Here is a 224,637-nt window from a genome sequence, read left to right as displayed (position 1 = left end):
CAGCTCCATGCCTTCTTTTTTGCGCACCGCCACATCGCTGCGGTCGTAAATGGCGCATTCCGGGAACAGCGTTTGCAGCGCGCTGATCAGCGCGGCACGCTGGTATTCCGCTCCGGCGCTCAGGAGCTGCAGCACCAGGAAGTTACCGAAGCGATCGATGGTCACGCCCGGCAGGCCGTCGGACTCACCGGCAATCAGGCGGTAGCTGTCCAGCCCGTCGCGTTTTGCCAGCCAGTCGCGCCACTGCTGCGCCTGCTGCAGGCGGCGAACGAAGAAGTCGATGTCGATGGTTTCATCTTTATCAAACGTCCAGACGCGAGCGCGGATCTGGGACGCTGGCGAGTAGGCGCCTCGCGCTAACCATTTCCCCTGATGGTCAACGATATCAATGGTTTCACCGAGGCTGGCTTTGCCTTCCATACGGGCAACCGCGCCGGAAAAGACCCAGGGATGACGGCGCAGTAATGATTTCTCGCGCCCTTTGGCTAACACTAAACGTACACTCATAATTTGCTGTTCTGTCGATTTCAGGAAATGGCGCGTAGATTACCACATTCAGCAAGGCGCAATCATCTGCGGATACCGTTGAGCGTTTCGGCACAAAATCAAATCGCTTAGGCACATTACGATATTGCAGCTGGGTTTAGAGTGGGGCTTCCGGTACAGCAGAGGGAGCACCCATGAAAAAGCGCAGTGTGATAGCCATAGCCGCTCTGGCGGCGATGAGTTTTCAGGTTTTAGCAACAACGCCTTTCGACGTCACCAGCCAGGATATTTCCGGCGAAAGGCGGCTGGCGCAACAGCAGGTATTTGAGGGATTTGGCTGCCACGGTGGGAATATCTCACCGCAGCTGGCATGGAAAAATCCGCCTGCCGGTACGAAAAGTTTTGCCGTCACGGTATATGACCCGGATGCGCCCACCGGCAGCGGCTGGTGGCACTGGACCGTAGCCAATATTCCGGCGAAGACAATGACGCTGCCCGCTGATGCCGGTAACCCGAACGGCGAGAAATTACCTGCCGGCGTTGTGCAGGGGCGTAATGATTTCGGCTATTCTGGATTCGGCGGCGCATGTCCACCCGAAGGGGACAAGCCTCACCGCTATCAGATTACCGTCTGGGCCCTGGTCGTGGATAAACTGCCCGTCGACAACAATGCCAGCGGCGCGCTGGTCGGTTTTATGCTCAATAGTCACGTTCTGGCAAAGGCTCAGTTAACAGCAACCTACAGCAGATAAGGATGGCAGGGTGCAGGAGTTTCATTTTCGACATAACCATCTTACCGCGGGTGAAGTGACTGCCAGCAAAATGCATCGCCTGCACCAGGTTAAACTGTTTTTTCCGGCTATTTGTCATATCACTCACGGCACTAAGGTGATAGTTCAGGATGATAACCGCCTGGAGGCGACACGGGATGAGCTCATTATTATCCCGGCCAATACGGCGATGGAGATTATCAATCAGCCTGTAAACGGTCTGTTTCACTCGGATTTGCTGATGTTATCCCCGGAGATCGTCGCCGAGTTTAAGGCGCAGTACCTGAAATCCTGGCCGCGCACGACGCTGCATTCGCTCTGCGCCCCGCTGAGCGAGGGGTTGGCGTTTATGTGGGACAATCTGCTGCACGCCGTGCGTCAGGATTTACCGGAGGCGCTACAAAAGCATCAGGCTTTCGGCCTTTTGCTGGCCCTGCTGCACGATGGCGTGGCGGGTCCGCTGCTTGTTGAGCGCAACAGTAACCTGACCGAGCAGGTGCGGCAATTCATTATGCTATCGCCCGCCAGAGACTGGACCGCGCAGGACGTTGCCAGCCGTCTGGCCTTAAGCGTGCCGACGCTGCGCAGACGCTTGCGTGAAGAGTCGCAGAGTTTTCGCCAGATCGTGGAGGAGGTGAGGATGGCCGTTGCTTTGTCACAGCTCCAGTCAACCCGATTACCAATTGGCGAAATCGCATTACAATGTGGGTATCTTTCCAGCTCTCGTTTCACCGCCCGTTTCCGGCAGCACTATGGCTGTTTGCCGAAAACGCTACGTTAAGGAGAAGAAAAATGTCAAAAGTCTGCACCATTGCCTGGGTTCACGGCGTTGTTCAGGGCGTGGGGTTCCGCTACAGCACCCAGCGCGAAGCGGTTGAGCTTGGGCTCACGGGATACGCGCGAAATAGGGACGACGGCAGCGTTGAGGTGGTCGCCTGCGGCGAAGCGGAGCAGGTCGACAAGCTGGTGGCGTGGCTGAAAGCGGGCGGGCCGCGCAGCGCACGGGTTGATAAGGTGTTAACGGAACCGCATCAACCCGGGCGGGAATACGTAAACTTCGGGATTCGGTATTAAATACACTTCACCGGCTTAGGCAGGCCGGCAATTTTGGTGGCCTGTTTTGCCGGGCCTTTCGGGAACAGACGATACAGATAGCGGCTGTTGCCTTTCTCTTCGCCGAACTTATTGGCCATGGCTTTAACCAGCATGCGGATCGCCGGAGAGGTGTTGAATTCAAGATAGAACTCGCGAACAAAACGCACCACTTCCCAGTGTTCGGGGGAGAGGGTAATCCCTTCGTTTTCCGCAATTTTCTCCGCCAGCGGCTCGCTCCAGAGCGTCGTATCTTTCAGATAGCCTTCGCTATCGGTCTCAATTTCCTGGCCTGCAAAAATGAACATAATCTTCTGTCGTCTGTGAAAAAAACGGCGACAGTGTAGCAAAAAAGCCGCCGAAGGATAAGCCGTGCCCTACAGGAGCAGTTGCAGCAGATTGTTGGCATTAAGCTTTTTCAGCGCGTTGCATTTATGGGTTGAAACCTGTTTCTCAGACATACGCGTCACGATGGCAATGTGGCGTACCGGCAAGCCGGTAAGCATCAGATCGAGCACGTTGAATTCAAGGCCGGTAAGACAGCAGTCAAGACTTCGGACGCGGCGAGGCTCTTTTGCCAGCAAATATGCCGCATCAGCGACGGCGATCCGGTCATCGATGATATAAAGGGTCAACGTACTGAAACGCTTGCGTAAATGCGTCGCCAGCGCCCACCCCTTTTCATTGCATACCAGATACAGGCTGCCTTGCCAGCGGGCGGCTTCCAGTCTGAGCAAAATGTTAATCAGTGCCTGATGCGTACCCGCCACGGAAAAACGACAGCGTACGACAACCACGCGGCGGGTAAGCAGCGCTGGCTGCCATTGCACGGTGTCGCTTTGGACCTCTGGCTGGACGCCCCGACGCAGCAGCGCGTAACGCAACCCTTCGGCGTAAAATCGATTGTTGTCGAGAATGGCGTAACTCACGGTGACCTCGTTATAACGTGCTGGGCGTATAGATAACGCGCAGCGTGCCGGTATAGTCGCCCGCGTTTTTGCTGCTGGCGGCAAACGCGGGGGTTTTCAGGATAATAGGGGCAGGAATGCACAATACGCTCTCGCGTCCGCCGGGCAGCACGACCTGACGCAGATGCTGCGGATCGTTCGTGCCTTGCCAGACCAGGGTTTTACCGTTCGCGACGGCTTCGGTTGCGCCTGTTATTGGATTGGTGACGGAGACCCGATAATCGAGACGATCCCGCGCATCGGTCTGGCTACCGCCGCGTCGCCTGATTGAAAACGCGCCTTCGGCACGATCCGCTGAGGGGAGTCCGTCATCCTCAAAGCTAAGATAGGCGCGGGTGCTGGTGCTGTTATTACCGTCGTACAGGCACATATCCAGCGAGTTTTCCCCCTGGATCTCACTACCTCCCGGCCGCCCCGGGAAGTTGGTCAGGTTGAGGTTAACGATAGGCGTAGAGTGCGGAAATGCCGGCAGATAAATCTGCTGATTACCCGGATCGACCACCTCAATGCGAATGTTTGCCTGCCACCTGGCGATGGTGAGGTAGCCAGGGCATCCGACGTTGACGTCATTGAAGTTTCCGCCACAGTCGGCGCTCCCCCATTGACGCAGGTTCTGCTTCAGCGTTGCGGTCCAGATCCCCGGCAGGGCGAGCTTATCCAGTTCGCTTTTCACAATATAGAAATCGAAATAGGGCTCTCTGTTCCAGGCGCTGAGATCGCCCGTTCCCCCTGTGACAAAACTGGCGAAGGTAAAGACTTTATTGTTGATAAACATGTAGTGATCGCCATATACCTTGATATCCACCGTCTTGCTGGTGAGGGCATGCGTGAAACGTAAATTGATGGCATAGGGCGCGGCCGGGTTAGCTGAGAACCAGACCGGCGAGTTCATGCAGGCCCCGTTCGTGGTATCAGTTCGGGACTCACAGGTCAGGGTATTACGTCCCCACTTTTGCGGGTCGGCGAGGTCATAGCCGCCCGATTCATGAAACCAGATATCGAAACGCGCAGGCGGTGCCGTACGATCGAAGCTGATCCCAACGCTGGTGTTTCGTCCCGCAGGGGCGCCCGCCAGCGTCTGGCCTGTCCACAGGCTTAAGAACAATAAAATAAAGAGGCACTTAATCACATCATTTCCCTTTAGTGAGGTTGTCGGCGTTCATGGCGGTCGGGCTGACTGGGGTCGTTCGTCCGGCCAGCATCAGCTGCGCCTGCTGCTGGACGGCATCCGGCAGGGCGGAGAAGGTTAACTCCCGGCAAGGAATGGAACCGACATAGCGCACCACGTCGCGCATACTTTTCACGTTGAGTTCGCACTGATAAAACTGCTGTTGGCGCACCAGGTAGAGGTTATGCAGCAGGGCATCGCTCTGGGCGCTGAATCCGCCGTTGCCGAGATCGCTCCAGCCGTTAACGTTCAGCGGCACGCCACCGATAAACGGCGAATGACGCTCGTCGGTTAACTGGCCGAGCCAGGTGTAGCTTGCGGTGGTTTTTACATCCCGACGCAGCAGTTTGCCAGGCACCATAAACAGCGTTCTGCTGCCTGAACCTTGCGTGATCTCACTGCTGGCTCCCCGGGATACGTCCAGCGATTCGTTAATCGTCAACGTTGTCTGCTGGTAGCCCGGCACTGCGAAGAGGGCGCGGCTATTGCCCGGAATGTCTGCGCTCCCGCTGTTATCCAGCGACACGGCAACGCTCGGAGCCTGGGTATCTTCCGGTGTAGCAACGTTAACCGCGACGGCGGAAGCAGGACGACCGTCGCTCCAGCGGCCGAGCCACAGGCCAGAACGCGACAGCGCAAGGGTCGAGCTGTAGTTGCCGCTGCTGCTCAGCGTATGGCGCCTGTCCTGACGATCCCAGGCGTCGCTGACGGTCAGACTGCCGTTGCCGTATCGCCCGCCCTGTCGCGTATAGGCTGAGGTATTCAGCGAGTCGCTGTTAATGCCCGAAGCGCTCAGACCATACTCGTTTTCGCCGCGTGCATCGGCGTACCAGTTATGCGCCACGTTGTAGCTCAGCTGATTTTTTTCACGCTGCTGGTGCTGCCAGGTCGCGCCAAGAGAGGTATAGCTCGACGCATCACCCTGACGGTTATGCGCCATGGACAGGCTCACGCTCAGGTAGCCGCCTTTGTCCCTGCCGTCGCGGGCGTCATCGTGACGCATGAACAGGTTAATGCTGCTGTTAATGTTCAGGCCTCGGGTGCTAAAGGCATTGCTCAGCCCTCCCTGCCAGGCGCGCGAGCGCGAGCGGGTCATATAGACCGATTCCCACGGCAAACCCGCATCGTGGCGATCGTCGCTGTCCGGGAGCTCCCGACGTGAAACGTACCGTCCTTCGTTGCGGTTATCCGAATATCCGAGGCTCGCATACCAGGCGCCGACAGGGACGGAAAACATCACCGAGAGGGTGCGATAACAGCCGTTCACGGCGTCAAACCCCGCGCTTCGGGTGTTGCAGTTTTCCGCTGATAGCGCGTTGCGATAGAGGCTCAGTGAAAAACCGTCGTTGTAGCTGATTTGCTGAATATTGCCGCGCTGGCCTTCGCTGCCGTAAAGGTAGCTAAACCGGGTACTCAGCACGCCGTCGATCGGGCCCGCGTTGAAGCCCCGGCTCCAGTCGAGCGCATTTTCCAGGAAACGCTGGTTTTTCTTTATCGTTGCTCCGCTGGTCAGCGCCAGGGTCGGGGTGACGGGCAGGCGCACACCCGCCTGCGCAACCGCGCTGCGTTCTTCGTTCCGATCGCTATTGTCGGTTTCACCCGCCTGCAGGAACCACTCGACGCGGTCAAATGGCGTAATGCCGGTTCGGGTAAACGGCACCTGCTCGGTACGCGTCAGCCGGTTATTTTCATAGACCGACAGCGTGACGGTGTAGCTCCCGTCCGGAAACGATCGCGTGTCGAGGGTTTGCGCCCCGGCATTCAGGTAAAAGCTGGCCAGCAGCTGATTGCCACGGCGGGCGTCGATACGCGCGTCATGGGAAAGCAGTACGGTGACAGGCGTTCCCTTTGACTGCTGAACCGGATTAATCCACGCCCGTGTTGAACCCGTGCGCAGACCGCGAATTTTGCCCAGCGGCAGCTGGCTGAGGTTGATATTCCCGCCGGCATTACTGAACAGATCGCGGGTATCCATCTCGCCCAGCTGGACATAGTACTGACGCAGGATATCCTGGCGGAACCAGGCGTTGTTGACGGTGATTTCCTGTTGCTGCTGGTGCCTTGAACGCTGTCCCAGCCAGGTCCAGTCGAGGTTAACATAGCCGTCCTGCGTGAGCGCCAGCGCGCCATTGCCCTGTACGGTGGCTGACTGATAATCCCTGTCGGCAACAAAATTAATATTCTGCTGATGGATCAGCGCATTTTCGGTGTCCTGCGTGGGCTGATACCACTGATTTTCCGCGGTGGCTTTAGGCAGAAATTTCTTGTCCAAAAACAGGCTAATACGGGCGTTATTCTCGTCATAGATAATGGCCGCGCGGTCGGTATCAATGTAATCGCAGCCCGCTGCGGAGCCGTTGCTGCTGCAGGCCAGGTTGCCGTTACGGGCAAGCGGAACGGCCAGCGCGGCAGACACGGTGCCAACGAGAGCTGGGTCGTCGTTAAACCGGCGTTTGATGGCCGCCACAACGGTTTCAGGTGCGACAAAACTGACCGTTTCAAGCGTGATATCCGTTTCAAAAAGTCCAAGCGACTCGCCGTAGAGGTTGACCTCTGTCCACAGGCGCTGCGTTTTAGCCAGATCTTCAAAACCTGCCGGGACGGCCATCCCGGCGCAGGCGAGTTGGATGGATGCGGGTAACAAAGCAACAAAGAGGAGAGTATTTCTGTGAAACGCCATGAACGAGCCTCGACATCATCCTGACGTCAGAGGGTGGGCACCCTCTGACGTTATTCCTTAGGTGCTGTGGTGTTACGCACCGCCTTCCGTGGTAGTCGCCTGCGTCAGCATCAGGCTGACAACGCCGCTGTACTGACCGGTTTTCAGAATGCCTTTGGTGGTCTGAGAAATGGTCAGCGGCAGTACCGCTGAACCGTTTTCAATGCTTCCCGGGAACAGTTCGGTACCGGTATATTCCACATCGGCGGTAGAGAGGGTTTTATCGCCCAGCTTCACCGTCATTGGGATGGTCTCAGCACCGTCGGCATTTGCCAGCTTCGCGGCGCTTACCAGACGAACTTTCACGTTGCTGGTGGCGGAGTTAGACCACACCTTGGTATTCAGGCGGTAGCTTTCCAGACCGCGGCCTGGCAGGTACTGCATATCGATGCTTGCCGGCAGCGGCGTGTTATCGGCCTGGGTCATATCCAGCTGTGAATCAACGCTGGCGTTGACGGTAATATCTTTTTGGATCGCCAGCGCGCTAACGGACGTGGTCATCGCGGCAACAATCATCAGAGGTTTAAAGTACTTACGCATTGATATCTCCATATTTACAAATGAGCACCCTGGCTCTTTAAACAAACCCTTTTGGGTCTTTACGGTAACGTCGTGTTATTGCACGACGGGTAAATCAGCTTCTTCAGCGGTTTTATTCACCCAGTTGAAGTAGCGGAATTTATATTTCTGGCCTTGTGTATTTGTGAGCGTTTTTAATTTCCGTTCGGTATCCGGATAAATCGTCGCGTCTTCTTTAACCCATTTACACGACGAATCTCCGTCACAAATACCGATCTCTCTCAGCGGCACGCGCAGCGTACCGTTGTTTTTTAACGTACCCCTGCGAGGGTCTATCGAGAGTGAAACCACGCTTTTTTCCGGTGCGAGGTGGATCAGAGCGCCCCAGATTACGTTGACGCCCAGTGTCGCCGTCGCAGCCGGGCTTTCTGCCTTGCCGGGAATAATGCTGTCAGGCTGCTTTACTCCTTCAAAATAGACTCTCCAGGTGGTCTCTTTTTCCGGTGGCGTAAGCGATACCAGACGAACGACGCGCATGGCGCCTGCCGCGAGGGCAAATTTTTCGGGCGTGACAACAACGCCGCCTTCTTTCCACGAGGCCACATCAATCTCTTTTTCCTGGGCCGTGCCGGGATTAAGAATTTTCTTTTGCCTCACCCGAATGAACTGAATATCATCCGTTTTCGACGCTACCTTAATTTGTGCCGCACCGGACCTGTCCACATTCAGTTCCATGGGGTACACGCTCATATTGGCCATTGCCATTTCTGAGAAAAATGGCAATGACAGCGCGGCGACATAAAAGGCGGTTGTCATGTTCACTCTATTTTTCTGTTTCACATTCAGTCTGCCTGCTCTGAGTTCATCGGCGGCGCGTTAACACCAGGACACCGTCTGCTTTCGTATTGCTTCAGGGCAGGGAAACTTTAACCAGAACAGCGGTTTGTGAAAATTTGTATTAATTAACTCGTTAAATACAGGTTTTTATCCTGCTTTTCTGTCTTTAAGGTTGTATAGTTAAGCGAAAATACCGCGACCAGGGATAGGAAGAAAATTCCTTCTGATGAAAAAATAAGCAGGTCAGGAGGCGGTTTTCATGTCGATGTACCAGGGATTAAAAAAGCATGCGGTAACAGCCGAGAATAAAAGATGTTTTTTATATGCAATAATTCGTTGTTATTCGATCCTGAAGCACATGCAATAAGTCTTGTTGGACAACCAGAATCTGTATTAACGCTTTCGGCGCCAGCCGTGCGGCTTTTGCAGGAATTTATAAAACACAAAGGGCACGACCTGAGCCGGGAGGAATTGATCACTCGCGTGTGGGAGGAATTTGGCTTTACGCCATCGGGAAATAATCTCAATAAAGCGGTAAGCGAATTACGTAAAAGCTTCCAGTCTCTGGGAGAGGGGCACGAATTTATTGTGACCGTACCCCGTTACGGATTTCGCTTTGATGCTGAGGTGATTTTTCAGCCGGGGGAGAATATTCCATCCGTCGATCCGCAACCCTCGGTCGCACCGCAAGAAGTAAAGCCTCAACGCGCCTCCATGAAAAAATGGGCGATTGTGGCCGTATTGATCGTCGCTGCGCTGGGGACGAGCCTCTACTTCAGCCGACAGCAGGGGATTTTCATTCCGGCGAAACTCAAGCCGGTTAAGGAAAAAATCGCGCGTTGCAGCATCTGGATTATCAACGATCACGGACGACCGCTGGTGCTATCGAAATTAGCGGAGCGGCTGGAGGCTAATAACGTGGCGTGCGGACGGGAGGAGTACGACATTTATTATTTCAGCGCCCGTTTTACTATTTCCGCTGCAGATGAGGTGTTTATTGGTGCCTGTCCGGTCAGCAAAACCAGCCTGTGTAAAACCATACGTTATAAAAGCGGGGCACAAAAATGAAAATAAAACTTCTTTTTGGCGTGGGCGGTGTACTGGTTGGTTGTTCGCTGGCATTTTTTTACTATTCCGGCAGCGTGGGTAAAAAGGATGTGCTGGCCTGCAGCACTGAATTTAATTTCACGCGCAATGAGGGAAAAGCCAGTGAAGTGAAGGTCAATACCGTTGCCCAGTTCTATTTTCATCGGGACGGTACCGGGTTGACCACCTATAAAGGCGCGGCAAGGGCTGGCGGGCAATGTTTGATCGTTGACAGGGATGTGGATTTTACCTGGCAGCAGCGGGACGATGATAACGTCATCGTATTGAGCTACACCAAAACCTGGCGTCGGCACAATGACAATACGCCTGATGCTCAGTGGGGTAGCTTCGCCAATCCGACCGCACGCTACTACCTGACGATCTCTGAACTCTCGCCTTCCGTGTGGCTGATTCAGGACCGGCGCTATCCCACCTATATTTGCCGGGGTGAGTAGGGCATAAAAAAAGGAGAATGCCACAGGCATTCTCCTTTTTCGTATCTGTTGTGCTTAATCCCGGCTGGCGAAGCCCAGGATGCTCAGCAGGCTGACGAAGATGTTGTACAGCGACACATACAGGCTCACGGTGGCGCGGATATAGTTCGTTTCGCCGCCGCGAATGATGTTGCTGGTTTCGAACAGGATCGCGCCTGAAGAAATCAGAATAAACACGGCGCTGATTGCCAGATGCAGGGCAGGCAGCTGCAGGAAGATGTTTGCCACCATGCCCACCAGCACTACCACAACACCCGCCATCAGCATACCGCCTAGGAAGGACATGTCCTTACGCGTGGTCAGCACGTAGGCCGAGCAGCAGAAGAACACCAGCGCGGTGCCGCCCAGCGCCATGCCGATAAGATCACCCATACCGGCAGACAGATACGCATTCAGCATCGGCCCCAGGATGTAGCCCAGGAAGCCGGTGAAAGCAAACGCGGACAGGATGCCGACGGGCTTGTCAGCGGTTTTGTAGGTCAGGAACATCAGACCATACATACCCACCAGCGTCAGGATCAGCCCCGGAGACGGCAGCATCAGCACGGTGCTGGCGGTGGCGGTGATCGCTGAGAAAGCCAGCGTCAGGCTGAGCATGAAATAGGTATTGCGCAGCACCTTGTGGGTGCTGAGTAGCGATGTGCGGTCGCGTGAAGAAGTAATTATACGATCCATGAGTCACTCTCTTATGACAGATGTAATTAGTGGAAAGAATAGGAAACGACACGCCAGTCTCAAAGTGGTTTTACCCATCTTTACTCAGCACGTTAGCGCTGGAGGTGGTTATTTCTTCTGCAGAAATCCGTTTCGCCAGTATGAACAGCGGTTTGCGACAATTTACCAGATCAAGCTCTTATAGGTTACTGAAAAATATTGCGTTATTACCATTCGAACGCTAAGAGTTATTTCCGGATCGTCATAAAACAGACTATAAGGCGAAGGAAATGAAACCACAAACACGCACTCACTTTACGCTCTCTTTGTTAACCGCAGGGATCCTGTGCGCCAGCACGGCTGCCTGGGCGGCTAACGTGCCGGCAGGAACCGCGCTGGCCGACAAACAGGAACTGGTCAGAAACAACGGCAGTGAACCGGCTTCGCTCGACCCGCATAAAGTCGAAAGCGATGTCGAATTCAATATTATCAGTGATTTATTCGAAGGGCTGGTCAGCGTCTCCCCGACAGGCGAAGTCCAACCCCGACTGGCGGAAAAATGGGAGAACAAGGACAACACCGTCTGGACGTTCCATTTGCGTCCGGGCATCACCTGGAGCGACGGCACGGCGATTACCGCTGAGGATGTGGTCTGGAGCTGGCAGCGCCTGATCGATCCGAAAACGGCTTCGCCTTATGCGAGCTATCCGGGCAACATGCATATCGCCAACGCGGCCGATATTGCTCAGGGGAAAAAAGCGCCCGATACGCTGGGCGTAAAAGCGATTAACGACACCACGCTGGAAGTGACGCTCACGCAGCCAAACGCGGCCTTCCTCGCGATGCTGGCGCACCCGTCGCTGGTGCCGGTGGATAAAGTGCTGATTGGCCGCTTCGGCGATAAGTGGACCAAACCGGAGCATTTCGTCAGCAGCGGGGCGTATAAGCTGTCGCAGTGGGTGGTCAACGAACGCATCGTGGCGGAGCGCAATCCGCGCTACTGGGATAACGCGCATACCATGATTAACAAAGTCACCTACCTGCCCATCACGTCCGAGGCCTCGGATGTGAACCGCTATAAGGCGGGCGAAATTGACATCGTGTACACGGTGCCGATCAACCAGTTTACCCAGCTCAAGAAAACCCTCGGCAGCGAGTTGGACGTTTCACCTCAGCTTGCGACCTATTATTACGAATTCAATACCACCCGGCCGCCGTTTAACGACGCGCGCGTGCGTAAGGCGCTCAACATGGCGCTGGATAAAGACATCATTGCCGGAAAAGTATTAGGGCAGGGGCAGCGCCCTGCGTGGCTCATCAGCCAGCCGGATATTGGCGGCGTGAAGTTACAGAACCCGGATTACGCCAGCTGGCCGCTGGACAAGCGCATCGCGGAGGCGAAAAAGCTGCTGAACGAGGCCGGATATAACGCCAGCCATCCTCTGAGCTTCAACCTGCTCTACAACACCTCTGAATCGCACCAGCGCATCGCGATTGCGGCCAGCTCCATGTGGAAGAAAAACCTTGGCGTGGAGGCAAAGCTGCAAAACCAGGAGTGGAAAACCATGCTGGATACCATGCACACCCACAACTTTGACGCGGTGCGGTATGCGTGGATTGCCGATTACGACGATGCGGCGACCTTCCTGAATAACTTCCGCACGGGCGACAGCGAAAACACCAGCCAGTACAGCAATCCGGACTACGATCGGGCGCTGCTCAGTGCCGCAAAAGCCAAATCAGCGGAAGAGCGGGGTAAGTTCTACCAGCAGGCGGAAGATCTGCTGGGGCGTGATGTGCCGGCCATTCCGGTTTATCACTACGTCCGCACGCACCTGGTGAAACCGTGGGTAGGCGGATTTACGCCGGATAAGCTGGGGTACTATTTCACGAAAGACATGTACATCAAAAAACACTAGGCCTGTGCTGATAAAATCGTCGATGTGTCGTCAGTTCAACCGATTAAACACGTTTTGACTATTTTTACAGCGAACGAGTGCAGCCACTCTTTACAGCTCGCGGTGAGGTGTTTATAGTTCGCCTCACTTAGGAAGTGTGGCCGAGCGGTTGAAGGCACCGGTCTTGAAAACCGGCGACCCGAAAGGGTTCCAGAGTTCGAATCTCTGCGCTTCCGCCAGATATAAACCCCAGGTTACTCGTTAACCTGGGGTTTTTCTTTTGGATTGACCGATCCGCCTCACGCTATTAAGACTCCGCTTTTTCCCTGTAAAAAACAGGCGTTATCATTCACCCCGTAAATATATTGCTATTTCTCACCGAGGCGGGTGGCGTTCATGCATTGAACTGGCAATTTAGCGATATCGTTGCGGATGCAGGAGTGTTGGCCGGGTAAGCGCAGCGCCACCCGGCAATAAAGGCGACGTTTAAGAGCGGATAAAGGCCAGAATGTCCGCGTTGATGGTATCCGCGTGCGTGGTATGCATCCCGTGCGGGAAGCCCGGATAAATTTTCAGTACGCTGTTCGCCAGCAGCTTGTCCTGCAGCAGGGCTGCATTCTTATACGGCACGACCTGATCGTCGTCGCCCTGCAACACCAGAACGGGAACCGTGATGGTTTTTAGATCCTCCGTCTGGTCGGTTTCTGAAAACGCCTTAATCCCCTCGTAGTGGGCCTTTGCGCTGCCGATCATCCCCTGACGCCACCAGTTTTGAATCGTGCCCTGTGAAACGTCCGCGCCATCCCGATTAAAGCCGTAGAAAGGGCCGCTGGCGACGTCGAGGTAAAACTGGGCGCGATTAGCCGCCAGCGCTTTGCGGAAGCCGTCGAAAACCTCGATGGGCGTTCCGCCGGGGTTACTGTCCGTTTTGACCATCAGCGGCGGGACGGCGCTGACGAGCACCGCTTTGGCGACGCGCCCCTGCGGTTGCCCGTACTGCGCAACATAGCGGGCGACCTGTCCGCCGCCGGTGGAGTGACCGACGTGCACGGCATTGCGCAGGTCCAGGCTTTCAACCACGGCCGACGCGTCGGCCGCGTAATGATCCATATCGTGGCCTTCACTCACCTGGTCCGAACGCCCGTGTCCACGACGATCGATAGCGATAACGCGATAGCCTTCAGCGAGGAAGAAGAGCATCTGGTTATCCCAGTCATCGGCACTTAGCGGCCAGCCGTGGTGGAAAACGATGGGTTGAGCCTCTTTTGGGCCCCAGTCTTTGTAGTAAATATTGACGCCGTCTTTCGTTGTTACGAATGCCATACCGCAGACTCCTCTGTTAAAGGCAAAACGTTCCCCGGCTGAGCGCACAGCGAATCATTAATGCCTTAATTAAGTTGGCTTTTTTCTGTTTCCCGTACCGACAGTACTCCTAAAGTGTAGGAGAAATAGTAAAAGCAGTCGGTTTCATTCCTGTGAAAGGGGCAGGACAGCGTTCAGGGGGAGGGGGAACGAATGAAGGCTCTGGAGAGATCCTCCTGAGCCTTCAGGGCAGCATTAACAGCAGGGGCGTTTAGCGGTTTTCTTCAATATAGCGGGCCAGGTCCGCCGGGGTTTTTAGCACCGTCGCCACGTCAGTTGGCGGGATCATGCAGCCGTAAACGTCCTGCACTTCCAGCACCATATCGACCGCCAGGATGGAGTCGAGAATGTCGGATTCAATCAGTTCATCGTGAAAGCCCACCTTGCGGGATAACACTTTTTCGAACAGGGCGAGAATTTCTTGTTCCATAATTTTTCCTGGAGTCATTAATTTGTGCGGGCGTAAGCGTCCAGCAGCTTGCGGTCAATTTTGCCGTTAGGATTCAGCGGCAAAGCGTCTTTTACGATAATTTGTGAAGGCACCATATAGTGCGGAACGACCTTCGATAGCGATGTTTTGATGGTGTCCGGCGCCATATCCGTCACGCAGAACGCGGCAATGCGCAGCACGCTGCCGCAGGATTTCATCAGCGGCAGGACCACCGCTTCGTTGATGCCGGACATGGCCAGCAGGCGGTTCTCGATCTCGTTGATTTCAATACGGTAGCCGTTCAGTTTGACCTGGCTGTCGTTGCGGCCCTGACAGTAGATCAGCCCCGCTTCATAGCCCAGATCGCCGGTACGGTAGCCGCGAAACGCTTCATCTTCCCGACGGAGTAATTTCGCCGCGTTCTCCTGCGGCAGACCAAGGTAGCCGCGCATGACGTTTTTACCCCAGATAATCAGCTCGCCGTCGGCGGAAATTTCCATTTTGCTCTCAGGCATCATGACCCCCACCGGCAGCACGGCGCTGTCGCTGTTCAGGATCGCATCCGTGATTTCAACCACGGTCGTCGCAATCGTCGCTTCCGTAGGGCCATACGAGTTAATGATTTTGGCCTGCGGGAAGCGGCGGCGAAGCTGTTTAACCAGCGCTTTATTGAGCACTTCACCAATGAAGATAAAGACGTTGAGCGCGGGCAAATACTCGCTGTTGAACTGCGGGGAAAGCAGCTGCTGGTATGCAAAAGAGGGGGTGGAAACCCAGGCGGAGACCGCGTTGCTTTTCAGTCGCTCCAGCCAGTTCTCTTTCTGAATGTCCTCTTTGGCGTTCAGCACGATGTGTCCGACCATCGCCAGATTCGCCAGCAAAGGGATCAGGGAGAGGTCAAAGCTGAATACCGCGTGGTTCATCAGGACCGGTTTTTCCGGCAGTGAAAAGTCCTGGCTGACCCATTTCATGAAGTGCCATACGCTTTCACGCCCAATCTGTACGCCTTTAGGTTTACCGGTGCTGCCTGAAGTAAACATGATGTAGGCCAGATTCTGCTCCTCCAGTACCTTGCCCGGTTCCCCGGTGGCGATGAACTGCCGGGTCGCGACGTCGTAATAGTAAGGGGCGCTGGCCAGATGGCAGATCTCCCGGAGGCGCTCCTGCGGATAGATGCAGTCCACCGGGATGTACGGAATGTTGTGCAGCAGGCAGCTATAAATCGCCACGGCGAACTCGGCCTGCTGGTGACCGTACAATACGACCGGCGTACCGGCAACAGGCTGGCAGCGCTGATAGCGCTGCGCCCAGTCCGTCACGGCAGCGGAAAGCTGTAGCCAGCTTAAGGCTTCGTCGCTGCCGCTGATGGCCAGCTGCTGCGGGGAGGCGGGATCGCATAATGCCGCACGTAAGAAATCCTGCAGTTCCTGAAGATCGGAGTGATTTTTCATAGAGGTGACATTCCACTAAAGATGTAAAGGGATCCTGCGGCGCTTCCCAGCGTCAGAATTCGCCCTAAAAACGCAACGGCCGGATACTGCAGGCCGCGGTGCAATGCCGGGCTGCGTTTGGCTGACCACAGCAGCATATTGTGAGCGACGGAAATCGCGCCAAACAGCGCGCCGCTGATGACGTAATGGCGTTCCAGGCCATTCCATGCCCCCATACAGAATAAGGTGCAAAAAATACCGATATTTTGCGCCAGCGTTTTGTTCTGACGGAAAAAGTTGAATTTCATCAGGTTCATATAAACGGGCATAAAGACCACATCGCGCAGCCATTCAGACAGGCTGATGTGGAAGCGGCGCCAGAAATCCTGCGGGTTCTTTGCCAGAAGCGGCATGTTAAAGTTTGCCGGAATGCTGAGCCCAAACAGGCGGCCCGCGCCGATGGCCATATTGCTGTAGCCCGCAAAATCAAAGTACAGGTAGGTGCTGTAGGCAATCGACATCACCACGCCCACGGTCAGCGTAAACGGCTTATGGCTCCAGGGCTGCACGACAAGGGAATCAATCAGCATGGCAAACAGGAACTTCTGGACAATGCCGGTAATGATTTGCTCCAGCGCGACTAAAAACTGTTCGCGGTTAAGGGCAAATCCGGGCTTGCTGACGTCACTCATCCACGTCCGCCAGCGGTACATTGGGCCGGCCAGGATAATAAAGGGCATAAACAGATAACAGAAATAGTGCAGGAAATTCTGACCTTCTTTTTTACTGCGATAGAGCAGCACGTCCAGCGCGCGGAACGTCATAAAAGAGAGGCCGATCATGCCCCAGTGGTTATTTAAATGTAATTTCACCAGCAGCAGCGGCAATAATGTCAGAATGACCGCCTGCCACGTTTTTAACCATCCCTTCTCTTTAAGCGTGGCAAAAACATAAAAGCTGAAAAAAACGGCGACGGGGACAATATAATCGCCCTGAAATATATATCCCCATCCCAGCGCCGTCAGCACCGAGAGCGCAGATAACCAGATCAGACGATGGCGTAATACGCGATTAACCAGCGCAAACGCCAGCGCGGATGAAAACAAATAAACAAAAAACATTCCTGAGCTGTACATCATTCGGCCTCAGAACTTTTGATATTCAAAATGCAGCTGCATACTCATGCTGTCATCGACAGAGGTCCACGCGACGATGGTGATCGCCAGCAGGAGATAAAGTAAAAAAAGACGGATCGCGATTTTCATCATTTAAAACTCTGTGCAATAAAGCGAATCATAGGAACCCAGGCCAGTTCGGAAGGGTGCAAACGATCCCAGTTCCAGCCATTCTGATAAGGCATGGCGTACATATCTAAATAAGGGATCTGGTTCTTTTCCAGAATGGTTTTTATTTGTTTATCAACCGGGCGGAAGGTATCGGTATTGTAAAGCGCCCAGGGGTTAACCGGGTCGACGATAGCAATCACCTGCACGTGACGTTCTTTCAACAGCTGGACGGTTTTACTGAAGGCGGCGATTTGCGCAGGCACGACCGGCGTGTCATCCCACTGCTGCCGCGTACTGTCCTCCTCGTAAATCGTTTTGTCCATCCACAGGGTGGCCGCGCTCTGCTGGCGTTTTTTATTTAACTCGCGCGCATTCGCTAGCTCTTTGTCCCAGTCGGGGGCAATGTGGGCGGCTGGCTGCTGCGGCCAGGGCTGTACCGTCTGGGGCGTGATGTTGAGCAGCGCCAGCCAGTCGTTTTTTATCAGGGTGCAGACGTTGGCAAACTGGAAGCTCAGCTCGTCCCACATCAGATCGGGGTGCCAGCCAAAGACGCGCATTTGGCCGAAGGTTAAATGGCTTATTTCTTTACTATCAATATGCTTTAAATAATTAACCAGCAGCGGGCGCGCCTGCGGATCCTTCATCAGCGGATTAAAAATAGAGCCGGGGAAATTATCGGCATAGATAGCCGGTGGCAGCCCTTTTGAATAAAAGCTGTCAGGAGCCAGAAGCAAAACAACTTTACTGTTTGCGTTAAGGCTATTTTTAAAACGAGAGAACAGTAAAAATTGCGTTTCATCATCGACGAACGCATCGCCATACGCCACGACGGGTTTGTGTAATTGCTTATTAAAGTAATTATATACAGCGTAATGTTCATCTTCTGAGGTGGCCACCTCAGACGCGCCAATGAAGAAAATAGCATTCCCTTCTAAGGCATGGGAAATAGTCGCAATTTTTTCCGCTTGTTCTTTCGGCGTGCCCGCCATTGATTTAATCAGCGGCTGGAAGGTGAGGGGCGGATTGAAGCTCGTCACCAGCGGGTGAACACAAAGGAACAATATGGCCAGGGTCGCCATCAGGATATGTAAGCAAAGCGTATTTTTGATTTTCATCATCAACCAGTAACACTGCATGGCAGTAATTTCTAAATCTGCGGGTACTCAGATTTATAACAATTACACAACAAATGACCGTTTATTTTTGTGGCATTCTATACCAGAGCGATTTAAAAGGATGAGCGTTGCTGTGTAACGGTATGTACAAGGTGGCTGTGACCGGTGCGCGGCAAGCGCCTGGGTGATTTTTGCGCAGTCAAACGCCGGCGGGTGAAAATAGAAAAATTCCTGCTTTACAAGGGGCTAATAGATGTTTATAGTGCGCCTCACTTTGGAAGCGTGGCCGAGCGGTTGAAGGCACCGGTCTTGAAAACCGGCGACCCGAAAGGGTTCTAGAGTTCGAATCTCTACGCTTCCGCCAAATTTGAAAACCCTGCGATAGCAATATCGCAGGGTTTTTTCGTTTTACAGGGCAATCACCAGCTCCCCGGAATGGCTCCGCGAACAGCACAGCGCCACCTGCTGGTCCGTCCCGCCTTTTTCTGCCTCCGACTGCACGCTATCCCGGTGATCCACCACGCCGTCAATCACCGACGTCAGGCACGCCCCGCAGATCCCCATTTCGCATGACAGCGGTACGTCCACGCCGTTCTCCTGTAGTACCTGAGCGATGGTCTTATCCGCAGGCACCGGCCAGCGCTCCCCGGTGGAGGCGAGTTTGACCGTAAAGATCTCGCCCGCGTCACCGCGTGCGGCAGGGACCGCGGGCTGAAACGCCTCGCTGTGGAGATGGCCATCATCCCATCCCCTGGCCGTCGCCACGTCTCGCACTTTTTCCATAAACCCTGCCGGGCCGCAGATCCAGGCGTGAAGCCCCGCCTCAGGCGCGGGCAGATGTTCTGCCAGCGCCGTGCGCGGGCTGGCGGTATGAATCTGGCACTCACCGAACCGGGAGAGTTCGCGCGCAAAGGCCGCGCTTTCGCGGCGTTTGACGTAATAGTGCAGCGTAAACGGCGTTCCGGCCGCCTTCAGCTGCAGGGCCATCGCATACAGCGGCGTAATGCCAATGCCTGCCGCCAGCAGCAAGACCCGCTCAGCCTGATGCAGCGGAAACAGATTGCGCGGGGCAGAGATCGCTAATTTCTGCCCGGGTCGCAGCGTCTCGTGAACGTAGCGCGATCCGCCGCGCGAGGCGGTTTCCCGCCCCACGCAGATAAGATAGCTCTCGTCTCCACACGCACCGGTCAGGGAATACTGGCGCACCGCGCCGCAGGGCAAGTGCACATCAATGTGCGCGCCGGGCTGCCACGCCGGCAGCGCGTTACCGTCTTCAGCCACCAGCCTGACGGCGAGGCTTTTGTCGCCCTCGCGCCACAGCCCGTCAACAATTACGCTCAGCATATCGGCCTCCGTCATACGAGGAAAAATTCGCCAAAGCCCATCTTCTTCAGTCCCCGACGGTAGGCAATTGAGCTTTTATCTGCGGGAATATGGGCTTCCAGCGTCAGATCCAGCGGCAGACTTTCCGGGCGCTGGGTTTCCACCATCAGGCGATCCTCTTCAAAAATGCGCAGATTGAAGGCATGCACATCCTCCACCGGAATATGCAGGTCAAAGTTACGCGCGATAGGGGCGAACATGCGGGTGACGCGCGATGACACCGGCGACGCGGCGTTCATGATGACCAGTCGCGATTCTCCCGGAAAATGAATCGTCAGGGTGGCGGTAAACGGCAGATGCATTTCAAAATGGCGCAGCCACTGGAACCCTTCCGGCGCCTGCACGGGTGAACTGGCGGGATAGTTGCTCACGGAGCTCCAGTAATCGGCAACAAAACCGAACGGCGTCTCCTGCGGCTGATAGGTGGGGACCCGCTGATTATTGGGGTCGGCAAAGGTATCGGTGTGGATCCAGGCAAAGTGCGCCACGTCCAGAAACCCCTCTACCTGACGACCGGCAAAGCCGTTCACCTCAAACGCCGGGCAGTTGATCTGCTGAAATCCGTCGTCATCCCAGTGCGGCATGGTGGGCAGCGGCACAGGATTGTCCGGGTCAAACGCCAGGCAGGTCCAGATCAGGCCGAAGCGCTCCTCCACGGCGTAGTTAATCAGGTTCAGCTTCGCTGGAACGGGCTGGTCGGGGCTGGACGGAATACGGTTGCAGCGCCCGTCCTCCCCGAAGCGTAAGCCGTGGTAGGGACAGATAATCCCGTGCTCGTCGTGAAAGCCGAGCGTCAGCGGCACGCCGCGGTGCGGGCAGACGTCACGGGCGACCACGACCTGGTCGTTAATCCGGTAAATGACCAGCTGTTCGTCCAGCAGGGTCGCCTTGACCGGCGCCGGGCCGACGTCGCAGGCGCGCGCGACCGGATGCCAGCACTTCGCGAGGCGCAGCCAGTCCTCTGGCTCAAACGTGCAGTGGGCGGGTGGAGTCGGTTCTCTTTTCATCGTTGTCCCTCTTGCGTTCAGCCTAACGGGCCGCCCTGAATGGTCTCGCACAGACCGTTGATGATGCGCTCACCGGTCTCCTCTTTGAGCTCCTGATACCAGGCCTGCGTCAGAGCCATGTCTTTCCCGTGGGTGACGTCGCAGCGTTTACGCGCCTTCAGCACCAGGTCGCGCACCCGGTCGCAGCGCAGCGCTTCGTACTGGCGCAGCGCCAGCGTAATGCTGTGGTTTTCACGCAGGCACTCACCCAGCACCACGGCGTCTTCCATCGCCGCACAGCCGCCCTGGCCGATATCCGGCGTGGTGCTGTGCGCGGCATCGCCGAGCAGCGCGACGTTGCCGCGCACCAGGCTGTCGAACGGCTCAATGTCGTGGATTTCAATGCGGTTGGTCGTTTCAGGATCCAGCGCCGCGATAAGCTTCTGCACCGGCGGCGCCCAGCCGCGGAAGTAGCCCGTGAGGTCGGCGCGCAGGGTGGTGCGATCCTCCGCCAGGCCCGCGGGCAGCGGTACGTCAAAAAAGAAGTAGAAACGTCCGCCGGAAACGGGCATCAGCGACACGCGTTTGCCTTCGCCAACGAAGGTGGTCCACTGGTGCGCCGGGGCGATCTCTTCGTCAATCTTCACCAGCCCGTTCCAGTTCACGTACCCGGCGTAGCGGCGCTCCGGGGTATACCCCAGCACGTACGGGCGCACGGCGGAGTGGCTGCCGTCGGCGGCAATCAGAAAATCGCCCACTGCCGTGGTGCCGTCGGTGAAGGTCACGCTCACGCCCGCGTCGTCTTCGCTTACGCGTTCGACGCGCTTGCCGAACTGCACCCTGTCGCGCCCCCAGAAGTCCAGCATTTCACGCTGAAGTTCAGCGCGCGAGACGGGGCAGGGGCGCCGGCCGGTACGCTCAACCAGCGGGGCAAGGCTGAAGCGGGTCAGAGTCTCGCCGCGCCGGTAATCCTTGTAGGCCATAAAACGCATCGGCCCGCCGTAGGTCTCGATGATGTCGCCCATACCGAGGTGCTGCATGCATTTCACGCCGTTAGGCCAGATGGAGATGGCCGCCCCGACGGGCCTGATCTCTTTGACGGCTTCAAACACGGTACAGTTGATGCCCGCTTTCTTCAGCGCGACGGCGGCGCTCAGGCCGCCAATACCCGCACCAATGACGATTGCTCTCATGCTTCTCTCCTTTTGCAGGGTGTAAAGACATTCAGCAATTTGCGTACCAGGCTGCAGAGTGGCGAAAACGGCGTTGTGGGGGCGACGTTTGCACTGCTAAGGTGCGCAAACGCGGTGAGCGTGCCTTTTTTTGAATCAAAAATTTCCAGTTGAGCTATACGGAATCGACTGTTTCACGCCCGCGCTCAGAGTGGCGTGGTTTGTGCAACAATCAGGAAGAAGACAATAAAGGAGACGCTATGATCGCACTGCACGACTTCAATCATCTTCCCCACGAAAAGGCGTTAGCGCTGATTCACCCCTGCGTGGCGCTCCCCGGCTGGGCCGATGCGCTGGTTCGCGGGCGGCCATACGCCAGCCGGGACGAATTGTTCAGTACGGCAAACGCGCTGACGCAAAACTGGGACGAAGCGGCGCTGGCGCAGGCCCTGAGCGCCCATCCGCGCATCGGAGAAAAGCCCGCAGGTTCACAGGCGGAGGCGGCGCTGTCGCGCCAGGAGCAGGGCGCGGTGAATGAAGGCGATGCTGCCCTTGCCCGGGCGCTGCGTGAGGGGAATGCCCGCTACGAGGCCCGCTTCGGACGCGTGTTTCTGATCCGCGCGAAGGGCCGCAGCGGCGAGGAGATTTTACAGGTGCTGCACGCGCGGCTGGAGAACAGCGACGCGCAGGAAGTACGTGCCGCGCTGGAACAGCTGCGGGAAATTACGCTGCTACGGCTGGAAGGAGTCATTAGCGAATGAGCACACTCAGCACCCATATTCTGGATATCTCGACGGGCAAACCCGCACAGGGCGTGACGGTCCATCTCGAACGGGAGGGCGAAATAATGGCCTCGGGCGTGACCAACGTCCAGGGGCGCATCGCCGCGTTCGTTCCCTCTCTGCCCGCAGGCCGCTATCGGCTGGTGGCGGAGATCGGCGCGTGGTTTAGCGAAACCGGTCGCGACACGCTATACCCCTGCGCGCAAATTGATTTTGTGACGGGAGAAGCGGCAGACGAGCATTTCCACCTGCCGTTTGTGATTGCGCCCGGCGGATGGTCAACCTACCGGGGAAGTTGACCACACCCGCTCGCCGTTGACCCAGGTCTCGCTGATGTTGCGCTCGTCGCCGAGGGTCATCAGCACAAAAAGCTGCTCGTAGATATCCTGACAGCGGCGATTGCGCAGGCGCTGCAGCGGCGTCACGTCAGGGTCGATTACCACGAAATCCGCCTCTTTGCCGGGCGCGAAGTTGCCAATCTTATCGTCGAGCCTGAGGGCGTGCGCGCCGCCCAGCGTGGCGTGATAAAACGCCTCGCTGGCGCGCAGGCGGTAGCTCTGAAGCTGGCCGACCTTGTAGGCCTCCCCCAGGGTGCGCAGCATGCTGAAGGTGGTGCCCGCGCCGACGTCGGTGCCGATGCCCATCCGCACCTTGTGCTGCCAGCAGGCGGGCAGGCGAAACAGCCCGCTGCCGAGAAACAGGTTAGAGGTGGGGCAAAACGCCACCGCCGAACCGGTGTCATGCAGGCACTGCCACTCGCTGTGGTGAAGGTGAATCGCGTGGGCGAACACGCTGCGCTCGCCGGTCAGGCCGTAGTGGTGATACACGTCCAGATAGCGCTCGTGCTCCGGCCAGAGGTCGCTCACCCAGGCCACTTCGTTGGGATTTTCGCTCAGGTGGGTCTGCATCCAGGTATCCGGGAACTCCTCTCTGAGCAGGCTGATCGCGGCGAGCAGCTCGGGGGATGAGGTCGGCGCAAAGCGCGGGGTAATGGCGTAGCCCAGCCGTCCCCGGTGGTGCCAGCGCTGGATCAGCGCACGCGTCTGCCGGTAGCTCTGCTTCGCGTCTTCGCTCAGGTAGTCCGGGGTGTGTCTGTCCATCATCACCTTTCCGGCGATTAGGCGCATGTTGAGGCGCAGGGCTTCGGTAAACAGCGCCTCGACCGATTCCGGATGCAGCGTGCAAAACACCAGCGCGGTGGTGGTGCCGTTGCTTACCAGCTGGTGAATGAAAAATTCGGCGATCTCTTTCGCGTAGGCTTCATCGGCAAACTGGCTCTCCACCGGGAAGGTGTAGGTGGTCAGCCACTCCAGCAGCTGCTCACCAAAGGCGCCGATCATCTCCGTTTGCGGATAATGGACGTGGGTATCGACAAAACCGGGCAGCAGTAGCTTACCGCGCAGGTCGGTATAGCCTTTGTGAGGGTCAAGATACTGCTCGCCCTCCTGCCACGGGATGTGCGCCAGAATTTTCCCGCCCTGTATAAACAGCACCCCGTCCTCAAGGTAGCGCGCGTGTTGGGCAATCGCGTCTGCGCTGTCGCAGACCTGGGCAATATCAAAAAATGCGCCGCGGATCGCTGTCTGGTAATCCATCATGGTTCCTGCCTTATTGTGTACATAACGGGGTGATAAGGCTCAGCAAGAACGGTGCCAGAATGAACGGGCCGCAGCTAAGCTGCGGCCGGAAGGAGGGGGTTACTCTTTTTGCGTTGCCACGCGTGAGCCGAACGACGTCGCGCCCGCCGTCTCGCGATCTTCCCGCGCCAGCCAGCGGTAAGTCACGCCGCCGAGGAAGACGCCGATAAACCAGCTGAAGTTCGCCACCTCATGCAGGGCCGGGATGAAGCTAATCACCAGGCCCACGGCAACGGACGGGATCAGCGCGCCAATGGCTTTCGGGTTGAAGCCGTTGCGGTACCAGTATTTGCCCTTTGGCGTGTCGTCGAACAGATCGTCAACCGACACCTTGCCGCGCTTAATCAGGTAGAAGTCGGCAATCAGAATGCCGAACAGCGGGCCGATGAACGCCCCGAGCACGTCCAGGGTGTAGTGGATAAGCTCCGGCGAGTTGAACAGGTTCCACGGGGTGAGCAGGATCGAGCCGACGGCGGCAATCATGCCCCCGGTGCGGAAGCTGATTTTCTGCGGCGAACAGTTAGAGAAATCAAACGCCGGGGAGACGAAGTTCGCGACGATGTTGATCCCGATGGTGGCGGTGATCATCGTCAGCAGGCCAATCGCTACGGCCAGATCGTTGCCCACGCGGCTGACGGTTTCGATCGGGTCGGTGATCATGCGGCCAAACAGCGACTGGGTGCCGGAGACAATCACTACGGTGACGATGGAGAACAGCAGGAAGTTAAACGGCAGGCCCCAGCGGTTTCCGCGGCGGATCTCGCCCATGCTTTTGCCGTAGCGGGAGAAGTCGCCGAAGTTGAGCAGCGGGCCGGAGAAGTAAGACACCACCAGCGCGGTCGCGGTGATCATCTGCCAGGTCTGCTCGCCCGCGCTCAGGGATTTGCTGGCGAGAGTGAAGGAAATGCCGTCAAAACCGGTCTTGTATACAATCCAGCCTGCGAGGGCCAGCATCACCACATAGACCGCCGGACCGGCGATATCAATAAAGCGCTTGATGGCGCTCATGCCGTGCCAGAAGACCATCGCCTGCAGCACCCACATGATGGCAAAGCAGATCCAGCCGAGATGCGACAGGCCCAGGAATGCGCCGGTAGTGAGCGAAGAGAGCGACGGCCAGAACTTCAGCGCCACCAGCATCAGGGCGTTGGCGGCCAGGTAGGTCTGAATGCCGTACCACGCGAAGGCGATCAGCCCGCGGATCACCGCCGGAATATTGGCCCCGAACACGCCAAACGCCTGACGGCTGATTACCGCGTAGGGCACGCCCGCCATCTGGCTCGGTTTGGCTACCAGGTTGGCGCACAGCTGCACGATGCAAATCCCCACCAGCAGGCACAGCAGCACCTGCCAGCTTGCCAGCCCGAGCGTAAAGAAGCTCGCGGCGACAACATAACCCCCCATGCTGTGAACGTCCGACATCCAGAACGAAAAGATGTTGTACCAGCTCCAGTTCTGGTCACGCGTCGGTGCCAGATCCTCATTGCAAAGACGTGGGCTGTAAACCGCACCGGAATCAGCGGCCGTACCCTGCTGCGCGTTTTGACTGTTTGGCATGAAACCTGCTCCTGTGAATGAAAACCCGTTAAGCGGGAGTGCAGACGGTGTTGCAGGATCCAGGCCAAAATAATAAATCTTGTATGCAATATTTTATTTTTATGTATACGATTCGATAACGAAGAGTAAAAGACGGAGTGGTGAATGAACAACATAAACGCCCTGCAGACCGCGCCAGACCTGCATGACAAAGACGAATCGATCTTTCAGGCGCTGATGACCGCGATTGTCGAACATCAGCTGCTGCCGGGGAGCAAACTGCCGGAGGAGGCGCTGGCCGAGGTCTTTGGCGTAAGCCGCACGGGCATCCGCAAGGTGCTTCAACGACTCGCGGCTGTGCAAATGGTCACCTTAACGCCCAAGCGTGGTGCACACGTTGCCAGCCCGACGGTGGAAGAGGCGCAGCATATCTTCCGCACCCGCGCGCTGCTGGAGGTCGCCAACCTGCCGGACGTGCTGGCCCGCTGCCAGCCGCCGCACCTTGCCGCGCTGGAGGCCATTATTCGTCAGGAGCAGCAGGCGCACGAGGCGTACGACGGCCCGGCGGCAATCCGCCACTCCGCCAATTTCCACATTCAGCTGCAGGCCATCTCCGGCAACCAGGTGCTGACGGAGATGGTGACCGGCCTGAGCCAGCGCTCCTCGCTGGTGATTGCCACCTGGGGCGCGCCGTGGCGTCAGGGGTGCCGCTGCAACGATCACGAACAGCTTGTGGATCTGCTGCGCCAGAAGGCGCTCCAGCCGCTAAGCGATGCCTTAATGCACCATTTTGAACATATCGTCGCCAGCCTCTGCTTCGAGCGGGCGGGCGAGTGCCTGCCCGATTTTGCCCGGCTGTTTGCCGGCCACAAGGAGTCGTAATGTCATCTGTCTGTATACAAGTGATCAACCCCAACACCAGCCTCGCGATGACGGAAACCATCGGCGCGGCGGCCCGCGCGGTGGCGGCGCCTGGAACGGAGATCCTCGCGGTCTGCCCCAGCGCGGGCGTGCCGTCTATAGAAGGCCACTTTGATGAGGCCATCGCCGCCGTGGGGGTTCTCGAACAGGTTAAGCTCGGCAGAGAGCAGGGCGTCGATGGTCACGTCATCGCCTGCTTTGGCGATCCGGGCCTGCTGGCGGCGCGCGAGCTGGCGCAGGGGCCGGTGGTCGGTATCGCCGAAGCCGCCATGCATATGGCGACGCTGGTGGCGACGCGCTTTTCGGTGGTCACCACGCTGCCGCGCACGCTGATTATTGCCCGCCATCTGCTGCACCAGTATGGCTTTCAGGACAGGTGCGCGGCGCTGCACGCTATCGATCTCCCGGTGCTGGCGCTGGAAGACGGCAGCGGTCTGGCGCAGGAGAAGGTGCGCGCGCGCTGTATACAGGCGCTGAAAGAGGACGGCTGTGGCGCCATCGTGCTGGGCTGCGGCGGCATGGCGACGCTGGCGCAGGAGCTGACGCGCGAGCTGCGCGTGCCGGTCATCGACGGCGTCAGCGCGGCGGTGAAGATGGTGGAATCGCTGGTGGCGCTGGGGCTGTCGACCAGCAAGCACGGGGATCTGGCGTTCCCCGAGAAAAAAGCGTTAAGCGGACATTTTCAGGCACTGAATCCATTTTAATTTTTGGGGGTGGCAATGGGGCTTTTTGAACAGGATTACCCGCGGGATCTGCGCGGCTACGCGGGCAACCCGCCGCACGCGCGGTGGCCGAATCAGGCGCGTATCGCCGTGCAGTTTGTGCTCAATTATGAGGAAGGGGCGGAAAACCACGTTCTGCACGGCGATGCCGGATCCGAGCAGTTCCTGTCGGACATTATCGGCGCGGCCAGCTACCCGGATAAACACATGTCGATGGACTCCCTCTACGAATACGGCAGCCGCGCCGGGTTCTGGCGGATCCACAGTGAATTTCAAAAGCGCGGCCTGCCGCTGACGGTCTTTGGCGTAGCGATGGCGCTGGCGCGTCATCCTGAGATCGTCGAGGCAATCAAGGCGGCGGATTATGACGTGGTGAGCCACGGCTGGCGCTGGATCCACTATCAGAGCATGAATATCAGCCAGGAGCGCGAACACCTGCACAAGGCGGTGCACGTGTTGACCGACCTGTTCGGCAAGCCGCCGACGGGCTGGTACACCGGGCGCGACAGCCCCAACACCCGCCAGCTGGTGGTGGAGCACGGCGGCTTCGACTATGACAGCGACTACTACGGCGACGATCTGCCCTTCTGGACGGAAGTGGCCTGCAGCGACGGCACCCGTAAACCGCACCTGATCGTGCCGTATACGCTGGATGCGAACGACATGCGCTTCGCCACCGCGCAGGGGTTTAACACCGCCGAGCAGTTTTATACGTATCTGAAGGACAGTTTTGACGTGCTGTACGAAGAGGGGGAAAGCGCGCCGAAGATGATGTCCATCGGCATGCACTGTCGCCTGCTGGGGCGGCCGGGGCGTTTTCGCGCGCTGCAGCGGTTCCTCGATTACGTGCAGCAGCACGAGCGGGTGTGGGTCTGTACCCGCCAGCAGATTGCCGACCACTGGCGGGATGTGCATCCGTTTAAGAAGTAAGTGTGCGATGTTTTGCCGGGTGGCGGCTGCGCCTTACCCGGCCTACAGGACCCACAGGGCATACGGGACATCGTAGGCCCGGTAAGCGCAGCGCCACCGGGCAGGTTTTTCAGCGTTACACCATCAAACTCACCTGCGCCGCCACGATCCGCCATCCGTAGGCAAACCGCATAAGGTCTACGTGTTGTGGTGGAAGCCTTACCTATATCACAACGCCCCGTTCCAGTTAGATAGTTCACTCCCTGCTGGGCTGTAAGCAAGAGCCCCCCGTTCAGCCCGACTGCTGCGCCTGTTCCGGTAACTTTACTCTGGAGCCAACCCGGACAGATACTACAAATCGCCACAGGCAGCAGCCACTGGTCACTGAGGTTCGCGGAAGAAGGCAGACTGATAGTCAACATAAGTAAAACTGTCGTTTACTATTAAACAGACAGCCTTGTAGAGGCTAACTGAAAGAAGCGATTTGGTGACTGTCTTCCGCTAAAGATCCAGTTACCGTCCGGTTTCCCGAGTTGCAAGCTCAACGAACCCGGATCAACCCGCCTACTGGCGGGTTTTTTCGTTTACAGGGCAAGAGATTATGCGTTAAAAAAGGATCTCAAGAAGATCCTTTTGGTAAGTATTATTATCTATAAAACAGCCCGGTATTTTGGCTAGACATAATCCATAGCCGAGGGTGTTTTTCGATACATCGCGCATCTACGGGCATTTCATCGAAGCAAATTAAATCAGAGTCTTCATCCGTCCCTCGATCAATACGATAACCGTCGCCAAAGTCCATAATAGTTACGCTGTAATAACCACCTTCGCTTTTATTAGGTATCCCATATTTCGCCTGAATTATATCTTTGTTGGCTTCCCACCAAGCTATTTGGCGACTTTTCAGATACGGGAAATTCCTAACTAAGATCGTATCCCCTTCATGCACCGCCACTATTTCAACTGGTGTCAAAAGCTGCCAGAGCACATAACCACAAGCTACTACCGCAATAGCGCCAGCTAACAGCCGTTTATTCACCTCGCCTCCCGTTAATTTCGACAGAGGCATTCATCTCAGTGATAAACGGCTTATAGCCGTACTCATTCCAACGCTGTAGTGCGAACCACAAACGGAAAATACGAAACTCCCGGTATACAGGGTTCAGTACATCATCGTCATCGAGTCCAAAGTGATCCTGAATCCGGTAATGCACCGTTGCCCGGTAGCTGTCACCACTCACCAGTAGTGATACCAGCGTGATATGAGTGGACCAGGTGTCATGTACAGAGATCACCAGACCGTTAGTGTTATCTATCTTCCGGTCAAATTTAGGCAGTACAGTTTTCCCTATTTCTTTAAGGTTTCCATTTTCGTCGAAGATATCGCCTTTTTTATCCAGTGGTATAAATCCATGTTCATAGTCAATTACTCGTTTCAGAACATCTTTAATTTCCAGCAAAGAGCTTTTCTCTGAATGGTCATTCAGGATCTGCTCCTTCAACGCCCTGTCCAGCAACGGGCTGCTGTATGGTGCACCGTGATTCTCCTGCATATGGTCAATCATCTCGGTGATGATGTTCTTATACGGACCGTGGAAGGAATACAGCTTCGCCAGTTCCCGGAACTCATCAAACATCAGGCGCGTCACCTCATCCCTGCTGACAGACGGCTGCTGCTGTTCAAGATCCTGCATGGCATAAGGGGAATATTGTGTTGCAGTGTTCGCTGTCGGCTGTAGCTTCAGGGTTCGGGGGTTCACCTTCGCGGACACATTGTCCACGTCGATGTAAAACTGGTTACGTAGCGTCAGCGTGTCCAGATCGCCGTAGCGCATATCCTTGGCCTGATAGTCATCCATCTGCCTCGTGGTCTGGTAAATTCGCGCCGGAAGAGGGAGAGGTTCAGAGCGAGGCTTTTCCGCCGTCTGCGCATGCAGTTCCGGCTCTGGGGCTGCGACCGGTACCATCCCGGCGCTTGGCTCTGAAAGCTGCGGGATAGTACCCGGGGCAATCAGAAAATTGGACCCCTGCGGACACCCGCAACGGATCTCCGCACCATCCACCGCAACAGCGGCACTGTTTGAGCAGCGGTGATCCCCGTCCACAATGACTCCCACCTCCCCACACTTCGGACAGGGTGTGGTCTTGTCGCCGATATAGAGTTTCAGCAACCCCATGACCGACATACCAGGCCGGGCCGCGATACAATGTGCCCCCGAGGAGGTTTTATCTCCGTGTAATCCGACATTCTTGCCGTGAACGCTACACCCTCTCATGATGGACATAATTCAGCCCTCTGCCGGTAAATCTCCACCACCGGATGTTCATGCATGAATGTTTCCTTCGCTTCGACTGTGTGACGGGAATCGTCAGATATTACAGCCTTTTTCTCCGCCGAAAACGGCGGACGAGCGAGTGTGGCGACTAATTCCGGGGTCAGTTCGTTAGTATATTGCTGTGACATATCAAATCCTTCTGGTTCATAATGTTATTGTCTCATCCATCATACACCGGTCGAGACTTAACCAAAATTCCCCTATATGTCGCACTCTGTCGCCGGCTTGCCGTCGGATGTAACTGTAAGCATCTTTTCATTACACCATCAAACTCACCTGTGCCGCCACGATCCGCCATCCGTAGGCAAACCGCACCCACGTCTGCTGCTGGCGGCCAATGCGTTCCGCCCCCTCGCGGGTAAACTCGGTGCTGCACACGGCATAATCCTCGCCGAAGGTGGTGATGACGGTGTGACGCAGCGTCCGCTGCAGCCCGGCGGCGGGGCGCGCCGCCCGAAAGGCGCGGATTTCATCAATCCCGTACAGGTTTTCACCCGCCCCCAGACGCACCGTGTTTTTGTCGTGCCAGAACAGCTCGTCCAGCACCGCAACGTTGTTGCTGACCAGCGCGTCTTCATAGCGGTAAAACGCGGCGGTCACCTCGGCAACCACCCACGGCAGGTTAATGTCATCGTGATTCATCATGCGGCCACCTCCGCCGGGCTTGCATCGGCGATGCCGCTCTCTTCCAGCACGCGCGCGACGCGGAGGCAGGCCTGCTCGTTAAACGGCGCGGCAATCAGCTGCAGGCCAATCGGCGCACCCTGCGCGGTACGCAGCGGAACGGTGGTCACGGGCAGGCCCAGAAATGAAATCGGCTGGGTCAGCATCCCCATGCTGGCGCGAATGGGGAGCGGCTGACCGTTAATCTCCATGGTCTGCTCACCCGCGAGCGTGGCGCTGCGCGGCGTTGCCGGAGCGATCAGCACGTCGGCCTGCGCGAACAGGGTTTTAAACGCCTGCCGGGCGTGCGCGCGAAACCGCTGGGCCTGAATGTACCAGGCGGAGGGGATCATCGCGCCTGCCAGCAGGCGTTCCCGGGAGTGCGGCTCAAAACGCTCGGGCTCGCGGCGAAGCGCGGGCAGGTACTGGTTTCCCCCTTCGGAGGCGCTGATGATAAACGCCGCGGAGCGCGCCAGTTCTGCGTCCGGGAACTGCAGCTCATCCTGCACGTCGAGCGCCTTCGCCGCCCGCGCCACGGCGTCTCTGGCATCCGCGTCGCACCAGGTGGTGAAGTAGCCGCCGAGCACCGCGCAGCGCAGGCCGTCAAGCCCGCGCTCAAGCAGGGGGCGCGTCTGCTCGCGCGAGCTGTCTGCCTGAAAAGCGTCGCTGCTGTCCCGCCCCTGCAGCGCATCGTAGACGGACGCCAGGTCGCACACGCGGCGGGCAAAGGGGCCGATATGATCGAGGCTCGCGACAAACGGATGGCTGCCGGATCGCGACAGGCGGCCAAAGGTGGGCTTCAGGCCGTAGATGCCGCACAGGGAGGCCGGAACGCGAATCGAGCCGTTGGTGTCGGTGCCGAGCGAAAAGTGCACCAGCCCGGCGGCCACGGCGGCGGCCGAGCCGCCGGACGACCCGCCCGCAATGCGCGCCAGATCGTGCGGGTTACGCGTCGTGCCGTAGTGGCTGTTTTCGGTCGTGAAGCCGTAGGCGTAGGCGTCCATATTCACCATCCCGGTCAGCAGCCCGCCCGCGCTGCGCAGCTGGCGCACCGCGAAGCTGTCAGCGGCCGCGGCGGGGCGCTGGCTGAACAGCTCTGCCCCGGCAAGGGTGGTGTGGCCGGCAACGTCGAACAGGTTTTTTACCGCGTAGGGCACGCCCGCCAGCGGGGGCAGGGGGCGCTTTTCGCGGCGCAGGGTGTCGATGCTCTCGGCCTCGGCGAGCATGCGCGCTTCCGTCACGGCGGTCCAGGCGCCGATCTGCGGGTTAACGCGCGCAATCGCCTCCAGCGTCTGGCGGGCAATCTCGCGAGCGCTCAGCTCGCCCGCGCCCAGCGCATGCTGGATCGCGCTGATACTCATCTCGTGTAGCCTCATGCTTTGTACACTCCTGCGATCTCCAGACGGTCGTCGAGCGGCAGCGCCATCAGCGGGGCGGCCATGTTTGCTATGCGGCTGAACTGCACCTGCAGCTCGGCGCGGCGGGCATCGTCCAGCGTTACGCCGAGCACGGACTCCATTTGCGCCAGATACGCCTGCCAGTCGGGTTGTTGTGTCGTCATAGTTTTCTCCTCAGAATCCGGCGGCCGCGCCGTTGCTGCGCGGGTCAAATGCCCCTTCGAACAGCCCGTTGGGGTGGCGGACAATCGCGCCCGCGTGGCCCATCGCTTCGCTGAAGTCAGGGAACATTTCCACCTCGTGCCCGAGTGCCTGAAGCCGTGAGACCGTCTCAGCGGTAAAGCGTCCTTCCAGCTTTAACGTGTCCGAGGTTTGTCCCCAGGTGCGCCCCAGCAGCCAGCGCGGGCGGGAAATGCTCTCCTGTAAAGGCACGCCCTGAATCGCGTAGCGGGTAAAAAGCGCGGCCTGGGTTTGCGGCTGTCCGTCACCGCCCATCGATCCGTAGACCATCAAGCGCCCGTCCTTAAGACGCGCCGCCGCCGGGTTCAGGGTATGGAAGGGCTGCTTGCCCGGCGCGAGGGCCAGAAGATGATTGGGATCGAGGCTGAACGATGCCCCCCGGTTCTGCCAGACGATGCCGGTGTCGGGCAGCACCACGCCGCTGCCGAACTCGTGATAGATACTCTGGATAAACGACACGGCGAGCCCGCTGTTATCCATTACCCCCATCCACACCGTATCGCCGGGGCCTTTTCCGGTGCCCCACGGCGCGGCGCGGCCGTCGTGAACCCTGTCGGCAAGCGCCTGCAGGGCGGCGGGATCCAGCAGACCCTGAATATCGGTTTTCAGCTCGCGCGGGTCGGTGATGTGGGCATCGCGCAGGCCAAAGGCCAGCTTGGTGGCTTCAACGATGCGGTGAATGGTGTCGGCGTCATCGGCCTCCGCCATATTCAGGCGGTCGGTGATGCCGAGTATCGCCAGCGAGACCAGCCCCTGCGTCGGCGGGGCGTGGTTAAAGATCTCCCCCTGCTGATGCTGCAGCCTCAGCGGCGCGGTGCGCCGGGCGACGTGCGCGCGTAAATCGGCCAGCGTCACGGGCAGGCCCAGCCTCTCCATGCCGTGCGCCAGCACGTCCGCCAGCGGGCCGCGGTAAAAGCTGTCCAGACCGTCTTCCGCCAGGCGCGTCAACGTCGTGGCCATGGCGGGCTGGTAAAAGCGGCTCCCGACCTCTGGCGGCTTGCCATCCACCAGCCAGGTTTCCGCGAAGCCGGGGATCTCCTTCAGCTCGTCGAATTTGCTGGCCGTGGCGTGGGCCTGTGAGGCCGTGACCGGCGTGCCGTTCTGCGCATAGTCAATGGCGTCGGCCAGCAGGCGAGCCAGCGGCAGCGCCTTGCCGGTCATCTCGCGGGAGACCTTGAGCGCCTCATCCCAGCCGCTCACCGTACCGGCGACGGTCAGCGCCGCGCGGGGGCCGCGATGAGGGATGTGCGCCAGCCCGTCGTAGGCGGCGAGCGTTGCGCGCGATCCCGCCGCGCCGCTGGCATCAATGGCGACAGGTTCGCCTTCCGGCGGCACGATAAGCCAGAAGCCATCGCCGCCCAGCCCGTTCATGTGCGGGTAAACCACGGCAACGGTGGCCGCCGCGGCGACCATCGCCTCTATCGCGCTGCCGCCTTCGCGCAGTACCGCCAGCGCGCTCTGGCTGGCAAGATGGTGGGGCGCAACGGCCATGCCGTGCGTGGAGACATTACTTTGCATGAAAAGTCCTCGTAACCCTGAAAGTCACAAGGCGCTGCAAAAGCTGTTCCAGTTCTGAAAGAAAAGTTTCAGTAAACTGGCACGTATAATGAAAGGTAGAATGAAAGGCAAAATGTGATGAAACAAAAGTTACAGAGGCGCTATGGAACAACTGGATGAACGTCTGAAAGCACAGTACCCGTCGCTGTCGCCGCAGGAGCAGCGGGTGGCGGACTTTATTTTCGACCATTTTGACGACCTGATTAGCTACAACAGCGCCGAGCTGGCGCAGCTGAGCGGGGTGTCGAAAGCCACAGTCAGCCGTCTGTTTAAGCGTCTGGGCTATGAGAAATATAAGGACATGCGCGACGAGCTGCGCACCCTGCGCCAGAGCGGGATGCCGCTCACCGATAACCGCGACGCGGTGCAGGGCAATACGCTGCTGGCGCGCCACTATAAGCAGGAGATGGCGAACCTGACCCAGTGGGTCAATGCCCTCGACGCGCAGCAGTTTGCCGACGCCATGGCCTGCATGGTGAAGGCGCGGCGCATCGTCATTATCGGCATGCGTAACGCCTATCCGGCGGCGCTGCACCTGCGCCAGCAGCTGCTGCAGGCGCGCGGTCAGGTGCTGGTCCTGCCGCAGCCGGGGCAGAGCCTGGGCGAAGAGCTGGTGGATTTAACGCCGGACGATCTGGTGGTTATGATGGCCTTTCGCCGCCGCCCGCGCATTATCCGCCCGCTGATGCAGCAGCTTCAGAGCAGCGGTATTCCGGTGCTGCTGATGTGCGAGCCGCAGGCGCATAGCCTGTTTCCGCTGGCGAGCTGGCAGCTCTGCGCCCCGCTGGACAGCGTCTCGGCCTATGACAGCTACTCCTCGGTCAACAGCCTGATCAACCTGCTGGCAAACGCCTTCCTGCATGAAATTCTCGATAAAGGCCGTCCGCGCATTCACGAAATTGCCTCCCTCTACCAGCAGCTGGACGAACTCGAACAACGATAATGGGGCATCAGGCTGGTGCTTTGCATTGAAATGGTGCATGTGGCGGGTCGGGAAAACGCAGGTTTTTTCGACCCGTCCGCGTTTTATCAGGCTTTACAAGAATATTCCCCGCTTCGCCCTATCTGGCACATTAGTTGCAAAATCACATTCAAAGAATCTTTTGTTTCATGTTAACGTTACGGGGAAGCACCATGAAAAAATTGTTGATTGCACTGGCCGGGGCCGCATGTCTCTTCACACAGCTGCCGGCAAAGGCTGACCAGCTTCAGGATATCGAGAAGCGCGGCACCATTCGCATTGCCGTTCCGCAGGACTTCCCGCCGTTTGGCTCGGTGGGGACCGATCTGCAGCCGCAGGGCTATGACATCGACATGGCGCGCTATCTGGCCAAACAGATGAAGCTCAAGCTGCAGCTGGTGCCGGTGACCAGCGCCAACCGCGTGCCGTATCTGCAAACCGATAAGGTGGATCTGGTCATTTCAAGCCTCGGTAAAAACCCGGAGCGCGAGAAGGTGATCGACTTCAGCCGCGCCTACGCGCCGTTCTTCCTCGGCGTGTTTGGGCCGAAAGGGGCCGAGCTGAAAGACGCCGCCGCGCTGAGCGGAAAAACCATCGGCGTGACGCGCGGGGCGGTGGAGGACATGGTGCTGACCGGCCTGGCGCCGAAAGACGCGGACGTGAAGCGCTACGAAGATAACAACACCACGCTCTCCGCCTACCTCTCCGGACAGGTGCAGTACGTGGCAACCGGCAACCTCGTGGTGGCGGCCATTTCGCGCCAGAACGCGGATAAAGCTCCGGTGCCGAGCTTTATGCTGAAAGATTCGCCGTGCTTTATTGGCCTGAAGAAAAATGAACCGGCCCTGAAGGCAAAAGTGGATGCGCTGATTGAGCAGGGCATCAAGGACGGCACGCTGAACGGCCTGTCCGAGCAATGGCTGAAGGCCCCGCTGCCGGCCAACCTTGGCGCCTGAGCCGATGACGGAGCAACTTGATTTTTCCGCGCTCTGGCCGCACTGGCCGGAGCTGCTGGCGGGGCTGTGGGTCACTATTCAGCTGACGGTGATGGCGACCGTCGGCGGCCTGGCGATAGGGATTTTCGGGGCGGCGATCCGCAGCGGACGCACCACCTGGTTCAGCCGGATCTGGGGCGCGTACGTGGAAATCATCCGCAACACGCCGTTTGTCGTGCAGCTGTTTTTCATCGTCTTCGGCCTGCCGAATCTCGGGTTGAAGATGACGGCGGGGGAAGCGGCGCTGCTGGCCATGGTGGTGAACCTGGGCGCCTACAGCACCGAGATTATCCGCGCGGGCATTCAGGTCACGCCGAAAGGGCAGTGGGAAGCCGGACGCGTGCTGGGGCTGACCCGCCTGCAGACCTTTATTCGCGTGGTGCTGCCGCCCGCGCTGCAGCGCATTTACCCGGCGCTGGTGAGCCAGTGCATCATCGTGATGCTCGGCTCGTCGGTGGTGTCGCAGGTCTCGTATGAAGAGCTGACCTTCGCCGCCAACCTGATCCAGTCCAGAACGTTTCTGAGCTTTGAGGTTTATCTGGTGACAACCGGGATTTACTTAGCGCTGTCGATTACCCTGCGCCAGCTGATGATGGCGGCGGGACGCAAATGGCTGGGGGTGCAGGCATGATGACCACCTTTACCGACTGGGACATTATTCGCAACCTGCTGCTGGCCGGACGCTGGACGGTGCTGCTGTCGCTGGTGGCGTTTGTCGGCGGGGCGGCGGTGACGCTGCCGCTCCTGCTGCTGCGCCTGACGGGCGGGCGCACGGTCAGGCGCATCATCCGCGGCTATATTGAGCTGTTTCAGGGCACGCCGCTGCTGATGCAGCTGTTCCTGGCCTTCTTCGGCGTGGCGCTGTTCGGCATCGACGTCTCGCCGTGGACCGCCGCCTCGCTGGCGCTCACCTTCTACACCAGCGCGTTTCTGCTCGATATCTGGTTCGGCAGCATTCGCGCTCTGCCCAAGGGGCAGTGGGAAGCCTCGCGCTGTCTGGGGCTGACCTTCGGCCAGACCCTGTTTCGCGTGGTCGCCCCGCAGGCGCTGCGCATCGGTATCGCCCCGACGGTCGGCTTTGCCGTGCAGGTGATCAAGGGCACCGCGCTGGCGTCGATTATTGGCTTTATCGAGCTGACCAAGGCCGGGACCATGCTGACCAACGTGACGTATCAGCCGTTTAAGGTCTTTGCGCTGGTGGCGCTCGGCTACTTTATTCTGTGTTATCCGCTGTCGCGCTACAGCCGCTATCTGGAGACGAAATTCAATGCCTCTCATCACCATTAATCAGGTGCAGAAGTACTACGGCGATAACCACGTGCTCAAGGGCGTCGATCTGGATATCGACATGGGCCAGGTGATCTCCATTATCGGGCGCAGCGGATCGGGCAAAAGCACGCTGCTGCGCTGCATCAACGGACTGGAAGGCTATCAGGACGGCAGCATCAAGCTGGGCGGCATGACCATTACCGACCGGGATTCTCAGGCGCGCGAAATCAGCCGCTCGGTCGGGATGGTGTTCCAGAGCTTCAACCTGTTTCCGCACATGACGGCGCTGGAAAACGTGATGCTCGCCCCGCGTCGGGTGCTGAAGAAAAGCGCCGCCGAATGCCGCGAGCTGGCGCAGCAGATGCTGGAGAAAGTGGGCTTAGGCGATCGTCTGGATTACTACCCGTCGAGCCTCTCCGGCGGCCAGCAGCAGCGCGTGGCGATTGCCCGGGCGCTGGCCATGTCGCCGAAAGTTTTACTCTGCGACGAGATCACCTCCGCGCTCGACCCGGAGCTGGTGGGCGAAGTGCTCAAGGTGCTGGAGCAGCTGGCGGCCGAGGGGATGACGCTCATACTGGTTACCCATGAAATGAATTTTGCCCGCGAAGTGGGCGACCGCGTGGTGTTTATGCACCAGGGGAAAGTCTGGGAGCAGGGCGACAGCAAAACGCTGTTCGCCAATCCGCAGACCACGGAACTGAAGCAGTTCATCTCCTCCGTGCGCGGCCTCAACTGATAAGGACTTAACAATGGATATCGCACGCTTTCCGCAAATCAACCCGCCCCAGCGCCTGCTGATGGGGCCGGGCCCGATCAACGCCGACCCGCGCGTGCTGCGCGCCATGTCGAGCCAGCTGATCGGCCAGTACGATCCGGCCATGACCCACTACATGAACGAGGTGATGGCGCTCTATCGCGGGGTGTTCCGCACCGAAAACCGCTGGACGATGCTGGTGGACGGCACCTCCCGCGCGGGGATTGAAGCCATTCTGGTCTCCGCCATCCGCCCGGGAGATAAGGTGCTGGTGCCGGTCTTTGGCCGCTTTGGTCATCTGCTGTGCGAAATTGCCCGCCGCTGCCGCGCGGAGGTGCATACCATCGAGGTGCCGTGGGGCGAGGTGTTCACCCCCGACCAGGTGGAGGATGCGATTAAGCGTGTTCGTCCGCGCCTGCTGCTGACCGTGCAGGGCGATACCTCCACCACCATGCTCCAGCCGCTCGCCGAGCTTGGCGCGATCTGCCGCCGCTACGACGTGCTGTTTTATACCGACGCCACCGCGTCGCTCGGCGGCAACGCGCTGGAGACCGACGCCTGGGGACTGGATGCGGTATCGGCCGGGATGCAGAAGTGCCTCGGCGGCCCGTCGGGCACCTCGCCGATCACCCTGAGCGCGCGCATGGAGGAGGCGATCCGCCGCCGTAAATGCGTTGAGGAGGGCATCCGCACCGACGCCCACCGCGACGGCGACGAGGAGATGATCTACTCCAACTATTTCGATCTCGGCATGGTGATGGACTACTGGGGGCCGGAGCGCCTTAACCACCATACCGAAGCCACCACCGCGCTATTTGGCGCCCGCGAGTGCGCGCGTCTGATCCTGCAGGAAGGGCTGGATAACGGCATCGCGCGCCATAAGCTGCACGGCGATGCGCTGCTGAAGGGCATTCAGGCGATGGGGCTGGAGACCTTCGGCGACCTGAAGCACAAGATGAACAACGTGCTGGGCGTGGTTATCCCGCAGGGCGTCAACGGCGACCAGGTGCGTAAGCTGATGCTGGAGGATTTCGGGATTGAAATCGGCACCTCGTTTGGCCCGCTGCACGGCAAAGTGTGGCGCATTGGCACCATGGGCTACAACGCGCGCAAAGACTGCGTGATGACCACCCTGAGCGCGCTGGAGTCGGTGCTGAACTACCTGAAATTCACCACCACGCAGGGTGCCGCCATGCAGGCCGCGTGGGACCACTATCGCCGCGAGACGCCGCAATGAGCCCGGCGGCAGAACGGGTGATGGCCCGCGCCGACGCGCTGGCCGCCATCAGCGAAACCCCGGATGCGCTGACGAGGGTTTATCTCTCCACCCAGCATCTGCAGGCCAACCAGCTGGTGGGGCAGTGGATGAGCCAGGCGGGAATGACCGTCTGGCAGGACAGCGTGGGCAACATCTGTGGACGCTATGAGGGCGCGCAGAAAGGGGCGCAGGCGGTGCTGCTCGGCTCGCATCTCGATACCGTGCGCAATGCCGGGCGCTACGACGGTATGCTCGGCGTGCTTGCCGCCATTGAGGTGGTGGACAGCCTGCACCAGCAGGGGGTGCATCTGGCCCAGGCCATTGAGATTGTCGGCTTTTGCGACGAAGAGGGAACCCGCTTCGGCATTACGCTGTTAGGCAGCCGGGGGCTGATGGGCACCTGGCCGCAGGGCTGGCTGGAAAAAGCCGACGCCAGCGGGATCAGCGTGGCGCAGGCGATGACCCTGATGGGGCTCGATCCTGCCCGCGTGCTCCATGCCGCGCGCCGTCAGGAGGATTTCAGCGCCTATCTGGAGCTGCATATTGAGCAGGGGCCGTGCCTTGAGCAGGAGGCGCTCGCCCTTGGCGTGGTGGAAGCCATTAACGGCGCGCGCCGTCTGAACTGCCGCTTTACCGGCGAGGCCGGGCACGCGGGAACCGTGCCGATGCTCCACCGCAGGGACGCGCTGGCCGCCGCCGCCGAGTGGATGGTTATCATTGAAAACGCTACCCGACAGCAGGGCGGCAACCTGGTGGCGACGGTTGGTGAGCTGCGCTGCCTGCCGGGGGCGGTGAACGTGATCCCCGGCGAGGTTCAGCTCTCGCTGGATATTCGCGGGCCGCAGGATGCGCCGCTGGATCGGTTGCTTAACGACCTGCTGGAACATGCCCAGGCGATCGCCTCGCGTCGCGGTCTGGACTTCAGCGCCGAGGAGTTTTACCGCATTGCCGCCACGCCGTGCGATATCCACCTGCAAAAGGTGCTGGGAGAGGCCGTCACATCGGTACAGGGGCGCTCGCTATCGCTGCCCAGCGGTGCGGGCCACGATGCGATTGCCATCGCGGAACGCTGGCCGGTCGGCATGCTGTTTGTGCGCTGCAAAGGGGGCGTCAGCCACCATCCGGCGGAATCGGTGATGGCTGAGGATGTCGCCCTCGCGATTGAGGCGTTTGGGCGGGCGGTAAGAACGCTTGGTGCGATCTGAGTATTGCCCGGCGGCGCTACGCTTGCACGGGCCTACGGGATGGGTAGGCCGGGTAAGCGCAGCGCCACCCGGCAGGGAACTACGTTACTCCAGCCCCAGCGTATATTGCGCGATCTTGAAGTAGATAATCAGCCCGGTGCCGTCGATAAGCGTCGCGATAAACGGCGCGGAGACGACCGCCGGGTCAATGCCGCAGCGCTTGAGCACCATCGGAATGACCGACGACACGATCGCACTCCAGAGCGTAATGCACACCAGCGTCAGGCTGACGATAAGCGTAATTTCCAACCCAATCCCCATCATCCAGGCGCGAATGCACCCGGCGACACCGAGCGTGGCGGCAATCATCAGCGAGGTGGTCATCTCTTTACGCAGCACGCGGCCAACGTCGCGCAGACGAACTTCCCCCAGCGCCATGGCGCGCACCAGGGTGGAGGTGATTTGCGTCCCGCTGTTGCCGCCCGTGCCGATCAGCAGCGGAATAAAGAACGCCAGCGCGATGGCGGACTCCAGCGCCTCTTCAAAATGCTGGATCACCGAGCTGGTGTAGGCCTCCGCGACAAACAGCAGCAGCAGCCAGACGGAGCGTTTCTTCCACAGGCTATACGGGCTGGTGTCCAGATAGGGCTTCTCCAGCGGCAGCGTCGCCCCCTGAAGCTGGGCGTCTTCGGTGACGTCATCTTCCAGCAGGTGGGCGATTTCGCGCTCGGTCAGGCAGCCGACGAGCTTGCCGTGGGTGACCACGGGCACCACGTCCGCGCCGCCGTGCGCCAGCAGTCCGGCAACGTCGGCACGTTCGTCCTCCGGTTTGACCTGCAAAAACTGCGAAATCATCAGCGATTTCACCGGCTGTACCGTATCGGCGGTTTGCAGCAATTTGCGCACGGCAACCATGCCCGCCAGGCGGCCATTGTCTTCAATAAAAATATGAGACGGAATATTGTCGTCTTTTAATTTTTCGAAGAATTGCTCGCGCGCCAGCGCCACGCATAATGAAATATCGAGGACAATAAAATCGGTATTCATATATTGCGCGATCGCGCTGTCATTGAATGCCAGGTTCTGGTTGTGAATAGCGTAAGACATAGTGAATTCCCTTTGAATAATAACATCTCTCAGGGGCGAGCAAGACAGGGCATGTCGAAGAGGAGATCCCCACGTCCTGGGTTCAGCACTGTACACCGTATCCCACGAGGGAAGTTATACTGACAAAGCCTTGATTCGACAGTGCCTGTTTTACCCTGTGTCGGTTCTCTCGAACCTACCAGAGCGATAACGTGTATTTGTACAGGAGCCTCGCCATAACGAGATCGTTGTAAAACGTGAGGAATAATACTCTTATTTAAATTTACCGCTCAGAAAATTAAATAATGTTTAAGAACGGTTTAGACGATTTTTATTAATAAAATGTTGAGGGTTTATTTAAGTTAATTCATTTCTAATGGAGGATTAAATAATCAACGGAGGAGAGGATAATGGCGTGGTTTGATAATCTGCTGAATCATTTTGCGCTGTATCCGGCACATCTTTTCGCGCTGTTATTTGTGATGGCGCTGAGTAAATCGACGGTGCTAGTCTCCTCCGTGCTGCCGCCCGCCTCGGTGATGCTGCTGGCGGGCATTACCGTCAGCCAGGCGAGCATGCATCCTGCGCTGGCGTGGCTGGCCGTGGTGCTAGGGGCAACGGCGGGTTCGGTGCTGAACTACCATATCGGCCAGCTGATGGGGCACACGCGATGGATGACCCGCTTCTCGGCAAAGCACGCCGGTAAAATGCTGCGGGTGCAGCATCAGCTGCAGAAAAACGGGGTGCTGGTCCTGTTCACCGCGCGCTTTCTGGCGGTGCTGCGCTACATCGTGCCGCTGGCGGCGGGAATGCTCAGGCTGAATGCAGTCAAGGTCTACGCCGTCAGCCTGCTTTCCGCCTGCGCATGGGCGGCGCTGTATGTCGGCATCGTCACCGGCATCAGCGCCTTTTGAATTACAAACTCCCCATTCCGCCGTCGACCAGCAGCTCCGTTCCCACCGTGTAGCTCGACTCGTCGGAGGCCAGATAGAGCGCGGCTTTTGCCAGCTCCGTCGTCGAGCCCATTCTGCCGAGCGGCACCAGCTTGATGATCTCCGCCATCATCGCGTTAAGCGCCTCGTCGCTTAAGCCCGTTTTGGTAAACGCCGGGGTCTCCACCGGACCGGGGCTCAGGCCGTTGACGCGGATCCCGCGCGGCAGCAGCTCCGCCGACAGCGTGCGCGCCAGCGACAGCAGGGCGGCTTTGCTCGCGGCATACACGCTGCTGGTGGGCAGGCCGATACGCGCGCTCACCGAGCCGCAGAGGATCACCGACGACGGGTTATTCAGCAGCGGCAGCAGCGCCTGAATTAAAAAGAACGGCCCCTTCAGGTTGATGCCCATCAGGCGGTCCCAGGCATCCTCCTGCCAGGCTTCCAGCGGCGCGTGCGTCACGTCACCGGCGTTGAGAAACACCGCGTCCAGGCGTGGCCAGCGGGCGGCGAGGGTTTCCGCCAGTGCTTTTTGCGAGGCGATATCTCCCGCATCGGTCGGGATCACCCAGGCCTTATCGCCAAGAATACGTTCTGCTTCGGCGAGGGTGTCCGGGTTGCGTCCGGTCACGGCGACGCGCGCGCCTTCGGCGATAAACGCCTGCGCGGTGGCAAGACCGATGCCGCTGGTGCCGCCGGTAATCAGCGTATATTTATCTGTTAAACGACCCATGTTCTTCTCCTGAAATGTCTCTGGAGAAAGCACTATAGAAACGTTAGTATCGAAAGGAAACCAGGTACCAAATGGATACTAAAGAGGCAAGAGGTGTGCTATGGCAGAAATGCTGGAGGAGTGCTGTGAAAAAAAATCTGAGGCGTATACCTGCCCGATGACGCAGTTTGTTAACCTGATTTCCGGTAAATGGGCGATCCCCATTCTGTACCGTCTGATTGTGTTCAACACGCCCGTACGCTTTGGCGATCTGCTGCGGGCCGCTGCCCCCATCACGCAGAAAGAGCTGACGAAGCAGCTGCGCCTGTTTGAGCAGCGCGGGCTGGTGACGCGGACGGTCTACCCGGAGATCCCGCCGCGCGTGGAGTATCAGATCACCGAGCTGGGGCTAACCCTGCAGGACGCACTCTCCCCGCTGGCCGCCTGGATGAGCGAGTACGGCGACCAGCTTGAGCGTTAGGCTACTGTTTCACGTAGCGCGGTGCCGGAATGCCGGTGCGCGCGCTGTTGAACAGCTCAAGACGTGCCGCTTCGTAGCGATCCCACAGGCCGGCGTCATGCATCGGCGGGATGGTGATCGTTTCACCCTGATCCAGACCCGCCAGCGACGCATCCACCATATCGTCGGTGGTCATCACCGATCCTTTCGGCAGATCGTTCACCGTGACGCCCGAATGGCTCCAGATTTCCGTCGCCGTGGCGGCGGGCAGCACGGCCTGAATGCGCACGCTGCTGTCGGCAAATTCTTCCTGTAACCCACGGGTAAAGCTCAACACCCACGCCTTGGTGGCGCTGTAGAGCGCGCTGCCCGCCCGGACGTGCAGAGCCAGCACGGACGCGATATTGATCAGCGTGCCGCGATTGTTCTGCGCCAGGCGCGGCAGGATGGCGTAGGTCAGACGCATCAGCGCCGTGGTGTTCAGGGTGTTAATGGCCTGATGCTGCGCCACATCGCCCGCGAGGAACGGCGCCATCTGCGCGGTGCCCGCGTTGTTAATGAGCGTATCAATGGCGGTATTGCTGCGCAGCGCCTCTTCCACGGCGCGGATCCCGGCTTCATCGGTAAGATCGGCCACCAGAATATCGACGGCCACGCCGTAGCGCGCGCGAAGGTCGGCGGCAAGGGTGTTCAGGCGATCTTCGCGACGGGCGACCAGCACCAGGTTAGCGCCGCGCGCGGCAAGGCGATCGGCATAAACGGCACCAATCCCGGAAGAGGCACCCGTAATCAGGGCGGTGGTGATTTGCGTAGTCATCGTGTGTTACCTCAGGGCAAAGTGGGTTATTTGGTTTCAAGATGAAACTGAATAAACTCTCTGCTATTTGGTTTTATAATGCAACCATATTTGCGAGCATTTTGTGCTGTTGCCGTCGGGAACGATCAGGAGGGGAGTTTCGCCACGATCTCTTCAGGCGTCAGTTCGCGGCCATCGTCGGCGATAAGCGCCAGTTTGCGCAGGGGTTTGCGCTGTTCGGTATCGACCAGCACGGTGCCGCATTCGTTATCCGCAAACAAAAATTCATTGCCCCACTGGGAGAGGGCAACCAGCACCGTTTGCAGGGCACGCCCCTTGTCGGTCAGGACGTATTCCTGCCAGGCGCTGCCGTCGGACGCGGGCTGAAGCCGGAGGATGCCTTCGTCGACCAGCAGTTTCAGCCGCGTGGTCAGCATGTTTTTCGCGATGCCGAGGCTTTTCTGGAACTCGCCGAAGCGCTTAATCCCGCGCAGCGCGTCGCGAACAATCAGCAGCGACCACCAGTCGCCGATGATATCCAGCGAACGGGCGACGGGGCAGGTGCTCTCTTCGAGGCGGGTACGTTTCACGGTCAATTCTCCGGTGGGGTGTGGTTTTATTATAAAACTTATTGGCACACACCGTAAGCACGTTAATCATCAGTTTGAGAAATGCTTCCCGGAAAATTGTCACGAATCTGTCACACTGAACGCGACATTTTAAAACGAGTGAGGAATTAGGGATGAAAAAAGCACTACTCGCGCTGGCAGTCGCCGGTTCCATTTCAGCAACGTTTGGCGTGCAGGCGCAAGAGACGCCGGAAGGGTATCAGCTGGAGCAAGTTTTAATCATGAGCCGTCACAACCTGCGCGCGCCGCTCGCCAATAACGGTAGCGTGCTGGAGCAGTCCACGCCGAAGCAGTGGCCGGAGTGGGAGGTGCCGGGCGGTCAGCTCACCACCAAGGGCGGCGTGCTGGAAGTCTATATGGGCCATTACATGCGCGAGTGGCTGGCGCAGCAGGGGATGGTGAAGACGGGAGAATGCCCAGCGGCGGATAGCGTTTATGCTTACGCCAACAGCCTGCAGCGTACCGTCGCCACCGCGCAGTTCTTCATCACCGGTGCGTTCCCGGGCTGCGACGTTCCCGTGCACCATCAGGAAAAAATGGGCACCATGGATCCGACCTTTAATCCGGTGATTACCGATAACTCGCCGGAATTTCGCGAAAAAGCGCTCAAGGCGATGGAGTCCGAGCGGCAGAAAATGCAGCTGGGCGAAAGCTATAAGCTGCTGGAGCAGATGACGAACTACGCGGATTCCCCGTCCTGCAAAGAGAAAAAGGTCTGCTCGCTGACTGACGCGAAAGATACCTTCAGCGCCGACTATGAAAAAGAGCCTGGCGTATCCGGGCCGCTGAAGGTGGGTAACTCGCTGGTGGACGCGTTCACGCTGCAGTATTACGAAGGCTTCCCGGCCGACCAGGTGGCCTGGGGCGAAATCAAAACCGACCAGCAGTGGCGCGTGCTGTCGAAGCTGAAGAACGGCTATCAGGACTCGCTGTTTACCTCCACCGAAGTGGCGCAAAACGTGGCGAAGCCGCTGGTGAAGTACATTGATAAAACGCTGGTCACCGAACAGGCAAAAGCGCCGAAAATCACCCTGCTGGTGGGGCACGACTCGAACATTGCTTCCCTGCTGACGGCCCTGGATTTCAAACCCTATCAGCTGCACGACCAGCAGGAGCGCACCCCAATTGGCGGCAAGATTGTTTTCCAGCGCTGGCATGACAAAAATGCCAACCAGGAGCTGATGAAAATTGAGTATGTCTACCAGAGCTCAGAGCAGCTGCGTAACGCCAGCGTGCTGTCGCTGCAGTCGCCCGCGCAGCGCGTGACGCTGGAGCTGAAAGGCTGCCCGGTGGATGCGAACGGCTTCTGTCCTGTCGATAAATTCAATGCGGTGATGAATAACGCGGCGAAGTAAAAGAGAACCCCCCGCTGCGGCGGGGGGAAACGCTTAGACGTTTTTACGTTCGATGGTTTGCTCGCCCCAGAAGAGCGAGTCTTTATCCGTTTTTTCGAAGGCGCGCACCAGCACCTCATCGTTACCTTCCTCCCAAATCTGCTCGGCCAGCTTTTCATCGTACTTCGCGACTTCAAAGATAGCTTCGGCAATCTCCGGAGAGGTGTTGCGTAAACTTGCCCATTCGCCCACGTGGTGAGCTTTGGATTCTTGAGTTGGCATGCTTGTCCTCCTGTTGGGTGTTAGCCGTTCAGTTTTTTGGCCAGACCCGCGACGTATTCACCCTGATAGCGGGCGATAGACAGTTCTTCATTGCTTGGCTGACGTGAGCCATCCCCACCGGCAATGGTGGTTGCGCCGTACGGCGTACCGCCACGCACCTGGGAAATGTCAAACAGCTCCTGGGCGCCGTAGCCAATCGGCACAATCACCATCCCGTGATGAGCAAGGGTAGTCCAGGTTGAGGTAATCGTCTGCTCCTGACCGCCGCCGGTGCCGGTAGAGCTGAATACGCTGGCGAGTTTGCCGTAGAGCGCCCCGGATGCCCAAAGTCCGCCGGTTTGATCGAGGAAGGTGCGCATCTGGCCCGACATATTGCCGAAGCGGGTCGGTGTGCCGAAGATAATGGCATCATAGTCCGCCAGCTCCTGCGGGGTGGCGACCGGGGCGTTTTGCGTTTTCCCCCCGGCTTTCAGGAAGGCTTCCGCCTGCATGGTTTCCGGTACGCGTTTCACCACAACCTCAACGCCATCAACCCTGTTCGCACCTTCTGCTACCGCGTGAGCCATGGTTTCAATGTGTCCATACATGGAATAATAGAGCACCAGAACTTTTGCCATTTTGCATCACTCCTCGTTGGTTTTTCTGACAGCGGATCGCTGCGTTCTTTTAAAGATATGCCATCACAGCCAGACTGCAAAAATGAACGGCATTTCTTTGATTTATAACAATATGGTTACAAAAAGGCTTTGTAGCAAAATGAAACAACTTTTTGGCAGCAGATTTTTGAAATGATAAGAAAGGTTTATGAATCGCCGCCGCGTCATCTCACCCGAAAGGCTGAGTTCATGTTGCAGAATATTACCTGCGGCTTGCCGGATAGCGGCATTCCACTAAGCTTAGTTTCACGCGGCACAGATAAAGGCACTGTCCTTGTGTTGCGAGGTGAAAGAATCCTCTTTTACTGAATGCAATATGATGTCTAATGTTTCACATTCTGGAGGTTAGAGATGGCAAACCATCGTGGTGGTTCAGGTAATTTCGCAGAAGACCGTGAAAGAGCATCAGAAGCAGGCCGTAAAGGTGGCCAGCATAGCGGGGGCAACTTCAAGAATGACCCGCAACGCGCATCTGAAGCTGGCAAGAAAGGGGGGAAAAACAGCCACGGCAGCAGTAAGTAACACGCCGGGTTGAACCCCTGCCGCCGGGATCTCCCGGCGGTTTTTTTATTTCTGCAACATTGAACTGTAACCAAAGGCAACGCACACTAGAGAATTGATCTTAACCGCGAGTGCCGCATGTCTGTCTCACGCTTCAAATTCTCCGTTAAACCGCAGGAAGCCATCCTCATTCTCATCACCATGTTCTGGGGCGGGACGTTTCTGGCCGTTCAGTACGCGGTGACCCTCAGCGATCCGTTCTTTTTTGTTGGCCTGCGCTTTGCGACGGCGGCGCTTGCCGTGGGGCTAATTTCGCTTAAAACGCTGCGGGGGCTGACGCTGAAAGAACTTAAGGCCGGCGTGGCGATTGGGGTGGCGATAGCGATGGGCTACAGCCTGCAAACGTGGGGATTGCAGACCATCTCCAGCAGTAAATCCGCGTTTATCACCGCCATGTATGTGCCGCTGGTGCCGCTGCTGCAGTGGCTGTGCCTGGGGCGGCTGCCGGGGCTGATGTCCTGTATTGGCATCGTGCTGGCGTTTATCGGCCTGATCTTACTGGCCGGGCCGGAAAACAACCTGCTTGCGCTGGGGCCGGGCGAAATCATCACCCTGATAGGGGCGATTGCCATTGCGGCGGAAATTATTCTGATTAGCGCCTGGGCGGGCAAGGTCGACGTCAAGCGGGTAACGGTGGTGCAGCTCGCCACAGCGTCGCTGGTGGCGTTTGCGACGATGGTGCCGGCAGGGGAGTCCGTGCCGCCGATGTCCACCGGCCTGGTGGTGGTCGCACTGGGGCTGGGTATCTTCAGCGCCATTATTCAGGTCACCATGAACTGGGCGCAGCGCAGCGTATCGCCAACCCGCGCGACGGTGATTTATACCGGTGAACCGGTCTGGGCGGGGATTTTCGGACGCATCGCAGGTGAGCGTTTGCCGCTTCTGGCGCTGGTGGGCGCGGCATTCATTGTCGCCGGGGTGCTGGTGAGCGAGTTAAAGCTCAAACGGAAGAAAAACGCGCTGCCAGAAAATGACAGCGCGACGTTAAATCAGGAATCCTGATGCACTACGGCGCCCTGCGGCGCGGCGGCCATCCGGCGGCTCAGCAGGGCGTTAAGCAGGATCGCACCGAAGGTCGCCGTGCCAATCCCGCCAATCGTAAACCCGCCCAGCGTCAGGGCAAAATCGCCTGCGCCCAGCACCAGCGTGACCGCCACCATAATCAGGTTGCCGTTCTGGCTGAGATCGACGCGATGCTGCACCCAGATGCGCGCGCCGGCCACGGCGATCAGCCCAAACACCACAATCGATGCCCCGCCGATGACCGGGGACGGAATGGTGTGGATCAGCGCGCCGAACTTCGGTGAGAAGCCGAGCAGCATCGCCATCACCGCCGCCGCCACGAAGACCAGCGTCGAGTAGACCTTGGTTACCGCCATCACGCCGATGTTTTCAGCATAGGTGGTGACGCCGCTGCCGCCCACGGAACCGGAGAGCATGGTCGCCAGACCGTCACCGACGAACGCGCGGCCCATGTACGGATCCATGCTGCGCCCGGTCATCCCCGCAACCGCCTTCAGGTGGCCTAAGTTCTCTGCCACCAGGATCACCGCCACCGGTGCGATAAGCATCATCGCCTGGGTGTTAAAGGTGGGCGAGGTCATTTTCGGCAGGCCGAACCAGGCGGCCTGATGGAGCAGCGTAAAGTCAACCGGCTTGCCCAGACCGAAAACGTTGGCCAGCAGGGCGTAGACCAGACAGGCGACAATCAGCCCAACCAGGATCAGCAGCCGCTGGATCATGCCGCGCGTGAACACCGCCACCAGGCCGATGCACAGCACCGTGATCACCGCCATCCAGCTTTCAAACGGCGAGGCGGAGACGCTCCTGACCGCAATCGGCGCGAGGTTGAGGCCAATCGCCATCACCACGGCGCCCGTCACGACGGGAGGCATCATTCGCTCTATCCAGCGCGTGCCGATTTTCATCACCACCAGACCAATCAGGGTGTACACCAGGCCGCAGGCAATGATGCCGCCGAGGGCCACGCTCAGGTTGGGGTTGATCCCCTGGCCGTTAAACCCGGTGGTGGCGATGACGACGCCGACAAAGGCGGCGCTGGATCCGAGATAGCTGGGCACGCGCCCGCCGGTGACGAAAAAGAACAGCAGCGTGCCGATACCCGACATCAGAATAGACAGGTTGGGATCGAGTCCCATCAGCATCGGCATCAACACCGTGGCGCCAAACATGGCGACCGCGTGCTGAACGCCCATCACCATCGTCTGCCCGAGCGGGAGACGTTCATCCGGCGCGACCACGCCTGCTTCTGTGGAGGTCGATTTCAACTGCCAGTGGGGAAATCCGAACATGGTCTGTCTCCTTAAGGCGGGTTAACAGGCGGGTCGCATAAGCGCGTGATAGCCGCGGTCAAACCACACCAGCCCTTGCGGCGCGGGGTGGCGAATAATCGAAATAATGTCGCAAAACAGAATGTCGTGGGTGCCGACGCTCACCACCTGGCTGATGCGGCAGTCAAACGAGGCCAGCGCATCTTCCAGGCGCGGACAGCCCGTGTCGCCCGTCTGCCAGCGGGCGGCGGCAAAGCGTTCCGCCATCGGCGTTTTCCCGCCAAACAGGTTAGATAAAGGCTCCTGTCCGGCGCTCAGGGTATTCACGCAAAGGGTGCGGTTTTCGCTAAACGTTGGCCAGACGGACGCACCGCGGTTCAGGCACACCAGCAGGGTGGGCGGTGAATCCGTGACGCTGCACACCGCGCTGGCGGTGAAGCCTGCTATCCCCGCCGGGCCGTCGGTGGTGATGATGTTGACCGCCGCGCCAACGCAGGCCATGGCGTCGCGAAAGGTTTGTTTATCCGGTGTTGTCATCATCGCTCCTTACGCCAGCCCGCAGGCATCGTCAAAGTCCAGGCGCGGCAGGCGCCCGTAAAGTTTTCGGGTATCGCCATAGCCTATGTTGATCAGCAGATTGCTTTTAAGCGTCGTGCCGGTGAAAAAGGCTTCGTCGACCTTTTGACGGTCAAATCCCGACATCGGGCCGGTGTCCAGCCCCAGGGCGCGACAGGCGAAAATCAGGTAAGCGGCCTGCATTGAGCTGTTGCGAAAGGCGGTCTCTTCCGCCAGCGCGGGGCTGGTGGTAAACCAGCTCTTTGCATCGCCGTGCGGGAACAGCTCGGGCAGGCGCTCGTAGAATTCACCGTCCCAGGCAATAATCGCCGTGACCGGGGCGGTGAGCGTTTTCTCGAGGTTGCCGCTGGAGAGCGCCGGGCGCAGCTTCTCTTTTCCCTCCGCGCTTCGCACAAACACAATCCGCGCCGGGGAGCAGTTGGCGGACGTGGGCCCCCATTTCATGAGGTTGTAGATTTCGCGCAGCGTTTCGTCGCTGACGGGCATATCCTGCCAGCCGTTATGGGTGCGCGCGCCGGTGAACAGCGTTTCCAGCGCGGCGGGGGTAATGGCTTCGCTCATTAAAGCTCCTTATAAAGCGGGTTCCGGGCTGTGCAGCAGGCTGGCAAGCCCGTTCAGCAGCAGGGTGTTAAAGGTATCCGGCTCGGTGACGTTGCAGGCGTGCCCGCCCTGGCGCATCACCACGCTGTGGCTGTGCGGGATCGCCGCCTGCAGCTCGGATGAGCAGACTGAGGGCACCAGCATGTCGTCGGCAGAACAGACGATCTGTACCGGGCAGCGAATGCGCGCCGCATGGCGGCTGAAGTCGGCCTTTTTCAGGGCGCTGAGCCTGTGCAGCAGGTTGGTTTTACCCTGGAAATGGGCCAGCGCCAGCGCTTCTTCGGCCTCCAGACGGGGCGCGCGGGCGGCCATCCAGTCCGCAGGGTAGAGAAACAGCGGCTGCGCCTCGACCCACGCCTGTGCGCCGCCGTAATGCAGCAGGCGCTCGCGGATCTGAAAGCAGCGGCGGGTGTGGGCGTTGAGGGTCAACCAGCCGTTAACGCACACCAGCGCGGTGAGGGCGTCGGGCCTGTCGAGGGCCAGCTGCAGGCCGACCAGCGCCCCCAGCGCGTGACCCACGACGCTGTAGCGGACAATCCCGGCTTCAGCCAGCGCCTGGGCCAGCTCGTCCGCCATCTGCGCAAGGCTGTACCCTTCCGGCAGGGTGGCGGGGTTATTGCCCGTTCCCCGCTGGTCATAGCACACCACCTGATACTCCGGCTCCAGCGCGGCCAGCTGGGGCAGCCAGTAGCTGCCGCTGCCGCCGAGACCGGAAATAAAGACCACCACGGGCGCGCCCTCGTACGGGGGCGGCGAGACGGAAAGTTTCATACCTGCCTCACTTCGCGATGTGCGCAACGGTGGCGATCTCAACCAGCGCCTCTGGCTTCACCAGCCCGCACTGAATGCAGAACCGCGCCGGTTTATCGCCGGGGAAGAACTCGGCGTAAATCTCGTTAATCGCGGCGTAGTTTTTCCAGTCGGTGATAAAGATGCTGTTGAAGGTCACGTCCTCCATCGTGCCACCCGCCGTTTCGATCACGGTTTTGATCGTCTCCAGTACGTGGCGGGTTTGCGCCTTTGGGTCGTTGATAAACACCACGTTGTTGTCTTTATCAAACGGCAGCGTGCCGGAGACATACACCACGCCGTCGGCGAGGGTGCCGGGCACAAACGGGGCAATGGGCGTGCTGGTGCCCGGCGGAATAATCACGGATTTCGGCATCAGATGTCTCCTCAGGCGATACGGGCGAGCGGGGGAGTCAGGGCGTCGCAGAAATCATTGACGTTACTGACCCAGCCAAAAAAGGTTTCGATGTTGAACAGGGCCGCCTTCTGGGCGAATTCCGGCCCGGCCTGGTGGGTCGCGTCTTCCAGAACCACGCCAAAATACTCGAGGAAAAAGCCGTCGCGCAGGGTCGACTCCACGCAGACGTTGGTGGCGATGCCGGTGAACACCAGATGACGAATGCCCCGGCTGCGCAGCAGGCTGTCGAGCGGGGTGTTGAAAAAGCCGCTGTAGCGCGGTTTGGGCAGAACAATATCGCCCGCCTGCGGTACCAGCTCATCCACCAGCTGATAGTCCCAGCCGCCTTTCGCCAGCAGCTTGCCCTGCAGTTCGGGCCGTTTACGCATGGTTTTCAGGGCGTTCGACTTGTGGAAGTTGGGCGAGCCGGGGCCGCCTGCCTCGACGTACTGGTCATCCCAGCCGTTCTGGAACCAGATGATGAGCATGCCCGCGGCGCGCGCGGCGGCGACGGCAGTTTTAATGTTCTCGATCACCGGCCGGGTGGCGGAGACGTCGAACCCAGCCAGATCCAGATAACCGCCCTGGCTGGCGTAGGCGTTTTGCATGTCCACCACGATCAGCGCGCTCTGCTGCGGCGCGAAGGTGATGGCTTCCGGGCGTGCGTTAAGGGTCGTCATTACGCCACCTCCTTCGTGACGGCAGGGATGTGGGCGCGGCACTGCATCAGCGGCTGGATGCGCTCGCCGAAGGTTTCCACGCCGGTGAGGAAATCGTCGAAGGTCAGTAGAACGCCTTCCGCACCGGGCACGGCCGCCACTTCGTCCAGCATTCTGGCGACGCTGGCGTACGAGCCGACCAGCGTGCCCATGTTGATATTGACGGCGGAGGTCGGGTCGGCCATCTGGCGAACGTTGGTATCCGCCCCGGAGCGGGTATCCTTCTGGCTCTGTTCGGTGAGCCAGCTCAGGGCCTCCTCGTCGGCGCCGTCCTTATAGCGCTCCCATTTGGCGCGCGCGGCGTCGTCGGTTTCGTCGGCGATCACCATAAACAGCACGTAGGAGCCCACGTCGCGCCCGGTTTTGTCGGCGGCCTCTTTCATGCGCGCGGCGGTCGGGGCGAAGGCGGCAGGCGTGTTCACGCCTTTACCGAAGCAGAAGTTGAAGTCGGCGTATTTCGCGGAAAACTCCATCCCCGCGTCGCTTTGTCCGGCGCAAATCACCTTCATCGGCACCGACGGCTGCGGGCTGACGCGGCAGTCGTTCATGGTGAAGAAATCGCCCTTGAAATCGCTTTTGCCGGTCCCCCACAGGTCGCGCAGCACCTGCACGTATTCGGTCAGGTAGTCGTAGCGACGCGAGAAGTAATCGTCACCCGGCCAGAGCCCCATCTGCTCGTACTCCGGTTTTTGCCAGCCGGTGACCAGGTTGACGCCAAAACGCCCGCCGGAGATGGAGTCGATGGTGGAGGCCATGCGCGCGACGATCGCCGGGGGCAGGGTCAGCGTGGCGGCGGTGGCGTAGATTTGGATCCGCGAGGTGACCGCGGCCAGCCCGGCCATCAGGGTAAAGGACTCCAGGTTGTGGTCCCAGAATTCGGTTTTGCCGCCAAAGCCGCGCAGCTTGATCATCGAAAGCGCAAAGTCGAAATGGTAGTGCTCTGCTTTCTGCACGATGGCTTTATTGAGCTCAAAGGTCGGCATGTATTGCGGTGCAGTGGTCGAGATAAGCCAGCCGTTGTTGCCGATGGGTACAAATACGCCAATTTTCATCACGAACCTCTCTTCATTACGTCGCAGGTGTATCGGTGTTTTTGCAAAGGCGGTGCCAGTTTTGAAAATGGCTGTGTTATTAATGTGTTAATCAGAAGTTGGTGGATTGATGCGGCTAAATGTGGACTAACTGGTCAAAAACATTGCACAGAAAACAGGCATTCATGCGCGATCGGAGTGCAGGATGTCGTGGCGAGTCGGGGGTTTTGCTATGCTGAGGGCAACGCAGAATAAGGAGAGCGGGAATGGCACAAGGCGCAGTGAAAACACCAGGTAAACGTTCGCAGGCGGTGAGCGCCAAGAAGCAGGCGATCCTCAGCGCGGCGCTGGAGACTTTTTCGCAGTTTGGTATTCACGGCACGCGCCTGGAGCAGGTGGCGGAGCAGTCCGGCGTATCCAAAACCAATCTGCTTTACTACTACCCGTCGAAAGAGGCGCTCTATATCGCGGTGATGCAGCAGATCCTCGATATCTGGCTGGCGCCCCTCAAAGCGTTCCGCGCGGAGCTGGCCCCGCTGGTGGCGATCAAAGAGTACATTCGCCTGAAGCTGGAGGTGTCGCGCGATTACCCGCAGGCGTCGCGACTGTTTTGTCTTGAGATGCTGCAGGGCGCGCCGCTGCTGCAGGCGGAATTAACCGGCGATCTAAAACAGCTGGTGGACGATAAGTCGGCCATTATTGCCGGATGGGTCGCCAGCGGAAAACTGGCCCCGGTCGACCCGCATCATCTGATCTTTATGATCTGGGCCTCCACCCAGCATTACGCTGACTTTGCGGCCCAGGTTGAGGCGGTGACCGGTAAAACGCTCCAGGACGAGGCGTTTTTCCACAGCACCCTGGAAAACGTGCAGCGGATGATTATCGAAGGGATCCGCCTGCGCTAGTTTCCCCTCACCCCAGCCCTCTCCCTCAAGGGAGAGGGGGTCGTCCGCGCAGGTATTATTTTGTGGGGATCCCTCAGCCCGGCGGGAGAGGGCAGCTTAAGTCGCCCTCTTCACACTGCATCAGCGAGGCCAGAAACGCTTCTCGCTCCACGGTTTTCTCCGCCAGACACTGGTTAACAATCATTGGCTGGACGCTACCGCCTTCCGTCCCCGAACCGATAAACGCGCAGTCCGCATCGCGCAGGGTAATCCACGCCTGCTGCGCCTTTTTCAGCAGGTCGCGCTGGGGTGCCGCTGCACGCTTAACGGCGGCCTGATACGTCTGGTTGAGTTTTTTATCGGCAGCCTGGTACTGCTGCGCGCTACAGGTATTCAGTTCAAGCTGGGTGGTCGCGTTGTCGCACTCGTCGGCCAGCGCGCTGGCGCTCAGCAGCAGTGCCGCACTGGCGATAAGATATCGTTTCATATACTCCCCAATAAAATAAGGCTCCGTCTCCGGAGCCTTATTAGCACAGCGTTAGCCTATTGTCATCAGGCTGGCATTACCGCCTGCCGCCGCGGTGTTGACGCTGAGCGAGCGCTCCACGTACAGACGCTCCAGCAGCAGGTTAGTTTCTCCGCGCGCAAAGCCCTGCACGGAAACGATGGCGCCGCTGCGGGCCGCAACCTGCTCGCACAGTTCGCGCAGCTGATCGGAATCACCGTGGTAGATCACCGCATCAAACGGCTGGGTCAGCAGGTTATCGGCTTTCGCGAAGCGAATGCGGGCCGAGACCGCCTTCGGCAGCTGTTTGGCGAGATCGCGATGCAGGGCATCTTCCGGCCACAGCACTTCACAGCCGGTTGCCATGGCGGCGGCCAGCTGCACCAGCGCGTCCTGCTCGTTATCGGCCACGCACAGCACGCGCTCGCGCGGCATCAGCGTCCAGGTGTTGCGCTCGCCGGTTGGACCCGGCAGCAGACGCTGCGTGCCCGCCTGCGCCAGCTCGCCGTACTGCTTCGCGACGGCACGCAGTTCAGGACGTTTTTCGGCCCATGTAATGAGCGCCTCCAGCGGCTGGGTCAGCACGGTTTTCAGCTGCGCATCCACCGGATAGTCCGCATCCTGGCGTGCCAGGGTGACGCCCAGGGCGTTCTCCGGACGGTTCGCCAGCAGACGGTACAGGTAGAGCGGACCGCCCGCTTTCGGACCGGTGCCGGAAAGGCCTTCGCCGCCGAACGGCTGTACGCCCACGACCGCGCCAACCATGTTGCGGTTAACGTACAGGTTGCCCACTTTGGCGCTACCGGTGACCTGCGCGATAGTCTCGTCGATACGGGTATGCACGCCGAGCGTCAGGCCATAGCCGGAGGCGTTGATCTGCTCAACCAGCTCGTTCAGGTTGTTACGGTTGTAGCGCACCACGTGCAGCACCGGGCCGAAGACCTCTTTTTTCAGCTCGTCGAAGCTTGCCAGCTCAATCAGCGTTGGCGGCACAAAGGTGCCGGTCCGCCATTCGCGCGCATCTTCGCTGTTCTCGCGCACCGCCTGGAACACCGGGCGGCCTTTCGCGCGCATGGTCTGAATGTGGTTTTCGATGTTGGCTTTGGCTTCCGCGTCGATCACCGGCCCGATATCGGTGGTGAGACGGCCCGGGTTGCCCATGCGGCATTCGGCCATCGCGCCGCGCAGCATCTTCAGCGTGTGGTCCGCCACGTCGTCCTGCAGGCACAGCACGCGCAGGGCGGAGCAGCGCTGGCCGGCGCTGTCGAACGCGGAGGCCAGCACGTCGACCACCACCTGCTCGGTAAGGGCAGAGGAGTCAACGATCATGGCGTTCATCCCGCCGGTTTCCGCGATGAGCGGCGTAGGACGGCCCTGCGCATCCAGACGGGTGGCAATATTGCGCTGCAGCAGCGACGCCACTTCGGTCGAGCCGGTGAACATCACGCCGCGCACGCGGTTATCGGAGGTCAGTTTGGCACCGACCGTTTCACCGCGGCCCGGCAGCAGCTGAACCACGCCCGCCGGCACGCCGGCTTCCAGAAGAATGCTGATGCCCTGCGCGGCAATCAGCGGGGTCTGCTCTGCCGGTTTTGCCAGCACGCTGTTGCCTGCGGCCAGCGCGGCGGCAATCTGGCCGGTGAAGATCGCCAGCGGGAAGTTCCACGGGCTGATACAGACGACCGGACCCAGCGGACGGTGGGTTTCGTTATCGAAATCATCGCGCACCTGACCGGCGTAGTAGTGGAGGAAATCAACCGCCTCGCGCACTTCGGCAATCGCGTTGCTGAAGGTTTTGCCCGCTTCGCGCACCAGAATGCCGATGAGCGACTGCATCTGATCTTCCATCAGCACCGCCGCGCGCTCCAGAATCGCGGCGCGCTCCTGCGGCGGCGTGGCAAACCAGATAGGGGCGTTGTTCACCGCGCTGTCCAGCGCCTGATCCACTTCCGCTTCGGTCGCTTCACGCGCGTAGCCGACGATATCCTTCGGCTCGGCCGGGTTGATCACCGGCTGCATTTCGCCGTCTGCAACGGGCTGCTCCAGCATCGGTTTGGCCTGCCACTTCTGCAGCGCGCTGTTGAGCAGGGCAGAGGAGAGGGACGCCAGACGGTGTTCGTTGGCGAGATCCAGACCCGCCGAGTTGACGCGGCCATTGCCGTACAGCTCGCGCGGCAGGGCAATCTTCGGATGCGGCAGGCCAACCTGGCCTTCCTGTGCCGCCATCTTCTCAACGGCCTGCACCGGATCGGCCACCAGCTCGTCCAGCGGCAGGGTGGTATCGGCGATGCGGTTAACGAAAGAGGTGTTCGCACCGTTTTCCAGCAGACGACGCACCAGGTACGCCAGCAGGGTTTCGTGCGTACCTACCGGGGCGTAAATACGGCACGGGCGGTTCAGCTTGCCGTCCGCCACTTTACCGGTGACCTGCTCGTACAGCGGTTCACCCATGCCGTGCAGGCACTGGAACTCGTACTGGCCCGGGTAGTAGTTCTGCCCGGCCAGGCTGTAGATCGCCGCCAGGGTGTGGGCGTTGTGGGTAGCGAACTGTGGATAGATCAGGTTCGGCACGCCGAGCAGCTTTTTCGCACAGGCGAGGTAAGAGACGTCGGTGTATACCTTGCGGGTATAGACCGGATAGCCTTCCAGCCCTTCCATCTGTGCGCGTTTGATTTCGCTGTCCCAGTAGGCGCCTTTCACCAGACGGATCATCAGGCGACGGCGGCTGCGGCTTGCCAGGTCAATCAGGTAATCAATGACGAACGGGCAGCGCTTCTGGTAGGCCTGGATAACGAAGCCAATGCCGTTCCAGCCTGCCAGCTCCGGCTCGAAGCACAGTTTTTCCAGCAGATCGAGGGAGATCTCCAGACGGTCGGCCTCTTCGGCGTCAATGTTGATCCCGATGTCATACTGGCGCGCCAGCAGGGTCAGGGATTTCAGGCGCGGGTAGAGTTCTTCCATCACACGGTCGTACTGCGCGCGGCTGTAGCGCGGGTGCAGAGCAGAGAGCTTGATAGAGATGCCCGGGCCTTCATAAATACCGCGACCGTTGGACGCTTTACCAATGGCGTGGATCGCCTGCTGGTAAGAAACCATGTAGGCCTGCGCGTCGGCGGCGGTCAGGGCCGCTTCGCCCAGCATGTCGTACGAGTAGCGGAAACCTTTATCTTCCAGCTTGCGGGCGTTCGCCAGCGCTTCGGCAATGGTTTCCCCGGTGACAAACTGCTCGCCCATCAGACGCATCGCCATGTCCACGCCTTTGCGGATCAGCGGCTCGCCGCTCTTGCCGATGATGCGGTTCAGGGAGCGGGAGAGGTTGGCTTCGTTATGAGTGGAGACCAGTTTGCCGGTAAACAGCAGGCCCCAGGTGGCGGCATTGACGAACAGCGACGGGCTGCGGCCAATGTGTGAATGCCAGTTACCGTTGCTGATCTTGTCGCGGATCAGCGCGTCGCGGGTGGCTTTATCCGGAATACGCAGCAGCGCTTCCGCGAGGCACATCAGCGCCACGCCTTCCTGAGACGAGAGGGAAAACTCCTGCAGCAGACCCTGAACCATCCCGGCGCGGCCGGTGGCGGTTTTCTGGTTGCGCAGCTTGTCGGCTAACTGATACGCCAGGCTGTGCGCCTGTGCGGCAATGGCTTCCGGCAGGCGAGCCTGCTCCAGCAGCATCGGCACGGCGTCGGTTTCGGCACGGCGGTAGGCGCCGGTAATAGCGGCACGGCTGACGGACTGCGGCAGGATCTGCTCGGCAAATTCAAGGAACGGCTGATGGTTCTCGTCGCCAGCGGCCGGGGCTTCTTCGCTTTCATTCGCCGCACCGGCCAGCAGGGCAGGCAGCTCCGGCAGGCCCTCATCGCTCTCGAGTCTTTCGAGATAGTTAAAAATCGCCTGCTTAATTAACCAGTGCGGCGTGCGGTCAATGCGGGTTGCTGCGGTCTTAATCCGTTCGCGGGTTGCGTCATCCAGCTTAACCCCCATGGTGGTCATACCCATGCCAAAGCTCCTGTTGTTCTGTAATAGCGTTCTGTTGATAGCGTGAAATATCCACCATGTTGCAACTTTGTGCAACCGTGTTAAATGTGACCTGGTTTGCAACCCGGAAAATGAATGGATTGTTAACGAATGGTTAGCTGGAAAAACGCACTGGCTTTTGTGCAGGAGGCCTGGTTTTATGCGGTAGTTAACACTTTTCAAAGGTGCAACCCGCAAAAGCGTGAGCGAGTGCAACCTATAGGAAACTCGTATCAAACCGGGGATGAAATTGATGTAAATGCAGTGTTAAATCGTTTGTCAGCGGAAGGCGCATACGGCAGGATAGCGCGCCCAACCGAAACACAAGATACATTCACCTCGTTCCGGTGATCATATAACAAGGCAGCCCGGATGGTTGTCGCTCGACATTTTGGAGAATTTGAATGGCTATTAGCACACCGATGCTGGTGACATTTCTCGTTTATATTTTTGGCATGATCCTGATAGGGTTTTTGGCGTGGCGTTCTACAAAGAACTTTGACGACTACATTCTGGGCGGACGCAGTTTAGGCCCGATGGTGACCGCACTCTCTGCGGGCGCCTCCGACATGAGCGGCTGGCTGCTGATGGGGCTGCCCGGCGCGATTTTCATCTCCGGTATCTCTGAAAGCTGGATCGCCATCGGCCTGACCGTCGGCGCGTGGATCAACTGGAAGCTGGTGGCAGGCCGTCTGCGCGTGCATACCGAGGCCAACAACAACGCCCTGACGCTGCCGGATTACTTCACCGGACGTTTTGAAGATAACAGCCGCATCCTGCGCATTATCTCTGCGGTAGTTATCCTGCTGTTCTTCACCATTTACTGTGCCTCCGGCATCGTGGCCGGCGCGCGTCTGTTCGAAAGCACCTTCGGCATGAGCTACGAAACCGCCCTGTGGGCCGGTGCTGCGGCGACCATCCTCTATACCTTCGTGGGCGGGTTCCTGGCGGTAAGCTGGACCGATACCGTGCAGGCGAGCCTGATGATCTTCGCCCTGATCCTGACTCCGGTGATTGTGATTTTCACCGTTGGCGGCTTTGGCGAATCGCTGGAAGTGATCAAGCAGAAGAGCATCGAAAACGTCGACATGCTGAAAGGGCTGAACTTCGTGGCCATCGTCTCCCTGATGGGCTGGGGCCTGGGCTACTTCGGTCAGCCGCATATCCTGGCGCGCTTTATGGCGGCGGATTCTCACCACACCATCGTTCATGCCCGTCGCATCAGCATGACGTGGATGATCCTGTGTCTGGCGGGGGCGTGTGCGGTCGGCTTCTTCGGCATCGCGTACTTCAACAACAACCCGGCGCAGGCGGGCGCGGTGAACCAGAACGCCGAGCGCGTGTTCATCGAGCTGGCGCAAATTCTGTTTAACCCGTGGATTGCCGGTATTCTGCTCTCCGCAATCCTGGCGGCGGTGATGTCTACCCTGAGCTGCCAGCTGCTGGTCTGCTCCAGTGCGATCACCGAAGACCTCTACAAAGCCTTCCTGCGTAAAAACGCGAGCCAGAAAGAGCTGGTGTGGGTAGGGCGCTTTATGGTGCTGCTGGTGGCGCTGATTGCCATCGCGCTGGCGGCCAACCCGGAAAACCGCGTGCTGGGCCTGGTGAGCTACGCGTGGGCGGGCTTTGGCGCCGCGTTTGGTCCGGTCGTGCTGTTCTCCGTCATGTGGTCACGTATGACCCGTAACGGCGCGCTGGCGGGGATGATTATCGGTGCGCTGACCGTTATCGTCTGGAAACAATTCGCGTGGCTGGGCCTGTACGAAATCATTCCGGGCTTCATCTTCGGCAGCATCGGCATCGTGGTGTTCAGCCTGCTGGGTAAAGCCCCGTCTGCCTCCATGCAGAAACGCTTTGCTGAAGCCGACGCGCATTACCACACTGCGCCGCCGTCTAAGCTCCAGGCAGAATAATTATTCTCGCTGTACAATGCAGGCCGGGTGAGCGCAAGCGCACCCGGCTTTTTTCTTGCCAAAATCCGTAATTTCCTGTGATATCCATGTGCTTATAACAATGAGGATAGCGAAGCATGACAATCAAAACAGGGGTAATGGCAGCGGCACTATTGATGCTCGCTGGCTGCACGGCGCCATCGCAACACGCGGCTGTAGAGACCTGCAAGGCGGATAACCAGATGCAGCAAACCACGCTCTATTTCGGCTTAAATCGTCCTACCGGGGCGCAGATCACCAGCAACGAGTGGCAGCAGTTTGTTGACCAGGACGTGACGCCGCGTTTCCGCGATGGCTTAACGGTGTTTGACGCGCGCGGGCAGTGGCTGGGGAACGACGGGAAAGTGGCGCGTGAACCCAGCAAAGCGCTGATGCTGATCCACGGTAAGGATGCGCAGAGCGAGAAGAACATCGAAGCGTTACGCGGAATTTATAAATCTCGCTTCGCGCAGGAGTCGGTGATGCGCGTCGATCAGCCGGTGTGCGTGCAGTTCTAATAAAAACGGCGGGAAATCCCGCCGTTGTTGTTTTGTAGGCCGGGTAAGCGAAGCGCCACCCGGTATTGCATCAAAGCACCAGCCCCGCAAAGCTCGCCGACAGCAGGCTCACCAGCGTCGCGCCGTACACCAGACGCAGACCAAACCGCGACACCACGTTCCCCTGCTGCTCGTTCAGGCCCTTAATCGCCCCGGCCACAATTCCGATGGACGCGAAGTTCGCGAAGGATACCAGGAAGACGGATAAAATGCCCAGCCCGCGCGGGGACATTTGATGCGCGATTTTTTGCAGCTCAATCATCGCCACAAATTCATTCGCCACCAGCTTGGTCGCCATAATACTGCCCGCGTTTAAGGCATCACTCAGCGGAATACCCACCAGCCATGCCAGGGGATAAAATACATAGCCCAGGATCTGCTGGAAGCTCATGCCAAATACGCTGGAGAAGAGGGCGTTAACGGCGCTAATAAGTGCGATAAAGCCGATCAGCATAGCCAGAATAATCATCGCCACCTTAAAACCGGCCAGAATATACTCGCCGAGCATTTCGAAGAAGCTCTGCGATTCATGCAGTTTTTCCAGCTTGATATCCGGTTCCGCTTCCGGGCGCGCCGGGTTGATGACGGAGAGAATAATAAAGGTGCTGAACATGTTCAGAATCAGCGCCGCGACGACAAATTTGGCGTCGAGCATGGTCATATAGGCGCCGACAATCGACAGGGAGACCGTCGACATGGCCGTGGCCGCCATGGTGAACAGACGACGAGAGGAGAGATCGCCCAGCACGCCCTTGTAGGCAATGAAGTTTTCCGACTGGCCGAGGATCAGCGAGCTCACCGCGTTAAAGGATTCCAGCTTGCCCATACCGTTCAGTTTCGACAGCAGCGTACCGATGACCCGAATAAAAATCGGCAGGATCCGCCAGTGCTGAAGAATACCAATCAGTGCGGAAATAAAAATAATCGGGCAAAGCACGCCGAGGAAAATGAACGCCAGCCCTTTTTCCCCCATTCCGCCAAAGACGAAATTGGTCCCTTCCGAAGCAAATTTCAGCAGTGACTCAAAGAAGCCGGAAACATATTTAATCAGGAATAACCCGCTTTCGGCGTGCAGGAAAAAGAACGCCAGCGCAATTTCAATAACAATCAGCTGTAAAACATAACGAATGCGAATTTTTCGGCGGTCGAAACTTACCAGCCAGGCAAGCGCGAGAATAATGACCAGCGCCAGCAGGAAATGGACAATTTTAAACATAATTAATTTTCACCAGGTGTTTGAGGCGGATATTTAGCCACAGCCCCGTACCAGCGTAAATGGGCATTTTCGTTATAACTTATAAACCTGAACGTAACGTATGTAACTATTACCAGGCTCGGCGTTTACAACTCGTCATCAAAACACCACACATTTCGCTTGTGTTTCTTTCCGCCGTAATGATAATCACTATCACAAGAATTTACCTTTCTTTGCATCAGTTGACCGCGATAAACATTTAAGGTGTCGGCATGTTTGTTCCATTTCTCATTATGTTACGTGAAGGGCTCGAAGCTGCCCTTATCGTGAGCCTCATCGCCAGTTATTTGAAGCGAACCCAGCGCGGACGCTGGATTGGCGTCATGTGGGTCGGGGTATTCCTTGCCGCGGCACTCTGTCTGGGCCTCGGTATCCTCATCAACGAAACCACCGGGGAGTTCCCGCAGAAAGAGCAGGAGCTGTTTGAGGGGATCGTCGCCGTAATTGCGGTGGTGATCCTCACGTGGATGGTGTTCTGGATGCGTAAAGTCTCCCGTAACGTGAAGGTGCAGCTGGAGCAGGCGGTGGATAACGCCCTGCAAAAGGGCAATAACCACGGCTGGGCGCTGATCATGATGGTCTTTTTTGCCGTCGCGCGTGAAGGCCTGGAGTCCGTTTTCTTCCTGCTGGCGGCGTTTCAGCAGGATGTCGGTATCTGGCCGCCGGTTGGCGCGATGCTCGGGCTGGCAACCGCCTTTGTGCTGGGCTTTCTGCTCTACTGGGGCGGTATTCGCCTGAACCTGGGCGCCTTCTTCAAGTGGACCAGCCTGTTTATTCTGCTGGTGGCGGCTGGGCTGGCGGCAGGGGCGATTCGCGCCTTCCACGAGGCGGGCCTGTGGAACCATTTCCAGGACGTGGCGTTCGATCTCAGCAACGTGCTCTCCACGCACTCTCTGACCGGCACACTGCTCGAAGGTATCTTCGGCTATCAGGAAACGCCGAGCGTCAGCGAAGTGGCGATGTACTTTATTTATCTGGTTCCGGCGCTGGTGCTGTTCGCTATGCCGCCGCGTACCGGCACCCAGGCGTCGCGCGTTGCGCCGTAATGTGTAATTTAGTTACAACATACTTTTAAAGGGAAGAGTCATGGCAATTCAGTTCCGTCGTAGTGCGTTATGCGCAGGCATTGCCGCGCTATTCGCTTCTTCATTCTCTGCCTGGGGCGCGGATGTTCCTCAGGTTAAAGTCACCGTTAATGATAAGCAGTGTGAGCCGATGACCCTCACGGTGAACAGCGGCAAAACCCAGTTCATTATTCAGAACCACAGCCAGAAAGCGCTGGAGTGGGAGATCCTGAAAGGGGTTCTGGTGGTGGAGGAGCGTGAAAACATCGCCCCTGGCTTCAGCCAGAAGATGACCGCCAACCTGCAGCCGGGCGAGTATGAGATGACCTGCGGCCTGCTGACCAACCCTAAAGGGAAGCTGATCGTCAAAGGTGAAGCGACGGCCGATGCGGCGAAAGGCGCTGCGGTGCTGAGCCTGGGCGACGCGATTACGGCATATAAAGTCTATGTCACGAAAGAAACGGCGGACCTGGCGGCGGCAACCAAAGCCTTTACCGATGCGGTGAAGGCCGGTGACATCGAAAAAGCGAAATCCCTGTATGCGCCAACCCGTCAGCACTACGAGCGCATCGAGCCGATTGCCGAACTGTTCTCTGACCTTGATGGCAGCATTGATGCCCGCGAAGACGATTACGAGCAGAAAGCCGCCGATCCGAAATTCACCGGTTTCCACCGTCTGGAGAAAGCCCTGTTTGGCGACAACTCTACCAAAGGGATGGAGAAATACGCCGAGCAGCTGAACGGCGACGTGCTGGAGCTGCAAAAGCGCATCAGCGAGCTGGCCTTCCCGCCGTCAAAAGTGGTGGGCGGCGCGGCTGGTCTGATTGAAGAAGTGGCCGCGAGCAAAATCAGCGGCGAAGAAGATCGCTACAGCCATACCGATCTGTGGGACTTCCAGGCCAACGTCGACGGCGCGCAGAAAATTGTTAACCTGCTGCGTCCTCAGCTGCAGAAAGAGAACGGCGAACTGCTGGCCAAAGTGGATGCCAACTTCAAAAAAGTCGACACCATTCTGGCGAAGTACCGTACCAAAGACGGGTTTGAAACCTACGACAAGCTGACCGATGCCGACCGTAACGCGCTGAAAGGCCCGATTACCGCCCTGGCGGAAGATCTCTCTCTGCTGCGCGGCGTACTGGGTCTGGACTAAGCACGATGAATAAGCATAGCGATAACGATGTGGTTGAGCCTTCACGTCGTCGATTGTTAAAAGGAGTAGGGGCGCTGGGGGGCGCTCTTGCTCTGGCCGGTGGCTGTCCGGTAGCGCATGCGGCGAAACCGCAGAGCGCGCCCGGCACGCTGTCACCCAATGCCCGCATGGAGACGCAGCCGTTTTTTGGCGAGCATCAGTCGGGCATCCTGACGCCGCAGCAGGCGTCCATGATGCTGGTGGCCTTTGATTCGCTGGCCAGCGATAAAGCCGATCTGGAGCGCCTGTTCCGCCTGCTGACGACGCGCATCGCGTTTCTTACCGCTGGCGGACCGGCGCCCGATACGCCGAACCCGCGTCTGCCGCCAATGGACTCCGGCATTCTGGGGCCGTTTATCGCCCCGGATAACCTGACCATTACCGTTTCGCTCGGTGAGTCGCTGTTTGACGCGCGCTATGGGCTGGCAAAACAGAAGCCGAAAGCGCTGCAGAAAATGACGCGTTTCCCGAATGACTCCCTGGACGCGGCGCTGTGCCATGGCGACCTGCTCCTGCAGATTTGCGCCAATACTCAGGACACGGTGATCCACGCCCTGCGCGATATCATCAAGCACACGCCGGATCTGCTGAGCGTGCGCTGGAAGCGGGAAGGTTTTATCTCGGACCACGCCGCCCGCAGTAAAGGGAAAGAGACCCCGGTGAACCTGCTGGGCTTTAAGGACGGTACGGCCAACCCGGACAGCAGCGATGCGGCGTTGATGAAAGACGTGGTATGGGTGACGGCGGATCAGGGCGAACCGGCGTGGGCGGTGGGCGGCAGCTATCAGGCGGTGCGGATTATCCAGTTCCACGTGGAGTTCTGGGACCGCACGCCGCTCAAGGAGCAGCAGACGATCTTTGGTCGCGATAAGCAAAGCGGCGCGCCGCTCGGCATGAAGAACGAGCATGACGTGCCCGACTACGCCAGCGATCCCAATGGCGATACCATCGCGCTGGACAGCCACATTCGTCTGGCCAATCCGCGCACCAAAGAGACGCAGTCCAGCCTGATGATGCGTCGTGGCTACAGCTATTCGCTCGGCGTGACCAACGCCGGCCAGCTTGATATGGGCCTGCTGTTCGTCTGCTATCAGCACGATCTGGAAAAAGGCTTCCTGACAGTGCAGAAGCGGCTCAACGGCGAAGCGCTGGAAGAGTACATTAAGCCCATCGGCGGCGGCTATTTCTTTGCCCTGCCGGGCGTGCGCGATCGGAACGCATACCTCGCTCAAGGTCTTATTGAAGCCTGATAATTGTCCCCGCAACCGTTCGCGGGGACATTATTTTTTCATATGACTATCCTCCTGTTATATTTCTGTAATATTTCTATATGAGACTGATTTCACCTGTAGGGACAGTCTTAAAAGTTGCATTCAGGTAAAATAAATGTTGCATTTATGATAACTCCTGATGTACTTAAGATAAGACAGCGGTAGTTCCCGGCAGTGATGCTGAATCACTATGGAGATCGCGAATGGTTGCGTCCTGTACTGGACAAGGTAAACATAACAACCGCAGCACCCGGCGCGGAGGCTCAGACTCCGGCAGCGATTTCCTCACCACTAAATTCTCCCCCCTTCCTCAAGAATCTGATTCGACCGACGTGCAGAACGGTGCGCGTAGCTGTTCCGTATCGTTATCCGATAAAGCAAGCAATGGCTTACAAGGAAGCCAACCCTCTGATGTTCGTGCGCATAATCGTGCCGAAGCTGGCGCGTGTGATGAATACCAACAACTCAAGGTGCTATCCATGGGAAGACAAAAAGCAGTGATCAAAGCTCGTCGCGAAGCAAAACGTGTGCTGAGACGGGATTCACGTAGCCATAAACAGCGTGAAGAAGAATCGGTCACCTCGCTTGTGCAGATGAGTGGCGTAGAAGCAATTGGCATGGCCCGAGACAGCCGTGATAATTCTCCAATTGTGGCGCGCAATGAGGCTCAGGCGCACTACCTGAATGCTATCGAGAGTAAACAGCTCATCTTTGCAACCGGTGAAGCCGGATGCGGGAAAACCTGGATCAGTGCAGCCAAAGCGGCGGAAGCGCTGATTCATAAGGATGTGGAGCGCATTATTGTTACCCGTCCTGTACTGCAGGCTGATGAAGATCTCGGCTTCCTGCCCGGAGATATTTCGGAGAAGTTTGCTCCGTACTTCAGGCCCGTCTATGACGTGCTGGTGAAGCGACTGGGTGCATCCTTTATGCAGTACTGCCTGCGACCAGAGATTGGCAAGGTGGAAATCGCGCCGTTCGCCTATATGCGCGGACGTACATTTGAAAATGCGGTCGTCATTCTTGACGAGGCTCAGAACGTGACCGCTGCGCAAATGAAGATGTTTTTAACGCGCCTCGGGGAGAACGTGACGGTTATCGTTAACGGCGATATTACCCAGTGTGACCTGCCATCCGGCGTGAAATCCGGGCTGAGCGACGCCATGTCACGTTTTGAGGAAGATGAGATGATTGGGGTGGTACGCTTCACTAAAGAGGACTGCGTGCGTTCAGCGCTCTGTCAGCGCACGCTGCAAGCGTATTATTGAGTTTGCTGTTGTGTTCAAGGCCCGGGAAACCGGGCTTTGTTTTTTGTGCTTTTTATCCCCTCTCTCCTGGGGAGAGGGGCAGGGTGAGGGGCTTAGGCCGCACCGGGCTGCATATAGCACCGGGGGATTCTCATCCCCCCAGAGGTGTGCAACATGCGAAAAAAAAGCCCGCATTTTCATGCGAGCTCTTCTTTAAATATGGCGGTGAGGGGGGGATTGACTCGCTTCGCTCGCCCTGCGGGCAGACTGTTCGCTACGCTCTCAGTCTGTCCAACTGGCTGTCGCCAGTTGTCGAACCCCGGTCGGGGATTCTCATCCCCCCGCAGGCGTGCAATATGCGAAAAAAAAGCCCGCATTTTCATGCGAGCTCTTCTTTAAATATGGCGGTGAGGGGGGGATTCGAACCCCCGATACGTTGCCGTATACACACTTTCCAGGCGTGCTCCTTCAGCCACTCGGACACCTCACCATATTTTTTTGCTGCCTGACCGCTTGGGGGGCAACGGGGCGCTACTATAGGGAGTTGCGCTAACACGGTCAAGCAGATTTTCTGTATTCGTGCTCGTTCGGTTAAGCCTTAATCAGCTCTTGTCGCAGCACGGGTTATTAACGCTGTGAATCGAGCACTTCGCTGTTTTTAACTACTTCCTGTGCTTTGCCGTAGCTTTCGATCAGCAGCTGGTAAGCCGGGAAGATGTGGGTATACACCTCAGCCCACTCGGCTGCGTCCTCACGGTTCCAGGTTCTCTGGATCTCAGAGGCCACCGCCGCCGTATCCATCGGAACCACTCCTGCTTGCATCACGCGCGCCAGGGTGATCTCCTGCGCCATTTTGCTGTAGGTGCCGGAGGCATCAATCACCGCAAACACCTTATAGCCGTCCGCTACCGCGCTGATTGACGGGAAGGCCATGCAGACGCTGGTGATAGTGCCCGCGATAATCAGCGTCTTGCGCCCGGTCGCTTTCACCGCAGCAACAAAATCCGGGTTATCCCAGGCGTTGATCTCGCCTTTACGGGCAACATATTGCGCATGCGGCGCGTTGGCGTTGATCTCCGGGATAAGCGGTCCGTTCGGTCCCTGCGGGACTGACGCGGTGGTGATCACCGGGATCTTCGCCAGAGTCGCGATTTTTGCCAGCGCAGCCGCACGGGCGCGCAGTTCCGGCATTGGCATATCCCCAACGGTCTGGAACAGACCGCTCTGGTGATCGATAAGCAACATCACCGCATCGTTCACATCAATAACCGGACGTGCGCCATTAAAATTCGCAGGTGTAGACATTATCTTCTCCTTTATTAATTTCAGATCTGGCCGAAGCGGCCGGAGTTAAAATCACGAATGGCTTCGTTGATTTCGCTTCTACTGTTCATCACAAACGGGCCATAGCCCACGATGGGTTCATTCAGCGGCTCGCCGGCCATCAGCAGCACTTTGGCATCGCTGTTCGCCTCCAGGTGCAGTTTGTCGCCTTCTTGACTCAAAACGACCAGCTGGGCTTCACCCGCCTGCGTTGTACCGTTCACCGTGATGTTGCCTTCAAGCACGACCAGCGCGGTGCTCCAGCCTTCGGGCTGATTGAGCGTCAGATGGCTTCCCAGGTTCAGCGCGATGTCCCAGACGTTGAGCGGTGAGAAGGTGTGCGCCGGGCCGGTTACAGCCTCGTAGCGACCGGCAATAACCCGCAGCGAACCGCTGTTATCCGGTAGCGTCACGACCGGGATCGCATCCTTCGTCATGCTCTGGTAGCCCGGTGCCGCCATCTTGTCTTTGGCCGGCAGGTTGACCCAAAGCTGCATCATTTTCAGTTCTCCGCCTTTCTGCGAGAACGCGCTGGAGTGGAACTCCTCGTGCAAAATGCCTGCACCTGCCGTCATCCACTGCACGTCGCCGGGGCCAATGACGCCGCCTTTGCCCGTGGAGTCGCGATGCTCTACTTCACCGGAATAGACGATGGTGACCGTTTCAAAACCCCGGTGAGGGTGTTGGCCTACGCCGCGTTTCGCCCCATCTGCCGGAAAGGTGTACGGGCCCGCGTAGTCCAGCAGCAGGAACGGGCTCAGCGGCTCGCCGTGGGTTTGGTAAGAAAACATCGAACGTACCGGGAAACCATCGCCAACCCAGTGCTGGCGGGGAGCGGTATAAACGCCTGTTACGTTTTTCATGATTAACTCCTGATGTTCTGTTGATATAATTAGCTTATATTCAGAGTTAATACTCCGGTAGATAGTGAAAATGGCATTCACTGTTCTGAAAATGGAACGATGAGGATTTATGCAGGATCTCAATGACTTCGTCTGGTTTGTGAAGGTGGTGGACTACGGTGGCTTTGCGGCGGCGGGAAGGGCGCTTGATCTGCCAAAGTCCAGGCTAAGCCGCCGGATAGCGCAGCTGGAAGAACGCCTTGGCGTGCGGCTTATCCACCGAACAACCCGACAGTTTACGGTGACCGAGGTCGGGCAGACCTTCTACCAGCACTGTAAAGCGATGATGGTGGAGGCCGAGGCCGCGGAGGAAGCCGTGGCTGCACTGCAGGCTGAACCGCGCGGTGTTGTCAGGATTACGTGCCCGATAACTCTGTTGCATGTCCACGTGGGTCCGATGCTGGCCAGATTTATGGCGCGCTATCCCAGGATTAATCTTCAGCTTGAGGCGACCAACCGGCGGGTAGACCTGGTGGGAGAGGGGGTTGATATCGCGATCCGCGTACGCCCGCGTCCCTTTGATGACAGCGATCTGGTATTAAGGGTGCTGGCTGACAGGGGACATTGTCTGGTCGCGGGTCCGGCGTTGATTCAACGCATGGGAGAACCCGTCGTGCCGTCTGAACTCAGTGCCTGGCCCGGGTTAAGCATGAACGAGGGGAAACATATTCATAAATGGGAGCTGTCCGGTCCCGGAGGTGCCAAAGCGGAGATTCATTACCATCCTCGATTGATCACCACCGACATGCTGGCGCTACGTGAAGCTGCCATGGCAGGCATCGGCGTGGTGCAGCTGCCGATTTTGATGGTCAAGGACCAGCTGGCGACGGGGAAACTGGTACGGGTGCTGGATGCGTGGGAACCCCGACGGGAAGTGATTCACGCGGTTTATCCGTCAAGGCGCGGCCTGCTGCCGTCCGTCAGGACGCTGGTGGATTTTCTGACCGAAGAGTATGCGCGGATGGTGGAAGAGTAAAGACTTTGTAGGTCGGGTAAGCGCAGCGCCACCCGACATAAAGAGCGCTGGGAGTTTCAAGGTTCTTATCCCCCCTTTACGGAGAATATAAAAGAAAAAAGCCCGTACTTTCGTACGAGCTCTTCTTCAAATATGGCGGTGAGGGGGGGATTGACTCGCTTCGCTCGCCCTGCGGGCAGCCTGTTCGCTACGCTCTCAGTCTGTCCAACTGGCTGTCGCCAGTTGTCGAACCCCGGTCGGGGATTCTCATCCCCCCGCAGGCATGCAATATGCGAAAAAAAAGCCCGCATTTTCATGCGAGCTCTTCTTCAAATATGGCGGTGAGGGGGGGATTCGAACCCCCGATACGTTGCCGTATACACACTTTCCAGGCGTGCTCCTTCAGCCACTCGGACACCTCACCATATTGTCATCCCGTTGTTGCCGGGACGGGCGCTAATGTAAGGAAAAGCCGAACTGCCGTCAACTCACTTTTTCAGTAATTTAGCGCGTTTAGACAAACTTCAGGCAACATGATTCTTAAATGTGCTGAAAGCGTCTTTTTTATCAGCAACACAGTTGCGCTATAAATTTGTTATGCTGACCGTCCAGTGAAAAAGCAAAATAAATCAGCGCAATAAAAGGCAGGAATGACAATGGATATACTTTTCTATCACCCCACGTTTGATACGGCATACTGGATCAAGGCGCTTTCGGCGGCGTTACCCGGCGCACGCGTTCGCGAGTGGAAGCGTGGCGATAATGAACATGCTGACTATGCGCTGGTCTGGCATCCTCCGGTAGAAATGCTCCAGGGCCGCAAGCTGAAGGCCGTTTTTGCCCTGGGAGCCGGCGTGGATTCCATTCTGAGCAAACTGAAGGCACACCCTGAAATGCTGCCGGAAGAGATCCCCCTTTTCCGCCTGGAAGATACCGGAATGGGCCAGCAAATGCAGGAATATGCCGTGAGCCAGGTACTGCATTGGTTCCGCCGCTTTGATGATTATCAGGCCTTTAAACAGCGAGCCCACTGGGAGCCGCTGCCGGAGTACCATCGCGAAGACTTTACGATCGGCATACTCGGTGCGGGCGTGCTGGGCTCAAAAGTGGCCGAAGCGCTTGCCCCGTGGGGATTCCCGTTGCGCTGCTGGAGCCGCAGCCGCAAGGATTATCCGGGCGTTGAGAGTTTTGCCGGAACGGATGAGCTTCCTGCATTCCTGAAAGGGACACGCGTGCTTATTAACCTGCTGCCAAACACGGCGGAAACGGTAGGGATCATCAATGAAGCCCTGCTCAATCAGCTCGTCGATCAGAGCTACCTGATGAACCTGGCGCGCGGGGTCCATGTCGTGGAAGGCGATCTGCTGAAGGCGCTGGACAGCGGAAAGCTAAAAGGCGCCATGCTGGATGTCTATAGCCGTGAGCCGCTGCCCGCGGAAAGCCCGCTGTGGGCGCACCCGCGCGTGGCGATGACCCCGCACGTGGCTGCCGTGACGCGTCCGGCAGAAGCGGTGGCGTATATATCCCATACCATCAGCGAAATGGAAAAGGGTAACGCGGTCACCGGTCAGGTCGACAGACAGCGCGGCTACTGAGAGAAACCCGGCGTTCGCCGGGTTTTTGCTAATATTCGCCGCTGATAACTGCTATCCTTTGGAAAAACCGCAGAGGAGAGAGAGATGTATCCCGTTGACCTGCATATGCACACCGTCGCCAGCACCCACGCGTATAGCAACCTCCATGATTATATCGCCCAGGCGAAGCTTAAAGGCATCAAGCTGTTCGCGATCACCGATCATGGCCCGGACATGGCGGATGCGCCGCACTACTGGCATTTTGTGAATATGCGGATCTGGCCACGTCTGGTGGACGGCATTGGGATACTGCGCGGCATTGAGGCGAACATCAAAAATACCGACGGTGAGATCGACTGCACCGGCCCGATGCTGACGTCTCTTGACCTTATCCTCGCCGGTTTTCATGAGCCGGTTTTCCCGCCTCAGGATAAAGACACCAACACCGCGGCGATGATTGCCACCATTGCCAGCGGCAATGTGCACATTATCAGCCACCCCGGTAACCCGAGGTATCCGATTGATATTCAGGCTGTCGCGCAGGCGGCAGCGAAGCACCGCGTGGCGCTGGAGATTAACAACTCCTCCTTTGTGCACTCGCGTAAGGGCAGTGAAGCCAACTGCCGCGAAGTGGCTGCCGCCGTGCGTGACGCAGGTGGCATGGTGGCGCTGGGCTCAGATTCTCATACCGCGTTTACGCTGGGCGATTTCAGCGAGTGCCTGAAAGTGCTGAATGATGTTAACTTCCCGGAAGCGCAAATCCTGAACGTGACCCCACGCCGCATGCTCGATTTCCTCGAGTCGCGCGGAATGGAACCGATAGCCGAATTTGCCGATCTTTAATTGTGTAATGGAATCATAAAAATGAACGAGTTTTCCATCCTCTGCCGCGTGCTGGGTACGCTCTATTATCGCCAGCCGCAAGACCCGCTGTTGGTTCCGCTCTTTACGTTAATTCGTGAAGGCAAACTGGCGCAGAACTGGCCGCTGGAACAGGATGATTTACTGGAACGTCTGCAAAAAAGCTGCGACATGCAGCAGATCGCGACGGACTACAATGCGCTGTTCGTCGGCGATGAGTGCCGCGTTTCGCCATACCGTTCAGCCTGGCAGGACGGGGCAACGGAAGCGGAAGTCCGCGCGTTCCTCTCCACGCGCGGTATGCCGCTGAGCGATACGCCAGCCGATCATATCGGTACGCTGCTGCTGGCGGCGTCCTGGATCGAAGACAACGCCGGTGATGATGAGAATGAAGCCATCGAAACCTTGTTCGAAACGTACCTGCTGCCGTGGGTCGGGACATTCCTGGGTAAAGTCGAAGCGCATGCCACCTCGCCGTTCTGGAGAACTCTGGCCCCGCTGACCCGCGACGCTATTGCGGCAATGTGGGATGAGCTGGAAGAAGAGAACGAAGAGTGATTTAGATCACATAAATTCTGCAACTCAACATTTCAACTTGCACGTAATGTGCTTCTGATCTCATTTCTATAGTGCGCATCTGCTAAGATGCGCGCCATGAATATATTACTTTGTATCGCACTAACGACAGGTATTCTCTCCGGACTCTGGGGATGGGTAGCCGTGTCTCTCGGATTGCTCAGCTGGGCCGGGTTCCTCGGCTGCACCGCCTATTTCGCCTGTCCGCAGGGGGGCGTCAAAGGGCTCTTTATCTCTGGCTGCACGCTGATGAGCGGTGTTATCTGGGCGCTGGTGATTATGAAGGGCAGCGCGCTGGCGCCGCATCTGGAGATGCTGGGGTACGTCATGACGGGTGTCGTTGCCTTTTTAATGTGCATCCAGGCTAAGCATCTGCTGCTTTCATTTGTGCCGGGGACCTTTATGGGGGCGTGCGCGACCTTTGCAGGGCAGGGTGACTGGAAGCTGGTGGTTCCCTCCCTGGCGCTGGGGTTGCTGTTTGGCTATGCCATGAAAAACAGCGGTCTTTGGCTGGCGTCGCGACGGGGAAAAGCGCAAAACATCACTGCGGTGAGCGAATAAAAAAAGGCGAGATAATCATCTCGCCTTTTTTATGCGCTTCCTGTCAGGATTCCGGAGGGACTGACATATCGCGGTATTTCACCAGGATCGGGTTCTGCACGTCTGCTTTGTTTTGCAGATCCCACAGCCCGCGGTCAATACCGTCGTTGATTAAGAAGATCACGCCGGTTTCAATGGCTGACATCAGGCACATCATGACCGGCTCGTTAGAGGTGTAGCCAATTTCACCTTCCAGCAAACGCTGGTAATCGATGAAGCGGAATACCCCAGCCTGCACTTCATAAGACAGAATGGTTTTGCTGGTGTTCACCGAAGAGAGCACTTCGCCTGTACTGACGTTAACCACACGCAGGTTGACGGCGATTTGGTCAAGCTGGTACTGGGTATCCGCACCGATACCGAAGTAACGAGCTCCTGCACCACCCGACTTAACGTTACTTTCGTAGCCAATAATCGATCCTTCGATCATCACGTTCGCTGCCGCCAGAGATTGCAGAGGCATGCGGTTATTGTCCGCGACGGTGCCATTTTCCTGAGCGGCACGAATGATTTTGCGTTCATTCAACAGGTTCTGGAGCCCCTGACGTTCCAGCGGAATAAACCAGTGCGAATCCTTGAGCGCGGTAACCAGCATGGCGGTGGCGCTTTGCGGCACAGCCGTGGAGAAGTTACTTGCCGGGTAAGGTTTGAATTGCCCGGTTTCATCCTGAATGTTGTATACGGAGACAAATATTTTCCCCGTAGGTGAAGGTAAATGCGTTAAATCACGATAACTCTGGGCCCGAGGCATTAATGTCGGTTTTGCAGCTTCTTTAGGTGGAGCAGTTAAACAACCGCTCAATAAGCACACTGCAACAAATATCAGGAAGCGCTGCATGATCGTTGTCCTTATTTAGCTATTGTTTAAAAGTCAGTTGAATTACTTTGTAGACCGGAAACCTGAATGGTGGAGATTCTTCCGGTTTTACGATCGGTCACGTTCAACTGAAGCTGTCCGTCAGTATTGGCGATATCAACGATAAAGTCGTTGGTCACCATGCGGCCGGGTTTACCGGTATTAATGTTGGTCAGTAACCCCCCTAAAATCTGCGACTGAATAGCTTGAGTGAAGTTGTCCAGTGCGGACGGGGTATCAACGCTAAAATCCTTTAAGCTGGGATCCTTATAGGAGTTTTGCGCCTGGGCTTCGTTCAGCAGGAACGCGCCGTTATTAGGGTTACCGCCAAAGTTAGGGTTACGGAACTGAAACGTCATGTTTCCGGCCCAGCTTATGGGTGTTATCAGCATTATCGAAACAACTGCATATGCAATACGCATGACAGCCTCCGCATATCGGTTCGCTAGAACTCGTCTTTTGCTAAATCGCTGGTGCTTAATAGGGCTTTATCTATTTGCAGGCGATTAATAGCGTCTTCTGATTGTGCCAGTGCTAAGGCTACGTTTTTATCGAAGTCTATTTTGGTCGGGAATAAAAACGTTTGATAAATAACGTACTGATTAGCCGTTATTGTTATCCAACTTCCCCATCGTGCACTGGGCCGCTCGTTGATTGTTATATTTCCGGTGTAGGTACTGTCCCATTTGTCACTGAAGGCGCGGTAAAAACTGTGCCCGACCGATGAGACAGTGTGGTCTGTTAACAATCCGGGAACTTCGACCTCGACGGCCTTCAGATTCCCGGCAGCGAGCAGGAAACTCGCTGCGGCGATCCAACTCAACGTGCGCTTCATGTGATTAACGCCTGAGGTTATCGTTTGCCCACGAAACAGCCTGAGTTCGGTTTTTAACAGCTATCTTCTTGAAAAGATTATAAAGGTGCGTCTTTACCGTATTTTCGCTGATAAATAACGAACGGGCGATTTCAATATTTGAAGCACCAATGCGTAACTTGTTCAGGATCTCTTTCTCACGGTGCGTGAGCAGCGCGGACTCTGAACTGTTATAGCGATAATTTCCAGAGTGCGTGATGAGATAGCTGGCAAGCTTTTGCGAAAAATAACACTCTCCGCGTAATATACCTTGCAGCCCCTCTACCACCCGGTCTTCTTCTTCCGTGACGTAGAACACGCCATTGATATGCGGCCAGCTTTCAATATCTCTGAAAGGATATTCATCAGGCGTATTCAACAATAGCACGCGGATATTATTGTTTTTCCTGCTTAAAATATCTTGCCAGTAATGGATAAGCTTTTTATCAGCTTCCATCATATCGAAAAGAATGATGCTGCCAGGTGCAATATCATCAAAAGAACGTTGAATATTATGCAATTTCCCGTTCAGTGATAAAGATTGCTTTAAATGTTGTAATAACGCTGTCGCTTGCAAAGAAGGTTTTGTGATCAACAGTAATGTATGACCATGTAAACTATGGACTTCATTATACATGATGAAACCCCACTTTTTTTGGGCACCTGGCAGCTGTCCTCCTGTTTATTAGAGGACACCAGAAGTACTGACAGATGTTGCACTGCTGTGTGTAGAATCAGACCATAACCTCCACAGGGAGGTAAATATAAAACCAATTTCGTACATCTAATTTCAATCTAGCTTTTACGAAGTTTAAAGCAAGTGTTAAACGTGTAACAGAATGTAAAAATCAATATTAATTTGTGAAAACTGCTTGTTGTTAATGGTAATAATTGATGAAAAAGTTGTACATATAAATAGATGTGCACAGATTTTAAAAATCATACAAATATTTTTATATGATTGATTTTTGAGGTTATTTGTTATTTTTACGCAGCAGTGATTAAGTATGAGTTTCAGATTATTTCTAAGCCCATGAATGGGCTACTGCCTGGCTTAAGAAAACAGGCGTCGTGTCACGCACTGAGAAAAATGATCTCCAGCCGTTACGTTTAAACAACGCGGGATGACGCCTGGACAGCCTTCATCCCGTTGTACAACCCGATCGCAAGACCTGCTTAATAAAAAATATAAGCTGACCTGATTAAAGTGATTTTTGATGTAAATTACGACTTTGTGGTGAGCCGATAAATAAAAATAAGCCGCGCGGGTGAGATATTTAAAATGTTTCAGCGGACATACTCTTCACCGTAACGACGCGTTAACACAATACGAGTCGTTTTAACAAGTAGCATTGTTATAGGGTTATGGCGTGATTAAATAGCCAGGTCCAGGGTGACAACATGAAAAACACATCGTTAATTATGATGTTTACATTACTGGGTGCGCCTGGATTTGTAACCGCAGCGAATTCAGATTTGGCAAATGCTGAATATAACTTTGCGGTTAACGAATTAAGTCTTTCATCACTCAATCAGGCAGCCATTATTGGTCAACGGGGCGTTTTCAATAACGCTGAGGTTAGCCAGGACGGTTCAAGACTCTTATCCATTGTATCTCAGGATGGGGCGGGTAACAGAGCGAGAGTTGATCAATCAGGGAGTTACAATTTAGCCTGGATCGATCAGAGCGGTAACGGGAATGATGCAGGTATTACGCAAGATGGATACGGTAATAGCGCGAAAATTATCCAGAAAGGGTCGGGTAATAGAGCAAATATTACGCAGTACGGTACGCAGAAAACCGCAGTTGTAGTGCAGAAACAGTCGCAAATGGCGATTAACGTTATTCAACATTAGCGCGTTCGCGACGACTTTAATCAATCCGATGGGGGTTTACCATGAAATTTATCAAAGTGGCAGCACTTGCAGCAATCGTAGTTTCTGGTAGTGCTATGGCGGGTTCTATTAATCAGGGCGGATGGGGTCATGGACATGGTCATGGTGGATATAGTGGCCCAAATTCAACCCTGAATATTTATCAGAACGGTGGCGGTAACTCCGCGGTTGCCCTGCAGACAGACGCCAGAAATTCCGTCCTGAATATTAGCCAGACCGGCGGCTTTAACGGTGCTGACGTTGGTCAGGGTTCTGATGACAGTAAAATCAACCTGACCCAGAAAGGTTTTGGCAACAGTGCGACACTTGATCAGTGGAACAGTAAAAAATCCGTTATGAACGTTAGCCAGTCCGGCGGCTTTAACGGTGCACTCGTAGACCAGACTGCGTCCAACTCGACTGTTAACGTTACCCAGATCGGTTTTGGTAACCACGCGTCAGCTCATCAGTACTGATACTGAAATCTGTGCTACAAAAAAACAGGGCATCAGCCCTGTTTTTTTTCGGGAGTTCATCATGAATACCTTAATTCTACTTGCCGCGCTTTCCAGCCAGATAACCTTCAAAACGTCACAGCAGGAAAATATGACCACCATTGTTCCTCAGGTCACTCTGGCGCAGTCGTGTGATTGTCAGGTTCAGATTGTTTCTTTACGAGAAGGGCAGGGAGGGCAGAGTTCTTCCCGGCAGCAAAACACACTTTTTATACCCGCTAATCAGACGATTGATTTAATGCGCCTGAGTTTAAATATTAATGAGGGAGACACGGTAAAAATCGTTGTCACCGTTTCAGACGGTAAATCGCTACATTTATCACAACAGTGGTCGCCAGCGGAACGTTCGCTATGAAAACCCATTAAATCAATAGGTTGTGAATGTGGCGGGTCTGGGCCGTTGAGCTATGCTGATATCAGGGACCAGGTCGTTATGTTCCGTAACGTGAAACTTCGTTTGTCATAATAAATGAAGCGCGTTTACCCCTCATGGACGATTTTCATTGAGGAGTACCTATAATGAACAACTATTTTGCTCGACTCGTGGCAGGTCTGGGTCTGGTCGTTTCTGCTTTGAGTATCCCGGCTTATTCGGCCACGGTTGTTGACGGTGGCGTCATTCATTTCCGCGGTGCCATTGTTGCCGACCCCTGTGAAGTCGCCCCCCAGAAGCAACAGTTTGCAATGTCATGTCCAGATAATAACCGTATGCAAACGCGTATGGTCAGCTATGAAGAGGCGCTTAGCGGGAAAGTGAGCGATTCAAACGTGGCAACGCTCAATATGAAATACCTTAATCCTGAAAAAACGCTCGCGGTTGTCGAAATCCAGTATCGCTAATGCGTGCTCTCCCGCCCTGCGGTGGATGAGGATTTTTTCTGATAGTTTTTTCTCCCGGTCTCCTCTGCGATACACTTAAGAAAATGGCGGGTTGCAGAGGGGCTTTATGAAACCGCAAATTGAAATTATTCATGGCGATATTACGACAGTACACGTCGACGTTATCGTCAATGCGGCCAATCCATCCCTGATGGGTGGGGGCGGCGTGGACGGGGCTATTCACCGGGCAGCCGGACCGCAGCTGCTGGAAGCCTGTAAAACCGTGCGGCAACAGCAGGGCGAATGTCCTCCCGGTCATGCGGTGATTACGCTGGCGGGCAATCTGCCTGCGAGAGCGGTAATTCACGCGGTAGGGCCGGTCTGGCATGGCGGGGACCAGCACGAAGCGAGTATTCTGGAAGAGGCTTACCGGAACTGTCTGCGACTGGCCGCCGACAACGGTTATAAAACGATGGCGTTTCCGGCCATCAGCACCGGCGTGTATGGTTACCCTAAGGCCGCTGCCGCAACGATCGCCGTTGAAACGGTTTACCGCTATTTGTCGCTAAAACCGCTGCCAGAGAAGGTGATTTTTGTCTGTTTCGACGACGACACCACGCATCTTTATCAGCGGCTTCTGACTCAGCGCAGACAAGAGCTGGAGAGCTGATGCAAACGCGGCGCATCTGATGCGCCGCGTGATTTATGAGGCTTTTGCCTGTGGTTTTCCTGAAAAGAGGAAGCGCAGGAGCGGGATCCGCAGATGGATTTCGTAGAGTACGATTGCCACCCCTACAACAAACACCAGCCCGGTAAAGAAGCCCAGCGTGTTGGAGGCGATGTGCGGTGTGATGTAAGCCCCGAAGAAAAGCGTCAACGGGTGATGCACCAGATAGATAAACAGTGATGCATTAACGAAGTAGGTCACGCGGCTGGACTTAAAGTTCAGCAAGCGGTGGCCCAGCGCGAATACCACGTTCACCATCCACAGCCCCAGCAGCATAGTGATCACGCTTTCCGTTTCATACATCCAGGCGTCGCCGCTGCCGTAGCGCTGATTCAGCAGATAGGCCGCGAACGCGAGGGTGGCCCCCAGCGCGCACCACGGTGATGGGGTGACAAACAGCGATTTAAGCTTCGGATGAATAAAAGCCAGCGCGCCGATTAAAAAGAACGGAATGTAGAACAAGGACTGCATCACCACAAAATTAAATAACCCGTCGCTCAAAATCGGCGGATAGACGATAAGCAGCGTCCGTCGCACGGCGGCATAGGCAATCCCCAACAGCAAGAAGAGCACAGACAGTTTGCCCATCGTAACGTTGGCGAAGAAGGTGTCGGCTTTTGTACTCAGACGGTGGCGCAGGCGGCTGAAAATCAACAGGCTCACCGTTGTGAGCACCACCAGCACCAGCAGGAACCAGAGGTGAGACACCAGCTCCCAGACCAGCGTATTGTACTTTTCATACAGCGTAAGGTTCGGCCAGTTCTCCGCTTTGCCTTTGACGTATTGCAACATAATGAACTGAGGCAGCGTCAGCAGTGGAATTGCGGTCAGCATGGGGATCCCCACGCGCTCTACGCGCACTTTCCACCAGCGCTTGAGCGGGTATCGCAGAAACAGCATGTAAGAAAAATAGCCGGATATAACGAAGAACACCTGCATACGGAAGGCGTGAATAAAGTCATTAAACAGCGTCAGCCACCAGGAGGGCATCTGGCTATTCACATGCCAGGTGTGGCTGGAGTAAATCAGTGAAATGTGAAAGGGGATCCCCAATAGCATCAGCCAGGCCCTGATCGAGTCGAGGAAATATTCACGTTCTGTTGGTGTTGTGCTCATATAACGTTGTGCATTCTCAGACTTTTCGTCTTATCCCTAAGACTCATAATGGTTACATTCGAAGCCAACCCTACACCAAGACCGACACCCTGTCTCCAGGATAAGCACGCAAAGTGAATAGCGGGTTCTTTCATTTGCTTATTCCATGAGCCAGCAGCTGAACAAAGCAGTGATAATGTTGTCGGATTGCCTGAGTTTCCATTAAAATGGATCGGATCGATATAAGCACACAAAGGGGGAAGTGCTTACTTATTATGAAACATAAACCACAGATGATGAAAATGCGTTGGTTGGGTGCTGCAGTGGTGTTATCACTGTATACCTCATCGGCACTGGCCTTTAACATCGACGATGTCGCAAAACAGGCAAAATCGATGGCAGGCAAGAGCTACGAAGCGCCGAAAAGTAACTTGCCCTCCGTTTTCCGCGACATGAAGTATGCGGACTATCAGCAGATCCAGTTCAATCACGACAAAGCGTACTGGAGCAATATTAAAACCCCGTTCAAGCTTGAATTTTATCATCAGGGTATGTACTTCGACACGCCTGTTGCCATCAATGAAGTGACGGCAACCGCGGTACGTAAGATCAAGTACAGCCCGGATTACTTCAATTTTGGCAATGTGCAACACGACAAAGATACGGTGAAAGACCTGGGCTTCGCAGGCTTTAAGGTGCTTTACCCGATCAACAGCAAAGATAAAAACGACGAAATCGTCAGCATGCTTGGAGCCAGCTATTTCCGCGTTATCGGCGCGGGGCAGGTTTACGGGCTTTCTGCGCGTGGTCTGGCTATTGATACCGCGCTGCCATCAGGTGAAGAGTTCCCGCGTTTCCGTGAGTTCTGGATTGAACGTCCAAAGCCAACGGATAAGCGTCTGACCATTTATGCGCTGCTGGATTCCCCGCGTGCAACCGGTGCCTATCGCTTTGTAATTATGCCGGGTCGTGACACGGTAGTTGACGTGCAGTCCAAGGTTTACCTGCGTGATAAAGTGGGCAAACTGGGCGTTGCGCCACTGACCAGTATGTTCCTGTTCGGGCCCAACCAGCCGTCACCGGCTACCAACTTCCGTCCGGAACTGCATGACTCCAACGGTCTGTCTATTCATGCCGGCAACGGTGAGTGGATCTGGCGTCCGCTGAATAACCCGAAACATCTGGCGGTTAGCAGCTTCGCAATGGAAAACCCGCAAGGTTTTGGCCTGCTGCAGCGTGGTCGTCAGTTCTCCCGCTTTGAAGATTTGGACGATCGCTATGACCAGCGTCCAAGCGCCTGGGTCACGCCAAACGGTGACTGGGGTAAAGGCAAGGTCGAGCTGGTAGAAATTCCAACCAACGACGAAACCAACGATAACATCGTCGCTTACTGGACGCCGGATCAGCTGCCGGAAGCCGGTAAAGAGATGAACTTCAAGTACACCATTACCTTCAGCCGCGACGAAGATAAGCTGCATGCGCCGGATAACGCGTATGTAATGCAGACTCGCCGCTCAACGGGTGATGTGAAGCAGTCTAATCTTATCCGTCAGCCTGACGGTACCGTGGCGTTTGTCGTGGACTTCACAGGCCAGGATATGAAGAAACTGTCGCCGGACACCGCCGTTGCCGCTCAGGCCAGCATCGGTGATAACGGTGAGATCGTTGAGAATACCGTGCGTTACAACCCGGTAACCAAAGGCTGGCGTCTGACCCTGCGCGTGAAAGTGAAAGATCCGAAACAGACCACTGAAATGCGTGCTGCGCTGGTCAGTAACGATCAGCCGCTGAGTGAAACCTGGAGCTATCAGCTACCTGCCAATGAATAATACATCTGAATATATTGATGCCATGCCGCTGACGGATATCGAAAAAGCGGCACTGCCAAAGAGCGACATCCGCGCGGTTCACACCGCGCTGGATGGTGAACATCATACGTTTTCCCGTGATGATGATACGCCGCTCGGGTCAGTCAAGGCGCGTCTGGAGCAGGCCTGGCCGGACTCGCTGGCGGAAGGGCAGTTGATTAAAGACGATGAAGGACGCGATCAGCTTCAGGCGATGCCGAAGGCCACGCGTTCCTCTATGTTCCCCGACCCATGGCGCACCAACCCGGTGGGCCGCTTCTGGGATCGCCTGCGCGGGCGTGATGTGACGCCGCGCTATCTGTCGCGCCTGACGAAAGAAGAGCAGGCGTCCGAACAGAAATGGCGTACCGTGGGGACAATCCGTCGCTATATCCTGCTGCTTCTGACGCTGGCGCAGACGGTCGTCGCGACCTGGTACATGAAAACTATCCTGCCTTACCAGGGCTGGGCGTTTATCAACCCGACGGACATGATGGGCCAGGATCTCTGGGTCTCCTTCATGCAGCTGTTGCCGTATATCCTGCAGAGCGGCATTCTCCTGCTGTTCGCGGTCCTCTTCTGCTGGGTCTCGGCCGGTTTCTGGACCGCGCTGATGGGCTTCCTGCAATTGCTCATGGGGCGTGACAAATACAGCATTTCGGCGTCAACGGTCGGGGATGAACCCCTTAATCCCGAGCACCGTACCGCGCTGATTATGCCTATCTGTAACGAAGACGTTGACCGCGTATTTGCGGGCCTGCGTGCGACCTGGGAGTCCGTGAAGGCGACAGGCAACGCGGAGCATTTCGACGTTTACATCCTGAGCGACAGCTACAACCCGGATATCTGCGTGGCGGAACAAAAAGCGTGGATGGAGCTGATTGCAGAAGTGCAGGGCGAAGGCCAGATCTTCTACCGTCGCCGCCGTCGTCGCGTGAAGCGTAAAAGCGGCAACATCGATGACTTCTGCCGTCGCTGGGGTAACCAGTACAGCTACATGGTGGTGCTGGATGCTGACTCCGTCATGAGCGGAGACTGCCTGAGCGGTCTGGTGCGTCTTATGGAAGCCAACCCTAACGCCGGTATCATTCAGTCCTCGCCAAAAGCGTCCGGAATGGACACCCTTTATGCGCGCTGCCAGCAGTTCGCCACCCGTGTTTACGGGCCGCTGTTTACGGCCGGTCTGCACTTCTGGCAGCTGGGTGAGTCGCACTACTGGGGCCATAACGCCATTATCCGCGTGAAGCCGTTCATTGAACACTGTGCGCTGGCGCCGCTGCCGGGTGAGGGTTCGTTTGCCGGCTCTATTCTGTCGCATGACTTCGTAGAAGCGGCGTTGATGCGTCGTGCTGGCTGGGGCGTCTGGATTGCCTACGACCTGCCGGGATCCTACGAAGAGCTGCCGCCGAACCTGCTGGACGAGCTTAAGCGTGACCGCCGCTGGTGTCATGGTAACCTGATGAACTTCCGCCTGTTCCTGGTAAAAGGGATGCACCCGGTTCACCGCGCGGTGTTCCTGACGGGCGTGATGTCTTATCTCTCCGCACCGCTGTGGTTTATGTTCCTCGCGCTCTCCACTGCGCTGCAGGTTGTCCATGCCCTGACGGAGCCGCAATACTTCCTGCAACCGCGGCAGCTGTTCCCGGTGTGGCCGCAGTGGCGTCCGGAGCTGGCGATTGCGCTGTTTGCTTCCACCATGGTGCTGCTGTTCCTGCCTAAGCTGCTCAGCATCATCCTGATCTGGTGCAAAGGCTCGAAAGAGTACGGCGGTTTCTTCCGCGTGACCCTTTCACTGCTGCTGGAAGTGCTGTTCTCCGTCCTGCTGGCGCCGGTACGTATGCTGTTCCACACCGTGTTTGTGGTCAGTGCGTTCCTGGGCTGGGAAGTGGTCTGGAACTCACCGCAGCGTGACGACGACTCCACGCCGTGGGGTGAAGCCTTTATGCGCCACGGTTCTCAGCTGCTGCTGGGTCTGGTGTGGGCTGCCGGGATGGCGTGGCTTGATCTGCGCTTCCTGTTCTGGCTGGCGCCGATTGTCTTCTCGCTGATCCTGTCGCCGTTTGTGTCCGTGATTTCCAGCCGTTCAACGGTGGGGTTGCGAACCAAACGCTGGAAGCTGTTCCTGATCCCGGAAGAGTATTCCCCGCCGCAGGTGCTGGTGGATACCGATCGTTACCTGGAACAGAACCGCAGTCGCTCGCTAGATGACGGCTTCATGCACGCCGTGTTTAACCCGTCATTCAACGCCCTGGCGACGGCAATGGCAACCGCGCGTCACCGTGCCAGCCAAGTGCTGGAGATTGCCCGCGATCGTCACGTTGAGCAGGCGCTTAACGAGACCCCGGAAAAACTCAACCGCGACCGTCGTCTGGTGCTGTTGAGCGACCCGGTGACAATGGCGCGTCTTCACTACCGCGTGTGGTCCGCTCCGGAGAAATACTCTTCGTGGGTGAACTACTATAAGGACGTGAAGCTGAATCCGCTCGCTCTGAAGGCGAAGTAAGCAGTTAAGTAAGGCGGGTTAGCGAAGCGCCACCCGCCAGATAAAATACCGGCTTAATCGCCGGTATTTTTTTAGAGGTTAAAGATGAGAATAATCATCGTCGTTATGATTGCATGCCTGCTCAGCGGCTGCGGCAGTATTATCAGTCGCACCATTCCAGGGCAGGGCCACGGAAATCAGTATTACCCGGGCGTGAAATGGGATCTTCGTGATTCCGCGTGGCGCTACCTGACCGTGCTCGATCTGCCGTTCTCGCTGATTTTCGACACGCTGTTGCTGCCGATCGATGCCAGCCACGGCCCTTACGAATAGCGTAAATTAACGCTCGTCCCACTCGTCGGCTGCGGTTTGACCTTCTTCCGTATCCAGCGGCGGCTCGAGCTGAAACTCCCCCTCATCCCACTCGTGCAGGGTATTCTCTTCCAGCCATTCCTGCCGAAGTTCTATTTCGTCATAGTCGCCATCAAAGACGGCCTGCGCACCTTCACCACTTAATATCGGCAAACATTCCCCTTCTTCACCTTCATCGGCAAAGAATTCGGCCTGCCACATAATATCCCCATCCTGCAGAACGTATTTTTGGATATTAAGCTGTTGCACGTCAGCATCTTCTTCTTCAACGCCGGGGTTGTCGGCGAGGAACTCTTCACGAGCGGCATCAATAGCTTCTTCCAGCGTGGCGTACATGGTCATTGGTGTCTCCCTGTTTTCCAGAAGGTTTCAGGGAAAGAATAGCTGAATATAAGATTCTGCAAGTATGAATGCGAAAATAAGCTATCAGGCGTTCGTCTTATTCCGTCACGGGCCGCAGCGCGCGGGATAGACTGAACCATGAATAGATGGCATTAAACAGCACGACGCCCGCCGTCACGATAAAGACGGCGCGAAAACCGAAGCTGGCGGAGATCCCGGCTCCGAGCAGCGGTCCTGTGACGTTACCGATATCGCGGAATGACTGGTTATAGCTGAAAATACGCCCGGCGATCTGGTTCGTGGAGTTGTAGATCAGCAGGGTCTGTACGGCGGGCAGCAACGCGCCATCAGCGGCACCCAGTAAAAAGCGCAGGACGCCCAGCTGCCATGGCGTTTGCACCATAGACATCGGGATAAGCAGCAGGACGGAAATGACCAGCGCGAAGATCAGGATTTTCTCGGGACCAACGCGGTCTCCCAGTTTACCCAGCCTCGGGGCGCTCAGCAGCGCCGCCACGCCGGGCACGGAGGCAATCAGCCCGCTGATGAACGCAATATTGCTGACGTTACCCGCCAGATCGCGAACGTACAGCGTCAGAATAGGGGCAATCGACCCGGTAGCCACCTGGATAATCATTGTCGTCACGAACAGGCTCAGCACCAGTCTGGGATTTTTGAGCGAGGTCAGCACCTCTCTGGCGTGGAGCATCTCTTTTTTGGCGACAGGCGTGAAGTTTTCCCGGATACAGAGCAGGGTGACGATAAAGCACAGGAACAACACGCTGGCGGTGATAAAGAAGACCGGCCGCAGGCCGTAGTTATCCGCCAGTAATCCGCCGGCCAGCGGTCCCAGCAGAGCACCGCTCACGCCGCCGGTGGAGAGTGTTCCTAGCGCCCAGCCGCTCTTATGGCGGGGGATTTGCGTGGCTATCAGGGCATTCGCGTTGGGAATAAATCCTCCCAGCAGGCCCAGCAGCGCGCGCAGGATCAGAAACTGCCAGACGTTCTGCGCCACGCCCATCAGCGCCATGATAATGGCCATCCCCAGCGCCGAACGAAGCAGCATGATTTTACGTCCCTTGCGGTCGGCAAGGCCGCCCCAGAAGGGCGAGGCCATCGCGGAAAAGAGAAACGTGATGCTGAATACCAGACCGGACCACATATTGAGCGCGCTGTGGCCCGTTACGCCAAGCTGTTCGACGTAGAGCGGCAGGAAGGGCATGACCAGGCTAAAGGCCGCGCCGGTAAGAAAACAACCAAGCCACGCAACCGCGAGGTTACGCTTCCAGTTTATGGGGGCATCTGAGGGTGACATAACTATCCGCATAATGAGGTGCAGAGCACCTGAAGCATAAAGTAATAAGCCTGCTAATTATGCGCCTGGGTTATGATTGCCGCAATGACGAGGAGCTTTTAAAGCTAAAACGGCATGCGGCCCTGAAGACCGCATGGGGATTAATAGCGGGACGGCGTGCCTTGTGGACGCGTTTTAAAACGGCGGTGCAGCCACATATACTGCTCGGGCGCCAGCATGATGCACTTCTCCACAACGCTGTTCATCCAGCGCGCGGTGGTTTCCGCATCGTCAAGCGGTGGCGCAAGCTCCGGTTCCAGCATCATTAGCTCGTAGCCTGAACCATCCGGCTTACGACGAGGGACGAAAGGCACGATGGCAGCTTTAGACATCCGCGCCAGCATCCAGGTACCGCTCGTTGTGGCGGCCTCTTCAACGGCGAAGAAGGGGACAAATACGCTGGCCTGTGGGCCGTAGTCGTGGTCGGGGGCATACCAGACCACTTCACCGGATTTCAGCGCGCGGATCATCCCCTTCAGGTCCTTACGGTCGATCATGCTTTTGTTGGAGCGCATGCGGCCGTTGGTCTGGATTAAATCGATGACCGGGTTATCGTTAGGACGATAAACGCCAATGCCGGGCGCCTGCATGCCGAACATGCGCGCCCCGATTTCCAGCGTCAGGAAATGAACGCCGATCAGCAAAACGCCCGTCTGGTTGGCCTGAAGCGTATGCACAGGCTCCATGCCGGTTCCCGTTACCTCGCTCCAGCGGGCCATGCGTTTGTCCGGCCAGAACCACGCCATACCGGTCTCCATGAGCCCCATCCCGACGGATTCGAAATTCTTCGCGACCATATCGTGACGCTCTGGCTCGCTCATCTGGGGAAAACACAGCTCAAGATTGCGGTACGCGATTCTGGCGCGACGCTTCATAAACAGTTGCGCGAAGCGGCCCAGAAATTTACCCAACCGAAAAATAACAGGGTAGGGAAGCTGTACCAGAAGCCATAAAAAGCCGATGCCAAGCCAGGTCAACCAATAGCGGGGATGCAAAAGGGCGGCAGTAAATTTTGGTAACTGGGTCATGTCTTTCCTGTGTTCAAACGTCCTGTTTTGCTAGTGTCTCATTTTTTGAGACATAGCCAAAATATCTGCTTTCGAAGCGTGCACGAATACAGCAATTGTTAAGCCTGATTAATCAGGGTGTGTGAAATGTAGCGTAAATTGTGTGGATGTAAATTGGTTTTGTTTGCTATATGATGCCGACCGATTTTTAATTCTCTCTAACGATTCCAGGACTGTACACCATGCCAGTGTTACACAACCGCGTGTCGAATGAGATGTTGAAAGCGCGTATGTTGGCTGAAACCGAACCGCGTACAACCATCTCTTTCTATAAATACTTCACAATCGACGATCCGCAGGCGACCCGCGATGCGCTTTATCAGGCGTTCACGGCGCTGAACGTCTTCGGCCGCGTCTACCTTGCCCGTGAAGGCATCAACGCGCAAATTAGCGTACCGGAAAGCAAAGTCAGCGCCTTCCGCGACGTGCTTTATCAGTTCGATCCGGCCCTCGACGGCTTGCGCCTGAACATTGCTCTGGACGATGACGGGAAATCCTTCTGGGTGCTGCGCATGAAGGTGCGTGAACGCATCGTGGCGGACGGTATCGACGATCCTGCGTTTAACGCGGCGGATGTCGGTGAATATCTCAAGGCTGCGGAAGTGAATGCGATGCTGGACGATCCGGATGCCGTGTTCATTGATATGCGTAACCACTATGAATACGAAGTGGGGCATTTCGAGAACGCGATGGAAATCCCGGCTGATACCTTCCGCGAGCAGCTGCCCAAGGCGGTTGAGATGATGCAGGAACATAAAGATAAAAAGATCGTTATGTACTGCACCGGCGGTATTCGCTGTGAGAAAGCCAGCGCGTGGATGAAGCACAACGGCTTTAATAAGGTCTGGCATATTGAAGGCGGCATTATCGAGTACGCCCGCCGCGCCCGCGAGCAGGGTTTACCGGTGCGCTTTATCGGGAAAAACTTTGTCTTTGACGAGCGTATGGGTGAGCGTATCTCGGAAGACGTTATTGCCCACTGCCACCAGTGCGGCGCACCGTGCGATACCCATACCAACTGCAAAAACGACGGGTGTCATCTGCTGTTCATTCAGTGCCCGGCCTGTGCCGAGAAGTTTAACGGCTGCTGTAGCGAACTGTGCAGCGAAGAGAGCATCCTGCCGGAAGAAGAGCAGCGTCGCCGTCGCGCAGGACGTGAAAACGGCAACAAGATTTTCAATAAATCACGCGGCCGTCTGAATACCAAACTGGGTATCCCTGACCCGGAATGATAATAACGCCCGGCACGGCGAAAGCCTGCCGGGCGAATCTATTATGATTTCTGCTGTACACCTTCAACGGAAATAATCAGCTCAACGTCCTGAGACGCCGGGCCTAAATCCGTTGTGATATTAAAATCTTTCAGGTGAATTTTACCCGCCGCTTCAAAACCTGCGCGTTTACCCCCCCACGGATCGTCACCCTGACCCAGTAATTTAGCATCAAGCGTGACCGGTTTTGTTACGCCGTTAAGCGTCAGGTTGCCGGTAATATTCAGCTTATCACCCTCTTTTTTCACTTCCGTGGAGGTGAAGGTCGCCTGCGGGTATTTCGCGACATTGAGGAATTCCCCGCTGCGCAGATGTTTATCACGTTCAGCATGATTGGTATCCACGCTGTTGGTATTAATGGTTACGTTGACCTTATCGGCGGCAGGATTCTTCTCGTCAAAGGTGAATGTGCCGTCAAAATCTTTAAAGGTACCGTACAGCCAGCTGTATCCCAGGTGCTGAATACGGAAATTGACGAAAGCGTGCTGGCCCTCTTTATCAATTTTATAATCAGCCGCCACGGCGGAACCGGCGGTGAATAACAGAGAACCCAGGGCGATACCCAGCAGGTGTTTTTTCATTTTATGCTCCAGAGTCAACTGACGAGCGGCCAAGCATGCGCTTTAGCGTATCGTCTTTATCAATAAAATGGTGTTTGAGGGCGGCAAGCCCGTGCAGCACGGACAGGATCACGACGCTCCACGCAAGCCAGAGGTGAACGACCCCGGCGGTGTCAGCCTGAGCGCCCGCATCGCTGAGCGTTGCCGGGACGTCAAAAAGGCCAAAGACGCTAATCGGCTTACCGTCCGCCGTTGAGATAAGATAGCCGCTGATCAGAATGGCGAAGAGCAGCGCATAGAGCGCGATATGCGCGGCAACGGCACTCAGGCGGGTCATTTTTCCGTGAGTCTTCGGCGCCGCGGGCGGCGGGGAAATATGTCGCCAGATCACGCGAAAAACCAGACCCAGCATCAGGAGAACGCCAATGCTTTTATGTAACTCCGGTGCCTGGTGATACCAGCCGTCGTAATAGCTGAGCGTGACCATCCAGAGTCCAAGGCCAAACATACCGTAGACGGCAATAGCAAATATCCAGTGCAAACCTATGGATATTATTCCGTAGCGCCGGGAGGTGTTACGCAGTTGCATCAGAATGTCCATTTTCGTATTAACCGAAGGGTAAAAATGAACGGGAAGATGTGACATTGCAACTGAAATAATTGTCTATTGATTGTTATTTTATTTATTTCAGCAATTTTGAAAGGAAAGGATAAAGGTAATTCAATGCCTTCGTGCAAGAGGAATTGAGAGGTTCAATAAAGCTAAATTAATGTCAATTATTGTCAGTCAGGGTTTTCAATAAAATACAATGTAAACAAAATCAATAATAGCCAGCAGCGCCCACAATAAGATATAGAGCATGAAATGCTCGCGAATATTATTCATCAGAAAGCTAACGATCCTGCGCATAACGCCCCGTAATGCAGTGTGAATAAAACGGGCCCCGGTACCTCCGGAGCCCGTGCGGATTATCTGTTAAAACGCGAGAGTGAGAAGGGCGTCAGATCAAACTGCGGCGCGATGCCCTGGCCAAACTGTGCGGCGATCTCGCCCAGCACGGAAGCGAACTTAAAGCCATGGCCGCTCAGCCCGGTAATCAGCAGGACGTTGTCATGCCCTGGCAGGGTATCAATGATGAAGTCTTCATCCGGCGTGTTGTCGTAGGTACAGGCCGCGCCATACAGCAAGCCACCGACGCCAGGAAGAATAGTGCGCAGGAACGAGAAGGCTTCTGAACCATCCTGTGGACAGGCGCCAAAAGGCTTGCGTTCGTCAGGGGAGGCGATCGCCTGGCCACCGTTGTGTTTACCGATTTTCAGCGCGTCTTTCTCGGAAGGGAAACCGTAGAACTGATCGCCATTCGGCAATTCGCCGGTGAAGGCCGGGAATTTATTCTGCGCGCTGTAGCGACCATCCGACTGGAACCAGGAGAAGACCTTCCGCACCGGCTGGATTGGCAGTTCCGGCAGCAGGCGAGTGACCCAGGTTCCTGCGCTGACGAGCAGGCGGGACGCTGAATAGTCGCCGTCAAGAGTCGTTACCGTGACGCCATTCTCGTCATGGGTGATGGCCTCCACCGGACAGTTAAACAGCTGCGCACAGCCGGCCTTAGCGGCAAGATCGATCCAGGTTTTGATTGCCGTTTCACAATGCAGCACGCCGGAGTGGGCTTCAAAGAGGCCGATGTAATCGTCAGGGACGGTAATTTCAGGCCAGCGCGCGGTAATGCCCGTCGCGTCCAGTTTCTCAACATCCAGATTAAAGGCTTTTGCGCTGCGCTCGACGCCGGCGAGAAAATCAGAATGAGCAGGGCCAAGGTTGATGACGCCGGTACGCTCGAAAATACGCTCTTCGGTCTGTGTCGCCAGTTCATCCCACAGCGTCTGGGCGCGAAGCACCAGCGGCACATAGCGCTCGCCTTCTCCATACGCATGGCGCATGAGACGGGTATCGCCATGATGGCTGCCCTCAGAATGAGGAGGAAGGTGGGCATCGATCATCAGGACCTTCAGACCTGCCTGTGTTGCGTAATAACCGGCAGCGGAACCCACGGAGCCGCTACCAATAATGATTAAGTCGTATCTCATATGCATCTCATAAACTGATGTTTTGTTAGCAGAGTAATTAACAACGCGGGGTTAGACAAGGGAGAAATAAATAAGGCACCGCGTGGGTGCCTGTAGAGAGAAAAGTGGGCATAAGCTTAGTGCCGTTTATACTCATTTTCCTGATAGTCGCCAGATTCTATTTTTGCAATACCTGCCTCTAAAATAGAAATAAACTGACGGGCGACGTCTGTTGTTAGCCACAGCGTCTGTCCAACTTCCGCTTCTTCACGGTTGAGTTGATTCGGGGTCTGGTAGTGCAAACGCAGCATCAGCGCATCGTAGCTATCTACGGTACTGATATCCCAGCCAACCAGTGGATGGGTCTGGATCACTTCACTATTCTTTTCCATTATAACCCCCTTAATGCGTGTTAGAAGACAACGGCTCTGAGGTTCAATGCATGTTTTTCTGAAAGCATCTTCAGTATACCAAGTAATAAGGGTTCCAACGGGAAAAATAAACAGGTGGCAACACATTTTTCTGCTTTTTAGGATTGTTCGAACAATAAAACACCATCTCGTTCACGATTTTTAAAGAAGATGCCGAATTAATTTGAACTTGCAGGATTTTTAGACAAAAAAAAGCCGGGGCGACCCGGCAAAAAAACACAATGAGGGAGCAGTGTTAATCTGTGATAAACCAGTCGTCTGCGCTTTCCCACGTTTCCTGCAGGATTTCGCTGATGCGATCTTTATCTTCTTTCGCAGCACCAATGACGGAGAGGTTGTTCGCCGCGGCGTAACGCACCGTTACGGCACCCGCGTTGTCGGGAAAGGTGTTGTTAATACGGCGGGATAATTCGCCTGCCAGTGCATCAAGCGCGCCGGCAGGCAGAACGGTTGTTTTGGCTATGGTGACTTCAATACGCATAAATGCCCCCTGTGTAATATACTGTTTATTTATACAGGTATATTATCGGTTTGACAACAAGGGGCATTGATTTTTTAACGTTTTACCGTCCAGTTAACGGTTTCGCCCGCCAGGAATGGGATCAGCGTGTCATCCGTCAGCGCAATGGACTCCTCAACGTGGCTCGCTTTACGCTCCAGTTGGATGAAGGTGTCGTTGACCGGCAGGCCGTAGAAGCGCGGGCCGTTAAGGGAGCAGAACGCTTCAAAATGTTCGAGCGCGTTCATCTCTTCAAAGACGGTCGCGTAGCTGGCCAGTGCCGTTGGGGCGTTGAAGCAGCCTGCACAGCCGCAGCTCGCCTCTTTGCGGTGGCGAGCGTGAGGTGCGGAATCGGTGCCGAGGAACGCGCGGGAGAACCCGCTGGCAACCAGCTCGCGCAGCGCCTGCTGGTGGATGTTGCGCTTGAGAATAGGCAGACAGTACAGGTGAGGACGCACCCCGCCCACCAGCATGTGGTTACGGTTAAACATCAGGTGCTGTGGCGTAATGGTCGCGGCGATAAGATCGTTGCCGTCGCGCACATACTCTGCCGCGTCTTTGGTGGTGATATGTTCAAAGACCACTTTAAGCGCGGGCAGGCGCTGGCGCAGAGGCTCCATTACGGTCTCGATAAAGCGGGCTTCACGGTCGAAGATGTCAATCTCGGCATGCGTGACTTCACCATGGACCAGCAGCGGCATGCCCAGTTTCTGCATGCGTTCCAGAACCGGCATGATGGCATCAATGCTGGTGACGCCGTGGCTGGAGTTGGTGGTGGCATTTGCCGGGTAGAGTTTCGCCGCCGTAAATACGCCTTCGTTAAACCCGCGCTCCACTTCGTTCGGATCCAGCGAGTCGGTAAGATAGCAGGTCATCAACGGGGTAAAATCGTGTCCCGCAGGAACGGCATCCAGGATGCGCTGGCGATAGGCCATCGCGGCATCGACGGTGGTGACTGGTGGAACCAGGTTAGGCATGACAATCGCGCGGCCATAAATTTCGCTGGTATAAGGCACGACGGTTTTCAGCATATCGCCATCACGCAGATGGATATGCCAGTCGTCAGGGCGGCGGATTTTAAGAACCTGGGGTTGTGCAGTCATGGAAGCTCCGGCTTGTCAGGAATCAGTCATAAGGATGGCTGTTTTTGCCGGACACAAATCATAAGCGGAAACGTTTTCGTTTGCACACTTTTCCGTAAAAAAAAGGGCGCCGCAGCGCCCTTCAGGTTAATCGGTGAAAGGAATGATAATTTCTCCCGGTTTCACCTCTATACCTTTTGCATATTTTTTCGCCAGAGCTTCACCCTTGCTTTTGTCTTCGCTTAAGACGTACGCGGGCTGCTGGTTAAAGTAATTACGCAGCGATTGGTTCAGATAGGGCATCAGGGTTTGCAGAACCGGTGCCATCTTGTCCGGCGACACCTGCGCATCGACGACTTCCATCTCCTGCAGGAAAATTGCCCCTTTCTCTTTGTTGAAAACGGGCAGGGCCTTCAGCTTGAGCTTGATGTTGGCCTTCTGATTGCCAAAGAGGGATGACATATCGAGATCCGCATCACCGGCCAGGGTGACTTTGTTTGGCTCTTCACGACCGATCTGGCTGGTCAGGTTCGTCAGGACGATATGCGCGTCCGCCAGTCCCGGCACGCCAATGTCTTTAGAGAAATTGTTATGTTTTTCCAGCGCCTGATTAATTTCCTGTTCACTGACGGTATATTGCGTGAGCTGGTTACAGCCAACCAGCAGGCCGCTGACTACTAATGCCGCGGCAAAGACAATTTTCTTCATAGTGTTCCTCAACGAAAAATCGGCGCTTCTGTCCTGTTACGCCAGTATGTCAGTGTGAATTGGCAGAAACCAGCAGAAAAAACTGAGAAGTGGGGCGGGAGGGGCTCCCGCCCGAGGGAAAGGCTACGCGCCAGGCTCGAGCATCCCGCTCGCGCTGCGCTTCGGGCTGAACTGCCACCACAGAGCAAGGAGCGTCATAAAGCCCACCGCGCCGAGCATCATCCACGGGAGTTCGGGCTGGCTTAACGCTTTGCCGGCATCAAACAACCAGCCGCCACCCGCGTAACCTAATGCGCCGCCAAGCGCCAGCCCCAGCCGGCTGAAACCCATATAGCTGCCGCGCGCACGCGCATCCGCAAGCGAGGCGCTCAGCGTTTCACGGGCAGGCTCGGCGATGATCGAGCCAATATAGAACGTGCAAATCAGCGTAAACAGCTGCTGGAGAGAGTTCACCAGGCCGATCGGCATCATGCTCAGCGTCATCAGGAACAGCCCGGCCATCAGGCGATGCTCCAGACGAAAACGCCGCTCGCTCCAGCGGGCAATCGGATAAAGCAGCGTTAACGACAGGCAGGCTTCGATGGCGTACATCCATTTAACGGCTGCAGGGGTCCCCGCGATGTCGTTAACCATGATCGGCAGCATCAGCATGACCTGTACAGCCAGCATGTAGTATCCCGTCAGGGTCAACACATAGGTGACAAAACGCCTGTCGCGCAGGACGCGGCCAAGCCCTTCCCGGACCGGCGCTTTGACCGTCGACAGTTTCCAGGCGGGCAGGAACAGGCCATTGAACAGCGCGCACAGAATAAAGAGCACCGCCCCAGCGGCGCAGACCAGACGGAAGTCATACTGCAGCAGCCAGCTTCCCAGCAGGGCGCCGATAACCGCCCCGGCACTGTCCTGCATCATCAGAATCGAGAAGAAACGGCCGCGGTGCTGGGGGCGAATAAGCTTTACCACAAGCGCGGTGCGTGGCGGATCGAACAGCGTGCCGCCGATACCGGAGAGGAAACAGGAGAACCAGAGCAGCCAGGGCTCCTGGGCGACCGCCATCGTGGCAAAACCTGCCGCGCGCAGCAGCATACCGGTAACGATCATCGGTTTAGCGCCAAAGCGGTCGGCAATGGCCCCGCCAAAGACGCCCAGGCCCTGCTGGACAAACTGGCGTAGCCCCAGGGCAATGCCAACCATTAATGCCGCCCAGCCCATCTGATCGACAAAGCGGATCGATATCAGCGGAAAAACGACAAAAAAGCCGAGCACGACCAGCATGTTATCGACGAGCAGGAAATATTTACCCAGGCTCCTGGCCTGTGATACGCGGGACATTTTCCCTCCAGGGAAAATAAGAGGTGAGCACGCTAACATTCTGCGGTGTCGCCGCGTTTTTTCCCACCCCCGCGGGTGACAATATTTTTTTATCAAAAGGGTGCTTTGATAGAGAGTTCTCATCGAAAAATGTGAAAAGAGGTGAAAATGGTATGTCACTGTTTTCACAGACGGCACAGGCGCAGGTATAGTAAAGCTAATGGGTCAGCAGAAGTGACGGGAAGGAGTGGTATCGATGTTTGGCTATCGCAGCAATGTGCCAAAAGTGCGTCTGACAACGGACCGGCTGGTCGTTCGTCTGGTGCATGAGCGTGATGCCTGGCGTCTGGCGGATTATTACGCCGAGAATCGCCAGTTTTTAAAACCCTGGGAACCCGTTCGGGATGAGAGCCATTGTTACCCTTCCGGCTGGCAGGCGCGCCTCAGCATGATTACGGAATTTCACAAGCAGGGCAGCGCGTTTTATTTCGCGCTGCTGGATCCTGAAGAGAAAGAAATTATCGGGATCGCCAACTTTTCAAACGTGGTGCGCGGGTCGTTTCACGCCTGCTACCTTGGCTACTCCATCGGCCAGAAATGGCAGGGGCAGGGGCTGATGTACGAGGCGTTAACGGTGGCGATCCGCTATATGCAACGCACGCAGCATATCCATCGCATTATGGCGAACTATATGCCGCATAATCAGCGCAGCGGCAATTTGCTGGCCCGCTTAGGGTTCGAGAAAGAGGGTTACGCCAAAGACTATCTGCTGATAGACGGAGAGTGGCGCGACCACGTTCTGACGGCGTTAACCACCCGGGACTGGACCGCAGGTCGTTAAGGAGAAAAGATGAAGTATCAGCTAAACGGTACAGAAGCGCGCGTGATTGGGTGCTTACTCGAAAAACAGGTCACCACGCCGGAGCAGTATCCGCTCTCCGTCAACGCCGTAACCATGGCCTGCAACCAGAAGACCAACCGCGAGCCGGTGATGAACCTCAGCGAACATGAGGTTCAGGACGTGCTGGATGCGTTGGTTAAACGCCACTATCTGCGCACCGTCAGCGGCTTCGGCAACCGCGTGACCAAATACGAACAGCGCTTCTGTAACTCCGAATTCGGCGACCTGAAGCTGAGCAGTGCGGAAGTGGCGGTCATCACCACGCTGCTGCTGCGCGGGGCGCAGACGCCGGGAGAGCTGCGCACGCGCGCTTCCCGTATGCATGAGTTCAGCGATATGCAGGAAGTTGAGCAGACCCTGGAAGGGCTGGCCTCACGTGAAGACGGCCCATACGTGGTGCGTCTGGCGCGCGAGCCGGGCAAACGTGAAAGCCGCTATATGCATCTGTTCAGCGGCGACGTCGATGTCGCTACCGTGGAGAGCGACGCGGGATCCTCAGCAAGCAATGACACTCTTGCCGCGCGCGTAGAAGCGCTGGAAGACGAGGTCGCCGGGCTGAAACAGCGCCTGGATGCGTTGCTGGCACATCTGGGAGACTGACGGTGAAAAAATTACGCGTAGGCGTGGTGGGGCTCGGCGGCATCGCGCAAAAAGCCTGGCTGCCTGTTTTAGGTGCAGCAACGGACTGGACCCTGCAAGGGGCATGGTCACCCACTCGAGAAAAGGCAGAACGTATCTGCGAAACCTGGCGCATTCCGTATGCTGCCTCCCTGCAGGATCTGGCCCGCGAGTGTGATGCGGTCTTTGTACATACCTCAACGGCAACCCACTATCAGGTGGTAAGCGAGCTGCTCAATTTAGGGGTTCACGTCTGCGTGGATAAGCCGCTGGCGGAAAATGTTCAGGATGCCGAACGTCTGATTGAGCTGGCCGCGCGCAAAAAACTGACGCTGATGGTAGGCTTCAACCGCCGCTTCGCGCCGCTTTACCAGCAGCTGAAGGCGCAGTCGGACACGCTCGCCTCGCTGCGGATGGATAAACACCGCACCGACAGCATTGGGCCAAACGATCTGCGCTTCACCCTTCTGGATGATTATCTGCACGTTGTGGATACGGCGCTGTGGCTGAGCAACGGCCATGCGCAGCTGAAGAGCGGTACCCTGTTAACGAATGACCAGGGGCAGATGGTCTACGCGGAACACCACTTCGCCGTTGAGCATCTTCAGATTACCACCAGCATGCACCGTCGGGCGGGAAGCCAGCGTGAATCCGTGCAGGCGGTGACCGAGGGCGCGCTGTACGACATTACGGACATGCGCGAGTGGCGGGAAGAGAAGGGCAACGGCGTGGTGACGCTCCCGGCGCCAGGCTGGCAGAGCACCCTCGAGCAGCGCGGTTTCGCAGGATGCGCCCGTCACTTTATCACCTGCGTGCAAAATCAGACGGTTCCTGAAACGTCCGGCGAGCAGGCCATTATGGCGCAGCGCATTGTGGAAAGGCTCTGGCGCGATGCCATGAGCGAATAACTCGCTGTAACATCTGCGGATAGTAATTCGTTGAAATCCGGTTAGACTAAGCGCCGCTTGTTGGCTTTGCCGGGTGGCGCTTACGCTAACCCGCTCTACAAATCCGTATGGTTCTGGAAATTCACGTTAATGAACTTATTAAAATCGCTGGCGGCCGTCAGCTCGATGACCATGTTTTCCCGCGTGCTGGGTTTTGCGCGCGACGCCATTGTGGCAAGGGTATTTGGTGCAGGGATGGCCACGGACGCCTTTTTCGTCGCGTTTAAATTGCCGAACCTGCTGCGTCGTATTTTTGCTGAAGGGGCGTTTTCCCAGGCATTCGTGCCCATTCTGGCGGAATATAAAAGCAAGCAGGGTGAAGACGCGACGCGCGTCTTTGTTTCTTATGTCTCCGGGCTGCTGACGTTGGCTTTAGCGGTGGTGACCGTACTCGGGATGCTGGCCGCGCCGTGGGTGATTATGGTGACCGCGCCCGGTTTTGCCGATACGGCTGACAAATTTGCGCTGACCTCGCAGCTGCTGCGCATTACTTTCCCCTATATTCTGCTCATCTCGCTGGCCTCGCTGGTGGGGGCGATCCTGAACACCTGGAACCGCTTCTCTGTTCCGGCGTTTGCGCCAACGTTTCTCAACGTCAGCATGATCGGTTTTGCCCTGTTCGCTGCGCCGCACTTCAACCCGCCGGTGCTGGCGCTGGCCTGGGCGGTCACCGTCGGCGGCGTGCTGCAGCTGGCGTACCAGCTGCCGCATCTGAAAAAAATCGGCATGCTGGTGCTGCCGCGCATCAATCTCAAAGATGCCGGGGCGATGCGCGTGATCAAGCAGATGGGGCCCGCTATTCTCGGCGTCTCCGTCAGCCAGATCTCGCTTATCATCAACACCATCTTTGCCTCTTTCCTCGTGTCCGGCTCGGTTTCCTGGATGTACTACGCCGACCGTCTGATGGAGTTCCCGTCCGGGGTGCTGGGCGTGGCGCTGGGGACCATCCTGCTGCCGTCGCTGTCGAAAAGCTTTGCCAGCGGCAATCATGATGAATATTGCCGCCTGATGGACTGGGGTTTACGTCTCTGCTTCCTGCTGGCCCTGCCAAGCGCGGTGGCGCTGGGTATTCTGGCCAAACCGCTGACGGTGTCGCTCTTCCAGTACGGGAAATTCACCGCCTTTGATGCCGCTATGACCCAGCGCGCGCTGATTGCCTACTCGGTCGGCTTGATGGGGCTGATCGTCGTCAAGGTGCTGGCGCCCGGGTTCTACTCGCGTCAGGACATCAAAACGCCTGTGAAAATTGCCATCGTGACGCTGATTATGACCCAGCTGATGAACCTGGCGTTTATTGGTCCGCTGAAGCATGCCGGCCTGTCGCTGTCTATTGGTCTGGCGGCCTGTCTGAATGCCGGGCTGTTGTACTGGCAGCTGCGCAAGCAGGATATTTTCACGCCGCAGCCGGGGTGGGGAAGTTTCCTGGTACGTCTGATCGTTGCGGTACTGGTGATGTCAGCCGCGCTGCTCGGCATGATGTACGTGATGCCGGAGTGGTCCCTGGGCACCATGCCTTATCGCCTGATGCGGCTGATGGCCGTGGTAGGCGTCGGGGTCGTGGCTTACTTTGCCACGCTCGCGGTGCTGGGGTTCAAAGTGAAAGAGTTTGCCCGCCGTACGGCATAAACGCCAAAAGGGGAGTTCACCTTATGGTGCTCCCCGCTGCATGATTTGTCGCACAGGCGTCAAATCGAAATCTTTTTAACTCCCGCAATACGCGCAGTCGCTGTTTGACCATCCGCACCGTACAGTCCGGTTTCTTTATGCGGTTTCAATACCTCAAGCGCCTGCTGATTACGCTCAATCTGACCTTCCAGTAGCCAGCCGTTGTGCTGGTTAAGGTCGCGCAGGTGCTGGGTTTTTTCGGTAATGGTTTGCCAGCGCTCAATAATATCGTCATTGGCGCTACGCTTAGGATCCTGCTCAGCGCGGCGCTGCTGCTCCAGATAATCCAGCGTCGCCAGTAGCGAACTCTTATCTTCAGTAATACGCTGCAGCGCGCTGCCGTTGATGTGACCGGAAGAGAGATGCTGCTGTTCAGCGTCCATTACCGTTTTCAGGTCGTTAAGAACAACCGTCATTTGATCCAGTATTTCTGACAGTCGACTCATACGGTTAGTTACTCTGTAAGAAACTCTGTGCTTCCTGAATCAGGGCGTCAGCGATTTTGCTGGTGTCCATTTTCAGCTCACCGTTACGAATAGCCGTTTTCAGCGCTTCAACACGTTCCATATTGATATCGTTGCTGCCTGGCTGCATCAGTTTTGCCTGTGCGTCGCTCAGGGTCACGCTGGTGCTGTTGGACGTTGACGGTTTTTCCAGACGCGTTTTCTGCGCAGGAGCGTCATTCGTTTCGCGAGGTTGTACAGCGCTTACCGGCTTCAGGGCTGATGTACGATCAATGCTCATAGTGTTGTCCTCATCGAGGGTTCGCGGCGTTTGCGCCTGACATCATCATTAGTGGAATATTTATCGGCACGCGCCGCGAAATCTTTAAAAAGATTATAGGTTAATCAGAATATTCCCATCAGAATCGACGGTTCCGCTCACCACCTGGCCTGAGGACATTCTGACGCGGGCGTTTTGCGCCACTGCGGCATTGTTTAACGCTTTCCCTTCACTGTTGATGCTAAAGCCATCTCCGTTGGCCACCACCATCACCTGTTGACCCGCTTTTACCCGCCATGACTGACGCAGCATTGAGAGCTGTATCGGCTGGCCGGGTGCGACATCGCGCAGGCTGACGGCGTCCTGTGCCTGGTTCATTTCCAGCATGGTGCGTGGAGGCAGCTGGTCCAGACGGCCGCGTTTTAACGTCACGCTGTTCGTCTGCAGCACGCTGCCGCGCGCAATGGGCACGGCGGCGACAACATAATTGCCCGTCGCCTGAACTGCAACCTGTAAATAGCGTTTTTCGTTCGCGCAGCGTGCCAGCACGTTCACATTTCCCCACAGCCGGGTGGTTCCCGTCACGCTAAATGACGGTTGGTCACAGGTCGGGTACAGATTCGGTGGGGTGCGCACGGTAACGTTAACCTCATCGCTAAAGCCCGCCAGCTTTTCAGCAAAAAAAGCCGTAAGCCGATCCTGTAAGCCTTCAGCCTGCACCAGAGGGCTAAACAGCAAGAAAGTTGCCACCAGGCCACGTTTTAACGTTTGCATCGCAAGTTCCACCGTTTCCAGAGTTGAATGAATTCTACCTGCAGTGGTTTTGCATCAACGCAATAAATAGCGACGCATTTTGCGCTTATTCCGTCGATAGGGGAGACCGGGTGAGATTTAAGCTGTGAACTGAAATTTTGCCATCAGCGGAGGAGACATGCTCGATAAACTCGACGCCGCGTTACGTTTTCAGCAGGAAGCGCTCAATTTACGCGCCCAGCGGCAGGAGATTTTAGCCGCCAACATCGCTAACGCCGATACCCCAGGGTTTCAGGCGCGCGATATTGATTTTTCCAGTGAACTCAAAAAGGTGATGGAGCGTGGACGTGCCGAAGGAACGGGTGTTGCACTTGCCATGACATCCTCTCGCCATATTCCTGCTCAGGCGATGACCGCGCCAGCGACCGATTTACTTTACCGCATTCCCGATCAGCCCTCACTCGACGGTAACACCGTGGATATGGACCGGGAGCGTACCCAGTTTGCCGATAACAGTCTGAAATACCAGACGGGCCTGACCGTACTCGGCGGACAAATCAAAGGCATGATGAACGTCCTGCAGGGGGGGAACTGATAGATGGCCTTGTTGAATATTTTTGATATTGCCGGTTCGGCGTTAACCGCGCAGTCCAAACGCCTGAACGTGGCTGCCAGTAACCTGGCGAACGCCGACAGCGTAACCGGACCAGACGGCCAGCCTTATCGCGCCAAACAGGTTGTCTTTCAGGTCGATGCTGCGCCGGGCGCGGCGACGGGCGGCGTGAAGGTGTCTGATGTGGTAGAGAGCCAGGCGCCGGACAGACTGGTGTATGAGCCGGGTAACCCGCTCGCGGATGCCAGCGGATACGTGAAAATGCCAAACGTGGATGTGGTGGGTGAGATGGTGAACTCCATGTCGGCTTCCCGCAGCTACCAGGCCAACGTTGAAGTGCTGAATACCGTGAAGAGCATGATGCTCAAAACGCTCACTCTCGGCCAGTAAAGGAGACATGCATGTCCATCGCCGTAAATGTGAATGATCCTACGAACTCGGGTGTTAATAACACGAAGAGTACGACAGGTTCTAACTCCCTCACCGGGAGCAATGCCTCCGATCTTCAGGGCAGCTTTCTGACGCTGCTGGTGGCGCAGCTTAAGAACCAGGATCCCACCAACCCAATGCAGAACAACGAACTGACCACGCAGCTTGCGCAGATCAGCACCGTGAGCGGCATTGAGAAACTTAACACCACCCTTGGCTCCGTCTCCGGGCAGATTAACAGCGCCCAGTCTCTGCAGGCGGCAAGCCTGATTGGCCACGGGGTGATGATCCCGGGAACCACGATTCTGGCGGGCACCAGCACCACTGAAGGCAACACCACAACGACCACCACGCCGTTTGGCGTTGAGCTCCAGCAGGCGGCTGAGAAGGTCACTGCAACGATCATGGATGCCAATAACGTGGTAGTTCGCACCATTGATATCGGTGAGCTGAAGGCGGGCGTTCACACCTTTACGTGGGATGGCAGCCTGACCGACGGCACTAAAGCACCAAACGGTTCTTACAAAGTAGCGATCAGCGCCAGCAACGGGACGACCCAGCTGGTGGCGCAGCCGCTGCAGTTCGCGCTGGTCCAGGGCGTGATTAAAGGAAGCGACGGCAACAAACTGGATTTGGGAACCTCTGGTTCCACCACACTCGACGAAGTTCGGCAGATTATCTAAGCCTTAACACTTATCAGGAGTAAGTCATGGCCTTTTCTCAAGCGGTCAGCGGCCTGAATGCTGCGGCCACCAACCTGGACGTCATTGGCAACAACATCGCCAACTCCGCGACCTATGGTTTTAAATCCGGTTCTGCTTCATTTGCGGACATGTTTGCCGGTTCCAAAGTCGGCCTGGGCGTGAAAGTTGCGGGCATCACTCAGGACTTTACCGACGGTACCACCACCAACACCGGTCGTGGTCTGGACGTTGCTATCAGCCAGAACGGTTTCTTCCGTATGGTCGATTCCAACGGTTCTGTGTTCTACAGCCGTAACGGCCAGTTCAAGCTGGACGAAAACCGTACGCTGGTTAACATGCAGGGCATGCAGCTGACGGGCTACCCGGTAGCTGGAACGCCTCCAACCGTTCAGACCGGTGCGAACCCTCAGGCGATTACTATCCCGAATACCCTGATGGCGGCGAAATCAACCACCACCGCGACGCAGCAGATCAACCTGAACTCAACCGATCCTGTTCAAACTGCCCCGTTCGATGCGACCAACCCGGATACCTATAACAAAAAAGGGACCGTGACCGTATTCGACAGCCAGGGTAACGCCCACAACATGTACGTCTACTACGTGAAGACGGCCAACAATAAATGGGATCTTTACACTCAGGACGGCAGCGTTGCGGGTTCTACTGCAGCGAAAGCGGCGCAGATGAACTTTGATGCGAACGGTAACCTGGCGGGTGTCTACAACTACGACGCTGCGGGTGTACTGAGCGCAACGCCAAACGCCACGCCGGCCATTAACATCACCACGGGTTCTGTCAGCGGTGCGACGGCGGCGACCTTCTCCCTGAGCTTCCAGAACTCCATGCAGCAGAACACCGGTGCAAACAGCGTTGTGGCAACCAATCAGAACGGCTACAAGCCTGGCGACCTGGTGAGCTACCAGATCAACGACGATGGCACCGTGGTGGGAAGCTACTCTAACGAACAGTCTCAGGTTCTGGGCCAGATCGTGTTGGCAAACTTCGCGAACAACGAAGGCCTGAAATCTGAAGGCGACAACGTCTGGTCTGCCACTCAGTCCTCCGGCGTGGCGCTGCTGGGTACCGCAGGCACCGGTAACTTCGGCAAGCTGACTAACGGCGCGCTGGAAGCTTCCAACGTGGATATGAGTAAAGAACTGGTGAACATGATCGTCGCGCAGCGTAACTATCAGTCGAACGCGCAGACCATCAAAACCCAGGACCAGATCCTCAACACGCTGGTTAACCTGCGTTAAGCGGCTAACAGGAAAGCGCAATGGATCACGCAATATATACCGCGATGGGCGCGGCAAGTCAGACGCTCAATCAGCAGGCCGTTACCGCCAGCAACCTGGCAAACGCCTCTACGCCGGGCTTTCGCGCGCAGCTTAATGCGCTGCGCGCGGTGCCGGTTGAAGGGCTGTCCCTGCCGACCCGTACGCTGGTGACGGCATCAACCCCTGGCGCAGATATGACGCCTGGGCAGATGGACTACACCTCGCGCCCGCTGGACGTTGCCCTGCAGCAGGACGGCTGGCTGGCGGTGCAAACTGCGGACGGCAGCGAAGGCTATACCCGTAACGGCAATATCCAGGTGAGCGCGACGGGCCAGCTGACGATTCAGGGGCATCCGGTAATGGGGGAAGCGGGTCCGCTGACCGTGCCGGAAGGCTCTGAGCTGACTATCGCCGCGGACGGTACCATTTCGGCGCTGAACCCGGGCGACCCGGCCAACACCGTTGCACCCGTCGGACGTCTGAAGCTGGTGAAAGCGGAAGCCAAAGACGTGCAGCGCGGCGACGACGGCATGTTCCGTCTGACCCAGGCGGCGCAGGCGACGCGTGGCGCCACGTTACAGGCCGATCCGAGCATCCGCGTGATGTCCGGCGTTCTGGAAGGCAGCAACGTCAAGCCGGTCGAAGCCATGACCGACATGATTGCCAGCGCCCGTCGTTTTGAAATGCAGATGAAGATCATCAGCAGCGTGGATGAAAACGCGGGCAAGGCTAACCAACTTCTGGCTATGAGTTAACAGGACTCCTTATGATCAGTTCTTTATGGATCGCGAAAACTGGCCTGGACGCCCAGCAGACCAATATGGACGTGATTGCCAACAACCTGGCAAACGTGAGCACCAATGGTTTCAAGCGTCAGCGTGCCGTTTTCGAAGATTTGCTTTATCAAACCATCCGTCAGCCGGGCGCGCAGTCTTCTGAACAGACGACGCTGCCGTCGGGTCTGCAGATCGGTACCGGTGTTCGTCCGGTGGCCACCGAGCGTCTGCACAGCCAGGGCAACCTGTCTCAGACCAACAACAGTAAAGACGTGGCAATCAAAGGCCAGGGCTTCTTCCAGGTGCAGCTGCCTGACGGGACCTCTGCCTATACCCGCGACGGTTCATTCCAGGTCGATCAGAACGGCCAGCTGGTGACAGCGGGCGGTTTCCAGGTTCAGCCTGCGATTACCATCCCGGCGAACGCCCTGAGCATCACCATCGGACGCGACGGTGTGGTCAGCGTGACCCAGCAGGGACAGGCCGCGCCGGTTCAGGTCGGGCAGCTCAACCTGACCACCTTCATGAACGATACCGGTCTGGAAAGCATTGGTGAGAACCTCTACACCGAAACGCAATCCTCCGGTACGCCGAATGAGAGCACCCCGGGCCTGAACGGCGCGGGCCTGCTGTACCAGGGTTATGTTGAAACGTCCAACGTGAACGTGGCGGAAGAGCTGGTGAATATGATCCAGGTCCAGCGCGCGTATGAAATTAACAGTAAAGCAGTGTCGACGACCGACCAGATGCTGCAGAAACTGACGCAACTCTAAGGTGTAGCCCGGTGCGGTAAACGCCGCACCGGCTCCCTGTTTTCGAAGATGAAGGCAATGCAAAAAAACGCGGCGTTTCGTTATCCGATACTGACTGTTCTGGCTGTCACCCTCAGCGGGTGCGCTTTGATCCCGTCTAAACCATTGGTCCAGGGTGCGACGACTGCCCAACCCGTTCCTGGCCCCGCGCCAGTGGTAAACGGCTCCATTTTCCAGACCGCGCAGCCGATTAATTACGGCTATCAGCCGCTGTTTGAAGATCGCCGCCCGCGTAACGTCGGCGATACATTGACCATTGTGCTGCAGGAAAACGTCAGCGCGAGCAAGAGCTCGTCGGCGAACGCCAGCCGCGATGGCAAAACCAATTTTGGCTTCGATACCGTGCCACGCTATCTCGAAGGGCTGTTCGGCAACGCGCGTGCTGATGTGAACGCGTCCGGCGGCAATACCTTTAACGGCAAAGGTGGCGCGAACGCCAGCAACACCTTCAGCGGTACGCTGACGGTCACGGTTGACCAGGTACTGGTTAACGGCAACTTACACGTTGTGGGTGAAAAACAGATCGCCATCAACCAGGGCACTGAATTCATTCGCTTCTCGGGCGTGGTTAACCCTCGCACCATCAGCGGCACCAACACCGTTCCGTCCACCCAGGTGGCGGATGCGCGCATTGAGTACGTCGGTAACGGCTATATCAATGAAGCGCAAAATATGGGTTGGCTGCAGCGCTTCTTCCTTAATTTATCGCCGATGTAAGCGAGGTGACCCATGTTTAAATCGATCTTCGCCGTGGCGCTCGCGCTGGTGGCAACGTTTGCCCAGGCTGACCGTATTCGCGACCTCACCAGCGTTCAGGGCGTTCGTGAAAACTCCCTGATTGGCTATGGCCTGGTGGTCGGTCTGGATGGTACCGGTGACCAGACGACCCAGACGCCGTTCACCACCCAAAGCCTGAACAACATGCTTTCCCAGCTCGGCATTACCGTGCCGGCGGGAACCAACATGCAGCTGAAAAACGTGGCCGCGGTAATGGTCACTGCGTCCTACCCGGCGTTTGCGCGTCAGGGGCAGACCATTGATGTGGTGGTCTCCTCAATGGGTAACGCCAAAAGCCTGCGCGGCGGTACGCTGCTGATGACCCCGCTGAAAGGCGTTGACAGCCAGGTCTATGCGCTGGCGCAGGGGAACATTCTGGTTGGCGGTGCGGGGGCATCCGCAGGCGGAAGCAGCGTGCAGGTGAACCAGCTGAACGGTGGACGTATCACCAACGGTGCGATCATTGAGCGTGAACTGCCGACCCAGTTTGGCGCGGGCAACACCATCAACCTGCAGCTCAATAATGAAGACTTCACCATGGCGCAGCAAATTGCCGATACCATCAACCGCAGCCGCGGCTACGGTAATGCAACGGCACTCGATGCGCGCACCGTGCAGATCCGCACCTCCACCGGCAGCAGCAACCAGGTGCGCATGCTGGCGGATATCCAGAATATGGAAGTTAACGTTCCGGTCCAGGATGCGAAAGTGATCATCAACTCCCGTACCGGCTCGGTGGTGATGAACCGGGAAGTGTCGCTGGACAGCTGTGCCGTGGCGCAGGGTAACCTCTCCGTGACGGTAAACCGCTCCGCGAACGTGAGCCAGCCGAATACGCCATTTGGTGGCGGTCAGACGGTGGTGACGCCGCAAACGCAGATTGATATGCGTCAGAGCGGCGGGTCGCTGCAGAGCGTTCGCTCCAGCGCCAACCTGAACAGCGTGGTGCGCGCCCTGAACGCCCTGGGCGCAACGCCGATGGATCTGATGTCCATCCTGCAATCCATGCAAAGCGCGGGCTGCCTGCGCGCCAAACTGGAAATCATCTAATGCTGACCGATAGCAAACTGTTGACCAGTGCAGCCTGGGACGCCCAGTCGCTCAACGAACTGAAAACCAAAGCAGGCAAAGACCCGGCGGCGAACATCCGCCCGGTCGCCCGCCAGGTGGAAGGGATGTTTGTACAGATGATGCTGAAAAGCATGCGCGAAACCCTGCCGAAAGACGGGATGTTCAGCAGTGATTCAACGCGTCTCTACACCAGCATGTATGACCAGCAGATTGCGCAGCAGATGACCGCCGGTAAAGGCCTCGGTCTGGCTGACATGATTGTGAAACAGACCGAAGCCGCGCAGGGCATTCAGCCTCAGGAACAGACGCAGCAGGTGCCGATGAAATTCGACCTGGAAACGGTGACCAGTTATCAGAACCAGGCTCTGACGCAAATGGTGCGTAAAGCGATGCCAAAAGCCACGGGCAGCGGCGATGAGCCGCTCTCCGGTGACAGCAAAGACTTCCTGGCGCAGCTTTCTCTGCCCGCGCGCCTTGCCAGCGAACAGAGCGGCGTGCCGCATCACCTGATTCTGGCGCAGGCCGCGCTGGAGTCGGGCTGGGGTCAGCGTCAGATCCGCAAGGAAAACGGCGATCCGAGCTTCAACATCTTCGGCGTGAAGGCCACCTCCAGCTGGAAGGGGCCAACAACGGAGATCACGACCACCGAATACGAGAACGGTGCGGCGGTGAAGGTCAAAGCAAAATTCCGCGTCTACAGCTCCTACCTGGAAGCATTGTCCGACTACGTTGGCCTGCTGAGCCGCAATCCGCGTTATACCGCCGTTACGCAGGCGGCGACGGCGGAGCAGGGCGCTCAGGCCTTACAAAACGCGGGCTACGCGACCGACCCGAACTATGCGCGCAAGCTCACCAGCATGATCCAGCAGCTGAAATCCATGGGCGAGAAGGTCAGCAAAGCCTATAGCACAGATATTGAAAATCTGTTCTGAAAGTTCTCAAGTCCCGGTGGAGGTTGCCGATAACCTTCATCAGGACTCGTGTCTGAACGTATAAAAGGAACCCCCATGTCCAGTTTGATTAACAGCGCCATGAGTGGCCTCAGTGCCGCGCAGTCGGCACTCAATACCGTCAGTAATAATATTTCAAGCTATAATGTGGCAGGTTACACCCGCCAGACCACGGTGCTGGGTGCATCTAACAGCACGCTGACCGGCGGTGGCTGGGTGGGTAACGGGGTTTATGTCTCCGGTGTCCAGCGTGAGTATGACGCCTTCATCACCAACCAGCTGCGCGCCGCGCAGACGCAGAGCAGCGGTCTGACGACGCGCTATCAGCAGATGTCAAAAATTGACGATGTGCTCTCCGATACCACCAATTCGCTCTCCACCACCCTACAGGACTTCTTCAAAAGCCTGCAAACCCTGGTGAGCAACGCGGAAGACCCGGCAGCACGTCAGACGGTGCTGGGTAAAGCGGGCGGTCTGGTCAATCAGTTCAAAACCAACGATCAGTATCTGCGTGACCAGGACACGCAGGTCAATACCGCGATTGGGACCAGCGTGTCTCAGATCAACAACTATGCCAAACAGATTGCGAACCTGAACGATCAGATCTCCCGTCTGACCGGCGTCGGTGCGGGCGCATCGCCTAACGATCTGCTCGACCAGCGCGATCAGCTCGTGACTGAACTGAACAAAATCGTGGGCGTGGAAGTCTCCGTGCAAGATAGCGGCACGTTTAATATCTCTCTCGGCAACGGTTACAGCCTGGTGCAGGGCAGCAAAGCCAGCCAGCTGGCGGCCGTGAAGTCCAGCGCCGATCCGGCTCGTACGACTATCGCCTACGTCGATGACGTGGCGGGTAATATTGAGATCCCCGAGAAATTTATCACCACCGGTTCTTTAGGCGGTTTACTGACATTTCGTGCTGAAGATCTGGATAAAGCCCGTAACAGCCTGAACCAGATGGCGCTGGCCTTTGCCGACGCGATGAACACGCAGCATGAAGCCGGTTTTGATGCGAACGGTGATGCGGGCGGTAAGCTGTTCAACTTCGGTTCTCCGGCGGTCCTGTCCAACAGCAAGAACGGCGGCTCTGCCGTTGTTACGGCTTCTGTGGCGGACAGCAAACAGGTCCAGGCGACAGACTATAAGCTGCAGTTTAACGGCACTGACTGGACGATCACCCGCACGTCAGACAAAACCAGCTTTACGATGAGCCCGGATGCCAGCGGCAATCTGTCGTTTGATGGCCTTAACGTCAACGTGAGCGGCACGGCAAATACCAAAGACAGCTTTACCGTGAAGCCTGTTTCCAACGTCATCATGAACATGGATCTCGCGATCAGCGACGAGTCCAAACTGGCGATGGCATCTGTGCAGAACGGCGGCGAAAGTGACAACCGTAACGGCCAGAAACTGCTCGATCTGCAAAACGGCAAAGTGGTGGGTGGAAATAAAACCTTCAACGATGCGTATGCCTCTCTCGTCAGTACCGTCGGTAGCTCAACGGCGTCACTGAAGGTGAGCAGCCAGACGAAAGCCAACGTGGAAACGCAGTTAATCAAGCAGCAGCAGACCATCTCTGGGGTAAATCTCGACGAAGAGTATGGCAATTTGCAGCGTTATCAGCAGTATTACCTGGCCAATGCCCAGGTGCTACAAACTGCCAGTACGCTCTTCGATGCAATTATCAACATTCGTTAAGGTTGAGGTGAACAATGCGTATTAGCACCCAGATGATGTACGAGCAGAACATGCGTGGGATCACCGATTCCCAGAGCAGATGGCTGAGCTACGGTGAGCAGATGTCCACCGGCAAGCGCGTCAATCGTCCTTCGGACGATCCTATCGCCGCGTCGCAGGCCATCGTTCTGTCACAGTCTCAGTCGCAAAACAGCCAGTTTGCGCTCGCGCGTACCTTTGCAACGCAGAAGGTCTCGCTGGAAGATAACGTGTTAACCCAGGTCAACACCGCGATCTCAAGCGTGCGCGAGAAGCTCGTTTATGCGTCAAACGGCACATTAAGCGATGACGACCGTCTTTCTCTGGCGACCGATATTCAGGGGATCCGCGATCAGCTGATGAACCTGGCTAACACGACGGATGGTAATGGTCGCTTTATCTTTGCGGGATACAAAACCGAGAGCGCACCGTTTGATGCCGCGACCGGGGATTACAACGGCGGCGCTGAGGCCATCACGCAGCAGGTTGATACGGCGCGAAATATGACCATCAGCCATACCGGCCAGCAAATTTTCGAAAGCATTACCAGTAATGCGGAACAGCTGCCGGGCGGTGGATATGGCCAGACCAACATGTTCAAAATCCTGGATTCTGCTATTGCCTCGCTGAAGACACCGATTGAGAACGATCCGGCTGCCGCAACGGCGCAAAGCCAGGTGATTGCCAATGCGCAAATCGGCATCAAAAACTCCCAGAACAATGTCCTGACGGTCGTTGCGGATGTGGGAACCAAGATGAACGAGCTGGAAAAACTCGACACGCTGGGTGATGACCGCGCGCTGGGTCAGACCAAGCAGATGAGTGACCTGGTGGATGTTGACTGGAACGAAGCGATTTCCTCTTACACCATGCAGCAGGCGGCCTTGCAGGCGTCTTATAAAGCGTTTAGCGATATGCAGGGCATGTCTCTGTTCCAGCTGAACAAATAACATCTTGACCTCTTGGAACATGTCTTGAAACTGGGCATGTTTTACTGCCCAATCCGTCTGGATTGGGCATTTTTTTTATGCAACTTCTGCTGATGCGGAGGTGACTCGTGCGCTTTCTATCAGACGGATTGCCAGCGCAATGACGCCACAGACCGTCGCCAGCGCGACCACGCCCGTCCAGCCGGCCAGCGAGTAGATATTGCTGCCTAACGCGGAACCCAGCGCCATCCCGATAAAGACCACCGTAAAGAGCAGGGCGTTGAGACGGCCGCGCGCCTGCGGTTCAAGGCTGTATACCAGGTTCTGGTGAGCGACCAGGCTGGACTGCAGCCCCAGGTCGAACCCGACGGCGGAGATGGCGATCAGAATCAGCTGTCCATGAACGCCCAGCGCGGGCATCAGGAACATCAGGGCGAATGAGACGGTCACAAGAGCGGCACCAAGCTGCGTGACTTTTCCTGCGCCCAGTTTGTCCGCCAGACCCCCTGCCAGCGGGGCAGCTAACGCACCGGCGGCACCTGCAATACCAAAACCACCCGCTACAGCGCTACCCAGGTGATAGCGTTCCAGCAGCATGACCGCAAGCGTAGACCAGAAGGCGCTGAAGGCAATCGACAGGAAGCCCTGAGCCAGCGCCGCACGGCGCAGCGCCGGATAGCGACGCCACAGATGCTCCATTGAGCGCATCAGCGCGGGGTAGCTCAGCGTGGAGTGAATGGCAAAACGGGGAAGCACAAACCACATCATCACCCCGACGAACGCAATGCTCGCGGCCGCCAGCTGGTACATGACGCGCCAGCCAAACGCTTCGCCCACCACGCCGCTCACGGTTCTGGATAATAAGATACCCATCAGCAGCCCGGTCATTACCGTACCCACGGTTTTCCCCTGTTTACCTTCCGGCGCAAGGATGGCTGCGGCAGGGACAATATCCTGTGCCATGGTGGCGGCCATGCCGATGAGCAGGCTGGCCAGCAGCAGAGAGTGGATCTGCCCGGTCAGGCTACAGCCGAGAAGAAACAGCGCCAGCGCCGCACTTTTTATCAGGATTAACGTCCTGCGGTCGTGGCGATCGCCGAGCGGGAGCAGGAACAGGATCCCCAGGGCATATCCCGCCTGGGTGAGCGTCGGCACCAGGCCCATTCCTTCGATACTCAGGTGAAGGTCTGCGCCCATCAGCGGCAGCAGAGGCTGGGCATAATAGATAGATGCCACGCTGAAACCTGCACCGATCGCCAGCATTAAGATTACCCAGCGGCTCACCGCATGGGCGGCGGTTGTTGTGTTCATAAGATGTTCCTCATTCGTCGTGTGAGGCTATTTTTTATCAGTACGCCTTGCGACGGTAGCGGGCCCGGTGGTAAAACGCTTATACGTTGAACGTATAAGTGAAAATGCGATGAAAAGAGCTGAGCGTATAGACAGGGTGGAGTTAATGCGGACGTTTGTTCGTATTGTGGAGGCGGGCTCCCTCTCAGCGGCGGCGCGGCAGCTGGCCACTACCCAGGCCACGGTAAGCAGACGGTTACAGTCGCTTGAGACCATGCTGGGCGTGCGCCTGATGTTGCGCACCACCCACACGACGCGGCTGACGGATGACGGCGAGCGCTGCTATCAGCACGCCCGTCGGGTGATTGACAGCTGGCTGGCGCTGGAAGATGAGGTGGGGCAGACGGAAGATGAGCCGGTAGGCGTGCTGCGGGTGCGCGCTCCTCACGCGTTTGGTCAGGACCAGCTTCTGAAACCCGTAACCGAGTTTTTGCAACGCTATCCGCAGCTTTCCATTGAGTGGATGCTCAACGATCGGTCAGCGGACTTCCTCGGCGACAACCTTGACTGTGCGATTCGGGTGGGCGTGGAAGTCGATCCGGCGACCGTGTCCGTGCTGCTGGCCGAAGTGCCGCGCTCGGTGGTGGCTTCACCGGCACTGCTGGCCCGTTTTCCGACGGTTACCACGCCGGAGGATTTGCAGCAGTTTCCCTGGATAGCGATCAGCTCTTTCTACCAGCGCCATGTGGAGCTTTTTCACGATGCATCACCCGCCACCGCGCGGATTGTTATTACGCCACGGCTAAGCACCGACAGCCTGTATGTCGCACGCAACACGGCGCTCACCGGGCTTGGCGTGGCGGTGGTATCCAGCTGGACGGTACAGGATGATATTCGGGAAGGGCGGCTGGTGCATTTGCTGCCAGAGTGGCAGCCAGCGGCGTTACCGGTGCATCTTGTTTACCCCTGGTCCCGCTATTATCCGGCACGCTTGCGGCGTTTTCTGGAGTTGATGCGCCAGGTCATGCCGGAGGTCACCGGGATGAGAAAGCCCGTGCAGCAGCCATAAAAAAAGCCGACCCGAAGGTCGGCTTTTTACTTTCAGCGTCGTTATTCGACAGACTGCGGACGCGTCGCCGGTGCAGTTGCCTGATGCGTTGCACTGTGGCCGCCTGCAGCGCCTTTACCGTCGAAGCTGAATGCCGGGCGTACCCAGTCGCTGTGACGCGGGGCTTCAGGCACGTAATCCGGTGCCGGGGCGCGCGTCATTGGTGCTGTCGCCACGTGGGCTGCGGCTGGTGCAGAAACAACCGGCTCAGGTTTCACCTCAGGCGCTTTCGCTTCTTCGACAACCGGTTCAACCTGAATCTCAACGTCCTGAACGACTTCTTCAGTGGTGGTTTCAACGAGGGTTTCTGCGGTGTCTTCCACTGCGGCTACAGGTTCAGCCTCTTCAGCGACTTCCTCAGCCACCACGGCATCTTCTTCGGCGATAAGCTGCGGTGCGGCATCAACCGGCGCGGCAATCACTTCTGGATGGGTGGTTTCAACTTCCACTGCGTGAGGTGCTTCAGCTTCAACAACCTCAGGTTCAACAACCTCAGGTTCAACCACGGTTGCCGCTTCAGTCACGACAGCTTCTACCGTGGCTGCTGGTGCAATCACCTCTTCGGTTACAGGCTGTTCTTCAACAACCTGCTCCGGGCGAGCAACCGGGTAGCGGATCCAGACTTTGCCGGAGGCCATTTCTGGTGAAGCACAGGCAATGGTCAGCGGCATTGGCGACTGAGTCGGGTAACGCTCGTCACGATAGCGACGACGGCGCTGGCCGCTGACGCGCAGATGACGTGGAGAACGACGTGAACGGCGCGGCATACCGGCGTTATCACGGTTTTCACCGTTATCATCCTGCTCAACGTTGTTTTCAACGACCGCTGGCAGGTCAACTTTCGCCAGCTGTGTGCCGGTTGTGCTCTCGCTGGTTTCAACCGCGATAGCGCCTGACTCTTCGGTTGCTTCAGAGGCGAAGCGAACTTTCTGAGAAAGCTGGCGCTGCTTACGACGCGGCATAACCTGAGTACGTTCTTCCTGCTCGCCGTCCTGCTGTTCAACAGGCTCTTCGCGGTTCAGGTTTTTGACTTCCTGCTGTGCCTGACGCTTCTCGTCGTTACGGCGACGGCTGCGTTCACGGCGCGGCTGCTGGTCGTCACGCTGTTTGCTCTTCTCAGACTCATCGCCCGCCTGCTGGCGAATTTCGCGATCTTCAACATTCGGCTGTTGTTTCTCGCGACGGTTGCGACGGTTGTCTTCGCGTTGCTCACGGCCTTCGCCATTCTCAGAGCGGTTGTCACGGTTATCACGACGCTCGCTGCGGTCATTGCGATCGCTGCGGTCATTACGATCGCGGCGGTTGTTCTGACGCTTACGGCGATCCTGCTGACGCTCTGGCTTGGCTGCTTTTGGCTCTTCTTTCGGCTGCTCTGGCTGAACTTCTTCTTCAGCAAACATCTTCTTCAGCGCGCCAAAGAAGCGGCTCAGCAGACCCGGGTGTGCCGGCTGGGCTTTCGCTACCGCGGCTTCTGGTTTCTGCGCTGCAGGTTTGGCCGCAGGTTTTTCCAGGGCTGCTTCCGGTGGTGCTTCAGGCATGATGAAGGTCGCTAACGCAGGCTGCTCTGGCAGTTTGCGCTCGGCTGGCTCTTCATCGGAAGGCAGAGACATCTCTTCTTCATGCAGCTTCGGCAGCAGGTAGCTGAGGGTGGTCGTCTCTTCGCCCTTACGCACGCGCAGCACGTGATAGTGTGGGGTCTGCATCTGGTCGTTTGGCACGATGATGCAGCGAACGCCACCCTGACGCGCTTCAATCGCACTTACCGCTGCACGTTTTTCGTTAAGCAGGTAAGAGGCAACGGGCACCGGCACAATGGCGTGAACCTCTTTGGTGTTCTCTTTCAGCGCTTCTTCTTCAATCAGACGCAGAATGGAGAGGGACAGCGATTCGTTATCACGCACGGTACCGGTGCCGGAGCAGCGCGGACAAACGTGATGGCTGGACTCGCCGAGAGACGGGCTCAGACGCTGACGGGACATCTCCAGCAGGCCAAAGCGTGAAATATGGCTAATCTGGATACGCGCCCTGTCCTGACGCACCGCTTCGCGCAGACGGTTTTCAACCGCACGCTGGTGGCGTACCGGGGTCATGTCGATGAAGTCGATAACAATCAGACCACCCAGGTCGCGCAGGCGGAGCTGGCGGGCGATTTCATCAGCGGCTTCGAGGTTAGTGTTGTAGGCGGTCTCTTCGATATCGCCACCGCGCGTTGCACGCGCGGAGTTGATGTCGATAGCGGTCAGCGCTTCAGTGGTATCGATAACGATAGAACCGCCGGATGGCAGACGCACTTCACGCTGGAAGGCGGACTCAATCTGGGATTCGATCTGATAGTGGCTGAACAGCGGGATTTCACCGGTGTACAGTTTAATTTTGCTTGTGAAATCCGGACGACCCAGCGCGGCGATGTGCTGGCGCGCCAGCTCAAGCACTTTTGGGTTATCGATCAGAATCTCACCGATGTCCTGACGCAGATAATCACGGAAGGCACGCACAATAACGTTGCTTTCCTGGTGGATCAGGAACGGAGCAGGGCGGCTTTCGGCTGCTTTCTGAATGGCTTCCCAGTGCTTCAGACGGAAGCTCAAGTCCCACTGCAGCGCTTCGGCTGATTTGCCAACGCCTGCGGTACGCACGATAAGCCCCATGCCATCAGGCAGTTCGAGGCTTGCCAGCGCTTCTTTCAGCTCGGTACGGTCATCACCTTCGATACGGCGAGAGATGCCACCCGCACGCGGGTTGTTAGGCATCAGAACCAGATAGCTCCCTGCCAGGCTGATAAAGGTGGTCAGTGCGGCACCTTTGTTGCCACGCTCTTCTTTATCAATCTGAACGATAACTTCCTGACCTTCACGCAGAACATCTTTGATGTTTGGGCGGCCATGGGCGTTGTAGTTTGCGGGGAAATATTCGCGGGCGATTTCTTTCAGAGGGAGGAAACCATGACGCTCAGCACCGTAATCGACAAATGCAGCTTCAAGGCTTGGTTCAATGCGGGTGATTTTACCTTTGTAAATGTTCGCTTTTTTCTGTTCGTGTCCAGGACTTTCGATATCCAGATCGTACAGGCGCTGCCCATCCACAAGGGCGACACGCAACTCTTCTTGCTGAGTTGCGTTGATTAACATTCTTTTCATCGTAACTTACTCGTTATTCTTACATTGACGACAAAGCTGCGGGCAAGGTGACGCTTTCCGGGGTATGAACCGATGGCCTCGTGTCTGTTCACGTCGCCAACCTCACGGTTGTCGCTCGCTTAAGAGGCGCAGAGTGTCGGTTGCCTGTGTTTCATACGGAAACACAGCGCAATTATCAGGGGAATTGCCTGGGTAGAACTCTCCAGAGAACAATCCTTATACCGGGAAGTACTGCAACCCGCAGCCCGCTAACTGCCTGAAAGATCAATACGTCTTACGCCATTGCTGCGTGGATGATCGGTCAGACAAAATTGGTCATTCCGTCAACATCCTTACTTAACCAGGATTTAACACGGAAAACAGCCTCATTATTCCACTGCTCGCCGGGTTATAGCAAGATGACTTTTACCAATTATCACCCGGTTACTCACAGTTTCTTCACTTCAGAATGGCGATTGGTTTAATAACCACCAAATCGGTTGCGCGAAACGGGGAGCTGGCCGGATAAAAGTAAATATAAGCATAGAAAAATGAGTGGCGCTAATGGCTGACGATATTTAGAATCGCCAACCATGAAAACAGAGACTCCAGCCGTAAAAATGGTTGCCATCGCCGAAGATGACGCGGGGCAACGTATCGATAACTTTTTGCGCACCCAGTTGAAAGGTGTACCAAAGAGCATGATTTACCGCATCCTGCGCAAGGGCGAGGTGCGGGTGAACAAAAAACGCGTGAAGCCCGAGTACAAACTCGAGGCGGGCGATGAAGTACGTATTCCGCCGGTGCGCGTTGCGGAACGTGAAGAAGAGACCGTTTCACCGAAGCTACAGAAAGTGGCGGCCCTGAGCGATGTGATCCTGTACGAAGATGACCACATTCTGGTGCTCAATAAACCGTCAGGAACGGCTGTTCATGGCGGTAGCGGTCTGAGCTTCGGCGTGATTGAAGGGCTGCGTGCCCTGCGCCCGGAAGCGCGTTTCCTTGAACTGGTGCACCGTCTTGACCGTGATACCTCTGGCGTACTGCTGGTGGCGAAAAAGCGTTCTGCGCTGCGTTCGCTGCATGAACAGCTGCGTGAAAAAGGGATGCAGAAAGACTACCTGGCGCTGGTGCGCGGTCAGTGGCAGTCCCATGTAAAAGTGGTGCAGGCGCCGCTGCTGAAGAACATTCTGCAAAGCGGCGAACGTATTGTCCGCGTAAGCCAGGAAGGGAAACCGTCTGAGACACGCTTTAAGGTTGAAGAGCGCTATGAGTTTGCCACGCTGGTGCGCTGCAGTCCGGTGACCGGTCGTACTCACCAGATCCGCGTGCATACGCAGTTCGCAGGGCATCCAATTGCCTTTGATGACCGCTATGGCGACCGCGAGTTTGATAAGCAGCTGGCGGGGACGGGGCTGTCGCGTCTGTTCCTGCATGCGGCAGCGCTGAAGTTTACCCATCCTAATACGGGGGAAGTCATCCGTATTGAAGCGCCGCTGGACGAGCAGCTGAAACGCTGTCTTAAGGTTCTGCGCGGCTGATTTTGCTTTCCACCCTCTCCCTGTGGGAGAGGGGCGGGGTGAGGGCATCAGGCCGCAACGTTCCAGTCATATGGTCAGCGGATTACACTCTTCTCGCCTTAACATCTGACACAGGGCAATCAGCGGTAACCCCACCAGCGTGTTGGGATCGCGACCGTCCAGCTTGTCGAACAGCGCAATTCCCAATCCTTCACTTTTAAAGCTTCCTGCGCAGTTCAGCGGACGTTCCCGGCGCACATAATCCACGATCTCTTGCTCGCTGAGATGGCGGAAGTGTACGTCGAACGGCTCGCATTCGGTTTGCAGATGACCGGTGGCGGAGTTATAGAGTGCCAGGCCGGTATAAAAGGTCACGATAGTGCCTCGCGCTCGCAGAAGCTGCTGGCAGGCGTTCTCCTCCGTATGGGGCTTGCCGGTGATTTCGCCGTCCAGTACGCAAACCTGGTCGGAGCCTATAATCAAATGTGCGGGATAACGTGCGGCCAGCGACTGCGCTTTCTCCTTAGCAAGACGCATCACCAGATGACGCGGTGATTCGCCCGGCTGTGGCGTTTCATCAACCTCTGGCGCGGCGCATTCAAACGGGATCCCGAGCTTTTCCAGCAGCATTCGGCGGTAGGGAGACGTGGAAGCAAGGACGAGATTTGGCATATTTTTATCACCAGATATAGCGTATCGATGCCAGCCATTTTAAACTACAGGCCGCAATGTGTGCGAATAATTGGCAAAAGGCAGCTCTGGTTGCCTTTTTCTTTGACTCTATGACGTTACAAAGTTAATATGCGCGCCCTATGCAAAAGGTAAAATTACCCCTGACTCTTGATCCGGTTCGTACGGCTCAAAAACGCCTCGATTACGAAGGTATCTATACTTCCGATCAGGCTGAGCGTATTGCCGAATCCGTAGTCAGTGTGGACAGTGATGTAGAATGCTCCATGTCGTTCGCTATCGACAACCAGCGTCTCGCCGTTTTAACCGGTGATGCAAAGGTGACGGTAACGCTCGAGTGTCAGCGTTGCGGGAAACCGTTTGTACAGCATGTTCACACAACGTATTGTTTCAGTCCCGTTCGTTCTGACGAACAGGCTGAAGCACTCCCGGAAGCGTATGAGCCGATTGAGGTTAACGAATTCGGTGAAATCGATCTTCTGGCTCTGGTTGAAGATGAAATCATCCTCACCTTGCCAGTCGTTCCGGTGCATGATTCTGAACACTGTGAAGTGTCCGAGGCGGACATGGTCTTTGGGGAACTGCCTGATGAAGCGCAAAAACCAAACCCATTTGCCGTATTAGCCAGCTTAAAGCGTAAGTAATTGAGGAGTAAGGTCCATGGCCGTACAACAGAATAAACCAACCCGTTCCAAACGTGGCATGCGTCGTTCCCATGACGCGCTGACCGCAGTTACCAGCCTGTCTGTAGACAAGACTTCTGGTGAGAAACACCTGCGTCACCACATCACCGCTGACGGTTTCTACCGCGGCCGCAAGGTTATCACTAAGTAATCACGCGCAAGCGTGATTAGGCTTAGTGAGGATTTCCCCGTGCAAACGGGGAATTTACCGAACCAGGCTGCGACGATACCTTGACACGTCTAACCCTGGCGTTAGATGTCATGGGGGGAGATTTTGGCCCTTCCGTGACAGTGCCTGCAGCATTGCAGGCACTGAATTCTAATTCGCAACTCACACTTCTTTTAGTCGGCAATCCCGACGCAATCACGCCATTACTCGCAAAAGCTGACTTTGAACAACGTTCGCGTCTGCAGATTATTCCTGCGCAGTCAGTTATTGCCAGTGATGCCCGACCCTCGCAGGCGATTCGCAATAGTCGTGGCAGCTCTATGCGGATAGCGCTGGAGCTGGTGAAAGAAGGGCGAGCTCAGGCTTGCGTCAGCGCGGGAAATACCGGCGCGCTGATGGGGCTGTCGAAATTGCTGCTCAAACCTATTGAAGGTATTGAGCGCCCGGCGCTGGTAACGGTGTTACCGCATCAGCAAAAGGGCAAGACGGTGGTGCTCGATTTGGGCGCTAACGTCGACTGTGATAGTACTATGCTGGCTCAGTTTGCCGTGATGGGATCGGTGCTGGCAGAAGAAGTTGTCGGGATCAACACTCCCCGTGTTGCGTTACTGAACATTGGTGAAGAAGAGACCAAAGGCCTGGACAGCATTCGCGAAGCGGCTGAATTGCTCAAACAGGTTCCCTCCATCAACTATATTGGTTATCTCGAAGCCAATGAGTTGTTGACGGGTAAAACGGATGTTCTGGTGTGCGATGGCTTCACCGGAAACGTCACGTTGAAGACCATGGAAGGGGTCGTACGCATGTTTCTTTCTCTGCTGAAATCTCAGGGAGAAGGCAAAAAAAGCGCCTGGTGGCTGATTTTATTGAAGCGTTGGTTACAAAAGAGCCTGACGCGGCGATTCAGTCACCTCAACCCCGACCAGTATAATGGCGCCTGTCTGTTAGGATTGCGCGGCATCGTGATTAAGAGTCATGGCGCCGCCAATCAGCGAGCATTTGCTGTCGCGATTGAACAGGCAGTGCAGGCGGTGCAGCGACAAGTCCCTCAGCGGATTGCCGCTCGCCTGGAATCTGTATTAGCTAAAAGTGACTGAGCGTACATGTATACGAAGATTTTAGGTACCGGCAGCTACCTGCCAAAACAAGTGCGTACCAACGCCGATCTGGAAAAAATGGTAGATACGTCTGACGAGTGGATTGTCACGCGCACAGGTATCCGTGAACGTCGTATTGCCGCGCCAGACGAAACCGTGTCGACCATGGGTTACGAAGCCGCACAGCGTGCTATCGAAATGGCGGGCATTGATAAAGAACAGATTGGTTTGATCGTGGTCGCCACGACGTCTGCCACGCATGCTTTCCCAAGCGCGGCATGCCAGGTGCAGAACATGCTCGGCATTAAAGGCTGTCCGGCGTTTGACGTCGCTGCCGCGTGCGCAGGCTTCACCTATGCGCTGAGCGTTGCCGATCAGTACGTGAAATCCGGTGCCGTTAAATACGCGCTGGTGATCGGTGCTGACGTGCTGGCGCGTACCTGCGATCCAACCGATCGTGGAACGATCATTATTTTTGGTGATGGTGCGGGTGCAGTGCTGCTGGGGCAGTCCGAAGAGCCAGGTATCATCTCTACGCATCTGCATGCTGATGGCAGCTATGGCGAACTGTTGACCCTGCCTAACGCCGATCGCGTTAATTCGGACAACTCGATTTATCTGACTATGGCAGGGAACGAGGTGTTCAAGGTGGCGGTAACCGAGCTTGCACACATCGTTGATGAAACGCTGGAAGCGAATAACCTTGAGCGTACCGCGCTCGACTGGCTGGTGCCGCATCAGGCGAACCTGCGTATCATCAGCGCCACCGCGAAAAAGCTGGGCATGTCGATGGATAACGTTGTAGTGACGCTGGATCGTCACGGCAACACCTCTGCGGCGTCGGTACCGTGCGCATTTGATGAAGCGGTACGCGATGGACGAATCAAACGGGGCCAGCTGGTCTTGCTTGAAGCCTTCGGTGGCGGGTTCACCTGGGGGTCCGCGCTGGTTCGTTTCTAGTATAAGGAATAAAAAATGACGCAATTTGCTTTTGTGTTCCCGGGCCAGGGCTCTCAAACCGTTGGGATGTTGTCTGAAATGGCAGCACGCTATCCGGTAATTGAAGAGACTTTCCGTGAAGCTTCTGATGCACTGGGTTATGATTTATGGGCGCTGACCCAGCAGGGGCCGGCCGAAGAACTGAACAAAACCTGGCAGACACAGCCGGCACTGCTGACCGCGTCCGTTGCGCTGTGGCGTGTCTGGCAGCAGCAGGGCGGTAAAGCGCCAGCGCTGCTCGCGGGTCATAGTCTGGGTGAATACTCTGCGCTGGTGTGTGCCGGCGTGATCGCGTTTGCTGACGCGGTACGTCTGGTTGAACTGCGCGGTAAATTCATGCAGGAAGCGGTGCCGGAAGGCACGGGCGGCATGTCTGCCATCATCGGTCTGGATGATGCTGCAATTGCAAAAGCGTGTGAAGAATCTGCTGAAGGCCAGGTTGTCTCTCCGGTAAACTTCAACTCGCCGGGCCAGGTGGTTATTGCCGGTCATAAAGAAGCGGTTGAACGTGCGGGTGCGGCCTGTAAAGCAGCGGGTGCTAAGCGTGCGCTGCCGCTGCCGGTCAGCGTGCCGTCTCACTGTGCGCTGATGAAGCCTGCTGCCGAAAAACTGGCGGTTGAGCTGGAAAAAATTACGTTTAACGCACCGACGATTTCCGTTGTGAACAACGTCGATGTGAAATGCGAAACCACGCCGGAAGCGATCCGTGACGCGCTGGTTCGCCAGCTCTACAGCCCGGTACAGTGGACTAAAACCGTTGAGTTTATGGCCGCTCAGGGCGTTGAGCACCTGTATGAAGTCGGCCCAGGTAAAGTCCTCACCGGTCTGACAAAACGTATTGTTGACACCCTGACAGCCTCGGCAATTAACGAGCCGGAAGCGATGTCAGCGGCACTCTCGCAATAAAAGAGGAATACCATGAGTTTTGAAGGAAAAATCGCCCTGGTCACTGGCGCAAGCCGCGGTATCGGGCGTGCAATTGCTGAAACACTGGTTGCGCGCGGCGCGAAGGTGATTGGTACAGCAACCAGCGAGAATGGCGCTCAGGCCATCAGCGAGTATCTGGGTGCAAATGGTAAAGGTCTGGTACTGAATGTGACCGAACCTGCATCTATCGAATCTGTTCTGGAAAATATTCGCGCAGAGTTTGGTGAAGTGGATATTCTGGTAAACAATGCCGGGATCACTCGCGATAACCTGTTAATGCGAATGAAAGACGACGAGTGGAACGATATCATCGAAACCAACCTGTCATCTGTATTCCGTCTGTCAAAAGCGGTAATGCGCGCTATGATGAAAAAGCGTCATGGACGTATTATCACTGTCGGTTCTGTGGTTGGTACCATGGGAAATGCTGGTCAGGCTAACTACGCTGCGGCGAAAGCAGGTCTGATTGGTTTCAGTAAGTCGCTGGCGCGTGAAGTCGCGTCCCGCGGTATTACTGTAAACGTTGTTGCTCCGGGCTTTATTGAAACGGACATGACGCGTGCGCTGACTGATGAGCAGCGTGCGGGTACGCTGGCGGCAGTTCCGGCGGGTCGTCTTGGCGACCCTAAAGAAATCGCCAGTGCGGTTGCATTTTTAGCCTCTGACGAAGCGGGTTACATCACTGGTGAGACCCTCCACGTCAACGGCGGGATGTATATGGTTTAACCACGAGATACACTAAATCATTCTGGTTGGATCAAGGCGGCAAGACCGAGAAGCCTGGGAGCATAGATTACTATGTGACCGGGATTAGAGGGCGCAGCCAACGCAGAGGCAGCCTGGATGATGACGTGTAGAAAAATATTTGCGTTATTAGGGCAAATGGCCTCAAAATAACGTAAAATCGTGGTACGAACTGCCGGGATTTAGTTGCAAATTTTTCAACATTTTATACACTACGAAAACCATCGCGAAAGCGAGTTTTGATAGGAAATTTAAGAGTATGAGCACTATCGAAGAACGCGTTAAGAAAATTATCGGCGAACAGCTGGGCGTTAAGCAGGAAGAAGTTGTGAACTCCGCTTCCTTCGTTGAAGACCTGGGCGCAGATTCTCTTGACACCGTTGAGCTGGTAATGGCTCTGGAAGAAGAGTTTGATACTGAGATTCCGGACGAAGAAGCTGAGAAGATCACCACCGTTCAGGCTGCCATTGATTACATCAACGGTCACCAGGCGTAAGTGAACATCTCCAGGCGGTCATTCGACCGCCTGAGTTTTATCTTTTTTAGTCCCACGAATCTCTTTTTTTATCCCTCCCTGGAGGACAAACGTGTCTAAGCGTCGTGTAGTTGTGACCGGACTTGGCATGTTGTCTCCTGTCGGCAATACCGTAGAGTCCACCTGGAAAGCTCTCCTTGCCGGTCAGAGCGGCATCAGCCTAATCGACCATTTCGATACTAGCGCCTATGCAACGAAATTTGCTGGCTTAGTAAAGGATTTTAACTGTGAAGAGATCATCTCGCGCAAAGAACAGCGCAAGATGGATGCCTTCATTCAATATGGAATTGTCGCTGGCGTTCAGGCCATGCAGGATTCTGGCCTTGTGATTACGGAAGAGAACGCAACCCGTATTGGCGCCGCTATCGGCTCCGGGATTGGCGGTCTTGGCCTGATCGAGGAAAACCATACATCTCTGATGAATGGTGGCCCGCGTAAGATCAGCCCGTTCTTCGTTCCGTCCACGATTGTTAACATGGTGGCGGGTCACCTGACCATCATGTTCGGCCTGCGTGGGCCAAGCATTTCAATCGCGACTGCCTGTACGTCTGGCGTACATAACATCGGCCAGGCCGCGCGCATTATTGCGTACGGCGATGCAGATGCTATGGTTGCGGGCGGTGCTGAAAAAGCCAGTACCCCACTGGGTGTCGGCGGTTTTGGTGCGGCGCGTGCGCTGTCTACCCGCAATGATAACCCGCAGGCGGCGAGCCGTCCGTGGGATAAAGACCGTGACGGCTTCGTGCTGGGCGACGGGGCGGGCATGATCGTACTGGAAGAGTACGAACACGCGAAAAAACGCGGCGCGAAAATTTATGCTGAAATCGTTGGTTTCGGCATGAGCAGCGATGCTTACCATATGACGTCTCCTCCTGAGAACGGCGCGGGTGCTGCGCTGGCGATGGAAAACGCGATTCGTGATGCGGGTATTACCCCAGCACAAATTGGCTACGTGAACGCGCACGGTACTTCTACACCTGCAGGCGATAAAGCTGAAGCTCAGGCGGTTAAGTCTATCTTCGGCGAATCTGCCAGCCGCGTAATGGTGAGCTCCACCAAGTCCATGACTGGTCACCTGTTGGGTGCGGCGGGTGCAGTAGAGTCAATCTACTCCATCCTTGCGCTGCGCGATCAGGCTGTTCCGCCAACCATCAACCTGGATAACCCCGATGAAGGTTGCGATCTGGACTTCGTTCCTCACGAAGCGCGTCAGGTTAGCGGTATGGAGTACACCCTGTGTAACTCCTTCGGCTTCGGCGGCACCAACGGCTCTCTGATCTTCAAAAAGATCTGATCCTGACGTCCCGATAGCATTTAAAAAGGTCCGCTTGCCGGGCCTTTTTTATTAAGCCTAATCTTCTTGTCGGCTGCATGACATCCTGCCAGACTAATTGCCCACGCATAAGGAGCCACCATGTTTTTAATCAATGGCCTTGAGCAGGACACGCTGCCTGCCAGCGACAGGGCGATACAGTTCGGTGATGGTTGCTTTACGACGGCGCGCATTCTGGACGGTGATGTCTGCCTGCTGGAGGCGCACATTCGACGCCTGCAGCACGGCTGCGAAAAGCTCATGATCCCCTTTACGCACTGGGACACGTTGCGACAGGAAATGTGCCAGCGGGCAACCGGGAAGGACAGCGGCGTACTCAAAGTCATCATCAGCCGCGGCAGTGGTGGCCGGGGTTACAGCGCCGCATCGTGTATCAACCCTACGCGTATTCTCTCCGTTTCTGCTTATCCCGCGCATTACACTCGCTGGCGAGAAGACGGTATCACGCTGACGCTGAGCCCAGTACGACTGGGACGAAGCCCGATGCTGGCCGGGCTTAAGCATCTCAATCGCCTCGAGCAGGTGCTCATTCGTACTCATCTTGAACAGACGGACGCCGATGAGGCGCTGGTTCTTGACAGCGAAGGGTTCATTACGGAATGCTGTGCGGCTAATTTACTCTGGCGGCAGGGGGAAGAGGTGTTCACTCCGTCGCTGGAACACGCTGGCGTAAATGGGTTAATGCGTCAGTTTTGTCTGCAACAGCTGGCACGCTCTGGCTTTCGCGTTGTCGAAGTTAGCGCAGGAGAAGCCGCGCTACAGACTGCCGATGAAGTCATCATCTGCAATGCGCTGATGCCTGTTGTACCCGTCCGTGCGTATGGCCAACAACGCTGGTCTTCGCGCGAGCTGTTTCAGTTTTTAGCCCCGATATGTGAGCAAACCAGATAGTCATGAAAAAAATGTTGCGCGTTGTCCTTATCCTCATCGTTGCGCTGGGCGTCGCCGGCGGAGCGGGCGTATGGAAAGTTCGCCAGCTGGCGAACAGCAAGATCCTGGTTAAAGAGGAAACGATCTTTACCCTGAAAGCGGGAACCGGCCGTCAGGCGCTTGGGGAACAGCTCTATGGCGACAAGATTATTAATCGTCCACGCGTATTCCAGTGGCTATTGCGCGTGGAACCTGAGCTGTCACATTTCAAAGCCGGTACCTATCGCTTTACGCCGGGAATGACCGTCAGAGAGATGCTGCAGCTGCTGGAAAGCGGTAAAGAAGCCCAGTTCCCACTGCGGTTTGTGGAAGGGATGCGCCTGAGCGATTACCTTAAACAGCTGCGTGACGCGCCGTATATCAAACATACGTTAAAAGACGATAGCTATCAGACGGTGGCAGAAGCGCTGAAGCTTGAACATCCGGAATGGGTGGAAGGCTGGTTCTGGCCAGACACCTGGATGTACACGGCAGGCACGACCGATGTGGCTATCCTGAAGCGGGCGCACAAAAAAATGGTTGCCGCTGTAGATGCCGCCTGGGAAGGGCGGATGGAAGGATTGCCTTACAGCGATCCGAACCAGTTCGTCACCATGGCCTCGATCATCGAGAAAGAGACGGCCGTCGCTGCTGAGCGCGATCGGGTGGCGTCAGTATTTATCAACCGTCTGCGCATCGGCATGCGTCTGCAAACCGACCCTACCGTTATTTACGGCATGGGCGAGAGCTACACGGGCAAAATCTCAAGAAAAGATCTGGAGACGCCAACGGCGTATAATACCTACGTGATTAGCGGTTTACCGCCGGGCCCGATCGCCACGCCGAGCGAGGCGTCGCTCAAAGCCGCCGCGCATCCGGCTAAAACACCGTATCTCTATTTTGTGGCTGATGGAAAAGGGGGGCATACCTTTAACACCAACCTTGCCAGCCACAATCGCTCTGTTCAGGACTATCTGAAGGCACTTAAGGAAAAAAATGCGCAGTAAATACATTGTCATTGAGGGACTCGAAGGGGCGGGTAAAACCACTGCCCGCAACGTGGTGGTGGATACGCTCAAAGCGCTTGGCGTGGCGGACATGGTATTTACCCGCGAGCCGGGCGGCACGCAGCTGGCTGAAAAGCTGCGCAGCCTGGTACTGGATATCAAATCCGTCGGCGACGAAGTTATCACTGACAAAGCCGAAGTGCTGATGTTCTACGCGGCGCGCGTTCAGCTGGTTGAGACGGTGATCAAACCCGCCCTGGCCGAGGGCAAGTGGGTTATCGGCGACCGTCACGATCTGTCGACTCAGGCGTATCAGGGCGGAGGACGCGGCATCGACCAGACAATGCTGGCAACGCTACGTAATGCCGTACTGGGTGATTTTCGCCCCGACCTGACGCTCTATCTGGATGTGACCCCGGAAGTGGGTCTCAAACGTGCCCGCGCGCGCGGCGAGCTGGACCGCATTGAACAAGAGTCGTTTGATTTCTTTAACCGCACCCGTGCGCGCTATCTTGAGCTGGCCGCACAGGACAGCTCAATTTGTACCATCGATGCGACGCAGTCTCTGGACGACGTTACGCGCGACATTCAGCACACCATTACGCAGTGGGTGCAGGAGCAGCAGGCATGAAATGGTATCCATGGTTGCGCCCACACTTTGAACAGCTGATCGGCAGCTATCAGGCGGGTCGGGGGCATCATGCGTTACTGATTCAGGCGTTGCCAGGAATGGGTGATGATGCGTTGATTTATGCCATCACCCGTTTTCTGATGTGTCAGCAGCCGGAAGGGCACAAGAGCTGTGGTAAATGCCGTGGCTGCCAGCTCATGCAGGCGGGGACGCATCCTGACTACTACACCCTTGAGCCTGAGAAGGGTAAAAGCGCGCTCGGTATCGATGCCGTGCGTGAAGTCAGTGAAAAATTGTATGAACACGCGCGACTGGGCGGCGCTAAAGTGGTCTGGCTTAAAGACGCCACGCTGCTTACCGAGGCGGCGGCTAACGCCCTGCTTAAAACCCTGGAAGAGCCGCCGGTTAAAACGTGGTTTTTCCTCTCATGTCGTGACCCGGGACGATTACTGGCGACGTTGCGCAGCCGTTGTCGTCTTCATCACCTTGCAGTACCTCAGGAATCGTGGGCGCTGAGCTGGCTTGAACGAGAGGTGACAACGTCACCTGAAAGCGCGCTGTCCGCCTTGCGCCTGAGCAGCGGCGCGCCCGCGGCGGCGCTGGCACTACTGCAGCCTGACGTCTGGTCAGAGCGAGAAACGCTCTGCCGGGCCCTGGATGTCTCACTGAACAGTCAGGACTGGCTAAGTTTACTGCCTGCGCTTAACAGCGATCGGGCCGTTGATCGTCTGCACTGGCTGGCCTCCCTACTGCTGGATGCGCTCAAAATCCAGCAAGGTGCAACGCTTCTGACTAACCCGGACGCGTTGCCGCTGGTGAATACGCTGGCGAACCGGCTCTCAGGGACGGTTCTTCACGCGATGCTCCATGACATCTGCCAGAGCCGTGAACAGCTTTTAACCGTAACGGGTCTTAATCGCGAGCTTTTACTGACCGACCAGTTACTGCGTATCGAACATTACCTGCAACCCGGCGTCACACCGCCAGTTTTCCATCTCTGAGAGAGACATTATGTTTTTAGTCGACTCACACTGCCATCTTGATGGCCTGGATTATCAATCCCTGCATAAAAACGTGGATGACGTGCTGGCAAAAGCCGCTGCCCGCGATGTGAAATTCTGTCTTGCGGTGGCGACGACGCTGCCGGGCTACCGCTCCATGCGTGAGCTGGTGGGCGTTCGCGATAACGTGGTGTTCTCCTGCGGCGTGCACCCGCTGAATCAGGACGAGGCCTACGACGTTGAGGATCTGCGCCGACTGGCAGCAGAAGAGGGCGTGGTAGCGATGGGCGAGACCGGTCTGGACTATTTTTACACGCCGGAAACCAAACCGCGCCAGCAGGAGTCCTTTCGCAACCATATTCGCATTGGCCGGGAACTGAATAAGCCGGTTATCGTCCACACCCGCGATGCGCGCGCGGATACCCTGGCTATCCTCCGGGAAGAAAACGTGACGGATTGCGGTGGCGTACTACACTGTTTCACAGAAGACAGAGAAACGGCGGGGAAGCTGCTTGATTTGGGGTTTTATATCTCGTTTTCGGGGATCGTGACGTTCCGTAACGCTGAGCAGCTGCGTGATGCTGCGCGTTATGTTCCGCTCGATCGCATTCTGGTGGAGACGGATTCTCCTTACCTGGCACCGGTACCGCATCGCGGTAAAGAGAACCAGCCCGCTATGACGAGAGACGTGGCTGAGTACATGGCCGTACTGAAGGGCGTCAGCATCGATGAGCTGGCCCGCGTGACGACGGAAAACTTCTCCACGCTGTTCCATATCGACCCCGCCCGCCTGCAATCTGTTTGATACACCTGTTTTTTTTAGGCTCGTAATTAATAAGTAAAGCGAGTAAAGTTCACCGCCTCATTTGGGGCGGTGAGTGTGTATTTAGACACATCCGGACATGCTTTTTGTAAATAACTGAAAGTTTTTCGACCGCCTTAAGCTGAAACGTGATAGCCGTCAAACAAACTCAGAGGGAATTATTTTACTCTGTGTAATAAATAAAGGGCGCTTAGATGTCCTGTCCACGGCACGGTACTCCCCCCGGGCCAATGCGTGAAAGCGTAAAAAAAAGCACAAATACTCAGGAGCACTCTCAATTATGTTTAAGAATGCATTTGCTAACCTGCAAAAGGTCGGTAAATCGCTGATGCTGCCAGTATCCGTACTGCCTATCGCAGGTATCCTGCTGGGTGTCGGTTCTGCTAACTTCAGCTGGCTGCCAGCCGTAGTGTCCCACGTGATGGCCGAAGCAGGCGGTTCTGTCTTTGCTAACATGCCACTGATCTTCGCGATCGGTGTGGCTCTGGGCTTCACCAATAACGACGGCGTTTCTGCGCTGGCTGCAGTGGTTGCCTACGGCATCATGGTGAAAACCATGGCTGTGGTTGCGCCGCTGGTTCTGCATTTACCGGCAGAAGAGATCGCCGCGAAACACCTGGCGGACACCGGTGTTCTGGGCGGTATCATCTCCGGTGCGATTGCAGCGTATATGTTTAACCGCTTCTATCGCATCAAGCTGCCTGAGTATCTGGGCTTCTTCGCGGGCAAGCGTTTCGTTCCGATCATCTCTGGTCTGGCAGCGATTTTCACTGGCGTGATCCTGTCCTTCATCTGGCCACCAATCGGCTCTGCTATCCAGACCTTCTCTCAGTGGGCTGCTTACCAGAACCCGGTTGTGGCGTTTGGTATCTACGGCTTCATCGAGCGTTGCCTGGTGCCATTCGGTCTGCACCACATCTGGAACGTTCCATTCCAGATGCAGATTGGTGAATTCACCAACGCAGCAGGTCAGGTATTCCACGGCGATATCCCACGTTACATGGCGGGCGACCCAACTGCAGGTAAACTGTCTGGTGGCTTCCTGTTCAAAATGTACGGTCTGCCAGCAGCTGCGATTGCTATCTGGCACTCTGCTAAGCCAGAGAACCGTGCAAAAGTGGGCGGTATCATGATCTCCGCAGCGCTGACCTCGTTCCTGACCGGTATCACCGAGCCGATCGAGTTCTCCTTCATGTTCGTTGCGCCGATCCTGTACGTTATCCACGCGATTCTGGCGGGCCTGGCGTTCCCAATCTGTATCCTGCTGGGTATGCGTGACGGTACGTCCTTCTCTCACGGTCTGATCGACTTCATCGTTCTGTCCGGTAACAGCAGCAAACTGTGGCTGTTCCCAATCGTGGGTGCGTGCTATGCCGTTGTTTACTACACCATCTTCCGCGTGCTGATTAAAGCACTGGACCTGAAAACTCCGGGTCGTGAAGATGCGACAGAAGACAGCAAAGCTGGCGCTACCAGCGAAATGGCTCCGGCACTGGTCGCAGCGTTCGGCGGTAAAGAGAACATCACTAACCTGGACGCGTGCATCACTCGTCTGCGTGTGAGCGTTGCCGACGTGGCGAAAGTAGACCAGCCGGGTCTGAAAAAACTGGGCGCAGCGGGCGTAGTTGTTGCAGGTTCTGGTGTACAGGCAATCTTCGGTACCAAATCCGATAACCTGAAAACCGAAATGGATGAGTACATCCGCAGCAACTAAGTTGTGACCTGGGGAGACTAAGGCAGCCGAATGGCTGCCTTTTTTATTTGTGTCTTAAAAAACGCCACTGAGACGCGAGAGCGGTCACTCTTCAGTCAGCTGATGAACATTCAGGAAAGAAATCGAGGGAGGAGGTTGAAAGGACAGGAGAAACTCGCTCATACTCTTGGATTGTGTCACACACCGATCCCGGGAGTGTGTTTACAGCGGACGCATTGCGCCAGATTAAACAAAAAAGGAAAAGGTCATGGCTGAAGAAACGATTTTCAGTAAAATTATCCGCCGCGAAATCCCGTCGGATATCGTCTATCAGGATGAACTGGTGACGGCTTTCCGGGACATTTCCCCTCAGGCCCCGACGCACATCCTTATCATTCCCAATATTCTGATTCCGACTGTAAACGACGTAAAAACCGAGCATGAAGTGGCGTTAGGTCGTATGCTGACGGTGGCTGCCAAAATCGCTGAACAGGAAGGAATTGCAGAAGACGGTTACCGTCTGATCATGAACTGCAACCGCCATGGTGGCCAGGAAGTTTATCATATTCATATGCATCTGCTGGGTGGACGTCCTCTGGGGCCGATGCTGGCACATAAAGGTCTTTGACATGCTGAAAGGGCGTATTGCAGCGCTGGTAATGGCGATGATGATTGTGGGGTGCAGCTCGCGTCCGGCGATCCCCGTGAATGATGAACAGACGCTGGTCATGGAATCTTCCGTGCTTGCCGCGGGCATCACGGCGCAACAGCCCGCGTTGACCATCAGTGAAATCAACTCATCTGCCTCCTCTACGCTCTTTAATGAAAGACATGAACCGGTGACGGTCCACTACCGTTTTTTCTGGTATGACGTAAGAGGTCTTGAAATGCATCCGCTGGAGGCGCCGCGCAGCGTCACCATTCCGGCCAGGTCGTCGGTAACGCTCTATGGCAGCGCCAACTATCTGGGTGCGCATAAGGTGAGACTTTATCTTTATCTCTGAGGGGTGAACCTTGATTAAAAATTTGAGCCGCTATGCGCTCGTGACAGCTTTCGCTCTGTTTCTTGCAGGGTGTGTGACCCGAACTGAACAGCCTGCGCCTGTGGAAGAGGCTAAACCGGGTACTGAACAGCCGACACCGCCAACGCAGCAGCAGCCAACCGTGCCGTCTGTACCGTCTATTCCGGCGCAGCCAGGTCCGATTGAACATCCGGACCAGACGTCACAGCCCACGCCGCGCGTGCGCCATTACGACTGGAACGGGGCGATGCAGCCGATGGTAGGCAAAATGCTGCAGGCGCAGGGCGTGACGGCGGGCAGCGTATTGCTGGTCGACAGCGTGAACAACCGTACCAACGGTTCGCTGAACGCGGGTGAAGCCACGGAAACCCTGCGTAATGCTCTGGCTAACAACGGCAAGTTTACGCTGGTCTCGGCTCAGCAGCTCGCCGTCGCCAAACAGCAGCTGGGCCTGTCGCCGCAGGATAGCCTCGGTACCCGCAGCAAGGCGATCGGCATTGCACGTAACGTTGGCGCGCAGTATGTGCTTTACTCTAATGCCACCGGTAACGTGAATACCCCAGCCCTGCAGATGCAGCTGATGCTGGTTCAGACAGGCGAAATTATCTGGTCAGGTAAAGGTGCGGTTACGCAACAATGACGGCACGCGTGAAGAGATTCTGACGCGCTATTTTCCTCAGTACCGCCTTATCGCGCCGCAGGCCCATTCCGGGCTTGGCGGCGCGAGTTGCATTATAGAACAGGGCGAACGACGTCTGGTCTTGCGGCAAAATCACGACCCCGACGCGCCTGCCTCCCATTTCCGTCGTCAGTTTCGTGCCCTGAGACGTCTTCCGGCGGATCTCGTACCTGCCCCTCGTTTTTTCAGACAGGGCTGGATGGCCGTCGACTATCTGGAAGGTGAAGTTAAAAGCGCGCTGCCGGACACGCCGGAGCTTGCGGCGGTGCTGTATCATCTGCACCGGCAGCCACGTCTGGGATGGCGAATTACGTTATTCCCGCTGCTTGAACATTACTGGCAGCAAGCCCTGCCTGACAGACGTACTCCAGTGTGGCTGGCACATCTCAGGCGGCTGCGTAAAACGGGCGAGCCGCAGCCGATTCGGCTCGCGCCGCTGCACATGGATGTTCATGCCGGGAATATTGTTCATACGCCAGCGGGCATCAGGCTTATCGACTGGGAGTATGCCGGAGATGGCGATGTGGCGCTGGAGCTGACGGCCGTCTGGACGGAGAGTGAAGCCGCACGGCAGCTGCTCATCAGGGAATACGCCCGGGTAGCGCATATTGACCCCGACGCGCTGAGGCGTCAGGTCAGGCGCTGGCGACCCTGGGTCGTCATGTTAATGGCTGGCTGGTTTGAAATGCGCTATCGGCAGTCCAGAGACAAACAATTTATTGCGCTGGCAAACGATGCCTGGCGTCAGTTACAAACTAAAGGATAAGAGAGGTGGATGTGGGTCCAGTCATGTTGGATGTTGAAGGGTTTGAGCTGGATGCGGAGGAGCGTGAAATTCTGGCGCATCCGCTGGTGGGTGGCCTGATCCTGTTTACTCGCAACTATCACGATCCGGCGCAGCTGCGCGAGCTGGTGCGTCAGATCCGCGCCGCGTCGCGCAATCATCTGGTGGTGGCCGTCGATCAGGAAGGCGGGCGCGTGCAGCGTTTCCGCGACGGTTTTACCCGCCTGCCCGCAGCCCAGTCATTCGCCGCGCTGCTCGGCACGGAAGAGGGTGGAAAACTGGCGCAGGAGGCCGGCTGGCTGATGGCCAGCGAAATGATTGCCATGGATATCGACATCAGCTTTGCCCCGGTGCTGGATGTAGGGCATATCAGCGCTGCCATTGGCGAGCGCTCATACCATGAAGACCCGCGTATTGCGCTGGCAATGGCCACCCGGTTCATCGACGGCATGCACGACGCAGGCATGAAAACCACCGGGAAACACTTCCCGGGTCACGGGGCGGTGACGGCGGATTCTCACAAAGAGACCCCGCGCGATCCGCGCCCGGAAGCGGAAATTCGCGCCAAAGATATGTCGGTTTTCCAGTCGCTTATCACCGATAACAAGCTTGATGCCATTATGCCCGCGCACGTGATTTACAGCGACGTCGACCCGCGTCCTGCCAGCGGTTCTCCGCACTGGCTGAAAACCGTTCTGCGTCAGGAACTGGGCTTCAACGGCGTGATTTTCTCTGACGATTTGTCGATGGAAGGGGCCGCGATCATGGGCAGCTACGCTGAACGCGGTCAGGCATCGCTGGATGCAGGTTGCGATATGATCCTGGTCTGCAATAATCGTAAAGGTGCCGTTAGCGTGCTGGATAACCTGTCGCCGATCAATGCAGAGCGTGTTACACAATTGTATCATAAAGGTTCATTTAGCCGTCAGGAGCTGATGGATTCGGCGCGCTGGAAGACGGTCAACGCCCGGCTTGAAGACCTGAATGAGCGCTGGCAGGCACATAAAGCCAGCCTGTAAACCCTCCCGGAAGGCGTAGCGTGGTGAGAAGACGATGATCATCTATTTACACGGTTTTGACTCAAACAGTCCTGGCAATCATGAGAAGGTGCTGCAGCTGCAGTTTATCGATCCGGATGTACGGTTGATCAGCTACAGCACGCGTCATCCGAAGCATGATATGCAGCATCTGCTCAAAGAGGTGGACAAGATGTTGCAGCTCAACGTCGACGATCGCCCGTTGATTTGCGGCGTAGGGCTGGGCGGCTACTGGGCGGAGCGGATTGGCTTCCTGTGCGACATTCGCCAGGTGGTGTTCAATCCTAACCTGTTCCCGAACGAGAACATGGAAGGCAAAATTGACCGTCCGGAAGAGTATGTCGATATTGCGACCAAGTGCGTGAGCAACTTCCGTGAGAAAAACCGCGACCGTTGTCTGGTGATCCTTTCTCGTAATGATGAAGCGCTCAACAGCCATCGGGCAGCAGAGCTCCTGCATCATTACTATGAGATCGTCTGGGACGAAGAACAGACCCACAAGTTCAAAAACATCTCTCCGCATCTGCAGCGTATCAAAGCGTTTAAAACGCTGGGTTAATCAATTACCCGCAAGCATCAAAGCCCGGCCGCGAAAGCGCACCGGGCTTTCTTTTTGACCAGAATTGTCTACTTTTAAGCCATCAAAACTTGATGCATATCAATTTTGGTATGACCAATGCGCCTGACGTGGTATTCTCAATGCACCTGAATGGTTTCAGTGCTGTAACCTGTTGTTAATTAAGGGTTATTTTTATAACTTTTAATTAACAATTGGTTAATAATTTGAGGAGGTCACGTTGACTACGCCATTGAAAAAGATAGTGATTGTAGGCGGTGGTGCTGGCGGGCTGGAGCTGGCTACACAGCTGGGCAAGAAGCTGGGTCGCGGTAAAAAAGCCAAAATTACGCTGGTGGATCGTAACCACAGCCACCTGTGGAAACCGCTGCTGCACGAAGTGGCGACCGGTTCTCTGGATGAGGGCGTGGACGCGCTCAGCTATCTGGCGCACGCGCGCAACCATCATTTCCAGTTCCAGCTGGGCTCGGTGGTGGACATCAACCGTGAAAGCAAAACCATCACCCTGGCAGAGCTGCGCGATGAAAAAGGGGAGCTGCTGGTTCCCGAGCGTAAACTGCCGTACGACACGCTGGTCATGGCGCTGGGCAGTACCTCCAACGACTTCAACACGCCGGGCGTGAAAGAGCACTGTATCTTCCTCGATAACCCGCACCAGGCGCGTCGTTTCCATCAGGAAATGCTGAACCTGTTCCTGAAGTACACCAGCAATATGGGTGCGAACGGTAAGGTGAATATCGCTATTGTCGGCGGCGGCGCGACGGGCGTTGAGCTGTCAGCGGAGCTGCACAATGCGGTGAAACAGCTGCACAGCTACGGTTACAAAGGGTTAACTAACGAAGCGCTGAACGTCACGCTGGTTGAAGCCGGTGAACGTATCCTGCCTGCGCTGCCTCCGCGTATTTCCGGTGCGGCGCACAATGAGCTCACCAAACTGGGCGTGCGGGTGCTGACGCAGACCATGGTGACCAGCGCCGACGAAGGCGGCCTGCACACCAAAGACGGCGAGTATATCAAAGCGGATCTGATGGTCTGGGCGGCTGGTATCAAAGCGCCTGACTTTATGAAAGAGATCGGCGGTCTGGAAACCAACCGCATTAACCAGCTGGTAACCGAGCCAACGCTGCAAACCACGCGCGATCCTGAAATCTTTGCCATCGGTGACTGTGCCTCCTGCGCGCGTCCTGAAGGTGGATTCGTGCCGCCGCGCGCGCAGGCCGCTCACCAGATGGCAAGCCTGGTGCTGCACAATATTCTGGCGCAGTACAAAGGCAAGCCAATGAAAGCCTATGTCTACAAAGACCACGGTTCACTGGTGTCACTGTCAAACTTCTCTACCGTCGGCAGCCTGATGGGCAACCTGATGCGCGGCTCAATGATGGTAGAAGGGCGCATTGCCCGCTTCGTGTATATCTCCCTGTACCGCATGCACCAGATTGCGCTGCACGGCTACTTCAAAACCGGGCTGATGATGCTGGTGGGCAGAATCAACCGCGTGATCCGTCCGCGTCTGAAGCTGCACTAATCTTTCACTCCCTCCGGGCCCTCCGGAGGGAGTTTTTAGCATTTCATGCTGTAGATCACAGTTTGACTGCTTAAGAGTTCTCCTAAATACAATATATCCCCTCTCAACGCCCCTTTTTTGATCCTTTATCTTATTGGCGAAGCCGTGCCTCCATTGCAAAATTGTTACCAATAGCAACAAAGGAGGAAGTCCCGTGAATAAATCAATGTTGGCGGGTATAGGGATTGGCGTCGCGGCTGCGTTAGGTGTGGCTGCCGTTGCCAGTCTCAACGTATTAGATCGCGGCCCGCAGTATGCACAGGTGGTTTCTGCTACACCGATTAAAGAAACCGTAAAAACACCTCGTCAGGAGTGCCGTAACGTCTCCGTGACGCACCGTCGTCCGGTGCAGGATGAAAACCGCATTGCCGGTTCTGTTCTGGGTGCAGTAGCGGGTGGCGTTATTGGTCACCAGTTTGGCGGCGGCCGGGGTAAAGACGTGGCGACCGTGGTCGGCGCGCTGGGTGGCGGCTATGCCGGTAACCAGGTGCAGGGCGCGATGCAGGATAATGATACCTACACCACGACTCAGCAACGCTGCAAAACCGTCTATGACAAGTCGGAAAAAATGCTGGGCTATGACGTGACCTACAAAATTGGCGATCAGCAGGGCAAAATCCGCATGGATAAAGACCCGGGCACGCAAATTCCACTGGATGGAAACGGCCAGCTGGTTCTGAATAACAAAGTGTAAAAAAGATGTTCTCTGAATTTAGCTCCTCATGCGCTCAGGCTGAGGAGCTTTTTTTTTGCTTCAGATTTTCAGTAGCTCAGGCCACAGCCGCAGCGTGGTTTCGCTAATATGCTGCAGTTTTTCCAGCGTGGCCCCTTCGCGGGCGCTGATCGACATCCCCTGCAAAATACAGCTCAGGTATTGCGCCAGCAGCTGAGGGTTGCATTGCGCGGGGATTTCACCGCGCTGCTGGCGCTGAGCCAGAAATGCGCTGAGGGTCTCCTCCTGCATGGCATGCCGTGATTTCACCGTATTGGCAATCTCTTTAGAGGACGCCGCAAGGGTGGCAGAGGTGTTAATCATAAAGCAGCCCGCAGGCGTTTCTTTACTGGTGAAACAGGTCGCGACGGCGGTGAAATAGTCCCGAAGTGCCTGTTCAACGCTTTTCTCTTCGCAGAACAGCTGGGCTTCGTGTTTCGCCGCAAAGCGCGAAATGTATCTGTCCAGCACAGCCCTGAACAGCCCCTCTTTATTGGTAAATTCGGCATACAGCGTCGGCGCTTTGGCTCCGGTAGCTTCTACCAGATCGGAAAGCGAGGTTGCTTCATACCCATGTTGCCAGAAGAGAGTCATGGCCTTATCAAGCGCTGCATCCCTGTCAAACACTTTTGGTCGGCCACGGCTTTTCTTCGCACAACTCGTGACATCGGTTGTCATTTGCCGTTGGTCCTCTGTTGGTTTGGTGAATGACCATTATAAAAATAAACGCAACCCGCCACCAGTGCTGAATGCTTAAAAATAAATTAATCATATATGTATGAAAAATAACAATTTTAAAATTAAGTTAACGCTCGTTATAAAATTATGTTGACGCGTGACCTGGATCACATTTATGATTTACCTATCGATCGTTAACTAAATGATTAACGACCTCCAAATTCATCTGCTAAAGGTAAACATCATGAAAAACGTAAAAACTCTCATCGCTGCCGCTGTCCTGAGTTCACTCTCTTTCGCAAGCTTTGCTGCTGTACAGGTGCAATCCACCCCTGCTGACCAGCATAAAGTCGGGACAATCTCTGCGTCTGCCGGTACTAACCTGGGTTCCCTGGAAGATCAGCTGGCGCAAAAAGCGCAAGAGATGGGTGCAAAATCTTACCGCATCACCTCAGTGACCGGTCCTAACACCCTGCACGGCACTGCTGTCATCTACAAATAAGCCGTGCATGAACCCTCATTTATGCCACTGCAATAAAAAACGCCCTGCTGAGCAGGGCGTTTTTTTATTTCTGATTTACATCGACTGCGGGACGACACCGTGATGCCGGGTGACATCGGTCGGCATGCCTGACCGGGCTTCCATCGCACGTTCCATCACCACGCTGTTGGTATTCGCATTCGTTTTGAAACTTACCATCGCGGCATTCAGGTTAATGGGCAGCGTCTGCGGATCGTCGCCAATATTTTTCGATAACGGCTGATGAATCTCAACCAGCCGCACGCCGCCGGGCTCCTCTGAAACTTTAATCGGCGTATTGATAATATTCACTTTGGTTCCCGGCGTAACGACGTTAAACAGCGTTTTGATATCGTCATCGCGCAGACGAATACAGCCGGAGCTGACGCGCATGCCGATGCCAAAGTCCGCATTCGTTCCGTGCAGCAGGTAGACGCCGCCGTATGCCGCGAGGCGTATCGCGTGGTGCCCCATCGGGTTATCCGGACCAGCCGGCACCACGGCAGGAAGATCGATCCCCTGGGCCTTATAGCGGGCACGAATGTTCGCCGTTGGGGTCCAGGTTGGATTCGCGCGTTTATCCGAGACGGTGGTGACCATCGTCGGCGTCAGCGTGTCGCCGCCCAGCTGACCAATACCGATAGGGTAGACGGTGACTTCATTTTTACCCGGCGGGTAATAGTACAGACGCAGCTCGGCCAGGTTTATCACCATCCCCTCGCGCGGGGCATCCGGCAGGATGGTCTGTAACGGGATGGTCAGTACGCTGCCCGCGCGCGGGACGTACGGGTCGACGCCGGGGTTCGCCTGCAGCAGGGCCAGAAAACCGACGTTATATTTTTTGGCAATCGCTTCCAGTGAACCACCATTATTTTCAACCACATGAAAGCGGTTTTCACCCACCACCTTGCTGCCGTGAGGGGGAAGGGGCCAAGTGTTTGCCCGAGCGGGAAGCGCCACCGCGACGGTGGCTGCCAGCGCCAACAGGGTCATCCAGCGAGTAAAACGCGAAGAGGTCATCATCACCATAATCCATGTAAATTATAAAGTTATTGTTTTGTAAGGCGTTAAACATAATTATGGCGAATGGGTGTGTCGGGAAGATCGGGTGAAGTGCAAAGAGTTTGTAAATTGTCCCCCGTAGCGCCGGGCTAACAGGGGGAAGGGATCCCCATAAAATAATGCCTGAACGGACGACCCTCTCTCCCTTGAGGGAGAGGGTTGGGGTGAGGGGGAACATACGGCTCTGGTGGTCATTCCGTTCACTTCATGTTCCTTGCTACTCTTTAACGACATAACCGGTGAACGTGCCAGGGTGGCTCAATCGCCACCACCCTGGTGACCCGGGCTCCCGGCAGTAAATCGCCGCTTCGCGGATTGTTCGCCCCATCCCTGGGGCTCACCCCTTCGGGGCCAGCGCAAGCGCTGTCCAAAATTGCTCCCGGCAATTTTGTCTTCGGCTTATTCCTTCCGGCTTATCGGGGACGGGCGGAGGCAACGACCATGTAAAGCCCGCCCTCTCGGCGCATCCCTGCGCTTCGCCCCGGCCTGCAAGGAAACGCCTCAGCGATTTACAGCCGGACCAGGGTGTCGCTGTAAGCTGTTCATTCCCGGAAGCAACTTTCATCGCTTCCGGTTAATAAACTACATGAAACTCCTCAGCTAACAGGGGGAAGGGAGGTTATGCGATCGCGTTCTCTTCCAGCTGGCGCATAAAGTTACGCACCCAGTCCATACGGGTTTTGCGCTCCGTCAGCTCCTGGGTAAATTTCAGACGGGTTGGACCATCCAGACGGAAATGCTGCGGCTGTTTTTGCAGCAGGCCGATCAGCCACATCGGGTTGACGTGATTCTTCTCGGCGAATTCAATCACGCCGCCTTTTTCATTGCCTTCGAGCTTGCGGATCCCCAGCTTTTGCGCCTGCTGGCGCAGCCTCGCGATATCCAGCAAATTTCTCGCCGGATCGGGCAGCAGACCAAAGCGGTCAATCAGCTCCACCTTGATCTCTTCCAGCTCGTTCTCCTTCTTCGCACTGGCGATGCGCTTGTAGAACGACAGTCGGGTATTCACGTCCGGAATAAAATCGTCCGGCAGCAGGGAAGGCATACGCAGCTCGACCTCGGTCTGCTGGCTGGTGAGATCTTCCAGCGACGGCTCGCGTCCGGCCTTCAGGGCATCAACCGCGTTTTCCAGCAGCTCCATATAGAGCGAGAAGCCGATGGTTTCCATGGAGCCGCTCTGGTCTTCACCCAGCAGTTCGCCGGCACCGCGGATCTCGAGATCGTGCGTCGCCAGCGCAAAGCCAGCGCCCAGGTCTTCCAGCGAGGCGATGGCTTCCAGACGCTTTTGCGCGTCGGTGGTCATCGCTTTCGGATGCGGCGTCAGCAGCCAGGCGTAGGCCTGATGGTGCGAACGCCCGACGCGGCCGCGCAGCTGGTGAAGCTGCGCCAGGCCAAAGTGATCCGCACGCTCAATGATGATGGTGTTTGCCGTCGGAATGTCGATCCCGGTCTCAATGATGGTGGTACACACCAGCACGTTAAAGCGCTGGTGATGGAAGTCGTTCATTACCCGCTCCAGCTCGCGCTCGCGCATCTGCCCGTGACCGATAGCGATGCGCGCTTCCGGCACCAGCTCCGCCAGCCTGTCCGCCGCTTTCTGGATGTTTTCCACGTTATTGTAGAGGTAGTAGACCTGACCTCCGCGCAGCACTTCACGCAGAATGGCCTCACGCACCACCAGATTATCGTACTCGCGAACAAAGGTTTTCACCGCCAGACGGCGCGCCGGCGGCGTGGCGATAATCGACAGATCGCGCATGCCGCTCATCGCCATGTTGAGGGTTCGCGGGATTGGCGTTGCGGTCAGGGTGAGGATATCGACGTCGGCGCGCATCGCTTTGATTCGCTCTTTATGACGCACCCCGAAGCGGTGCTCTTCGTCGACGATCAGCAGCCCCAGATCTTTCCACTTCACGTCGCTTTGCAGCAGCTTGTGGGTGCCGATCAGAATATCGATTTTGCCTTCGCTGGCCTGTTCGAGGATCTGCGTCTGCTCTTTAGTGCTGCGAAAACGCGAGAGCATCTCGATACGTACCGGCCAGTTGGCGAAACGGTCGCGGAAGTTATCGAAGTGCTGCTGAGCGAGCAGGGTGGTCGGCACCAGCACCGCCACCTGCTTGTTGTTTTCCACCGCAAGGAAGGCGGCGCGCATCGCCACTTCGGTTTTGCCGAAGCCGACGTCGCCGCAGACTAAGCGGTCCATGGCCAGCGGCTGGCACATGTCGCTCAGCACGGCGTTGATGGCCTGGGCCTGATCCGGCGTGATTTCAAACGGGAAGCTGTCGCAGAACAGCTGGTACTGTTCTTTATCGTGCTTAAAGGCGAAGCCCTGTTTGGCCGCGCGCTGGGCGTAGATATCCAGCAGCTCGGCCGCCACGTCGCGCACTTTTTCCGCCGCCTTCTGGCGCGCGCGCGCCCAGGCATCGCCGCCCAGCTTGTGCAGCGGCGCATTTTCTTCGGCGCCGCCCGCGTAGCGGCTGATCAGATGTAGGGAGGAGACCGGGACATACAGTTTGGCGTCGTTGGCGTAGGTGAGCATCAGGTATTCACCTTTGATGCCGCCCGCTTCCAGCGTGGTCATCCCCTGATAGCGCCCAACGCCGTGCTCCAGGTGAACAATCGGCTGGCCCGGATGCAGCTCGGCCAGGTTACGGATCAGCGTGTCCGGGTTGATGGTCCGACGGCTTTCCTGACGGCGGCGCGCGACGCGCTCGCCCAGCAGGTCGCTTTCGCAAATCAGCGCCAGGTTGTTGAGCGTGTCGATGAACCCGTGCTCGGCGGCGCCAATCATCAGATAACGACCGTTTCCGGTCGCTTCGCTCAGACGCAGGATGCGCTTCGGCGCCACCTTAATGCGTCCCAGCAGCTCACCTAACGCTTCGCGGCGGCCTTCACTCTCAACGGAGAACACCACCGGGCCGGTGAAGGACTCCAGGAACTTGCGCAGATTATCCAGCGGGGATTTCTGCTGCGCCTGAACGGCCAGGTCCGGCAGCGTCCGGAAGGCGAGGTTGGTATTGGCGGCCTTATCGGCAAGCGAATCGGTTTTCAGCTGTATGCGCGGCCATCGCTTCAGCTCGGCGTTGAGCTCGTCGGTGCGCAGCCACAGCGCTTCCGGCGGCAGCAGCGGACGCATTGGGTCAACGCCACGGTTTTCAAAACGGGCGCGGGTTTCGCTTTCAAAGCGGCTGGCGCTGGCGTCGATATCCCCGGTGTTGACAATCAGCGTGTTCGCCGGGAAGTAGCTGAACAGGGCAGGCAGCGGCTCGTTGAAGAACAGCGGCTGCCAGTATTCGATCCCGGCTGGAAGCGTGCCTTTACTGACCTGCTGATAAATATGTTCCGCGTCGCGCTTCACCTCGAACTTATCGCGCCACTGGCTGCGGAACAGCTCGATAGCGGTTTTGTCCGTGGGGAACTCATGCGCGGGCAGTAAATTGATCGACTCGACTTCCTCCAGCGTGCGCTGCGTGTCGGCGTCGAATACGCGCAGGCTGTCGATTTCATCATCAAAGAAATCCAGACGATACGGCTGGTCGCTGCCCATCGGGTAAAGGTCGAGCAGCGCGCCGCGGGTCGCGTATTCCCCGTGCTCCATCACCTGGTCGACGTGGCGATAGCCAGCACCGTCAAGCTGCGCGCGCAGGGCATCACGGGACAGACGCTGGCCTTTTTTCATCACCAGCGCGTGACCGTGCAGATAGCTGTGCGGACAGACGCGCTGCATCAGGGTATTCACCGGCACAATCAGCACGCCGCGCTGCATGGTCGGCAGCTGATAGAGCGTCGACAGGCGCGAGGAGATGATCTCCTGATGCGGAGAGAAGCTGTCATACGGCAGCGTCTCCCAGTCGGCCAGGCTGAACACCAGGCTATCGGTGAACTGGCGAATTTCGTCGTGCAGGCGCAGGGCGTTTTGCATATCCGGGGCAACCAGAATCACCGGGCCTGGATGACGCTCGGCGATTTCCGCCACCAGCGTGGCGCACGCCGCGCCCGTGAGTTCACCCAGCTGGCGCTGGTCGCCCGCTTTGACAGGCAAGGAATAACGATAGTGTTCAGGCATAGCTATGTCAGAGTCTCTTATGGATATACCAACAGTATTGGGGCATATCACTGATACGCAATGTCTTTATTATCCTCGATCGTTTTACATAAGCAAATCGTAACCGCACGGCGGGGCTAAACGCCCCCGAAACGGGGGCGGAGAGGGCATTAACGCGTTGAAGGTAACAGGGTTAGCGTAGACGGAGGAGAGAAGAAAACGTCCCCAAACAGCGCGGTGGAGATTTTACGCACTCCGAGCCCGGCAAGGGTACAGATAAGCAGGCTGGCAAACGGGTAGACCAGCACCAGGGTGAGCTCTGCCCAGACCGGCCACGAGGCGGCATTCATTTCGCCAATCAGGAACAGGCTAAAGGCCTCAATCAGGATGCGGTGGGTGGTATAAATCGCAATGGTATTGGAGCCAATCACGTTCAGCAGATTGTTCGGGTGAACGGCGTAGCGCTGCTCAAGGCTGTAGAACAGCTTCATGATCAGCACAATCGACAGCAATGAAAGCAGCAGCGGAACGTTAGCAAACCACAGCACCACGGAGACGGCGGCGAAAGCGCCGGTTGCCAGCCAGATGCGGCGCAGGTTGACGCTTTTCATCCACGCCATCAGCGCTGCGCCATACCACGCCCCGAGGCTGTAGTAGATCATGTTGCGGACCACGCTGTTCATCCCCCACCACGGCAGCGGCATGAAGTTAATCGCGATGCTCGCCAGCGCCAGCAGTCCCAGAACCGGCAGCTTCCAGCGGCTCAGCAGTTTACACAGCGTGAAGTAGACCACCAGGGCATACAGATACCACAGGCTGGTGCTGGCGGTGAGCATACCCCGTACAAATCCTGAGAGAGACTCGGCGTAGGCCGCGTTCGACGCGGTGGCAAGCTCACGATCGGGCGCCAGCCAGGCGTTCAGGTGGGTCAACGCCTGCCATTGCAGAACGCCCCACAGCGCCAGGACCCAGACAATGCTCCAGATCCGTTTATCGAGACTGGTTCGCCAGTCCACTTCGTCAATATAACGACGGATCAGATAGCCGGAGATAAAGAAGAAGACCGGCATACGAAACGGTGCGAGATAGAGGTTAAAATAGACCCAGCATTTGGCGAGAAGGCCGGAGAGCGGGTGCTGCAGCCCGATCAGATGCGGATAAAACGTGATAACCGAATGATAGATAACCACCAGGCAGATACACAGCCCTTTTATCTGGTTAATCCATAATGCTTTTTGCTTCATTGTTCGCCACTACCTTATTGCCATAAACGAACGAGCAATTGTTGTAAAACGAAGCCGGGATGTAATGGGTAACAGTCTGTATCCGGTGGTTTTTCGGAAAAGGTGGAGGTTGTGAGGTGAGTATTCAGACAATAGCACCCTGATTTATCTGAATTTTTCGGAAGAATGATTACCAAAGCTTACTGTTTCAGTCATTTACGCTTAACGGATTCGCTTATATACTCGTGGGTCTGCTATCAGCAAACAGACGGATTTCATGTATCAACCTGTCGCACTCTTCATAGGCTTACGTTACATGCGTGGGCGCGCCGCGGACCGCTTCGGTCGCTTTGTCTCCTGGCTTTCGACTATTGGCATTACGCTTGGCGTGATGGCACTGGTGACGGTGCTTTCCGTCATGAATGGCTTCGAACGCGAGCTGCAAAACAACATCCTGGGGCTGATGCCGCAGGCCGTTCTCTCATCATCCAACGGTTCGGTTAACCCGCAACAGCTGCCGGAAAGCGCGGCGAAGTTACAGGGCGTCACGCGCGTCGCGCCGTTGACGACCGGCGACGTGGTGCTGCAAAGCGCCCGCAGCGTGGCGGTCGGCGTGATGCTGGGTATTGACCCGGCGCAAAACGATCCGCTGACGCCGTATCTGGTTAATGTGAAGCAGACCGATCTGGAAGCCGGAAAATACAACGTGATTCTGGGTGAACAGCTTGCCGGACAGCTTGGCGTCAACCGTGGCGACCAGCTGCGCGTGATGGTGCCTTCTGCCAGCCAGTTTACGCCGATGGGGCGCCTGCCAAGCCAGCGCCTGTTTAACGTGATTGGTACCTTTGCCGCCAACAGCGAAGTAGATGGTTACCAGATGCTGGTTAACATTCAGGACGCTTCACGCCTGATGCGCTACCCGGCAGGGAATATTACCGGCTGGCGCCTGTGGCTCGATGCGCCGCTGAAGGTCGATACCCTCAGCCAGCAAAAACTGCCGGACGGCACCAAATGGCAGGACTGGCGCGAGCGTAAAGGCGAACTGTTCCAGGCCGTGCGGATGGAAAAAAATATGATGGGGCTGCTGCTGAGCCTGATCGTGGCCGTGGCCGCATTTAACATCATTACCTCGCTGGGCCTGATGGTGATGGAGAAGCAGGGCGAAGTCGCCATTCTGCAAACCCAGGGGCTCACGCCGCGCCAGATCATGGCGGTGTTTATGGTGCAGGGGGCCAGCGCAGGCATCATCGGCGCGCTGCTCGGCGCCGTGCTGGGGACCTTGCTTGCCAGCCAGCTTAATAACTTAATGCCGATCATCGGCGCCCTGCTCGACGGCGCGGCGCTGCCGGTGGCTATCGAGCCGCTGCAGGTGGTCGGTATTGCGCTGGCCGCGATGGCCATTGCGCTGCTTTCTACGCTTTATCCTTCCTGGCGCGCTGCCGCCACTCAACCCGCTGAGGCTTTACGTTATGAATAAGATCCTGTTGCAATGCGACAACCTGTCCAAACGCTATCAGGAAGGCACTGTGCAAACCGACGTGCTGCACAATGTGAGCTTCAGCGTGGGCGAAGGCGAGATGATGGCGATTGTCGGCAGCTCCGGCTCGGGTAAAAGTACGCTGCTGCATCTGCTGGGCGGGCTGGATACGCCAACTAACGGCGACGTGATTTTCTCCGGCCAGCCGATGAGCAAAATGTCCTCCGCGGCTAAGGCCGAGCTGCGTAACCGCGAGCTGGGCTTTATCTACCAGTTCCACCACCTGCTGCCGGATTTCACGGCGCTGGAAAACGTGGCGATGCCGCTGCTGATTGGCAAAAAGAAACCGGCAGAAATTAACGCCCGCGCCAGCGACATGCTGAAAGCGGTAGGGCTGGGCCATCGCGGTAACCATCGTCCCTCTGAGCTTTCCGGCGGCGAGCGCCAGCGCGTGGCGATTGCCCGTGCGCTGGTCAACAACCCGCGTCTGGTGCTGGCGGATGAGCCTACCGGTAACCTGGATGCCCGCAATGCGGACAGTATTTTCCAGCTTCTGGGCGAGCTGAACGCCTCGCAGGGCACCGCGTTTCTGGTCGTAACCCACGATCTGCAGCTGGCAAAACGCATGGGGCGTCAGCTTGAGATGCGCGACGGCCATCTGAACGCGGAACTGACCCTGATGGGAGCAGAGTAATGGCGTCACCGTTATCGTTACTCATCGGTTTACGTTTTAGCCGCGGCCGCCGTCGCGGCGGCATGGTGTCGCTGATCTCCGTCATCTCGACCATCGGCATTGCGCTCGGTGTGGCGGTGCTGATTGTGGGCTTAAGCGCCATGAACGGCTTTGAGCGCGAGCTGAATAACCGCATTCTGGCGGTAGTGCCGCACGGGGAGATCGAGCCGGTTAACCAGCCGTGGACGAACTGGAGCGATGCGCTCGCCAAAGTCGAAAAGGTGCCGGGCATTGCCGCGGCCGCGCCCTACATTAACTTTACCGGGCTGGTGGAGAGCGGGGTAAACCTGCGCGCCATTCAGGTAAAGGGGGTTAACCCCGCCCAGGAAGCGCGTCTCAGCGCGCTGCCAAACTATGTGCAGAACGGCGCGTGGGCCAACTTTAAGGCCGGCGAGCAGCAGATCATCATGGGTAAAGGCGTGGCCGATGCCCTGAAGGTGAAGCAGGGCGACTGGGTGTCGATCATGATCCCGAACGCCAGCGCCGACCACAAGCTGCAGCAGCCTAAGCGCGTGCGCCTGCACGTCACCGGTATTCTTCAGCTGAGCGGTCAGCTTGACCATAGCTTTGCGATGGTGCCGATGGAGGATGCGCGCCAGTATCTCGACATGGCCGACAGCGTGACGGGCATTGCCATTAAGGTGAACGACGTCTTTAACGCCAACAAACTGGTTCGCGACGCGGGCAGCGTGACCAATAACTATGTCTACATCAAAAGCTGGATCGGCACTTACGGCTATATGTACCGTGATATCCAGATGATCCGCGCCATCATGTATCTGGCGATGGTGCTGGTGATTGGTGTCGCGTGCTTTAATATCGTCTCGACGCTGGTGATGGCGGTCAAGGACAAGAGCGGCGACATCGCCGTGCTGCGTACGCTGGGGGCGAAAGACGGTCTTATTCGCGCCATCTTCGTCTGGTACGGTTTGCTGGCGGGGCTGTTCGGTAGCCTGTGCGGCGTGGTGATTGGCGTGGTGGTTTCCCTGCAGCTGACGCCGATTATCAACGGGATCGAAAAGCTTATTGGTCACCAGTTCCTGTCGGGTGATATCTACTTTATTGACTTCCTGCCGTCGGAACTGCACTGGCTGGACGTTTTTTATGTGCTGGTTACAGCACTTTTACTGAGTCTGCTGGCAAGCTGGTATCCGGCGCGTCGCGCAAGCCGAATTGATCCGGCGAGGGTATTAAGTGGCCAGTAATTACGTCATGATCTAGCGGCTTTCGGGCCGCCAGGTTAAAAGAGGAATGCGTTATGTATTACGGATTTGATATTGGCGGCACCAAGATTGCGCTCGGCGTGTTTGATAAAGACCTCAGGCTGCAGTGGGAAACCCGCGTTCCCACGCCGCGCGAAAGCTACGGCGAATTTTTAACCGCGATTGCCGCGCTGGTGGCTCAGGCCGATGAACGCTTTGGCGTGAAAGGCAGCGTCGGCATCGGCATTCCGGGTATGCCCGAAACCGACGACGGCACGCTGTATGCCGCCAACGTGCCTGCCGCCAGCGGTAAACCGCTCCGCGCCGATCTCTCTGCTCTCCTTGAACGCGACGTGCGTTTAGACAATGATGCTAACTGCTTTGCGCTCTCCGAAGCCTGGGACGAAGAGTTCCGTCAGTATCCGCTGGTGATGGGGCTGATCCTCGGTACCGGCGTCGGCGGGGGAATTGTGATCAACGGGAAGCCAATCACCGGGCGCAGCTACATCACCGGCGAGTTTGGTCATATCCGTCTCCCGGTGGATGCCCTGGAAGTCGTGGGGCGCGATTTCCCGCTGACCCGCTGCGGCTGCGGCCAGCACGGCTGTATTGAGAACACCCTCTCCGGCCGCGGGTTTGCATGGCTTTACGAACACTTCTATCATCAGAAACTTGAGGCCCCTCAAATCATTACCCTGTGGGAGCAAGGGGATGCGCAGGCGCGTGAGCACGTCGAGCGTTATCTGGATCTGCTGGCGGTGTGTCTGGGAAATATTCTCACCATCGTCGACCCGGATCTGCTGGTGATTGGGGGAGGGCTGTCAAACTTTACCGCGATTACGGAACGGTTGTCCGGGCGTTTGCCCCGACATTTATTGCCGGTTGCCCGCGTGCCGCGTATTGAACGCGCGCGACACGGGGACGCAGGAGGCATGCGCGGAGCCGCATTCCTTCATCTCACCGATTAGTTTACGAGGTTTCTATGCTGTCGCGTCGCCAGGGTCGACTCAGCCGTTTTCGCAAAAACAAACGCCGCTTGCGTGAGCGCTTGCGCCAGCGGATTTTTTTCAGAGACAGAATAATGCCAGAAGCGATGGATAAACCCAGAGTGGTGGTGCTGACCGGGGCGGGGATCTCCGCCGAGTCAGGAATTCGAACCTTCCGCGCGGCGGACGGGCTGTGGGAAGAGCACCGCGTGGAGGATGTAGCCACGCCGGAAGGCTTTGCCCGCGATCCGGATCTCGTCCAGGCGTTTTACAACGCCCGCCGTCGTCAGCTTCAGCAGCCTGACGTCGCGCCGAATGCGGCGCATCTGGCGCTGGCGAAGCTCGAAGAGGCGCTCGGCGATCGTTTTCTGCTGGTGACGCAGAATATCGATAACCTGCACGAGCGGGCCGGTAACAAGAACATCATCCACATGCACGGCGAGCTGCTCAAGGTTCGCTGCGCCTGGAGCGGTCAGGTGCTGGACTGGCAAGAGGACGTGCTGCCAGAGGATAAGTGCCACTGCTGCCAGTTCCCGTCGCGCCTGCGTCCGCACGTGGTCTGGTTCGGCGAAATGCCGCTGGGAATGGATGATATCTACAGCGCGCTGGCGATGGCCGACGTGTTTATCGCCATCGGCACATCCGGTCATGTTTATCCGGCGGCGGGGTTTGTCCACGAAGCGCGCCTGCACGGTGCGCATACGGTAGAACTCAATCTTGAGCCAAGCCAGGTGGGCAGCGAGTTTGAAGAGAAACACTACGGTCTGGCAAGCACGGTCGTCCCGGAGTTTGTCGACAAGCTGCTGAAAGGGCTGTAACGGCAATCGCGTGAAAAGGCACCCGTCCAGCGGGTGCCTTTTTATTTATGAATGGAAGAACGCCAGCGTCTTCTCGAGCGATTTAGCCTGCTCATCCAGCGAGAGCGCCGCCGCAGAGATCTGCTGAACCAGCGAGGCGTTCTGCTGGGTCGTGCTGTCCATCTGGTTAACGGCGGTGCTGACCTGGCTAATCCCGCGATTTTGCTCGTCCAGCGCCTGAACGATATCGTTGATGACCAGATGCACATGCGATACCGCTTCAATCACCTGTTTCATCATCACGCCGGTTTCATTGACCAGCTCAACGCCTTTGCTGACGCGCCCTGAGGACTCGGCAATCAGCTGAGAGATCTCTTTTGCCGCGTTAGCGCTTCGCTGGGCAAGATTGCGCACTTCCCCTGCGACTACCGCGAAACCGCGCCCCTGTTCGCCTGCCCGTGCCGCTTCAACGGCAGCATTCAGCGCCAGGATATTGGTCTGGAAGGCGATGCCGTCGACAATGCTGTTAATCTCGCCGATCTTACGCGCGCTCTCATCAATCTCCCCAATCACCACGACCACGTCGTTCACCAGCGTTTCGCCATGCCCGGCGAGGCTCGCGGCGCGATCGGTCAGCGTGGTCGCCTTGTGGGCGTTGTCGGCGTTATTCTTCACCGTGACCGAAATCTCTTCCATGCTGGCTGCCGTTTCAACAATCGCAGCCGCCTGTTCCTCGGTTCGCGAGGCGAGGTCAAGGTTGCCCGCCGAAATTTCGCTGGTGCCGCCGTGCACGGAGTGGCTGGCTTCGCTGATATTGTCGACGATGCGCTTGAGCTGCATCTGCATGGTGTGCAGGGCGTAAAAAATGCTGTGGGTATCTCCGGAACGCACCGGGATGGTGTTGTTCAGGTCTCCCCGGGCAACGGCCAGAGCGATCCCGGCGGCCTCCGAAGGTTCGCCCCCAACCGGACGGTCAACTTTGCGGGTGAAGATCTGTGCCATGACCAGGCTAACCGCCACGATGCTTAGCAGCATCATGATGATGGCTTTCAGTAAAAATGCGCGCGCTTCGGCCATCACTTCGCTGACCGGCGTGATAATGGCAAGTTTCCACGGCGTCTGGCTGTTACCGACGGCGATGTCCTGCCAGGTGATGAACACGTCCTCCTTCAGCAGCGGATCGTTGATGCGGGTGACGTCATGACCGGCAATCTGACCTGCGTAAGGCTTGCCCGCCGCGCGCTGGTCCGGGCTGGACACCACGTTATTACCCGCTGAGAGGAGCAGGGCATAGCCCGTGCCGTTCCACGGTTTAATCGCGCCGATCGTCGACTGCAGCGTGGCGAGAGAGAAGTCAGAGGTGACCGAGCCCAGAAACTGACCGTCACGCATGATGGGGGCGGCAATCGAGGTGAGCATCACGTCCACGCCGTTGTAGGGATAGATATAGGGCTCGATGATCACATCTTTATGGCGTTGTTTCGGCAGCAGATAATAATCGCCGCTGCCGGGCGTTTCGATGTCCGTCAGCAGGTGTAATGCCGGTTTGCCGGTGGCGTCCCGGTCAACGTAGCGGGCGTAGCGCCCGGCAGGATCTTCACCGCTTTGACCGGCCCAGACGGCATCTTTATCGTCGAACGCGTTAGGCTCAAAGGCCATCGACATGGAGAGAAACTGCGGGTGAGCCGAAAGGTAGTGGATGAGCAGCTGGTTCAGGCTCTGGCGATCGGTTACGCCCGCCTCGCGCAGCGCCAGGGCGCTGTTGCCCATATCCCGGGCGGCAGTCAGGGCAGAATCCAGCTGTTTACTGACCTGCAACGCTTGCACCTCGGCAATCTGGCGGATATGCTTTTTGGCCAGAACCTCCTGCTGTGCCATCCACTGCCACATCATAAACCCGATCGTTGCCGTAAAGCCCACCGTTACGGTGAGGAAAATGGACAATAGCATCAACGTCTTGACTCTTATTTTTTTTCTTTGGACCACGGCGTCTTTCATTCTCATCTCCCGTAATATCGTGCATGTCGGGCAGGCACATATTCCTTATCGGATATTTTCTCCTCTTTCTGTAGAGCGCCAGGGATATTTAATTTAAATTTTGATTTGTAAATCCGGTTAATTAGTATGGATGCTTTTATTTTGTGCATTCAATCAAAATAGTGCTCGATAAAGCTCGTTATCGTCGTGTAGAAAGAGGATGCTAATAAATATAAAGTTGTAGAGGAGGATGGGATATGTACGGATTTATTGCGCGACAACCCATTTTTAACCCTGAGATGAAGACGGTGGCCTATGAACTGCTCTTCAGAGATGGGATGACAAACCGTTTTCCGGACGTGTCGGCGGAATATGCCACCTCCAGGATGATCTCAGATCAGTTTTTATGCGTGCCGTCCCAGCGCATCGCCGGGGCACATACGTCGTTTATTAATTTCCCTTCGCGAATGGTCATAGACCGCAGTGGAGAAGCGCTGGATAAAGAAAGCGTGGTCATTGAGATCCTGGAAGATGCTGTGCCGGGAGCGGAGCTGTTGCAGGCCGTCAGGGAGATGAGTGCGGATGGTTATCAGTTTGCGCTTGATGATTTCACCCTTGCTCCAGAATGGGATGCTTTTTTACCCTATATTTCAATACTGAAGTTTGACGTCAGGAATTATACCTTAGCGCAAATTAAACAGTATCTGAAAGAGCGTAAACATTTAACCGGGCATATTAAATATCTCGCTGAAAAAATTGAGACTAAAGAGGAATTCAGCCAATACAGGGAAGAGGGATTCTCGCTGTTTCAGGGCTATTTTTTCTGCCGTCCGGAGGTCATAAAATATAAACGGCTATCGCAAAATCAGCTGGCGATTTTTCGGCTGCAAATGGAGGTCGGACGCAATAAACCCGATTTTCGGATCGTCGAGTCGTTGATTAAAACCGATCTCACGCTGTCCTATAAGATTATGCGCTACATGAAGCACACCGCATTTAAACATATCGGTGCCTGTAATTTCAGCAAGTTAACCCTGAGCGAAGTCCTCAGATACCTCGGGGAAAACCAGCTGAGACGGTTTGTTGCCGTCGTGGTCCTCGCCAGTGCGGGCAATGACACCGTCAGCGAGCTTTACCCGCTGAGCATGATGCGCGGCAAGTTCTGCGAACTGATCGCAGAGACGATGAACGAACCGACGCTGGCTGAAAATGCCTTCATGTGCGGCCTGTTTTCTCTGCTCGATACCCTCCTTGAGCTGCCGATGGCCGAGTTGATGAAGCAAATTGCGGTCCCGCAGAGCGTGAGCAATGCGCTGTGCCACCAGGAGGGACGGTTAGCCGATATGGTGAGCCTGTGCCGATACTATGAACAGCAGCAGTGGGACGAGGCGACCCGGGTTCGTGAGGCGCTGGGTCTGTCGGATGAGGATGTGGTTGAGGCGATGAGAAAGGCGACGATCTGGGCTGGGGAGAACGCGGTCAGTTAATCCTCCTCACGCCGCACGTACGGCGTGAGGAAGAACGCGATACCGTTTATCGGCCCGCTTTTAATTTCTGGTAATACTCTTCGTAGAGGCGGCTGGCGTCACCGACATCGTTCTGCCATTCACCTTTGCTGATGGTTTCGGCATCCGGATAGAGCGATTTATCGTTAGCCACTTCAGGCTTCAGCAGCCTGCGTGCGGCGAGGTTTGGCGTGGGGTAGCCAATCGTCTCGGCAACCTGTTTCGCCACGTCCGGGCGCAGCAGGAAGTTAATCAGCTTATGCGCCCCTTCAACGTTTTTCGCGTTGGCGGGGATCGCAAGGCTGTCCATCCAGAAGATCCCCCCTTCTTTCGGCCAGACCACCTCAAGCGGCGTACCGGCCTGGCGGGCGACATACGCGGAGCCGTTCCACACCATCCCCAGGTTCACTTCGCCTTCCATATACGGGTTTGCCGGGTTATCAGAGTTGAACGCCGCCACGTTAGGCATCAGCTTTTTCAGCTCGTTATACGCCGCTTCAATCTCTTTGGGATCCGTCGTGTTGCCCGAGTAGCCCAGCTTGCGCAGCGCGACCTGGAACACCTCACGCGCGTCGTCGGTTAACAGCAGGCTCCCTTTGTATTCTGGTTTCCACAGGTCGGCCCAGCTTGTCACCGTTTTCGGATCGACGGCATCGCTGTTCACGCCGATAGCGGTTGCTCCCCAGATGTACGGAATGGAGTAGTCGTTATTGGGGTCGAACGGCTTGTTGAGCATCTCTGGATCGAGGTTTGCAAAATTGGTTAGCTTCGTTTTGTCGATCTTCTGAATCATGCCCTCTTTGCGCATTTTGTCGACAAAGTAGGTGGAAGGCACGACCAGATCGTATGCGCCGTCTTTGTAGGTTTTCAGCTTGGCGTACATGGTTTCATTCGACTCGTAGGTCGAGTAGATAACCTTGATGCCCGTCTCCTTCGTGAACTGTTCCAGCAGGCCCGGCGGCACGTACTCGGTCCAGTTGTAGAAGTAGAGCGTTTTGCTGTCATCAGCGTGCGCGGCACCCATGCCAAGCACCAGCGCCGCAGCGGCGAGCATTTTTTTCATTTCATTGTCCCCTGAGATTTTGTTTTATCACGAGCAATAACCTGGCTGGCGATCACCAGAACCAGCGAAAACACCAGCAGAATGGTCGCCAGCGCGTTCACCTCCGGTGAGACGCCGACTTTCACCATTGAATAGATCTTCAACGGCAGAATTTCATAGCTCGGACCGGTGACGAAGGAGGACACGACCACGTCATCCATCGACAGGGTGAAGCTAAGTAGCCATCCGGCCGCCACGGCGGGCATCGCCAGCGGCAGGATGATTTTGCGCAGGATGATCGTCTCGCTGGCGCCCAAATCTTTCGCCGCCTCCAGCATGCGCACGTCAAACCCTTTCAGGCGCGCGAAGACGGTCACCACCACAAACGGCAGGCAGAAGGTGATATGTGAGAACAGCAGCGACCAGAAGCCAAGCTGTACGCCCAGCAGCATAAACAGCACCAGCAGCGAAATGGCCATCACGATGTCCGGCGACATCATCACCACAAACAGCATGCCGCTGACGAACGGTTTGCCGCGAAAGCGATAGCGGTACAGCGCCACGGCGGTGAGCGAGCCAATTAGCGTCGCGAAGGTGGCGGAGAAGATCGCCATCGTCAGCGAGTGCTGCGCGGCCTGCAGGAGGCTGTCGTTGTTCATCAGCAGGCTGTACCAGCTGGTGGTAAAGCCCTGCCAGTTAATCCCGAAGCGTGAGCTGTTAAACGAGTTCACGATCAAAATAACGATCGGGATATAGAGCCAGGCATAAATGGCGGTCATAAAACCGCCGCGAAGCAGTCGACCGATCATTCGAATTCCACCTTTTTATTCAGCAAGCGTGAGGCGCGCCAGTAGACCAGCAGCATCAGGCCCATGATCACCGTCAGCGTAATGCTGGTCGCGGACCCGAACGGCCAGTCGCGGATGTTCAGAAACTGGCTCTTGATCACGTTACCGATCAGCAGGTTTTTCGCGCCGCCCATCAGATCCGACACGTAGAACAAACCCATCGCCGGGAGCATTACCAGCAGACAGCCCGCGATAATGCCCGGCATGGTCAGCGGGATAATAATGCGGATGAAGGTCTGCAGCTTGTTAGCGCCCAGATCTTTTGCCGCCTCCAGCAGCGGTTTATCCAGCTTCTCGATGCTGGAGTAGAGCGGCATCACCATAAACGGCAGCAGGATATAGACCAGGCCGACAATCACCGCGCTCGGGGTAAACATGATGCGGATCGGCGTATCAATCACTCCCAGCCACAGCAGAAACTCGTTGAGATAGCCTTTAGTGCTGAGGAAGATCTTCAGCCCGTAGATGCGGATTAACGAGTTGGTCCAGAAGGGAACAATCAGTAAAAACAGCAGCAGGGGCCGCACCTTTTGCGGCAGGCCCGCGAGGAACCATGCGAAAGGATACCCCAGCACCAGACAGGCAAGGGTGGCAATCAGCGCCATGTTGAGCGAGTGCAGCAGCACGTCAAAATAGAGCGGATCGAGCAGGCGCGCGTAGTTGTCCAGCGTAAAGACCAGCGAAACGAAGCTAGCGTCGTCGCGGGTCAGAAAGCTGGTGGCAACGATCATCAGGTTGGGCAAAAAGACAAACAGCACAAGCCAACCGACGATCGTGGCAATCACCACATTCTGGAATTTACTTGTGTTCTTCATCAGCCAGCACAACCTCCCAGCTTTCTACCCAGTTGATAACCATTTTCTGGTCGAGAGAGTGGTCGAAGTCAGGATCGTCTTCGTTAAAGAACTCGCTGACCATCACCATCTTGCCGTTCTCCAGCTCGACGACGGACTCCAGCGTCATCCCTTTGTAGTTGCGCTCGCGGATATAGCCGATTAACCCTTCGGCCTCGATATTGCCGTGAATTTCATCGACGCGCAGATCTTCCGGGCGCAGCAGAACGTTGAGCTTTTGTCCCTTTTCGACGGGGAAATTCACCGTGATATTACACTCGCGTCCTTCGACGCTGGCGCGCACTCGCTGGTCGTCCAGACGCTCAATCACCGTAGCGTCGAAGATATTGATCTCGCCAATGAAGCTGGCGACAAACAGATTCTTCGGCTCTTCGTAGATTTCGCGCGGCGTGCCGTCCTGCTCGATTTTGCCGTCGCGCATTACCACGATGCGGTCGGACATGGTCAGGGCCTCTTCCTGATCGTGGGTGACGAAGACAAAGGTAATGCCGAGCTTGCGCTGCAGGGCTTTGAGCTCGTTCTGCATCTGCTTGCGCAGCTTGTAATCCAGCGCGGAGAGGGATTCATCCAGCAGGAGCAGGCGCGGCTTGTTGACCACGGCGCGGGCGATGGCCACGCGCTGCTGCTGGCCGCCGGAAAGCTGATGGGGTTTACGCTGGGCAAACGTCTCAAGCTGCACCATGCGCAGGGCGTCGGTGACGCGCGGTTCGATCTCATTCGCCGGGGTTTTTTGCATCCGCAGGCCAAACGCCACGTTTTCAAACACTGTCATGTGCGGGAACAGGGCGTAGCTCTGAAAGACGGTATTGACGTGGCGATCTTCGGCAGGAACTTGGGTGATGTCCTGGTTTTCAAGATGGATATGGCCGTTATCGACGCTTTCCAGCCCGGCGATAAGGCGCAGTACGGTTGTTTTGCCGCAGCCCGAGGGGCCAAGCAGCGTCAGAAACTCACCGTCATTGATGGTCAGAGTGAGGTCGGAAATAACGTCTTTACCATCAAAACTTTTACGAATTCGTTCCAGTTGCACCAGCGGTGAACGTGAACGGGATTGTGTATTCAATTTTTGCGCTGTCCCATATAGACGCCTCAGGCAGCAGACTGAAGCGGGGTTTGTGTGTAACCACCTTGGTGACTCGTAATGAGGGCGGACATTCTACGGCAATCCCCTGCGAACGCCAAACCTTGTCACTGATTCATAAGCTACATTTACTAACGCATAACCATATAAACGGAAAATATTCTCGTTTGCGGGATAAAAGTGACCTGACGCAATATTTGCGTTTTGATGCTTACTGATAATGTTGTCACGAAAAGTGAGGGTGACTGCATGGATAAATTACTTGAGCGTTTTTTACAGTACGTTTCGCTGGATACCCAATCTAGACCGGGTGTTCGCCAGGTGCCGAGCACCGAAGGCCAGTGGAAGTTATTAAACCTGCTTAAAGAGCAGCTTGACGCCATGGGGCTGGTCAACGTCACGTTAAGCGAAAAAGGCACTGTGATGGCAACGCTGCCGGCGAATGTCCAGGGTGATATTCCGGCGATTGGCTTTATCTCCCATGTCGACACCTCTCCGGATTTTAGCGGTAAACATGTGAACCCGCAGATTGTGGAAAATTACCGCGGCGGCGATATTGCGCTGGGCATTGGCGACGAGGTGCTCTCGCCGGTGATGTTCCCCGTGCTGCACCAGCTGCTGGGCCAGACGCTGATCACCACCGACGGTAAAACGCTGCTGGGGGCGGATGACAAGGCGGGTATCGCGGAAATCATGACGGCGCTGGCGGTGCTGAAGGGCAAAAATATCCCGCACGGGGATATCCGCGTGGCCTTTACGCCGGATGAAGAGGTCGGCAAGGGCGCGAAGCACTTCGACGTGGAAGCCTTTAACGCGCAGTGGGCCTATACCGTTGACGGCGGCGGCGTCGGTGAACTGGAGTATGAAAACTTCAATGCCGCGTCCGTCACGATCAAAATTGTCGGCAACAACGTCCATCCCGGTTCGGCGAAAGGCGTCATGGTGAACGCGCTGTCGCTGGCGTCCAGAATTCATGCAGAAGTCCCGGCGGAAGAGAGCCCTGAACAGACCGAAGAGTATGAAGGTTTCTATCACCTGACCAGCATTAAAGGCACCGTGGACAGCGCGCAGATGCACTACATCATCCGCGATTTCGACCGCAAAGCCTTTGAGGCGCGCAAGCGTAAGATGATGGAGATTGCCAAGAAGGTCGGTAAAGGGTTACACCCTGATTGCTATATTGAGCTGATCATTGAAGACAGCTACTACAACATGCGCGAGAAGGTGATGGCGCATCCGCATATTCTCGATATCGCCCAGCAGGCGATGCGCGACTGCGATATTGAACCGCAGCTGAAGCCGATTCGCGGCGGCACCGACGGTTCTCAGCTGTCGTTTATGGGGCTGCCGTGCCCGAACCTGTTTACCGGTGGCTACAACTACCATGGCAAGCATGAGTTTGTGACGCTCGAAGGAATGGAAAAAGCGGTGAAGGTGATAGTGGGGATAGCGGAGTTGACCGCGAAGCGGTAAGAAAAAGCCCGGTGGCGCTACGCTTACCGGGCCTACGATCGTAATGTAGGCCGGGTAAGGCGAAGCCGCCACCCGGCATTCAGGCAAGGAGCGCCATGTCAAACTATCGTCGCCACTACGTCCCTGGTGGAACCTGGTTCTTCACCGTCAACCTGCAAAACCGCCAAAGCGATTTGCTTACCCGTCATATCGACAGCCTGCGTGCTGCCACCTCAACAGTTAAACATGCAAAGCCATTTACTATCAACGCATGGGTAATCCTTCCTGAACATATGCACTGTATCTGGACCTTACCGGAAGGCGACAGTGACTTTTCGGCCCGCTGGCGCGACATTAAAAAGACATTCAGCCGCTACATCGGCATGCGCCATATCTGGCAGCCACGCTTCTGGGAGCACACAGTCCGTAACGAAAAAGACTACCGTCGGCATGTGGATTACGTCTACATCAATCCGGTGAAACATGGCTATGTCAGTAAGGTCAGCGACTGGCCGTATTCAACGTTTCATCGCGATGTACGGGAAGGCTTGTATCCGGTGGATTGGGCGGGAGAGATCGAGGATTTTGCGGCGGGTGAGCGGAGATAAAAACGCCCGGTGGCGCTACGCTTACCGGGCCTACGGGATCGTGCTTTTGTAGGCCGGGTAAGGCGAAGCCGCCACCCGGCAAATATCACGACTTAGTCCTCAAAGAACCAGTACCCGCTGTTGACCAGCGCGGCGAGCATCGCGAGGAAGGAAGGATCTTCCAGCGCATCGCCAAAGGTGTCGGCAGTCAGCACCAGATGGCTGGCAATGGCTTCCAGCGCCGGACGGTGCGGAGAGTCCAGCTTCTCGCCGTTGACGAACACCTCTTCACCAATGCGCAGCACGCGCAACCCGCCCAGACGCGTCAGCTTGTCGCCCTGCTGAAGCGCATCATAAATCTCGTCAGCCTGATAAGGTGGCTCCGGCGGCGCAACGTCCAGCTCATGACGAGACTGGCTGATAAACTCACCAAACCACTGTTTGAAGTGCTCCGGCTCGTTGATCAGATCCAGCATCATGCCGCGCAGCTTATCGAGTTCTTCTGGCAGAATATCCGCCGGATGCTCGCGTGCAGGCACATCAGGGTCGCTGTAACGATAGCTGCCCAGCTCGCGTTGCAGAACGTAGTCGGCAAATCCGCTGATCATCTCGCGGCCGCTTGGCGCGCGGAACCCCACGGAGTAGTTGAGTGAGTTTTCCAGGGAGTAGCCTTCGTGAGGGAATCCCGGCGGAATGTAGAGAATATCACCCGGCTCCAGCTCTTCATCGATAATCCCTTCAAACGGGTCAACCTGAAGCAGGTCAGGATGCGGGCAGTGCTGCTTCATCGGGACTTTTTCGCCCACGCGCCAGCGGCGGCGGCCCGTACCCTGAATGATGAACACGTCGTACTGGTCAAGATGTGGACCTACGCCGCCGCCCGGCACGGAGAAGGAGATCATCAGATCGTCCATGCGCCAGTCGGGCAGGGCGCGGAACGGGCGCATTAAGGCGGCAGTCGGCTCGTGCCAGTGGTTGACCGCCTGCACCAGCAGCGACCAGTTGTTTTCACCGAGGTGATCGTAGCTTTCGAAAGGACCGTGGCTAACCTGCCATTTCCCGTCCTGGTGGCTGACCAGACGGCTGTCGACTTCGTTTTCCATGGCCAGACCTGCCAGCTCGTCAGGCGAGATAGGGTCGACAAAATTGCTGAATCCGCGTTTCAGAACCACCGGGCGTTTTTGCCAGTAACGTTCAATAAACTCGGGCCAGTTAAGCGTTAAGTGATAATCCATAATTTTTTTATTCCGCAGGCTCTTACTGACTCGGATTATAACGGAAGCTCAGCCCCCCGGCTGCGAGATCCTCGCATTTTTCACATAACGGGTTAACTATCGTTCAATGTGGGCTGCTGGCGGCCAAAAATAACCTCCATTCTGGCGCCGCCCAGCAGACTTTCGCTGGTTTCGATTTTCCCGTCGTACTGGTCGACAATCTCACGAGCGACGGCTAACCCGACGCCCTGGCCAGGACGTAGCGTATCGGCGCGCTGACCGCGATCGAACACCACATCGCGTTTATTTCGAGGGATCCCCGGGCCATCATCCTCAACGATAATATGCAGTTCGGTTTCCGTCTGACGCGCTGACACTTCCACGAACTCCAGGCAGTATTTGCAGGCGTTATCCAGTAGGTTACCCATCACTTCCATGAAGTCATTTTTTTCACCCACAAAGCTTATCTCTGGCGAGATATCGAGGCTGATGTTCACCCCTTTACGCTGATACACCTTGTTGAGGGCGGACGTGAGGTTATCCAGAAGCGGGGCTACCGGGTGCAGCTCGCGGCTCAGAAGCGCGCTGCCGGAACGCATGCTGGCGCGGTGCAGGTAATAGCCAATTTGCTGTGAAATACGGCTGATCTGCTCCAGCATCACCGGCTCGGCATCATCGACGCTCAGCTTCGAACTGCGCATTGAACGCAGGGTACTTTGCATGACGGCCAGCGGAGTTTTCAGGCTGTGGGTCAGGTCGGTAAGGGTGGTACGGTATTTATCGTAGCGTTCGCGTTCACTTTTCAGCAGGCGGTTGAGGTTACGCACCAGGCTGGTGAGCTCACGGGTGGTTTCCGGGTTCAGCTTCTCGCGATGATGTTCTTCCAGCTCACGAACCTCTTTCGCCAGTGATTCAATGGGGCGCAAGCTCCACCACGCCGCTACCCACAGCAGCGGGATCACCAGCAGGAGATTCGCAGCCAGAACGTAGATGAACCAGCTCCAGACCATATAAGAACGCTTCAGCTCGACCGGAATGGTGTCGATCACCACAATGGTCAGCTGCGGCATGTTCAGCGTCGCCGGATAGAGGTTAATCGCGACGGAGTGCGTCATCTCCGTTTCGGCGTTGTCGGCGCGGATCTCGTTCAGCTTTTGCTGCAGGGAGCGATCTTCACGGATCAGCGAGCTGGTGGTGTTGAGATCGGCTTCAATTTCATGAAACCCGTTGGTTTTGAGCCAGTCCGGACGAATGCTTTTAACCAGCCAGGGGATATCACGCTGCGCCCACAGTAATTTACCTTTTTCGTTATAAATCAGGGCCAGCGTTGGGCTCTGCTGGTTGAGGTTTTCCGGCATTTCGACGGTGATTCGGTTGTTTTCCCACTTCGCCAGGGTATAAAACAGATTGCTTTCGCCGCGCAACAGCCGAAAGGTTGTTTTATCAAAGCTGACGCTGTAGCCCACCAGGGCGACCATGCCGTAGGAGAGCGACAGCACCAGCACGACGGCGGCTGTTGCCAGTAAGAAACGAACCCGCAGCGAGAGGGGCAGAATGTGGCGTAAAATCCCTCTCATTTAGCGTAATTCGAACAGGTAGCCCTGGCCACGGACGGTGGTAATCACATCCTGCGGATACTGCGCCTGAATTTTCTTACGTAAACGTCCCATCAGCACGTCAATGGTATGGCTCTCGCGCAGTTCAGCATCAGGATAAAGCTGGAGCATTAAGGAATCTTTGCTCACCACTTTGCCATTGTTACGGATCAGCGTTTCCATGATGGTGTATTCGAAGGCGGTGAGCTTAATCACTTCCTCATTGATCGCTAATTCCCGGCGGGAGAGATCGACCTGGAATGGCGGGATGGAAATAACCTGTGAAGCCAGCCCGCTGTTGCGGCGTAACAGCGCCTGCATGCGCGCCGCCACCTCTTCAATATGAAACGGCTTGGTGACGTAATCGTCTGCACCCGCGCTGAGCACTTCGACCTTATCCTGCCAGCCTTCACGGGCGGTCAGAACCAGAACCGGCAGGGAGACATCGTGGCTGCGCCAGCGGCGAATTAACGACAGGCCGTCTTCGTCAGGCAACCCTAAATCGACAATGGCGATATCCGGCAGGTGTTCATTGAGATAATAATCGGCTTCTTTTGCATCTTCAGCATCGTCCACCTGATGTCCCATCTCCTGAAGCTGAACCTTCAGGTGATGGCGTAGCAATGCGTTATCCTCAACAACCAGTACGCGCATCATCTCTTCTCCCTAAATAATTGGTATGAATAGTTTAACGCTGATTATGTTGTTGTGGGGATAAACATTGAGTAAACCGGGGAAAAGCATCCCCCTTTTCGGGCGAAAAGGGGGAGAGGGGCGTTACTTCAGCTCGTCGACCATGGTGATGGCGCGGCCAATGTAGTTCGCCGGGGTCATCGCCTTCAGGCGCGTTTTCTCTTCTTCCGGCAGCGCCAGACCGTCGATAAACTGCTTCATGCCTTCGGCGTCAACGCGTTTGCCGCGGGTCAGCTCTTTCAGCTTCTCGTACGGTTTTTCGATACCGTAACGGCGCATCACGGTCTGGATTGGCTCCGCCAGCACTTCCCAGTTGTGATCCAGCTCGTCCAGCAGACGGTCGCGGTTCACTTCCAGTTTGCTCACGCCTTTCAGGGTGGACTGGTACGCGATCAGCGCGTAGCCAATGCCCACGCCCAGGTTACGCAGTACGGTGGAGTCGGTCAGGTCGCGCTGCCAGCGGGATACCGGCAGTTTGCTCGCCATATGCTGCAGCACGGCGTTCGCCAGGCCCAGGTTGCCTTCGGAGTTTTCGAAGTCGATTGGGTTCACTTTGTGCGGCATGGTGGAAGAGCCGATTTCACCGGCGATGGTTTTCTGCTTGAAGTGGTTCAGGGCGATGTAGCCCCACACGTCACGATCGAAGTCGATCAGGATGGTGTTGAAGCGCGCGATGCAGTCAAACAGTTCGGCGATATAGTCGTGCGGCTCAATCTGCGTGGTGTACGGGTTCCACTGAATGCCCAGAGAGGTCACGAACTCTTCGCTGAACTGGTGCCAGTCCACTTCCGGGTAAGCGGCGATGTGGGCGTTATAGTTACCGACCGCGCCGTTGATTTTGCCGAGGATCTCAACCTGCTCCAACTGACGGTACTGGCGCTCCATACGGTACGCGACGTTCGCCATCTCTTTACCCATCGTGGATGGGGTGGCTGGCTGGCCGTGGGTACGGGAGAGCAGCGGAATGTCGCGGTATTCCACGGACAGCGCTTTTACCGCGTCGATGATTTTACGCCAGTAAGGCAGCACCACCTCTTTACGCGCGGTGGAAAGCATCAGCGCGTGAGAGAGGTTGTTGATGTCTTCAGAGGTACAGGCGAAGTGAATGAACTCAGACACGGCATGCAGCGCTGGGACGCTTTCCACTTTCTCTTTCAGGAAGTACTCAACCGCTTTCACGTCGTGGTTGGTGGTGCGTTCGATGGTTTTAATGCGCGCGGCGTCTTGTTCGCTAAACCCGGCAACGATTTTATCAAGGTAATCGTTTGCCTTTTCGTCAAAAGCAGGAACTTCCTTGATTGCTGCCTGGGCGGCCAGCTTTTGCAGCCAGCGTACTTCAACCTGAACACGGAACTTCAGCAAACCATATTCGCTGAAGATCCCGCGCAGCGCGCTGACTTTATCGCCGTAGCGTCCATCGACAGGGGATACGGCGGTCAGTGAGGATAATTCCATAATTCGCAACTCCGGGAGGTTAACAATGAGCAAGAATTTGTTTTGCCTGAGTGGTCAGGCGATTACGAGAAAACATTAACTGCAGGCGGCCACCGCCCACCTGGTGCCACAGCACGGCGGCGCGGATACCTGCCAGCAGGGACGCGCGCACTTTTGCCTGTACCTGCGGACTTTGCAGCACGGCAGGGGATCCGGTGACCTGAATACGCGGCCCCAGCGGGCTGATGACGTCAACATAAATGCCGGCCATAGCGCTCAGCAGCGTTTCGGACTGCAGGTCAAAATGGTCAAGCTGGCGCTGCAGCCCGGCAATACGATCGCCCAGGGTATTGAGCGCGCCTTTTGCGGCGCTCAGCTTACGCTCCAGCACCATCAGGCTCAGCGTGTAGCGGGTCAGCTCCGCGTTTAATCCCTGACGGCTGCTGGCGTTAAGCACGCCGAGCAGGGTTTCAAGACCGAGACGAAGATTGGTTTTACTGCCGCCGAACACGCCCAGGGTCGAGCCGGGGTTGAGATCGATAACGCTGTTCAGTGAAACGTGCAGGGCATCTGCGTCGCAATGACCCTGATGCGCCAGCTGTTGCACCAGACGGGCTGACTGGCAAATTCCCGCCAGCGCCAGGGTGATGTCATAGTAGTTCTTCGCCACACGGTCTCCTTTATGTGTGCAATCGTATTAAACAGCAGGCAGCGGCAGGCGCTGTTCAATGATCCCGCCGCCCAGACAGATTTCGCCGCTGTAGAAGACAGCAGACTGACCCGGGGTGACGGCCGCGACCGGCTCGTCGAAACGCACGTCAATACGATCGTCATCAAGCGCGGTAATGGTGCAAGGAATATCGGTCTGACGGTAGCGTGTTTTCACCGTGCAGCGCAGGGTGCCTTTCAGCGGCTCACGATCGACCCAGTGCAGCTGCTGCGCGATAAGGCCAACGGACATCAGACGCGGATGATCGTGGCCCTGGGCAACAACCAGAATATTGTTTTCGACGTCTTTGTCGACAACATACCACGGATCTTCGCTACCTTCTTTGGTCCCGCCAATACCCAGGCCTTTACGCTGGCCGAGCGTGTGGTACATCAGCCCCTGATGCTGGCCAATCTCTTCCCCGTCGACGGTGACAATTTTACCCGGCTGAGCAGGCAGGTAACGTCCCAGGAAATCGCGGAATTTGCGCTCGCCGATGAAGCAAATGCCGGTAGAGTCTTTTTTCTTCGCGGTGATCAGGTCCAGCTCTTCGGCGATTTTACGCACCTGCGGCTTTTCCAGCTCGCCGACCGGGAACAGGCTCTGGGCGATTTGCTCGTGGCTCAGCGTATAGAGGAAGTAGCTTTGATCTTTGTTGCCGTCCAGACCGCGCAGCAGCTGGCTTTTGCCATTGACGTCTGCGCGACGCACGTAGTGACCGGTCGCGATGTAGTCAGCGCCCAGATCTTCCGCGGCGAATTCCAGGAAGGCCTTAAATTTGATCTCTTTGTTGCACAGAATATCCGGGTTCGGCGTGCGGCCCGCTTTGTACTCTTCCAGGAACAGTTCAAAAACATTGTCCCAGTATTCTGCGGCAAAGTTAACGGTGTGCAGTTCAATGCCGAGCTTATCGCATACGGCCTGCGCGTCGGCGAGATCCGCAGCGGCGGTGCAGTATTCCTCGCCATCATCTTCCTCCCAGTTCTTCATGAACAGGCCCTCCACCTTATAGCCCTGTTGCTGTAACAGGTAGGCGGAAACGGAGGAATCGACACCGCCGGACATGCCGACGATCACTTTTTTCTGGCTGTTATCTGACATGGAATACTCACGACATTGAACTTCAAGGCGGCGTATTCTATCACGCCCCCCCACCGTTGACACCCTCTGTAAACGGCCAGTTAAATGCGCCGATGACGTCCAGCGGCAGGCGTGCGTCTGATTGCCAGCAGCGAATGCTTTCCGCAACCAGCGGCGAGCGCAGGTTTGGCGCGTTCAGGATCTCGTCGGCAGTGACCCACAGACAGCGATCGATATCGTCATCCTGCGGCTCTGTGGCGCACGTTTCGCTAAGCTCAACGGCGAATAAAAAGCGCAGAAACGGGGTGTGATCCGGCGCGATCCACTGGTGCATACGGATGAAGTGCTGGGGCTCAGCGTGAATGCCAGTCTCTTCCCACAGCTCGCGTTTTGCTGCCTGCAGCAGGGTTTCATTGGCTTCAAGGTGTCCGGCAGGCTGGTTCCACAGCGCTTTGCCGTTAATGCTCTCTTCAACAACAAGGAATTTACCCCTGGCGTGGACCACGCAGGCAACCGTGACATGAGGTTTAAACATAGTGACTCCTTAAGGGGTGACGTCGCGCCATTCGCCGTTTGCCAGCGTTTCCAGGGTGTAGCTGCCCATGGCGTAGCGAATGAGACGCAGGGTAGGGAAGCCGACGTGTGCGGTCATGCGGCGAACCTGGCGGTTGCGGCCTTCATAAAGGGTGATTTTGAGCCAGCTTGTCGGAATGGATTTACGTTCGCGAATCGGCGGGTTGCGCGGCCACAGCCACTCCGGCTCATTCACGCGTTCAATACCTGCGGGCAGGGTTGGGCCGTCGTTCAACGTCACGCCGCTGCGTAGTGCTTCTAGTGTCGCGTCATCCGGCTCGCCTTCCACCTGGACGAAGTAAATTTTGCCGGTGCGTTTGCCCGGCTGCGTGAGCTTTGCCTGCAACGCGCCGTCGTTGGTTAAGACCAGAAGGCCTTCGCTGTCGCGGTCCAGGCGCCCGGCCGCGTAGACACCCTGAACAGGAATGTAGTCCTTCAGCGTGCTGCGCCCGGCTTCATCGGTAAACTGCGGCAAAACATCGTAGGGTTTATTGAACAAAATAACCCGCTTCGGCTGGGTTTCCTGCGGTCTTCTGGCGGCTTGTCGCGAGCTGAATCGCTCAACCCGGTGTTTTGTAAAAGAAGTTTTCTTCATGGTATTTTCAGGCGTTATCAATTGCCGCATTATAGCCTAATAACGAAGACCTTTCATGGCGCAGGACAATCAGGTACTATCGAAGGGCTCATTACAATTTATTAACATAAGATCAGTAACAACCAGAAGCGCTCGAAGGAGAGGTTAATGGAAAGCAAAGTAGTTGTTCCGGCGGAAGGTAAAAAGATCACCCTGCAAAACGGCAAGATTAACGTTCCTCACAATCCGATTATCCCGTTCATCGAAGGTGACGGTATCGGTGTAGACGTTACCCCGGCGATGCTGAAAGTGGTTGATGCCGCTGTTGAGAAAGCCTACAAAGGCGAGCGTAAAATTTCCTGGATGGAAATTTACACCGGTGAGAAATCTACTCAAGTTTATGGCCAGGACGTCTGGCTGCCAGCAGAAACGCTGGACCTGATCCGCGACTACCGCGTTGCTATTAAAGGCCCACTGACGACGCCAGTTGGCGGCGGTATCCGTTCCCTGAACGTGGCACTGCGTCAGGAGCTGGACCTGTACGTGTGTCTGCGTCCGGTTCGTTACTATCAGGGCACCCCAAGCCCGGTTAAGCACCCTGAACTGACCGATATGGTTATCTTCCGCGAAAACTCAGAAGACATCTACGCGGGTATCGAATGGAAAGCGGACTCAGCTGACGCAGAAAAAGTGATTAAATTCCTGCGCGAAGAGATGGGCGTGAAGAAAATTCGCTTCCCTGAGCATTGCGGTATCGGCATCAAGCCATGCTCTGAAGACGGTACTAAACGTCTGGTGCGTGCGGCCATCGAATACGCGATCACCAACGACCGTGACTCTGTGACCCTGGTTCACAAAGGCAACATCATGAAGTTCACCGAAGGCGCGTTCAAAGACTGGGGTTACCAGTTGGCGAAAGAAGAGTTCGGCGGTGAGCTGATCGACGGTGGCCCATGGCAGAAGATTAAGAACCCGAACACCGGCAAAGAGATCATCATTAAAGATGTGATCGCCGATGCGTTCCTGCAGCAGATCCTGTTGCGTCCTGCAGAATACGACGTGATTGCCTGTATGAACCTGAACGGTGACTACATCTCTGACGCCCTGGCAGCTCAGGTTGGCGGTATCGGTATCGCCCCTGGCGCGAACATCGGTGACGAGTGCGCCCTGTTCGAAGCGACCCACGGTACTGCACCTAAATACGCGGGCCAGGACAAAGTGAACCCAGGCTCTATCATCCTGTCCGCAGAGATGATGTTGCGTCATATGGAATGGTTCGAAGCCGCAGACCTGATCGTTAAGGGTATGGAAGGCGCGATCAACGCGAAAACCGTAACTTACGATTTCGAACGTCTGATGGAAGGCGCTAAGCTGCTGAAATGCTCAGAGTTTGGCGACGCGATTATCGCGAACATGTAATCCAGATTCTGGGTTAAACAAGAGCGGGGGCCTGAGGGTTCCCGTTTTTTTTGCCTCTGCCTGCGGGAGACAACACGATGTTAGCCACCGTCCTTATCGCTGTCGTTGCATTCATCCATCTTTATATTCTTGTGCTGGAAATGTTCCTGTGGAATACCAAAACAGGGCACAAGGCCTTTAATCTGCGTCCTGATTTTGCGCGCGAGACCCGCGTGCTGGCCGCGAATCAGGGGCTGTATAACGGTTTTCTGGCGGCTGGTCTGCTCTGGAGCCTCTGGCTCGGGGAAAAGGGGATTCAGGTGGCCATCTTCTTCCTGGCCTGCGTGCTGATCGCCGGCCTCTTTGGCGCAGCCACCGCCAGCCGAAAAATTTTGTATGTACAGGCCGCGCCCGCTCTCGCAGCGCTGCTTGCGTTACTCATCTGAAGCAATGCTTTGGTTGAGATAAGGCGTCCGATATACTGATGGCTTTACCCGTAAAGATTAGCGACGAGACAGTTATGAACAACGATATCCCACTGAAATATTATGACATTGCCGATGAGTACGCGACGGAAGCCGCTGAACAGGTCGCTGAGTCAGAGCGCGACGCTCTGGCACATTATTTCCAGCTGCTGCTCACCCGTTTATCGAATAATGAGGAGATTAGCGAGGAAGCCCAGCAGGAGATGGCCACTGAGGCCGGGATCCGTGCGGGTCGCGTTGATGATATTGCGAACTTCCTCAATCAGTGGGGAAATGAATAGTCTGCTTCAAAAACCGTTATGCTGATGCTTTGCGATACAGCTCAGCATCACGCTATCGGACCACATGCATTTTTTCCGCAGAATATGCGAAGCGGGGGCGTCGATAAACAGCGCGAAAATAACGGTCAGACAAAAGAGTACCACTGGGAATAGTAAGGATAATTTCACGTTTTTAACCAAAATATGAGTGTGCTTCAGGGTAATCTACCGTCTGAATGTGACGACTATATGTTTTTGCGTAAAAAATGGAAACGTCGGAGCGAAAAAAAACGGATACGCCGGGCTTCGGGTTACGGTGCGACCCCGGTGAGTCGCTTCGCCAGCTCGCTCCGGGTGAGTGCTTTAGAAAAATACCATCCCTGAATTAGCGCATCGGGATATCTGCTTGCAATAAAGCGATATTGAATTTCATTTTCCACGCCCTCGAAAACAAGCGTTTTATTCAATCTTGCAAGGGCATCGCAGAAGATAGCAAAGATGTTTTGCTTATAATGCTCGCTGATGCCGTCCACCAGCGACTTATCAATTTTGATTTCATCATATTCAAGCAGCGAAAGGCGGGCGAGGTTCGAGTTCTGCACGCCAAAATCATCTATTGATATTTTAACGCCGAGCGATTTCAGCTCCTGACAGAATCCCTCAAGGATATCTGCCGTGGAAACGGCTTTTTCGGAGAGTTCGACCTTCATCAGGGAAAGGGGAAGTTGGTTGGCAAAACACGCACGACGCAAAATGGTAATGAACTGTCCATCTTCAATTTCCTTGTGCCCAACGTTTATTGAGACTATCAGCTGGTGTTTTATCGCCAGAGGGGCAATTTCGGAAAGGGATTTTTCGATAATATTACTGTAATATTTTTTATACAGACCGATCTTCTTAATTAATGGGATAAACAGCTCCGGAGAGACGTCCCCGTGTTTTTGGTCGCGCCATCTCGACAGAACTTCTACACCCACGATTTTTTGATCGTGAATGCGAATAATGGGCTGATAGTTAACGCTGATGGTATTCGTGAGGACGGCTTTTATCAGCGTACGTTCCAGAGAAAAACGGTCTTCATAGATACGGAAGATAAATAACGTTATCGCAATCCAGATAAAACAGAGAATGACCGCGAGAAGCGCAAAGATAAACGGAGGTAACGAGGCGAGCCCGGCGTCGTGATGCTTCACGATGACGCACAGGTCCCAGAAGGCGCTGCACTGTGTCAGGGTCAGGGTAAACAATGTCGAATGCAGCCAGCTCTGCTGATTTAGCTCCGTGGCGGCCGAAAAAAAGACTCTGCCGAAGTCTTTGGTGGTAGCACTGAGCGAATAGCTTGCGGTAACCGGGGTGAATTTATCGTAAGCATAGCGGGAGGTGAAGATAATAATATTATTATGAATTGCCGCATTGCCCGTGAAAAAGTCTTTTCTCGAAAACTGGGCCAGGAGAAAACCCCTCGGCGTTTTATGCAGTTCTGCAGGAAGTGCAACGGGCGTCGCGAGTTTCCCCCAAAAAGCGGTACAGACTATTTTTCCCTTCTCAATAAAGCCGATATCGGCAAAATAAAGATTATTAAGCTTAATTTGTCTGTAGCGATCGAGGCTGGTTTTATCGCATCCCTGCGTCGTGATGCTTTTGAGACCCAGCGCCACGCTTTGGGACACGTCTTCTGAATAATGTAAAAGGGTACGGGATATTTCACGCTGTTTGCTCTTCTGCTGACCAATGATTACAGCATTGACCGCATAAAGAGACAGGAAGACCAGAAGCGATGAAACAATAGCAACGGCAATGAGCTTTTTCATTTTCCAGTTATCCAGTCCGCTCCCTGATTTCACAAATCTTAACACAGCCAGGGCAAGGAACAAGCCTGATAGTCACGTCATGTGAGTAAATGCCGGCAGGTGAACTCATACGAAAGTATCAGTTTTTTAAGACAATTCTCAGCTAAGCTATTTTCATTGTTATAAGCAATACCGGGTTAGCACAGGCTCTTCTACCAGAACATCCATGCTTGTTTTTTCTATTAAGGAAAACATCGTGCGCAACGTGATGATCCCTATTCTTAGCGCTCTGTTTCTTTTTCTGAGCGGCATTTTGATTATTAACTGGCAGCTATGGCAGATGGCGAAGCTGAGTAATAGTCATACCGCCACGGCCAGCACCCAAAAAATAGAAAACATTCTGGCTGAAGCAGTCAGTGCGGCCAGCGCGGCAAAGCGCGTTGCGGCTGAAGGGTGTACCAGTAGCGGACAGCTGGCGCTGGGGACAGAGGCAGCGCTAAAACCGCATCTGCGCGCCATCATGATCGAGCTGCAGGGGAAAATCATCTGTACTTCCCTTCCCGGGAATGGCGTGTTGATTATTCATCCTGAGACGTTACCTGCCGAAAAATTGATGCTGTTACCCGGCAATCGACTGGTGAACGGCATTCCGGTGCTTATCTTCCAGATGCCCATCGCGGGAGGGCGCGTCATTGTCAGCATCAGTGACGCGCATTTGCAGGACGTCATTGCAAGCGCATTGAACAGCGTGGATCTGGGGCTGGTTGTCGGCGAAAGCATGCTTGTTCGCAACGGCGATGTGAGGGGCTGGAAAGCGGCCTCCTGGACGGGGGCGCTTACGGCGTCAACGCTATTTCCTTTTAGCCTGACCTGGCAACCTCCTGCCTTTTTTAGCCTGACGCGGCTTTTGCAACAGGGATGGAGCCTGATACTGCTTATTCTCGCGCTATCGGTGGCGGTAGGCATTTTGATCCGTCGATACAAAGGGAAAAGCACCTCATTTGAAGACGATTTGCGTAAAGCGATTTTGCAGGGGGAGATCGAGCCTTATTACCAGCCGATCGTGAACGGCGATACTGGCGGGCTGTACGGCGTTGAGGTCCTGGCAAGATGGAAGCATCCAAAGTCAGGGTTTATCCCGCCGGATGTCTTTATTCCAATTGCCGAACGTAGCGGGTTGATTATACCGCTGACTAAAGGATTGATGGCGAAAGTGGTGACCCAGCTTAAGCCGCTTTTGCCTAAGCTACCGGACGGGTTTCATATCGGGGTGAACATCAGCGCCAGGCATATTAATGCGCCTTCATTTATCGGTGACTGCCGCGTCTTCGGGAACGGGTTTCAGGGTAAAGAGGTCAAACTGGTTCTCGAGGTGACCGAGCGTGAACCGCTGATCGATAATCCTCACCTCGTGGAGAACCTTAACATGCTGCATAACGCCGGCTTTGTTATTGCCCTGGATGATTTTGGTACGGGTTATTCCGGGCTGTCATGCCTTAATGCGCTGGCCATTGATTATATTAAAATTGATAAAAGCTTTGTGAACCGGGTTTCAGAGGAAAAGGACTCAACCATCTTGCTGGACTGCGTCATTGACCTGGCGAAAAAACTCTCTTTGCGCATTGTCGCTGAAGGCGTAGAAACAAAAGAGCAACTGGAGTATCTCAACCGTAATGAGATAACCCTGTTACAGGGATATTATTTTGGTAAGCCCGTCTCCTATATCGATTTTATTAAAGTCATTTTATCTAAACCCAGGGAGACCGTTAGTTTGTAAAACGAAATAAAGACGAGCTTCTGTTGTATGCTTAAGTGCAATTCATTTTCCTCTTATCCCGAGCTTTGTTACAGTGACAAGAGTTGTCAGCCAGGGATGTCAGGCGTGATAAGGTGGAAAAGCTCGTGCATGTGAAAAATACTTTTTACACAACAACCATTACCGTCATCATTGTCTCATTGATCATCTCGCTGTCGCTTGCCGTCCAAATTGCCACGTCCAGACAGCAGTCAATTCAGCAAATTAATACCAGCGTTGCTAACCTGAGCCATACCCTTGATGTCTACACCGAGGGAATCATGCGCCAAAGCGAAATGTTAATTACTACCGTTTCCGACATAATCGAAATTTATGGCATGACGCCGCAACAGGCGACCAATATTCAGCGGATGATAAATAATCAGGATAATCTTCTTACCCAGATTAATAATGTGGTTGTTTACGACGCTCAGGGCGATATCTTTACCGCGCTGCATGAAACTTTTACAGGCCCACGCAAAGGATCGGACAGGTCATTTTTTATCTATCACAAGGAAAATAAAAATCAGCAGATTTTTATTGGTGAGCCCGTGGTAAGCAGAACCAATGGCAAATGGGTCATTACCATTAGTCGTCGCCTTGAAACCCACACCGGGGCATTTAACGGTGTCGTGGTGGTGACGCTGGGTATTGAGAATTTTCTCGCGCTTTACGGGCAGATTAATATTGGTCATCTGGGCGTCATTGGCTTAACGACACAATCCGGCGTGCTGCTGGTCCGTCACCCCTTTAAAAATACCTACGTCGGCACGATTTTTTCTGATTCACCCCTCTTCAGGAAATACCTAAAGGTACAAAATACCGGGATAGCCAGTTCCGTTTCGCGGTTTGATAAAATCGAACGCATTTACGCCTATGAGAAAAACCGACGCTACGGGCTGGTGACCACCGTGGCCGTCAGCATTGATGAAGCCCTCGCACCGTGGCGCAAGCAGGCTATTCAGCTGGCGCTGCTCATTTTCGTTTTCACTGCGATACTTATCGTCGCGTCATACTTCCTGTATTCCGACTTATCCAGAAAAACCAGAGATAATAAGGCGCTGAAGATTATCGCTTCCGAGGATGCGTTGACCGGGCTGTACAACCGTCGCATTTTTGATGAAAGAATCCTCTCTGAAATCGCGACTTGTGCCGCACATGACGCAGCGATTTCGATACTGATTGTGGACGTGGACTACTTCAAAAAATACAACGATAACTACGGCCATCCGGAAGGGGACCGGTGTCTGACGCTGCTGGGAAACAGTCTCAGGGAGAGTCTTACCCGTGATAATCAGATTGTGGCGCGCTACGGCGGAGAGGAGTTTGCGCTGATATTGCCTGATACGGATATTCAGGAGGCGCTTCGACTGGCGCAGACGATCATTCGCAACGTGTTTTCCCTGCAAATCGCGCATGATTTTAGCCCCTTTGGGCGGGTGACGGTAAGCGTCGGGATCTCTACCGCGCGTGCGGTCGACATCGCGGGCAGCCAGCAGAATATCATTATTGCCGCTGACCAGGCGCTCTACCAGGCAAAACGCGCAGGACGTAACCGGTACGCGTTTGTTGGGGTATGAACAGAAAAAAAGCCCACTCAGGAGTGGGCAAGAAATACTGGAAGCAATGTGAGCAATGTCGTACTGAATACCTGAGTGTTACGCTCAACTATTCAGTGTTGAGAAAGATAATCTTTCTCAACAAAAGATGCAACCCCACAGTTTATGCGGCTGAACCCTTTTGTTGATGAATAATTGCGCACTCTCTCATTGTGATGCTTATCACAAATTTCCTTTCTGAAATCCTGTGCTATTCTTTTTTGTGTCGTTGATTTAATGACAAAAACCATACAGAGAGGAAAGTTATGGGAATTTTATCCTGGATTATCTTTGGGCTTATTGCGGGTATTCTGGCGAAGTGGATCATGCCGGGCAAAGATGGCGGTGGGTTTATCGTCACCGTAATACTGGGTATTATCGGCGCGGTAGTCGGCGGCTGGATCAGTACGCTGTTCGGTTTTGGCAAAGTCGATGGCTTTAACTTCGGCAGTTTCGCTGTCGCGGTGATTGGTGCGCTGGTTGTTCTGTTTATCTACAGAAAAATCAAAAGCTAAGGCTTACAAGCGTTAAAAAAGGCTGCCAGATGGCGGCCTTTTTACGTAGTGGCGTTTACCACCAGCCAAGCTGCGTGCCGGCAAATGCCGCGATGGCAACGATCAGCATAACGAGGGTCGTTTTTCTCATTTATGCCCCAGGCGCCGCGTAACCACCGACAAAAAACCATGCTAAAAAAATCACCGCCGTTATAAAAATAACGACCGGGAAGAGGATCCCTATTCTCATATCATCACCTGTTTCGGTTTTTGTAACGCCGTAGAGTGTACGGGGTTAATCGATAGTGAGAAAGCGTGTTTTGCTTTTTCCTTTCTTATCCTGATACATCGCGACATCTGCGTCGCGTAATGCGCTGTCCGGATCGGTTATCTGAGGGTCCACTTCGATAACGCCGACGCTGGCTCCGGGGTAAATGAGGTTGACGTTACCCAGCCAGTATTCCCCGGCAATACAGGCGCTGAGACGCGTTTTGAGCAGCGTGACCTGCGCGTTATCTCCTTCGCTGTGGGATGTGCTCAACGACGCCACCAGAAACTCATCGCCGCCCAGCCGGCCAATGATATCGTCCTGCTGTTTTTCTTCCGTCAGACGCTTGCCCACTTCAATCAGGAACTGGTCGCCAGCCTCGTGGCCGTAGCGATCGTTAATCAGCTTGAAATCATCCAGATCGATGAACGCGATGACGGTGTTACGTTTAAGGTGACGCGCCAGGGAAAACAGCGTGGTCAAATCTTCAAAAATGGCGCGACGGTTGGGTAAACCGGTAAGGGCATCCGTGTAAGAGTACGCGATGAGGGCTGCGTTGGCTTCGCGAAGCTGGTTTACCAGCGACTCTTTCTGAATGGACTGGGCAATCAGACCGGCGAATAACTTCAGGACCTGTTCACCGCGCTCGCTAAGCGGCTTTCTGGCCGTGCTGGTGGCACAAAGCGTTCCGTAGAATGAACCATCCGCAAGATGGACAGGAATACTCATGTAGGTCGTAATGCCGAGCGCTTTCGCCGCCTCGCACTCCGGCCAGCGTTCGGGAACGTCGTTGCTGAATACGGTGTCGCTATCCAGCGCGCGCTTGCACAGTGTTTCCTCCCATGGGACGCTCAGCCCCTCAGGAATTGTCATCTGCTTGCTGTTGCGGGCGTAGAGGATATGCTGCAGTCGGGCTTCGATATCTACCTTGGTGAGGTAAGTCGACTCCATGTCAGTCACAATCTCCAGCATCTCCAGCAGCTGGCGAACGAGACCTTCAAGAGATTGTTCAGTGGCGAGGGTTTCTGAAACACGGGCAAGGATAATATCCGACATGACGTAGAATGACTCCCAGGCAGAAGACGTCTGCATCTGCATGTTATGCTGAATTTTTAGACTTCAGGCATAGTAAAACATGAATATAAAAAATTTAATATATGCAGGGAGAGGGCAGCAGCAGAGAAAAAAGCCCCGTTGTTGAGACCGGGGCAAAGACATCTTGATTACGGAATGATGTTCTCTGGTCATATCGAGAACATGCCACACTATAGTGTTGAAAAGTGCAGTTAAAATGGAGAAATCATGGAGAAAGGGGCGATGACCCGTTAACCTTAGACTGTCATGATGTCACAAGGATCAATGAGATGAGATTTCTGCTTCTGGCGCTGGCGCTTCCCCTGGCTGCCTGCACCGCGAAAACAACCCCACCCGATGCCCCGAAACCACCGCACGCTATCGGTATGGCGAACCCGGCCTCCGTGTACTGCCTGGAGAAAGGCGGGGAACAGATCCCGGTTCAAAGCCCGCAGGGCGTACGCACGGAGTGCAAACTACCGGGGGGCGAAGTGATTGATGAATGGACGCTCTACCGTCGCGATCGTCCGCAACCCACCAGGTGACAGACGTATATTGCCTGCGATACACTTCTCTTTAGGATTATTCTTAGTCAGTCCCTGGCTATCGTTACCGTGAGAGAAGTATGTTTCAGCTTAAACCGGGCAGCATGGCGATGATCATCGGTGCCCGCACGGCGTCAGGCCGTCGAAATATTGGTAAATCTGTTGAGCTGTTTGGCCTGTGTCAGCCTGGCCTGCGTTTCGTTAACCCGGTCAACGGCGTGATGACGCAATTACCCGCTACCGCCGATCGCGCGCTTTGGCTGGTGACTGGCGATGTTTACGCCTTTGACAATCAGCACGGCTTTGCCTTTGTCCGAGCCGAACATCTGATGCCGCTCACTCCCGATGAAGCGCCGCAAATCCTCAATGAGCTGGCGATCGGCTGATCAGAGATGGCGCAGCCAGTCGGCTAATACCAGGGCGTGATTTTGCTTCGTGTCTTTGGCAGCGTAGAGCAGGGTGACGGTCTGCCTGTTCGCCAGCGTCGCCAGACGCATTCCCTCGTCAGCATGCTGCGCCAGCTCTTCCCTATAGGCTTTACTGAAGGCGGCGAAATCAATGGTTTCGCTATGAAAGGCCTTGCGTAATTCATTCGAGGGCGTGAGCGTTTTACACCATTCATCATACGCGAGGTCCGTCTTTTTAACCCCGCGCGGCCACAGTTTGTCCACCAGTACCCGATAGCCGTCGTCCGGACCAGCCTGCTCGTATACGCGTTTGCATTGAATCATAATTCCACCCTCCCAATTTAAGGTATTGTGATAATTGCAGAAGATCGGTAGTCTGAGGTTCCTTATGTTATCTGATAATACTCTGGCATAAGGAACCTTTCATGGAACACCTCCCGGTTAAAACGACGCTGCGCATTGCGCTGGTTGGCGATTACAATCCCAGTGTTATTGCGCATCAGGCGATCCCGCTGGCGATTGACGACGCCGCCGCAGTCCTTGACCTCACCGCCGATTACGACTGGCTTGCCACCACGGAGCTGACAAGCCCTGAAGATCTGGTGGGCTACGATGCCATCTGGCTGGTGCCTGCCAGCCCCTATAAAAACACCGAGGCCGCCTTTATCGCCGCGCGCTACGCGCGTGAAAACGGCGTACCGTTCCTGGGCACCTGCGGCGGATTCCAGCACGCGCTGATTGAGTATGCCCGCAATGTGTTGGGCTGGGCCGATGCGGCACATGCCGAGACGGATACCGAAGGCACCATGGTGATTGCGCCGCTGACCTGCTCGCTGGTGGAAAAAACCGATGCCATTGAGCTGCGCAAAAATACGCTGATCGCGAAAGCGTACGGCAAGCCGGAAATTGAAGAGGGCTATCACTGTAACTATGGCGTGTCGCCGGCGTTTGCACAGGCGCTGGAAAGCGGTGACATGCACGTTACGGGCTGGGACGAACAGGGGGAAATTCGCGCCGCAGAACTGGTTACGCACCCGTTCTTCGTGATCACCTTATTCCAGCATGAGCGTGCCGCGCTGGAAGGCCGTCCGGTCGTGCTGGTGCAGGCGATGCTGCGCGCGGCTCGCGGGTAGGAAAAGGCAGACCCGATGGTCTGCCACAGTCTTTAACGGGGCGCGATCTCCCGGTCTCGCCCGGCAAGCACGCCGCAGAGTGCCATTATCACGGCGGCCAGAGCGCAGCCCAGAAGCGGGATTTGCCAATTTCCCGCGCTATCGTGAATTTTCCCCATCAGCGGAGGGCCGCAGGCGGCGAGCAGATAGCCAATCGACTGCGCCATGCCGGACAGCGCCGCAGCCTGGTGCGCGGAGCTGGCGCGCAGACCGATGAACGTCAGGCCGAGGATCATCGTTGCTCCAGAGCCAAAGCCAAACACCAGCGTCCACATCACCGCCATGTCAGGCATAAACCATAGCCCCGCCGCGCTTACCGCGCACATCAGCGCCACCGCGCCGGCGATCCCCCGCTGGTCTTTCAGACGGTGGAGGATCAGCGGAACGGCAAGCCCCGGCACGGCCGTGGCCAGCTGCAACAGTCCGTGCACCGAGCCGGCCTGCGCTTCGCTGTAGCCGTGGCTGAGCAATATCGCCGGCAGCCAGCCGATGATGACGTAGTAAATCAGCGAGTTAATCCCCAAAAAGAGCGTGACCTGCCAGGCGAGGGCCGAGCGCCAGATGGCGCGGTTATGCAGCGCGCCAGCGCCCGTTACCGTCGCAACGTGTTTCTGGCGCCACTGCGGCAGCCAGAGCAGCAGCGCGACCAGCGGAAACGCCATCAGCATCAGCAGCGCGCTATGCCAGCCCGCGCTACCCTGCGCCAGGGGAACAATCATCGCTGAGCCAAACGCCGCCGAGACGCCCATTGTCAGGGAATAGGCCCCGGTGAGTCGGGCTACCTGGCCCGGGAAGTCACGCTTAATTAATCCGGGTAACAGCACGTTCCCGAGCGCAATTCCGCAGCCGATGACCGCGGTTCCGATGAAAAGCAGCGCGGCGGAAGGCAGAGAGCGAAGTGCAATCCCGGCGCAAATCAGCAGCAGGGCGACAAACAGGCTGCGCTCCATGCCGATACGTCGGGCAACGCCTGCGACGAGGGGTGAGACAAGGGCGAAAGCCAGCAGGGGCAGGGTGGTCAGCAGACCGGTTTGCGCCGTGCTTAAGCCATAATCAAGACGAATAGTGTCGAGCAGCGGAGCTGCGCCGGTAAAGGTGACGCGAAGCGTAGTGGCAATCATCAGGATGCCTGCAATCAACAGCGCGCCGTGTTTTCCTGAGGTGCGAATAGCAGTAGTCATTATGTTCTCATACGTTCAAGCGAGCGCACACAATACCGATTTTCCCGGCGGTTGAAATCAGGCTAAAATGACAGTTTATCGCTAAAATCGGACAAACTGATGATTGGTCTGGGACTGGACGGCTATGATCCCGATAGCCAGCACGATGCGGCCGTCGCATTTCGCATCCGCGTGGTGGCGGAGGAACAGTATATTCCCCGGCATCATCACCGTAAGGGGCAGCTGATTCTGGCCCTCGGCGGCGCGATCACCTGCGAAGTGGAAAATGCCATGCTGATGGTTCCGCCCCAGTACGCCGTCTGGATCCCCGGCCAGATGCTGCACAGCAACAGGGCCACCCCGGGCGCGCAGCTCTGCTTTTTGTTCATTGAACCGGGGGCGGCAAGCTTGCCCGACCGCTGCTGCACCCTGAAAATCTCCCCTCTGGTGCGGGAGCTGATTTTATCCCTGGCGGAAAAATCGCGTGAACAACTCTCTCTTGCGGCCACGTCGCGCCTGGTAGACGTTCTGTTTGACGAGCTGCCGCTCCAGCGTCAGGAGCATCTGCAGCTGCCCGTCTCGCCCCATCCTAAAATTCGGCTGATGAGCGAGAAAATGGCGGAAGAGCCCGCCGCCTGGCAGACGCTGACGCAGTGGGCGAGCCACTTTGCCATGAGCGAACGCAACCTGGCGCGGCTGGTAGTGAAAGAGACCGGCTTAAGCTTTCGCCGCTGGCGTCACCAGCTGCAGCTGATCGTGGCGTTACAGCATTTGATCGGTGGGAAATCGGTACAGCAGGTGGCACAGACACTTGGCTACGACTCTACCACCGCGTTTATCACCATGTTCAGAAAGGGACTGGGCCAGACGCCGGCGCGTTATATGGCCAGCCTGACTACGACTTCCCAATAAACAGAGAGACAAGGCCTGCCGCAATCAGCGGCCCCACCGGAACGCCGCGAAAGAGCGCCACGCCCAGCACGGTGCCCACCAGCAGACCCGCCACCAGCGAGGGCTGGCTGCTCATCAGCGTAACGCCGCGCCCGCCCAGCCACGAAACAAAAATCCCCACCGCGATCGCCACCAGCGATTTCCAGTTTACAAACGAGTGCAGCAGGGTTGAGGCGGGAAGCGTGCCGCTGGCGATAGGCGCCATTACCCCGATGGTTAAAATAATGATCCCGATGGTAAGGCCCTGTTTTTCTATCCACGGGAAGAAGGTATTTAACGGGGTCACGCGAACAATAATCAGCACCAGAATCGAGATGGCGACCGTGGTGTTATGGCTGACAAAGCCGAGCGCGGCGAGTGCCAGAAGAATGAGCAGAGTAGGGTCAAACATAGGGAATCCTTGCCAAAATAATCAACTTGCTTACTTTACGCGCAAACGCGGCGGAGGACAGTTTTAAAAAGATTATATTGCTGTCATAACCTTGTCATTTACGCGGATTAAAACGAAGGCAGATATCGCAAAAGGGGTCGCCATCATGAACGATCACATGTTTGTTGAAACGCTGATTATCTCCTCATCGTTTTTTGCTATTGCCATTATTCTCGTCGCCTCCGTGCTGTTTCTGGAAAGAAAAGGCTGACAGGGTCGCCAGCCATCACGGTTACGCTTTATGGAAGTTCACAAGCTCAGGACGGGCGATGCGAAGGTAATCCTGGGTATCCATAATCACGGATTTCTCCAGTAAACCGGCGTTAAAGGCGATTTCGTCAAAGCGCTCGAACAGCAGCGGGTCGGCAACCAGCGCCAAATCAGGATGGAAGCTAAAGGGCGGGATCGCGCCGAAAACGCAGGCGGTCAGGCTATCGACCTCGGCAGGGCTGGCGAGGGAGGCCTTCAGCCCGCCAAAATGGCTGGCAAGCTGGCTCAGGTCGGCCTGCAGATCGGCGGCGAGGATCGCCAGAACGTGTTTTTTTACGCCGTTTCCCTTCACCTTGCAGACCAGGGCTTTTGCGCCTTGCCGCAGATCGGTTCCGCGAATTTCACTTACCGCTTCGCATTTCCCAACCGCCTCGTGCTCCATGACGCGAAACCGCGCGCCCTGTTCGGTGAGTAAGGTAATGAGCTGCTGGTGGGTTCCTGCCCCAATAACGTCGTCAGTCATAACGATTTCCCGGTGATAATCCTGTATGCAGGGTGCTACATTAGCATGGGATGAACGGGGTCGAAAGAAAACAGCCAGCGGGTTCGCTGGCTGTTGGATTATGCGTTGCTGGTAGCAGATTGCTTGTGGAACAGCTCCCTGAACACCGGATAAATATCATCCTGGTCACGGATATGCTGCATGGCAAAATTATCGAACATTGCTTGCAGATGTTCATACTCCCGCCACAGGGTCTGGTGCGCGCGACGGGTAATTTCGATATAGCTGTAGTAACGCACCACCGGCAGAATTTTCTTCGCCAGAATCTCGTGACACAGCGGTGAGTCATCGGCCCAGTTGTCGCCATCGGACGCCTGCGCGGCATAAATGTTCCACTGCGCCGGGTCGTAACGCTCTTTCACCACTTCATCCATCAGCTTCAGGGCGCTTGATACGATGGTCCCGCCGGTCTCCTGCGAGTAGAAGAACTCATGTTCATCCACCTCTTTCGCCTGAGTGTGGTGGCGGATATAGACCACCTCCACGTTCTTATAGGTTCTGCTCAGGAACAGATAGAGCAGAATATAAAAACGCTTCGCCATATCCTTCGTGGCCTGGTCCATCGAGCCGGAAACGTCCATCAGACAGAACATCACCGCCTGGCTGGAGGGCTCAGGGCGTTTTTCGTAATTCTTGTAGCGCAGGTCGAAGGTGTCGATAAACGGTACCCGTTCGATCTTCGCTCTTAGTTCCGCAATCTCTTTACGCAGACGCTCCTCTTCCAGCAGTTGCGCCGGTTCCGTGTTTTCCACGACCTTCAGGCTGCTCTCCAGCTCGCGCAGTTCGCGCCGTTTGCCCGCCGTCATGGCCGTTCGTCGCGCCAGCGAATTCTGCAACGAACGCACGACGCTGATATTGGCGGGCACGCCGTTGGCGGTATAGCCCGCGCGATGGGTTTTGTATTCATTAAGCTGACGATGCTGATTCTTTTTCAGATTCGGCAGCGCCAGGTCTTCAAACAGCAGGTCGAGATATTCGTCTTTCGAAATCTGGAAGACAAATTCGTCCTGACCTTCACCGTCCTGGCTGGCCTGTCCCTGACCGCTTCCTGAACCACCGCCGCCGCCCTGAGGACGCTCAATTCTGTCGTTCTGAACGAAGTGGTCATTACCTGGGTGTACGCGATGGCGCAGGCCGCCTCGCCCCTGATGAAACATCGGTTCGCTGATGTCATCGGTGGGGATGGAGACAGACTCGCCGCTGTCGACGTCGGTCACCGAGCGTTTGTTGATGGCCTCGGAGATAGACTGTTTAATTTGCGCTTTATAACGACGCAAGAAGCGCTGGCGGTTCACCGTGCTCTTGTTTTTGCCGTTAAGACGCCGGTCAATAAACCAGGTCATATACCCCCCGTACTGCATTTGCCAACTTGCATTTTGTAGGCCCGGTCAGCGCTAACCGCCACCGGGCACTTGTTTTTAAGACGATTTACGCACGCGCAGATACCATTCGCAGAGCAGACGGACCTGCTTGCGGGTGTAGCCTTTTTCCATCATACGGTCGACAAAGTCGTCGTGCTTTTTCTGCTCATCGGTTGAGGTTTTGGCGTTAAACGAGATCACCGGCAGCAGCTCTTCGGTATTGGAGAACATTTTCTTCTCGATGACCGTGCGCAGTTTCTCGTAGCTGGTCCAGTTCGGATTGCGCCCGTTGTTATGCGCTCTGGCGCGCAGGACAAAGTTGACAATCTCGTTACGGAAGTCTTTCGGGTTGCTGATCCCGGCAGGCTTCTCGATTTTTTCCAGCTCCGCGTTCAGGGATTCACGGTCAAACAGCTGGCCGGTATCCGGGTCCCGGTACTCCTGATCCTGGATCCAGAAGTCAGCATAGGTGACATAACGGTCGAAAATGTTCTGCCCGTATTCTGAATAGGATTCCAGGTAGGCCGTCTGGATCTCTTTGCCAATGAACTCGGCGTATTTCGGGATCAGGTAACCTTTGAGGAACTCAAGGTAGCGTTCAGCCTGCTCCTGCGGGAACTGCTCGCGTTCGATTTGCTGCTCCAGCACGTAGAACAGATGAACCGGGTTGGCCGCCACTTCCGCATGGTCGAAGTTAAAGACGCGGGAGAGGATCTTAAACGCGAAGCGCGTGGACAGACCGTTCATCCCCTCATCAACCCCGGCATAGTCGCGGTATTCCTGATACGACTTCGCTTTCGGGTCGGTATCTTTCAGGCTTTCACCGTCATAGACGCGCATTTTCGAATAGATGCTGGAGTTTTCCGGCTCTTTCAGACGCGAAAGGATGGAGAAGCGCGACAGCGTTTCCAGCGTGCCGGGTGCGCAAGGAGCGTGCACCAGCTCGCTGTGGTTAAGCAGTTTCTCGTAAATTTTGATCTCTTCGGAGATCCGCAGGCAATAAGGCACCTTGACGATGTACACGCGGTCAAGGAAGGCCTCATTGTTTTTATTATTACGGAAGGTCACCCATTCAGATTCGTTCGAGTGGGCGAGAATAATCCCGTTAAACGGCAGGGCGGAGATACCTTCCGTCCCGTTGTAGTTGCCTTCCTGGGTCGCCGTCAGCAGAGGATGCAGCACTTTAATCGGTGCTTTAAACATCTCGACGAATTCCATAATCCCCTGGTTCGCACGGCACAGCGCGCCTGAGTAACCGTAGGCATCCGGATCGTTTTGCGCGAAGTTTTCCAGCTTACGGATATCGACTTTACCCACCAGCGCCGAGATATCCTGGTTGTTCTCATCACCGGGTTCTGTTTTGGCGATGGCGATCTGCTCAAGGATAGACGGCCAGACCTTCACCACGCGGAATTTGGTGATGTCGCCACCAAACTCGTGCAGGCGTTTTGCCGCCCACGGCGACATGATGGTGCCGAGGTAGCGACGCGGGATGCCATACTCTTTATCCAGAATCTGCGCGTCTTCCTGCGGATTGAACAGGCACAGCGGATGGTCGTTCACCGGGCTGCGTTCACCGTTGGCGCTCAGCACATAAATAGGAACGCGCTGCATCAGCGACTTCAGGCGTTCAGCCAGCGAGGATTTACCGCCCCCCACCGGGCCGAGTAAATAGAGGATCTGTTTCTTCTCTTCCAGACCCTGAGCGGCATGCTTCAGATAGGAGACAATCTGTTCGATGGCATCTTCCATACCATAGAACTCTTCAAACGCCGGATATCGGGCGACCACCCGATTCGAAAAGAGACGGGAAAGCCGAGGCTCCAGGGCAGTGTCAACCATGTTTGGCTCACCAATAGCCATTAATAGCCGTTCTGCCGCATTGGCATAGGCACTGCGATCTTGCCGACAGATGGTAAGAAACTCCTGCAGTGTGAACTCTTCGTCCTTGGCAGCTTCATAGCGCTGGCGATAGTGATCGAATATATTCATGGCATGCCGTCCTTTCGTTTTTTAGCACAGGATAAGAGCCGTTCGTATGAGTAGTGGAGGCTCCCGGAAGAGAATCTCTCGCACCTCACTGCCAGAGCAGCAACCTGTGTGCCAGGTCAGACGCTAAGAACCGCAGGGTGTTCAGGAAAACTCTTCTTAAATTAAAGCGTAGATGGCATTTGCAAAACTTGCATGCCCAGAAAATCTACTTTCAATGACATATCAATAACTCATCCAAAAATTTCCACTGTCGTTATAAGACAAATGCACGTTTTTCATTCAGTGGTCATATAAATGAAAGCGGGTTGTCATCTGAAAAGTTAAAAATAACGGGTTAATCAGACTGATTAGCAGGCAAAAAATTTTGGGATGTACGGGAATGGCGGTTACACTTCATCCGCTGATTATTTGACTACAGGAAAGAATGGATTGTGACCAAACTCAAACTTCTGGCATTAGGCATCTTTGCCGCGACCGCAGTGAACACCGCACAGGCGGAAAGTCAGTGGACGGTTGGCGCGGGTGTTGGCGTCATTAACAGCCCGTATAAACAGTATGACCGTGATGTTTATCCTGTTCCCGTTATCACCTATGAAGGCGACAACGTCTGGTTCCGCGGGCTCGGCGGCGGCTACTATCTCTGGAACGATAAGGCCGATAAGCTCTCCATCATGGCCTACTACGACCCAACGCACTTCAAGCCGGGTGACAGCGACAGCCATGCGCTTCGCCAGCTCGACAAGCGTAAAAGCACCATGATGGCCGGGCTCTCGTATGTACATAACACCGAGTATGGCTTCCTGCGTACGGCACTGGCGGGTGACACGCTGGATAACAGCAACGGCTTTATCTGGGATCTGGCGTGGTTGTACCGCTACACCAACGGTGGGCTCACCCTGACGCCGGGTATCGGTGTGCAGTACAACAGCGAGAACTACAACGACTACTACTACGGCGTCTCTAAAAACGAGTCCCGCCGTAGTGGTCTGAAAAGCTACAGTGCAGATGACGGCTGGGATCCTTACCTGGAGCTGACCGCGAGCTACAACTTCCTTGGCGACTGGAGCGTGTACGGTACCGGCCGCTATGAGCGTCTGAGCGATGAAGTGAAGGATAGCCCGATGGTCGATAAGTCCTGGGCAGGCATCTTCTCGGTGGGCGTGAGCTACAAGTTCTGATTGTGCATTAATTCAGTGCAATCTTTGCATTAAAACGGGGCGCTTGCGCCCCGTTTGCTTTAGCGTGGTGCAGTGAATTTATCGCTTAACAATGCGAATCGTCTGCCCTAAACGAGACGGTTTTTCCTCACTCGCTTTTTGCGGGTTGCTCACGCAAGCGGTTTCCACGCAGACAAACGTTTTGTAGCCATCATCCGTCATATCGGCCATGCTTACGGACAGCGCAGGGCCCGGGTTCCAGCCCACCACGTCGCTGTGATGATGATGGACCACTTCAATGCCGCGGTTCAGGGCGCCGTCGTGGATCACGCTGCACGCTTCCGGGTGCAGGTAAACGCGGTCGGTACGGTCAGGGAATGCCTGAACGCCGTCGCTCAGTTTGCCTTCTTTCGCGTTATCCACTTTGTCGATATAGACATCGCCCAGGCCGCTCACCTTCACGGCGCTGATATCACCCACGTTGAAATAGGTGTGCAGGGCAGAGGTGGTTTCGAACTCGCCGTGAGCTTCCAGTTCGATTTCACAGGTTTTACCCAGCTTGAAGCGGGCATACAGGGTGAAATCGTGCGGCCAGAGGGCGCGGGTTTCATCATTAGCCTGCAGCTCAAAGGTCAGCACTGCGCCGTTGTCATCTTCGTTATGCGCTTTCAGCGTCCACTGCTGGTTGCGGGCGAAACCGTGAGAAGGCAAACCCGGCTGTGCGGACGGGCCGAACCACGGCCAGCAGATCGGTACGCCACCGCGGATTGCGGCCCCTTTTTTGAAGGAGGTCGCATCGCTCAGCCATAAGCCTTCTGCTTCGCCTTCCGGTTTCCAGGAGAGCAGGTGGGCGCCGTTGAGCGCTACGGAGGCTTTAACGCGTGGGTGGTCAACGACGATGACATCAGCACCGTCAATCTGACGGCGGGAGAGCACAGGGGTAAGTTGTTCGACTACCGGAAGTGCAAAAATTTTATTAGTCATTAAGCAATCCTCTGTCTAAAAACAATAAAAAAGGCGACCGAAGTCGCCTTTTTGGATCAAACACTCATCTCAACTTATTTGGAGATGTGAGCGATCAGGTCCAGTACTTTGTTAGAGTAGCCAGTTTCGTTGTCGTACCAGGAAACCAGTTTCACGAAGTTGTCGTTCAGTGCGATACCTGCTTTAGCATCGAATACTGAAGTGCAGATTTCGCCGTTGAAATCGGTAGATACAACGTCGTCTTCGGTGTAGCCCAGAACGCCTTTCATTGCGCCTTCGGAAGCAGCTTTGATCGCTTTCTTAATTTCTTCATAAGAAGCAGCTTTTTCCAGACGAACGGTCAGGTCAACAACGGATACGTTAGGAGTTGGAACGCGGAACGCCATACCAGTCAGTTTGCCATTCAGTTCTGGCAGTACTTTACCTACAGCTTTAGCAGCACCGGTAGAGGATGGGATGATGTTCTGAGCCGCGCCACGGCCGCCGCGCCAGTCTTTGTGAGACGGGCCATCAACGGTTTTCTGAGTAGCGGTAGTCGCGTGAACGGTAGTCATCAGACCTTCGATGATGCCGAAGTTGTCGTTGATAACTTTAGCCAGCGGTGCCAGGCAGTTGGTGGTGCAGGATGCGTTAGACACGATATCCTGGCCAGCGTAAGTTTCGAAGTTTGCACCACGAACGAACATTGGGGTGTTGTCTTTGGAAGGACCAGTCAGAACAACTTTCTTCGCACCAGCGGTGATGTGTTTACGCGCAGTTTCGTCGGTCAGGAAGATACCGGTTGCTTCAGCAACAACGTCAACACCGATTTCGTTCCATTTCAGGTTAGCTGGGTCTTTTTCAGCAGTAACGCGGATGGTTTTGCCATTAACAACCAGGTGGCCGTCTTTCACTTCAACGGTGCCGTCGAAACGACCGTGAGTTGAGTCGTACTTCAGCATGTACGCCATGTATTCAGCGTCCAGGAGATCGTTGATACCAACGATTTCGATGTCAGAACGTTTCTGAGCAGCACGGAAAACAATACGGCCGATACGGCCAAAACCGTTGATACCTACTTTGATAGTCATATATTCCACCAGCTATTTGTTAGTGAATAAAAGGTTGCCTGTAAAATTACAAAAACCTTACGCAGCGTCAAGCGGAATCGTGTCAATCATTGCGACAAATCAATCCTGTGACTAACGTTTGTGCGACTGACTCGCCTCACTTTCCCTTTGAGCTTGCACCCATATGGGGGCTGAGCCGGGATTTTAAAGTCCTCGCAGGATAAAAATGTGAACGTGATCACAATTGCCTGACCGCTTATTCGCGACACATAAGTTTAGATCAAAAGTGCACGCAAGGGTGTTAATGTTTTGTTAGAATCCGGGTTGAAAGATGTCTGTTTCTACAGCGAGATGTAAGCATATGTCGAACCAACGTAACCCTGACGATTTGAAAAAAAACCTCACAGAAATGCAGTTTTACGTGACGCAGAATCACGGAACGGAACCGCCGTTCACCGGGCGTTTACTGCACAACAAGCGAGACGGCGTCTACCACTGCCTGGTCTGCGATGCGCCTCTGTTCAATTCACAAACGAAATTTGATTCTGGCTGCGGCTGGCCGAGTTTCTACGAGCCGGTGAGCGATGAGGCCATCCGCTACCTGACCGACTCGTCGCACGGCATGGTGCGTACGGAAATTCGCTGCGGCAACTGCGATGCGCACCTTGGGCACGTCTTCCCGGATGGCCCCCAGCCTACGGGCGAGCGTTTCTGCGTAAATTCAGCCTCAATGAGCTTCACCGATGATGAAAACGGTGACCAGATTAAGGGTTGAAAAAACGATTCAGCAAATTATTCCTTTGAAAGGGCGCGAGAGTGAATATTGATGACATGATTAGCGGCATGACGCCGGAGATTTATCAGCGTCTGGTGACCGCCGTAGAACTGGGAAAATGGCCCGACGGCGTTGCGCTGACGCCGGAGCAAAAAGAGAACAGTTTGCAGCTGGTGATGCTGTGGCAGGCGCGCAATAACACCGACGCGCAGCACATGACGATCGACACCAAAGGCCAGATGGTCATGAAGAGCAAGCGCGAGCTGAAAGAAGACTTTGGCATCACGCCGAAGCCGATTGCGACGATGAAAATGCAATAACGGTGCAGGTTGATACCCTCTCCCACAGGGAGAGGGCGTAAAAGACTACGCCTGCGTTTCCAGCCAGTCTTCGAGCGTATACAGCGTTGCGCCTTCCGCAGCCATATCCATAAACGCCTGAGCGCTGTCCTGCGGGTGAATGTTCACCCCGCGGCAGCCGTCGGTGATGACGTTGACGGTATACCCTAACTGGAGCGCGTCCAGCACGGTAAACTTCACGCAGTAATCCGTCGCCAGGCCCAGCACGATCAGCTCCGTGATTTCATGGTGGCGTAACCACGCGTCCAGCGCCGTTTTCTGGCGATGCCCGTTATCAAAAAACGCGCTATAGCTGTCGATAGCCGGGTTTTCACCTTTATGGAACACCGCGTCGATGACTTTCTGATTCAGAAGCGGATGCAGTTCCGCGCCTTCCGTCTGCTGTACGCAGTGATCCGGCCAGAAGGTTTGCGCCAGCCCGTCGAGTTCCCCCTGAGTGAACGGCTCAACGTTGTGCTGGCTGGCAAAGCTGCCGTGGTTCGCCGGGTGCCAGTCCTGGCTTGCGACAACCGCTTCACCGCGGGCTTTGCACCAGTCAATCAGCGTGTTTGCCACGTCAACGGTGCTGTCGCCTTCGGCGACGGCCAGCGCACCGCCCGCGCAGAAATCATTTTGCAAATCGACCAGTAGCAGGGCGCGTTGCTTCATGAGCACTCCTTATTCGTCCGGGGTCAGCTCGCCGCGCAGGTTTTGCATCATCGCGCTGCGAATGGACTGAATGTCCAGATCCTGACTCAGTAAATAGTGAAGTTTAGTCAGCGTTGCCTCAACGGTCATATCGAAGCCGCTGATCACCCCGGCGTGCGCCAGCGCGTTACCGGTGGCATAGCCGCCCATGTTGACCTTTCCGGACATACACTGTGTCAGGTTCACGACCACAATTCCGCGCTCGCTGGCTTCCTGCAGCTCTTTCAGGAATTCGCCGTTCTGCGGCGCGTTGCCGACGCCATAGGAGCGCAAAATCAGCGCTTTCACCGGCTGGCGCAGGAAGTTACGCACCACGTCCGCAGAGATACCCGGGTAGATAGTGACCACGCCAATCGGCTGCGGAGTGATCGGATGCACGATCAGCTCGCCGGCGGTGTTCGGCGCAGGCGGCGTGCCCAGACGACGGATATGAATCCCGGCCTCCAGCAGCGGCTGCAGGTTAGGGGAGGCGAAGGCGTCAAAACCGTCGGCATGGGCTTTGGTGGTACGGTTGCCGCGATACAGACGGTTATTGAAGAACAGCGACACTTCGTTAATCGGGTAATTCGCCGCCACGTACAGGGAGTTCAGCAGGTTGATCTGCCCGTCCGAGCGCAGCTCCGCCAGCGGGATTTGCGACCCGGTGACGATAACCGGCTTGCTCAGGTTCTCCAGCATGAAGGAGAGCGCCGAGGCGGTAAACGCCATGGTGTCGGTACCGTGCAGGATCACGAAGCCGTCGTACTGGTCGTAATGGGCTTTAATGTCATCCGCGATGTGCTGCCAGTCTTCCGGCGTCATGTCGGAGGAGTCCATCAGCGGCTCGTATTCGTGGATGGTGAAGTCAGGCATCTCCGGACGGTGGAATTCTGGCATCAGCGCAAGCTGACGCTGAAGGTGGCCGGAGACAGGGATATAGCCGTTTTCAGAGCGCTGCATACCGATGGTACCGCCAGTGTAGGCTACATAAATCGATTTCTTCTGCATGGTAGTGAGTTCTTGTTCTTCAAAAGAAAAAAATCCCCTCTTCGCGTGAAGAGGGGACGGTTTTTAACGGACGTTAGCGCAGGTCAGGCAAAACGCGTAACGACTCTGTGGATCGTTAAAGGCCGCAAGCTTGTCGCTTTCCGCCTTCATCGCTTTCGCCGCCGTGGCCACTGGCGCAGGCAGGTAAGCCTGCATCGCCTCCGGCAGCATGGCGCGTACCGAGCCGGACATGCTGTCCATGACCATATCGAAGAACGACGGCTCGTCCTGGTAATACTCGATATGCCACTGCTTGAGCTTCGCCAGCTCGGCGGCTTTCTTCACCGCGTCATCGAAGTCGCCCAGGCTGTCCACCAGACCGTTGCTCTTCGCATCCTGGCCGGTCCAGACGTGGCCTTGCGCAATCTGGTCGATCTGCTCTGGCGTCTTTTTACGCGAGTCCGCCACCAGGGTGATAAAGCGTTTATAGCCGTTCTCAATGCTGAGCTGCATCATTTCAGAGACTTCCGGCGGCAGGGATTTGGTCACCGACACATCCGCCAGCGGAGAGGTGGCAACCCCATCGGTATGCACGCCCAGGGAATCCAGGCTGTTTTCCACGGTGTTGATCACCCCGAAGATGCCAATCGAACCGGTCAGCGTGCTTGGGTTGGCCACGATGTAGTTGGCTGGCGTTGAGATCCAGTACCCACCGGAGGCGGCCATTCCGCCCATGGATACGACGACCGGCTTGCCGGCGGCACGCGCCGCGGCCAGTTCAGCGCGGATCACCTCGGAGGCGCTGACGCTGCCGCCAGGGCTGTTCACCCGCAGGACGATCGCTTTCACTTTTGGATCCAGGCGAGCATCGCGGATTTGTGACGCGGTAGTATCGCCGCCCACGTTCCCCGGCGTCTCCTGGCCGTCCATGATGGCGCCGTTGGCAAACACCACCGCGACGCTGTCACCGCTGTCATCCGGCTTTTTCGCCGAGTAATCATACATGCTGATGGCGCTGTAATTTTTGTCCTCTTTGCTCCAGCCAAACTGCTTGCTCAGGGATTTTTCAATCTCGGCGCTGGTGCCCAGGGCATCAACCAGTTTGTTATCCAGAGCATATTTCGCGGTATCACCGTCAACCTTACGCAGGCCATCCAGCACGCCTTTCGCGCCGGGGAACGCCTGCTCAGGCGTAATCTGGCGGTTGGCGGCAACGGTGCCGAGATAGTTCTGCCACAGCTCGCCAATCCAGCGGCTGTCCGCTTCACGGGCGGCAGGAGACATGTCGTCGCGGATAAACGGCTCGACGGCTGATTTATACGTGCCGACGCGGAAGACGTGGGTGGTAACCTTCAGCTTGTCGAGCAGGGATTTGTAGTACAGGCCGTTGGTGGCAAAACCGTGCAGATCCACCGTCCCCTGCGGGGAGAGCCAGATTTTATTGGCGAAGCTCGCCAGATAATATTGCCCCTGGCTGTAGCTGTCGCCCACGGCAATCACCGGCTTGCCGCTGTCGCGGAATTCGCGCAGCGCTTTACCGATGTACTGCATTGAAGGCTGATCGCCTCCGGCGAAATCTTTCAGATCCAGCACGATCCCGGTGATGTTACGGTCGTCTTTGGCCTGGCGGATGGTATCGACGATATCGAACAGGGAGTTTTCCTGCAGACGGTCTGATGTCGCGCCAAACAGCTGGCGGCTGATTGCCCCCAGACGGTTGCTGGCGGACGGTTTATCAACGATAACGCCGGTGATATCGAGTAACAGGGCCCCGCGAGTCGAATGCTGCGCCTGATTCGCGTTGCTGATATGCATCCAGATGCCCGCGCAAACCAGAACCAGCAGGATGAAGAAGATGTTCATCACCAGGTTGCGGACGAAGTTGAGCAGTCGCCACGTCCATTTAAAGAAACCGGCAATGATTCGCCAAAGGGTTCGCATGTATTCTCCCTAACCAGAAAATGACTGTTTCCGTCGCCACTGGACGGTAATGTGGGGTTATCGTAATGACCCAACCGCCACTTGTCAGCAGGAATCGCCTGCCAGGCTGTAACAAAATCTGCCGTCGTGTTAATTTTGTGAGTAAATTTCAAGAAAGGAGTTAACCAATGGACGCACTCGAACTGCTTGTTAACCGCCGTAGCGCTTCCCGTCTGGCCGAACCTGCCCCGGCAGGCGAGCAGCTGGAGAACATTCTGCGTGCCGGCATGCGTGCCCCCGATCACGGCACGCTGCAGCCGTGGCACTTCTTTGTGATTGAAGGCGAAGGCCGCGATCGTTTCAGCCAGCTGCTGGAGCAGGGCGCGGTTGCCGCCGGGCAGGATGAGAAAGGTATCGACAAGGCGCGCAATGCCCCGTTCCGCGCCCCGATGATTATCGCCGTCGTGGCGAAATGCCAGGCTGACCATAAGGTGCCGGTCTGGGAACAGGAAATGTCCGCAGGCTGTGCGGTCATGGCGATGCAAATGGCCGCCGTCGCGCAGGGCTTTAACGGTATCTGGCGTACCGGTGCGCTGACCGAAAGCCCGGCGGTCCGTGACGGTTTTGGCTGCGGTGAGCATGACAAAATTGTCGGTTTCCTCTATCTCGGCACCCCGCAGCTTAAAGCCTCCAGCACCATCAGCATTCCGGACACCACGCCTTTCGTCAGCCATTTCTGATAACGCACCTAAACTGTCTGGATTCTGAGCATCTGCCGCAGAATTCAGACAGTCATACTTACCTCTTTATGGAATGAGCGCTACCATAGCGCGATTGAGATGACAGGAGACGTCCATGAGCGAGCAAACCATTCGTTTAACGCAGTACAGCCACGGAGCCGGTTGCGGTTGTAAAATTTCCCCGAAAGTGCTGGAGACCATCCTGCACAGTGAACAGGCGAAGTTTGTCGACCCGAACCTGCTTGTCGGCAATGAAACGCGTGACGATGCTGCAGTTTATGACTTAGGTAACGGCACCAGCATTATCAGTACTACCGACTTCTTTATGCCGATTGTCGACAACCCGTTCGACTTCGGGCGAATTGCGGCCACCAACGCCATCAGCGATATCTTCGCGATGGGCGGTAAGCCGATCATGGCGATTGCCATTCTGGGCTGGCCGATCAACACCATCCCGCCGGAAGTGGCACGCGAGGTGATTGATGGCGGACGCTTTGCCTGCCAGCAGGCGGGGATTGCCCTGGCCGGCGGTCACTCTATTGATGCGCCGGAGCCTATCTTTGGCCTGGCCGTTACCGGCGTAGTGCCGACCGAACGCGTGAAGCGCAACAGCACCGCGCAGGCGGGCTGCAAACTGTTCCTCACCAAGCCGCTGGGCATCGGCGTGCTGACCACCGCCGAGAAAAAATCCCTGCTGAAACCGGAGCACAAAGGCCTGGCAACGGAAGTCATGTGCCAGATGAACCTCGCCGGTGCGGCGTTTGCCAATATCGACGGCGTGAAGGCGATGACCGACGTCACCGGTTTTGGCCTGCTGGGGCACCTCTCTGAAGTGTGTCAGGGCGCGGGCGTGCAGGCGCAGGTCTGGTATCAGGACGTGCCGAAGCTGCCGGGCGTGGAGGAGTATATTGCTCAGGGCGCGGTCCCGGGCGGTACCCAGCGCAACTTCGCCAGCTACGGTCACCTGATGGGCGAAATGCCTGAGGAGTGGCGCAGCCTGCTGTGCGATCCGCAAACCTCCGGCGGCCTGCTGCTGGCGGTCACGCCGGAATCCGAAGCCGAGGTTCAGGCCACTGCCGCCGAGTTCGGCATCACCCTGACGGCGATCGGCGAGCTGGTGACCGCGCGCGGTGGCCGACCGATGATTGAGATCCGTTAATTCGATGCGGTTGTTTATTGCCGAAAAGCCGAGCCTGGCCCGTGCTATTGCCGATGTGCTGCCTAAACCGCATCGCAAAGGCGACGGCTTTATCGAATGCGGTAACGGGCAGGTGGTCACCTGGTGTATTGGTCACCTGCTTGAGCAGGCGCAGCCGGATGTCTACGACAGCCGCTACGCCCGCTGGAATTTAAACGATCTGCCCATCGTGCCGGAAAAATGGCGCCTGCAGCCCCGACCTTCGGTCACCAAACAGCTCAACGTGATTAAGCGCTTCCTGCATGACGCCGCTGAAATTGTGCACGCGGGTGACCCGGACAGGGAAGGGCAGCTGCTGGTGGATGAGGTTCTGGACTATCTTGAGCTGGCGCCGGAAAAGCGCCAGCAGGTGCAGCGCTGCCTGATTAACGACCTCAACCCGCAGGCCGTTGAGCGGGCGATCTCTCGCCTGCGCGCCAACAGCGAGTTTATTCCGCTGTGCGTCTCGGCTTTAGCCCGCGCCCGCGCCGACTGGCTGTACGGCATCAACATGACCCGCGCGTACACCATCCTCGGGCGCAACGCGGGCTATCAGGGCGTGCTCTCCGTGGGGCGCGTGCAGACGCCGGTGCTGGGGCTGGTCGTGCGTCGTGACGAAGAGATTGAGAACTTCGTCGCCAAAGATTTCTTTGAGGTGAAAGCGCATATCGTCACGCCTAAAGACGAACGCTTTACCGCCGTCTGGCAGCCTAGCGATGCCTGTGAATCGTATCAGGATGAAGAGGGGCGACTGCTCCATCGTCCGCTGGCGGATCACGTGGTTAACCGCATTACCGGCCAGCCGGCTATCGTCACCAGCTATAACGATAAACGGGAATCAGAACCCGCGCCGCTGCCGTTCTCGCTTTCTGCACTTCAGATTGAGGCGGCCAAAAAGTTTGGCTTAAGCGCGCAGAACGTGCTGGACATCTGCCAGAAGCTCTACGAAACCCACAAGCTCATCACCTATCCGCGTTCGGACAGCCGCTATCTGCCGGAAGAGCACTTTGCCGGACGCCATTCGGTGATGAACGCCATCAGCGTCCACGCGCCGGATCTGCTCCCGCAGCCGGCGGTGAATCCGGACACCCATAACCGCTGCTGGGACGACAAAAAAGTCGATGCCCACCACGCGATTATCCCGACGGCGCGCGCCAGCAGCGTCAACCTGACGGATAACGAAGCGAAGGTCTATAACCTGATCGCCCGTCAGTACCTGATGCAGTTCTGCCCGGACGCGGTATTCCGTAAGTGCGTGATTGAGCTTGAGATTGCCAAAGGCAAGTTTATCGCCAAAGCGCGTTTCCTCGCGGAAGCGGGCTGGCGCACGCTGCTGGGTAACAAAGAGCGCGACGAAGAGAACGACGGCACGCCGCTGCCGGTGGTCGCCAAAGATGACGAACTGCTGTGCGAGAAGGGCGAAGTGGTTGAACGTCAGACCCAGCCGCCGCGCCATTTCACCGATGCGACACTGCTGTCGGCGATGACCGGGATCGCCCGGTTTGTGCAGGATAAAGATCTGAAGAAGATCCTGCGCGCCACCGACGGTCTGGGGACGGAAGCGACGCGAGCGGGGATCATCGAGCTGCTCTTTAAGCGCGGCTTCCTGGAGAAAAAGGGACGCTACATCCACTCAACGGAACCGGGCCGGGCGCTGATTCATTCTCTGCCGGAGCTGGCCGCGAGGCCGGACATGACCGCGCACTGGGAATCGGTGCTGACGCAGATCAGCGAGAAGCAGTGCCGCTATCAGGACTTTATGCAGCCGCTGGTCGGGACGCTTTACCAGCTGATCGATCAGGCGCGCAGCACGCCGGTGAAAACGTTCAGAGGGATGGTTGCGCCCGGTGGCGGCGCGAAGAAACCGTTCAAGAAGAAAAAGAGCGCGGCCTGATACGCCCGGTTTTCTCCCTCTCCCTGTGGGAGAGGGCCGGGGTGAGGGCTCCCGGCCGCACGCGATAAACCTTAAATCACGCCCTGACCAATCATCGCATCCGCCACCTTCACGAACCCGGCGATATTCGCCCCGCGCACGTAGTTGGTTTGCGACGCCTCGCCGCCGTACTCCACGCAGGCATGGTGAATATCCAGCATGATGTGGTGCAGGCGTGCATCCACTTTTTCCGCCTTCCAGCCGAGACGCGCGGCGTTTTGCGCCATCTCGAGGCCGGAGGTCGCCACGCCGCCCGCGTTAGCGGCCTTGCCCGGCGCAAACAGCACGCCCGCTTCCAGGAACAGGTCCGTCGCGTCGATGGTGGTCGGCATATTCGCCCCTTCGGCCACCGCTTTTACGCCGTTGCTAATCAGGGTACGCGCGGCGTCCGCATCCAGCTCGTTCTGCGTTGCGCACGGCAGGGCGATATCCACCGGCACGCCCCACGGCTGTTTCCCTTCCAGGTAGGTCAGGCCAAGCTCCCGGGCATAATCCGCCACGCGACCGTCGCGGCTGGCTTTGATTTCACACAGGCGCGCCAGCTTCTCTGCCGTGAAGCCCGCTTCATCCACTACCGTGCCGCTGGAGTCAGAGGCGGTCACCACGCGAGCGCCAAGCTGCATCGCTTTCTCAATAGCGTACTGCGCCACGTTACCGGAGCCGGACACCGCGACGCGCATGCCTTCAAAGCCTAAACCGTGACGCTTGAGCATCGCCTCGGTGAAGTAAACCAGGCCGTACCCGGTCGCTTCCGGGCGGATCAGGCTCCCGCCAAACGACAGCCCCTTGCCGGTAAAGACGCAGGCGCTGTTGTTGGAGAGCTTTTTCATCATCCCGGCCATAAAGCCCACTTCACGTCCGCCCACGCCGATATCACCGGCAGGAACGTCGGTATCCGGGCCGAGGTGGCGGTAGAGTTCGGTCATCAGCGCCTGGCAGAAGCGCATCACTTCGCCTTCGCTTTTGCCTTTCGGGTCGAAATCGCTGCCGCCTTTCCCGCCGCCCATCGGTAGCGTGGTGAGGGCGTTTTTAAAGGTCTGCTCGAAGCCGAGGAATTTCAGAATCGACAGGTTCACGGACGGATGAAAACGCATGCCGCCCTTAAACGGGCCAATGGCCGAGTTAAACTGAACGCGCCACGCCCGGTTAACCTGTACCTGGTTGCGATCGTCAACCCACGTCACGCGGAACTGGATCACGCGCTCTGGCTCGACAAGGCGTTCAAGCAGAGACATCTGGCGATAACGCGGGTTTTGTTCAAGGAAGGGCCACAGGGTGGTCATAACTTCACGCACGGCCTGCGCGAACTCGCTTTGGTGCGGGTCGCGCTGCTGAACATGGGCAAGGAAACTTTCCAGAGAGCGTGTCTGATCCATAGATATAAGAACCTCTTATCGTATTTTATGTTTATTACTTATGCGATTTGTGTTGTTTTTTTGACTATACCACCCGTACCGCTTTGTGAGGCAAGCAGAAATTTATGACGAAAGGGAAATTAATGAGAGGGCGGGCGTCATAACGAAAAGCGATGAAGAGATAAATTAAAGGTTCGGCTCTGGTTTACCGTTATAGTCATTATCAAGGAACTACTGGAAGATGTGTCTATGAAACGTTATCTACTCACCGCGTTATGTCTGATCTTTACTGCAGGCGTGCAGGCCAACCCCATTCTCCCGGACGTGGAAGTGAATGTGCCGCCGGAAGTGTTTAGCTCCAGCGGCCAGAATCAAACGGTGCAGCCCTGTAATCAGTGCTGTATCTATCAGAATCAGAACTACTCGGAAGGGGCCGTTGTGAAAGCGGACGGCATTCTGCTGCAGTGCCAGCGCGACGAGCGCGCCATCAGCACGAACCCGCTGGTCTGGCGTCGCGTAAAACAATAAAGGCTTCCAGCAGCGGAATATCCGCGGGGGCTAAGGCGTAGCCAAACGCCTCTTCCGGCGTACACCACGCGAGCGCGCTGTGGTAGTGCGCCGTGAGCTCGCCGCGAAAAGCAGGAACGTGCCAGGCATGCAGGTTAATCAACCGCTGCGAGACTTCCCGCTGGTGGCTTGCCACGTATTGCCCCGGCAGGGCGTCAATGCCCAACTCTTCACGCAGCTCGCGGATAAGCGCTTCTGGCTGGGTTTCTCCGGCCTCGACTTTACCGCCTGCAAATTCCCACATTCCCGGCTGGTCGGCGTGGGCAGGGCGCTGCGCCAGTAAAATGTTGCCGTCTTTTTCGATGATGGCGGCAACGACATCGAGTGTTTTCAGCATGGTCGTCAATAATTGATAGCGAAAAAAGACATATTATCGTGCCCTTTCTCAGAGTCCAGTAAACAGGAGAATCAGGTGAAAGAGTCCACCGCCTGGGTTGCCCCCCTCGAATCCCTTCCCGCCAGCCTAAAACCGATAGCCGCCATGCAGAAAAAACATTTTGGCGCGGTGCTGAATCCCACCCGCTGGTGGGGGCGCATGCCGCGTCTGTTCTGGCTGGTGGCGCTGTTTGTCGGCTTTCTGGAGCGTCGTCACGCGCGCCTGACGCCCGCGCTGCGTTCGCTGCTCATGACGCGGGTATCCCAGCTCTGTCACTGCGCTTTCTGTATTGATGCCAACAGCCTGCGTCTGGCCGAGCGCTGCGGCGCGCTGGATAAGGTTCAGGCCGTGAGCGACTGGCAGGATTCCGCCTTGTTTACCGAGCAAGAGCGCGCGGCGCTGGCCTACGCCGAGGCGATGACCGCCACGCCGCCCCGGGCGGATGAGGCAGTCAGAACGGCGCTGAAGCGCCACTTCACGGATGATGCCATCACCGAGATGACGGCGCTGATTGCGTTTCAGAATCTCTCCGCCCGCTTTAATGCCGCGCTGGATATTCCGGCGCAGGGGCTGTGCGCCACGTTTAACGAGACTCCTCATGCTTGACCGTCATCTTCATCCGCGGGTAAAGCCCGTTCTGAATCGTCTGGTTTCCGTGCTGGATAAGCCGGGCATCACGCCCGACGGATTGACCCTGACCGGGTTTGTCTTCGGCGTGCTGGCGCTGCCGTTTCTGGCCCTCGGCTGGTATCCGGCGGCGCTGGCCGCCATCGTGCTTAACCGCCTGCTGGATGGTCTGGACGGCGCGCTGGCGCGGAGGAGAGGGCTGACCGACGCGGGCGGATTTCTCGACATCGCGCTCGATTTTCTGTTCTACGCCCTGGTGCCGTTTGGCTTTGCGCTCGCGGCTCCCGCAGAGAATGCGCTTGCGGCCGCCTGGCTGCTGTTTGCGTTTATCGGTACCGGCAGCAGTTTTCTGGCGTTTGCGGCGCTGGCCGCGAAGCACGACATCGACAACCCCGGCTATGCGCACAAGTCGTTTTATTACATCGGTGGGTTAACGGAAGGGACGGAGACCATCGCCCTGTTCGTGCTGTGCTGCCTGTTCCCGGCGCACTTTACGCTGTTCGCGTGGGTATTCGGCGCGCTGTGCTGGCTGACCACCACAACGCGCGTCTGGAGCGGCTATGTGACGCTAAAGTCACTCAGCCCTTAGAGCGCACTCTCTGGCCCGCGCTCTCCGGTAGTGACCGGGTTCTGCGGGTGACTGCTCCATTCGTACCAGCCGCCGTCATAGACGGCGACATTCTTCCAGCCCATCGCCCGGGCGTACATAAAGGTTTCTGACGCCCGCCACCCGGTGCCGCAGTAAAACGCGACGTGCTGTTCCGGCAGAATATTCCAGCGCTTCCACTGGGCGGCGATATCGTCCGCGCTGCGCATGGTGCCATCCGGATTATGGAAATCTTCCATATGGGTCGCGTCGCTGCCCGCGTGACCCCAGCGGGCACCGGCTATTTCACCTTTTGGCTTGATGTAGCTGTAGCCGCTGGTTTCGCCGATGAACTCCGGCCACGAACGAATGCTGACCAGGGAGGCATCCTGACGGTGCAGCATCCCCCGCGCCTGTTCCATATCAACCATCAGCTGCGGCTGGCCGGGGATCGGCGCGCCAAAATCGGGGGCTGGCGCCACTTTGCCGGGCGTGCCGCGCTCAACCGGCAGGCCTGCATCCGACCACGCCTTCCAGCCGCCGTCGAGAATACGCACATCCTTCACGCCCGCATACAGCATGATCTGCGCCACGCGCGCGGCGGCGTAAACGTCACGGCCATACAAAATGACGGTGGTGTCGTGACGGATCCCGTGCCTTGCCAGCATCGCTTTCAGCGCGTCGTCGGAGACTTTATTCCACAGCGGCTCGCTCTCCACCTCGTTGGTGTCGATGTAGCCCGCGCCGGGAATGTGGTTCAGCAGGTAAAACTTCGGTGCGCCCCAGGCGGCTTCAATCACTTTCCAGTCACCCGCCGGCGCGGCGGTCACGGGTTTACCCTGCTGGAGGCGGTGGATCCACTGCGGGTAAACCAGCTGTTCAAAGTGAGGCAGGCGCTGAAGGCGGTCGGGCGTCTGCAGAGCGTCGCTGAGCAGCGAGACGTGGCGGTATCCGGCTTTCTCCAGACGGGACTTCACCGCCAGGTTATCGTTCTCGTCGCCGTAGAGGGCGATGGCCGTCGCGGGCGTAAGCTGATGCTGTTTTGCCCAAAGCGCAATCTGCTCGTCGCTCATTGCGCCCAGCCAGGCGGCAGCCAGGTTGAGTGCGGCGGGTTCATGTCCTGAGGGGCCGCTGAGGGTCTGCGGCCAGCCGTTGTAAAACGCGCTGGGACGGGTGTCGACAGGCGTGCCGTGCTGCGCCTGAAGCTGGGAGAGCGTCATCGCGTTGGGCATATCAGCCGCCAGAGAGGAAAAGGACGCGAGGCCGCAGAGCAGGGCCAGCGCGGTCAGTTGAGAAACACGTTTCATCGAATAACCTGACGTCAGTAAAAGAGGGGGGCATTGTCGTCTCTCCCGAAACGGAAAACATTGCGTTAGCACATCATTGCCAGCGAGAAATCTCAATCAGCTCGCCGCCGGGCGGAATATCATCCTCATCGTGCGTGACCAGCACCACCGGGATATTGCGCGCGCGGACGGCGTCAAAAACCCATTCCCGAAACGCTATGCGCAGCGTTTTATCGAGACGGCTGAACGGTTCATCCAGCAGCAGCGCCTGCGGCTCTGCGAGCAGGGCGCGAAGCAGGCTGACCCGGGCACGCTCCCCGCCGGAAAGGGTGGCCGGATCGCTGGCGTAATGACCGCTCAGCCCGGCGGAATCCAGCGCCTGCTCGACCGCTTCCCGACGCGCTCTCCCGACGATCCGCTCAGGCAAGGCCAGCAGCAAATTTTGCCCGACGCTGAACGGTTCAAACAGCAGCGCGTCCTGAAAGAGAATGCCCAGCCCGCGTGATTCAACGGGAAGGCCGTCGCAGCGACGCGCGTCGAGCCACAGTTCGCCCCGCGCCTGGAAATCGTCTGACAGTGCGCCGATCATCCACGCAAAAAGGGTCGATTTGCCGCTGCCGGACGACCCCATCAGGGTAACGATCTCCCCGCGAGGAACGCAAAAATTGACCTCGCGGAAAAGCGGTTCGATGGTGAGATCTTTTACCTTCAGCATTAACGTAATCCTTGACGGTAGCGGCCCGCGAGCCGGGATAACAGGGCGGCAAGACCGAACACCGTGCCCGTGACCAGCAGTAATCCCAGCGCCCGGTTAGCGAGAACAGGGATGCTGCCCCCGCTGCTGAGCGCGACGGTTTCAGTGGTCAGCGTGGCGAAACGCCCCGCGCCAAGCCAGAGCGTCGGCATGTATTGCGCCATGCTGACGGAAAAACCAATGGCAAAGGCCAGCAGCGCCGGGCGCACCAGCATGGGGCATTTCAGCAGTAAGAATATTTTCGCCCGTCGCCAGCCGAGCGTTCTGGCGGTAAGGATAAGCCGGGGATCGATCCGCCGCCAGGCGGGCTGCAGAACCAGCAGCATCCAGGGTAATACCCACAGCAGATGGCTCCAGAGCACGGCGGCATAGTGCCCGTCGAGTCCCAGACGCAATGCAATAAAGTATTGCCCGGTGACGAGCGGCAGCGCAGGAAGGGCGAGCGGTGACCACACCCACGCTGCGCCGCGCTGCGGTCCCCATTCCAGCCAGAGAAAAATGACGATGAGGGCGATCAGGCTCGACAGCAGGCCGAAGGAAAGGCTGGTCTCCACGGGGCCCACGTCGCCCCCTTCCGCCAGCATCAGCAGTACCGCAGCGCACAGGACGCCGCACGCGGGTAGTAACCCGCTGAATGCCCGCTCAGGCAGGACGAGTGGAGAACGGGGGCGCGTCCCCGCGAGATTCGGGATCGTGCGACGCCATGCTTTCCAGAGGCCGTACCCGAGGGCGGCCAGCGCGGCCAGCAGTACAAGGAGAAGCAGGCACAGCAGCATTCCTTTTGCCTGCTGCTGCGCGTCGCCCTGGCTTAGCCACTGAAAGGCCAGCACGGCCAGGGTGGGCGGGTTGCCGGGCCCGAGAACGATCGCCACGTCCACGACCGAGAGCGACCATGCCAGCACCGCCAGCATCACCGCGCCGAGGACAGGCGCGATCGCCGGGAGGATCAGCCAGCTGAGCGTCTGATAACGCCCGTAGCCAAAGGTTTGCAGGACGATCTTCTGCTGCGCGAGCCGTTTTTCCGGCAGCACGGCGTAAATGGCCCACAGCACGAACGCGCTCTCTTTGACCGCGAGCGTCAGGCCCAGCCCGACGCCGTAGCGGTCAAACGGAGCCGTACAGATGGTACAGAGCTGATAAAACAGACCGCCCTCGGCAAACAGCAGTAACGCGCTGGTGGCGAACGCCACATGGGGGATCGCCAGTAGCCAGGGCAGCCGGGTCGTGAGGCGCCGCCAGCGTTGACCGGGCCACAAAAGGCAGACGAAGAAAAGGGCAATCAGCAACGCCCCCAGCGTGGCGATGAGCGTTGAGACCAGCGTGGCGACGGTCGCCTGAGGCAGCTGCGGATCGTTCAGCAGCCGCTGCCAGTTTGCCGCAGAAAGCGCCGGTGCGAACAGCATCACGCCGGCGGGCAGGATCGGCAGATAAATCACCGCCATCGCCAGCCAGACAAGCCCGCTTAGCGGGTGCCGTAACGACGCAGCCATTCCTGCTCCAGCGCGTTCACCCAGGCGGACTGCGGCTCTGCAAGCACCTGCGGCAGCCCCTTAGGCGTATGGGCCAGCAGCTGTTTCGCTTCCTCTTCGGGCAGCGCTTTCGCATCCAGGACGCTCGGGTCTCCCCAGATGGCCGGGTCGGCCTTGCGGATTTGCGCCTGCGGTGACAGCAGGAAATTAGCGACCACCTTTGCACCCGCACTCGCGCTGGCATTGGCCGGGATAGCCACAAAATGGACGTTGCCGAGCATCCCGCTCTGGAAACCAAAGCTGTAGCTGTCGGCAGGCAGTTCGCCGCTCGCCACTTTCTGCTGCGCATGAGCCGGGTTAAAGGTCAGCGACAGGTTCAGACTGCCGCTGGCAAGCAGGTTATCCATTCGGGCAGGTGAGAGAGGGAAATCTTTTCCTTCGCGCCACAGCAGCGGGTGCAGCTTATCGAGGTAGGCCCAGAGCGGTGCCGTAACCTCAGCAAACGTTGCATCGGGCGCTTTTTGTAAAGCATCAGGGCGATCGGTGAGCGTCAGCAGCAGCTGCTCCAGAAAGGCCGTGCCGGTAAAATCGGGCGGGCGAGGATAGCTGACTTTGCCCGGATGCTGCTGCGCGTACGCCAGCAGCGCCTGCGGATCCACCGGCGGCGTCGGCATGCTGGCTTTGCGGGCGATAAAGGTTAGCTGCGCGCCGCCCCACGGGGATTCCGCCCCGTCGGTTGGAATCGCAAAATCTTCCGTGACGGGTTTGCGGGTATCGACATAGCGCCAGTCTGGCAACGTCTGCGCCCATCCGGTTTGCAGCAGGTTCGCCTCTTTTAACGTGCGGAAGTTTTCGCCGTTGACCCACAGCAGGTCAACCGAGCCGTTGGCCTTACGCCCCGCGGCGGCTTCCGTCTGGATCCGTTTTACCGCATCGGCGGCGTCCGCCAGCGGGACAATTTTTAGGGTAATGGCGTAGTGCGTTTGCATCTCACCGCTGACCCACTCAAGGTAGCGGTTGACCGCCGGATCGCCGCCCCAGGCGTTAAACCAGACGGTCTGGCCTTTGGCCTGCTGTTGAATATCATGCCAGCTTTCGGCGGCACAGAGGGGGGCTGCAAGCAGCAGACCGGTCAGGAACGCGCAAAAACGCACACGGCGCATAATGCCTCACTTTTTAACAGACGGGAGATAACGGGAAAACAGCCGGCGCGTCGCCAGCGGCAATAACCCCAGTAGTGTAAAGGCGATTAGCATGCCCGGCGACAAAATATCGCGCAGCGACGCCACTTTCCCCAGCTCGCGCCCGGCGTTCAGAAAGACCACCGTCGCGGGCAGCATGGCTGCCTGGCTGACCCACCAGTAGCGGCAGACTCCAATGCGGGTCAGCCCCATCAGCAAATTCACCAGGAAAAACGGGAACAGCGGCATCAGGCGCAGGGCAAAAAGATAGCCCGCGCCGTCATGCGCCATACCGGCGTTCACCGTTTTCATCTGCTGAGCAAACCGCCGCTGGACCCCGTCGCGCAGCAGATAACGGCTGGCGAGCATCGCAAGCGTCGCCCCGAGCGTGGAGGCAAACGAGACCAGCACGGTGCCTTCCCACAGGGGAAATAACGCTCCGCCCAGCAGGGTGAGGATCGCCGCGCCGGGGATCGACAGGGCGGAAACCGCCACATAGAGCGCAAAAAAGATCAGCGCGCTTCGCAGCGGCGCGTGGTCAACATGGGAGAGGAGTGCCTGCTGGTGGGTTTTAATCCCTTCCAGGGAGAGCGTGCCTGGGGGAAGCATGACAAACGACAGAATAAATGCGCCCAGAAGGGCGCACAGGAAAGCAATTTTTCGAATGTTCACGCGTCATTACAGCTTGAATTTAGCCCACACCGGCGCGTGGTCAGACGGTTTTTCCATGCTGCGGATCTCGTAGTCGATCCCGGTTTCGATGCAACGCTCTGCCAGCGGCGAACTGGCGAGCAGCAGGTCGATACGCAGGCCGCGGTTGTCGTCAAAGCCTTTTGAGCGGTAGTCAAACCACGAGAAGCGATCCTGCGTGTCCGGGTTGGCGGTACGGAAGGTATCCACCAGCCCCCAGTCCAGCAGGCGCTGCATCCACTCGCGCTCTTCCGGCAGGAAGGAGCATTTGCCGGTACGCAGCCAGCGTTTGCGGCTGTCTTCACCGATGCCAATATCCAGATCGGTCGGGCTGATATTCACATCACCCATGATCAGCACCGGATTGTCTTTATTGAGTTCGGTTGTCAGGTAGTTCTGCAGATCCTGATAAAACTTGGCCTTAGCAGGGAATTTTGTCGGATGGTCGCGGCTCTCGCCCTGGGGAAAGTAACCATTAATCACGGTGATGTTCCCCAGCGGGGAAGGCAGTTCCGCCATGATGATGCGGCGCTGTGCTTCTTCGTCATCGCCGGGAAACCCACGGCGGACTGAAACTGGCGTCTCTTTGGTCAACAGCGCAACGCCGTAATGGCCTTTCTGCCCATGATAGAAGACGTTGTAGCCGAGCTTCGCCACCTCTTCGAGGGGGAACATGTCGTCGTGAACCTTGGTCTCCTGCAGGCCGATCACATCTGGCTGATGTTGCTCAACAATGGCTTCAAGCTGATGGGGGCGGGCGCGCAGGCCGTTGATATTAAAAGAGACAAATTTCATAGTCGCTGCCAGTGCAAGGTGAATAGTGCATGGATGGTAGCAGAATTTGCGTCAACTGTTACCGGGTTCGGCCAATAACTGCGACAGATAATGCCGGTGGTGCAATATTTGCACCATTCTGACGCGCATCGCCCTCAAACAGGGCGTAAATGACCGATAAATTTCGCGAGCGATCACAATTCCAGAATTATATTTGGCCTGTGCATACTCTTTCTGATTTTCATGCGGCAAAGCGCCGCTTGTCGTAAAAATATTCACTTTTTATGCACTAACAGTGAATAACTCCATATTGTAACTTGTTGATATTCTGTTACCTCAACCCGTTTATGCAATTTTATCGCTGGCTGGCACGAAGGCTGCAATCTACATTCACAGTGCAAACACTCAATTATTTAACATTCAAATAACTTTTTATTTACCGGATGAGGTCGCTATGTCTCTGTCAATTACGCGTGAAAATTTCGATGAATGGATGATGCCGGTTTACGCTCCGGCGGCTTTTATTCCGGTTCGTGGGGAAGGCTCGCGCCTGTGGGATCAGCAGGGTAAAGAGTATATCGACTTTGCAGGCGGGATTGCGGTCAACGCGCTGGGTCACGCGCACCCTGCGCTGCGTCAGGCGCTGAATGACCAGGCGGCGAAGTTCTGGCATACCGGCAACGGCTTTACTAACGAGCCCGCGCTGCGCCTGGCCAAAAAACTGATCGACGCGACGTTTGCCGAAAAGGTCTTTTTCTGTAACTCGGGGGCGGAAGCCAACGAAGCGGCGCTGAAGCTGGCGCGCAAATATGCGCACGATAAATTTGGTACCCACAAGAGCGGCATCGTGGCGTTTAAAAATGCCTTCCACGGGCGCACGCTCTTTACCGTCAGCGCGGGCGGCCAGCCTTCCTACTCGCAGGATTTCGCACCGCTGCCGCCGGATATCCGTCACGGTGTTTATAACGATCTGCAGTCCGCCAGCGAGCTGATTAACGACACCACCTGCGCGGTGATCGTCGAACCGATGCAGGGCGAGGGCGGCGTGCTTCCGGCGCAAAAAGCCTTCCTGCAGGGGCTGCGCGAGCTGTGCGATCGCCACAACGCGGTCCTGATTTTCGACGAAGTGCAGACCGGCGTGGGCCGCACCGGCGAGCTGTATGCCTATATGCACTACGGCGTGACGCCGGACGTGCTTTCGACCGCCAAAGCGCTGGGCGGCGGCTTCCCGATTGGCGCGACGCTGACCACCGATAAATTCGCCAGCGTAATGACCGTAGGTACCCATGGCACCACCTACGGCGGCAACCCGCTGGCCACCGCCGTCGCCGGGCAGGTTCTGGACATCATTAACACGCCTGAGGTGCTGAAAGGCGTTAAGCAGCGTCACGACTGGTTTGTTGAACGTCTGAACGCCATCAACGGCAAAACGGGGCTGTTTAAAGAAATTCGCGGTCTGGGGCTGTTAATCGGCTGCGAGCTCACCGCCGAGTTTGCCGGAAAAGCTAAACTTATTTCACAGGAAGCGGCAAAAGTGGGCGTGATGGTGCTGATTGCCGGTGCCAGCGTGGTGCGTTTTGCGCCGGCGCTGATCGTCAGCGAGGAAGAGGTGCAAACCGGTCTGGACCGTTTTGCGCTGGCGTGTGAAAAAGTGAAATCCGGGGTGTCATCATGATGGTCATCCGTCCCGTTGAGCGCGGCGATCTCGCCGGGCTCATGCAGCTTGCCGGTAAGACGGGAGGCGGGCTGACCTCGCTTCCTGCCGATGAAAAAACGCTGTCGGCGCGCATTGAGCGCGCCCTGCAAACCTGGCAGGGGACGTTGCCAAAAAGCGAACAGGGGTATGTGTTCGTGCTGGAAGACACCGACACGGGGACCGTGGCCGGGATCTGCGCCATTGAAGTGGCCGTCGGGCTTAACGACCCGTGGTACAACTACCGCGTCGGCACCATGGTTCACGCCTCGAAAGAGCTGAACGTCTATAACGCGCTGCCCACGCTGTTCCTCTGCAATGACCACACGGGCGCCAGCGAGCTGTGCACGCTGTTCCTCGACCCGGCGTGGCGCAAAGAGGGCAACGGCTACCTGCTCTCCAAATCGCGCTTTATGTTTATGGCCGCCTTCCGCGATCGCTTTAACGAAAAAGTGGTCGCTGAAATGCGCGGCGTGATCGACGACACCGGCTACTCGCCGTTCTGGGAGAGCCTGGGCGAGCGCTTCTTCTCGATGGAGTTCAGCCGGGCGGACTATCTCTGCGGCACCGGCCAGAAAGCCTTTATCGCCGAACTGATGCCGAAGCATCCTATCTATACCCATTTCCTCAGCCCGGAAGCGCAGGCGGTGATTGGCGAAGTCCATCCGCAAACCGCGCCCGCCCGCGCGGTGCTGGAAAAAGAGGGGTTCCGCTACCGGAACTATGTCGACATCTTTGACGGCGGCCCAACGCTTGAGTGCGATATCGACCGCGTGCGCGCGATCCGTAAAAGCCGTCTGGTTGAAGTCTCTGAAGGTCAGCCCGCGCCGGGTGACTGGCCCGCCTGTCTGGTGTCGAACGAAAATTACGCCAACTTCCGCGCCATGCTGGTGCGTACCAACCCGAAATGTGAACGTCTGGTGCTGACGGCTGCAGAACTGGATGCCCTGAAATGTAACGCCGGCGATACGGTTCGCCTGGTGCGTCTCTGCCCTGAGGAGAAAACAGCATGACATTATGGATTAACGGTGACTGGGTCACGGGCGAAGGCGAAGAGCGCGTAAAGACCAATCCGGTTGGAAAAGAGGTGCTCTGGAAGGGGCATGACGCCAGCGCCGCGCAGGTAGAACAAGCCTGCCAGGCCGCGCGCCGCGCTTTTCCGGCATGGGCAAAACAGCCTTTCGCCGTGCGCCAGGAAATTGTTGAAAAGTTCGCCGGCCTGCTGGAGTCAAACAAGGCCGAACTGACGCGCATCATCGCGTCTGAAACCAGTAAACCGCGCTGGGAAGCGACAACCGAAGTGACGGCGATGATCAACAAAATCGCCATTTCGGTGAAGGCGTACCACACCCGCACCGGTGAACAGCACACCGACATGCCGGACGGCGCGGCCACGCTGCGCCACCGTCCCCACGGCGTGCTGGCGGTGTTTGGCCCGTATAACTTCCCGGGGCATCTGCCGAATGGCCATATTGTGCCTGCGCTGCTGGCGGGCAATACCGTCATTTTCAAACCGAGCGAGCTCACGCCATTCACCGGCGAGGCGGTGGTTAAGCTGTGGGAACAGGCCGGCCTGCCGCCGGGCGTGCTGAACCTGGTGCAGGGCGGGCGGGAAACCGGTCAGGCGCTGAGCGCGCTGAGCGATATCGACGGCCTGCTGTTTACCGGCAGCGCCGGTACGGGCTATCAGCTGCACCGCCAGCTGGCAGGGCAGCCGGAGAAAATCCTGGCGCTGGAGATGGGCGGCAACAACCCGCTGATTGTGGAAGACCCTGACGATATCGACGCCGCGGTGCACCTGACAATTCAGTCCGCCTTTATTACCGCCGGACAGCGCTGCACCTGTTCCCGCCGTCTGCTGGTCAAGCGCGGCGCGCAGGGGGATGCCTTCCTGAAGCGTCTGGTAGAAGTGAGCGCGCGTCTGGTGCCTGCCGCGTGGGATGCCGATCCGCAGCCGTTTATCGGCGGGCTGATTTCCGAACAGGCCGCGCTGAACGTGCTGAAGGCCTGGCAGGACCACGTCGCGCGCGGCGCGAAAACCCTGCTGGAGCCGAAGCAGGTTCAGCCGGGTGCTTCGCTGCTGACGCCGGGCATTGTAGAGATGAGCGGTGCAAGCAGCGTGCCGGATGAAGAGGTCTTTGGCCCGCTGCTGTGCGTCTGGCGTTACGACGATTTCGATGCGGCCATTGCGATGGCGAACAACACCCGCTACGGCCTGTCGAGCGGTCTGATTTCACCGCATCGCGAGAAGTTTGACCAACTGCTGCTGGAAGCGCGCGCCGGGATTGTGAACTGGAATAAACCGCTGACCGGGGCCGCGAGCACCGCGCCGTTCGGCGGCGTGGGCGCGTCGGGCAACCATCGCGCCAGCGCGTGGTATGCCGCCGATTACTGCGCGTGGCCGATGGCGAGCCTGGAAACCCCGGCGCTGACGCTGCCGGAGACGCTTAATCCGGGGCTGGATTTTACCGGAGGGGATCGTCATGAAAGCGCGTGAGGTTAACTTTGACGGGCTGGTGGGGCTGACGCACCACTATGCCGGTCTCTCTTTTGGTAATGAAGCCTCGACGAAGCACCGTTTTCAGGTCTCCAACCCGAAGCTGGCGGCGAAGCAGGGGCTGCTGAAGATGAAAGCGCTGGCGGATGCCGGTTTCCCGCAGGCGGTGATCCCGCCGCAGGAACGCCCGAACGTGGCGGTCCTTCGTCAGCTCGGCTTTAGCGGTACCGATGAGCAGGTGGTTGAAAAAGCGGGTACGCAGACCCCGCACCTGCTCTCCGCGGCAAGCTCCGCCTCCTCGATGTGGGTGGCAAACGCGGCGACCGTCGCGCCGTCAGCCGATACGCTGGATGGCAAAGTTCATCTGACGGTGGCGAACCTGAACAATAAATTCCACCGCGCCACCGAAGCGGAAACCACCGAGCGCGTGCTGCGCGCCATTTTCAACCATGACGCCCATTTTGAGGTGCATCAGGCCCTGCCGCAGGTGGCGATGTTTGGCGACGAAGGCGCGGCCAACCATAACCGCCTGGGGGGCGACTATGGCGACCCGGGTCTGCAGCTGTTTATCTACGGGCGAGAAGAGGGGGGCCACGCCGCGCCAACCCGTTATCCTGCCCGTCAGACGCTGGCGGCGAGCCAGGCGGTTGCCCGACTGAACCAGGTCAATCCTTCCCAGGTGGTTTTTGCCCAGCAAAACCCGCATGTGATTGACCAGGGCGTTTTCCATAACGACGTGATTGCCGTTTCTAACCGCCAGGTGCTGTTCTGCCACGAGCAGGCGTTTGCCCATCAGGAGAAGCTGCTCGCCACGCTGCATGAGCGCGTGCGCGGCTTCACGCCAGTCCAGGTGCCCACGGAGGCGGTGAGCGTGCAGGACGCGGTAGAAACCTATCTGTTCAATAGCCAGCTGCTGAGCCGTGACGATGGCAGCATGATGCTGGTCCTGCCGCAGGAGTCCCGGGATCATAAAGGCGTGTGGCGCTACCTGACGGAGCTGGTCAAGGCCGATAACCCGATTGACGAACTGCGCGTGTTTGACCTGCGCGAAAGCATGGCCAACGGCGGTGGCCCCGCCTGTTTACGTCTGCGCGTGGTCCTGACCCAGGACGAAATGCAGGCGGTGAACCCGGCGGTCATGATGAACGATACGCTCTTTACGCGGCTGAATGACTGGGTCGATCGCTACTATCGCGATCGTCTGACGCAGGCGGATCTGGTTGACCCGCAGCTTCTGCGTGAAGGACGCGAGGCGCTGGACGCGTTATCGACAATCCTGCAGCTGGGATCGGTTTACCCGTTCCAGCGCTAAAGGAGTGGATATGGAAAATTTACTGGCGCTGACCCTGGCCGATGAGACGCCGGAACTGAAAGAGGGGGACGGCCCCTCATTTCGCTGGCGGTGGCTGGGGCGCGGGGTGCTTGAACTGACGCCGACCGTAAAAAGCGATCTCTCGCTGCTGCTTTCAACGGGTATCCACGGGAATGAAACCGCGCCCGTCGAGATTGTTGATCTGCTGCTGCGTGCGCTGTATCGCAATGAGATCGAACTAAAGTGCCGCGTGCTGGTGGTGCTCGGCAATCCTCCTGCGCTGGCGCAAAACAAACGGTATCTGGTGAGCGACATTAACCGCATGTTTGGCGGCCGCTGGTCGCAGTTTCCGCAGAGCGATGAAACGGCGCGGGCTGAGTGGCTGGAGAACGTCGTGACCGCGTTTTTTGCCGTCGCGGGGCCGGGGCGCTGGCATCTGGATCTGCATACGGCAATCCGCGCGTCCTACCACGTTCGCTTCGGCGTTCTGCCGCAGCGCAGTCAGCCGTGGGATGAAGCGTTCCTGAGCTGGCTGGGTGACGCCGGTCTGGAGGCGCTGGTATTTCATCAGTCGCCGGGCGGAACGTTCACCCATTTCACCTGTGAACGTTTCGCTGCGCTGTCCTGCACGCTGGAACTGGGAAAAGCGCTGCCGTTCGGCCAGAACGATCTGACCCGCTTTGCGCCTACGCATCTCGCCCTTCGAGCGCTGCTGGGCGGTACGGCTCCCGAGCACGCGCATCAGCCCGTTGAGCGGTATCGGGTCGTACAGCAGATCACGCGCCGCAGCGATGCCTTCCAGCTCCATATGGCCGCACACACCCTAAACTTCACCCCGTTCCGCAAAGGGGCGCTGCTGGCTGAGGATGGCGAGGAACGTTACGAGGTGCAGAACACCACCGAGTATGTCTTATTCCCTAACCCCACCGTCGCGTTTGGCCTGCGGGCCGGGCTGATGCTGGAAAAAATATCCTGAACCTTTCCCCTCCCATCATTCGGGTGGGGGAAGTAAAAAACTTTTCTTAACGATTAAAGCGCTTGCGCTTGTTTTGCAGAATATTCCTGGTGAATTGCTTTATTATTGATCTTCACTTCGCTATACTTCTGCTTAATCTCTTTAAAATCATCCTGTTAAATATTTTTTGTTGCAACTCTCCACGCTTTATCCTTATTTCCTCCACATTTGGCGAAAATTTGTTTTTTACACTTTCATTGTTTTACCGTTGCTCTGACTAATTGACGATAAACCCCGTAAAGTTAATCTCGTCAACACGGCATAGCGCCGAAGAATAACTGAAAGAAAGGAAATAAATTATGCGTAAGTTTACTGCACTGTTTGTTGCTTCTACCCTGGCTCTGGGCGCTACCAGCATGGCGTTCGCCGCAGATACTGCGACCACTACAACTGCCGCGCCTGCTGAAGGCAAAATGATGATGCATCATAAAGGTCCGGGTATGCACAACGAGATGATGATGTTTAAGGATCTCAACCTGACGGATGCCCAGAAGCAGCAGATCCGCGACATCAGAAAAGGCGAACGCGACCAGATGAAACGTCCTCCGCTTGAAGAGCGTCGTGCGATGCATGACATCATCGCCAGCGACAGCTTCGATAAGGCGAAAGCCGAAGCGCAGATCGACAAAATGGCCGAGCAGCACAAAGCCCGCATGCTGGCTCACATGGAAACCCAGAACAAGATCTACAACATTCTGACCCCGGAACAGAAAAAACAATTTAATGCGAATTTTGAGAAGCGTCTGACAGAACGTCCGGCGATGGAAGGTAAAATGCCAGCTCCAACCGAATAATCGGTTCACTCTCTTAAGACCGCCGGGATCCTGTCCACAAAAGCGCAACCGCTGTGGACAGGACCGGCGGTTTTTCTTTCCTGCCCTCTTGCCTGCCGCCGCCAGCGCGGTATCCTCCTGTAGTCGCTTCAGAGAATGTTTGCAGAGTCATGGCGTTAGAATTTTTATTAACGTTCAGCTAAGGCCTGCCCGCTCTGCTGCCGATACTGTTTCTGTGAATACCCAACGATAACAAACAAGACAGCAACGATAGCGATATCCTTGCCCTGGCACGGGTTGTGCCATTCAGGAGTGGTAATGGAGTTCTTTGATATCCGTAAGATGCCGGTCAGCCTCTGGCGCAATGGTGCTGGCGAAACGCGTGAGATTTGCTGCTTCCCTCCCGCGACGCGCGATTTTCACTGGCGTGCCAGTATCGCGACGATTGCCAGCAACGGCGAATTCTCCTCGTTTCCCGGTGTTGACCGGGTGATTACCTTGCTGGAAGGGGGAGAGGTGACGCTGGACGCGGGTCAGGCGTTCTCCCATACCCTCAAGCATCATCAGCCCTACAGTTTTGCCGGCGATCTGCCGGTGAAAGCGCTGCTTTCAGATGGGCGGATGGCGATGGACTTTAACATCATGACCCGGCGCGACTGCTGCCGGGCGAAGGTGCGCGTTGCTGACCGAACCTTCACCACCTTTGGCTCACGCGGGGGCGTGGTGTTCGTGCTAAGCGGGGCGTGGCAGCTGGGCGATAAATTGCTGACGGCCGATCAGGGTGCCAGCTGGGAGGAGGGTACCCATACGCTGCGTCTGCTGGAGGCTCAGGGCACCTTATTGTTCAGCGAAATCACGTGGCTGCCGGGTCATTGAGCACAATGATCTCAAACTTTCCTGTCAGGACCGGTTTACAGAGAATTTTGTAGCCATCGTGGTCAAATCCGGCGGGCGTGCGCAGCAGGGTTGCCGCGTCGTTGATGTCGTCGACAGCGCCCAGCCAGAGCCAGTTGTTGACGATGTGATACTGGGTCATGGCCTCGCCCACTTCTTTTAGCGCAACGGCGCTTTCCCAGGGCCAGCAGTTCACGCTGATGGCCGCCAGACCGGTGAGAAGCCGGGCGTGATGCGCCTCAACGCTCTCTTTCCCGCAGCACGCACCGGCGCAGCGCTTCAGCGCGGATCGAAAACAGGCGCGTCCGCGGGTGGTTGCCTCCAGACCTAAAAGGCTGTAGCAAAGCTGTAAATCGTCCGCCAGCGTCTGCAGCGCCTGGAGCGCGGCGCGTTTATTGGCGAATAGCCCATAGAGATTCGGGGCATGAGAAAAATCGACGTCGCGCGCGTAGACGACCTGCGGCCTGCCATCGTTTATCTGCAGCGAGCAGAGCTGACGGTTGCGGCGCAGGCGCTTATTGAACAACGGCTGTTGTTCTTTTATCAACCGCGCCTCCAGCAACAGCGCGCCCATTTCTCCCGCCGTCTGGAACCAGGAAATGCGTCGCGACTGGCGCAGCATGGCGGCCTCGTCCGGCGTACGGAGATGGGATAACACCCGACTGCGAATGTTAACGCTCTTGCCGATATAGAGCGGCAGGGTATCGCTTTCACCGTGAAAGATGTACACGCCCGGCTGTTTAGGCAGCGCCTCAAGCCAGGGGCGAAGGTGCTCGGGATATTCGTAGATAGCCGCCGCTTCAAATTCAAGACGCGGGGCGGATTGACGCCTGCTCACATACTGCTCCATATACTGTTCAGGCATACAGTGTAGCAGGAGTGTGATGGTTAAAAAAGAGCCGGGTGGCGGCTAAGCCTTACCCGGCCAGGACGTGCGGCTTGATGCCCTCACCTCAACCCTCTCCCATGGGAGAGGGCGCAAACATTAAAAGCGGTAACCTGGTTACCGCTTTGCTTTATTTTTTCCAGAAGTCGTCAAACACCGTAATTGGCGTGTGGCGCTTGTGCTCGGTTTTCAGATACCAGCCTTCGATGATTTTCGCGGTCCGTTCATCCAGCTTTTTGCCTTCCAGATAATCATCGATGTTGTCATAGGTGACGCCAAGGGCCGCTTCATCCGGCAGGGAAGGGCGATCGTCTTCAAGGTCCGCTGTCGGCGCTTTCTTATACAGATGCTCAGGACAGCCCAGCGCGGCCAGCAGCTGCTTACCCTGACGCTTGTTGAGACGGAAGATCGGGTTAATGTCGGTGCCGCCGTCGCCGTATTTGGTGAAGAAACCGGTGATCGCTTCTGCCGCATGATCGGTGCCGACCACAACGCCTTTGGTCATCCCGGCGATGCTGTACTGCGCTTTCATGCGCTCGCGGGCCTTCTCGTTGCCGCGAACAAAATCGCTCAGCTCAATGCCCGCTTCGCGAAGCGCCTGCTCGCTTGCCAGCACCGAGCCCTTAATATTTACGGTCAGCACGCGGTCAGGCTGAATGAAGGCAATGGCATCCTGGCAATCCTGCTCGTCCGCCTGTACGCCATAAGGAAGACGCACCGCGATAAACTGTAGTTTCTCATCACCCGTCTCTTCGCGAAGCTCTGAAATCGCCATCTGGCAGAGTTTACCGGTCAGGGTAGAGTCCTGGCCGCCGCTAATGCCCAGCACCAGGGATTTCAGGAAAGCGTTCTTTTTTAAGTACGATTTTAAAAAATCCACGCTGCGGCGGATCTCTTCATGTGCATCTACCGTAGGCTTCGCGCCCAGTGCCTGAATAATCTCTTGTTGCAGAGCCATCACGCCCTCCATATGCAGTACATAAACAGAATGTGTTAGCTGTTAAAACTAACCCTTTGGGCGAGAAACGACAAGGATCACAGTTTCGAGTGCGCTAATTTGCGCCGATTTAGCAGGTTATCGTTGTTTTATTAGAATTTTCCGAAATTCGTCTGGCGTAACTCACAAAGTTGAACAATAGTACTTTTTATCCCATGCTTAGATAACACGCTGATAAACAAGAGGACGGAATATGAACAAGAACGTAGCAGGAATTCTTAGCGCAGCGGCGGTACTGACTATGCTGGCAGGGTGTACGGCTTACGATCGCACTAAGGATCAGTTTACGCAGCCCGTAGTAAAAGACGTTAAAAAAGGCATGACCCGTTCGCAGGTGGCTGCGATTGCCGGTAAACCTTCTTCTGAAGTGACCATGATTCATGCGAAAGGGACCTGCCAGACCTATATCCTGGGTCAACGTGATGGTAAGGCAGAAACCTACTTCGTCGCCCTGGATGATACCGGTCATGTGATCAACTCCGGCTATCAGACCTGTGCTGAATACGACACCGATCCGCAGGCACCTAAGGCGCAGTAACCCTGCTTGCCTGAGGATGTTAACAAACCGGCCCATGGGCCGGTTTTTTTATGCATCAGAAAATCTTATTTCTTTGCGCGAATTATTTGCCCGAAATGTGAAGGGAGTCAACAAGCCAGGTCAATGAGAGACAATTTGAGCCTATCCAGAATTATCCCCTGTCTGTACCATTGCGTATACTCACTCCAACGATAAACAACAGTACGCAAGCTACCTGTCTGCCGGGACAGCGAGTCGAGTGATAGCGCGATGGCAGGTAGTTATATAAGAGGGAAATCACGATGGAAAAGAAACATATCTACCTGTTCTGCTCAGCGGGCATGTCAACGTCGCTTCTGGTGTCAAAGATGCGTGCGCAGGCTGAAAAGTATGAAGTCCCTGTGGTGATTGAAGCGTTTCCAGAGACGCTGGCGGGCGAAAAAGGCCAGACAGCCGATGTTGTTTTACTGGGGCCGCAAATTGCCTATATGTTGCCCGAAATTCAACGACTGTTACCCAATAAACCGGTCGAAGTGATCGACTCGGGGCTGTACGGCAAAATTGATGGTTTAGGTGTTCTTAAAGCTGCTGTGGCAGCCATTAAAAAAGCTGCTAATTAATTTTTATTTTTCCCGTCAAAGAGTTATTTCACACACAATACGCCGTAACATGCGTTACGGCATTTAAGGGTATTTTCCTATGAGTAAAGTCATCGCTTCACTTGAAAAGGTACTCCTTCCTTTTGCTGTTAAAATAGGAAAGCAGCCTCACGTTAATGCCATCAAAAACGGCTTTATTAAATTAATGCCGTTGACGCTGGCCGGGGCCATGTTCGTTTTAATTAACAACGTTTTTCTGAGCTTTGGTGAAGGTTCCTTCTTTTATTCATTAGGAATTCGGTTAGACGCTTCCACTATTGAAACCCTTAATGGTTTTAAAGCCATCGGCGGCAACGTCTATAACGGTACGTTAGGGATTATGTCGCTGATGGCGCCTTTCTTTATTGGGATGGCACTGGCAGAAGAGCGTAAAGTGGATCCGCTGGCTGCCGGGTTATTATCCGTTGCCGCCTTTATGACCGTAACGCCTTATAGCGTGGGTGAAGCCTATGCCGTTGGCGCCAACTGGCTGGGCGGGGCCAACATCATCTCCGGTATTGTTATCGGCCTGGTGGTGGCAGAAATGTTCACCTTTATTATCCGCCGCAACTGGGTTATCCGCCTGCCGGATAGCGTACCGGCTTCCGTTTCTCGTTCATTTTCCGCGTTGATTCCAGGCTTCATTATTCTCTCCATCATGGGGATTATCGCCTGGGCGCTCTCCCACTGGGGCACTAACTTCCACCAGATCATCATGGACTCTATCTCTACGCCGCTGGCGTCGATGGGTGGCGTGGTCGGTTGGGCGTATGTGATTTTCACCTCTCTGCTGTGGTTCTTTGGCGTGCATGGTTCACTGGCACTGGCCGCGCTGGACAGCGGGATTATGACCCCCTGGGCACTGGAAAACGTTGCGCTTTACCAGCAGTACGGCTCCGTTGACGCGGCGCTGGCAGCGGGTAAAACCTTCCATGTGTGGGCGAAGCCGATGCTTGACTCCTATATCTTCCTGGGCGGTACCGGGGCGACCTTGGGTCTGATCATCGCGGTCTTTATTGTCTCTCGTCGTGCTGACTACCGTCAGGTCGCGAAGCTGGCGCTGCCATCAGGCATCTTCCAGATTAACGAACCGATTCTGTTCGGTCTGCCAATCATCATGAACCCGGTAATGTTCATTCCGTTCATCCTGATTCAGCCGCTGCTGGCCGCGGTCACCCTGACGGCGTATTACATGGGCATCATTCCACCGGTCACCAACATTGCGCCGTGGACCATGCCGGCGGGCCTGGGCGCCTTCTTTAACACCAACGGTAGCGTCGCGGCCTTCCTGCTGGCGATATTCAACCTCGGGATTGCCACCCTGCTGTACATGCCGTTCGTGGCGATTGCCAACAAAGCCGCCACCATTATTGATGAAGAAGAGAGCGAAGAGGATATTGCCCTCTCACTGAAATTCTAAGATTGACCGGCGCGGGGAAGCCCGCGCCAGCCACAAGGAGCTTAAACATGTTAGATTTGGATAGTATTGTCGCAGACGAAGCCGTCGAGAACGATCTCGAAGAAGTGGTGATGGGGCTTATCATCAACTCCGGACAGGCCCGCAGCCTGGCCTATGCCGCACTGAAGCAGGCCAAGCAGGGAGATTTCGCCGCCGCGAAAACCATGATGGACCAGTCCCGCACGGCGCTGAACGAAGCGCACCTGGTGCAGACAAAGCTGATTGAAGGCGATCAGGGCGAAGGGAAGATGAAGGTCAGCCTGGTGCTGGTCCACGCGCAGGATCACCTGATGACCTCGATGCTGGCGCGTGAGCTGGTGGCGGAGCTTATCGAGCTTCACGAGAAAATGCACTGAGTCGGATTTCGCAGCAGGAGGTCAGCACGATGGAAATTAAAACCGCACTTGAACAGCAGCTGTTTAACGGCAAAAATTTTCACGTGGTTATCTACAACAAGACGGAGAGCGCCAGCGGTCTGCACCAGCATGACTACTACGAGTTCACGATTGTTCTGACCGGCCGCTACTACCAGGAGATCAACGGTAAGCGCGTCCTGCTTGAGCGAGGGGATTTTGTCTTCCTGCCGATGGGTTCTTATCACCAGAGCTTTTACGAATTTGGTGCCACCCGTATTCTGAATGTGGGCGTCAGCAGACGCTTCTTTGAGAAGCACTATCTGCCGCTGGTGCCGTTCTGCTTTGTGGCCTCCCAGGTCTATCGGGTCAAAAACGAGTTTATGACCTGGATTGAAACGGTTATCGCCTCGCTTAACTTCCGCGACAATGAATTTGATGAGTTTATTGAAACGGTGACCTTCTATGTGATGAACCGGCTGCGCCATCATCGTGAGGAGCAGCAGGTGACGGATGATATTCCACAGTGGCTTCGCAGCACCGTTGAGCTGATGCACGATAAAGGCCAGTTCAGCGAAAATGCGCTGGAAAATATGGTGTCACTGTCGGGAAAATCCCAGGAATATCTGACCCGCGCGACGCAGCGCTATTATCGTAAAACACCCGTGCAAATTATTAATGAAATCCGCATTAATTTTGCCAGGAAACAGCTGGAAATTACCAACTACTCTGTCACCGATATTGCGTACGAGTCAGGATACAGTAGTCCCAGCTTGTTTATTAAGACCTTTAAGAAATTGACTTCATTCACACCGAACAGTTACCGGAAGAATTTAACGGTAATTAATTAACTTTCGGCGGATTACCCGCCACAAATATTGCTTTAATGGCTTGCCCAAATAGCGGGAAGAGTACGCTATACCTTGCAGGCGATTAACCTGATACGCTAAGGGAGATATTATGCAGAAGAAATTAAAAGTCGTAACCATTGGTGGCGGCAGCAGCTATACCCCGGAATTACTTGAAGGTTTTCTGAAACGTTACCATGAATTACCGGTCAGCGAATTATGGCTGGTTGACGTTGAGGAAGGTCAGGAAAAGCTGAATATTATTTTCGACCTGTGCAAGCGCATGGTGGAGAAAGCGGGCGTGCCTCTGACCGTGCATAAAACTCTCGATCGCCGTCTGGCGCTGAAAGATGCTGATTTCGTGACTACCCAGCTGCGCGTCGGCCAGCTGAAGGCGCGCGAGCTGGACGAGCGTATCCCGCTGAGCCACGGCTATCTCGGGCAGGAGACCAACGGCGCGGGCGGCCTGTTCAAAGGCCTGCGTACCATCCCGGTGATTTTCGACATCGTCAAAGACGTACAGGAGATCTGCCCGAACGCGTGGGTGATTAACTTCACCAACCCGGCCGGGATGGTGACCGAGGCGGTCTATCGTCATACCGGTTTCAAACGCTTTATCGGCGTCTGTAATATTCCGATTGGTATGAAGATGTTTATCCGCGACGTGCTGGCGCTGACCGACAGTGACGATCTCTCCATCGACCTGTTCGGCCTGAACCACATGGTATTCATTAAAGACGTGATCGTGAACGGAAAATCGCGCTTTGCCGAACTGCTGGACGGCGTGGCTTCCGGTCGCCTGACGGCGGCATCGGTGAAAAACATCTTTGACCTGCCGTTCAGCGAAGGGCTGATCCGCTCGCTGAACCTGCTGCCGTGCTCGTACCTGCTTTACTACTTTAAGCAGAAAGAGATGCTGGCTATCGAAATGGGCGAGTACTATAAGGGCGGCGCGCGCGCGCAGATCGTTCAGAAAGTAGAGAAGCAGCTGTTCGATTTGTATAAAGATCCGAACCTGAACGTTAAACCGAAAGAGCTGGAGCAGCGCGGCGGGGCCTACTACTCCGATGCGGCGTGCGAAGTGATTAACGCCATCTACAACGACAAGCAGGCGGAACACTATGTCAACGTGCCGCACCACGGCCATATCGACAATATCCCGGCTGACTGGGCGGTCGAGATGACCTGCATCCTGGGACGCGATGGCGCTAAACCGCATCCACGCATCACCCACTTCGATGATAAGGTTATGGGCCTGATCCACACCATCAAAGGCTTTGAAGTGGCGGCAAGCAACGCGGCGCTGAGCGGCGAGCTCAATGACGTGCTTCTGGCGCTGAACCTCAGCCCGCTGGTGCATTCCGACCGCGATGCGGAGCAGCTGGCCAGCGAGATGATCCTGGCGCATGAAAAATGGTTGCCGAACTTTGCCGCCACCATCGAGAAGCTCAAGTTCAAACACCACTGAGAG

Annotated in this window: 232 protein-coding genes, 4 tRNA genes, 2 other RNA genes, 1 pseudogene and 1 riboswitch (1 of these 240 running past the window's edge); of the genes and pseudogenes, 127 read left to right on the top strand and 112 right to left on the bottom strand. The window is 56.5% G+C overall.

Annotated features, from left to right (window positions below):
* Positions 1-507, bottom strand: partial view of a 23S rRNA (cytosine(1962)-C(5))-methyltransferase RlmI gene (rlmI, locus tag FOY96_RS14035; protein WP_032658151.1) — the 5' end (the start) only. It extends 684 nt beyond the left edge of the window; only the first 507 of its 1,191 coding nucleotides appear in the window; it begins with the start codon at positions 505-507; the stop codon falls past the left edge of the window.
* Between the two features lie 173 nt (positions 508-680).
* Between rlmI and FOY96_RS14030 the strand changes: the two genes are divergently transcribed.
* Genes FOY96_RS14030 through yccX form a run of 3 tightly spaced genes read left to right on the top strand, consistent with a single transcriptional unit; the run spans position 681 to position 2,330 of the window.
* A complete protein-coding gene (locus tag FOY96_RS14030; protein ID WP_143347275.1) occupies positions 681-1,238 on the top strand; it encodes a kinase inhibitor in 558 nt (185 codons plus the stop codon).
* Between the two features lie 10 nt (positions 1,239-1,248).
* Positions 1,249-2,037: an AraC family transcriptional regulator gene (locus tag FOY96_RS14025; protein WP_143347274.1), complete on the top strand. Its 789-nt coding sequence runs from the start codon at positions 1,249-1,251 to the stop codon at positions 2,035-2,037.
* A gap of 11 nt (positions 2,038-2,048) precedes the next feature.
* A complete protein-coding gene (gene yccX, locus FOY96_RS14020) occupies positions 2,049-2,330 on the top strand; it encodes an acylphosphatase (RefSeq protein WP_033145129.1) in 282 nt (93 codons plus the stop codon).
* On the opposite strand, the gene tusE is transcribed toward yccX, so the two are convergent.
* From tusE to FOY96_RS13990, 6 genes are all read right to left on the bottom strand, one after another.
* A complete protein-coding gene (tusE, locus tag FOY96_RS14015) occupies positions 2,327-2,656 on the bottom strand; it encodes a sulfurtransferase TusE (protein ID WP_008499913.1) in 330 nt (109 codons plus the stop codon). The genes yccX and tusE overlap by 4 nt on opposite strands.
* Before the next feature lie 69 nt (positions 2,657-2,725).
* Positions 2,726-3,277, bottom strand: coding sequence for a LuxR C-terminal-related transcriptional regulator (locus FOY96_RS14010; protein ID WP_047061513.1), 552 nt, complete (start codon positions 3,275-3,277; stop codon positions 2,726-2,728).
* A gap of 10 nt (positions 3,278-3,287) precedes the next feature.
* Positions 3,288-4,445 carry a CblD like pilus biogenesis initiator family protein gene (locus FOY96_RS14005; RefSeq protein ID WP_143347273.1) on the bottom strand — a complete coding sequence of 386 codons (1,158 nt, stop codon included), beginning with the start codon at positions 4,443-4,445 and terminating at the stop codon, positions 3,288-3,290.
* A 1-nt stretch (position 4,446) separates the two neighbouring features.
* Entirely contained in the window at positions 4,447-7,164 is a 2,718-nt protein-coding gene (locus tag FOY96_RS14000) for a TcfC E-set like domain-containing protein (RefSeq protein WP_143347272.1), read from the bottom strand.
* Positions 7,165-7,236: 72 nt separating this feature from the next.
* Positions 7,237-7,743, bottom strand: a complete 507-nt coding sequence (locus FOY96_RS13995) for a CS1 type fimbrial major subunit (RefSeq protein ID WP_021240847.1) — start codon at positions 7,741-7,743, stop codon at positions 7,237-7,239.
* Between the two features lie 75 nt (positions 7,744-7,818).
* Positions 7,819-8,562, bottom strand: a complete 744-nt coding sequence (locus tag FOY96_RS13990; protein WP_172620518.1) for a fimbrial protein — start codon at positions 8,560-8,562, stop codon at positions 7,819-7,821.
* A gap of 309 nt (positions 8,563-8,871) precedes the next feature.
* Between FOY96_RS13990 and FOY96_RS13985 the strand changes: the two genes are divergently transcribed.
* Positions 8,872-9,627 (top strand): winged helix-turn-helix domain-containing protein, encoded by a 756-nt coding sequence (locus FOY96_RS13985; protein ID WP_033145134.1) that lies wholly within the window; start codon positions 8,872-8,874, stop codon positions 9,625-9,627.
* The gene (locus FOY96_RS13980; protein ID WP_033145135.1) at positions 9,624-10,100 is read left to right on the top strand and encodes a hypothetical protein; all 477 of its coding nucleotides are present in this window, start codon (positions 9,624-9,626) and stop codon (positions 10,098-10,100) included. Before FOY96_RS13985 ends, FOY96_RS13980 begins: the two co-directional genes overlap by 4 nt.
* A gap of 54 nt (positions 10,101-10,154) precedes the next feature.
* On the opposite strand, the gene yccA is transcribed toward FOY96_RS13980, so the two are convergent.
* A complete protein-coding gene (yccA, locus tag FOY96_RS13975; RefSeq protein ID WP_023335168.1) occupies positions 10,155-10,814 on the bottom strand; it encodes an FtsH protease modulator YccA in 660 nt (219 codons plus the stop codon).
* 269 nt (positions 10,815-11,083) lie between these two features.
* Between yccA and FOY96_RS13965 the strand changes: the two genes are divergently transcribed.
* Together FOY96_RS13965 and FOY96_RS13960 are read left to right on the top strand one after the other, a co-directional pair.
* Positions 11,084-12,712: an ABC transporter substrate-binding protein gene (locus FOY96_RS13965; RefSeq protein ID WP_143347271.1), complete on the top strand. Its 1,629-nt coding sequence runs from the start codon at positions 11,084-11,086 to the stop codon at positions 12,710-12,712.
* Between the two features lie 130 nt (positions 12,713-12,842).
* A tRNA-Ser gene (locus tag FOY96_RS13960) sits at positions 12,843-12,930 on the top strand.
* A gap of 247 nt (positions 12,931-13,177) precedes the next feature.
* On the opposite strand, the gene FOY96_RS13955 is transcribed toward FOY96_RS13960, so the two are convergent.
* From FOY96_RS13955 to FOY96_RS13935, 6 genes are all read right to left on the bottom strand, one after another.
* Positions 13,178-14,014 carry an alpha/beta fold hydrolase gene (locus FOY96_RS13955; RefSeq protein WP_032658141.1) on the bottom strand — a complete coding sequence of 279 codons (837 nt, stop codon included), beginning with the start codon at positions 14,012-14,014 and terminating at the stop codon, positions 13,178-13,180.
* 250 nt (positions 14,015-14,264) lie between these two features.
* Positions 14,265-14,483 carry an acyl carrier protein gene (locus FOY96_RS13950; protein ID WP_008499867.1) on the bottom strand — a complete coding sequence of 73 codons (219 nt, stop codon included), beginning with the start codon at positions 14,481-14,483 and terminating at the stop codon, positions 14,265-14,267.
* Between the two features lie 17 nt (positions 14,484-14,500).
* Positions 14,501-15,934: an AMP-binding protein gene (locus FOY96_RS13945; protein ID WP_143347270.1), complete on the bottom strand. Its 1,434-nt coding sequence runs from the start codon at positions 15,932-15,934 to the stop codon at positions 14,501-14,503.
* Positions 15,931-17,049 carry an MBOAT family O-acyltransferase gene (locus tag FOY96_RS13940; RefSeq protein ID WP_143347781.1) on the bottom strand — a complete coding sequence of 373 codons (1,119 nt, stop codon included), beginning with the start codon at positions 17,047-17,049 and terminating at the stop codon, positions 15,931-15,933. Before FOY96_RS13940 ends, FOY96_RS13945 begins: the two co-directional genes overlap by 4 nt.
* Before the next feature lie 9 nt (positions 17,050-17,058).
* Positions 17,059-17,181 carry a hypothetical protein gene (locus FOY96_RS23145; protein WP_255640238.1) on the bottom strand — a complete coding sequence of 41 codons (123 nt, stop codon included), beginning with the start codon at positions 17,179-17,181 and terminating at the stop codon, positions 17,059-17,061.
* On the bottom strand, positions 17,178-18,314 hold the full coding sequence (locus FOY96_RS13935) for a D-alanyl-lipoteichoic acid biosynthesis protein DltD (protein WP_143347780.1): 1,137 nt from the start codon (positions 18,312-18,314) through the stop codon (positions 17,178-17,180). The genes FOY96_RS23145 and FOY96_RS13935 overlap by 4 nt, the downstream gene beginning before the upstream one ends.
* A 276-nt stretch (positions 18,315-18,590) precedes the next feature.
* Between FOY96_RS13935 and FOY96_RS13930 the strand changes: the two genes are divergently transcribed.
* A tRNA-Ser gene (locus FOY96_RS13930) sits at positions 18,591-18,678 on the top strand.
* 44 nt (positions 18,679-18,722) lie between these two features.
* Here FOY96_RS13930 and FOY96_RS13925 read toward each other — a convergent pair.
* Genes FOY96_RS13925 through hpxO form a run of 3 tightly spaced genes read right to left on the bottom strand, consistent with a single transcriptional unit; the run spans position 18,723 to position 21,876 of the window.
* Positions 18,723-19,658, bottom strand: coding sequence for a PDR/VanB family oxidoreductase (locus tag FOY96_RS13925; protein WP_143347269.1), 936 nt, complete (start codon positions 19,656-19,658; stop codon positions 18,723-18,725).
* Positions 19,659-19,669: 11 nt separating this feature from the next.
* Entirely contained in the window at positions 19,670-20,704 is a 1,035-nt protein-coding gene (gene hpxD / locus FOY96_RS13920) for a molybdenum cofactor-independent xanthine hydroxylase subunit HpxD (RefSeq protein ID WP_069302613.1), read from the bottom strand.
* 17 nt (positions 20,705-20,721) lie between these two features.
* Positions 20,722-21,876 (bottom strand): FAD-dependent urate hydroxylase HpxO, encoded by a 1,155-nt coding sequence (hpxO, locus tag FOY96_RS13915; RefSeq protein ID WP_143347268.1) that lies wholly within the window; start codon positions 21,874-21,876, stop codon positions 20,722-20,724.
* Between the two features lie 239 nt (positions 21,877-22,115).
* Between hpxO and uraD the strand changes: the two genes are divergently transcribed.
* The gene (gene uraD / locus FOY96_RS13910) at positions 22,116-22,616 is read left to right on the top strand and encodes a 2-oxo-4-hydroxy-4-carboxy-5-ureidoimidazoline decarboxylase (RefSeq protein ID WP_143347267.1); all 501 of its coding nucleotides are present in this window, start codon (positions 22,116-22,118) and stop codon (positions 22,614-22,616) included.
* Complete coding sequence (gene uraH / locus FOY96_RS13905) at positions 22,613-22,936, top strand: hydroxyisourate hydrolase (RefSeq protein ID WP_033145142.1); 324 nt, start codon at positions 22,613-22,615, stop codon at positions 22,934-22,936. The genes uraD and uraH overlap by 4 nt, the downstream gene beginning before the upstream one ends.
* On the opposite strand, the gene guaD is transcribed toward uraH, so the two are convergent.
* Together guaD and FOY96_RS13895 are read right to left on the bottom strand one after the other, a co-directional pair.
* Positions 22,916-24,235 (bottom strand): guanine deaminase, encoded by a 1,320-nt coding sequence (guaD, locus tag FOY96_RS13900; protein ID WP_143347266.1) that lies wholly within the window; start codon positions 24,233-24,235, stop codon positions 22,916-22,918. The two genes, uraH and guaD, sit on opposite strands and share 21 nt — an antisense overlap.
* 99 nt (positions 24,236-24,334) lie before the next feature.
* Positions 24,335-25,831 (bottom strand): NCS1 family nucleobase:cation symporter-1, encoded by a 1,497-nt coding sequence (locus tag FOY96_RS13895; protein WP_023335187.1) that lies wholly within the window; start codon positions 25,829-25,831, stop codon positions 24,335-24,337.
* Positions 25,832-25,975: 144 nt separating this feature from the next.
* On the opposite strand from FOY96_RS13895, the gene FOY96_RS13890 reads away from it, so the two are divergent.
* The 3 genes and pseudogenes from FOY96_RS13890 to puuE all read left to right on the top strand — a co-directional run bounded on the left by FOY96_RS13890 (position 25,976) and on the right by puuE (position 28,383).
* Entirely contained in the window at positions 25,976-26,692 is a 717-nt protein-coding gene (locus FOY96_RS13890; RefSeq protein ID WP_010429412.1) for a GntR family transcriptional regulator, read from the top strand.
* Positions 26,692-27,566 (top strand): annotated as a pseudogene (hpxA, locus tag FOY96_RS13885) (allantoin racemase). Before FOY96_RS13890 ends, hpxA begins: the two are co-directional and overlap by 1 nt.
* Positions 27,484-28,383: an allantoinase PuuE gene (puuE, locus tag FOY96_RS13880; protein ID WP_269473786.1), complete on the top strand. Its 900-nt coding sequence runs from the start codon at positions 27,484-27,486 to the stop codon at positions 28,381-28,383. Before hpxA ends, puuE begins: the two are co-directional and overlap by 83 nt.
* Positions 28,384-29,008: 625 nt before the next feature.
* Here puuE and FOY96_RS13865 read toward each other — a convergent pair.
* The 7 genes from FOY96_RS13865 to hpxW form a co-directional block, all read right to left on the bottom strand.
* On the bottom strand, positions 29,009-29,401 hold the full coding sequence (locus tag FOY96_RS13865) for a DUF943 family protein (RefSeq protein WP_143347264.1): 393 nt from the start codon (positions 29,399-29,401) through the stop codon (positions 29,009-29,011).
* Positions 29,394-30,539 (bottom strand): DUF3289 family protein, encoded by a 1,146-nt coding sequence (locus FOY96_RS13860; RefSeq protein ID WP_248234063.1) that lies wholly within the window; start codon positions 30,537-30,539, stop codon positions 29,394-29,396. The genes FOY96_RS13865 and FOY96_RS13860 overlap by 8 nt, the downstream gene beginning before the upstream one ends.
* A gap of 95 nt (positions 30,540-30,634) precedes the next feature.
* On the bottom strand, positions 30,635-30,826 hold the full coding sequence (locus tag FOY96_RS13855) for a hypothetical protein (protein WP_143347263.1): 192 nt from the start codon (positions 30,824-30,826) through the stop codon (positions 30,635-30,637).
* Between the two features lie 130 nt (positions 30,827-30,956).
* A complete protein-coding gene (hpxZ, locus tag FOY96_RS13850) occupies positions 30,957-31,343 on the bottom strand; it encodes an oxalurate catabolism protein HpxZ (RefSeq protein ID WP_143347262.1) in 387 nt (128 codons plus the stop codon).
* Entirely contained in the window at positions 31,340-32,737 is a 1,398-nt protein-coding gene (locus tag FOY96_RS13845; RefSeq protein ID WP_143347261.1) for an AtzE family amidohydrolase, read from the bottom strand. The genes hpxZ and FOY96_RS13845 overlap by 4 nt, the downstream gene beginning before the upstream one ends.
* A complete protein-coding gene (gene hpxX / locus FOY96_RS13840; protein ID WP_033145148.1) occupies positions 32,734-32,922 on the bottom strand; it encodes an oxalurate catabolism protein HpxX in 189 nt (62 codons plus the stop codon). The genes FOY96_RS13845 and hpxX overlap by 4 nt, the downstream gene beginning before the upstream one ends.
* A 10-nt stretch (positions 32,923-32,932) precedes the next feature.
* A complete protein-coding gene (gene hpxW, locus FOY96_RS13835; RefSeq protein WP_143347260.1) occupies positions 32,933-34,516 on the bottom strand; it encodes an oxamate amidohydrolase in 1,584 nt (527 codons plus the stop codon).
* Positions 34,517-34,658: 142 nt separating this feature from the next.
* Here hpxW and hpxU point away from each other — a divergent pair, with 142 nt between their 5' ends.
* The 7 genes from hpxU (at position 34,659) to hpxK (ending at position 40,997) form a co-directional block, all read left to right on the top strand.
* A complete protein-coding gene (hpxU, locus tag FOY96_RS13830) occupies positions 34,659-35,498 on the top strand; it encodes a MurR/RpiR family transcriptional regulator HpxU (RefSeq protein WP_023311063.1) in 840 nt (279 codons plus the stop codon).
* A gap of 191 nt (positions 35,499-35,689) precedes the next feature.
* Positions 35,690-36,472, top strand: a complete 783-nt coding sequence (locus FOY96_RS13825) for a transporter substrate-binding domain-containing protein (protein WP_023311064.1) — start codon at positions 35,690-35,692, stop codon at positions 36,470-36,472.
* A gap of 4 nt (positions 36,473-36,476) precedes the next feature.
* Entirely contained in the window at positions 36,477-37,142 is a 666-nt protein-coding gene (locus FOY96_RS13820) for an amino acid ABC transporter permease (protein ID WP_032658112.1), read from the top strand.
* Positions 37,142-37,798: an amino acid ABC transporter permease gene (locus tag FOY96_RS13815; protein WP_071884868.1), complete on the top strand. Its 657-nt coding sequence runs from the start codon at positions 37,142-37,144 to the stop codon at positions 37,796-37,798. The genes FOY96_RS13820 and FOY96_RS13815 overlap by 1 nt, the downstream gene beginning before the upstream one ends.
* Complete coding sequence (locus FOY96_RS13810) at positions 37,779-38,516, top strand: amino acid ABC transporter ATP-binding protein (protein WP_032638731.1); 738 nt, start codon at positions 37,779-37,781, stop codon at positions 38,514-38,516. Before FOY96_RS13815 ends, FOY96_RS13810 begins: the two co-directional genes overlap by 20 nt.
* 13 nt (positions 38,517-38,529) lie before the next feature.
* Entirely contained in the window at positions 38,530-39,771 is a 1,242-nt protein-coding gene (locus FOY96_RS13805) for a pyridoxal-phosphate-dependent aminotransferase family protein (protein ID WP_048976704.1), read from the top strand.
* Positions 39,768-40,997 carry an allantoate amidohydrolase gene (hpxK, locus tag FOY96_RS13800; protein ID WP_143347259.1) on the top strand — a complete coding sequence of 410 codons (1,230 nt, stop codon included), beginning with the start codon at positions 39,768-39,770 and terminating at the stop codon, positions 40,995-40,997. The genes FOY96_RS13805 and hpxK overlap by 4 nt, the downstream gene beginning before the upstream one ends.
* Positions 40,998-41,081: 84 nt before the next feature.
* Here the strand turns inward: hpxK and FOY96_RS13795 are convergent, their stop codons facing one another.
* On the bottom strand, positions 41,082-42,083 hold the full coding sequence (locus tag FOY96_RS13795) for a magnesium transporter (protein WP_143347258.1): 1,002 nt from the start codon (positions 42,081-42,083) through the stop codon (positions 41,082-41,084).
* A 60-nt stretch (positions 42,084-42,143) separates the two neighbouring features.
* A riboswitch (M-box (ykoK) riboswitch) is annotated at positions 42,144-42,313 on the bottom strand.
* 159 nt (positions 42,314-42,472) lie between these two features.
* Here FOY96_RS13795 and FOY96_RS13790 point away from each other — a divergent pair.
* Entirely contained in the window at positions 42,473-42,976 is a 504-nt protein-coding gene (locus FOY96_RS13790) for a DedA family protein (protein ID WP_143347257.1), read from the top strand.
* Position 42,977: 1 nt separating this feature from the next.
* Here FOY96_RS13790 and FOY96_RS13785 read toward each other — a convergent pair whose 3' ends face one another.
* Complete coding sequence (locus tag FOY96_RS13785; protein WP_029741836.1) at positions 42,978-43,727, bottom strand: SDR family oxidoreductase; 750 nt, start codon at positions 43,725-43,727, stop codon at positions 42,978-42,980.
* Positions 43,728-43,827: 100 nt separating this feature from the next.
* Between FOY96_RS13785 and FOY96_RS13780 the strand changes: the two genes are divergently transcribed.
* Entirely contained in the window at positions 43,828-44,187 is a 360-nt protein-coding gene (locus FOY96_RS13780) for a winged helix-turn-helix transcriptional regulator (RefSeq protein ID WP_032658098.1), read from the top strand.
* A 1-nt stretch (position 44,188) separates the two neighbouring features.
* On the opposite strand, the gene FOY96_RS13775 is transcribed toward FOY96_RS13780, so the two are convergent.
* Positions 44,189-44,983, bottom strand: a complete 795-nt coding sequence (locus tag FOY96_RS13775) for an SDR family NAD(P)-dependent oxidoreductase (RefSeq protein WP_143347256.1) — start codon at positions 44,981-44,983, stop codon at positions 44,189-44,191.
* 125 nt (positions 44,984-45,108) lie between these two features.
* Positions 45,109-45,552, bottom strand: coding sequence for a winged helix-turn-helix transcriptional regulator (locus FOY96_RS13770; protein WP_032658095.1), 444 nt, complete (start codon positions 45,550-45,552; stop codon positions 45,109-45,111).
* A 152-nt stretch (positions 45,553-45,704) separates the two neighbouring features.
* Between FOY96_RS13770 and agp the strand changes: the two genes are divergently transcribed.
* On the top strand, positions 45,705-46,946 hold the full coding sequence (agp, locus tag FOY96_RS13765; protein ID WP_143347255.1) for a bifunctional glucose-1-phosphatase/inositol phosphatase: 1,242 nt from the start codon (positions 45,705-45,707) through the stop codon (positions 46,944-46,946).
* A gap of 33 nt (positions 46,947-46,979) precedes the next feature.
* On the opposite strand, the gene FOY96_RS13760 is transcribed toward agp, so the two are convergent.
* Positions 46,980-47,207 carry a YccJ family protein gene (locus FOY96_RS13760; protein ID WP_008499832.1) on the bottom strand — a complete coding sequence of 76 codons (228 nt, stop codon included), beginning with the start codon at positions 47,205-47,207 and terminating at the stop codon, positions 46,980-46,982.
* A gap of 20 nt (positions 47,208-47,227) precedes the next feature.
* A complete protein-coding gene (gene wrbA / locus FOY96_RS13755; RefSeq protein WP_023311076.1) occupies positions 47,228-47,824 on the bottom strand; it encodes an NAD(P)H:quinone oxidoreductase in 597 nt (198 codons plus the stop codon).
* 390 nt (positions 47,825-48,214) lie between these two features.
* Between wrbA and FOY96_RS13750 the strand changes: the two genes are divergently transcribed.
* On the top strand, positions 48,215-48,385 hold the full coding sequence (locus FOY96_RS13750; protein ID WP_023311077.1) for a con-10 family general stress protein: 171 nt from the start codon (positions 48,215-48,217) through the stop codon (positions 48,383-48,385).
* A 117-nt stretch (positions 48,386-48,502) separates the two neighbouring features.
* On the top strand, positions 48,503-49,426 hold the full coding sequence (locus FOY96_RS13745; protein ID WP_143347254.1) for a DMT family transporter: 924 nt from the start codon (positions 48,503-48,505) through the stop codon (positions 49,424-49,426).
* Here the strand turns inward: FOY96_RS13745 and rutG are convergent.
* The 7 genes from rutG to rutA are packed head-to-tail and all read right to left on the bottom strand — an operon-like array spanning position 49,414 to position 54,848.
* Complete coding sequence (rutG, locus tag FOY96_RS13740) at positions 49,414-50,736, bottom strand: pyrimidine utilization transport protein G (RefSeq protein ID WP_048979074.1); 1,323 nt, start codon at positions 50,734-50,736, stop codon at positions 49,414-49,416. The two genes, FOY96_RS13745 and rutG, sit on opposite strands and share 13 nt — an antisense overlap.
* Before the next feature lie 21 nt (positions 50,737-50,757).
* Positions 50,758-51,252 (bottom strand): NADH-dependent FMN reductase RutF, encoded by a 495-nt coding sequence (gene rutF / locus FOY96_RS13735; RefSeq protein WP_143347778.1) that lies wholly within the window; start codon positions 51,250-51,252, stop codon positions 50,758-50,760.
* A 9-nt stretch (positions 51,253-51,261) separates the two neighbouring features.
* On the bottom strand, positions 51,262-51,852 hold the full coding sequence (locus FOY96_RS13730; protein WP_143347253.1) for a malonic semialdehyde reductase: 591 nt from the start codon (positions 51,850-51,852) through the stop codon (positions 51,262-51,264).
* Positions 51,853-51,861: 9 nt separating this feature from the next.
* Positions 51,862-52,662, bottom strand: coding sequence for a pyrimidine utilization protein D (gene rutD / locus FOY96_RS13725; protein ID WP_096150544.1), 801 nt, complete (start codon positions 52,660-52,662; stop codon positions 51,862-51,864).
* A gap of 7 nt (positions 52,663-52,669) precedes the next feature.
* On the bottom strand, positions 52,670-53,056 hold the full coding sequence (rutC, locus tag FOY96_RS13720) for a pyrimidine utilization protein C (RefSeq protein ID WP_010429508.1): 387 nt from the start codon (positions 53,054-53,056) through the stop codon (positions 52,670-52,672).
* An 11-nt stretch (positions 53,057-53,067) separates the two neighbouring features.
* On the bottom strand, positions 53,068-53,757 hold the full coding sequence (gene rutB, locus FOY96_RS13715; protein WP_033145167.1) for a pyrimidine utilization protein B: 690 nt from the start codon (positions 53,755-53,757) through the stop codon (positions 53,068-53,070).
* Complete coding sequence (gene rutA / locus FOY96_RS13710; protein WP_023617762.1) at positions 53,757-54,848, bottom strand: pyrimidine utilization protein A; 1,092 nt, start codon at positions 54,846-54,848, stop codon at positions 53,757-53,759. The genes rutB and rutA overlap by 1 nt, the downstream gene beginning before the upstream one ends.
* A gap of 245 nt (positions 54,849-55,093) precedes the next feature.
* Here rutA and rutR point away from each other — a divergent pair, with 245 nt between their 5' ends.
* Positions 55,094-55,732, top strand: a complete 639-nt coding sequence (gene rutR, locus FOY96_RS13705) for an HTH-type transcriptional regulator RutR (RefSeq protein ID WP_023335217.1) — start codon at positions 55,094-55,096, stop codon at positions 55,730-55,732.
* 73 nt (positions 55,733-55,805) lie between these two features.
* Here rutR and FOY96_RS13700 read toward each other — a convergent pair whose 3' ends face one another.
* Both FOY96_RS13700 and putA read right to left on the bottom strand, forming a co-directional pair.
* Complete coding sequence (locus FOY96_RS13700) at positions 55,806-56,198, bottom strand: lysozyme inhibitor LprI family protein (RefSeq protein WP_048976693.1); 393 nt, start codon at positions 56,196-56,198, stop codon at positions 55,806-55,808.
* Positions 56,199-56,249: 51 nt separating this feature from the next.
* Complete coding sequence (gene putA / locus FOY96_RS13695) at positions 56,250-60,212, bottom strand: trifunctional transcriptional regulator/proline dehydrogenase/L-glutamate gamma-semialdehyde dehydrogenase (protein WP_143347252.1); 3,963 nt, start codon at positions 60,210-60,212, stop codon at positions 56,250-56,252.
* A gap of 422 nt (positions 60,213-60,634) precedes the next feature.
* Between putA and putP the strand changes: the two genes are divergently transcribed.
* Positions 60,635-62,143, top strand: a complete 1,509-nt coding sequence (gene putP / locus FOY96_RS13690; RefSeq protein WP_039261698.1) for a sodium/proline symporter PutP — start codon at positions 60,635-60,637, stop codon at positions 62,141-62,143.
* A 116-nt stretch (positions 62,144-62,259) separates the two neighbouring features.
* Positions 62,260-62,679 (top strand): DUF3574 domain-containing protein, encoded by a 420-nt coding sequence (locus FOY96_RS13685; protein WP_143347251.1) that lies wholly within the window; start codon positions 62,260-62,262, stop codon positions 62,677-62,679.
* 70 nt (positions 62,680-62,749) lie between these two features.
* Here the strand turns inward: FOY96_RS13685 and FOY96_RS13680 are convergent, their stop codons facing one another.
* A complete protein-coding gene (locus tag FOY96_RS13680; RefSeq protein WP_029740188.1) occupies positions 62,750-63,934 on the bottom strand; it encodes a NupC/NupG family nucleoside CNT transporter in 1,185 nt (394 codons plus the stop codon).
* Positions 63,935-64,185: 251 nt separating this feature from the next.
* On the opposite strand from FOY96_RS13680, the gene efeU reads away from it, so the two are divergent.
* The 4 genes from efeU (at position 64,186) to phoH (ending at position 68,765) form a co-directional block, all read left to right on the top strand.
* Positions 64,186-65,019 (top strand): iron uptake transporter permease EfeU, encoded by an 834-nt coding sequence (efeU, locus tag FOY96_RS13670; RefSeq protein WP_143347249.1) that lies wholly within the window; start codon positions 64,186-64,188, stop codon positions 65,017-65,019.
* 40 nt (positions 65,020-65,059) lie between these two features.
* Entirely contained in the window at positions 65,060-66,187 is a 1,128-nt protein-coding gene (efeO, locus tag FOY96_RS13665) for an iron uptake system protein EfeO (RefSeq protein ID WP_039261706.1), read from the top strand.
* Positions 66,188-66,192: 5 nt separating this feature from the next.
* Entirely contained in the window at positions 66,193-67,476 is a 1,284-nt protein-coding gene (gene efeB / locus FOY96_RS13660) for an iron uptake transporter deferrochelatase/peroxidase subunit (RefSeq protein ID WP_143347248.1), read from the top strand.
* Positions 67,477-67,976: 500 nt separating this feature from the next.
* Positions 67,977-68,765, top strand: a complete 789-nt coding sequence (gene phoH, locus FOY96_RS13655) for a phosphate starvation-inducible protein PhoH (protein ID WP_024908976.1) — start codon at positions 67,977-67,979, stop codon at positions 68,763-68,765.
* 199 nt (positions 68,766-68,964) lie between these two features.
* On the opposite strand, the gene FOY96_RS13650 is transcribed toward phoH, so the two are convergent.
* The 4 genes from FOY96_RS13650 to FOY96_RS13635 form a co-directional block, all read right to left on the bottom strand.
* Positions 68,965-69,102: non-coding RNA, RtT sRNA (locus tag FOY96_RS13650), on the bottom strand.
* Between the two features lie 44 nt (positions 69,103-69,146).
* A tRNA-Ser gene (locus tag FOY96_RS13645) sits at positions 69,147-69,234 on the bottom strand.
* A gap of 137 nt (positions 69,235-69,371) precedes the next feature.
* Complete coding sequence (locus FOY96_RS13640) at positions 69,372-70,049, bottom strand: isochorismatase family protein (RefSeq protein WP_143347247.1); 678 nt, start codon at positions 70,047-70,049, stop codon at positions 69,372-69,374.
* Between the two features lie 20 nt (positions 70,050-70,069).
* A complete protein-coding gene (locus FOY96_RS13635; RefSeq protein WP_143347246.1) occupies positions 70,070-70,930 on the bottom strand; it encodes a pirin family protein in 861 nt (286 codons plus the stop codon).
* 109 nt (positions 70,931-71,039) lie between these two features.
* Here FOY96_RS13635 and FOY96_RS13630 point away from each other — a divergent pair, with 109 nt between their 5' ends.
* The gene (locus FOY96_RS13630; RefSeq protein ID WP_143347245.1) at positions 71,040-71,945 is read left to right on the top strand and encodes a LysR family transcriptional regulator; all 906 of its coding nucleotides are present in this window, start codon (positions 71,040-71,042) and stop codon (positions 71,943-71,945) included.
* A gap of 133 nt (positions 71,946-72,078) precedes the next feature.
* Here the strand turns inward: FOY96_RS13630 and FOY96_RS13625 are convergent.
* Positions 72,079-72,216: non-coding RNA, RtT sRNA (locus tag FOY96_RS13625), on the bottom strand.
* Positions 72,217-72,260: 44 nt separating this feature from the next.
* A tRNA-Ser gene (locus FOY96_RS13620) sits at positions 72,261-72,348 on the bottom strand.
* 232 nt (positions 72,349-72,580) lie between these two features.
* Between FOY96_RS13620 and ghrA the strand changes: the two genes are divergently transcribed.
* The 4 genes from ghrA (at position 72,581) to FOY96_RS13600 (ending at position 75,496) form a co-directional block, all read left to right on the top strand.
* The gene (gene ghrA, locus FOY96_RS13615) at positions 72,581-73,519 is read left to right on the top strand and encodes a glyoxylate/hydroxypyruvate reductase GhrA (protein WP_064672266.1); all 939 of its coding nucleotides are present in this window, start codon (positions 72,581-72,583) and stop codon (positions 73,517-73,519) included.
* A gap of 84 nt (positions 73,520-73,603) precedes the next feature.
* On the top strand, positions 73,604-74,341 hold the full coding sequence (locus FOY96_RS13610) for a phosphatase (protein WP_033145179.1): 738 nt from the start codon (positions 73,604-73,606) through the stop codon (positions 74,339-74,341).
* Positions 74,342-74,362: 21 nt separating this feature from the next.
* Positions 74,363-74,917 (top strand): TorD/DmsD family molecular chaperone, encoded by a 555-nt coding sequence (locus FOY96_RS13605; protein WP_033145180.1) that lies wholly within the window; start codon positions 74,363-74,365, stop codon positions 74,915-74,917.
* 96 nt (positions 74,918-75,013) lie between these two features.
* Positions 75,014-75,496: a DUF1097 domain-containing protein gene (locus FOY96_RS13600; RefSeq protein ID WP_074399111.1), complete on the top strand. Its 483-nt coding sequence runs from the start codon at positions 75,014-75,016 to the stop codon at positions 75,494-75,496.
* A gap of 43 nt (positions 75,497-75,539) precedes the next feature.
* Here the strand turns inward: FOY96_RS13600 and csgG are convergent, their stop codons facing one another.
* From csgG to csgD, 4 genes are read right to left on the bottom strand one after another with little or no spacing between them, the layout of a single operon-like run.
* The gene (gene csgG / locus FOY96_RS13595) at positions 75,540-76,373 is read right to left on the bottom strand and encodes a curli production assembly/transport protein CsgG (protein ID WP_025755858.1); all 834 of its coding nucleotides are present in this window, start codon (positions 76,371-76,373) and stop codon (positions 75,540-75,542) included.
* A gap of 26 nt (positions 76,374-76,399) precedes the next feature.
* A complete protein-coding gene (gene csgF / locus FOY96_RS13590; RefSeq protein WP_008500846.1) occupies positions 76,400-76,813 on the bottom strand; it encodes a curli production assembly/transport protein CsgF in 414 nt (137 codons plus the stop codon).
* A 23-nt stretch (positions 76,814-76,836) separates the two neighbouring features.
* Positions 76,837-77,226 carry a curli production assembly/transport protein CsgE gene (gene csgE / locus FOY96_RS13585; protein WP_033145182.1) on the bottom strand — a complete coding sequence of 130 codons (390 nt, stop codon included), beginning with the start codon at positions 77,224-77,226 and terminating at the stop codon, positions 76,837-76,839.
* Positions 77,227-77,230: 4 nt separating this feature from the next.
* Positions 77,231-77,881 carry a biofilm master transcriptional regulator CsgD gene (csgD, locus tag FOY96_RS13580; RefSeq protein ID WP_021240790.1) on the bottom strand — a complete coding sequence of 217 codons (651 nt, stop codon included), beginning with the start codon at positions 77,879-77,881 and terminating at the stop codon, positions 77,231-77,233.
* Positions 77,882-78,645: 764 nt separating this feature from the next.
* Here csgD and csgB point away from each other — a divergent pair.
* From csgB to ymdB, 5 genes are all read left to right on the top strand, one after another.
* Complete coding sequence (gene csgB / locus FOY96_RS13575) at positions 78,646-79,101, top strand: curli minor subunit CsgB (protein WP_033145183.1); 456 nt, start codon at positions 78,646-78,648, stop codon at positions 79,099-79,101.
* A gap of 41 nt (positions 79,102-79,142) precedes the next feature.
* Positions 79,143-79,595 (top strand): curli major subunit CsgA, encoded by a 453-nt coding sequence (csgA, locus tag FOY96_RS13570; protein WP_039261729.1) that lies wholly within the window; start codon positions 79,143-79,145, stop codon positions 79,593-79,595.
* Between the two features lie 61 nt (positions 79,596-79,656).
* Positions 79,657-79,989: a curli assembly chaperone CsgC gene (gene csgC, locus FOY96_RS13565; protein ID WP_143347244.1), complete on the top strand. Its 333-nt coding sequence runs from the start codon at positions 79,657-79,659 to the stop codon at positions 79,987-79,989.
* A gap of 164 nt (positions 79,990-80,153) precedes the next feature.
* Positions 80,154-80,474, top strand: coding sequence for a fimbrial protein (locus FOY96_RS13560; RefSeq protein ID WP_143347243.1), 321 nt, complete (start codon positions 80,154-80,156; stop codon positions 80,472-80,474).
* Positions 80,475-80,580: 106 nt separating this feature from the next.
* Positions 80,581-81,123 (top strand): O-acetyl-ADP-ribose deacetylase, encoded by a 543-nt coding sequence (gene ymdB / locus FOY96_RS13555; protein WP_023311113.1) that lies wholly within the window; start codon positions 80,581-80,583, stop codon positions 81,121-81,123.
* Positions 81,124-81,156: 33 nt separating this feature from the next.
* Here ymdB and mdoC read toward each other — a convergent pair whose 3' ends face one another.
* A complete protein-coding gene (gene mdoC, locus FOY96_RS13550; RefSeq protein ID WP_064672268.1) occupies positions 81,157-82,296 on the bottom strand; it encodes a glucans biosynthesis protein MdoC in 1,140 nt (379 codons plus the stop codon).
* A 254-nt stretch (positions 82,297-82,550) separates the two neighbouring features.
* On the opposite strand from mdoC, the gene mdoG reads away from it, so the two are divergent.
* The 3 genes from mdoG (at position 82,551) to FOY96_RS13535 (ending at position 86,937) form a co-directional block, all read left to right on the top strand.
* Positions 82,551-84,104: a glucans biosynthesis protein MdoG gene (mdoG, locus tag FOY96_RS13545; RefSeq protein ID WP_021240787.1), complete on the top strand. Its 1,554-nt coding sequence runs from the start codon at positions 82,551-82,553 to the stop codon at positions 84,102-84,104.
* Positions 84,097-86,625, top strand: coding sequence for a glucans biosynthesis glucosyltransferase MdoH (gene mdoH, locus FOY96_RS13540; RefSeq protein ID WP_023311116.1), 2,529 nt, complete (start codon positions 84,097-84,099; stop codon positions 86,623-86,625). Before mdoG ends, mdoH begins: the two co-directional genes overlap by 8 nt.
* Positions 86,626-86,709: 84 nt before the next feature.
* Positions 86,710-86,937: a YceK/YidQ family lipoprotein gene (locus tag FOY96_RS13535; protein ID WP_094934952.1), complete on the top strand. Its 228-nt coding sequence runs from the start codon at positions 86,710-86,712 to the stop codon at positions 86,935-86,937.
* A gap of 6 nt (positions 86,938-86,943) precedes the next feature.
* Here the strand turns inward: FOY96_RS13535 and FOY96_RS13530 are convergent, their stop codons facing one another.
* The 3 genes from FOY96_RS13530 to FOY96_RS13520 form a co-directional block, all read right to left on the bottom strand.
* On the bottom strand, positions 86,944-87,318 hold the full coding sequence (locus FOY96_RS13530; RefSeq protein WP_023311118.1) for a MysB family protein: 375 nt from the start codon (positions 87,316-87,318) through the stop codon (positions 86,944-86,946).
* 97 nt (positions 87,319-87,415) lie between these two features.
* Positions 87,416-88,633 (bottom strand): multidrug efflux MFS transporter MdtG, encoded by a 1,218-nt coding sequence (gene mdtG, locus FOY96_RS13525; protein ID WP_094934953.1) that lies wholly within the window; start codon positions 88,631-88,633, stop codon positions 87,416-87,418.
* Positions 88,634-88,773: 140 nt separating this feature from the next.
* Entirely contained in the window at positions 88,774-89,700 is a 927-nt protein-coding gene (locus FOY96_RS13520) for a Kdo(2)-lipid IV(A) acyltransferase (protein ID WP_143347242.1), read from the bottom strand.
* 221 nt (positions 89,701-89,921) lie between these two features.
* Here FOY96_RS13520 and trhO point away from each other — a divergent pair, with 221 nt between their 5' ends.
* Positions 89,922-90,971: an oxygen-dependent tRNA uridine(34) hydroxylase TrhO gene (gene trhO, locus FOY96_RS13515; protein ID WP_143347241.1), complete on the top strand. Its 1,050-nt coding sequence runs from the start codon at positions 89,922-89,924 to the stop codon at positions 90,969-90,971.
* Positions 90,972-91,012: 41 nt separating this feature from the next.
* Here the strand turns inward: trhO and FOY96_RS13510 are convergent, their stop codons facing one another.
* From FOY96_RS13510 to mdtH, 9 genes are all read right to left on the bottom strand, one after another.
* Positions 91,013-91,591, bottom strand: coding sequence for a YceI family protein (locus FOY96_RS13510; RefSeq protein WP_047061563.1), 579 nt, complete (start codon positions 91,589-91,591; stop codon positions 91,013-91,015).
* A 1-nt stretch (position 91,592) separates the two neighbouring features.
* On the bottom strand, positions 91,593-92,159 hold the full coding sequence (locus FOY96_RS13505; protein WP_033145194.1) for a cytochrome b: 567 nt from the start codon (positions 92,157-92,159) through the stop codon (positions 91,593-91,595).
* Between the two features lie 207 nt (positions 92,160-92,366).
* Positions 92,367-92,480, bottom strand: a complete 114-nt coding sequence (locus FOY96_RS13500; protein ID WP_032638658.1) for a YceO family protein — start codon at positions 92,478-92,480, stop codon at positions 92,367-92,369.
* A gap of 59 nt (positions 92,481-92,539) precedes the next feature.
* Positions 92,540-93,658: an N-methyl-L-tryptophan oxidase gene (solA, locus tag FOY96_RS13495; RefSeq protein ID WP_143347240.1), complete on the bottom strand. Its 1,119-nt coding sequence runs from the start codon at positions 93,656-93,658 to the stop codon at positions 92,540-92,542.
* 116 nt (positions 93,659-93,774) lie between these two features.
* Positions 93,775-94,029, bottom strand: coding sequence for a biofilm formation regulator BssS (gene bssS / locus FOY96_RS13490; protein WP_008500827.1), 255 nt, complete (start codon positions 94,027-94,029; stop codon positions 93,775-93,777).
* A 274-nt stretch (positions 94,030-94,303) separates the two neighbouring features.
* Positions 94,304-94,549 carry a DNA damage-inducible protein I gene (gene dinI / locus FOY96_RS13485; protein ID WP_008500826.1) on the bottom strand — a complete coding sequence of 82 codons (246 nt, stop codon included), beginning with the start codon at positions 94,547-94,549 and terminating at the stop codon, positions 94,304-94,306.
* Positions 94,550-94,623: 74 nt separating this feature from the next.
* Complete coding sequence (gene pyrC / locus FOY96_RS13480) at positions 94,624-95,670, bottom strand: dihydroorotase (protein WP_143347239.1); 1,047 nt, start codon at positions 95,668-95,670, stop codon at positions 94,624-94,626.
* Between the two features lie 126 nt (positions 95,671-95,796).
* Positions 95,797-96,357, bottom strand: a complete 561-nt coding sequence (locus FOY96_RS13475; RefSeq protein ID WP_023311126.1) for a lipoprotein — start codon at positions 96,355-96,357, stop codon at positions 95,797-95,799.
* 123 nt (positions 96,358-96,480) lie between these two features.
* On the bottom strand, positions 96,481-97,689 hold the full coding sequence (mdtH, locus tag FOY96_RS13470) for a multidrug efflux MFS transporter MdtH (protein WP_039261870.1): 1,209 nt from the start codon (positions 97,687-97,689) through the stop codon (positions 96,481-96,483).
* Between the two features lie 235 nt (positions 97,690-97,924).
* On the opposite strand from mdtH, the gene rimJ reads away from it, so the two are divergent.
* From rimJ to murJ, 4 genes are all read left to right on the top strand, one after another.
* Positions 97,925-98,509: a ribosomal protein S5-alanine N-acetyltransferase gene (gene rimJ, locus FOY96_RS13465; protein WP_008500822.1), complete on the top strand. Its 585-nt coding sequence runs from the start codon at positions 97,925-97,927 to the stop codon at positions 98,507-98,509.
* A gap of 9 nt (positions 98,510-98,518) precedes the next feature.
* Entirely contained in the window at positions 98,519-99,169 is a 651-nt protein-coding gene (locus FOY96_RS13460; RefSeq protein WP_045888676.1) for a YceH family protein, read from the top strand.
* 2 nt (positions 99,170-99,171) lie between these two features.
* Positions 99,172-100,095: a Gfo/Idh/MocA family protein gene (locus FOY96_RS13455; RefSeq protein ID WP_143347238.1), complete on the top strand. Its 924-nt coding sequence runs from the start codon at positions 99,172-99,174 to the stop codon at positions 100,093-100,095.
* Between the two features lie 129 nt (positions 100,096-100,224).
* Positions 100,225-101,760, top strand: a complete 1,536-nt coding sequence (gene murJ / locus FOY96_RS13450; RefSeq protein ID WP_023311131.1) for a murein biosynthesis integral membrane protein MurJ — start codon at positions 100,225-100,227, stop codon at positions 101,758-101,760.
* A 59-nt stretch (positions 101,761-101,819) separates the two neighbouring features.
* Here the strand turns inward: murJ and flgN are convergent, their stop codons facing one another.
* From flgN to flgA, 3 genes are all read right to left on the bottom strand, one after another.
* Positions 101,820-102,245 carry a flagella biosynthesis chaperone FlgN gene (gene flgN / locus FOY96_RS13445; RefSeq protein WP_008500818.1) on the bottom strand — a complete coding sequence of 142 codons (426 nt, stop codon included), beginning with the start codon at positions 102,243-102,245 and terminating at the stop codon, positions 101,820-101,822.
* 4 nt (positions 102,246-102,249) lie between these two features.
* Positions 102,250-102,543: a flagellar biosynthesis anti-sigma factor FlgM gene (gene flgM, locus FOY96_RS13440; RefSeq protein ID WP_023311133.1), complete on the bottom strand. Its 294-nt coding sequence runs from the start codon at positions 102,541-102,543 to the stop codon at positions 102,250-102,252.
* A 93-nt stretch (positions 102,544-102,636) separates the two neighbouring features.
* Complete coding sequence (flgA, locus tag FOY96_RS13435; RefSeq protein ID WP_023311134.1) at positions 102,637-103,296, bottom strand: flagellar basal body P-ring formation chaperone FlgA; 660 nt, start codon at positions 103,294-103,296, stop codon at positions 102,637-102,639.
* A gap of 157 nt (positions 103,297-103,453) precedes the next feature.
* On the opposite strand from flgA, the gene flgB reads away from it, so the two are divergent.
* The 11 genes from flgB (at position 103,454) to flgL (ending at position 113,350) form a co-directional block, all read left to right on the top strand.
* On the top strand, positions 103,454-103,870 hold the full coding sequence (gene flgB / locus FOY96_RS13430) for a flagellar basal body rod protein FlgB (RefSeq protein WP_023311135.1): 417 nt from the start codon (positions 103,454-103,456) through the stop codon (positions 103,868-103,870).
* A gap of 3 nt (positions 103,871-103,873) precedes the next feature.
* On the top strand, positions 103,874-104,278 hold the full coding sequence (flgC, locus tag FOY96_RS13425) for a flagellar basal body rod protein FlgC (protein ID WP_008500814.1): 405 nt from the start codon (positions 103,874-103,876) through the stop codon (positions 104,276-104,278).
* A gap of 11 nt (positions 104,279-104,289) precedes the next feature.
* Positions 104,290-105,000: a flagellar hook assembly protein FlgD gene (gene flgD / locus FOY96_RS13420; RefSeq protein ID WP_029740349.1), complete on the top strand. Its 711-nt coding sequence runs from the start codon at positions 104,290-104,292 to the stop codon at positions 104,998-105,000.
* Positions 105,001-105,026: 26 nt separating this feature from the next.
* Positions 105,027-106,277 carry a flagellar hook protein FlgE gene (gene flgE / locus FOY96_RS13415; protein WP_039261882.1) on the top strand — a complete coding sequence of 417 codons (1,251 nt, stop codon included), beginning with the start codon at positions 105,027-105,029 and terminating at the stop codon, positions 106,275-106,277.
* Between the two features lie 20 nt (positions 106,278-106,297).
* Complete coding sequence (locus tag FOY96_RS13410; RefSeq protein WP_033145205.1) at positions 106,298-107,053, top strand: flagellar basal body rod protein FlgF; 756 nt, start codon at positions 106,298-106,300, stop codon at positions 107,051-107,053.
* An 11-nt stretch (positions 107,054-107,064) separates the two neighbouring features.
* The gene (flgG, locus tag FOY96_RS13405; RefSeq protein ID WP_008500810.1) at positions 107,065-107,847 is read left to right on the top strand and encodes a flagellar basal-body rod protein FlgG; all 783 of its coding nucleotides are present in this window, start codon (positions 107,065-107,067) and stop codon (positions 107,845-107,847) included.
* 57 nt (positions 107,848-107,904) lie between these two features.
* On the top strand, positions 107,905-108,603 hold the full coding sequence (gene flgH / locus FOY96_RS13400; protein WP_024909015.1) for a flagellar basal body L-ring protein FlgH: 699 nt from the start codon (positions 107,905-107,907) through the stop codon (positions 108,601-108,603).
* Between the two features lie 12 nt (positions 108,604-108,615).
* A complete protein-coding gene (locus FOY96_RS13395; protein ID WP_029740346.1) occupies positions 108,616-109,713 on the top strand; it encodes a flagellar basal body P-ring protein FlgI in 1,098 nt (365 codons plus the stop codon).
* Positions 109,713-110,666 (top strand): flagellar assembly peptidoglycan hydrolase FlgJ, encoded by a 954-nt coding sequence (gene flgJ, locus FOY96_RS13390; protein WP_023311141.1) that lies wholly within the window; start codon positions 109,713-109,715, stop codon positions 110,664-110,666. The genes FOY96_RS13395 and flgJ overlap by 1 nt, the downstream gene beginning before the upstream one ends.
* Positions 110,667-110,741: 75 nt before the next feature.
* Entirely contained in the window at positions 110,742-112,382 is a 1,641-nt protein-coding gene (gene flgK / locus FOY96_RS13385; RefSeq protein ID WP_039261885.1) for a flagellar hook-associated protein FlgK, read from the top strand.
* Positions 112,383-112,396: 14 nt separating this feature from the next.
* Complete coding sequence (flgL, locus tag FOY96_RS13380) at positions 112,397-113,350, top strand: flagellar hook-associated protein FlgL (RefSeq protein WP_033145208.1); 954 nt, start codon at positions 112,397-112,399, stop codon at positions 113,348-113,350.
* 75 nt (positions 113,351-113,425) lie between these two features.
* Here the strand turns inward: flgL and FOY96_RS13375 are convergent, their stop codons facing one another.
* Positions 113,426-114,640: an MFS transporter gene (locus tag FOY96_RS13375; protein ID WP_094934960.1), complete on the bottom strand. Its 1,215-nt coding sequence runs from the start codon at positions 114,638-114,640 to the stop codon at positions 113,426-113,428.
* 145 nt (positions 114,641-114,785) lie between these two features.
* Here FOY96_RS13375 and FOY96_RS13370 point away from each other — a divergent pair, with 145 nt between their 5' ends.
* Positions 114,786-115,688 carry a LysR family transcriptional regulator gene (locus FOY96_RS13370; protein ID WP_415270588.1) on the top strand — a complete coding sequence of 301 codons (903 nt, stop codon included), beginning with the start codon at positions 114,786-114,788 and terminating at the stop codon, positions 115,686-115,688.
* 41 nt (positions 115,689-115,729) lie between these two features.
* Here FOY96_RS13370 and rne read toward each other — a convergent pair whose 3' ends face one another.
* Positions 115,730-118,864 (bottom strand): ribonuclease E, encoded by a 3,135-nt coding sequence (rne, locus tag FOY96_RS13365; RefSeq protein ID WP_143347236.1) that lies wholly within the window; start codon positions 118,862-118,864, stop codon positions 115,730-115,732.
* Between the two features lie 572 nt (positions 118,865-119,436).
* On the opposite strand from rne, the gene rluC reads away from it, so the two are divergent.
* Positions 119,437-120,384 carry a 23S rRNA pseudouridine(955/2504/2580) synthase RluC gene (gene rluC / locus FOY96_RS13360; RefSeq protein WP_024909023.1) on the top strand — a complete coding sequence of 316 codons (948 nt, stop codon included), beginning with the start codon at positions 119,437-119,439 and terminating at the stop codon, positions 120,382-120,384.
* A gap of 66 nt (positions 120,385-120,450) precedes the next feature.
* Here rluC and FOY96_RS13355 read toward each other — a convergent pair whose 3' ends face one another.
* Positions 120,451-121,035 (bottom strand): Maf family protein, encoded by a 585-nt coding sequence (locus FOY96_RS13355; protein ID WP_143347235.1) that lies wholly within the window; start codon positions 121,033-121,035, stop codon positions 120,451-120,453.
* Positions 121,036-121,175: 140 nt separating this feature from the next.
* On the opposite strand from FOY96_RS13355, the gene yceD reads away from it, so the two are divergent.
* From yceD to FOY96_RS13245, 22 genes are all read left to right on the top strand, one after another.
* Entirely contained in the window at positions 121,176-121,697 is a 522-nt protein-coding gene (gene yceD / locus FOY96_RS13350; protein ID WP_014883375.1) for a 23S rRNA accumulation protein YceD, read from the top strand.
* A gap of 16 nt (positions 121,698-121,713) precedes the next feature.
* Positions 121,714-121,887 carry a 50S ribosomal protein L32 gene (rpmF, locus tag FOY96_RS13345; protein WP_003857964.1) on the top strand — a complete coding sequence of 58 codons (174 nt, stop codon included), beginning with the start codon at positions 121,714-121,716 and terminating at the stop codon, positions 121,885-121,887.
* Positions 121,888-121,967: 80 nt separating this feature from the next.
* Positions 121,968-123,002 carry a phosphate acyltransferase PlsX gene (gene plsX / locus FOY96_RS13340; RefSeq protein ID WP_060568787.1) on the top strand — a complete coding sequence of 345 codons (1,035 nt, stop codon included), beginning with the start codon at positions 121,968-121,970 and terminating at the stop codon, positions 123,000-123,002.
* Between the two features lie 6 nt (positions 123,003-123,008).
* Complete coding sequence (locus FOY96_RS13335) at positions 123,009-123,962, top strand: beta-ketoacyl-ACP synthase III (protein ID WP_143347234.1); 954 nt, start codon at positions 123,009-123,011, stop codon at positions 123,960-123,962.
* A gap of 15 nt (positions 123,963-123,977) precedes the next feature.
* Positions 123,978-124,907 carry an ACP S-malonyltransferase gene (gene fabD, locus FOY96_RS13330; protein WP_033145214.1) on the top strand — a complete coding sequence of 310 codons (930 nt, stop codon included), beginning with the start codon at positions 123,978-123,980 and terminating at the stop codon, positions 124,905-124,907.
* Positions 124,908-124,919: 12 nt separating this feature from the next.
* Positions 124,920-125,654, top strand: coding sequence for a 3-oxoacyl-ACP reductase FabG (fabG, locus tag FOY96_RS13325; RefSeq protein WP_008500795.1), 735 nt, complete (start codon positions 124,920-124,922; stop codon positions 125,652-125,654).
* Between the two features lie 277 nt (positions 125,655-125,931).
* Complete coding sequence (gene acpP / locus FOY96_RS13320; RefSeq protein WP_003857954.1) at positions 125,932-126,168, top strand: acyl carrier protein; 237 nt, start codon at positions 125,932-125,934, stop codon at positions 126,166-126,168.
* Positions 126,169-126,259: 91 nt separating this feature from the next.
* Complete coding sequence (fabF, locus tag FOY96_RS13315) at positions 126,260-127,501, top strand: beta-ketoacyl-ACP synthase II (RefSeq protein WP_024909028.1); 1,242 nt, start codon at positions 126,260-126,262, stop codon at positions 127,499-127,501.
* A gap of 120 nt (positions 127,502-127,621) precedes the next feature.
* Complete coding sequence (pabC, locus tag FOY96_RS13310) at positions 127,622-128,431, top strand: aminodeoxychorismate lyase (protein ID WP_143347233.1); 810 nt, start codon at positions 127,622-127,624, stop codon at positions 128,429-128,431.
* Positions 128,432-128,433: 2 nt separating this feature from the next.
* On the top strand, positions 128,434-129,456 hold the full coding sequence (yceG, locus tag FOY96_RS13305; protein WP_064672281.1) for a cell division protein YceG: 1,023 nt from the start codon (positions 128,434-128,436) through the stop codon (positions 129,454-129,456).
* Positions 129,446-130,087 carry a dTMP kinase gene (gene tmk, locus FOY96_RS13300; RefSeq protein WP_023311155.1) on the top strand — a complete coding sequence of 214 codons (642 nt, stop codon included), beginning with the start codon at positions 129,446-129,448 and terminating at the stop codon, positions 130,085-130,087. Before yceG ends, tmk begins: the two co-directional genes overlap by 11 nt.
* A complete protein-coding gene (holB, locus tag FOY96_RS13295) occupies positions 130,084-131,088 on the top strand; it encodes a DNA polymerase III subunit delta' (protein ID WP_045143031.1) in 1,005 nt (334 codons plus the stop codon). The genes tmk and holB overlap by 4 nt, the downstream gene beginning before the upstream one ends.
* 10 nt (positions 131,089-131,098) lie before the next feature.
* Positions 131,099-131,893, top strand: coding sequence for a metal-dependent hydrolase (locus FOY96_RS13290; RefSeq protein WP_029739870.1), 795 nt, complete (start codon positions 131,099-131,101; stop codon positions 131,891-131,893).
* Positions 131,894-132,191: 298 nt separating this feature from the next.
* Positions 132,192-133,625 (top strand): PTS glucose transporter subunit IIBC, encoded by a 1,434-nt coding sequence (ptsG, locus tag FOY96_RS13285; protein ID WP_023311158.1) that lies wholly within the window; start codon positions 132,192-132,194, stop codon positions 133,623-133,625.
* 247 nt (positions 133,626-133,872) lie between these two features.
* Positions 133,873-134,232 carry a purine nucleoside phosphoramidase gene (hinT, locus tag FOY96_RS13280; protein ID WP_006809243.1) on the top strand — a complete coding sequence of 120 codons (360 nt, stop codon included), beginning with the start codon at positions 133,873-133,875 and terminating at the stop codon, positions 134,230-134,232.
* 1 nt (position 134,233) lies between these two features.
* Positions 134,234-134,608: a YcfL family putative periplasmic lipoprotein gene (locus tag FOY96_RS13275; protein ID WP_023311159.1), complete on the top strand. Its 375-nt coding sequence runs from the start codon at positions 134,234-134,236 to the stop codon at positions 134,606-134,608.
* A 13-nt stretch (positions 134,609-134,621) separates the two neighbouring features.
* Positions 134,622-135,266 carry a penicillin-binding protein activator LpoB gene (lpoB, locus tag FOY96_RS13270; protein WP_103791505.1) on the top strand — a complete coding sequence of 215 codons (645 nt, stop codon included), beginning with the start codon at positions 134,622-134,624 and terminating at the stop codon, positions 135,264-135,266.
* The gene (thiK, locus tag FOY96_RS13265; RefSeq protein ID WP_087822340.1) at positions 135,247-136,071 is read left to right on the top strand and encodes a thiamine kinase; all 825 of its coding nucleotides are present in this window, start codon (positions 135,247-135,249) and stop codon (positions 136,069-136,071) included. Before lpoB ends, thiK begins: the two co-directional genes overlap by 20 nt.
* Positions 136,072-136,082: 11 nt before the next feature.
* Entirely contained in the window at positions 136,083-137,108 is a 1,026-nt protein-coding gene (nagZ, locus tag FOY96_RS13260) for a beta-N-acetylhexosaminidase (protein ID WP_023311162.1), read from the top strand.
* A gap of 34 nt (positions 137,109-137,142) precedes the next feature.
* The gene (ycfP, locus tag FOY96_RS13255; RefSeq protein WP_008500781.1) at positions 137,143-137,685 is read left to right on the top strand and encodes an alpha/beta hydrolase YcfP; all 543 of its coding nucleotides are present in this window, start codon (positions 137,143-137,145) and stop codon (positions 137,683-137,685) included.
* A gap of 238 nt (positions 137,686-137,923) precedes the next feature.
* Positions 137,924-139,228, top strand: a complete 1,305-nt coding sequence (locus FOY96_RS13250) for an NAD(P)/FAD-dependent oxidoreductase (protein ID WP_024909038.1) — start codon at positions 137,924-137,926, stop codon at positions 139,226-139,228.
* 193 nt (positions 139,229-139,421) lie between these two features.
* Complete coding sequence (locus tag FOY96_RS13245; RefSeq protein ID WP_008500779.1) at positions 139,422-139,961, top strand: glycine zipper 2TM domain-containing protein; 540 nt, start codon at positions 139,422-139,424, stop codon at positions 139,959-139,961.
* A gap of 60 nt (positions 139,962-140,021) precedes the next feature.
* Here FOY96_RS13245 and FOY96_RS13240 read toward each other — a convergent pair whose 3' ends face one another.
* On the bottom strand, positions 140,022-140,657 hold the full coding sequence (locus tag FOY96_RS13240; RefSeq protein ID WP_029739866.1) for a TetR/AcrR family transcriptional regulator: 636 nt from the start codon (positions 140,655-140,657) through the stop codon (positions 140,022-140,024).
* A 244-nt stretch (positions 140,658-140,901) separates the two neighbouring features.
* On the opposite strand from FOY96_RS13240, the gene bhsA reads away from it, so the two are divergent.
* Entirely contained in the window at positions 140,902-141,159 is a 258-nt protein-coding gene (bhsA, locus tag FOY96_RS13235; RefSeq protein ID WP_023616599.1) for a multiple stress resistance protein BhsA, read from the top strand.
* A gap of 75 nt (positions 141,160-141,234) precedes the next feature.
* Here the strand turns inward: bhsA and ldtC are convergent, their stop codons facing one another.
* The 3 genes from ldtC to FOY96_RS13220 form a co-directional block, all read right to left on the bottom strand.
* Entirely contained in the window at positions 141,235-142,200 is a 966-nt protein-coding gene (ldtC, locus tag FOY96_RS13230) for a L,D-transpeptidase LdtC (RefSeq protein ID WP_143347232.1), read from the bottom strand.
* Between the two features lie 658 nt (positions 142,201-142,858).
* The gene (gene mfd / locus FOY96_RS13225) at positions 142,859-146,305 is read right to left on the bottom strand and encodes a transcription-repair coupling factor (protein ID WP_143347231.1); all 3,447 of its coding nucleotides are present in this window, start codon (positions 146,303-146,305) and stop codon (positions 142,859-142,861) included.
* Between the two features lie 149 nt (positions 146,306-146,454).
* Positions 146,455-147,528: an acyltransferase family protein gene (locus FOY96_RS13220; protein WP_143347230.1), complete on the bottom strand. Its 1,074-nt coding sequence runs from the start codon at positions 147,526-147,528 to the stop codon at positions 146,455-146,457.
* A gap of 256 nt (positions 147,529-147,784) precedes the next feature.
* Between FOY96_RS13220 and lolC the strand changes: the two genes are divergently transcribed.
* The 5 genes from lolC to cobB are packed head-to-tail and all read left to right on the top strand — an operon-like array spanning position 147,785 to position 152,723.
* Positions 147,785-148,984 carry a lipoprotein-releasing ABC transporter permease subunit LolC gene (lolC, locus tag FOY96_RS13215; protein WP_172620517.1) on the top strand — a complete coding sequence of 400 codons (1,200 nt, stop codon included), beginning with the start codon at positions 147,785-147,787 and terminating at the stop codon, positions 148,982-148,984.
* A complete protein-coding gene (gene lolD, locus FOY96_RS13210; RefSeq protein WP_008500772.1) occupies positions 148,977-149,678 on the top strand; it encodes a lipoprotein-releasing ABC transporter ATP-binding protein LolD in 702 nt (233 codons plus the stop codon). The genes lolC and lolD overlap by 8 nt, the downstream gene beginning before the upstream one ends.
* Positions 149,678-150,922, top strand: a complete 1,245-nt coding sequence (lolE, locus tag FOY96_RS13205) for a lipoprotein-releasing ABC transporter permease subunit LolE (RefSeq protein ID WP_032657985.1) — start codon at positions 149,678-149,680, stop codon at positions 150,920-150,922. Before lolD ends, lolE begins: the two co-directional genes overlap by 1 nt.
* 53 nt (positions 150,923-150,975) lie before the next feature.
* The gene (gene nagK, locus FOY96_RS13200) at positions 150,976-151,887 is read left to right on the top strand and encodes an N-acetylglucosamine kinase (protein WP_143347228.1); all 912 of its coding nucleotides are present in this window, start codon (positions 150,976-150,978) and stop codon (positions 151,885-151,887) included.
* Positions 151,888-151,901: 14 nt separating this feature from the next.
* Entirely contained in the window at positions 151,902-152,723 is an 822-nt protein-coding gene (gene cobB, locus FOY96_RS13195) for a Sir2 family NAD+-dependent deacetylase (protein WP_045888802.1), read from the top strand.
* A gap of 45 nt (positions 152,724-152,768) precedes the next feature.
* Here the strand turns inward: cobB and FOY96_RS13190 are convergent, their stop codons facing one another.
* On the bottom strand, positions 152,769-154,700 hold the full coding sequence (locus tag FOY96_RS13190; protein WP_143347227.1) for a methyl-accepting chemotaxis protein: 1,932 nt from the start codon (positions 154,698-154,700) through the stop codon (positions 152,769-152,771).
* A 236-nt stretch (positions 154,701-154,936) separates the two neighbouring features.
* Between FOY96_RS13190 and FOY96_RS13185 the strand changes: the two genes are divergently transcribed.
* Positions 154,937-156,166 carry an EAL and HDOD domain-containing protein gene (locus tag FOY96_RS13185; RefSeq protein ID WP_143347226.1) on the top strand — a complete coding sequence of 410 codons (1,230 nt, stop codon included), beginning with the start codon at positions 154,937-154,939 and terminating at the stop codon, positions 156,164-156,166.
* A 46-nt stretch (positions 156,167-156,212) separates the two neighbouring features.
* Here FOY96_RS13185 and potD read toward each other — a convergent pair whose 3' ends face one another.
* The 4 genes from potD to potA are packed head-to-tail and all read right to left on the bottom strand — an operon-like array spanning position 156,213 to position 160,021.
* A complete protein-coding gene (gene potD, locus FOY96_RS13180; RefSeq protein WP_143347225.1) occupies positions 156,213-157,247 on the bottom strand; it encodes a spermidine/putrescine ABC transporter substrate-binding protein PotD in 1,035 nt (344 codons plus the stop codon).
* A complete protein-coding gene (gene potC / locus FOY96_RS13175) occupies positions 157,244-158,035 on the bottom strand; it encodes a spermidine/putrescine ABC transporter permease PotC (protein ID WP_096151222.1) in 792 nt (263 codons plus the stop codon). The genes potD and potC overlap by 4 nt, the downstream gene beginning before the upstream one ends.
* Positions 158,032-158,889: a spermidine/putrescine ABC transporter permease PotB gene (potB, locus tag FOY96_RS13170; protein ID WP_143347224.1), complete on the bottom strand. Its 858-nt coding sequence runs from the start codon at positions 158,887-158,889 to the stop codon at positions 158,032-158,034. Before potB ends, potC begins: the two co-directional genes overlap by 4 nt.
* Positions 158,873-160,021 (bottom strand): spermidine/putrescine ABC transporter ATP-binding protein PotA, encoded by a 1,149-nt coding sequence (gene potA / locus FOY96_RS13165; RefSeq protein ID WP_172620541.1) that lies wholly within the window; start codon positions 160,019-160,021, stop codon positions 158,873-158,875. Before potA ends, potB begins: the two co-directional genes overlap by 17 nt.
* A gap of 237 nt (positions 160,022-160,258) precedes the next feature.
* Here potA and pepT point away from each other — a divergent pair, with 237 nt between their 5' ends.
* Both pepT and FOY96_RS13155 read left to right on the top strand, forming a co-directional pair.
* The gene (pepT, locus tag FOY96_RS13160; protein ID WP_143347222.1) at positions 160,259-161,482 is read left to right on the top strand and encodes a peptidase T; all 1,224 of its coding nucleotides are present in this window, start codon (positions 160,259-160,261) and stop codon (positions 161,480-161,482) included.
* Between the two features lie 95 nt (positions 161,483-161,577).
* On the top strand, positions 161,578-162,069 hold the full coding sequence (locus FOY96_RS13155; RefSeq protein WP_064672295.1) for an REP-associated tyrosine transposase: 492 nt from the start codon (positions 161,578-161,580) through the stop codon (positions 162,067-162,069).
* Between the two features lie 92 nt (positions 162,070-162,161).
* Here FOY96_RS13155 and FOY96_RS13150 read toward each other — a convergent pair whose 3' ends face one another.
* The 8 genes from FOY96_RS13150 to rluE form a co-directional block, all read right to left on the bottom strand.
* Positions 162,162-163,283 carry a ribosomal protein uL16 3-hydroxylase gene (locus FOY96_RS13150; protein ID WP_023311180.1) on the bottom strand — a complete coding sequence of 374 codons (1,122 nt, stop codon included), beginning with the start codon at positions 163,281-163,283 and terminating at the stop codon, positions 162,162-162,164.
* Between the two features lie 92 nt (positions 163,284-163,375).
* Positions 163,376-164,839 (bottom strand): two-component system sensor histidine kinase PhoQ, encoded by a 1,464-nt coding sequence (phoQ, locus tag FOY96_RS13145; RefSeq protein ID WP_033145232.1) that lies wholly within the window; start codon positions 164,837-164,839, stop codon positions 163,376-163,378.
* Complete coding sequence (gene phoP, locus FOY96_RS13140; protein WP_033146521.1) at positions 164,840-165,511, bottom strand: two-component system response regulator PhoP; 672 nt, start codon at positions 165,509-165,511, stop codon at positions 164,840-164,842.
* A gap of 123 nt (positions 165,512-165,634) precedes the next feature.
* Positions 165,635-167,005, bottom strand: coding sequence for an adenylosuccinate lyase (gene purB / locus FOY96_RS13135; protein ID WP_048975702.1), 1,371 nt, complete (start codon positions 167,003-167,005; stop codon positions 165,635-165,637).
* A gap of 19 nt (positions 167,006-167,024) precedes the next feature.
* A complete protein-coding gene (gene hflD, locus FOY96_RS13130) occupies positions 167,025-167,654 on the bottom strand; it encodes a high frequency lysogenization protein HflD (protein ID WP_143347221.1) in 630 nt (209 codons plus the stop codon).
* Positions 167,655-167,681: 27 nt separating this feature from the next.
* Positions 167,682-168,794, bottom strand: a complete 1,113-nt coding sequence (gene mnmA / locus FOY96_RS13125) for a tRNA 2-thiouridine(34) synthase MnmA (RefSeq protein WP_032657963.1) — start codon at positions 168,792-168,794, stop codon at positions 167,682-167,684.
* Positions 168,795-168,834: 40 nt separating this feature from the next.
* Positions 168,835-169,308 carry an NUDIX hydrolase gene (locus FOY96_RS13120; protein ID WP_143347220.1) on the bottom strand — a complete coding sequence of 158 codons (474 nt, stop codon included), beginning with the start codon at positions 169,306-169,308 and terminating at the stop codon, positions 168,835-168,837.
* Between the two features lie 9 nt (positions 169,309-169,317).
* Positions 169,318-169,971, bottom strand: a complete 654-nt coding sequence (gene rluE, locus FOY96_RS13115; RefSeq protein WP_094935561.1) for a 23S rRNA pseudouridine(2457) synthase RluE — start codon at positions 169,969-169,971, stop codon at positions 169,318-169,320.
* 117 nt (positions 169,972-170,088) lie between these two features.
* Between rluE and icd the strand changes: the two genes are divergently transcribed.
* The 3 genes from icd to FOY96_RS13100 all read left to right on the top strand — a co-directional run bounded on the left by icd (position 170,089) and on the right by FOY96_RS13100 (position 172,084).
* Complete coding sequence (icd, locus tag FOY96_RS13110; protein WP_032657958.1) at positions 170,089-171,339, top strand: NADP-dependent isocitrate dehydrogenase; 1,251 nt, start codon at positions 170,089-170,091, stop codon at positions 171,337-171,339.
* Positions 171,340-171,416: 77 nt separating this feature from the next.
* Positions 171,417-171,764: a DUF1304 domain-containing protein gene (locus FOY96_RS13105; protein ID WP_047061595.1), complete on the top strand. Its 348-nt coding sequence runs from the start codon at positions 171,417-171,419 to the stop codon at positions 171,762-171,764.
* Between the two features lie 74 nt (positions 171,765-171,838).
* Positions 171,839-172,084: a DUF2543 family protein gene (locus FOY96_RS13100; RefSeq protein ID WP_033145234.1), complete on the top strand. Its 246-nt coding sequence runs from the start codon at positions 171,839-171,841 to the stop codon at positions 172,082-172,084.
* A 290-nt stretch (positions 172,085-172,374) separates the two neighbouring features.
* Here FOY96_RS13100 and FOY96_RS13095 read toward each other — a convergent pair whose 3' ends face one another.
* Positions 172,375-173,874: an EAL domain-containing protein gene (locus tag FOY96_RS13095; protein WP_143347219.1), complete on the bottom strand. Its 1,500-nt coding sequence runs from the start codon at positions 173,872-173,874 to the stop codon at positions 172,375-172,377.
* A gap of 235 nt (positions 173,875-174,109) precedes the next feature.
* Here FOY96_RS13095 and FOY96_RS13090 point away from each other — a divergent pair, with 235 nt between their 5' ends.
* From FOY96_RS13090 to FOY96_RS13080, 3 genes are all read left to right on the top strand, one after another.
* Positions 174,110-175,630 carry an EAL domain-containing protein gene (locus FOY96_RS13090; protein WP_143347218.1) on the top strand — a complete coding sequence of 507 codons (1,521 nt, stop codon included), beginning with the start codon at positions 174,110-174,112 and terminating at the stop codon, positions 175,628-175,630.
* Between the two features lie 113 nt (positions 175,631-175,743).
* Positions 175,744-177,228 (top strand): sensor domain-containing diguanylate cyclase, encoded by a 1,485-nt coding sequence (locus FOY96_RS13085; protein ID WP_370642431.1) that lies wholly within the window; start codon positions 175,744-175,746, stop codon positions 177,226-177,228.
* Positions 177,229-177,512: 284 nt separating this feature from the next.
* Positions 177,513-177,761, top strand: a complete 249-nt coding sequence (locus FOY96_RS13080) for a GlsB/YeaQ/YmgE family stress response membrane protein (protein WP_006174788.1) — start codon at positions 177,513-177,515, stop codon at positions 177,759-177,761.
* Positions 177,762-177,891: 130 nt separating this feature from the next.
* Here the strand turns inward: FOY96_RS13080 and FOY96_RS13075 are convergent, their stop codons facing one another.
* Positions 177,892-177,990 carry a YoaK family small membrane protein gene (locus FOY96_RS13075; protein ID WP_029739841.1) on the bottom strand — a complete coding sequence of 33 codons (99 nt, stop codon included), beginning with the start codon at positions 177,988-177,990 and terminating at the stop codon, positions 177,892-177,894.
* Positions 177,991-178,035: 45 nt separating this feature from the next.
* The gene (locus tag FOY96_RS13070) at positions 178,036-179,064 is read right to left on the bottom strand and encodes a sensor domain-containing diguanylate cyclase (RefSeq protein ID WP_143347777.1); all 1,029 of its coding nucleotides are present in this window, start codon (positions 179,062-179,064) and stop codon (positions 178,036-178,038) included.
* Between the two features lie 308 nt (positions 179,065-179,372).
* Here FOY96_RS13070 and FOY96_RS13065 point away from each other — a divergent pair, with 308 nt between their 5' ends.
* Both FOY96_RS13065 and FOY96_RS13060 read left to right on the top strand, forming a co-directional pair.
* Positions 179,373-179,627, top strand: a complete 255-nt coding sequence (locus FOY96_RS13065; protein ID WP_023311246.1) for a putative hemolysin — start codon at positions 179,373-179,375, stop codon at positions 179,625-179,627.
* Between the two features lie 80 nt (positions 179,628-179,707).
* Entirely contained in the window at positions 179,708-180,013 is a 306-nt protein-coding gene (locus tag FOY96_RS13060) for a nuclear transport factor 2 family protein (RefSeq protein WP_126794568.1), read from the top strand.
* Here FOY96_RS13060 and FOY96_RS13055 read toward each other — a convergent pair whose 3' ends face one another.
* Positions 180,014-180,358, bottom strand: a complete 345-nt coding sequence (locus tag FOY96_RS13055; protein WP_143347217.1) for a DUF488 domain-containing protein — start codon at positions 180,356-180,358, stop codon at positions 180,014-180,016. It abuts the gene before it with no gap.
* Positions 180,359-180,459: 101 nt separating this feature from the next.
* Here FOY96_RS13055 and FOY96_RS13050 point away from each other — a divergent pair, with 101 nt between their 5' ends.
* Positions 180,460-181,167 (top strand): CTP synthase C-terminal region-related (seleno)protein, encoded by a 708-nt coding sequence (locus FOY96_RS13050; protein ID WP_033145239.1) that lies wholly within the window; start codon positions 180,460-180,462, stop codon positions 181,165-181,167.
* 32 nt (positions 181,168-181,199) lie between these two features.
* Here the strand turns inward: FOY96_RS13050 and FOY96_RS13045 are convergent, their stop codons facing one another.
* A complete protein-coding gene (locus FOY96_RS13045) occupies positions 181,200-182,387 on the bottom strand; it encodes a CynX/NimT family MFS transporter (protein WP_143347216.1) in 1,188 nt (395 codons plus the stop codon).
* Positions 182,388-182,486: 99 nt separating this feature from the next.
* Here FOY96_RS13045 and FOY96_RS13040 point away from each other — a divergent pair, with 99 nt between their 5' ends.
* On the top strand, positions 182,487-183,278 hold the full coding sequence (locus tag FOY96_RS13040) for an AraC family transcriptional regulator (RefSeq protein WP_143347215.1): 792 nt from the start codon (positions 182,487-182,489) through the stop codon (positions 183,276-183,278).
* Here the strand turns inward: FOY96_RS13040 and FOY96_RS13035 are convergent.
* Positions 183,262-183,708 carry a DUF441 domain-containing protein gene (locus tag FOY96_RS13035; RefSeq protein WP_024908579.1) on the bottom strand — a complete coding sequence of 149 codons (447 nt, stop codon included), beginning with the start codon at positions 183,706-183,708 and terminating at the stop codon, positions 183,262-183,264. The two genes, FOY96_RS13040 and FOY96_RS13035, sit on opposite strands and share 17 nt — an antisense overlap.
* 145 nt (positions 183,709-183,853) lie before the next feature.
* Here FOY96_RS13035 and yoaI point away from each other — a divergent pair, with 145 nt between their 5' ends.
* Positions 183,854-183,958, top strand: a complete 105-nt coding sequence (gene yoaI, locus FOY96_RS13030) for a small membrane protein YoaI (RefSeq protein WP_087822389.1) — start codon at positions 183,854-183,856, stop codon at positions 183,956-183,958.
* Positions 183,959-183,979: 21 nt separating this feature from the next.
* Here yoaI and FOY96_RS13025 read toward each other — a convergent pair whose 3' ends face one another.
* The 3 genes from FOY96_RS13025 to yeaG all read right to left on the bottom strand — a co-directional run bounded on the left by FOY96_RS13025 (position 183,980) and on the right by yeaG (position 187,872).
* Complete coding sequence (locus tag FOY96_RS13025) at positions 183,980-184,480, bottom strand: YbaK/prolyl-tRNA synthetase associated domain-containing protein (RefSeq protein WP_048975691.1); 501 nt, start codon at positions 184,478-184,480, stop codon at positions 183,980-183,982.
* A 98-nt stretch (positions 184,481-184,578) separates the two neighbouring features.
* A complete protein-coding gene (locus FOY96_RS13020) occupies positions 184,579-185,862 on the bottom strand; it encodes a YeaH/YhbH family protein (protein ID WP_032651499.1) in 1,284 nt (427 codons plus the stop codon).
* 75 nt (positions 185,863-185,937) lie between these two features.
* A complete protein-coding gene (yeaG, locus tag FOY96_RS13015) occupies positions 185,938-187,872 on the bottom strand; it encodes a protein kinase YeaG (RefSeq protein ID WP_008500713.1) in 1,935 nt (644 codons plus the stop codon).
* A gap of 431 nt (positions 187,873-188,303) precedes the next feature.
* On the opposite strand from yeaG, the gene FOY96_RS13010 reads away from it, so the two are divergent.
* Positions 188,304-189,050, top strand: coding sequence for a MipA/OmpV family protein (locus tag FOY96_RS13010; protein ID WP_023311255.1), 747 nt, complete (start codon positions 188,304-188,306; stop codon positions 189,048-189,050).
* Positions 189,051-189,128: 78 nt separating this feature from the next.
* Here FOY96_RS13010 and FOY96_RS13005 read toward each other — a convergent pair whose 3' ends face one another.
* Both FOY96_RS13005 and gapA read right to left on the bottom strand, forming a co-directional pair.
* Positions 189,129-190,013, bottom strand: a complete 885-nt coding sequence (locus tag FOY96_RS13005; protein ID WP_143347214.1) for a D-hexose-6-phosphate mutarotase — start codon at positions 190,011-190,013, stop codon at positions 189,129-189,131.
* A 74-nt stretch (positions 190,014-190,087) separates the two neighbouring features.
* Entirely contained in the window at positions 190,088-191,083 is a 996-nt protein-coding gene (gene gapA, locus FOY96_RS13000; RefSeq protein ID WP_023311257.1) for a glyceraldehyde-3-phosphate dehydrogenase, read from the bottom strand.
* Positions 191,084-191,423: 340 nt separating this feature from the next.
* On the opposite strand from gapA, the gene msrB reads away from it, so the two are divergent.
* Positions 191,424-191,837 (top strand): peptide-methionine (R)-S-oxide reductase MsrB, encoded by a 414-nt coding sequence (msrB, locus tag FOY96_RS12995; RefSeq protein WP_008500710.1) that lies wholly within the window; start codon positions 191,424-191,426, stop codon positions 191,835-191,837.
* 56 nt (positions 191,838-191,893) lie between these two features.
* Complete coding sequence (locus FOY96_RS12990) at positions 191,894-192,157, top strand: YeaC family protein (RefSeq protein WP_196238666.1); 264 nt, start codon at positions 191,894-191,896, stop codon at positions 192,155-192,157.
* Between the two features lie 45 nt (positions 192,158-192,202).
* Here the strand turns inward: FOY96_RS12990 and pncA are convergent, their stop codons facing one another.
* The 3 genes from pncA to sppA form a co-directional block, all read right to left on the bottom strand.
* On the bottom strand, positions 192,203-192,844 hold the full coding sequence (gene pncA / locus FOY96_RS12985; protein ID WP_143347213.1) for a bifunctional nicotinamidase/pyrazinamidase: 642 nt from the start codon (positions 192,842-192,844) through the stop codon (positions 192,203-192,205).
* A gap of 9 nt (positions 192,845-192,853) precedes the next feature.
* A complete protein-coding gene (ansA, locus tag FOY96_RS12980; RefSeq protein ID WP_008500705.1) occupies positions 192,854-193,870 on the bottom strand; it encodes an asparaginase in 1,017 nt (338 codons plus the stop codon).
* A 63-nt stretch (positions 193,871-193,933) separates the two neighbouring features.
* On the bottom strand, positions 193,934-195,790 hold the full coding sequence (gene sppA / locus FOY96_RS12975; protein ID WP_047651925.1) for a signal peptide peptidase SppA: 1,857 nt from the start codon (positions 195,788-195,790) through the stop codon (positions 193,934-193,936).
* Between the two features lie 167 nt (positions 195,791-195,957).
* Here sppA and FOY96_RS12970 point away from each other — a divergent pair, with 167 nt between their 5' ends.
* The 3 genes from FOY96_RS12970 to FOY96_RS12960 all read left to right on the top strand — a co-directional run bounded on the left by FOY96_RS12970 (position 195,958) and on the right by FOY96_RS12960 (position 199,580).
* Positions 195,958-196,509, top strand: coding sequence for an NAD(P)H nitroreductase (locus FOY96_RS12970; protein WP_047061604.1), 552 nt, complete (start codon positions 195,958-195,960; stop codon positions 196,507-196,509).
* A 115-nt stretch (positions 196,510-196,624) separates the two neighbouring features.
* Positions 196,625-197,668, top strand: a complete 1,044-nt coding sequence (selD, locus tag FOY96_RS12965; protein ID WP_039262032.1) for a selenide, water dikinase SelD — start codon at positions 196,625-196,627, stop codon at positions 197,666-197,668.
* A 4-nt stretch (positions 197,669-197,672) separates the two neighbouring features.
* Positions 197,673-199,580 (top strand): DNA topoisomerase III, encoded by a 1,908-nt coding sequence (locus FOY96_RS12960; protein ID WP_143347212.1) that lies wholly within the window; start codon positions 197,673-197,675, stop codon positions 199,578-199,580.
* 71 nt (positions 199,581-199,651) lie between these two features.
* Here FOY96_RS12960 and gdhA read toward each other — a convergent pair whose 3' ends face one another.
* A complete protein-coding gene (gene gdhA, locus FOY96_RS12955; RefSeq protein WP_039262035.1) occupies positions 199,652-200,995 on the bottom strand; it encodes an NADP-specific glutamate dehydrogenase in 1,344 nt (447 codons plus the stop codon).
* A 228-nt stretch (positions 200,996-201,223) separates the two neighbouring features.
* Between gdhA and FOY96_RS12950 the strand changes: the two genes are divergently transcribed.
* A complete protein-coding gene (locus FOY96_RS12950) occupies positions 201,224-201,502 on the top strand; it encodes a DUF1496 domain-containing protein (protein WP_029742006.1) in 279 nt (92 codons plus the stop codon).
* Here the strand turns inward: FOY96_RS12950 and FOY96_RS12945 are convergent.
* The gene (locus FOY96_RS12945) at positions 201,462-201,878 is read right to left on the bottom strand and encodes a pyrimidine (deoxy)nucleoside triphosphate diphosphatase (RefSeq protein WP_032657918.1); all 417 of its coding nucleotides are present in this window, start codon (positions 201,876-201,878) and stop codon (positions 201,462-201,464) included. The genes FOY96_RS12950 and FOY96_RS12945 overlap by 41 nt on opposite strands.
* A gap of 75 nt (positions 201,879-201,953) precedes the next feature.
* Here FOY96_RS12945 and FOY96_RS12940 point away from each other — a divergent pair, with 75 nt between their 5' ends.
* Both FOY96_RS12940 and FOY96_RS12935 read left to right on the top strand, forming a co-directional pair.
* Positions 201,954-202,523 carry a carboxymuconolactone decarboxylase family protein gene (locus FOY96_RS12940; RefSeq protein WP_045889122.1) on the top strand — a complete coding sequence of 190 codons (570 nt, stop codon included), beginning with the start codon at positions 201,954-201,956 and terminating at the stop codon, positions 202,521-202,523.
* A complete protein-coding gene (locus FOY96_RS12935) occupies positions 202,516-203,133 on the top strand; it encodes a CDP-alcohol phosphatidyltransferase family protein (protein ID WP_143347211.1) in 618 nt (205 codons plus the stop codon). The genes FOY96_RS12940 and FOY96_RS12935 overlap by 8 nt, the downstream gene beginning before the upstream one ends.
* Here FOY96_RS12935 and FOY96_RS12930 read toward each other — a convergent pair.
* From FOY96_RS12930 to xthA, 6 genes are all read right to left on the bottom strand, one after another.
* A complete protein-coding gene (locus tag FOY96_RS12930) occupies positions 203,130-204,437 on the bottom strand; it encodes a sulfurtransferase (RefSeq protein WP_143347210.1) in 1,308 nt (435 codons plus the stop codon). The genes FOY96_RS12935 and FOY96_RS12930 overlap by 4 nt on opposite strands.
* 73 nt (positions 204,438-204,510) lie before the next feature.
* A complete protein-coding gene (locus FOY96_RS12925; protein WP_143347209.1) occupies positions 204,511-205,131 on the bottom strand; it encodes an ATP-binding cassette domain-containing protein in 621 nt (206 codons plus the stop codon).
* Positions 205,131-206,660 (bottom strand): ABC transporter permease family protein, encoded by a 1,530-nt coding sequence (locus FOY96_RS12920; protein WP_143347208.1) that lies wholly within the window; start codon positions 206,658-206,660, stop codon positions 205,131-205,133. Before FOY96_RS12920 ends, FOY96_RS12925 begins: the two co-directional genes overlap by 1 nt.
* Complete coding sequence (locus tag FOY96_RS12915) at positions 206,633-207,793, bottom strand: ABC transporter substrate-binding protein (RefSeq protein WP_415270592.1); 1,161 nt, start codon at positions 207,791-207,793, stop codon at positions 206,633-206,635. The genes FOY96_RS12920 and FOY96_RS12915 overlap by 28 nt, the downstream gene beginning before the upstream one ends.
* Before the next feature lie 15 nt (positions 207,794-207,808).
* Entirely contained in the window at positions 207,809-208,492 is a 684-nt protein-coding gene (locus FOY96_RS12910) for a TVP38/TMEM64 family protein (protein WP_096151603.1), read from the bottom strand.
* Positions 208,493-208,498: 6 nt separating this feature from the next.
* Positions 208,499-209,305 carry an exodeoxyribonuclease III gene (xthA, locus tag FOY96_RS12905; protein WP_023311273.1) on the bottom strand — a complete coding sequence of 269 codons (807 nt, stop codon included), beginning with the start codon at positions 209,303-209,305 and terminating at the stop codon, positions 208,499-208,501.
* A 433-nt stretch (positions 209,306-209,738) separates the two neighbouring features.
* Here xthA and astC point away from each other — a divergent pair, with 433 nt between their 5' ends.
* The 7 genes from astC to ves all read left to right on the top strand — a co-directional run bounded on the left by astC (position 209,739) and on the right by ves (position 217,450).
* Positions 209,739-210,959: a succinylornithine/acetylornithine transaminase gene (astC, locus tag FOY96_RS12900; protein ID WP_143347206.1), complete on the top strand. Its 1,221-nt coding sequence runs from the start codon at positions 209,739-209,741 to the stop codon at positions 210,957-210,959.
* Positions 210,956-211,990: an arginine N-succinyltransferase gene (astA, locus tag FOY96_RS12895; RefSeq protein ID WP_023311275.1), complete on the top strand. Its 1,035-nt coding sequence runs from the start codon at positions 210,956-210,958 to the stop codon at positions 211,988-211,990. Before astC ends, astA begins: the two co-directional genes overlap by 4 nt.
* Complete coding sequence (gene astD, locus FOY96_RS12890) at positions 211,987-213,474, top strand: succinylglutamate-semialdehyde dehydrogenase (protein WP_143347205.1); 1,488 nt, start codon at positions 211,987-211,989, stop codon at positions 213,472-213,474. Before astA ends, astD begins: the two co-directional genes overlap by 4 nt.
* Positions 213,461-214,786, top strand: coding sequence for an N-succinylarginine dihydrolase (astB, locus tag FOY96_RS12885; protein ID WP_094935579.1), 1,326 nt, complete (start codon positions 213,461-213,463; stop codon positions 214,784-214,786). The genes astD and astB overlap by 14 nt, the downstream gene beginning before the upstream one ends.
* 10 nt (positions 214,787-214,796) lie before the next feature.
* Positions 214,797-215,762 carry a succinylglutamate desuccinylase gene (gene astE / locus FOY96_RS12880; RefSeq protein ID WP_094935580.1) on the top strand — a complete coding sequence of 322 codons (966 nt, stop codon included), beginning with the start codon at positions 214,797-214,799 and terminating at the stop codon, positions 215,760-215,762.
* A gap of 338 nt (positions 215,763-216,100) precedes the next feature.
* Positions 216,101-216,595 (top strand): ATP-independent periplasmic protein-refolding chaperone Spy, encoded by a 495-nt coding sequence (gene spy / locus FOY96_RS12875; protein ID WP_023311279.1) that lies wholly within the window; start codon positions 216,101-216,103, stop codon positions 216,593-216,595.
* A 297-nt stretch (positions 216,596-216,892) separates the two neighbouring features.
* Positions 216,893-217,450 carry an environmental stress-induced protein Ves gene (gene ves, locus FOY96_RS12870; protein ID WP_023311280.1) on the top strand — a complete coding sequence of 186 codons (558 nt, stop codon included), beginning with the start codon at positions 216,893-216,895 and terminating at the stop codon, positions 217,448-217,450.
* Here the strand turns inward: ves and cho are convergent.
* Positions 217,428-218,318, bottom strand: a complete 891-nt coding sequence (cho, locus tag FOY96_RS12865; RefSeq protein ID WP_182383381.1) for an excinuclease Cho — start codon at positions 218,316-218,318, stop codon at positions 217,428-217,430. The two genes, ves and cho, sit on opposite strands and share 23 nt — an antisense overlap.
* Positions 218,319-218,484: 166 nt before the next feature.
* Positions 218,485-219,312 (bottom strand): NAD(+) synthase, encoded by an 828-nt coding sequence (gene nadE, locus FOY96_RS12860; protein WP_033145265.1) that lies wholly within the window; start codon positions 219,310-219,312, stop codon positions 218,485-218,487.
* Positions 219,313-219,544: 232 nt separating this feature from the next.
* On the opposite strand from nadE, the gene osmE reads away from it, so the two are divergent.
* The 6 genes from osmE (at position 219,545) to FOY96_RS12830 (ending at position 224,634) form a co-directional block, all read left to right on the top strand.
* The gene (gene osmE / locus FOY96_RS12855; protein ID WP_010430142.1) at positions 219,545-219,889 is read left to right on the top strand and encodes an osmotically-inducible lipoprotein OsmE; all 345 of its coding nucleotides are present in this window, start codon (positions 219,545-219,547) and stop codon (positions 219,887-219,889) included.
* A 281-nt stretch (positions 219,890-220,170) separates the two neighbouring features.
* Positions 220,171-220,488, top strand: a complete 318-nt coding sequence (chbB, locus tag FOY96_RS12850) for a PTS N,N'-diacetylchitobiose transporter subunit IIB (RefSeq protein ID WP_008500676.1) — start codon at positions 220,171-220,173, stop codon at positions 220,486-220,488.
* 79 nt (positions 220,489-220,567) lie between these two features.
* A complete protein-coding gene (gene chbC / locus FOY96_RS12845) occupies positions 220,568-221,926 on the top strand; it encodes a PTS N,N'-diacetylchitobiose transporter subunit IIC (protein WP_143347203.1) in 1,359 nt (452 codons plus the stop codon).
* A 47-nt stretch (positions 221,927-221,973) separates the two neighbouring features.
* A complete protein-coding gene (gene chbA / locus FOY96_RS12840) occupies positions 221,974-222,321 on the top strand; it encodes a PTS N,N'-diacetylchitobiose transporter subunit IIA (protein WP_023311284.1) in 348 nt (115 codons plus the stop codon).
* Positions 222,322-222,326: 5 nt separating this feature from the next.
* Complete coding sequence (chbR, locus tag FOY96_RS12835) at positions 222,327-223,169, top strand: transcriptional regulator ChbR (RefSeq protein WP_071884835.1); 843 nt, start codon at positions 222,327-222,329, stop codon at positions 223,167-223,169.
* Positions 223,170-223,278: 109 nt separating this feature from the next.
* Entirely contained in the window at positions 223,279-224,634 is a 1,356-nt protein-coding gene (locus FOY96_RS12830; RefSeq protein WP_069302673.1) for a 6-phospho-beta-glucosidase, read from the top strand.
* The last annotated feature ends 3 nt before the right edge of the window (positions 224,635-224,637 follow it).

It is taken from the genome of Enterobacter asburiae, assembly GCF_007035645.1.
Taxonomy (GTDB): domain Bacteria; phylum Pseudomonadota; class Gammaproteobacteria; order Enterobacterales; family Enterobacteriaceae; genus Enterobacter; species Enterobacter asburiae_B.
The sequence above is the reverse complement of the archived record's forward strand: the minus strand, read 5'-3'. Positions and strand labels throughout refer to the sequence as shown.

Excerpts from the sequence above, each read along its gene's own strand:
- FOY96_RS13005 (WP_143347214.1), bottom strand. The coding sequence starts at position 190,013 with ATGACTAATAAAATTTTTGCACTTCCGGTAGTCGAACAACTTACCCCT.
- FOY96_RS13185 (WP_143347226.1), top strand. The coding sequence starts at position 154,937 with ATGTACGGATTTATTGCGCGACAACCCATTTTTAACCCTGAGATGAAG.
- FOY96_RS13395 (WP_029740346.1), top strand. The coding sequence starts at position 108,616 with ATGTTTAAATCGATCTTCGCCGTGGCGCTCGCGCTGGTGGCAACGTTT.
- flgE (WP_039261882.1), top strand. The coding sequence starts at position 105,027 with ATGGCCTTTTCTCAAGCGGTCAGCGGCCTGAATGCTGCGGCCACCAAC.
- FOY96_RS12920 (WP_143347208.1), bottom strand. The coding sequence starts at position 206,660 with ATGGCTGCGTCGTTACGGCACCCGCTAAGCGGGCTTGTCTGGCTGGCG.
- FOY96_RS13640 (WP_143347247.1), bottom strand. The coding sequence starts at position 70,049 with ATGTCTACACCTGCGAATTTTAATGGCGCACGTCCGGTTATTGATGTG.
- mnmA (WP_032657963.1), bottom strand. The coding sequence starts at position 168,794 with ATGTCAGATAACAGCCAGAAAAAAGTGATCGTCGGCATGTCCGGCGGT.
- cobB (WP_045888802.1), top strand. The coding sequence starts at position 151,902 with ATGCTGTCGCGTCGCCAGGGTCGACTCAGCCGTTTTCGCAAAAACAAA.
- efeB (WP_143347248.1), top strand. The coding sequence starts at position 66,193 with ATGAATAAGCATAGCGATAACGATGTGGTTGAGCCTTCACGTCGTCGA.
- flgM (WP_023311133.1), bottom strand. The coding sequence starts at position 102,543 with ATGAGCATTGATCGTACATCAGCCCTGAAGCCGGTAAGCGCTGTACAA.
- rluC (WP_024909023.1), top strand. The coding sequence starts at position 119,437 with ATGAAAACAGAGACTCCAGCCGTAAAAATGGTTGCCATCGCCGAAGAT.
- FOY96_RS13025 (WP_048975691.1), bottom strand. The coding sequence starts at position 184,480 with ATGACTGACGACGTTATTGGGGCAGGAACCCACCAGCAGCTCATTACC.
- ldtC (WP_143347232.1), bottom strand. The coding sequence starts at position 142,200 with ATGATGACCTCTTCGCGTTTTACTCGCTGGATGACCCTGTTGGCGCTG.
- FOY96_RS13795 (WP_143347258.1), bottom strand. The coding sequence starts at position 42,083 with ATGTCTTACGCTATTCACAACCAGAACCTGGCATTCAATGACAGCGCG.
- csgF (WP_008500846.1), bottom strand. The coding sequence starts at position 76,813 with ATGCGTATTGCATATGCAGTTGTTTCGATAATGCTGATAACACCCATA.
- FOY96_RS13100 (WP_033145234.1), top strand. The coding sequence starts at position 171,839 with ATGAACAACGATATCCCACTGAAATATTATGACATTGCCGATGAGTAC.
- fabD (WP_033145214.1), top strand. The coding sequence starts at position 123,978 with ATGACGCAATTTGCTTTTGTGTTCCCGGGCCAGGGCTCTCAAACCGTT.
- nadE (WP_033145265.1), bottom strand. The coding sequence starts at position 219,312 with ATGGCTCTGCAACAAGAGATTATTCAGGCACTGGGCGCGAAGCCTACG.
- FOY96_RS13635 (WP_143347246.1), bottom strand. The coding sequence starts at position 70,930 with ATGAAAAACGTAACAGGCGTTTATACCGCTCCCCGCCAGCACTGGGTT.
- flgD (WP_029740349.1), top strand. The coding sequence starts at position 104,290 with ATGTCCATCGCCGTAAATGTGAATGATCCTACGAACTCGGGTGTTAAT.
- FOY96_RS13095 (WP_143347219.1), bottom strand. The coding sequence starts at position 173,874 with ATGAAAAAGCTCATTGCCGTTGCTATTGTTTCATCGCTTCTGGTCTTC.
- FOY96_RS13825 (WP_023311064.1), top strand. The coding sequence starts at position 35,690 with ATGAAAAAATTGTTGATTGCACTGGCCGGGGCCGCATGTCTCTTCACA.
- FOY96_RS13535 (WP_094934952.1), top strand. The coding sequence starts at position 86,710 with ATGAGAATAATCATCGTCGTTATGATTGCATGCCTGCTCAGCGGCTGC.
- FOY96_RS13050 (WP_033145239.1), top strand. The coding sequence starts at position 180,460 with ATGGAACACCTCCCGGTTAAAACGACGCTGCGCATTGCGCTGGTTGGC.
- uraD (WP_143347267.1), top strand. The coding sequence starts at position 22,116 with ATGATCGCACTGCACGACTTCAATCATCTTCCCCACGAAAAGGCGTTA.
- FOY96_RS13500 (WP_032638658.1), bottom strand. The coding sequence starts at position 92,480 with ATGCGCAGGATCGTTAGCTTTCTGATGAATAATATTCGCGAGCATTTC.
- FOY96_RS13815 (WP_071884868.1), top strand. The coding sequence starts at position 37,142 with ATGACCACCTTTACCGACTGGGACATTATTCGCAACCTGCTGCTGGCC.
- FOY96_RS13760 (WP_008499832.1), bottom strand. The coding sequence starts at position 47,207 with ATGCCAACTCAAGAATCCAAAGCTCACCACGTGGGCGAATGGGCAAGT.
- FOY96_RS13630 (WP_143347245.1), top strand. The coding sequence starts at position 71,040 with ATGCAGGATCTCAATGACTTCGTCTGGTTTGTGAAGGTGGTGGACTAC.
- FOY96_RS23145 (WP_255640238.1), bottom strand. The coding sequence starts at position 17,181 with ATGATGAAAATCGCGATCCGTCTTTTTTTACTTTATCTCCTGCTGGCG.
- mdoG (WP_021240787.1), top strand. The coding sequence starts at position 82,551 with ATGAAACATAAACCACAGATGATGAAAATGCGTTGGTTGGGTGCTGCA.
- potC (WP_096151222.1), bottom strand. The coding sequence starts at position 158,035 with ATGATCGGTCGACTGCTTCGCGGCGGTTTTATGACCGCCATTTATGCC.
- FOY96_RS13685 (WP_143347251.1), top strand. The coding sequence starts at position 62,260 with ATGACAATCAAAACAGGGGTAATGGCAGCGGCACTATTGATGCTCGCT.
- FOY96_RS12830 (WP_069302673.1), top strand. The coding sequence starts at position 223,279 with ATGCAGAAGAAATTAAAAGTCGTAACCATTGGTGGCGGCAGCAGCTAT.
- gapA (WP_023311257.1), bottom strand. The coding sequence starts at position 191,083 with ATGACTATCAAAGTAGGTATCAACGGTTTTGGCCGTATCGGCCGTATT.
- FOY96_RS13730 (WP_143347253.1), bottom strand. The coding sequence starts at position 51,852 with ATGAGCGAAGCCATTACCCCCGCCGCGCTGGAAACGCTGTTCACCGGC.
- FOY96_RS12935 (WP_143347211.1), top strand. The coding sequence starts at position 202,516 with ATGCTTGACCGTCATCTTCATCCGCGGGTAAAGCCCGTTCTGAATCGT.
- ptsG (WP_023311158.1), top strand. The coding sequence starts at position 132,192 with ATGTTTAAGAATGCATTTGCTAACCTGCAAAAGGTCGGTAAATCGCTG.
- hpxU (WP_023311063.1), top strand. The coding sequence starts at position 34,659 with ATGGAACAACTGGATGAACGTCTGAAAGCACAGTACCCGTCGCTGTCG.
- FOY96_RS13600 (WP_074399111.1), top strand. The coding sequence starts at position 75,014 with ATGAATATATTACTTTGTATCGCACTAACGACAGGTATTCTCTCCGGA.
- FOY96_RS12930 (WP_143347210.1), bottom strand. The coding sequence starts at position 204,437 with ATGAAACGTGTTTCTCAACTGACCGCGCTGGCCCTGCTCTGCGGCCTC.
- chbA (WP_023311284.1), top strand. The coding sequence starts at position 221,974 with ATGTTAGATTTGGATAGTATTGTCGCAGACGAAGCCGTCGAGAACGAT.
- FOY96_RS14030 (WP_143347275.1), top strand. The coding sequence starts at position 681 with ATGAAAAAGCGCAGTGTGATAGCCATAGCCGCTCTGGCGGCGATGAGT.
- FOY96_RS13040 (WP_143347215.1), top strand. The coding sequence starts at position 182,487 with ATGATTGGTCTGGGACTGGACGGCTATGATCCCGATAGCCAGCACGAT.
- flgH (WP_024909015.1), top strand. The coding sequence starts at position 107,905 with ATGCAAAAAAACGCGGCGTTTCGTTATCCGATACTGACTGTTCTGGCT.
- trhO (WP_143347241.1), top strand. The coding sequence starts at position 89,922 with ATGCCAGTGTTACACAACCGCGTGTCGAATGAGATGTTGAAAGCGCGT.
- flgG (WP_008500810.1), top strand. The coding sequence starts at position 107,065 with ATGATCAGTTCTTTATGGATCGCGAAAACTGGCCTGGACGCCCAGCAG.
- rutR (WP_023335217.1), top strand. The coding sequence starts at position 55,094 with ATGGCACAAGGCGCAGTGAAAACACCAGGTAAACGTTCGCAGGCGGTG.
- FOY96_RS12925 (WP_143347209.1), bottom strand. The coding sequence starts at position 205,131 with ATGCTGAAGGTAAAAGATCTCACCATCGAACCGCTTTTCCGCGAGGTC.
- chbC (WP_143347203.1), top strand. The coding sequence starts at position 220,568 with ATGAGTAAAGTCATCGCTTCACTTGAAAAGGTACTCCTTCCTTTTGCT.
- FOY96_RS13190 (WP_143347227.1), bottom strand. The coding sequence starts at position 154,700 with ATGAAAGACGCCGTGGTCCAAAGAAAAAAAATAAGAGTCAAGACGTTG.
- mdtH (WP_039261870.1), bottom strand. The coding sequence starts at position 97,689 with ATGTCCCGCGTATCACAGGCCAGGAGCCTGGGTAAATATTTCCTGCTC.
- rimJ (WP_008500822.1), top strand. The coding sequence starts at position 97,925 with ATGTTTGGCTATCGCAGCAATGTGCCAAAAGTGCGTCTGACAACGGAC.
- msrB (WP_008500710.1), top strand. The coding sequence starts at position 191,424 with ATGTCGAACCAACGTAACCCTGACGATTTGAAAAAAAACCTCACAGAA.
- icd (WP_032657958.1), top strand. The coding sequence starts at position 170,089 with ATGGAAAGCAAAGTAGTTGTTCCGGCGGAAGGTAAAAAGATCACCCTG.
- FOY96_RS13080 (WP_006174788.1), top strand. The coding sequence starts at position 177,513 with ATGGGAATTTTATCCTGGATTATCTTTGGGCTTATTGCGGGTATTCTG.
- hpxK (WP_143347259.1), top strand. The coding sequence starts at position 39,768 with ATGAGCCCGGCGGCAGAACGGGTGATGGCCCGCGCCGACGCGCTGGCC.
- FOY96_RS13995 (WP_021240847.1), bottom strand. The coding sequence starts at position 7,743 with ATGCGTAAGTACTTTAAACCTCTGATGATTGTTGCCGCGATGACCACG.
- FOY96_RS13070 (WP_143347777.1), bottom strand. The coding sequence starts at position 179,064 with ATGTCGGATATTATCCTTGCCCGTGTTTCAGAAACCCTCGCCACTGAA.
- csgG (WP_025755858.1), bottom strand. The coding sequence starts at position 76,373 with ATGCAGCGCTTCCTGATATTTGTTGCAGTGTGCTTATTGAGCGGTTGT.
- flgN (WP_008500818.1), bottom strand. The coding sequence starts at position 102,245 with ATGAGTCGACTGTCAGAAATACTGGATCAAATGACGGTTGTTCTTAAC.
- yceD (WP_014883375.1), top strand. The coding sequence starts at position 121,176 with ATGCAAAAGGTAAAATTACCCCTGACTCTTGATCCGGTTCGTACGGCT.
- phoH (WP_024908976.1), top strand. The coding sequence starts at position 67,977 with ATGGGAAGACAAAAAGCAGTGATCAAAGCTCGTCGCGAAGCAAAACGT.
- FOY96_RS13945 (WP_143347270.1), bottom strand. The coding sequence starts at position 15,934 with ATGAAAAATCACTCCGATCTTCAGGAACTGCAGGATTTCTTACGTGCG.
- rluE (WP_094935561.1), bottom strand. The coding sequence starts at position 169,971 with ATGCGGCAATTGATAACGCCTGAAAATACCATGAAGAAAACTTCTTTT.
- FOY96_RS13045 (WP_143347216.1), bottom strand. The coding sequence starts at position 182,387 with ATGACTACTGCTATTCGCACCTCAGGAAAACACGGCGCGCTGTTGATT.
- yccX (WP_033145129.1), top strand. The coding sequence starts at position 2,049 with ATGTCAAAAGTCTGCACCATTGCCTGGGTTCACGGCGTTGTTCAGGGC.
- lolE (WP_032657985.1), top strand. The coding sequence starts at position 149,678 with ATGGCGTCACCGTTATCGTTACTCATCGGTTTACGTTTTAGCCGCGGC.
- FOY96_RS13075 (WP_029739841.1), bottom strand. The coding sequence starts at position 177,990 with ATGAGAATAGGGATCCTCTTCCCGGTCGTTATTTTTATAACGGCGGTG.
- rpmF (WP_003857964.1), top strand. The coding sequence starts at position 121,714 with ATGGCCGTACAACAGAATAAACCAACCCGTTCCAAACGTGGCATGCGT.
- FOY96_RS13775 (WP_143347256.1), bottom strand. The coding sequence starts at position 44,983 with ATGACTACGCAAATCACCACCGCCCTGATTACGGGTGCCTCTTCCGGG.
- rutA (WP_023617762.1), bottom strand. The coding sequence starts at position 54,848 with ATGAAAATTGGCGTATTTGTACCCATCGGCAACAACGGCTGGCTTATC.
- FOY96_RS12960 (WP_143347212.1), top strand. The coding sequence starts at position 197,673 with ATGCGGTTGTTTATTGCCGAAAAGCCGAGCCTGGCCCGTGCTATTGCC.
- csgA (WP_039261729.1), top strand. The coding sequence starts at position 79,143 with ATGAAATTTATCAAAGTGGCAGCACTTGCAGCAATCGTAGTTTCTGGT.
- FOY96_RS13860 (WP_248234063.1), bottom strand. The coding sequence starts at position 30,539 with ATGGGGTTGCTGAAACTCTATATCGGCGACAAGACCACACCCTGTCCG.
- FOY96_RS13035 (WP_024908579.1), bottom strand. The coding sequence starts at position 183,708 with ATGTTTGACCCTACTCTGCTCATTCTTCTGGCACTCGCCGCGCTCGGC.
- cho (WP_182383381.1), bottom strand. The coding sequence starts at position 218,318 with ATGGAGCAGTATGTGAGCAGGCGTCAATCCGCCCCGCGTCTTGAATTT.
- FOY96_RS13935 (WP_143347780.1), bottom strand. The coding sequence starts at position 18,314 with ATGAAAATCAAAAATACGCTTTGCTTACATATCCTGATGGCGACCCTG.
- FOY96_RS13895 (WP_023335187.1), bottom strand. The coding sequence starts at position 25,831 with ATGCCAAACAGTCAAAACGCGCAGCAGGGTACGGCCGCTGATTCCGGT.
- FOY96_RS13275 (WP_023311159.1), top strand. The coding sequence starts at position 134,234 with ATGCTGAAAGGGCGTATTGCAGCGCTGGTAATGGCGATGATGATTGTG.
- guaD (WP_143347266.1), bottom strand. The coding sequence starts at position 24,235 with ATGATGGATTACCAGACAGCGATCCGCGGCGCATTTTTTGATATTGCC.
- flgJ (WP_023311141.1), top strand. The coding sequence starts at position 109,713 with ATGCTGACCGATAGCAAACTGTTGACCAGTGCAGCCTGGGACGCCCAG.
- FOY96_RS13785 (WP_029741836.1), bottom strand. The coding sequence starts at position 43,727 with ATGGGTCGTTTAACAGATAAATATACGCTGATTACCGGCGGCACCAGC.
- hpxX (WP_033145148.1), bottom strand. The coding sequence starts at position 32,922 with ATGACGACACAACAACCCGACTGGCAGGCGTATCTGGCGCAAATGGAG.
- FOY96_RS13560 (WP_143347243.1), top strand. The coding sequence starts at position 80,154 with ATGAACAACTATTTTGCTCGACTCGTGGCAGGTCTGGGTCTGGTCGTT.
- FOY96_RS13745 (WP_143347254.1), top strand. The coding sequence starts at position 48,503 with ATGTCTGTCTCACGCTTCAAATTCTCCGTTAAACCGCAGGAAGCCATC.
- mdoH (WP_023311116.1), top strand. The coding sequence starts at position 84,097 with ATGAATAATACATCTGAATATATTGATGCCATGCCGCTGACGGATATC.
- yceG (WP_064672281.1), top strand. The coding sequence starts at position 128,434 with ATGAAAAAAATGTTGCGCGTTGTCCTTATCCTCATCGTTGCGCTGGGC.
- FOY96_RS13680 (WP_029740188.1), bottom strand. The coding sequence starts at position 63,934 with ATGTTTAAAATTGTCCATTTCCTGCTGGCGCTGGTCATTATTCTCGCG.
- efeO (WP_039261706.1), top strand. The coding sequence starts at position 65,060 with ATGGCAATTCAGTTCCGTCGTAGTGCGTTATGCGCAGGCATTGCCGCG.
- efeU (WP_143347249.1), top strand. The coding sequence starts at position 64,186 with ATGTTTGTTCCATTTCTCATTATGTTACGTGAAGGGCTCGAAGCTGCC.
- chbB (WP_008500676.1), top strand. The coding sequence starts at position 220,171 with ATGGAAAAGAAACATATCTACCTGTTCTGCTCAGCGGGCATGTCAACG.
- pabC (WP_143347233.1), top strand. The coding sequence starts at position 127,622 with ATGTTTTTAATCAATGGCCTTGAGCAGGACACGCTGCCTGCCAGCGAC.
- yccA (WP_023335168.1), bottom strand. The coding sequence starts at position 10,814 with ATGGATCGTATAATTACTTCTTCACGCGACCGCACATCGCTACTCAGC.
- FOY96_RS12990 (WP_196238666.1), top strand. The coding sequence starts at position 191,894 with ATGATTAGCGGCATGACGCCGGAGATTTATCAGCGTCTGGTGACCGCC.
- FOY96_RS13750 (WP_023311077.1), top strand. The coding sequence starts at position 48,215 with ATGGCAAACCATCGTGGTGGTTCAGGTAATTTCGCAGAAGACCGTGAA.
- FOY96_RS13505 (WP_033145194.1), bottom strand. The coding sequence starts at position 92,159 with ATGCAACTGCGTAACACCTCCCGGCGCTACGGAATAATATCCATAGGT.
- osmE (WP_010430142.1), top strand. The coding sequence starts at position 219,545 with ATGAACAAGAACGTAGCAGGAATTCTTAGCGCAGCGGCGGTACTGACT.
- rutF (WP_143347778.1), bottom strand. The coding sequence starts at position 51,252 with ATGACAACACCGGATAAACAAACCTTTCGCGACGCCATGGCCTGCGTT.
- potB (WP_143347224.1), bottom strand. The coding sequence starts at position 158,889 with ATGAAGAACACAAGTAAATTCCAGAATGTGGTGATTGCCACGATCGTC.
- FOY96_RS13790 (WP_143347257.1), top strand. The coding sequence starts at position 42,473 with ATGGCGTGGTTTGATAATCTGCTGAATCATTTTGCGCTGTATCCGGCA.
- putA (WP_143347252.1), bottom strand. The coding sequence starts at position 60,212 with ATGGGTATGACCACCATGGGGGTTAAGCTGGATGACGCAACCCGCGAA.
- FOY96_RS13605 (WP_033145180.1), top strand. The coding sequence starts at position 74,363 with ATGAACGAGTTTTCCATCCTCTGCCGCGTGCTGGGTACGCTCTATTAT.
- tusE (WP_008499913.1), bottom strand. The coding sequence starts at position 2,656 with ATGTTCATTTTTGCAGGCCAGGAAATTGAGACCGATAGCGAAGGCTAT.
- ves (WP_023311280.1), top strand. The coding sequence starts at position 216,893 with ATGGAGTTCTTTGATATCCGTAAGATGCCGGTCAGCCTCTGGCGCAAT.
- pncA (WP_143347213.1), bottom strand. The coding sequence starts at position 192,844 with ATGAAGCAACGCGCCCTGCTACTGGTCGATTTGCAAAATGATTTCTGC.
- rutG (WP_048979074.1), bottom strand. The coding sequence starts at position 50,736 with ATGTTCGGATTTCCCCACTGGCAGTTGAAATCGACCTCCACAGAAGCA.
- FOY96_RS13355 (WP_143347235.1), bottom strand. The coding sequence starts at position 121,035 with ATGCCAAATCTCGTCCTTGCTTCCACGTCTCCCTACCGCCGAATGCTG.
- FOY96_RS13925 (WP_143347269.1), bottom strand. The coding sequence starts at position 19,658 with ATGCTGAGCGTAATTGTTGACGGGCTGTGGCGCGAGGGCGACAAAAGC.
- FOY96_RS13335 (WP_143347234.1), top strand. The coding sequence starts at position 123,009 with ATGTATACGAAGATTTTAGGTACCGGCAGCTACCTGCCAAAACAAGTG.
- rutB (WP_033145167.1), bottom strand. The coding sequence starts at position 53,757 with ATGACGACCCTTAACGCACGCCCGGAAGCCATCACCTTCGCGCCGCAG.
- yeaG (WP_008500713.1), bottom strand. The coding sequence starts at position 187,872 with ATGAATATATTCGATCACTATCGCCAGCGCTATGAAGCTGCCAAGGAC.
- FOY96_RS13855 (WP_143347263.1), bottom strand. The coding sequence starts at position 30,826 with ATGTCACAGCAATATACTAACGAACTGACCCCGGAATTAGTCGCCACA.
- uraH (WP_033145142.1), top strand. The coding sequence starts at position 22,613 with ATGAGCACACTCAGCACCCATATTCTGGATATCTCGACGGGCAAACCC.
- FOY96_RS13520 (WP_143347242.1), bottom strand. The coding sequence starts at position 89,700 with ATGACCCAGTTACCAAAATTTACTGCCGCCCTTTTGCATCCCCGCTAT.
- lolC (WP_172620517.1), top strand. The coding sequence starts at position 147,785 with ATGTATCAACCTGTCGCACTCTTCATAGGCTTACGTTACATGCGTGGG.
- FOY96_RS13810 (WP_032638731.1), top strand. The coding sequence starts at position 37,779 with ATGCCTCTCATCACCATTAATCAGGTGCAGAAGTACTACGGCGATAAC.
- solA (WP_143347240.1), bottom strand. The coding sequence starts at position 93,658 with ATGAGATACGACTTAATCATTATTGGTAGCGGCTCCGTGGGTTCCGCT.
- mdtG (WP_094934953.1), bottom strand. The coding sequence starts at position 88,633 with ATGTCACCCTCAGATGCCCCCATAAACTGGAAGCGTAACCTCGCGGTT.
- murJ (WP_023311131.1), top strand. The coding sequence starts at position 100,225 with ATGAACTTATTAAAATCGCTGGCGGCCGTCAGCTCGATGACCATGTTT.
- tmk (WP_023311155.1), top strand. The coding sequence starts at position 129,446 with ATGCGCAGTAAATACATTGTCATTGAGGGACTCGAAGGGGCGGGTAAA.
- FOY96_RS13980 (WP_033145135.1), top strand. The coding sequence starts at position 9,624 with ATGAAAATAAAACTTCTTTTTGGCGTGGGCGGTGTACTGGTTGGTTGT.
- putP (WP_039261698.1), top strand. The coding sequence starts at position 60,635 with ATGGCTATTAGCACACCGATGCTGGTGACATTTCTCGTTTATATTTTT.
- ansA (WP_008500705.1), bottom strand. The coding sequence starts at position 193,870 with ATGCAGAAGAAATCGATTTATGTAGCCTACACTGGCGGTACCATCGGT.
- phoQ (WP_033145232.1), bottom strand. The coding sequence starts at position 164,839 with ATGAGAGGGATTTTACGCCACATTCTGCCCCTCTCGCTGCGGGTTCGT.
- ghrA (WP_064672266.1), top strand. The coding sequence starts at position 72,581 with ATGGATATACTTTTCTATCACCCCACGTTTGATACGGCATACTGGATC.
- bssS (WP_008500827.1), bottom strand. The coding sequence starts at position 94,029 with ATGGAAAAGAATAGTGAAGTGATCCAGACCCATCCACTGGTTGGCTGG.
- FOY96_RS13700 (WP_048976693.1), bottom strand. The coding sequence starts at position 56,198 with ATGAAACGATATCTTATCGCCAGTGCGGCACTGCTGCTGAGCGCCAGC.
- selD (WP_039262032.1), top strand. The coding sequence starts at position 196,625 with ATGAGCGAGCAAACCATTCGTTTAACGCAGTACAGCCACGGAGCCGGT.
- ycfP (WP_008500781.1), top strand. The coding sequence starts at position 137,143 with ATGATCATCTATTTACACGGTTTTGACTCAAACAGTCCTGGCAATCAT.
- xthA (WP_023311273.1), bottom strand. The coding sequence starts at position 209,305 with ATGAAATTTGTCTCTTTTAATATCAACGGCCTGCGCGCCCGCCCCCAT.
- FOY96_RS13820 (WP_032658112.1), top strand. The coding sequence starts at position 36,477 with ATGACGGAGCAACTTGATTTTTCCGCGCTCTGGCCGCACTGGCCGGAG.
- hpxD (WP_069302613.1), bottom strand. The coding sequence starts at position 20,704 with ATGAAAAGAGAACCGACTCCACCCGCCCACTGCACGTTTGAGCCAGAG.
- FOY96_RS13510 (WP_047061563.1), bottom strand. The coding sequence starts at position 91,591 with ATGAAAAAACACCTGCTGGGTATCGCCCTGGGTTCTCTGTTATTCACC.
- flgK (WP_039261885.1), top strand. The coding sequence starts at position 110,742 with ATGTCCAGTTTGATTAACAGCGCCATGAGTGGCCTCAGTGCCGCGCAG.
- FOY96_RS13155 (WP_064672295.1), top strand. The coding sequence starts at position 161,578 with ATGTCAAACTATCGTCGCCACTACGTCCCTGGTGGAACCTGGTTCTTC.
- acpP (WP_003857954.1), top strand. The coding sequence starts at position 125,932 with ATGAGCACTATCGAAGAACGCGTTAAGAAAATTATCGGCGAACAGCTG.
- FOY96_RS13055 (WP_143347217.1), bottom strand. The coding sequence starts at position 180,358 with ATGATTCAATGCAAACGCGTATACGAGCAGGCTGGTCCGGACGACGGC.
- dinI (WP_008500826.1), bottom strand. The coding sequence starts at position 94,549 with ATGCGTATTGAAGTCACCATAGCCAAAACAACCGTTCTGCCTGCCGGC.
- FOY96_RS13460 (WP_045888676.1), top strand. The coding sequence starts at position 98,519 with ATGAAGTATCAGCTAAACGGTACAGAAGCGCGCGTGATTGGGTGCTTA.
- gdhA (WP_039262035.1), bottom strand. The coding sequence starts at position 200,995 with ATGGATCAGACACGCTCTCTGGAAAGTTTCCTTGCCCATGTTCAGCAG.
- FOY96_RS13220 (WP_143347230.1), bottom strand. The coding sequence starts at position 147,528 with ATGAAGCAAAAAGCATTATGGATTAACCAGATAAAAGGGCTGTGTATC.
- agp (WP_143347255.1), top strand. The coding sequence starts at position 45,705 with ATGAAAAAAGCACTACTCGCGCTGGCAGTCGCCGGTTCCATTTCAGCA.
- FOY96_RS13955 (WP_032658141.1), bottom strand. The coding sequence starts at position 14,014 with ATGGCATTCGTAACAACGAAAGACGGCGTCAATATTTACTACAAAGAC.
- ymdB (WP_023311113.1), top strand. The coding sequence starts at position 80,581 with ATGAAACCGCAAATTGAAATTATTCATGGCGATATTACGACAGTACAC.
- nagK (WP_143347228.1), top strand. The coding sequence starts at position 150,976 with ATGTATTACGGATTTGATATTGGCGGCACCAAGATTGCGCTCGGCGTG.
- phoP (WP_033146521.1), bottom strand. The coding sequence starts at position 165,511 with ATGCGCGTACTGGTTGTTGAGGATAACGCATTGCTACGCCATCACCTG.
- pyrC (WP_143347239.1), bottom strand. The coding sequence starts at position 95,670 with ATGACTGCACAACCCCAGGTTCTTAAAATCCGCCGCCCTGACGACTGG.
- hpxZ (WP_143347262.1), bottom strand. The coding sequence starts at position 31,343 with ATGATGAATCACGATGACATTAACCTGCCGTGGGTGGTTGCCGAGGTG.
- potD (WP_143347225.1), bottom strand. The coding sequence starts at position 157,247 with ATGAAAAAAATGCTCGCCGCTGCGGCGCTGGTGCTTGGCATGGGTGCC.
- pepT (WP_143347222.1), top strand. The coding sequence starts at position 160,259 with ATGGATAAATTACTTGAGCGTTTTTTACAGTACGTTTCGCTGGATACC.
- FOY96_RS13105 (WP_047061595.1), top strand. The coding sequence starts at position 171,417 with ATGTTAGCCACCGTCCTTATCGCTGTCGTTGCATTCATCCATCTTTAT.
- astE (WP_094935580.1), top strand. The coding sequence starts at position 214,797 with ATGGAAAATTTACTGGCGCTGACCCTGGCCGATGAGACGCCGGAACTG.
- FOY96_RS13985 (WP_033145134.1), top strand. The coding sequence starts at position 8,872 with ATGTTTTTTATATGCAATAATTCGTTGTTATTCGATCCTGAAGCACAT.
- yoaI (WP_087822389.1), top strand. The coding sequence starts at position 183,854 with ATGAACGATCACATGTTTGTTGAAACGCTGATTATCTCCTCATCGTTT.
- flgB (WP_023311135.1), top strand. The coding sequence starts at position 103,454 with ATGCTCGATAAACTCGACGCCGCGTTACGTTTTCAGCAGGAAGCGCTC.
- FOY96_RS13240 (WP_029739866.1), bottom strand. The coding sequence starts at position 140,657 with ATGACAACCGATGTCACGAGTTGTGCGAAGAAAAGCCGTGGCCGACCA.
- astB (WP_094935579.1), top strand. The coding sequence starts at position 213,461 with ATGAAAGCGCGTGAGGTTAACTTTGACGGGCTGGTGGGGCTGACGCAC.
- csgE (WP_033145182.1), bottom strand. The coding sequence starts at position 77,226 with ATGAAGCGCACGTTGAGTTGGATCGCCGCAGCGAGTTTCCTGCTCGCT.
- FOY96_RS13290 (WP_029739870.1), top strand. The coding sequence starts at position 131,099 with ATGTTTTTAGTCGACTCACACTGCCATCTTGATGGCCTGGATTATCAA.
- FOY96_RS13020 (WP_032651499.1), bottom strand. The coding sequence starts at position 185,862 with ATGACCTGGTTTATTGACCGGCGTCTTAACGGCAAAAACAAGAGCACG.
- flgC (WP_008500814.1), top strand. The coding sequence starts at position 103,874 with ATGGCCTTGTTGAATATTTTTGATATTGCCGGTTCGGCGTTAACCGCG.
- lolD (WP_008500772.1), top strand. The coding sequence starts at position 148,977 with ATGAATAAGATCCTGTTGCAATGCGACAACCTGTCCAAACGCTATCAG.
- wrbA (WP_023311076.1), bottom strand. The coding sequence starts at position 47,824 with ATGGCAAAAGTTCTGGTGCTCTATTATTCCATGTATGGACACATTGAA.
- astA (WP_023311275.1), top strand. The coding sequence starts at position 210,956 with ATGATGGTCATCCGTCCCGTTGAGCGCGGCGATCTCGCCGGGCTCATG.
- astC (WP_143347206.1), top strand. The coding sequence starts at position 209,739 with ATGTCTCTGTCAATTACGCGTGAAAATTTCGATGAATGGATGATGCCG.
- FOY96_RS13940 (WP_143347781.1), bottom strand. The coding sequence starts at position 17,049 with ATGTACAGCTCAGGAATGTTTTTTGTTTATTTGTTTTCATCCGCGCTG.
- FOY96_RS13805 (WP_048976704.1), top strand. The coding sequence starts at position 38,530 with ATGGATATCGCACGCTTTCCGCAAATCAACCCGCCCCAGCGCCTGCTG.
- fabG (WP_008500795.1), top strand. The coding sequence starts at position 124,920 with ATGAGTTTTGAAGGAAAAATCGCCCTGGTCACTGGCGCAAGCCGCGGT.
- purB (WP_048975702.1), bottom strand. The coding sequence starts at position 167,005 with ATGGAATTATCCTCACTGACCGCCGTATCCCCTGTCGATGGACGCTAC.
- hpxO (WP_143347268.1), bottom strand. The coding sequence starts at position 21,876 with ATGAGAGCAATCGTCATTGGTGCGGGTATTGGCGGCCTGAGCGCCGCC.
- FOY96_RS12945 (WP_032657918.1), bottom strand. The coding sequence starts at position 201,878 with ATGCTGAAAACACTCGATGTCGTTGCCGCCATCATCGAAAAAGACGGC.
- holB (WP_045143031.1), top strand. The coding sequence starts at position 130,084 with ATGAAATGGTATCCATGGTTGCGCCCACACTTTGAACAGCTGATCGGC.
- csgD (WP_021240790.1), bottom strand. The coding sequence starts at position 77,881 with ATGTATAATGAAGTCCATAGTTTACATGGTCATACATTACTGTTGATC.
- FOY96_RS13150 (WP_023311180.1), bottom strand. The coding sequence starts at position 163,283 with ATGGATTATCACTTAACGCTTAACTGGCCCGAGTTTATTGAACGTTAC.
- FOY96_RS13890 (WP_010429412.1), top strand. The coding sequence starts at position 25,976 with ATGAACAACATAAACGCCCTGCAGACCGCGCCAGACCTGCATGACAAA.
- rutC (WP_010429508.1), bottom strand. The coding sequence starts at position 53,056 with ATGCCGAAATCCGTGATTATTCCGCCGGGCACCAGCACGCCCATTGCC.
- FOY96_RS13120 (WP_143347220.1), bottom strand. The coding sequence starts at position 169,308 with ATGTTTAAACCTCATGTCACGGTTGCCTGCGTGGTCCACGCCAGGGGT.
- FOY96_RS13475 (WP_023311126.1), bottom strand. The coding sequence starts at position 96,357 with ATGAAGAAAATTGTCTTTGCCGCGGCATTAGTAGTCAGCGGCCTGCTG.
- csgC (WP_143347244.1), top strand. The coding sequence starts at position 79,657 with ATGAATACCTTAATTCTACTTGCCGCGCTTTCCAGCCAGATAACCTTC.
- bhsA (WP_023616599.1), top strand. The coding sequence starts at position 140,902 with ATGAAAAACGTAAAAACTCTCATCGCTGCCGCTGTCCTGAGTTCACTC.
- FOY96_RS13370 (WP_415270588.1), top strand. The coding sequence starts at position 114,786 with ATGCGGACGTTTGTTCGTATTGTGGAGGCGGGCTCCCTCTCAGCGGCG.
- hinT (WP_006809243.1), top strand. The coding sequence starts at position 133,873 with ATGGCTGAAGAAACGATTTTCAGTAAAATTATCCGCCGCGAAATCCCG.
- FOY96_RS13410 (WP_033145205.1), top strand. The coding sequence starts at position 106,298 with ATGGATCACGCAATATATACCGCGATGGGCGCGGCAAGTCAGACGCTC.
- FOY96_RS13950 (WP_008499867.1), bottom strand. The coding sequence starts at position 14,483 with ATGGAACAAGAAATTCTCGCCCTGTTCGAAAAAGTGTTATCCCGCAAG.
- FOY96_RS13780 (WP_032658098.1), top strand. The coding sequence starts at position 43,828 with ATGGCAGAAATGCTGGAGGAGTGCTGTGAAAAAAAATCTGAGGCGTAT.
- FOY96_RS13065 (WP_023311246.1), top strand. The coding sequence starts at position 179,373 with ATGAGATTTCTGCTTCTGGCGCTGGCGCTTCCCCTGGCTGCCTGCACC.
- FOY96_RS13610 (WP_033145179.1), top strand. The coding sequence starts at position 73,604 with ATGTATCCCGTTGACCTGCATATGCACACCGTCGCCAGCACCCACGCG.
- FOY96_RS13845 (WP_143347261.1), bottom strand. The coding sequence starts at position 32,737 with ATGAGGCTACACGAGATGAGTATCAGCGCGATCCAGCATGCGCTGGGC.
- flgA (WP_023311134.1), bottom strand. The coding sequence starts at position 103,296 with ATGCAAACGTTAAAACGTGGCCTGGTGGCAACTTTCTTGCTGTTTAGC.
- csgB (WP_033145183.1), top strand. The coding sequence starts at position 78,646 with ATGAAAAACACATCGTTAATTATGATGTTTACATTACTGGGTGCGCCT.
- FOY96_RS13060 (WP_126794568.1), top strand. The coding sequence starts at position 179,708 with ATGTTTCAGCTTAAACCGGGCAGCATGGCGATGATCATCGGTGCCCGC.
- rutD (WP_096150544.1), bottom strand. The coding sequence starts at position 52,662 with ATGAAACTTTCCGTCTCGCCGCCCCCGTACGAGGGCGCGCCCGTGGTG.
- flgL (WP_033145208.1), top strand. The coding sequence starts at position 112,397 with ATGCGTATTAGCACCCAGATGATGTACGAGCAGAACATGCGTGGGATC.
- FOY96_RS13375 (WP_094934960.1), bottom strand. The coding sequence starts at position 114,640 with ATGAACACAACAACCGCCGCCCATGCGGTGAGCCGCTGGGTAATCTTA.
- mdoC (WP_064672268.1), bottom strand. The coding sequence starts at position 82,296 with ATGAGCACAACACCAACAGAACGTGAATATTTCCTCGACTCGATCAGG.
- FOY96_RS13965 (WP_143347271.1), top strand. The coding sequence starts at position 11,084 with ATGAAACCACAAACACGCACTCACTTTACGCTCTCTTTGTTAACCGCA.
- mfd (WP_143347231.1), bottom strand. The coding sequence starts at position 146,305 with ATGCCTGAACACTATCGTTATTCCTTGCCTGTCAAAGCGGGCGACCAG.
- FOY96_RS14000 (WP_143347272.1), bottom strand. The coding sequence starts at position 7,164 with ATGGCGTTTCACAGAAATACTCTCCTCTTTGTTGCTTTGTTACCCGCA.
- FOY96_RS12970 (WP_047061604.1), top strand. The coding sequence starts at position 195,958 with ATGGACGCACTCGAACTGCTTGTTAACCGCCGTAGCGCTTCCCGTCTG.
- sppA (WP_047651925.1), bottom strand. The coding sequence starts at position 195,790 with ATGCGAACCCTTTGGCGAATCATTGCCGGTTTCTTTAAATGGACGTGG.
- FOY96_RS13530 (WP_023311118.1), bottom strand. The coding sequence starts at position 87,318 with ATGACCATGTACGCCACGCTGGAAGAAGCTATTGATGCCGCTCGTGAA.
- spy (WP_023311279.1), top strand. The coding sequence starts at position 216,101 with ATGCGTAAGTTTACTGCACTGTTTGTTGCTTCTACCCTGGCTCTGGGC.
- astD (WP_143347205.1), top strand. The coding sequence starts at position 211,987 with ATGACATTATGGATTAACGGTGACTGGGTCACGGGCGAAGGCGAAGAG.
- hpxW (WP_143347260.1), bottom strand. The coding sequence starts at position 34,516 with ATGCAAAGTAATGTCTCCACGCACGGCATGGCCGTTGCGCCCCACCAT.
- FOY96_RS12950 (WP_029742006.1), top strand. The coding sequence starts at position 201,224 with ATGAAACGTTATCTACTCACCGCGTTATGTCTGATCTTTACTGCAGGC.
- rne (WP_143347236.1), bottom strand. The coding sequence starts at position 118,864 with ATGAAAAGAATGTTAATCAACGCAACTCAGCAAGAAGAGTTGCGTGTC.